Source organism: Leifsonia sp. 2TAF2, assembly GCF_052115085.1.
Classification (GTDB): domain Bacteria; phylum Actinomycetota; class Actinomycetes; order Actinomycetales; family Microbacteriaceae; genus Leifsonia.
On sequence record NZ_JBFRFY010000003.1, the window covers coordinates 54,489 to 258,541 of the forward strand.

The following is a 204,053-nucleotide window of genomic DNA, read 5'->3' on the forward strand; positions in this document are numbered from 1 at the left end:
GACCGGAGCCGAGGGCAGGGATCCGGTCAGCCGCGACACCCCGATCCACGCCAGACCCCAGGCCGACGCGACGGCGGGGGCGAACCGGCCGCCGTCCCAGACGGCGAGTGCGCACCCGATCACGGTGAAGGCGGCCAGCATCCCGATCGCCCAGGCGTGCGGGCTGCCGCCGAAACCGTCGAACCCGGCGACCTGGAGGAGCGACGTCACGTTCGCGACGCTCGCCACCATCACCCATCCCAGGTAGAGGCCGATGACCCCGTCGAGCAGGATGCCGTCGGCCGTCGAGTCACCGGGATTCCGGCGGAGGATGACGAACGCCACGACCAGCACCACCAGCAGCGCAAGGATGGCGACCACCGAGAGCGCGAGCTGCCCGGCCTGCACGGACAGAATCCACGCGGCGTTCAGCAGGAGCGACGCGAGCACCCAGAACCCCGCCCGCCGCTGACGCTCGCGGGCGGCCTGCGACGGAAGAGCCTGCCAGATCGCGTAGGCGACGAGACCGGCGTAGATCACCGACCAGATCGCGAACGCGGGACCGGCGGGCGCCAACAGCGTCGCATCCGCACTCAATGCTCCGCCGGCGACCTCGGGGATGGGCGTCCCGCCCGCGAAGCCGGACCCGACCACGGCTCCCACCAGAGCCACCACCGTGCCTGCGATGACGAGGGACTGGCGGACGCGGTCGACCGGCATGGGCCGCGCGGCGGCGAGCGTGCTCATGTTCTGCACGGTAGTCCCGAGACGCCCACCCCGGAAGGGATGCGGCCGCTGCGCCGGGCGCCTAGTGAAGGGAGGCGGCGATCACGACGGTCGCCCCGAGTTCGTCGTCGGACTCGACGTGTGCCGCCAGGCCCGCCGCAACGAAGAGGGCGGCCGATACGCCCGCCTGCTCCTCCCCGGCCTCGATGAGCAGCGATCCGCCCGGGGCGAGCCAGTCCGTCGCCTCCGCAGCGATGCGGCGATGGAAGTCGAGTCCGTCGGCTCCCCCATCCAACGCGCGCGCCGGCTCGTGGTCGCGGGCCTCCGGCGGCATCAGCGCGATCGCCTCGGTCGGCACGTACGGCGCGTTCACGGCGAGGACGTCGACGCGACCACGCAGTTCGGAGGGCAGCGCGGAGAAGAGGTCCCCCTCGAAGACGCTGCCGGCGGGCAGGTTGAGCCCGGCGCAACGGACGGCGACCGGGTCCAGGTCGGCCGCGTACACGTCGGCGCCGGGGGCCAGCGCAGCCACGACGGCGCCGATCGCCCCGACGCCGCAGCAGAGGTCGACGACGACCGCGCGGCCGTGGGTGCGGATGTGGTCCGCGGCGAGCGCGGCGGCCCGCCGGGCGAGCAACTCGGTGCGCCTGCGGGGGACGAACACCGCGGGCTCCACGTGAAGGCGCAGCCCGCCGAAGTCGACCCAGCCGAGAAGCGGCTCCAGCGGCTCGCCGGCCACCCGCCGGGACACCAGCTCCTCCAGCTCCGCCAGAGAACCGGCCGCCTCGATCAGCAGACGCGCCTCGTCCTCGGCGAAGACGCATCCCGCAGCACGCAGGCGCGCGACGACGGCAGCATCGGCGGGGGCTTCGGGCACGCGGCAATGCTAGCCGCGACAGGGACTCAGAGTTCCAGAGTCCGCTCGATGATGGCCTGCGCCACCACGGACAGGCGAGCCTGATGCGAGCGCGCATACTCGCGGATGACCGTGAACGCCTCCTCCACCGAGATGCGGCGGGTGTACGCCACCACGCCCTTCGCCTGTTCGATCAGCACGCGACTGTCGAGCGCGGTCTGCAGCTGCTGGCGCACCCGGCTGCTCTCGGCCAGTGTGCGCTCGTGCAGGATCCCGATGGTCGCGACGTCGGCGAACGCCCGCGCCGCGATCAGGTCGTCCTCCGGAAGCTCGCCCGTCTCGGCACGCAGCAGGTTCAGGGTGCCGATCGTGTGATCCCGCAACCGCATCGGGACGGCGTCCACCGCGTTGAAGCCGAGGTCGAGCGCCTTCGCCCGGAACTTCGACCACTCCTCCGGCGACCGGCTGATGTCGGGGACGGAGACGACCCGCCCCGTCTGGAAGCTCTCGATGCACGGCCCCGCGGAGGCGCTCAACTGCATCACCTCGACCAGCCGGCTCGCCTCGCTGGTGGAGGCGACCACATCCAGCTCGTCGTTGTCGTCGGCCAGCAGGACACCGGAGGCGGTCGTCCCCAGGAGGTCGTTGCACGTCTCGACCAGCGTCTGGAGGAGGTCGACGACGTCGTAGTCGTCCACCATCGTGTCGGCCAGTACCGCGAACGCCCTCACCAGCTGCTGCTCCCGCGTCGCCGTCATGAGGGGTTCCCTGGAGCGGTGTCCGGCTCGGAGAGGTCGAGTCGGCGATCCAGGATGTCCTGAGCGACCTCCATCATCGACCGGTTGTTCGCGAACGCGTGCGCCTGGATGACCAGCCGCGCGTCGTCGGCGCTGATCCTCAGCTGCGCCAGCACCATCCCCGTCGCCTGGTGCACGATCTTGCGCGAATACGGGTTGTCGTCCGTCGCGAAGTCGTCGCCCGGCTCCACGGCCATCGAAGCCAGCGCCCGCTGCAGCACCTGGCGGGCGGTCCGGTCGGCGAGCTCGGAGGCCCGCCGGGTCTGCTCACTGTCCAACGTCATCGGGCGGCGCGAGTACAGATCCACCGCACCGACCTGCAACGGGCCCACCAGCAGCGGGAAGGCGAACAGTGCACGGACGTCCTCGGCGAGGACGGCCTGTGTGAAAGCCGGCCAGAGCGCGGTATTGACCGTGCGCAGGTCGGGGTGCAGTACCGGACGACGCAACCTCACCGCATCCCAGCACGGTCCCTCGCCCAGATCGAATTGGATCTCGTCGAGGCGGGCCGCGGTCGGATCGCTCGCCGCGACCGTCTCCGTGCCGAGCAGATCGCCGATCGTCGAGACCGCGGTGCCGGCCACGGGCAGGGCACGGAGGAAGGAGCGCGCCAGCTCCTGGCGATCGCCACCCGTCACCTCGTCCTCCTGAGCACCCACAGTGTCCACTGTAAGACCGCTTGCCCGTAGCGTGAGGGCCACGGGGTCACCGTGCCCTCAGTCGAGGTCGATGTCCGGATCGAGGTCCGGAAGCGTCCTCATCTCCTCGGGAGTGAACGGGCGCGCCCTGCGGACGCCGACCGTGGCGGCCCGGTCGAGCAGGTCGATGACGGCGGCCGGTTCCTCCAGTTCCTCCGCATCCTCCGCCGAGGTCAGCACGCACACGTCCGTCATCCAGCCGACCATGAAACGGGCACGATGGATGCGGCGGTCCAGGACCACCGGGATGTCCACGGTCTCCTGGCGCTGAACGTTGGCGGACGCCGCCGACAGATTCAGCACCGCATCGGCGATGTCCGAACCGGTCAGGAAGGTACCCACCCGGGTACGTATGGACTTCATCTCCAGGCCTCTTCTCACGACAGAGGCGCCAGGGTCCGGGGCGCTGCAATGACGCTCCCTAGCGTAGGAGCAATCGTGCGGGAATCAACCCCGCCGGAATCAACCCGCAGCGGGCTCAGTACGGGCGGTCGGCGAGGAGGCGCGCCAGGTGCGCAGCGTTCTTCGCGACGGTCGCGTTGGTGCTCTCGACTGCCTCGGGGGTCTCGTCCAGGTCCTTGTAGTCCACCGACCCCATCGCCTCGCCGTTCCAGTAGGTCGAGCCCTGCGACGGGATGCTGAAGCCGACGTCGTTGAGCGCCTGGAAGATGTCCGCGATGATGCCGTGCGCACCGTCCTCGTTGCCGACGACCCCCACGATGGCGACCTTACCCTCGACGAGCGGACGTCCCGCGTCATCGGTCTCGGACAGTTCCGCATCCAGTCGCTCGAGCGCCCGCTGCGCGATCGACGAGAGGTGGCCCATCCACGTCGGCGTGACGATCAGCAGGATGTCGGAGGCCAGGATCTGCTCGCGGATGTGCGGCCATTGGTCGCCGTCACCCTCGTCGACCTGCACACCGGGCTTGATGTCGTAGTCCGCCAGGCGCACCGCCGTGCCCGTCACATCGTGCGTCGCCAGCTCGTCGAGCACCTGCCGGGCGAGGAGCTGGCTGCTCGACTCCCCCGGGGAGGGCTTCAAGGTGCAGACGAGGGCGATTGCGGTCAGGGGGCGCGTGGCATCGGTCATGCCGCGAGTGAACGCGCGGCACCCGTGAAGCGCAAGGTCTGCTGCACGAAGCTTGACCTGCGGACCACCTGATCGTATGGATGGGTGATGAAGCGCATCCACTATGCGAGCGGTTCTCTCCTCACCGGAGACGACATCGCCGATGTCCTCGTGCGCTTCGCCGCCGCACTCGCCCACAACAACGATGCGGCGGAGGTGCGCGCGCCGGCCGTGACCGAAGGCGGCGGAAAGGACGATGTCCTTCTCCTGCTCGGGCCGTCCAGCCAGATGCTCGCCGAGCACGAGGAGTACGGCGGCGCCGAGCTCCACGACGAGCGTTTCGTCGCCGAGTTCGAGCACAAGATCGCGGCACTCGGGCCGCAACGCGCCACCTACGTCGAGCACGGGACGGACGAGCTCCCCGATACCGACTTCGATCTCATGTGACGACGCCCGGAATGGGGCCGGACTGGCGCAACCCTCATCGCCGCGTACTATCGGGCAGGAAACTGACGACCGGGGAGAGGTAATGCAGGTGTTTCACGTCTACATCGACGACCTGAGATTCACCTTCGTCGACCGCGCCCCGGTCGAGGAGCTGAAAGCCCGGGTCGTCGAGGCGAGTCGAAGCGACGGCGATTTCGTCGCTATCTCGCAGTCCAGCCGTCCGCCCAGTGAGATCTTCGTCACCGCGCAGACCCGGGTTCGCATCGAGACGGCCACCATCCCTCGCGACCCTGCGGCCAACGGATCCGCCTCCGGCGAAGACGATGACGACGCCTTCTGGTTCGACTTCGATTCACTGGCCTGAAGTCAACCGCTTCCACACAGCAGCGTGACGGGGGATGCTCGTCACATGCCGACGTCGACGTCCCTCTGGCTCGAGACCGCCCCTCCCATCCCCACCGACTCCTTCGAGTGGGACGGGCACTACGACACGATCGTCGTGGGCGCGGGGCTGACCGGTCTCGCGACCGCCCTCATGCTCGCTCGCTCGGGGATGCACGTGCTCGTGCTCGAGGCGCGCACCGTCGGAGCGGTCACCACCGGCAACACCACCGGCAAGGTGAGCCTGCTGCAGGGCACGACGTTCTCCTCCATCCGGCGCCACGCCTCCGAGGCGACCCTGTGCGCGTACGTCGACGGCAACACCGCGGGGCAGGGCTGGCTGCTCGACTTCCTGGAGGAGCAGCGCGTCCCGTACGAGGTGCGGGACGCCGTCACGTACGCCACGACGCTCGACGGACTGGACAAGCTGGATGCGGAACTCGCCGCCGCGCGCATCGCCGGCCTCGCCGCGACCGAGGAGCGGACCACCGAGCTGCCCTTCGGCGTGGAGGGCGCGCTGACCCTCGCCGGCCAGGCGCAAGTGCACCCGCTGAAGGTGCTCGCCGCCCTCGCCGCGGAGTTCCGCCGGCTCGGCGGACGGATCGTCGAGGGGGAACGCGTGACTGACGTGTCGGCGGCCAAGCCGGCCGTCGTTACCAGCACCTCCGGCACCGCCCGGGCCGACCAGGTCATCATCGCGACAGGCACGCCCATCCTCGACCGCGGCCTGTACTTCGCGAAGGTCGAGCCGACCCGGTCGTACGTGACCGCGTTCCGCGTGCCGGGGGAGGTGCCGCAAGGCATGTACATCTCGGCGGACTCCCCGACGCGGTCGCTCCGCACCGCGACGGCCGCAGACGGCAGCACGCTGCTGCTCGTCGGCGGGAACGGCCACCCGGCCGGCCGCGCCGACTCGCCTGCCGAGAAGCTCGCCGACCTCACCGCCTGGGCGGAGCGGACCTTCCCCGGCGCCGAACGCACCCACTGGTGGGCAGCGCAGGACTATCGTTCGGCCAACCGCATCCCCTTCGTCGGCTGGCTGCCGCGCGGCCGCGGACGGGTCTACCTGGCAACCGGCTACGACAAATGGGGCATGACCAACGCCGTCGCCTCGGCGCTCAGCCTCACCGCCGACCTCACCGGCGAGACGCTCGAGTGGGCGCGCGTCCTGCACCACCGAGTCACCCGGCCGGTCGACATCGCGTCGGGCGTGGCGATCAACGCGGGCGTCGGCAAGGCCGCCGTGACCGACTGGGCGGCGGCCCAGACGGCTCCCGAACTCGGCGACGCCCCCGTCGCCGAAGGGACCGGAACGGTCGGTCGCCGGGGCCGCACGCCCGTCGCCGTCTCCACCGTCGATGGGGCCACGTGCGCGTTGACCGCCGTCTGCAGCCACCTCGGCGGGGTGGTGCGCTGGAACGATGCCGAACTGTCGTGGGACTGCCCACTGCACGGATCCCGGTTCGCACCCGACGGCACGGTGCTGGAGGGCCCGGCCACCCAGCCGCTGTCCCCCGCCCCGGCCCCTGCACCGGCCGTCCGGTCGGAGGAGACCCCCGCCTGACCGCTGGGCCTCGCGGATCGGGAGGGTTCTTTCGGCTCGCGCCGTCGCCCGCGCGCCCCTAGTCAGGTCCTTCCGCGCGGGAGTAGGGTCGCGGCATGACGATTCCTGACGACGAGAGCACGCCGCGCCCCGCCGGGTCCGGCGAGCCGACGACCCCGCCGCCCGCAGCCGAGCCGACCCCCGCAGCCGGACCGACGCCTCCTGCCGCACCGACTCCTCCTGCCGCACCGACGCCTCCTGCCGAGAGCCAGGGCTTCCCGGCCGCGCCCCCGCCCCCGCCCGCCGCCTACCCGGCGTCGTACGGGAACGCCGCCGGAGGGCCGGTCGCCGCGCCCACCGCGCCGCCGCGGACCGTCAACATCGCTTTCTGGCTGTACGTCGCCGGCGCTGTGCTCAGCGTCATCAGCGGCATCATCACGGTCGCCACGATCGGCGGCCAGCGCGACCAGTTCCTGCGCAGCGTCCAGGACTCGAACCAGACCAACGGCCAGAACGCCCAGACCGTGGTGGATGCGGTCATCGCCGGCGCCACCGTGTGGGCGATCGTCACGCTGATCTTCTGGGCGGTGACCTTCGTGCTGTTCGCGTTCTTCATGCGCCGCGGCGCCAACTGGGCCCGCATCATCCTCACGGTCCTCACGGCTCTGTCGCTCTTCAATGTCCTCGCCGGCTACGGCGTCGGCTTCATCCAGTTCGTCGCCACCGTGGTGGCGCTGGTCCTGATGTGGCTGCGCCCGTCCAACGAGTACTTCTCCGCAGTGAAGGCCACCAAGGTCCCGCGCACCTGACGCGCCGGATCGGCCGCTGAGCCGGCCGCCGACACCTCGAACGCCGCCGCGCCTCGGGCACCCGCCCGGCCGCGGCGGCGTTCTGCGCGTACACTCGCCGCATGGACCTGCGGGATGTGGCCGGCGAGCTGTACGCCGGAGCATCCGACGACTTCATCGCCCGGCGGAACGCCGCTGCGGCGTCGGCCGACCGGTCCACCGCCAAGCAGATCAAGACCCTCCGGAAGCCGTCGGCATCCGCCGCCGCCATCAACGCGCTGGTGCGCGAGCACCCGGACCTCATCGGCGACGTGCTCGACATCGGCTCACGGATGCGCGACGCCTTCGCCGCGCGCGACCGCGCCGAGATCCGCTCGCTCACCCAGGAACGCCAACGGATTCTCCAGCGCACCACGGAGGGCCTCGACCTCAGCCCGGCGGTGCAGCGCGAGGTCGAGGAGACGCTGCAGGCGGCGGTGATCGACCCCGCCGCTGCGGCCGCGGTGCGCAGCGGGATGCTGGTGCGTGCGCTGGAGTCGACGGGCCTCGAACAGGTCGACGTGTCGGATGCGGTCGCCCTGCCGGTCGAGATCGAGGACTTCCCTGCGCCGAAAGCCCGACGGCGGAAGGCGGCCGAGCCGGCCGCCGACGGTGACGAGGACGGCGCGTCCCCGGAGGCCGGAGAGCCCGAGGAGGCCGGAGAGGCCGAGGAGGCCGAGGAGGCCGAGGAGCCGGAGGAGTCGCCGAGCGAGCGCCGCGAGCGCCAGCGACGCATCCGTGCCGCCGAGAAGGCCGTCGAACGCGCCCGGCACGACGCCGACGCCCTCGACGACGAGCTGGATGAGACGGTCGACCGGCGCGGCGACCTCCAGGCCGAGCGAGAGTCGCTGCAACGACGGCTGCAGCGCGTCGCCGACGAGCTCACCGAGACCCGCGGCACCGAGCGCGACCTGCGGAGCCGTCTCTCGGACGCGCAGCGGGCCGTCCGCGAGGCTGAGAGGGCACTCCGCGACGCCCGCGAAGACTGACGCCCAGGGGCCGGGTCAGCCCACCCAGCGCTCCAGGAGCGCATCCCAGTCGGCCTGGAAGCGGCCTAATCCGAACCGCTCCAGCGCCCACTCGCGCGCCCGCTCGCCCGCCGCCGCCCCCCGGCCCGGGTCGTCGACGAACGCGCGGACGGCGTCGTGCAGCTCCGTCACATCCGTGGAGATCGCGCCGACGCCCGGCACTACCGCGCGGCGGGCATCCGTCGCATCCAGCGCCACCACAGGGACCCCGGCCGTCATCGACTCCAGCAGCGACAGCCCCAGCGACGTCCAGCGGTTGGGGTGCACGTAGACGCGCCTCCGGCCCACCTCCGAGAAGAGCCGCGGCGCCTCGATGTCACCCGCGGCGATGACGCGGTCCGCGCCGACGCCGAGCGCCTGCGCCAGCCCCTCCACCTTCATTCCGAACACGTCCACGGGTGCGACCGCTGCGAACCCTCCGAGCAGGTCGGAGCCGGTCACCCGCCAGCGCCGCACCGGCTCGTTGATCACCGCCGCCGCCCTCGGCAGCTCGCCGGTGAAGAAGGTGCCGTAGTCGACGACCCCGTGCTCGATGACCGTCGTCCGGGTCGACCCGGTGTCCCAGTAGAGAGCGTTGAAGTGCGTGACGTGGGCGATGATCAGATCGTCGCGGTCGGCGAGTGGATGCCGCGAGTTCGGGACGCCCTCCTGCGGAGTGTTGTGCTCGACGAACACCACCGGCACGTCCACCGCGGGCTTGCGGCCGGTGAGCCTCTCGACCAGGTCGAACTCTTCCAGCCGCTGCAACACCACCGCATCGAACGGGGTGGAGGACAGCTCCGCCTCCGGGACGTCGACCACGTTCACCGGCCAGTCGCGGGCGCCGACGCCGCCCTCGCCCGCCGCATCCACCGGCAGAAGGTAGGTGTGACGCCCGCGGACGAACGCATCCATCCAGCCGCCGTGGACCTGCCAGACGAGCAGCCGCAGAGCGCGGCTCACAGCTGAGCCCCGGGGCCGGGGTGACCCCGGACCTCGAGGGGGCCGGTCTCCGGAGCCGGCCCGTCCTGGTCCTGCCCGGCGGAGACGCCGGCGTGCGTGTGGCCCGCGACGCCGTGCGCGGCGGTGTGCGGCTCCTTCTGCGGGCACAGTTTGCCGCAGTACGAGCAGATGTAGCCGTCGCCGATGCGGGCCTCGCCGTCGAGGCGGTACTCCAGCACATCCCCGTCGTGCTCGAGAACGAACTCCACGAACGCCGGGCGCTCCAGCGACGGGAGCGGCACGCACACCCTCTCGAAAGGGCGACCGTCATCGGCGAGCGGAACCCACAGCTTCTCCGGGGCCGGACCGAACACCGAGCCGGCCTTGTCCACATGCGCGGGCCGGTGGTCATCGCGGACGTGCAGGATGTGGCCGGCGCGGAGCATGTCGCGCGGCAGCACCTGGTACAGCTCGGGAACGCCGTACGCGATCGCGCCCCGGCGCAGCCGAGAGAACCCCTCTTCGGAGTCGTCCCCCATCACGACGAACGGTGGGGCCTCCGGCGTGCGCAACAGGATCGCCGTCCCGCCCGACGGGCTGTCCGAGATGAGCTGCAGGATCGCGGTCGCCTCTACACGTGTGACGCCGGCGCGCGCGACCTCCGCGGACGAGAGCTCAGGCATGCGCCACCGATACCAACTCCGCTTCGCGCCGCCCCAGTTCGGCGTCGAACCGCTCACCCCACACCCGGTCGGCCTGCTCGATCAGGCACTCGGCCAACCGGCCGACCACCTCGATGTCGGTGACCAGCACCTCGCCCTCCGGACCGTGACCTGCCGGGCGACCGCGCAGCAGCCACGCGAAGCGCTCAGGACGCACGCCGTCCTTCGGGGCGTGCCGCGGGGCCGGGAGACGAGTCAGCTGGCGGGCGACCCACTCGCGGCTGGGCAGCGTCCACCACTCCTCAGGGTCGAGGGGATGCGCGGCCAGCCCGGGAAGCGGCAGGCCACTCTCGGCGTCGACGGAGCCGGACTCGAGGTCGGCCGCGAAGCCCGCCGAGAAGCGGACGTACAGCCCGGGCTCATCGTCCAGAAGGCGTTCGATCTCAGACAGCTGATACAGCACGGGAACCTCCGGTCGGGACGACGTCGCGCTGCCCCGCGACGCGATAGCGGCACTCCATGCGGGTGCGCGAGACGAGCTCGAACTCGTGCCAGGACGGCCGGTCGAGCGACGGGATCGGGATGCGGATGTGCGCGGGCGCTTCGCCCGCCTCGTCGAGCGGCACCAGCACGACGACGTCGTTCGCCCCGAAGACGGAGGCCGAGCACGCGAACCGGGCATGGACGTATTCGTCGGAGTTCACGATGATGGCCGGCTCGGACTCCGCAGGGTAGTCGTCGCGCGGCTGCTCGCGGTACGGCTCGCTGAGCCCGTGCACTCCGGGGCCACGACGCATACGCACGAAGAGGTCGCGTCCGCCGAACACGTCCAGGCGGAGCGACGACGGGACCGGCGCATCCACCAGGACAGCGACCGGGGTCCGGGCACGGCGCGGCAGCATCATCAGCACCGCCGTCGCGGTCATATCACCCATGCAAGCAAAGCTAAGTCGGGTGCGACTCGAAAACACGGGATTGACGATGTGCTCGGATCGTGCGGGTGCGGCCGGGTGGTCGGCCGGTGGTTGCTTAAGGCAGGTGCCTCGCGACGTCGTCCTCGGGCATGATGACCATCCCGCCGGTGCGCTGGGAGGTGTGCATCAGGGCTTCCAGCCACTGCGGGTTGATCGCGGGCGGGCGGCTTCCGCTGAACTGGAACGCGAGCGGGACCTCGCGACTGATCCAGAGGGAGACCCGGCCGGAACCCTGTTCGACGGGAACATCCCAGTTGAGGAGGAAACTCTCGTGCCGTCGGAGCTTGGCGACGATGGCGAGCTTGACGTGACTGAGCACGCGGTCATCGAGGTCGTACTCCTGCCCCGCTCCGTAGACGAGTTTTCCCATGCCCTCATAGTGCCCTAACGAGGCACCGGATTCCTGTCGTGTCAGGGGGATTGACACCGGTACCAGACCGTGGTTACCGAACGGCGGCGTCCTGCGGGGAGTCCGGCGACGACGACGGCCAGAGCACCAGCACGACCCGCGCGACGCCCAGCGGGAAGGCGAACGGGAGGAGGAATCCGATCCAGAACACCAGCTCGACCGGGAGCAGGACCACCGAGAGGACGACTCCCACGCGGCTCGAGGCCAGCAGTAGCGCCCCGCACAACACGTCCGCGGCGCAGACGACCGCGAATGCCACCATCAACGCAACGGAGTTCGGCACGCCCCACTCCACGAACGGCCCGTCTCCGTTCGTGGGGTTGCCCAGGAACTGCCAGACCTGGCCGTGGGTCCCGAAGTACCAGGCGCCGACCGCCGCCGGAATCCCGAACCCCAAACCGAGGATCAGGCTGAGCACGCCCGCAACACGCAGACGGATGCGGCGGCCAGCGGTCGACTTCGCCATGCGGCCCATCATGCCTGCGCAGTAGGGCCTGGCAAATGCCGAGGCCGCGGCAGCTGTAGACGGGCGGCAGCAGAAGGGCGCGACCCGGCTAGCCGGCCAGCGCCTGTCCGGAGTCGCGCAAGCGCTCCGTGAGCACGTCGCGATCGAGGTCGTGCAACGCACGGCCTGAGTCCACGGCGAGCGCCGCCGCGACACCGGCCGCCTGGCCCAGCATCATGTACTGCGGCTCCATCCGGACGGACGCGAAAGCCACCGCGGAGGCCGACAGGCACACCGGCACCAGCAGGTTGCCCGCATCCTGACGCCGCGGGAGCAGCGTCGAGTAGGGGATGCCATACAGCGGCACGGGCACGGAGAGGTACCCCTCAGTGAAGACGGTGCCGATCGGCTCGGGATGCTCGTACACCCAGCGCCAGATCCGCTGCACCTCGCGGATGTCGATGTGGTACGAACCGAGCGCTACGGTGTCGGCCGGGATGGTACCCGCGAGCAGGTCGTGCTCGGTCAGCACGCGCTCGCCGACCATGCGCCGCGCCTCGCGCACGTACAGCTGGTGCGGCAGATGCCCGGTGTCGGCGAACTCCTCGCGCGGCAGCCCCCAACGCGACAGCTCCCGGCGGATCGCCGACGGCACCGCCGGGTCGTGCGACAGGAAGTACAGGAACCCGCGGGTGTGCGCCACGTGATGCCGACGCAACTCCTCGCGGCGTTCCGCTGACGCCTCCGGGTACTCCCATGCCGACCCGTCGAGCACGCTCAGCGACAGGGGACCGAGCGAGTTGCCGTCCGCCATCCCGCCCGGAAGGTTCGGCTCCAGGCCCAGCATGCGCCCGGCCGTGCGCTCGACGCCCTCGTGCCGGTCACGCGCGAAGAGCCGGCGACCCAGCTCCCAGTACTCGTCGTCGTAGTCGTCCGGCCGGTCGAACGGGATGCGATCGGGCGCCGTCGTCAGGCACACCCGGAACCCGTACGACATGACGCCACCGTCACCCTCGCCCAGTGCGGCGAGCGGCCGGTCGTGCAGCTGCGGCAGGATGCGCCCCTCCGTGCGACCGGTCGGGTCGCCGGCGAACGGCGACACCCACGGCGGCATGTTGTGCATCCCCGGGACGAGCTCCTGCCGGCCGGCGAAGCGTTCGCCGTACAGACTGCGATCCTCGCGCCCGACCCGGTACGGGACTCCGGCCTCCGAGAGCAGATCGCCTTCGTAACCCGCGTCGATGAACACGCCCGCGTCGATCCGCTCGCCGCTCGTGACGGTGATCGCGCGCACCTCCCGGCCGTCGCGACCCTCGACCGTCTCGACGCCGGTGAGGCGCGCATGGAACAGCACGTCCACCCCGGCCTGCTCCAGCCAGCGCCGGAAGATGCCCTCGGCGACGTGCGGCTCCGGTCCCGCGTAGTGGCCGGGAGCGGTGCCGTAGTGCTCGGCGATGTCGGCGCGCAGCCGCGCGGCCGCGCCACCCAATGCCCGCACGTCGCCCACGTCGGTGTAGCCGAGCCCGCCGGACGTCATCCCGCCCAGGTGCCCGCCCGGCTCCACCAGCAGGGTGCGAACGCCGGCCTCGGCCGCGGCGACAGCCGCAGCGACGCCCGCCGACGTGGCGCCGTAGACGACGACGTCGGCGGAGCGGCTCATGCGCGCGCCGTTCCCGCCGCGAACTGCGGAAGCAGGTCGCCGCCGGTCCCGAACAGGCCCCTTTCCAGCGCCGTCACCAGATCCCACTGGCCGACGAGTGGATGCGCGAGCAGCGCCATCCGCACCAGCCGCCGGTCACCGGTCACCGCGGCACGCGCCGCGAGCCGCTCGTACGAGCTGACGTGCTGGATCAGCCCCAGCAGCTCCGGCGCCACCGGCGGCTGCGGCAAGGGAGTGGCGCCGGAGGCATCCACACGACACAGGGTCTCCACCACGTCGTCGTCGGCGAGCCCGGCGATCAGGCCGTTGTTGCGGATGTTCACGACGTGCGTGTCGCCCGTCCCGGCGACCAGCGAGGCGAGGAGCGCGGTGGCCGCCTCGCTGTAGAACGCGCCGCCGCGTGCCTCGAGCTGCGGCGGCTTGGTGTCGACGGACGGGTCCGCGTACAGCGCGAGCAGTTCTCGTTCGACGTCTGCGACGACGGTCGCGCGCGGCGTCCCCGCGTTCATTTCGGCGACCGTTGCGTCGTGCGCGTAGTAGTACTTCAGGTAGTAGGAGGGCAGGACGCCGAGATCGCGGATGAGTTCGCCCGGCACTCCACCGCGGCGCCCGAGCTCGTCGGAGCGCTCCTCGATCATCGCGGGGAGCACATCCACGCCGTCGACCCGGATGTGCCGGACCCACGAGAGGTGGTTGAGGCCCACCGGGTCGACCTCGACACGATGCGGCTCGACGCTGTGCTCGCGTGCGATCCAGCGCTGCACGCCGATCGCGAAGTTGCAGAGTCCGATGGCCTTGTGGCCGTCATCGAGCAGGGCGCGCGTGTTGATGCCGACCGGGTTCGTGAAGTCGACGATCCAGGCGCCCGGATTCGCCCGCTCCCGCGCCTCGCGGGCGATGTCCAGCACGACGGGGACGGTCCGAAGGGCCTTCGCGAGCCCGCCTGCGCCGGTCGTCTCCTGGCCGACGCAGCCGCATGCCAGCGGGAACAGTTCGTCCTGCAGGCGCGCGCTCTGGCCCCCGACGCGCAGCTGGATGAGGACCGCATCCGCTCCCTCGATCGCGGCGGTGCGGTCGGTGGTCAGCGTGACCGGGACGTCGGCCCCTTGCCGGGCGAGCATCCGCCGGACCATGCCGCCGACGATCTCGAGGCGCGGCCCGTCGACGTCCATGAGCCACAACTCGTCGACCGTGAGACGCTCGCGCTCGTTCCACAGGCCCGAGACGAGCTCGGGCGTGTAGGTGGAGCCGGCGCCGATGACCGTGACCTTCATCGTGGGTCCTCTCCTCGGGGGTGGGGGTTCAGGATGCGCCCGGCGGCGGGCGCAGGAGCCGGTGCAGACGCAGTGCCGGCAGCGGCGCGGTCGCGAAGGGCGCGCACCAGCCCATCCACGGGCCGGAACTCCAGCGGGCGCGGGTCGAAGCCGCGGTCACGCAGGCCGTCGGAGACCGCCGTGCGGAACCCGTCGTCGGCGAACAGTCCACCCGCCAGCGTTGCGGGCGTGCGCGGCGGGACGACTCCGTCCGCCCAGGCGCGTCCGGCGACCACGTCGGCGAGCAGCACGGCCTCGCGCGCCACGCGGCCGATCAGCTCCGTTGCGACGGCGTCGCCTCGGGCGGCCGCGCCCGCGACCGTGGCGGCCAGGGCGCCCACCTGGCGCAACGGCACCGTCCCGTCGCGGATCGCGCGTGCCAGCTCGACGGTGTCCGTCATCCCCGTCTCGGCGAGGACGAGGTCGAGGAGGGCTGTGGCCGGACCGCGGCCGTCCTCGGCGCGCGCCGCCGCACGCACCGCCTCGCGGCCGAGTTCGTCGCCGCCGCCCCAGTCGCCGCTCGCCCAACCGAGGGCGGGGACCGTCGCCAGCCCACGAGGACCGCGGGCGACCGCGTTCAGGCCGGCGCCGCAGACGATCGCCAGCGCATCCCCCGCTCCGCCGCCCGCCTCGAGAACGGCGATCGCGTCGCCGACGACGGTGATCGCCGCGGCCGGGAAGAGGCTCGCAAGCGCGGCGCGGTGTCCCTCCTCGTCACCGGGGAAGTCGAGGCCGGCGACAGCAGCGGAGACCCGGCGCACCCGCGTCGCGTCGATGCCGTGCTCCTGCAGGAGGGCCGCCACCGCGGCGCCGACCGCGTGGGGCCCTGCCCCGCTGCCCGCTCCGATCGCTCGCAGCCGCTCGCTTAGGCCGCCGGGGCCATCGGTGAGCACGACGATCTCCGTCTTGGAGTTGCCGCCGTCGATCGCGACGATCAGCCCTGGATCCGAGGGGGTGTGCGTGTGCGTGATGACGTCCGTCCTTTCGACGGGCCCCATCTTTCCGCACTTATGGGATCGTTTCCACTCCCGCGTACTGAAGCGTGAGTCGTTGCGGGATCGCGCGTCGAGTCGCGACAAGATGTCGCAACTCGCGGGGCGCTGCGCGCGACTAGAGCGCGCGGGGCGCCGCCGTGGACCCGCGGGGCAGCACCTGGGCCTCCAGCACGACGGTCTGCGGCTCGGCGGCCGGGTTCGCCAGACGTCCGAGCAGGCGGCCGAGCGCCGTCTCACCGAGCGACACCGCATCCTGCGCCACGGCGGTGATTCCGGGGCTCACCATGCTCATCCACTCGGAGTCGTCGAACGACACGATGCTGAGATCTTCCGGGATGCGGAGCCCCAGGTCGTTCGTCGCCCGCCAAACGCCCTCGGCGAGCAGGTTGTTCGCCGCGAAGATCGCGGTCGGGTGGTCGCGGCGGGCCAGGATGTCGATCGCCGACTTGCGGGCGCCGTCAGCATCCCACCCGGTCGAGATCACCAGGGACGGGTCGGCCGGGATCCCCGATCCCTCGAGCGAGTTGCGGTAACCGGCGGCGCGCTCGCCACCGGTGGTCCAGGTCGTCTCATCGATGAACAGGGCGATCCGGCGGTGGCCGAGGTCGATCAGGTGGTCCGTCATCCGCTTCGCGACGCCTGCATTGTCGACGATCACGCCGTCGGTGCGGCCGGCCGAGAACTGACGGTCGGCCTCGATGACGGGGATGTGCTGGCGCATCAGGTAGTTGGAGACGTCGCCCGAGAGCGGAGTGACGATCACGCCGGCGACCCGGGTGGCGACGAACGCGCGCGCCGCATCCATCTCGGCCTCGGTCGACCCCTGGTCATCGACCAGCATCATCGTGTAACCCTCGCGGCGTGCCCGGGCGGCGATGCCGGCAGCCAGGTCGGCATAGAAGGCGTTGCGCAGGTCGGAGACGAGCACCCCGATCGTGCGACTGTCCTGCTTGCGCAGGCTGCGGGCCATGGCGTGGGGCACGTACCCGAGCGATTCGGCTGCGGCGAGGACGCGCTCGCGGACTCCCGCGGCGACGTACCCTTCGCCGCTGAGCGCGCGCGACGTCGTCGACTGCGACACGCCGGCCGCCAGCGCGACATCCTTCAGCGTGGCACGACGCGGTGCCCCATCGGCGTCGTTCTCGATCATCGCACCCTTCCCACGGGCGCCGGACGGCCTGACGCCCGGCGATCCCACCCTAATGCTCACCGCCCGCGCCCGGCGCCAGCCCCCTCCTCGCCCCCCTCCCTCCCTCGCCCTCCCCCCGCCCAACTCCCCCCGTTGAGCGACGAGGGGCACGTAGTTGCGCCCGACACGCCGCCCGAACGCGCAACTACGAGCACCTCACCGTCGTGGGGGGTGCGGAGGAGGGGTGAGGAGGGGGCGGTACGACAGCGAGTGGGCTGAGCGAGCCGGGTGACGGTGCCGGGATGCGGGTGTACCGTGCCCCTCACACAGGCAGTTCCCCCGTCGGCACCGCCCACATAGCCGAGACGGGTCGCATCCGCGTCGAGGCCGGTCCCCGCCCGGGAAAGGCCTGGGCTCCGGTTGCAAGGCACGCTCGGAAGGACTTATAGTCGCTGCTATGTGGTAACGATGCCACACCGCGCCGACGAGGCGGGGGACGGATCGAAAGGGTGGCGATGAGGATCACCGAGCTCGATGACGCGAAAGGGGGCCGGTGATGGCCGTCCTCACTGACACGTCAGGCAGCACAACCCGAACGGGCGACCGCAAGCCCGCCAAAAAGAAGCGGGGCACCAAGTACAACAGGCGAGAGGCGATCGCGGGCTACCTCTTCATCAGCCCGTGGATCATCGGCTTCCTGGTGTTCACGCTCGGCGCCATGCTGTACAGCCTCTTCATCTCGTTCAGCAACTACAACCTGGCGACGAACAGCGCGAGTCCCGCCGGATTCGAGAACTACTCCGAGCTGTTCAACGACCCGAAGGTCGCGCTGTCGCTCGGAAACACGCTCTTCTACGCGGTCATGGCCGTGCCGCTGGAGATCATCTTCGCGCTCCTCCTCGCCCTCCTGCTCAACTGGGTTGGACGCGGCGCGGGCGCTTTCCGCACCATCTACTACCTGCCGAAGATGACGCCGGCCGTGGCGACCGCATCCATCTTCCTGCTGCTGCTCAACGGCAACACGGGAGCGATCAACCGGTTCCTCGCGATCTTCGGCATCGAAGGCCCGCAGTGGCTGATCGACCCGAACTGGGTGAAGCCGTCCATCGTCCTGATGACCCTGTGGGGCGTCAGCGGCACGATGGTCATCTTCCTCGCGGCACTCAAGAACGTGCCGCAGGACCTCTATGAGGTGGCGTCGCTCGACGGGGCCGGTCCGATCCGCAAGTTCTTCACGATCACCATCCCGATGATCTCGCCGGCCATCTTCTTCAACGTGGTCGTGCTCACCATCGCCGCGCTGCAAGTCTTCGACCAGGCGTATCTGCTGTTCTGGCGAGATCAGACGAACGCCTCGCCCGACTCATCCCTGTTCTACGGCGTGTACCTCTTCCAGCAGGCCTTCCGCCAGTTCAACTTCGGCTTCGCCGCGGCCATGGCGTGGCTGCTGTTCGTGATCATCCTGCTGATCACGCTCATCCAGGTGAAGGTCAGCAACCGCCTCGTCTACTACGAAGGAGACAAGTGATGTCCTCCGCGACCCAGTCCACTGCTGCCGCGGCCCTGGCCCCGCTCGCCTCCGAGCTGGACGCCCCCCAGCTGCAAGGCAGCGGCGCCCCCAACAGGCGGGGCGACAAGCCCGTCGGCGGCCGCTGGTACAAGCCGAAGACGATCGTCGGCAAGACAGTCCTCTGGATCGTCGCCATCGGCTTCGCACTGCTGTTCCTCTACCCGTTCGCGTGGCTGCTGGCCGCGAGCCTGAAGCCGCGGCAGGAGGTCTTCGACAACTCCCTGTGGCCGAAGACGTTCACGCCGCAGAACTACGTCGACGTGTGGGACAAGCTCCCCCTGCTCAACTGGATCGGCAACAGCGTCCTCATCGCGATCCTCGCCGCCGGCCTCGTCGCGATCTCGAGCTCGGTCGTCGCGTTCGGGTTCGCGTACTTCAAGTTCCCGGGGCGGACGCTGCTGTTCGGCCTGGTGCTCGCGACGATGATGCTGCCGGGCGCGGTGACCATGGTTCCGCAGTACCTGATCTGGAAGAACCTGGGCCTCATCGGCACGTGGTTGCCACTGTTCGGGATGAACCTGTTCGGGTCGGCGTTCTACATCTTCCTGCAACGGCAATTCTTCATGGGGCTGCCGCGAGAGCTGTTCGAGGCCGCACGCCTCGACGGCGCGAGCTACTGGAAGCTGTTCACCAAGATCGCGATGCCGCTCAGCATCCCGTCGTTCATCATCATCTTCCTGTTCGAGTTCCAGGCCAGCTGGAACAACCTGCAGGCAGCGCTGATCTACCTGAACGCGGGAGGCGTCGAGGGCTTCACCGTCCCGCTCGGGATCTCGTACGCGATGACGACCTTCAGCCCGACGAACGGCGGGCACGGCGACTACCAGTACGTCATGGTCGCCGCCCTCATCGTGACACTGCCCATGCTGCTGCTGTTCGGATTCGGCCAGCGGTACTTCATCGAAGGCGTGGCGACCCAGGGCCGCAAGGGCTGAGCGCTCACCCCGTTACCGGGCGCGGTTGGACATCGTCCACCGCGCCCGGTGGCGTTTAACCCCCGTAGCGACGATTCCGGATCGGCCGCGGGCGGGAGGGGACCAACCGTTCCGAGTTGGACGGGGCCGCTGCTGGTCGCCAGCGATGTCACCCGCCGTCCTGCCTGCCGGGATCGCAGCTAGCTCCGGTCGGAGATGGCTCCGAAGGAGCTTCCCGGTCCCGCCCTAGTTCGGTGAGGTGCTCGCAAGTGCGCCCGACTCGCCGCACCGCACCTACGAGCACCTCGCCGCTCCTGCCGCCCCGAGAGGCCGGAGCGGCCCGGAGCGCGCGCGTGGTGAGTGGATGCTGGAACGGGACGCGAGTGGCGACAACCTGTCACCGCTCGGGCGGCCTCGCTCCGAAGGAGCTCCCACTCCCGTCGCCCGACATCCGCGAGGTGCTCGCAGATGCACCCGACACGCCGCGCGGCACCGCCACTACGAGCACCTCGCGGCTCCTGCCGCCTCGTTAGACCGGGGGGCCCGGAGCGGGCGCGAGTGGTGAGCGGATGCTGGAACGGGACACGAGTGGCGACAACTTGTCACCACTCGGGCACGGGGCGGGACGTGATGCCACGCACATGCCCCCACGCGCGCGCCCCCACCCACACGCGCGCGCACCCCCCGCGCACGCAGAAGGGGCGGCCTCCCGAAGGAGACCGCCCCTGGCGGGAGCCGCGTTACTTGCTGCTCTTGGTGGCCTGCTGGTAGGCCTTCTCGGCCGCGGCCTGCGCGTCCTTCAGGGCCGCACTGGCCGACTTGTTGCCGAGCAGGTACGACTGGATCGCGTTCTGCAGCTCGGTCTGGATCTGCTGACCGGCGGGCGAGGCACCGAACGACTTGCCGCTGCCGACCACGTCGTAGTACGTCGAGATCGCCTTGTCGAAGCCCGCGTTGCCGGACGGCTTCACGTACTTCTCACGAAGCGTCTTGTCCGCCTCCGGGGAGCCGGTGAAGAGGCCGGTGTTGATCGCGCCCGGCGTCTTCTCGATCGTCTTGGCACGGGCCGCACCCGCAGCCTCCCACGCCTTCTCGCTGGTGAGGTTGAGCGCCCAGGCGCACGCGGCGTCCTTGTTCTTCGCCCCGACCGGGATGACGAACGACGTGCCGGAGGCGACCGTGAACGGCTTGCCGTCGCTGTCCTTGAACGGGACGGCGCCGATGTCCACCTTGTCGACGAACGGGGTCAGCACGTTGACGTACCACTGGGCGTTGACCTCAGCGCCGACCTGGTCCTTCACGTACTGGTTGTTCTCGCCGAAGAAGTCGAACGAATCGGTGAAGCTCTTCATCTTGGCGTAGCCGCCCTGAGCGTCGGTGATCTGCTTGAGGACTTCGAGGCCCTTCTCGTTCTTCGGGTCGTCGAGCGTCGGCTTGCCGTCGCTTCCGATGACCTGGCCGCCGTTGGCGAGGAGCCACAGCCCGGCCTGGCCACTGGCCTGCGGGTCGAAGCCGAGGACGGCCGGGTTACCGCCGGACGCCTTGTACATCTTCTTGACCGCCGCGACCAGCGTGTCGGGCTTGGAGGTGTCGATGTCGGAATCCGTCACTCCCGCGGCCTTCATGACGCGCTCGTTGGTGATGATCGCCGGCGGCTGGTAGAACTGCGGCACCGCGTAGATCTTGTCCTTGTACGTGATGTCGTCGACGACCGAGCCGTAGTAGTTCTTCTTCGGGTCGACGTTGTGCACCGAGTAGCACTGGTCGAGCGGCTGGATGAGGCCCTGCGCCGCGTAGGTCGCCACGAACTGGCGGTCCATCTGCACGACGTCGGGGACGTTTCCGCCCGCGACGCGCGTGGTGAACTTCTGCGCGTCGAACGGGGTCTGGTCGATCTTGATCGTGACGCCCTTGAGCTGGTCCTTGGCGTAATCGATGCGGGAGGTGCCGACCTCGTCGGCGTTGTCGAAGCCCCAGGCGTTCAGGCTGCCCTTGGTGTCCTTCGAGAAGTCCCCGCCGGACGAGCTGCCGCCGCTGGAGCTGCAACCGGCGAGGAGCGCCACCGACGCGGTGATTGCCATCGCGGCGAGGGCGGTGTGCCTCTTGTTCATCTGATTTCCCTTCAGTGGTGTCGCAGCGGGCGTCCTCGCCCGTGCGAAGAGGTACGGGATCCCCTGCTGCCGGGGTTTGATGGCGACAGTATGGAAACCTTCCCACATCGCACGCTAATGCAGCGATGAGGCACTTCACAAGGGGACCGGGTGGGGAGAGCCGGTTTTCGTTACTTGATTGTTTCTTACGCTTGAAGTCGCCGCTCCTCAAGCCCTAGGGTCGTATGGCAACGATGCCACACGACCCGCGAGGAAGGCCCCGATGCCCCGCATCCGCCGTTTGCTGCTGCTCGGCCACACCCACCACGACGTCGGCTACACCAACAGCCCCCGGATCATCGACGGGATGCACGCGCAGATCGTGCGCGAAGTGCTGCGGCTCGCCGCCGCTGACGACGCCGCGAGCCCCGACCCCGACCGTTTCCGCTGGACGTTCGAGGTCGCCCGGCCGGTGCTGAACTTCCTCCGCTCCGCCACGGACGACGAGGTGCGCGAGCTCCGCGATCGCGTCGCCGACGGCACGATCGCCGTCACGGGCGGGTACCTCAACATGACGCAGCTCCCCGATCTCGCCGAGTTCGAGGCCGCCTACCGCTCGCTCCGACCGATCCGCGACGCCGGCATCCCGGTGCGCACCGAGCAGCACGGAGACGTGAACGGCATCGCGTGGGGCGTCGCCGACGCCATGCTCGACGCCGGCATCGACCGGCTGGTCATGGCGCTCAACCCCGACCACGGCCGGGCGCCGCTGGAACAGCCGAGCGCCTTCTGGTGGGAGGCCCCATCCGGCCGCCGCGTCTTCACCCTCCTGTCGACGCATTACGGCTTCGGCGAGGAGTGGGGCATCGTCGACGGGGATGTGGAGCTCGCCGAGCAGCGCATCCTGGAGTTCGTCGAGCGCCTCGACGCTCGCGACGACTATCCGTTCGACACCGGCGTGGTGCACGCCGGCAACGACAACCGCTGGCCGACCGCCCTGTTCACGCGCGTGGTGCGGCACTGGAACGACCGCCATCCCGGCCGGCCGATGGAGACCGCGACCATCGATTCCGCTCTGGATGTGCTTGCCGCGCAGGCGCCGGACGACCTGCCGGTGCTGCGGGGCGAGTGGGCCGACTGGTGGTCGCACGGTCACGGATCGACGGCCCGCGAGGTGGCGGTCTACCGCGAGGCGCGGCGGTTCGCCCTTTCGGCCCGCGCTGCGCTGCGGCTGGCGGGGGAGCGCGGCGAGGGTGAGCCGGCGCTGGCGACGGTCCTCGGGTACAGGCGCGGGCCGGTGCGGGTGCGCGACGAGTCCGAACTCGAGCAGACGTTCGCACGCGTGGAGGAGGAACTCCTCCTGTTCGGCGAGCACACCTGGGGGTCGTGGGAGACGTACTCCAAGCCGCATTCGCACTTCAGCCACTCGCACTGGAACGCGAAGGCCGCCTTCGCCTACGGCGCGTGGGATCTCGCGCGCGATCTCAACGTGGAGGCGCTGTACCGGCTGGCCGCATCCGGCGCGGATCCCGCGCCTGCCGACGGCGTGTTGGTCGCCAACCTCTCCGACGAGCCTCGTCGGGAGGCGGTCGAGGCGGAGGTGGACGGCTCGCGGCGCGTGACGCTCGTCGCCGACCTTCCGCCCACATCCGTGGCCGTGCTTCCCGTTACCGAGGACGAGCCGACGCCGCGTGACGGCACCACCATCGAAGCCGGTCGGTTCCGCGCCACCGTCGACCCCGCTCGCGGCGGTGTCGTGTCGCTGATCGACCTGGCCTCCGGTCGCGAACTCGTCGATCCCGCGTCGCCGCACGGCCTCGGGTCCGTCGTCACGGAGACCGTCACGGCTGCAGGCCGCTCGCACGCGATCTTCGTCAACCCGAAGAACTTCAATCCGGCGTTCCTCGGCCCCGAGCTCGCGCGGTCCCACGCGGCGTCCCGCACGACGCCGCAGGTGACCGAGACGGACGCGTACGCCCGCATCCACTGGTCATCGGAGCTGGACGGGCAGCTCACCGCATCCCACACCCTCACGCTGTTCCGCGACCTGGACGACATCGACCTCGCTGTGAGCATCGCCAAACCCGAGCGATTCGGGCCCGAGAGCATCTTCGTCGCCTTCCCGTTCGCGGTCTCCGACCCGGAGTTCCTGCTCGAGACCGCAGGCGCCGTGTTCGCGGCCGATTCCGAACAGCTGCCGGACACGTCCAAGGACTGGTACTCCATCCAGCACGCCATCGGTGTCCGCAACTCGGACGGCACAACCGCCGTCCTGTGGGGCACGGTGGATGCTCCCCTCGTGCAGCTGGGCGGCTTCCATACGGGCGAATGGGCCCGGAGCCTCGACGCACCGGCCGGCCACATCAATAGCTGGGTCATGAACAACCTGCACTTCACGAACTTCCAGGCACGGCAGGAGTTCACCGGCACGCTGCACTACCGGTTCCGGCCGGCGGGGGCCGAGGGACTGCGCGCCGCGGTCGCCGCCTACGGGGCGGCAATGGCGCTCCCCGTGCAGGCGCGCTCCTACACCGGGCCTTTGGGGAGCTGAGGGCTCCAAGCGCGGCTGGACCATCCGATCCCCCTTCCGCCTCCGAATGACTCCCTGGCGGGCGTTCCCTCCCCCGCTCGGAACAGGGCGCGGCACGCCGACAGCGACCAGGGGCGCCAGGCGTGCCGCGTACTGTGTGTCCCGCCCACCTGTCGGGCAGGCCGTACTCCGGGGCCTACCGGCCACACCCGCCGATAGGGTGGTTGACGGCACGCGCGAGGTGCGCGCGAGCCCAGACGTGAGGGGGTGCGCGTGGCTGAGGACGACGGTCTGGCGATCAGGATCCGCGGGCTGCACAAGCGGTTCGGTCAGAAGAACGCTGTCGACGGGATCGATCTGGATGTGCCCTCGGGCAGCTTCTACGGACTCGTGGGCCCGAACGGCGCCGGCAAGACGACGACGCTGAGCATGGCGACCGGGCTGTTGCGCCCGGATTCGGGCGAGGTGCTCATCCACGGCGTCGACATGTGGCGTCAGCCGCTGATCGCGAAGGCGATGGTCGGCGTGCTGTCGGACGGGGTGCGCCTGTTCGACCGCCTGACCGGGCAGCAGCTGGTGGAGTACGCGGGACTGTTGAGCGGCATGGACCGCGCGACCGCGCAGCAGCGCACGCACGACCTCCTGCAGCTGCTCGACCTCGAGTCCGCCGGCGGCACGCTGGTCGTCGACTACTCGGCCGGTATGACGAAGAAGATCGCCCTGGCCGGCGCGATGGTGCACGCGCCGCGCGTCCTGGTACTGGATGAGCCGTTCGAGTCGGTCGACCCGGTCTCGGCGGCGAACATCCGCGACATCCTGCGCACGTACGTCGACGGCGGCGGCACGGTCATCGTGTCCTCGCACGTGATGGACCTGGTCGAGCGGATGTGCGACCACGTCGCCGTCATCACGGAAGGCCGCGTCATCGCCGCAGGTTCGGTGGATGAGGTGCGCGCCGGATCCACGCTGGAGGACCGTTTCGTCGAGCTGGTCGGCGGACGCCGGGTCGGGGAGGGGCCGGAGTGGTTGCGACACTCGTAAGGCTGCGTCTGCTGGTCCTGCGCAACTCGTTCCGCCGGAGCACCGGCCAGCTGGTCGCCGTCATCATCGGCGCGGTCTACGGCGCGTTCTTGCTGTTGGTGGTTCTGGGCGCACTGGTCGGGCTGTCGTTCGCGCCCGCCGAGGTCGCCACCACCGCGGTCGTGCTCGCGGGTTCGGCCGCCGTGCTCGGCTGGGCGGTCTTCCCGCTTCTGCTGTCCGGCGTCGAACAGACGCTCGACCCCGGTCACCTCGCCGTCTACCCGATCGCGTTGCGGCCGCTGATGCTCGGGATGCTGCTGAGCGGCGCCGTGGGGGTCGCGGGAGCGGCGACCACGCTCGCCTCTCTGGGCACCGCTCTCCCGTGGCTGCGCTCGCCGGGCGTCGCGCTGGTCGCCCTGGTGACCGGCGTGCTCGGGGCGGCGACGTGCATCGTCATCTCGCGAGCGGTGACCTCCATCGCGAGCGGGCTCTCGTCGGGCCGCCGGTTCCGCGAGGCGAGCGGGCTGCTCATCCTCATCCCGCTGATCCTGGCCGGGCCGATCATCATCGGGATCACGAGCGGACTGCGCTCGTCGGCCGACGCCCTGCCCACCATCGCCGCCGGTCTCGGCTGGTCGCCCCTCGGCGCCGTCTGGGCCGTGCCCGGCGCGGTCGCCGCCGGTGATCCGCTCGGTGCCCTGCTGCGGCTCCTCATCGCCCTCGCAACCTTCGCGGTGCTGTGGATGGTGTGGCGCTGGGGACTCGCGCGCTCGCTGGTGACCCCGGCACGGGCATCCTCTCGGGTACGCGCTCCCGGCAAGTCGGGGCTCTTCGGGGTGCTGCCCGGAACCGCCGCCGGTGCGATCGCCGCGCGCTGCCTGACCTACTGGTTCCGTGACCCGAGGTACCTGCGACAGCTCCTCGTCATCCCGCTGCTGCCCGCCGTCATGTGGTTCTACGCGAGCATCAACCACTCGACCGGGTACATCTTCGCGGCCGCGCCCGTCGTGGCGTTCTCCCTGGGGATCGGAATGATCGCGGACGTCTCGTACGATTCCACGGCGTTCGCACTCCACGTCTCCAAGGCGGTCCCCGGCCGCGCAGACCGGTGGGGGCGCGCCTCGGCGCTGCTGACCTTCGCCGTGCCGGCCGTCATCCTCATCGTGATCGGATCCGCCGCGTTCGAGGGCGACTGGCTACCGGCTCCCGGACTGCTCGGGCTGTCGCTCGGGATGCTGCTGAGCGGTGTCGCCGTCTGCTCGGTGACCTCGGCACGGTTCGTGTTCCCGGTGCCGGAGCCGGGCGACAACCCGTTCCGGTCGCGCGCGGGCTCGAACATCTCGCTGCTCGGCCCGACGTTCGCGGCCTGGGGCATCATCGCCGTGCTCTGCCTGCCCGAGATCGTGCTGCTGGTGATGTCGCTGGTCACACGCGAGGCGGTGTGGGGCTGGCTGGGGCTCGTCCTGGGCGTGGTGCTCGGTGCGGTGCTGGTGGTCGTCGGCGTGCGGATCGGTGGGCGCGTGCTCGACGCGCGGGCGCCGGAACTGCTGCTCCAGCTGCGCAAGGACGGCTGACCCGCCGCCGCGTCGCCGTTCAGGTCAGGTGGAGGGGGCCGCGCGACGGGCCTGCATTTTGACGGCGTTGCCGCAGCCCGCCATGGTGCACCAGCGGCTGGAGCGGTTCTTGGAGTAGTCGAAGTACGCCCAGCGGCAGGTGGCGCGGTCGCAGACCTTCAGGCGCGGCCAGCTGGCGTCCTCGCGGGAGGCGCGCACCGCATCCAAGATTCCGGCGAGAGCGCTTCGGACGTCGTCGCCGGCGGCGGGGGCGAGTTCGAACGACGCGGACGGACCGAACGAGACCCGCACCGGCAGGTCGGCGAGCGCGTCATCCAGCCGCCGGAGCGCCTCCGGGTCGGCGTCGTGGCCGGCGTGCGTCGCGAGCACGCTGCGCAGGCCCTCGCGGACGGTCATCGCCAGCGCGAGATCGTCGGCGTCGGCCGCGATGTCGGCAGGCCGGGCGCCGAGCAGACCGCGCGCGTCGAGCCACGCCACGAGGTCAGACGGCTGCTCCCAGCCCTCTTCGTCCTCCTGGTACTCGACCGTGTTCACGAAGTCCCGCACCAGCCGCGCCGACACGGGGATGACCTCGTCTTCTCGCTGGAACGCGAGATCCGTCTGCCGACCCATGACACCAGCATACGCACTTGACAGGTGTAAAACCAGCGTGCAGTCTGGCGGTACACCAGCAAACACTGATAGCTGGGGTTGGAGGTCATCGTGGATCAGTCAGCACTGCCCTGGACGGGAGCGCCGCCACGCACCGAGAACACGTCGACGTTCGGGAGGTGGATGCGCATCCACTACCGCGCAATGCGCCTGCGGCGCCTCACCCGACGCGCCGAACGCGACCCGTGGACGGACCACGTCTCACCCTGGATGTACTGGGGCCTGCACCGCTGAGCGGCGCGGCCGGACGGCGACGGGCGGGCCGCCTCAGCTCGCGAGCGTCTGCTCGCAGGCGAGCAGCGTCACCCCGACGCTCCAGGCGTGCGAGAGCGTGAGCAGCATCCCCTTCGGCTGGAAGCACTCGGTCTGGTAGTAGCGCTCGCTGACCATGCCCCGGTAGGCGTTGAAGTCCCCGTCCTCCCGCGCGATGAACTGGCGGAAGCAGGCGAGCGTCTCGTCCGCACGCTCCGCGTAGTGCGGGTCGCCGAGGGCGGCGGAGAGCTCGCGCAGCTCAGCGGTGCAGACGAGTCCGTACGCGTGGAGGTGCTGGTTCGACGGCGACGCGTTGTCCGCTCCGCGCGTGCGGAAACCGTAGGCGCCGAGCAGCGTGTGCTGCGGGAACGAGACGTCGTAGCTGTACCGGAAGGTCAGCATCCAATCGGCGGCGCGGCGCGCGACATCGAGCCAGTGCGCGTCCCCGGTCACCCGGTGCAGCGCGACGTACGCCATGACGGCCGCGTAACCGTCTTCGGAGGTCGGGGCAAGGTCCACGTCCTCCGGGGCGCCATGCACGAACTCGCGGTCGACGAACTGCTCGTAGTAGCGGCCGGCAGCGAGCGCGGCAGGAAGGTAGCGCTCATCGCGATCCGTGGCCTCTACGAGCGCGGCGATCCAGGTGAGCCCCGACGCTCCCGACCACGAAAGCACCTCGCCGGTCTCCGCGTGGTGCACTGAGCCGAGATTGCCGTCGGAACGCTGACGCCCGACGACGACATCGAGGTTCGAGCGGATGGCGTGCTCCCACTGCCCGTGCGGCGCAAGGCCCTGGGCGCGCACCAGGAAAAGGGTCGCCTCCGCCAGGGTCCGCGAGTGCAGGCCGCGCTTGAGCTCGGTCCAGCTCTGCGTCCAGCCGTGGTCGCGGTACCAGACGCCCCAGAACGTGCCGGACGGCGACAGGGATGCGGTGATGAAGTCGATGACGCGCTCGGCCGCATCCACTTCGTCGGCGCGCGACGTGCGCAGGCCGTGCGACAGCAGCGCGTACGCCCACGGGATGCCGCTGACCCAGCCGACGTGCATCGCCTGCCGGTCGACGCTCAGCCCGTCGCGGCCGCTCACCTCGCGGTCGAAGCCGACCGTCTCCAGCAGCACGCCGGGGTCCGGGTCGTAGTGCCACGTCAGCAGCCCCTCGGCGGTGAGGTCGGCCGCGGTCGCCACATCCACCCAGGGGTCGAGCGGCGCAGTCGGCGCCGACTCGGCGTGCAGGGCGCGCAGGATGGGCGCATAGGAGTGACGGGATGCGGCCAGCTCGAACACGCGGACGGTGATCTCCACGGTCTCCCCTGGGGTGAAGACGTGGGTGGCGACGTCAGCCGGGCGCGGGCGCGCGTCGCCGAAGTAGGTGACCGGAAACTCGCGGTACGGGAAGCGGAGGCTGACCCTCGCGTCGCCCCACTCCGCGTCGTGGGCGAGCCCCAGGCCGGTCAGGCCGAGCGGCGTGGTCTCGTCCGCCGCGAGGGCGACGCCGCCATGGTCGGGACCGGCCCATGCGAAGACCGCAGACGTGGCCGCGCGGTCGGCGCGGAACTCCCAGGCGTCGCTCACCAGGGCGTCGTGCTGCTCCGGCGAGTCCGCGCCGATCTCGAAGCGCGGGAAGGCCCGGGCGTTCTCTGCCGGCCGGTTCTCGCCGTAGAACGCGCCTGGGATCAACCACCACGGGTCGTCGGCGCCGTGCACCGGCGCCTCGACCAGCACCGACCCGTCGGCCGGGTCGTCGCCGGTGTAGGCGACGTGCAGGGTGAGCCGCCAGCCCGCCTCGGCCGGGCTCCACTCCTGCCGCACCTCGACCGCGTCGGCCGCGGCACCGACGACGCTGACGCAGACCTCGGGATGCGGGCTCACGACAGCGGGCGCTCGATCAGGTCGACCTCCCGCACGGGCTCTGACGGGTCGGCCGGCACGACGAAGGTGCGCAGCTGCGACGGACCGAAGTCCTCCTCGATGGTGCGTCCGAGAAGCGGCAACTCGATCCGTGACCGGCCGCCCTCGCCACGCGTCTCGACCGCGCGCACGACGACATCGGCGCCGCCGGGCGCATCCGTCGCATCCTCGGTGCCCTTGAGGGCGGTGACCATGACTGTTCCGGCGCCGTCACCGGCGAACGACTTCACCGGGGGCAGCGCGCCGTCGTGGAACGACTCCTGCATCGCCCGGACCGGATTCCCCAGCACGAGGGCCCGACGGATCGGGTCGGCCGCGCGCCAGTCGCCGGCGTGCGGGACCAGCTCGTAGCTGAACCGCTGCACGCCCTGATCCTGGAACGAGTAGATGCCCTCGGGGTCGAGCAGCCGCGGGTCATGCCACGAGTAGACGGGGCTGCGGACGGCGGTGACGCCGATGCTCGGCTGATCGCCGTTGCCCGGGCCGCCCGGGCTCACGTCGTAGGCGTGCTTGTTCGTGGTGATGACCGTGAGGCCGGCCGCTTTGCCGTCGACCGCGCCGGTCAGATCCACCCACGACTGGGCCGGCTCCTCCGCGCCGTCGACCGGGCGCTCCAGGTGCCCGAACGGAATCTCGTAGGTCGCCGTCGGGTCCTGCAGCACGGTCGGGAAGCGCAGCTTCAGCAGGTGCGCCTGCTCGCGCCAGTCGAGCGTGACGTTGACCCGCAGCACCGGCGAGTCGTGGTCGAGGATGAGTTCCTCGACCAGAGTGGATGCGCCCCACGCGCGCTCGATGCGCACACGGGAGCGCAGCGGCCCCGTCTCGCGCACGACGATCCGCTTCAGCTCCATCGTCGCGCCCGGCCAGGCGTACGAGACGACGCGGTGGCCCCAGGTGTCGGTCGGGTCGTCGTTGATCTGGGTGTGCTGCGCGCCGTCGACACCGGCCATCACATCCACACCGGTCGCCTTGTTCAGGTACGACGAGATCCAGCCCGTTTCCTGGTCGATACGGATGCGGACGTGCTCGTTCTCGAGGGTGTCCGCGGTGACGGTGAGCCCGCTGCCTGCGGCGCCCGGGCCCGCGCCGGGGCGCAGGCTGTACAGACGGTAGCCAAGGGCGGGAACGTCGGCGCGGAACACAACGGCGCCGCGCGAGATGTCATCCGTCGTCGCAGTGGACTGCGAGTTCTGGAAGACGACCGGCTCGCCGTTCTCGTCGACCACGTGCACGCCGCCGCGCTGAGCGCCGTATTGGAAGTCGACATCCACCGACACCGGCCAGGCGTGCGGGTTGAAGACGAGCACGGGCTGGGTGCCGTCCTCCCGGTCGACCTGCACCTGGCGGGCGATGACGTTGTGGGCGCGGGTCACGATCCGCTTCGAGATCGACACCGCCTCGCCCAGCTGGTCGCGTACGTCGTCGTACGACGGCTCGATCGCCGAACCCGGCAGGATGTCGTGGAACTGGTTGAACAGCACCTGCTTCCACGCCGTCTCCAGCTCATCCCGCGGGTACGCGACGCCGTCGCTGGCGGCGACGACGGCCGCCCAGCGCTCGGCGTTCAGCACGGCGAACTGGGCGCGTCGCTGCCACGCCTTGATGCCGGAGTGCGACGAGTAGCAGCCGGGCGCGTGGTGCTGCAGGTCGTCGCGGCGCACCGGGAGGGAGTCGAGGAACGCCTCGCCCCGTCCCAGCACCTCGTCGAAGTACGTGCGCGGTGAGGACATCGTCATCCTTCCGAAGGAGCCCATCCGGTCGTAGCGGTGGATCGACTCGATGTTCGCGATGGTCGGGCCGCCGCCGTGGTTGCCCACGCCGTAGAAGACCATGGCGGTCGCGTTCTCGCCGAAGCCCACGCTGCGGTCGAGCGACGCGAGCGACTTCTCGGTCTGGCCATCGACAGAGCCGGGCGGGCTCCCGTACTCGAACGGGATGCGGTAGGCGAGCACTCGGGAGCCGTCGGGCGCCTCCCACCAGAACAGCGAATCCCCGAAGTCCGACTCGTGTGGGCCGGGACGGAGGAAGGTGTACGAGTCCATGCCCTGGCCGCGGAGGATCTGCGGCAGCATCGCGTTGTGCCCGAACGGGTCGACGTTCATGCCGACCGTCGACGGCTTGCCGAAGCGCGACTCCAGGTAGCGCTGACCGTAGAGGCCCTGCCGGACGAAGCTCTCGCCCATCGGCATGTTGTTGTCGGGCTCGACCCACCAGCCGCCGACATTCACCCAGCGACCCTCGGCGACGCGCTCCTTGATGCGCTCGAACAGTTCGGGATCGGACTCCTCGACCCAGCTGAGCAGCACGATCTGGTCGCAGGTGAAGATGAAGTCGGGGTACTCATCCATGCGGTGGATGGCCGACCAGAAGGTCGCGCGGGCCTCCTGGTAGCCCTCCTGCCACGGCCACAGCCACACCGGGTCGAGGTGCGCGTTGCCGATCATGTGGAGGGTGCGCTGCGGGGTCGCGGTGGGGCGCTTCGCGGCCGGGAGGTCGCGCGGCTGCGTGCCGGCGGGGGCGTTCGCGACGGGAGCGTCGCGGCGCTCTGCGGTCGTCGCTTCCGTGCGCTCATCCGCCGCATCCACTGCGATCTTCTCCGGAGTTTCTCCGCCCACGCGCGGCGTGTCGACCGGAGAAACTCCGGAACCGTTGGCTGGGGAGGTTGGGATCGTCACAGGGCGTACTCCTCGTCGCCGTCGGCCCAGGCGTCCACGAGTTCGGAGAGCACGTGGAGCATGAACGTGTGGAACTCCTGGATCCTCGGGGTGGTGGTGGACGGGCTCAGCAGCGCGTAGTCGGCGAACTGCTTCGCCGGGCCGCCATCGCCGCCGCCGAACAGCACCGTCGTGGCGCCGACCGACTTCGCCGCTTCGAGCGCTGAGACGATGTTCGCACTCCGCCCGCTCGTCGTGAATGCCGCCACGACGTCGCCCGGTCGCGCGAGGCCGAGCACCTGGCGCGAGAAGACGTCGCCGTACGAGTAGTCGTTGGCGATGCAGGTCATCGTCGTCGGGTCGGTGCTGAGCGTGACCGCGCCGAGCGGTCGCCGGTCGCGCTTGTAGTGCCCGATGATCTCGCCGGTGAAGTGCTGGGCGTCCGCGGCGCTGCCGCCGTTGCCGAACGTGTACAGGATGCCGCGCTCGGCGAACGCGTCGCAGAGCACCTTTCCCACCTCGCGCAGGGCCGGCAGGAGCTTCTCGCCCTGCTCGGCGACCTGGATGTGCGCCTCCAGCTGCTCACGCATCCACTCAGCCACGGTGGGCTCCCTCCTGTGAGACGCCCGCACCCGCGAGCCGGTCGAGACGGTCGAACGCGACGGCACCCGCGCCGACGACGCAGACCACGTCGCCGAGGCCCGCCAGCACCACGGTGGATGCTGCGGCCGCGGGCGGCATGGCGTCGGCCGCTACGCGCTCCCGGACCGGGACGAGCAGGGCGTCGCCCGAGCGGGTGACGCCGCCGCCGAGCACGACGAGGTCGGGCTCGAAGACGTTGACGAGGTCGGTCAGCGCGGTGGAGAGCGCCTCGACGGTCTCCTGCCAGAGCTCGGTCGCGAGGGTGTCGCCCGCGGCTGCCGCGGCAACGACATCCTCCGCCCGCACCTCGGGAAGCTGGGCAAGCGAGGACCCGGCGCCGCGCTCGGCGACGGCTTCGCGGGCGCGCTGAGCGATCGAGGTTCCGGACGCGTAGCCCTCCAGGCATCCGCGGCGGCCGCACAGGCAGGGCCGGCCGTCGGTGCGGACCATCACGTGACCGAACTCGCCGCCGTTGCCGGCGGCGCCGCGGTGCAGGCGTCCGTCGATGACGGCGCCACCGCCGATTCCCGTGGAGATCGTGAGGTAGACCATGGTGTCGGCATCGCGTCCCGCACCGTAGCGGAACTCGCCGAGAGCGCCGGCGGTCGCGTCGTTCTCGAGCACCGCGGGGATGCCGAACTCGCGCTCGGCCAGGTCGACGATCGGCAGGTCGATCCAGCCGGGCAGGTGCAGCGGACCGGTCAGCACGCCGGTCTTCGCGTCGAGCGGACCACCGCACGAGATGCCGACGGCCTCCACCTGAAGTCCGGATGCGGCGATCGCCCGGTGGCCCATGTCGAAGAGCCTGGGAACGATCGCACCCGGACCCTCCTCGCGGCGCGTGGGCTCGACGATCAGTGCGTGGGTTCGGCCGTCTTCCGTCACAACACCGACGGCGAGCTTCGTGCCGCCGATGTCGAGTGAGAGGACGGCGCGGAGGCCGTTTGCCATCATGTCCTTCCGAGGGTGCACGACCACGCCTGCGCTGGTGGATCGTGTGGGATCGTTCCCACAGATACTAGGGCGAGGCAGGGCGTCGGGTCAACACGGCGCGTGCGCCGCGCGCGTCCCGCGCCCATCCCGTCCATCGCGCGTCCACCTCCACGCCTCCCGCGCCGCGTCCCTCCCGAGGTGCTCGCAGTTGCGCGGTGCCGCGGCGTGTCGGCAGCAACTGCGAGCACCTCGTGAGGATTGCGGGTTGCGCGAGTTGCAGGCGGCGCGTAACGTACAACCACATGGTTGTAGATGAGATGACGGATGCTGAGGTCGATCGCATCTTCCAGGCCCTGGCGGATGCGACACGGCGGGACATCGTCGCGCGGTCGCTCCAGGGGGAGCACTCCGTGAGCGAGCTCGCCCGGCGGTACGACATGAGCTTCGCGGCGGTGCAGAAGCACGTCGCGGTGCTCGAACGGGCGGGGCTCGTCCACAAGCGCACCCGTGGGCGGGAACGCGTGGTGTCCGGCGACCCTGAGACCATCCGGCGCGCGTCGCGACTGCTCGACGCCTACGACGAGCTCTGGCGCCGTCGCGATGTGGCGATCGACGGCATCCTCGCCGCGGAGAACGAACGCACCACCGAACACGAGAGGAACGGACGATGACCTTCGTCGAATCGAACAAGGACGTGGATGCGCTGACGCTCACGTTCGTCACCGAGTACGCCGCACCCCAGGAGCGCGTCTGGCAGCTGTGGTCGGATCCGCGCCAGCTGGAGCGCTGGTGGGGACCGCCGGAGTGGCCGGCCACCTTCGAGGTGTTCGAGTTCGAGCCGGCTGGACGCGCCACCTACTACATGACCGGACCGGACGGCACGAAAGCCCGCGGCTGGTGGCGCTTCGTCGCCATCGAGCCGCCCGCGCAGCTCGCGGTCGACGACGGCTTCGCGGACGACGACGGCAACCCGGCGCCCGGCGAGCCGGTGCGGATGACGACCACGCTCGAGGAGAGCGACGGTCGCACGCGGATGACCCAGGTATCGCGGTTCGCCAGCGTCGACCAGCTCAACGAGATGGTCGCGATGGGCATGGAGGAGGGCCTGCGCCTCGCCCTCGCCCAGATCGACGACCTCCTCTCCGCCGACGTCGCCCGCTGACCGTCCCGCAGGTCAGGGGGCGTCGAGGAAGGCCAGGAGGTGGGGGAGGGTGCGGCGCAGAGCGCCGGGGTCTCCGGCGGCGGCCAGGCGCTCCCCGAGGTAGTCGCCGTGGATGCCCGGGACGATGAGGAGCCGCGCATCCGGCAACAGCGACGCCACCTCCACGAAGTGCTCCGCCCGCACCACGTCACGGTCGGCGCCGACCACGAGCGTCGGCGCCGCGATCGACGCCAGCAGCTCGTCGGGGAAGTCCTCGAAGCCGAGCATCAACTGTTGGTCGAGGTCGAACATCCGCCGCGCATGCTCGGGGTCGCGGCTGACCGCGAGGTCGGCGTCCCGGTACGGCGCGGGCAGGTCGTCGAAGGTGCCGGCGGCGAGGCCGTCCCAGAAGCCGTCCACCATCGCCGACCGTCGCGTCGGCGCCGAGGCGGCGATCAGCCGGCGCACGGCGGACGGATGCCGGGCCGCGAGCTGCAGGGCGACCTGGCCTCCGTTGCTGAAGCCCAGCACATCCACTTCGCCGAGCCGCAGCTCGCTCAGCACCGCCGCGACGTCGTCGGCCGAGGCCTCGAAGCTGGCAGGTCGGTCGCCGGGAGTCGTGCGTCCGTGACCCTGCAGTTCGACGGCGAGCACCGACCGGGTCGGTGCGACCAGCGGCAGCAGCAGCCCCCAGTTCGACTCGATCGTCGAACCGCCGCCGTGGATGAGCAGCAGCGGCGGACGCGGCGAATCCGGGTCGCCGTGCCACTCTCGGTAAAGCGGGATGCGTTCCACGCCCGCAGGCTAGCCGAGCGGCCGTAGACGTGTCGAGACCGATCGGACGCTACGCGGGGGCCACCGCGCCGCTCACGGTGTCCACCACCGCGTCGCCCGCCTGCCCGTACCGGACCGCCCCGATCGTCACATCCGCTGCGAGGCGCTGCCGTTTCCGCACATCCGCTGTCGCTCGGACGGCGAACCGCAGCCGAACCGTCTCGCCCGCACCGGCCACGACGGAGCTCGGCTCCGGGTCGCTCCACCCCTCGGGCGTCACCAGCCGGGCGACCACCTCGCGCGGTTCGTCGTAGGCGTTCACCACGACGACCTCGTACTCGAGTTCGGCGCCCGCCTCGACCCGCTGGTAGAACGGCTCGACCAGCACCAGGTTGCCGTCGGCCGGCGGCAGCATCCCGTCGTCGGGCAGCAGTCCGTTGTGGATGGCCGCGAGCTCGTCGCCCTGCTCGGTGAGCAGCTGCAGGTAGTCCTCATCCGCTTCGCGGCCCTGCCAGTGGCCGGTGATCATCAGACCGGGTGCGACCCGGCGGTACAGCGCGGCGCTTTGGATGAAGTCGTCGCGGCGGAAGCGGTTGCGATACTGGTAGTTGAGGATCTCGCGCTGGACGCCGAGCCGGCCCTCCGCGGTCTGCTGGTCGCCCGTAGCCAGCACGCGGACGCCGTCGACCTCGAATTCGAAGGCGGCGGCGTAGAGGGTGTGGCCGGGCAGCTCGTGCGTGACGAACTCGTACTCCCGCCAACGCACCGTCTCGCCGAGGCCGAGCACGCGGTCGGCGGGGATGGGCTCGAACCACTGGCACGGCAGGTCGGTGCGCATCGGGTCGGCCATGATCGGCGCAACGTTCTCGGGAAGCCAGACCTGGGTGCCTTCGACGTCGCGCAGAAGGTTGAGCCCGGCGATGTGGTCGTCGTGGTAGTGCGTTCCGAGCACGACTTCGACCGAGGTGACGCCGAAGTCGCGCTTCAGCGCGGGCAGCGAGGCGAGCCACGGCCGGCGAGCGGCCCGGTCGGTACCGGCCGGCCAGCCGGTGGACATGTCGTAGCCGTAGTCGATGAACAGCGCCGCACCGGAGTCGCTCAGCAGCACGTAGACGCACGAATTCGCAGTGCGGTTCAGGAGCAGATGGTCGGTGAGCCGGACGAAGGGACGCTCCAGCCAGTCGCGCAGATCCCACGGGTTGGTGCGGCGGGAGTCGACGTACTCGCTCATCCGGCTGGCGAGCCGGTCGAGCGCATCCGCCGCGTCGGCCATGGGTTCACCGTGCGAGGGGAGCAGGATGGTCGGCTCCTCCTCCTGTAGCAGCAGGCACGAGAGCACGTTCATCGCCGGGCCCTCGTTCTCGGTGTAGGACCACTGCGTCGCGGCGAGCGACCAGACCTTCCCGGGCGCGTAGATGAGGTCGCCCGTGAACGCGATACGCGCATCCCCGCGATCGATGAGGTAGGTGACCGACCCCATCGTGTGGCCGGGCGTCGGGATGGTCTTGACCTCGACGCCGCCGAAGCGAGCCGTCCTGTATTCAGGAACAGTGCCCGCCACCGGAACCGGGTCGAGCAGCGAGAAGCGGTCCTGCCGCAGGTTGTAGTCGTTGTAAAGCGCGCGCGCCGACCACATCTCGTCGACACGCGCGAACAGGTCCTGCTCGACGGGCGGAACGAAGATCGGGATGCCTGCGGCGACAGCGCGCGGGAGGCCCTGCCCCTGGTCGCGGTGGTGGTGCGTCATCAGGACGGCATCGAGAGTGTCGAGGCCGAGCTCGCCGAGGTGGTCCAGCACGTCACCCGACCCGAAGTCGACGGCGATCGCACCGGAAGCGCCGGCGGCCGGCATCACGACGTACACGTTGCACGTGTCCGCGAACCGGTGCACGCCGGGAGCGACCTCGGTGAACGCGCTCATACGGAGGTGGGCTCCTTCTCGGTGCGGTCGCCGGCGCCGTCGTCGTGGGCAACGGCGGCACGGGCCGCCCGATACTCGCGCCAGAGTTCGGCGATCTCATCCAGGTCGCCGTCGGTCACATCCTCGCGGCTGTTGTCGATGGACTCGACGTAGTACAGCGCGGGAACTCCGAGCTCCGGCTGGATGCGCGCGTACGCGAGCCACTCCTCGCGGTTGGGCATCGGCCACTGGTCGGTGTCGATCGGATGGTCCGGAAGCGCAGCCGCCGCGATGTCGTGGCGGAACCGCAGCTGGTCGCCGACGGGCACCGGCTCCCCGTGCACCGAATCCTCGAGCACGTCGTTGAGGCGCACCATGTCGGTGACGTCCGAGAACGAGGGGTGGATGGTGTGGGTGACGACGAGCGCATCCGGCTTTTCCGCCTTCGCCGCGTCGTGGATCGTCTTCACGATCGCGTGCAGGGCGCTGATGCCCCAGACGCCGTCCGCGTGCGTGCGGAGGGTCACGCCGGAGGGCGCACGCTGGGTGAAGTCGACCTTGAAGCCGTCGGCGTCGAGTCCGTCCGGCGACAGCATCCGCGTCACCTGCTCGGCGAGGGCCTCCAGGTAGGCGGGGTTGGAGGGGTCGACGGCGACCGGACGGCCGAACGCATCCCGCACGGTCAGCTCCGCCGGCAGCCCGGCCGGGTCCCACGCCTTGAACCAGAGCAGGACGCGCTGCCCGGCCGCATGCCGTTCGTCGATCCAGCCGCGCAGGTCGGGCCACTTCTCGGTGTCGACCGTGTTGGTGCCGTAGTCGGCCTGCCAGCGGTCGTCGATCACGACGGTCCCCGGGTGGATGTCGCGCTCGGCCAGGCGGCGCAGCCACCGGTCGTACAGGTACTGGCGCGCCAGGTCGGGTGCGAACGCGGCGCCTGCCGGGAGGACGAAGCCGTCGGCGTTGTCGGTCGCGAGCGCCTCGCCCTCGTGGCTCATCCGGACGGCGAGCGCGCACTGCGCGCCCCAGCCGCAGAAGATCGGCTCGTGCCACCAGTCGGCGGACTCGCCCGGGGCGGGGGCCCAGCCGCGCTCAGTGAGGTCGTCGCGGTAGTCGCGGATCGCGGTGAGCGGCGCGCCCGCCGGCCGCAGCACGAACTCGGGCGACACCCATCCCCCTGCGCGCACCCGGGTGTGCCCCTCGTACGTGAGCCGCAGCAGGAAGCCGCCGTCGATCACGTCGTAGCGGTACGTCGTGAAGCTGAGCTGTCCGATCGGGGCGACCACGGAGACGCCGAGCCAGTCGCCGACCGGCATGTCGGTCGGGCCATGCGGCGCGTCCGGCGAGATCGACGGGCGGCCCAGCGCGAAGACGAGCGGCGGGGGCGAGAAGATGCCGTGCAGGCGGCCGGGCTCCGCATCCCCGACGACGCCGAGCTGCGCCTGGGTGTTGGAGAGGCGGACCACCTGGATGGGCTCGGTCGGCGTCGGCACGAAGACCGACGGGAAGCGGATGCCCGAGCGGAAGGTGCCCGCGGCGCCTGACGGGAGGGCGGCCTGGCCGCCGAACATGGTCAGGTCGGTCAGGCGGGCGTCGTCGTCCTCGGTCGTCACCTCGACGCGTGCACGCACCTCCTGCGGCGTGCAGTGCAGGACGACCGCCTTCGTCGCCCAGGCGCTGGAGTCGGTGAGCACGGTGACGCGCACCGAGCCGTCCGGCTGCTCCTCGACGGTGACGGCGGTGGGGCCGGACGACTCGTCCGGCAGGCCGACCCGGTCGACGCTGGCGACGAGCGAGAGGTCGCTCCAGAGTTCGCCGTCGGGCCCCGCGATGGTCGCGCGGGGCCGGGTGAGTGCGACGCCGAGCGTATACGCCGGGGCGACGAGCACGACCTCGGTCGTGCTGCGGGTGACGGTGATGTCCTGAATGGTCTGCATGGTCCTCGGGGTGGGGGAAGGAGGCGAGGGAGGGTCAGAGCGCGCCGAGCGCTTCGACGGTGTCGATAGTGAGCGGGTCGGCGGTGAGCGCGCCGGCGGTGAGCGGGTCGGCGGTGAGCGGGCCGCCGGTATTCGTGGTGCGGATGGTGAATCGGGGTTCTGGGGCGAACGAGACGTGCAGGGTGGCACGCGCGTCGCCGAGCGTCCACTCGAGTTCGAGCGAGCCGTCGGCATCCACACGGTAGCCGAACTCGCCCCGGAAAGCCGGATGCGCCGACCGCAATCGCACCAGCGCGAGCTGCGCCCGTGCGACGTCGCTCGCAAGCGCGGCATCCAGCTCGTCCTGCGTGTAGCGGTGACGGTTGACGTCGCGGCCCTGACCCGTCTGCTGGAACAGGGCGATGTCGTCCAGGCCGCCGAGGAGCCCCACGTAGTAGAGCTGCGGCTTTCCCGGCAGCCACAGCTGCACGGCGCGGGCGAGCAGGTAGCTGCGGGCGTCGCCGCTGAGGGCGGAGAGGAAGGTGGCGTTGATCTGGTGCGGGAGACTCGTCCACGCCGGGATGACGGACGCGAGCGTCGAGTGCCCGTTCGTGGCGACGGTCGCACGCTCGAAGATCGCGGCCATCTCATCCTGGTCGATGAGGCCCGGGCGGTCGCCGGAGGGCCCGGCGTCGATGATGCCGATGCCGTCGTGCGTGTCGAGCACGGTGATGGCATTCTGCGGGCGGATGCGCAGCCACTCGGCCAACCGGTCGGAGGTTCCGGTGCCCAGACTGTGGAGAAGGAGCGGGGCCAGCGCGAAGTCGTAGACGTAGTCGACGAGCGGTGCGATGGCGAGCTGCTGGCTGTAATGCGCGTGCACCTCGACCAGGACGCGCAGACCTTCACCGCGGGCCAGACGGACGATCTCGCGCACGAACTCGAGCGTCTCTGGCGTCATGAAGCTGTCGGTCCCCGGCGTCTTGACCGCGTAGCCGACAGCGTCGAGCCGGACCGTCGTCACGCCGCCCGCCCGCAGCGTCGCCAGCGTGGTCCGCAGGTATTCGCGGGCCCGGTCGTTCGCCACGTCGAGGTCGACCTGGCTGGGCATGAACGTGGTCCACACCAAGCGTCGGGTGCCGTCGGCCATCCGGTACGCGGTGAACGGCAGTCCCGGTCGCGGGCGGTAGAACGCGGTGATCTCCGCCTCCGATGCGCCGTCGGGAAAGACGGTGTCGAAGGTGAGGAACATCCCGTCGTGCGCCGACTCGTGGCCGAGGGCCAGCCAATCCACGAACTCGGCGGACTCGCTGGAGACGTGGTTGACGATCAGGTCGACCGTCACTTCCCGTCGCTCGGCGATCGCGCGGACGTCGTCCCAGGTGCCGAGCCGCGGGTCGACGGCGCGGTGGTCGATCGGGTCGAAGCCGGCGTCCGCACCGTCGAAGGGCACGAAGAAGGGAAGGATGTGCACGCCGGCGAAGTCGCGCAGCGGACCGTCGAGCAGTGCGCGCAGTCGCGGCAGGTCGCCGCCGAGGCGGTCGGCGTAGGCGAGGAGGTCGACGCCGGTCACGACGTGGCCGCCGGGGATGTCGCCGTCGGTGTCGGTGCCGGTGCCGCGGCCGGGGAGGTTCCGCCGGACCCGGGATGCGCCGGCCGGTTCGCGCTGGCGTCCGGCTCTCCCGGGTCCGACGGGGTCAGAGCCTCCGCGAGCCGAGCGACGCCGCCGGCCGGGGAGGTGAGGACGGGGATGTCGACGCCCGCCGACTCGGCGGCCGCCGCCATGGACGCCTGGGCGAGGACGATGACCGTCGCGGGCTCGGCGCCGGCTGCGGGGTTCGCGGCGTCGCGCACGGCGTCCGCGATGAGGCGGTCGTGGCCGGCCTGATCGCCGGCGGCGCGCGCAGCGGCCGCACCCTCGACGACGGAAGCGGTGACGGTCGCGTCCACCCCCTGCGCCGCCGCCTCCCGCTCGATCAGTCGCGTGGTCGGTCCGAGCGTCGCGGTGTTCGTCGCGAGCACGGCGATCCGCCCAGCCCCGATCCGCCCAGCCAACAGCTCCTGACTTTTTCCGGGGCTCGACGGCGTGTCGGACGGAGAAACTAAGGAATCGATTGCTTGGGCGGCCATGGCGGCGTCGACGCGGATGACCGGGACGGAGCGCGGGAGGGTGGCGGCAGCCTCCTCGGCGGCCTCCCCGATCGACGAGCAGGTGACGAGGATGGCGTCCGCACCCGACTCGGCAAGGTGACGCAGGTGGGAGGCGACGCGCTCGCGCACCGCCGGGGTGACGCCCTCGGCGATGGCCGTCTCCAGCATCCACGCGTCGACGACGTGCTCGCGCGCGACACCGGGCACGGCCTCCGCGACGAGTGCGTCGAAGGTGGGCGCCAGCGCGGGGACGGTGTGCAGCAGCCCGGCGATCATCAGGCCTCCTGCCACGGACGCGCGTGGCGGTCGACCACGTCGATCAGCGCTTCGAGGCGCGGCACCGAGAGCTCCCGGAGGGCGGACGGCACGTCGTCGCGGCCGACCACGTCGCTCCACAGTGCACGACCGGCGAGGAACCCGCTCGCACCGGCACGGCACGCGGCCTCGACGGCCGGCAGGAACGCCGGGCGGTCGACGCCCTGCGACAGCACCACCCACGGCCCGGTGATGGAGGCGTTCAGCCGCTCGCTGGCATCCCGCTGCTCGGTCGCGCTCCCGGTGCCCGACATCGGCACCTGCACCTTGTAGAGACTCTGGCCGAGCGGCGACAGCTCGGCGGCGGCCTCGCGGATAGCGACGTCGAGATCCCACGTTCCGGCATCCAACTCCTCCGGCGTCGCACGGACGACCGGCTCGAGCACCGAGAGGACACCGCGCGCACGACACTCGGAGACGAACCGCTCGACGAGACGCACGCGCTGCTCGCGCTTGGCGTCACGGCGCCAGATGATCAGCAGCTTGAGGGCGGAGACCCCGGCCAGGTCCGTCTGCGTGAGCACGACTTCGTCCAGGGCGGTCTCCTCGACCGGGCCGCCGTCCTCCTGGGTGAGGGCGTCGGCGGCGAGGATGAGGCCGGTGCCGGCGAGGAGCGCATCCCGAACCGCCTCGAAGCCGTAGTGCCGGTCGATCAGGAACCCGGAGGCCAGCGGGCCGAGCGCCTCGGCGACGTCCAGCTTGAACCGGATCAGCACGTCGTCCGCCGGACGCCCCGCTCCGGCGAGGTCGAACATGTGGCGCAGGCTCTCCCGCTGGTCCATCGCGACCATCGCGAGGCCGCCGGACGGGCGGGCGATGGCGTTCAGGTCGAGGGCGGGACGGGAGGTGGTGTCGGTCATGCTGGTTCCTTGTCGTGGAGCGTCGCCGCGGCCACGAAGGCATCCAGCAGAGCCGGATCGCCCGCGGATGCGGCGCTGTCGGCGCTGCGCAGCGGCAGCGTGGTCGTGAGGCCGGTGACGCGGTGGGCGGCCAGCATTGCTGCGCCCGTCGCGACCGGTTCGGCGGCGTCGACCCGGCGGAGGGTTCCGGGGACGAGGCGCTGCTTGAGTCGCCACCAGGCGCCGTTCGCGGCGCCAGGTCCGCCGAGGACGGCGAGCTCGTTGCGGCGCGGGCCGGCGAGGGCGGTCTGGGCCGCATCCATCCACGCCAGCTGCAGCGCGAGACCGGCGAGCACGGCGGTGAGGGTGGCGGCGGGGTCGGCGAGGCGAGTGGATGGGCTGGATGCGGTGGCCGCGCCGTTGCGGGCCGCCAGCTCGACCAGTCTCAGCGTCGCCGACGGATCGGGGGACGGGGACTGGCGCCCGCGCAGGTAGGGCAGCAGGACGGCCTCGACCGCGCCGTCGGCGTGCGCGAGCGCCTGCTGCAGCACGTCGTTCCGGTCGGCCCCGGGCAGCAATTCGGCGAACGCCCATTCGACCAGCGCACCCGCCGTCGCGTTACCGGCGAGCAGGGTCTCGTGCCGCCCGTCGACGGTGCGGGCGAGGCTCATGCCGGTGCGTCGCGCATCCTCGCGGTGGACGCCGCTCACGACGCGGAGCAGGGCCTCCGCGGTCCCGACCGAGTCGGCGGCGTCGCCCGGCTCGCGCACACCGGCCGCCCAGGCGCCGACCGCGTGGTCGTGCCCTGCGGCGACGACCGGGATGCCCGCCGGAAGTCCGAGAGCGGCGGCGGCGCTCGGTGCGAGAGTCCCTGCCGTCTCCCCCGGAAGGACGACGCGGGGGAACCGATCGGGGGTCAGCCCGGCCAGCGAGAGGAGGTCGGGGTCGAACGACGGCGACAGGTCGGCCTCACCGGCGGGGAGCCGGTAGGCCATCGTGCGCGCCGCCAGCGTGTGATCGGTGACCGCTTCGCCGGTGAGGGCGGCGATCACGAGCCCGTCAGCGCCGAGCCAGCGGGCGTCGGCGAGTCGCGCATCCCCGTCGTCGGCGAGGCGCAGCCAGTGGGTCAGGGGCGACTTGGCGGGCATGGGTACGCCCGTCGCGGCGTACAGCGCTTCCGCACCGGCGACGGCCACCAGGCGGTCGGCCGTGGACGTGTCGCCGTCGGCCCAGCGCAGCAGGTCGCCCCGGGGGTGGCCGTCGGGAGCGGTGAGGCAGCCGGTCTCGCCCATCGACGCAACTCCGATGGCCGCGATCGGGTGCGGGCTGTCGGCGGCGACCTCGCGGATCGCGCCGAGCACGACCGCCTGCAGCCCCGCGCCGGTCGTCGGCGTCGGCACGGTCAGCGTCCGCTCTTCGCGTACGCCGTCGCCGAGCACAGCCAGCACCACCTTGGTATTGGTGGTGCCGACATCCACGCCGAGAGCGGCGGCACAAGCGGGGGTCACTGCTCTATTCTGTTCACTTCTGAACATTCGCGTCAAGATTTGTGCGTTTGTTGACAAGCGCTTGGAGCAGCCGGTTGGATGGACGCGTGCGCTACACCGATGCCCCCGCCCGTCGCGAAGAGCTGCTCCGCCGGCTCTCCGCGGAGGGCTACGTGTCGTCGTCGCGCGTCGCGGAAGAGCTCGGCGTCTCGGAGATGACGATTCGCCGCGACCTCCGCCAGCTCGAGGCGGACGGCTTCGCGAGGCGGGTGGTCGGCGGCGCGAGCCTCCCGAACCTGGGCCACGGCCTCCCCTTCGACGAGCGCGCCGTCACCGGCAGTGGCGAGAAGCGCGCCATCGCCGAAGCCTGCCTCGACCTGCTCGACGGCGCGGTCACGGTCGCCCTCGACGCGGGCACGACGGTCGCACCCCTCACCGGGATGCTGCGCGCGGGCACCACCATCGTCAGCCACTCGGCGCCCGTCATCCAGGCCGCCATCGAACGCGACGACGTCGAGCTGGTCGCGATCGGCGGCGTCTACCAGAACGAGACGCGCAGCTTCGCGGGCGCGACAGCCCGGCGAACCATCGCCGACTACTCGGTCGACGTCGCCGTGCTCTCGGCGACCGCCGTCGACACCTCCGGCATCCTCTGCGCCAACGCACTCGACGCCGAGCTGAAGCAGGAGCTGACCCGCGCCGCCCGCACCACGGTGCTGCTGGTCGACCATTCCAAGCTCGGCGCGCGTGCGCCCATCCGGGTCGGCGGCCTCGACCTCGTGGATGTGATCCTCACCGATGCGGGCGCCGACCCCGACGACCTGCAGGCTCTTCGCGATGCCGGCGCGACGGTCGTCGTCGCGGGCGAACACGCGCAGCGGGCTGCGTCGCGACGCGCCGTCGCGCCCTCCCGTGCCCCCGCCGTCATCGACGAGACGGGGGTCGGCGTCTCGTGATGCGGCTCGGCGCTGTCGCCGACGACGTCACCGGAGCCTGCGACCTCGCCGGCCGGGTCGCCGAGGCGGGGCTCCCGGCGAGCGTGCTGCTCGGGACGCCCGCGGCTGACGACCTCCCGCTCTTCCCGTCCGACGGCTCAGGATGCGCGGTCGTCGCGCTCAAGGTCCGCACTGCGCCGGTGGATGCGGCGGTCGCTGCCTCGACCGAAGCCGCACGCTCCCTCCTCTCCGCCGGAGCGACCCTGCTGTACCAGAAGTACTGCTCCACCTTCGATTCGACCCCGACCGGCAACATCGGCCCGATCGCCGATGCACTGGCGACCGAGGCGGCGAACGCGGCTGGCCGAGGCGGCGCCGTGACAATCGGCACCCCCGCGACTCCGGGAGCCCGCCGCACGCAGTACCAGGGCGTGCTGTTCGCCGACGGCATCCCCCTCGCCGAGTCGCCGATGCGCGATCACCCGCTGACGCCGATGCGCGACTCGAACGTCGTCCGGCTCCTGACACCGCAGACCACGGCGCCCGTCGGCCTTGTGCGATGGGAGGACGTCAGGCGTGGCGCGGCGACGATCGCCGCCCAGGTCGCCGACGGGCACACCCTCGTGGATGCGCTCACCGAGGACGACCTGGACCTCGTCGCCGACGCCATCCTCCGCGTGGCCGGAGAGCGGCCTGTCGTCGCCGGCGGCGGTGCGGGCGTCGGCACCGCGCTGGCGCGGATCGCGGTGGGATCCGCGACCGCGCACGCCGCTGCTGCGCTCCCCCGAGTGCCCGTCACCGGCCGCCTCATCCTCGCGGGCAGCGCGTCCGCCGCCACGCGCCGACAGATCGCGGCTTTCGGTGGCGAGCGCCACGTCCTCGACCCCCGCGATCTGGATCGCGACCCCCGCGCCGTTCTGCGCCTTCGGGATGCACTGGCCGCGCGAGACGACCGGCTCGCGCCCGTCCTCATCCACGCCTCGCCCGACGTGGCGACTGCCCAGCGGGAACTCGGCGCGGAGCGGGCGGCTGCGCTCCTGGAGAGCGCCCTCTCCGAGCTCGCCGCCTTCGCCGTCCACGAGCTCGGCTTCAGCCACCTGCTGGTCGCCGGCGGCGAGACGTCGGGCGCCGTGACGACTCGGCTGGGCATCACTCGCCTGCAGATCGGAACGCAGGCGGCTCCCGGCGTTCCGTGGGCCGTGGCGACGAGTGTTGCAGCAGACGAACGCCGCACCATCGCCGTCCTCCTGAAATCAGGCAATTTCGGCGCTGCCGGCCTCTTCACCGACGCCTGGGAGGTCGCGCCATGACCCGCCTCGATGACGACGCGCGAGCCCGCGAAGCCGAAGCGCGTGCCGCCGTGGTTCGCGCGTGCCGGCACTTCTCGGCCGCAGGCCTCTCGCCGGGGAGCTCCGGCAACGTGAGCGTCCGCGTCGGCGCCCGCATCATCGCGACCCCAACGGGGTCGTCATTGCGCTCGGTCACCGAGGCCGAGCTCGCGGCCACCCCCTCCGATAGGCAGGATGCGCCACGACCCACCAAGGAGCTCCCGCTGCACGCGGCCATGTATGCCGCGCATCCCGAGGCCACCGCCGTTGTCCACCTCCATTCGCCGTACGCCACGGCGATCGCCTGCCTGCCGCCCGACGACAACGGCTATGCGCGGTTGCCACCCCTCACGCCCTACCGGGTGATGCGGCTCGGCGATGTGCCGCTGGTCCCGTACGCCCGGCCCGGCAGTTCCGAGCTGGCCGCAGGCGTCGCGGCCGCGGCGCCCGGGCATCCCGTGCTGCTGCTGGGGAACCATGGGCCGGTCGTGGCCGCACCGACCCTCGACGCGGCGATCGATCTGGTCGAGGAGCTCGAGACGGCGGCCCGGCTCACCCTCCTCCTGAAGCAGGCCCCGGCCGTCGCCCTCGACGCGGCCGCGATCGCCGAGCTGACCCCGCCGGGCCGCTGAGCGCCACCCCCGCTACACACGCCGCACCGCACTCGCGCCACCTTCCTTCCCACTCCCGCTCGATCCCCCTCAGGAGCACCTCGTGTCCAGCGTCCGCGCTGCCCGTCCGTCCGCCTCGCGACCGCCGTCGTCCCGCACGCCGCGCGGCTCGCACATCCCGTCCGCCCGGCCCTCCGAGAAGCACCTCTCGTCCGTTCCGCGGTTCCTGCTGTGGCAGGCGGCCCGGCAGCCGGCGACGCTGACGGCCGGCGTGCTGTTCGGCGTCGTGTGGATGCTGTGCCAGGCCGTCTGGCCGTACCTTCTCGGCCGTGCTGTCGACGAGGGCGTCTCCGGCGACCCGGCCCGGCTGTGGGTGTGGTGCGCCGCTCTGCTGGGCGTCGCCATCGTGCAGGCGGTAACGGGGATGCTGCGGCACCGAATGGCCGTCTCCAACTGGCTGCGGTCGTCGCTCGGCGTCGCGCGGCTGATCGGCTACCACTCCGCCGAGACCGGTCCTGCCATCACCGCCACCACCTCGTCCGGCGAGATCGTCGCGACCGTGAGCACCGACTCCCTGCGGCTCGGCGCACTGTTCGAGGTGACCGCCCGCCTCGCCGGCGGCGTGGTCGCATTCGCCGTCGTGTCGATCATCATGCTGAACGCCTCGGTGCCGCTCGGCCTCGCCGTCGTCATCGGGGTTCCGGCCGTCGCCCTGCTCCTCGCCCTCCTGCTCCGGCCGCTCCGCGCACGGCAGGCCGCCTGGCGCGAGGAGGCCGGAGGGCTCACCACCCTCGGCGCGGACACCGTGGTCGGGCTCCGCGTGCTGCGCGGCATCGGCGGCGAGCAGGAGTTCGTGGACCGGTACGCGCGGCAGTCGCAGCGCGTGCGTTCGGCGGGCGTGGGGGTCGCCAAGACGCAGAGCTGGCTCGACGGGCTCCAGGTACTCCTGCCCGGCGTCTTCCTCGTGTTCATCGTCTGGTTCGGCGCCCACCTCGCGGTCGACGGCGCCATCACGCCGGGCCAGCTGACGGCGTTCTACGGGTACGCCACTTTCCTCGTCCTCCCCCTGCGCACCGCCGTCGAGGCGGCCCAGACCTTCACCGCCGGCGTCGTCTCGGCTCGCCGGGTGCTCTCGGTGCTGCGCACCAGGCCGGCCGCCCGTGATACCGCCGAGCCGGCGGACGCGCCCGCCTGGGGTTCCGCCATCGAGGACGTCGCGTCGGGCGTCGTCATCCAGCCCGGGCGCTTCACCGCGATCGTGGATGCGGACCCAGACGAAGCCGCCGCCATCGCGTCCCGCATCGGCCGCTTCGACGACGCGGTCCACAGGGAGGCGCCCGTGCTGTGGGGCGGCGTCGACCACACCCGTGTGCCGGTGCGGGAGGTGCGCGAGCGCATCGTCGTCAACGACGCGAACCCGCACCTCTTCGGTGGTCGCCTCCTGGACGGGCTGGACACCCTGCCGGTTCGCGATACGGAGTACACGGATACATCCACGGGCCGACTCCGTCGCGTCTCGGCCGCGCTCGACGCAGCCGCGGCCACCGAGACCGTCGAAGCCCTGCCGGAGGGTGTGCACGAGAGCGTCGCCGAGCGCGGCCGCACGTTCTCCGGCGGCCAGCGGCAGCGGCTGAGCCTCGCCCGCGCCCTGCTCACCGACGCCGAGGTCCTCGTACTGATCGAGCCGACGAGCGCCGTGGATGCGCACACTGAGTCGCAGATCGCCGAGCGGCTGCGCGAGGCGCGCGACGGCCGGACCACCGTCGTCGTCACCGCGAGCCCGTTGCTCCTCGACCGGATGGACACCATCGCGGTCGTCCGGAAGGGGCGCGTCGTCGGAACCGGCACGCACCAGGCGCTGCTGCGTCAGGAGGACGACCTCGGCGACCTGTACCGGGCGACCGTCTCGCGCACCATTTCCGCGGCCGAGCCGGCGGAGGGCGAGGACCTGGACGCCACCTGGACCGGCTCCATCGACGCTCTGTGGACGGCGACGCATCCCGTCTCCGCCCAGCGGCCGGCGGCGGCCTCCGCGAGCAAGAAGGACAACAAGTCCAAGAAGACGAAGGCCGCGAAGGCCAAGCGCACGAAGAAGGGTTCCGGCGATGCTGCTGCCGATCGCTAGCACGAAGACCGTCCGGGCGACGGGAGCCCGGCTCATCCGCCAGCACCGCGGGGGGCTCTCCGTCGTCCTGGCGCTGCACACCCTCGCCGCGGTCGCCGGACTCGCCGGCCCGGCGCTGATCGGCGTGGTCATCGATGGGGTCACCGGCCACACGCTGGCCACGAGCGGTATCGACATGGTCGCGCTCATCCTGCTCGGCGCCATCATCGCTCAGGCGGTGCTGATCCGCTTCGCGCAGCGGCAGTCGATGGTGTTGGGCGAGGGCGTCTTCGCCCAGCTGCGCGAGGAGTTCCTCGCGACCGTCGCCCGCCTCCCGCTGTCGACGGTCGAGGCGGCCGGCACGGGCGACCTGCTCGCACGCACCACCAACGACATCCAGTCGGTGGCGCAGACGGTCCGCTTCGGCGTGCCGCGCATCCTCGTCGCGAGTGTGACCGCCGTGCTGACGGTGGTCGCCGCGTTCCTGGTGAACCCGGCGGTGGCCGTCGCCATGTTCGCCGGCGTGCCCATCCTCGTCGTCGCCGCACGCTGGTACCTGAAACGCTCCGGGCCCGGCTATCAGCGGCAGCTCGCGTCGTACGCCACCCTCGGCGGCACGATCAGCGAGACGGTGGATGGCGTGCGCACCATCGAAGCGCTCAGCCTCGCTCCGGCGCAGCGCGCCAAGATCGACGCCGCGCTGCGGGAGCGTCGCGAATCGGAGTGGTACACGCTGTGGCTGCGCTCCTGGTTCTTCCCGAGCACCGACATCGCATTCCTCCTGCCGGTGATCGTCGTCCTCGTGTGGGGCGCCTTCCTCGTAGGCTCGGGCGCCGCATCCATCGGCGCGGTCACCGCCGTCGCGCTGTACGCCATGCAGCTGGTGGCGCCGGTCGACGAGCTGATCAGCTGGCTCGACGAGATCCAGGTGGGCACCACCGCCCTCTCGCGGATCATCGGCGTCGCGGACGTGCCCGAGGACCGCCACGCGACCGGCGAGCAGCCGGCCGGCGAGCACGTGCTCGCCGAAGACGTGCGCTTCTCGTACCGCGAAGGCACCGAAGTGCTGCACGGGGTGACGCTCGATCTGGCCGTCGGTGAACGGCTCGCGATCGTAGGACCCTCCGGCTCGGGCAAGTCGACGCTCGCCCGGCTGATGGCCGGCATCACGGAGCCGTCGGGCGGCCGCATCACGGTCGGCGGCGTCCGCCTGGTCGACCTGCCCCTCGACGACCTCCGCAGCCACGTCGCCCTGGTCACCCAGGAGCACCACGTCTTCGTCGGAAGCATCGCCGAGAACCTCTCGCTCGCGAAGCCCGGGGCCGGACGCGACGAGCTCGCCCGTGCCCTCCGGGTGGTGGATGCGCTGCGCTGGGTGGCCGCCATGCCGAAGGGCCTCGACACGGTCGTCGGCTCGGGCGGCGTCGTCCTCACCCCGGCCCAGGCCCAGCAGCTGGCCCTCGCGCGCCTGGTGCTCCTCGATCCGCACACGCTCATCCTCGACGAGGCCACGTCGCTGCTCGACCCGACGGCCGCGCGCGACCTGGAGCGTGCGATGAACCGGGTGCTGGAGGGCCGGACCGTCGTTGCGATCGCCCACCGCCTCCACACCGCGCACGATGCCGACCGCATTGCTGTGGTCCGCGACGGGTACGTGGATGAGCTCGGCAGCCACGAGGAGCTGGTCGCCGCGGGCGGCGCGTACGCCGAACTCTGGTCGTCGTGGCACGGAGGCGGCCGATGAGCGGGCTCGCCTGGCGCGGCGTCGTCGAGGGCTTCTACGGCGAGCCGTGGTCGCACGCCGACCGGCTGGCCTGGTTCGAGCGCGGCGGGGCCATCGGCCTCAACCACTACCTGTACGCACCGAAGGACGACCCGTGGCATCGGGACGAGTGGCGGGAGCCCTATCCCGAACCCCGCCTGCACGATCTCGCGGTGCTGAACCAGGCGGCCTCCGAACGCGGTGTCACCTTCGTCTATGCGATCTCGCCGGGACTCTCGATGCGGTTCGAGGACGACGCGGAGCACGAGGCGCTCGCGGCGAAGTGTCGTCAGCTGCTCGACGCGGGCATCCGGTCGTTCGCGCTGCTGTTCGACGACGTCCCGATGGACGAGCCCGAAGCCCTCGGGCGGGCGCACGGGGATGCGGCGGCCCGGTTCGAGCGCGCGTTCCTCCGGCCAGCGGGCATCGAGGAGCCCATCCTGCTCTGCCCCACCGATTACGCCGGCGTCGAGCGGACGCCGTACCGCGTCGGGCTGGCCGAGACGCTCCCGCCCGACGCCCGGGTGATGTGGACCGGCGCGGACATCGTGGTCGGCGAGGTGTCGGCCGACGACATCGTTCAGGCGGTGAAGAGTTACGGTCGCGAGCTCGTTCTCTGGGACAACTTCCCGGTCAACGACTTCGACCGGTCCCGGCTCTTCCTCGGTCCGCTGACCGGCCGCTCGGTCGTGCCGGGCCTCGTCGGGATCGTCGCGAACCCGATGGTCGAGGCGGCTCCCTCCCGCTTCGCACTGCAGACGGTGGCCGAGTGGGCCGCCGACCCTGCGGCATACGACGCGACCGCCGCAGCCGAACGCGCTTATCGGGCGTTGGCTGGCGATGACGACGGTCTCCGCGCCCTCGTGGACGCCTGCAGCGCGTGGCCCCCCGGGGCGCCGCGATGGCTGCGGCTGGATGCGGCGGTCACGGCTGGACGCTTCGACGAGGCCGAGGCGCTGCTCGGCCGGCTCGCCGACACGGAGGCGGGGCCGGGGGTGCCCGCCGAGCTCGCGGAACAGCTTGGGCCGTGGATCGCCGCCGCGCGGGCCGCCGGCACCGCGGGCGTGCTCGCCTGCCGGGTGCTTCGCGGGGCAACGGCTGGCACTGAGACGGAGCACACGGACACCGACGCTGCGGCCCTCCTCGCCGCAGGCCGCGCCCTGGAGGCCGAGTACGCCGACGTCGCCCGCGGCGCCGTGCTCGCCCTGATCGACGCCGCCCTCGAACGCCTCGGGGTGTCGCACCATGTGAGCCGCGGCGATGGCGCACTCGTCGCCGTCATCAGCGGCACGAATCCGGCACCCGGCGACCGCGAGCTCGTGGAGTTCCTGGCCGCCTCCGGGATGCGCGCCCAGCTCGGCGACGACCCGGCCGCCGACCTCATCATCGTCACGCGCAAGGCCTCGGAGGAGGCCGCCCGCACCGTCGCATCCCGAGCGGTGCCGCTGCTCGCCTGGGGGCACCTCGTCCCGCTGGGGCTCGCGTCTGCGGCGGCCGTGCCGCTGTCGGTGGACCGCATCCAGATCTCCGACGCCGACCATCCGGCTGCAGCCGGACTCGACGGGGAGGTCGTCGTGTACCGCGGCCGGTCGAAGGTGACGGTCTCGGACCCGCCGGAGGCGGCGGACGTCGTCGCGCGCGATCCCGAGTCGGGGCGTGCGGTCATCGGACTGACGCCCGCGGGCGCCCGGCTCCCCGACGGCACGGTCGCGCCGGCCGCGCGCGCGACGTTCTTCCTGGCGGCGGACGGGTTCGCCCCCTGGCTCGTCACCGCCGAGGCACGATCGCTGCTCCTCGCCACCGTCCGGGAGCTTCTCGGCTGAGGCGGACGCTGCCGCGGGAGGAGCCTAGAGTAAGCACTGTATGGCTGAGCTTCCTCCCGCATCCCTCTCCGACCAGCCCGAGCCCGTCGTCGTCACGAGCGACACCGGCATCGGCACGCCCCGCTTGTCCCGGGAAGACGTCGTCCTGCGCAAAGGCATGTACACGCTCGTGTCCGGGCCGTTCACCCCGCGCGAGTCGATGATCGAAGACCTCCTCGCGGTGCGCGACGCCCTCGACGACGCAGGGCTCGAGTACCTGCTCGTCCGCGACGACGACAACCGCCTGATCGTGGCGCTCGACCGCCGCAGGCGCAAAGAGGTCTCCGAGGTGCTCGCGGCCGCCTTCGCCGAAGAGCCGTTCTACGCACGCAGCATCGACACGCAGGGCCGGCCGTACGGCGACGCCCTCCTCATCGCCGAAGGACGGCTCTCCCGCCGCAAGGCCGACATCCTGCGCCTGTACCGCCCGCGCCTGGAGCCCATCGGGCGACTCCGCTACGGCTCCGAGACGGCCTTCCAGCTGGAGTTCTGGAAGTTCGGCGACGACGAGATCACCGCGCCGCGCGAGAACGCGCTCATGCGGCCGCGCCTCCCCCGCAACGAGGCGGTCGAAGCCGAGGTCGAGCTCTACGGACGCCGCTGGCGCACCCTGCAGCACATGTTCGACCCGCTGGCCAGCGACGTCGCGTTCGACATCGACATCGTGTTCTCCTGGGTCGACGGTTCCAGCGCCGAATACCAGCGACAGCGCGCCGCCCGGATGGCGGCGTACGTCGTCGGCGAGGGCGACGACAACGAGGCCCGGTTCCGGCAGATCGATGAGCTGAAGTACGCGCTCCGCAGCGTCCACATGTTCGCCCCGTGGATCCGCAACATCTACATCGCGACCGACTCGCCCGTGCCGCCGTGGCTGGATCCCGAGCATCCGCGCATCCACATCATGCGCAGCGAGGACTTCTTCGCCGACACGTCGACCCTGCCGACGCACAACTCGCACGCCGTCGAGAGCCAGCTGCATCACATCCCGGGCCTCTCGGAGCACTTCCTGTACTCCAACGACGACATGTTCTTCGGCCGTCCGCTCTCGCCGGACATCTTCTTCTCGCCCGGCGGCGTGACGAAGTTCGTGGAGGCGGGGACACGGATCGGGCTCGGCGAGACCGATCCGGCGCGCAGCGGCTTCGAGAACGCGGCGCGGGTCAACCGCCGGCTGCTCTGGGAGCGGTTCGGCGCCGTCACCACCCGCCACCTGGAGCACTGCGCCGCGCCCCTGCGCATCAGCGTGCTGCGGGAGATGGAACGGGAGTTCCCCGAGGACTTCCGGCGCACGGCCGCCAGCCCGTTCCGCTCGGCGACCGACATCTCCGTCACCAACTCGCTGTACCACTACTACGCGCTGATGGCCGGGCGGGCCGTGACACAGACGCAGGCGAAGGTGCTCTACGTCGAGACGACGCTGCGGCAGGCGCCGGACATGATGCGCCGGCTGCTGAAGAGGCGCGACCAGGACATGTTCTGCCTCAATGACGGCTCGAAGCCTGAGATCGGCGCGGAGGAGCGCACGCGCATCGTGACCGACTTCCTGGAGCGCTACTTCCCGTTCCCCGCCCCCTGGGAGCGCTGACCCTCGCCACTCCGTCCCCACCGTCGAGTCCGCAAAGACTGCACGCGACACGCCGGTCGGGCGTGCAATCATCGCGTACTCGACGGTGGGACGGTGGGGGCTCAGGTGAGGACGTGGATGGGCTCGGTCGGGGTCTCCCGGCGGGCGGCCGGCGGGATGCGGATGCCGTCCGCGGCGAGGCGGCGGGCCGACTCCGCCGCATCCACGTAGTCGAGGGCCGGGTAGGCGCCGAGCGGCACGACAGAGTGCAGCACCGTGTTCGGGTAGACGTGCACCAGGTTGAAGGCGCGGGCGCCGTCGCGGCCGCGCGTCCCTCCGACCGGCACGGTGAGGTCCTGCGTGTAGCAGCTCGCCGAGGCGACCGACACGGGGATGCCGGCGAACGTCGCCGTCGACGAGTAGTGCAGGTGCCCGGCGAGGATGCTGCGCACGTCGCTGCCCTCGAGCACCTCCCGGAGTTGCGACTGGTCGCGCAGCTCCACCGACACCGCCAGGTCGAGCACGCTTGGGACCGGCGGGTGGTGCATCGCGAGGATCGTGCCCTCCGGCGCCGCCGTCGCGAGCTCGGCGGCGAGCCAGTCGAGCTGCGACTCGCTCACGTCTCCGTAGTGGTGCCCCGGAACCGTCGAGTCGAGCACGATGATCCGCAACCCCCCGGTCCAGAAGACGTCGTCGATCGGCGAGGTCTCGCCCAGCTCATCCCTCAGGCCCTGGCGGAACGACGCGCGGTCGTCGTGGTTGCCCATCACCCAGATGACGCGGGCGCCCATCCGCTCGGCCGCCGGGTCGACGAGGGCGCGCAGCCGCGCGTACGCGTCGGGCTGCCCGCGGTCGGCCAGGTCGCCGGTGAAGACGATCGCCTCGGGACGGCCGCCCGACGCCTCCACTTCGCGGAGGAGAGCGGCGAGGTGCTGCTCGCTGTCGACGGTGCCGTAGAGACGTTCGCCTCCCGCCAGCAGATGCGTGTCGCTGATGTGGAGGAGGAAGTGGTCCGGCCGCGGGTATTCCGCGATTCGCGTCTTCACGGGGCTATCACACCACCTGTGTCTGAACACGGCGTGAACATGCGCGGTGCGCCGCCTGGATCCGCAATCCGTCGCATCCCGTCACCTCACCTCGGTCGGCTCACCGTTCCACACTTCGAGACGCACCGGCAAGTCAGCAGTCGCGGCCAGCGCACGCTCTTCGCCGGGCAGTAGCGGGCGCGGGTCGCCGGCGACGTTCAGGATGCCGTGCTCGCCCGCCGGCCGTGGGTCCACCAGCCGCACGGTGAGCGCGGCAACCGGGCCGGCATTGCGGACACGGACGATCCCGTCGGCCTCGCGGGTCACGTCGAGTTCGGCCTCCGGGACGTCGAACAGGGCGCCGAAGTCCGGACCGGTCGTCGCGAGCATCCGCTCGCGGTCCAGCAGCATCCCGTCCGCGTCCCGCCACTCCGCCTCCCACAGGAAGACGTCCGGCAGCGACTCGACCGGCACGTCCAGGGTCGCCACCGCCACGGGCTCACCCACCGCGGGCGCGACCACCTCGCGGGAGGCCACCGCAACGCCGTCGAGCCCGAGCGCGCGAAGCGTCAGGGCCGAGCCGGCGGGCACCGCATCCTCCGCCCAGAGCCACGCCTCGACCGATGCAGTCCGCTCGCCCGCCCACACCGCGCGGGTGACCCGCAGCGTCGCCCGCCGCCGCTCGAAGGCGCGCGACACCGCGAAGAACGCCGGCTTCGGATCGCCGCGGAAGTCGACCGCCGCCGTGCACCAGGCGTTCGGGTAGCTCTCGTTGAGCTGCCACGGCAGCACCATCGAGCAGCGCGGGGACCGCCGCCTGTCAGCCTCGACCGCATACTGCAGCCCGGTCGCCTGCAACAGGTGGGATGCGCGGTTCAGCGACTCCAGCGTGTCCGGGCGGCCGCCGAACAGCTCCACCACCTGGTCGGCGTTGTTCCACCATTCGCCCAGGTGCCGGTACACCGAGTTGGTGCGGTCGGCGGGCCACCGGTCGCCCTCGGGGACGAGCGCCTCCAGCGAGCGCAGGTTCGTCATCCCCTCGACGCCGAACTCCGTGTGCGCGAGGTTGGTGCCCGCGTTCGCGAGCGTGTACTGACCGACCAGGCCCTGGTGCTCCCACGGGCCGTGGACGTCGTGCTGTCCCTCCGGATTCGCCTGGATGCGGTCGAGCCGGTTGTGGAACTCGGGCCCGGTGGGCGAGGTGGGCAGCCAGCCGCGACCCGCGTCGAGGCGGGCGACCGTGTCCGAGAGCGCGGCGAGCACGGGCGACCGGTCGTCGCTGAGCGGGACGCCTCCCTCGTCGAGTTCGTTGCCGCCGCCCCACAGGAGCAGCGAGGGATGGTGCGCCCGCGTCGGCACCAGCGCCTCCGCCTCCGCGCGCATCAGGGCGACGAATTCGGGGTCCGTGCTCGGTGCGCTCTGCATGCCGGAGCTCGACTGCGAGAACTCCTGCCAGACCAGCAGGCCCAGCCGGTCGCACGTGTCGTAGAAGTGCTCGGTCTCGATCAGTCCGCCGCCCCAGACGCGGATCAGCCGCGCGCCGGACGCCGCCGCCAGGCCGAGCAGATGCTCCACCGTGCGCGGATCGATCGAGCCGAACAGGGTGTCGGCCGGCGTCCAGTTCCAGCCGAGGAGCGGAACCGTCGCACCGTTCACGATGGCCGTGTAGTCGAGGGCGTCGGCGGGAGCACCGGGGTTGGGTGCGAGTTCGGCGGTGCGGAAACCGACCTGGCGCGCGGTGCGGTCAGTCTCGCCCGAGCCGTCGGCGAGCGCGACCGTCACCGTGTAGAGCGGGTGCCGACCGAACGTGTTGGGCCACCACAGCTGCGGGTCCGGGATGCGGAAACTCGCCGCCCCCTCCACCGCGTCGACGGTGAGCTCAGCCATGACGCGACCGTCGATCGACGCGGAAACGGTCACCACGAGAGCCGCCACGTCATCCGCCGTGACGGGCGCATCCCACGCGACGTCGACCATCCCGACCGCGTCCTCGACACGCGAGCGGACCACGACGTCGGCAAGGAGCGCGCGTCCGGTGCGGATGCGCGCGCTCTTCCACACGCCCTGGTGCCGCAGCCGCGGCGAGAAGTCCCAGCCGTACCCGAGCCGCGGCGCGTGGATGCGCACCCGCTCCGTGCGGCCCACCTGCGGCTCCGAGTCGGGCGCGGGATGCACGCGCAGCGCCAGCTTGTGCCTGCCCTCGGCGCGCTTGGCTGCATCCAGCGGCACCCGCAGCCGGTGATACAGGCCGCTCACGGAGCCGAGCAGTTCGCCGTCCCAGTAGACGTCCGCGCCCGGGTCCACTCCGTCGAACTCGAGCACGGCCACGCCATGGGTCGCGGACGCGTCCAGGTCGACCGCCCGCCGGTAGACCCACGAGCGCTCCGCGACCCACTCCGCGGCGCGCGAACCGCGGCCGACCCGAGGATCGGGGAGCTCCCCCGCCCGGTGGAGATCATCCACCACAGCGCCCGGGACCCGCGCCGGCAACCAGCCGGGCGCCGCCGCGATCGCGGCCGACGCCTCCGCGACATTGTTGCCCGCCGCGGGGAGCGGAGCCCCCAGATACCACTCGGCCGTGTCGCCGAGCGCCTCCCGGATGGTCCAGTCGTCGCCGTCGAGGCTGATCGTCGCTGCGGTGCTCACCCTTCGATCATGGCCGATCTGGGATCGATTCCATAAATTTGCCCGAAAGGCTATCGACTGCTCCGGAGCAGAAGATACGCTTTCGTGGTTCGCGCGCTTGGAACCCCAGTCAAGGAGGCCTCGACAGGCATGTCCCATCCACTCGCTGTTGCAGCGATCGGCTTCTGGCACGTCCACGCAGGAGACTACGTGCGCAACGTCCAGCAGCACCCCGACACCACCCTCGTCGCCATCTGGGACGACGACGAGCAGCGCGGCCGCGCGGCTGCGGACGAGTTCGGCGTGGAGTTCGTCGCCGACCTCGACGAGCTGCTCGCGCGCCCCGCACTCGACGCCGTCACGGTGACGACGGCGACGGTCCAGCACCGGGATGTGATCGGCCGCGCCATCGCCGCGGGCAAGCACGTCTTCACCGAGAAGATCCTCGGCACCACGGTCGCCGAATCGCAGGAGCTGGTCGACCTCGCCCGCGAAGCCGGCGTCGCGCTCGTCGTGTCGCTTCCGCGGCTGTCGGACGACTACACCGTCGCCATCGAGCGCGTCCTCGACGAGGGGACGCTCGGCGAGCTGACCTACTCGCGGGTGCGCCTCGCCCACGACGGCTGGGTGGCCGGCTGGCTGCCCGAGCAGTTCGGCGACCCGGAGGCCGCGATCGGCGGAGCCCTCACCGACCTCGGCTGCCACCCCGCGTACCTCACGCGCCTCTTCCACCGCGCCGACCCGCTGGCCATCTCGGCGAGCTACGGCCACGTCACCGGCCGTGCTGTCGAGGACAACGCGGTCGTGACCGCCGAGTTCCCCGAGGGACGCCTCGGCGTCTTCGAGGCGAGCGTCGTCACCACCCCCGGGGCCTTCACCGTCGAGCTCCGCGGCACCGAAGCGTCGTTGATGTTCGGATTCGGCGGCGAGCGCCTGCTCGCCAAGGGCGGCGCGTTCGGCGACCACTGGCAGGAGCTTCCCCTCCCCGAGCCGCGCCCCGGGGCCTTCGCGCAGTGGGTGCAGCACATCCACGACGGCACCACCGCCGACGACAACCTGCGTCACGCCGTCGAACTGACCCGGATGGTCGTAGCCGCCAACGAGTCCGCCGCAACCGGGCGGACCGTGAGCCTCACCGGCGAGCCCGTCCCCGTCGCCTGACGCCCAGCTCACCCTCCACCCCTTCTTCGTGCACGCGCACACCATCCACTTCTCCTAAGGAGCGCTTCACCATGTCCAGCAGCACCGTCCGCATCGGTCTCATCGGAGCCGGCGGCATCGCCGGCGCCCACGTCGCCGGTTACCTCCGCAACCCGGAGACCGTGACCTTCGCCGCCGTCGCCGACCCGGTCCGGGAGTCGGCCAAGCGCCGCGCCGGCGACACCGGCGCAGCGGTCTACGCCGACTACATCACCATGCTCGCCGAGGCCGACATCGACGCCGTCGACATCTGCCTGCCGCACCACCTGCACAAGGACGCCATCGTCGCCGCCGCCCGCGCCGGCAAGCACATCCTCTGCGAGAAGCCGCTCTGCCTCACGCCCGAAGAGGCGGCCGAGGTGGATGCGGCGGTCGCCGAGGCGGGCGTCACCCTGATGTGCGCCCACAACCAGCTGTTCCTCCCCGCGGTCGCCAAGGCCAAGGAGCTGATCGACTCCGGCGTCCTCGGCCGCGTCTACGAGGTCCGCACGACCGACAGCTTCTTCAACGACTTCGACCCGTCGAACATGGGATGGCGTGCTCACGCGTCCACGAGCGGCGGCGGCGAGCTGATCGACACCGGCTACCACCCGACCTACCTCCTGCTTCACCTCGCCGGCGGCTCGCCGCTCGAGGTCACCGCGATGCTGGCGACCCACCGCCTGGCGTTCATGGAGGGCGAGGACTCAGCTCAGGTGCTGGTCCGCTTCGACAACGGGGTCATCGGCAGCCTCGTCACCAGCTGGGCCTACCAGCCGGCCGACGGCACCGAGAAGTTCTCCGCCGTCGGGGAGCTGGGCAGCCTGACCAGCGACGGGACCGCGCTCAGCTACCGCCTGCGCGGCGACGCCGAGCCGACGGTGCTGGAACTCGAACCGATCCACGAGTTCGGCGAAGAGATCGCGCACTTCGCGCGCAGCATCCTCGACGGAACCCGCCCACTGCACACGCAGAAGGAGGGGATCGAGGTGCTCGGCATCATCCTCGCCGCCTACGAGTCGGCCGCGAACAAGGCCATCGCGCCGGTCCGGTCGGTGCGGGAGCTCGTCGCATCCACATCCGCCGCCGACGAAAAATGACACCTGGGGTATTCAGCAATTGATGAAATGGGGGTATATCCAGCGGGCCTGCGGCGGAGTTACAGTGCACCATGAGCACGCAGCGGACGGGGGCCCGCCACACTCTTCCGGAGCCCCATCGTCAAGATGATTTCGTCGCAGTCCCCTACCTGCGCCAGGGCCAGCTCATCTCCCTGATCCACTGGTCGCTGATCTCAGGCGAGTGGAAGTACACGACCATCCTGGCCGAGTACCTCCATCGCGACGAGGCATCCTGGTACCTCGTCATCAACGGCAATCGGGCCAGGCTCGACCGCTCCGAGTGGGCGATCTTCAACTGAGCGGTACTGTTCACCGTGTGACACAGACCGAGAGACGCGAGCGCTCAGCAGCGCCGGAGCATCGCTGGCCCGCGGTGATCGCCACCGTCGTCGCGCTGGCGGCCTACGCCTTCCTCCCGAGCGTCGTTCCCGCCATCGAACGGTACGCCGTCGTGGGCGTCTGCCTGCTGATGATCGTCGCGCTCGTGCTCTACAACCCGCATCGGCTCACGCGGGAATCGCGGTGGTCGCGCCGGGCCGAGATAGCGCTGGCGATCTTCATCCTGGTGGCGAACCAGATCGCCTTCGCCGAGACGATCATCCGGCTGCTCAACAAGAACGGCAACGGCTACGAACTGCTGCTGGCCTCGCTGCAGGTGTGGTTGACCAACGTGATCGCCTTCGCGCTCGTGTTCTGGGTTCTCGACCGGGGTGGTCCGGTCGCACGCGCGACGGTTCCCCGGCCGAAGCTCGCGCTGGCCGACTTCCGGTTCCCGCAGGACGAGGACCACGACGCCGTGGACGAGGTCGCGCGCGGCTCCAGCAAGCAGGCCGACTGGGTTCCCAACTACATCGACTACTTCTACTTCTCCCTGTCGAACTCGATGGCGTTCAGCCCCACCGACACCATGCCGCTGACCCATCGGGCCAAGCTGCTGATGTCTCTGGAGTCGTTCGCCGGCTTCGCGCTGCTTGCGCTCGTCATCGCGCGTGCGGTGTCGCTCATCGGCTGACGCGGCCACCGATGAGTGCGACGCCCGGACGCAGCAGTGAGAGCGGGCGCCGCGGCGCGCGGAGACGTCGACGCGCTCACGGGCTGCCGCTGATCGGCCTGGTTGTCGCTGTAGTCGCCGGGACCAGCGGGTGCGCTGTCGGCGATCCGTCGCCGACCGCCTCCACCGCACCGCCCGCGCCCACGGGGGCTCCCGTGCACCGGGTCGAGCTCTCCGCGCTGAAGCTGTCCTCCGGCTCCCCGATCGTGTTCCGCGACACCACGCCGGGCGCGGCAACCGGCAGAGTCGCCTCCGTACCGGTGGGCTCGCCGACGGCGGACCGGGCGATCTCACCGCTCGCCTGTGAGCGGGTCGCCGCCAGCCGCACGGCGCTGTCGTGCATGAGCCGGAGCGCCACGAAGCCGGTGAGCTACCACGAGACGGTCTACGACGGCGACGGCACCCAGCTGCTCTCCTGGCCCCTGCCTGGCGCACCGAGCCGCACACGCCTGTCTCCCGACTCGAAGATTGCGGCGTGGACCTCCTTCGTCGACGGCGAGTCCTACGCGAACGTGGCGTTCTCGACGCAGACGGTCATCACCGACCTGCGCGGCACGTACGACGGTCCGCTGGACGGTTTCACCCTGTTCGTCGACGCCAAGCCGTACATCGCCGTCGATCTGAACTACTGGGGCGTGACATTCGCCGACGACGGCAACACCTTCTACGCGACGGCATCCTCGGGCGGGAAGCATTGGCTGGTGCGCGGGAACCTGCGGGGCCGCAGCCTGGTTGCGATGAAGGAGGGCGTCGAGTGCCCTTCGCTCTCTCCGGACGGCACAAAGATCGCCTACAAGAAGAACCTCGGGACAGCAGAGACACCGCGCTGGACTCTCGCCGTCTCCGAGCTTGCCTCACCGACGGAGACGGTGCTCCCGCTGAAAGGGAACGTCGACGACCAGGCGGAGTGGCTCGACGACTCGACGCTGCTCTTCGGCCTGCCCTCTGGCGATGCGCCCGGCGACTTCGCCGTGTACTCGGCGCCTGCCGACGGCTCAGCGGCCGAGTCGCTTCTCATCGAGCACGCCTCCTCGCCCTCCGTGGCCCGCTGAACCCGCGTGCCTCTCAGGTCGCAGTGTGAAGGAAGGCCGCGACTGCGACGTTGAGCCCGACCAGCGCGAACAGCAGGATGTTGAGATAGCCGATCACGATGGCCGCCTGCGCGACCCCGCGGCCACGGCCTCCGTCGTGCTGCAGCTTGCGGATGATCTTGTGCGCCTGCGGAATCGCGACGATGGGGATCAGGAACGCGAGGATCAGCGCCATCACCGCGAGGGGGTGGATGCGCTTGGGAACCACCGTGGGAAGTGAGTAGTCCGTGGTGAAGCCGGAGGCCGTGTTGGGCGCGGGTACTCCGACCGCGGACTCGTCCAGTCCGTCGATCTCATCGTGGCTGCTGGCGCGGGCCTTCAGATCGGACATGTCTGGTCGCGGACCGAGGCGAAGGTCTCGTGCGCCGTCCCGACCGGCGCGAGCCGGTTCAGCGGCCACAGTTTGAGCGAGGCCTGGCCGACGACGTCGGCGATAGGCACGAAGCCCTTGGTGCCGAGGTCTTGGGTGCGGCTGGAGTCGCGCGAGTTGTACCGGTTGTCTCCCAGCACCCACAGCGCTCCGGCCGGAACGGTGACATCGAACGAGGAGGCCGCCGGCTGACCGTGCGGGATCACGGCGTACGGCTCGAGGAGCTCGGTGCCGTTGACGGTGACGCGCCCGTTGGTGCTGCAACAGGAGACGTGGTCGCCGGGCACGCCGATCACGCGCTTGACGAGGTAGCCGTCGGTTCCGCCCGCGGTCGCCGGCTGCGACTCGTTCAGCCAGCCGCCCGGATCGCGGAAGACGACGACGTCGCCCCGGTGGACCGGGGACGACCCGTAGGCGAGCTTGTTGACGAGGATCCGGTCGCCGGTGTGGAGGGTGTTCTGCATCGAGACCGACGGGACGGTGAAGGGCGTGATGAGCGCACTCTGGATCAGGATCGTCGCCGCGAAGGCGATGACGACGAGGATCGCGCCGAGGACGACGCGGCGGCGGGTGCGGCGCCGGCGGAGCATCGCCCGGCGCGGGTGCCGGGCATCCGTCGTGCGACGTCGCCTGCCGCGGGCCGGGGGCACCAAGGCAGTATGACGGGATCGTCGCGCATGCCTGGTCCGCCCCGCATCCTCGAGCGCCGCTGGACGGCTCGCCGAGACGGGCGGCGCCGCCACGGCCGGATCGGCCGTCTCCGGGGCGGGCGCGGCCACCGGCTCCGGCCGGAGGGATGCATGGCTGCGTGCGTGACGCGGTGCGACCGCGAACGACTCCGCGGGTTCCTCGGGAGCGGATTCGCGGGCCGAGCTCAGCACCGGACTCGCCACCGCGGTCGCGATCGGCGCGAGCGACACGTGGCCGCTGGTCGGCGCGGGGACGAAGCTCGTCTGGATGGTGCCGAAGTCGTCGTCCTCTTCCCGGAACGAGCGTTTGTCCCACCACACGACGCCAAGCTCCGGGTCACGCCACCGGTGGTCCGTGCCCGGCTCCATGACGGCGAGATCGATCACCCCGTACGGGCCTGCGTCGATGACGGTGCGATCCGACCGGGTGGAACTCGCGGCAGTCCACGCGGCGGGCCCCTTGGGTGCAGTGGGGCTGCGATCCTCATCGAGCCAGGAGAGAGCGTCGGGGACCACACTCGAGCGGCTCGTCGGGGCGACGAAGGACGTGCGGCGCGACTTCGACCTCTTCGACGGAATGCGGGGCATCACGGTCATCTCGCCTCCCTTCACGTGCGCGGGTCAGACACGGGTTCATTCAGTAAGACGCTGATCGAGCGCTGGCCATGACGCGAACCGATAAAAGAAGACGCGAACACTACTTCGGGATGACGGCCCCGAGCACGCAGGACACCGATTGCGCGTTGGCCGGAAGCGTCGCCGTGGCACTCCAGTCCTTCTTGTCCCCCGCGCTCAGCCCCTTCAGGGTCGTCACACCGCGTCCGTAGACCGACGAGTTCTTGGAGTTGACCCAGCTGACCGAGACCACCACATCGCCCTTCCGGTCCTTCGGCATTGTGACCGTTCCCTTGGCCGTCACGTTGCTGCCGGTGGTGTCGCAGCTGGTCATCTTCGTGGCCGAGATGACGCCCGTGCCGGTCGGGATGGTGGGCACCGCGGTTGCCCCTGCCTCGGCGGCCTGCTTCGCCGCCGTTGCGCCGGTCGACGGCGCGGGGCTCGGCGAGGCGGTGCACCCCGCCAGCCCGCTCAGGGCGAGGATGGCGGCGGCGATCGGGAGGACGAGGCTTCGTCTGCTTCTCATGATCTGATCCTTTCCTTCACGAAACGGTTGGTTCAGGGGATGATCGTGACGCTCGTCCCCAGCGGGAGGGCGTCGATGGCCATGACCGCATCCTCCGACAGCCGCACGCATCCGTGCGAGACAGTGCCGTTGTGCGCCGGGAAGTAGTGCATCCCGATGAGTCCTCCGTCCTCGCCTTGGAACGGCTCGTCCTGTGCGGCGGCGTGCAGCGAGGTGAGCTGGATCGGATAGGTGGCCTCCCCCTGCGCGGCGTCGAGGTAGCGCTCCTGCAGATACCCGGTGACGCCGGTCGGTGTGGGGGTGCCCGGCGCCCCGACGCCGACGTCGAAGGACCGCTCGACCACTCCTTCGAGGTCTTCGATGCTCACCGTCTGCCGGCCGGTCGAGATGACCACCCGGCGGTCGAGCGCAGTCGTCCGGTGGAGTGCGTCGGTGCGAACCCACCCGGCCGTCTGCGCCGGTGCCGCCCCGCTGGTCCGCGACGGGAGCGTCTGCCGGGCGGGCGTCATGACGAGGGCCCACGGGCCGTCGAGCCGAACCGGCACGATCACGGTCGGCCGCCCGGCGAAGTCGGTGAAGGCGAACCGGGCGACCGGGGTGTGTGCGTCATCGAAGATCGGCGTGTCCGTGGAGATCGTGTAGGCCGAGGACGAAGCCGCGGGGACGTCCGTGCTCGCGTAGGGCAGCAGCTCCGGGATGACCGCGTCGTACTTCGCCTGCGGGAGCCGGGCGATCTGATCCGGCGACAGCGCCCTGTACTCGGTGACCTGCGCGGAGACGGCGTCCCCTGCCACGTGCGAGTCGGGAGCGGCGGCGCCATGCCCCGAGTGCATCCACACGGTGGTCATCCCCGCCAGCAGACCGACGAGCAGGACACCGACGCCACCGAGAGCCGCGACGGTCGCCAGGCGGCGCCGGTCTCGCCGCCGCCGGTCGTGCCGGGGGTGTTCGGAGCTGTCGGTCAACGTCCTGCTCCTTCCTCTCACGATGGGATCAGCCGGAGACGGTCGGCAGCGCCAACTCGGGAGCGAGGGGCGTGTCGACGGATGCGGGAGGGGTGGTCAGGGGATCGCCACTCGGCGACAGTCCGGTCGCGGTCGCCGCATTGGCCACGTGTCCGGCGCTCAGGTCGGACTCGGTCAGGTCGTAGGTGGCGGTGGCGGTCACCGACTGCCCGGGGAGGAGCGTGCCCGGGGTTCCGGGCCACGTGTAGATCAGCGGAGAGAGGCCGGGGAGGAGGTCGGTCACGGTCACCCCGGTCATGGTGACGTTGCCGGTGTTGGTCGACGTGAACGTGTATGCGAGGACGTCGCCGACCTTCGCCGGGTTCGACACTCCCGACGCATTCGCCGTCTTGGTCAGCGCGAGGCTAGGGCCCTGCGTGAGCGGCACGTTCGCGTCCGCGGGCGTGCTCGTCACCGGCGGCCCGGTCGGCGGATTGCCGGCGACGATCGCGCTGTTGGGCACAGCTCCGCTGTTCACGTCTGCCTGGGTCAGCGTGTACGTCGCGGTGGCGGTGACGGTCTGGCCCGCGAGCAGAGTGCCCGGCACACCCGGCCAGGTGTAGGTGAGCGCCGACAAGCCGGGATGCGGGTCCGTGATCGCCACGCCCGTCAGGGTGGTGCCGCCCGTGTTCGTCGCCGAGAAGGTGTAGCCGATGGTGTCACCGACACGGGCCGGGGACTGCACGCCGCTGCTGTTCGCCGACTTCGTCAGCGAGAGGTCGGAGACCGGGATGGTCACCGTGCAGTTGGGGCTGACGGAACCGGGATTACAGATGCCGATGCCAGGGTTGTCGGTCACCACGGTGTTCACCAGGGAGTGGTCGCCGGTGTCGGGGCTCTTTATGGTCACCGAGTAGGTGATCGTCGCTGTGTTTCCCGGTGCTGGAGCGGCGGGCAATGCGCCCGACCATGCCAGGGTCGGTGCGGAATACGACACGGTTCCGAAATCTGTCGCCGCGTCCCCGTTGTACGTGGCGTCCTTCAGCACATCGCTCAGATCATCGGTGAACTTAGCATTGTTGTAGGCCTGGGATCCTGCGTTGCCGACGAAGATCGTGTACGTGACCTTGTCCCCGGGTCTCGCCGTTTGCACTGACGCGACCTTCTGCGCTCCGATCTCGCACTGAGAGGACGTGTTCGAGACGTCAGGCGACACCGTGAATCGGGTCACACCCGTGGTGTTCCCGCCCGGCGCGTCGCTGCCCGCGGCCGACGTAGTGACCGCGTTGGCCGTATTCGACAAGGTCACCGGTGCCACCGCGTCGCAGGCCACCGGCGGTGCCGTGGTCTGGAAACACATCTCCGGCGGCAATCCCGACCAGGTGATCGCCACCTGACCGGATGTCACACCGCTGGGGTCGTTCACCCCGTTAACGACCACCGTCGCTGTGATCGAGGTCACCGTTGTCGGGATCGCCGCCAGCGACAGCGTGCCGCCTGCGGCGAGCGTTACCCCGTTGAACCCGGTGATGACGTTGTTGTTCTGATCACGCAACGTCACCGTCGAGTTGGTGTAGGTGCCCGGGACCAGTCCTGGAATCGACAACGCACCCCACCCCGTGAACCCCGCCGATCCGGACCCGCAGTACGAAGTCACCGGCGTGACGGTCATTGTCGTCGGCCCGGACACACCGACGCAGCCTCCGCCGGTGATGGCGTTGAAGAATGCGATCTGGTGGCCGTCGCCATCCGCGACCAGACAGTTCGGCGCGAACGCCGATGCTGAACGCACGGTGTAGTTCTTCACGTTCGAAGGCCTGGTGAATCCTGCGCAGGGGAGGTTGCTGCTGAAATCGAAGCAGCCGACCCCGTCGTTGGCGTACGGAAGGTACACCTTGGTGCCGATCGTGTAGGCATCTCCGGCTAACCCGGCGGAGGCGGCACCGAAGTTGACCGGATACGGGTTGGCGATACTGGTGCCCACCAAGTTGAAACACTGAGCGGCATAACCGGGTGCGGGAAGCGAACACACTCCCGAAACGGAGGTACCGGTCAAAACGGGCACCAGGATGCTGTGCGGGCCCCAACTCGGGCTCCCGCCAATGGCAGGAGAGACAAACCCGGCACACAATTGACTCGTGGCGGCGTTGAAACAGGTCAGCGCGATCTTCCCCGCAGCATCGATCACCCCGAACACATAGTTGCCGTAGGTGCCGGTGATCTGGTTGCGCCCATCATTGCTGGCGGCCGGGTATCCGCTGTTGACCGAACCGCAGGAGGCGATCGCGGCAGCATCGAAGCAGTCGTAAAACCCGGCCTGGTCCAAGAAGTAGTACTTGCCGTTGGTTGCCGGGAGCCCGGTCCCAGCCAACGAACCGCCATACCCGGTGCCGGTGGCCGTGCGGTACTCCGTCGGTGCGCACGTGGTCAGCGTGCCCAGATCGATACAACCGATCCCCACCGAGTACGGTGCCACCGTGCGCTGATACCCGTAGAACAGTTTGTTATTCGCAATGAACGTGCCGTTCTGGTACGAGGTCTGCACCAACGGATCCACCCCCGAATTGATCGGGACACCCGCCGACACCTGCGCATACACATTCGTCGCCGGCCAACCCGGGCACACCGCCCCCGTCAGGATCACCGCGCAATAAATCGGCTGCCCACCCGCACCCGGCGAGATCGCCTGATGATGGAACACCGCATACACCCGCAACCCATCAGCAGAGACCACCGCGTTGTACCCATCACCACCCGCATTCGACAACGTCTGCGACACCGGGCTCGGCACATTCACCGACAACTGCTGGGTGCCCTGCGGGACCACAGTGCCCGTGAAGCCGACCCCGTTCGCATTCGACGGGGGCGTCCCCGTCGCCCAACTCGTTCCTCCGTTGGTGGAGTACGCCGGCGAGAACGTGCCCGCCGCGTTCTGGTTCGGCGGCAACTGCAACGACCCCGGAACATACGTGCCGGCCGTGGTGAGCACATCCTTCAGATTGACCGAGGCGTTGGCGGTGGTGTTGTTCTGGTAGTTCGTCACCCACTTCAGCTTGTCGCCCGGCCTAGCCGTGCCCGTCTTCGCCCCACCCGGCGCATCCGATGACGCCGCAACCGAACCCGTTCTCGTGTTCGTCGCCGTCTTGTAGATCGTGGATACCCCCGTCGTCGCCGCGTTCGCGTAGTGCTCCGGGAGGACAAGAGTCGCGACGAGCGCGCCCACGGCGACACATGCGGCGGCGACCATGGTCGTGCTCCACCGACGGGGCAGGCGCACCGGTGCTTCTGCCGAACGCGCCATAGTGATCACACCCCATCCCGGGCACCGCCGACCCCGGAACGGGAGGTTCACCTGACTCAGGCACTAACAAACCCGGGCGACGCGGACACACAGCGGCGATACCAGCTACTCGTAAGGCATCATCGCCGTGCCTGCACGGCACGGATAGACAGTTGCCGCAAGGCAGAAAGGGGCTGGCTACAGGCGGCGCCAGTCGTCGGAGATCAGGTGGGAGCCTGCCTGCGGGCCCATCTGCAGCATCCCGCCGTCGACCGCCCAGGAGGCGCCGGTCACGTACGACGCCGCGGGCGACGCGAGGAAGGCGATGACCGCGGCGATCTCGCGCGCGTCACCGGGGCGGCCCAGCGGGATACCGGGACGGTGCACCTCGCGCGGGTCCTCGTCCTCGGCGTCGTTCATGGGCGTCGAGATCTCGCCGGGCGCGACGGCGTTCGCGGTGATGCCGTACTCGCCGAGCTCCAGTGCGAGCGTCTTCAGCAGGCCGCCGAGGCCGTGCTTCGCGGCGTCATACGCGGCCGAGCCGACCCGCGGCTGGTGCTCGTGCACGCTGGTGACGCCGATGATGCGGCCGCCGCGGCCCGCATCCACCATCCGCTTGGCCATGCGCTGGATGCACACGAAGGCGCCGTCGAGGTCGCCGCAGACGGTCTTCCGCCAGGTCTCCCAGTCGGTCTCGAAGAACGGCGTCCCGCCGTTGAGGCCGGCGTTGTTGACGAAGACGTCGCAGCCGCCGAGCTCGTCGGCGAGCCGGTCGACGACGTCGCCGCAGGCGGGGGCATCGGTGGTGTCGAGTTGCGTGACGACGGCGCGGCGCCCGGCCTCGCGGACGAGACGCGCGGTCTCCTCCGCCCCCTCCTCGTCGGAGTGCCAGGTGATGCCGACATCCATCCCGGCCTGCGCCAGGGCGACGGCGGTCGCACGGCCGATGCCGGAGTCGGAGCCGGTGACGATGGCGGTGCGGGGTTCGGTGAGTTCCGGATACGAGTGATCAGCCATGCCGGGAACGGTGCACCCCGTGCCGCGTGCGCGCAAGGGGTGGTAGTCGTGGAGCCATGACGATCTCCGCAGTGCTCTTCGACGTCGACGGAACCCTGGTCGACTCCAACTTCCTCCACGTGGATGCGTGGAGCCGCGCTTTCGCCGAAACCGGGCCTGCGGTCGACACCTGGCGCATCCACCGCAGCATCGGCCAGGACTCGGCCCGCCTGCTGGAGTCGCTCGCCGGCGATCGCGACGAGGAGTCCGTCGAGCGGGCGAAGGACCTGCACAAGCAGTACTACCTCGAGCAGTCGGGGCGGCTCCGTGCGTTCGCGCACGCCGCCGAGCTGTTGCGCGAACTCGCATCCCGTGACATCAGGGTCGTGCTCGCGACGTCGGCGCCTGCTGATGAGCTCGAGCTGCTGATGGACACGCTGGATGCGGCCGATGCCATCCACGCCACCACCAATGCGGACGACGTGGCGACGGCGAAGCCCGAGCCGGGCATCATCGAGGTGGCGCTGCAGCGGGCGGAGGCCTCCCCCTCCGACGCGCTCTTCATCGGGGACTCGATCTGGGACATGATGGCGGCCGCCCGGGCGCACGTGCGCAGCGCCGGGGTGCTCTCGGGTGGCGTCGGGCCGTCGGAGCTGCTGGAGGCCGGCGCGGTGTCCGTGTTCGACGACCCAGCCGACCTGCTCGCGCGGATCGACGGCGTGCTCAGCGGGCGGCGCTCGGCCTGACGTCTGACTGGCCTCTTGCCAACGGCTCGCCCGGAGCGTTCGATAGGGTCCGACGAGTCCGAGGAGAGGAGTCGCCATGTCGGCGAGCGAGCTCGAGATGTCCAGCGTGCGGTACCCCTACCGGGGCCGCATCTTCCACGTGGAGAAGAAGGCGGCGGGGGTGTGGGTGGTCCTCGACGAATCGCACGCCGAACTGGGGACGCTGATCCGCGTCGCCGTCGAGGGTGAGGAGCACGAGCCGGTGTTCGGCGCCGTGCCTCCCGGCTATGCCGAGACCCTGCACGAGGGGTCGGACTGGCGGATGCTGGTCGCATCCCTCATCAACGAGACGCTGGACGCGGAGACGGCGGCGACTGGCAACCAAGGCGAAGCATGACCATCCGGCTGAACAAGAAGGCCCTCGCGCAAGCGCGCAAGCTGGTCGAACAGGGGAAGGTCGTCCGCGACGAGCGCGACGACTGGAGTGAGCACGCGCCGAGCGCGGACGACGAGAACCGCTTCATCGAGAAGCACGGCTGGGACGAGTACGCGCTCTGGCATCTGGGCGAAGACCCGGAGAAGAGCGAAGAGACCAAAGGCCGGTTCAGTTTCCCGTACGGCGACTTCTCGAAAGTGCACCGCTGCGCAGTCATCTCACTGGAGAGCCGCGCGACCCAGAACGACCACGACGACATCGCCCGCGAGGACAAGCGACTGCTTGCACAGATCGACGGGGAGTAGCGGCTCCGCTCGCCGGGCTACGATACCCGGATGAACGCGACGTTGCGCAGGGCGCTCGGCTGGGTCTCCGCCGTGCTCATCAACGTCGGCGCACTGCTCTTCGTGGTCGGGCTGATCCTTCCGCGGTCGGGCGGTGTCCCCACGCTCGGCGTGGGGGCGGGGATCTGCGTGGTCGGACTGGTTGTCGGCGCGGGCTGGCTCGCAGGGCGGCCCTCCGCTTAGCGGCCTAGCCGAAACGGCGCAGACAACGACCCCGCCCTGGGATGAGGAGAGCGGGGCCGATGGTCACCGGCGCGGGCCGGTGGTCTGTGGACGGGTCAGTCCGGGGGTTCGCTGGCGTCGGTGCCGCTGACCAGGTCCGGGTTCGACGGCTCGTCGGCCGGGTCGAAGTCGGCCGGCGGCGGCTCCGCCTGGTCGGTTCCGCCTCCCGCCGGGGTCACATCCTCGGCGCCCTCGGGCGTGACGCCGGTCTCGCCCGGCTCGGAGACGTCGCCGGACTGACCGGGGTCGGTCTCCGCCGGCTCCGCGGCCTGGGCATCGCGCTCGTCCGCTTGCTGGCCTTGTTCGAAGCGCTCGGGCTTGTCCTCCGCGGGGACGCCCTCGGCGTCGGTGTTCGGCAGTCCGCTGGTGTCGCTCATGCTTCGCTCCTTCCCGGGCGCCCTACGGCTTGCCCTCTTCGCTGTACGAGGTGGCGGAGTCCGCATCCTCGTCCGTGCGGCCGGCGTCGTCGAGGTCGGGGATCAGATCCTCGATCACGTTGCCGTCCGCCGTGGGCTCGACGGCCCCGCCGTCGTCGCCCTCGAGATCACCCGCGAGCCCGTTGGTAGGGTCGTTGCCGGTGATCGGTTCCTGTGCGTCACGCGAATCGGTCATGCTGCTACGAAACGCCGCATCCCGGCCGACGCTCAAGGGGGTTAAACGGGAGCGGCGCCCGGCGTAGCGTTGTCGGGCGAGTCAGGATCGTCCGGCGAGTCTCCGGGCACCGGCCCTGCCTGCACCCGGTCGATCAGGTCGAGCAGCGCCACGCGGTACTGCGGCGCCGACTGGTAGTCCGGATGCGTCGCCACCTTCACCAGGTAGCGCGGAGGCCCGAACTCGTCGGCCCCGCGGTCCAGGTCGTCGGGGCGGCGGTCGTCCAGCCGGTAGCTGTTGATCGGGAAGCCGAGGTAGTCGGTGCGGCGCCACAGGTTGATCCACGCGACCGAGCCGTCCGGCTGCGTGAGCAGCTCCGTGAGCGACGGGTCGTCGGCCCCAGAGGGCACGACGACGACCGGTTCGCCGTCCTGGTCGAGCTCCACCTGGGAGAACCAGGGGTCGGCCTTCGCCAGCAGCGGTCGCCGCGAGCCGAGGGTTCCGAGGGCGTCCGGTCCGAACAGCTCCGGGAAGAAGCGGCCGAAGTACACCCGCAGCTGCGACCCGTAGGTGAGGAGGGCGACGTTGCGCAGCCGCTTTGCGTCGTCCGGCCGCAGCGTGAACAGAGTGGATACGGCCAGCACGGCTCCGAGGCTGTGCGCCGACAGCACCACGCTGAACGGCCGTTCCACGCCGAGCGCCTCGTCCTGCTGGTTGTCGCGCCAGCTCAGGCGCTCGGCGAGGGTGAGGCCGGCGGGCGGCTCCAGGTCGTGGGTCAGCCAGTCCGTGACGCGGTCCCGCAGCTCGGGGACGACGCGTTCGGCGTAGCAGGGCGGGCCGAAGGGGTGTCCGGCCCGCGGGAGGAAGCACATGAGGTCCCACATGATGCTGATCGGCCGCTCCTTGGCGGTCAGCGCGTTCTCGACGACCACGGCGAGGATGGCGGCGGCGATCACCGCGAGGGCAGGCCCGACAAGTCCGTCGATCCAGCGGAACGCCACCGAGTACGACACGGCGAGGGCCACCACGAACCCGACGGCGAAGAGGCCGGCGAGGATGCCCAGGATGGGCTCCCCGCGATGCACGAGCGCCGCCAGACGCCGTGCCCGCAGGATCTTCAGCGCGAGGCGGTCGGCCGTGGTGCTCGCGGCGATGCGGCCGTCGCGGTACGCATCCACCTCCTCCAGGAGCGGACGCCGCCCGTCGCGGGTGCGAGGCGTGGTGAGCAGCGGCATCCAGCGCAGCACGGCGCCCGCGATGACCAACGCCACCAGCGCCAGTGCGATCGCGATGAACGGCAGGACGTCGCCGAAGTTGTGGTAGACGATCGGCGGCCTGAGGACCCCGTGCGGCGGGCTGGCGCAGCCGCACGGCGACGACCCGCTCACCAGCCAGCCCTGAACGCCCAGGACCAGCAGTGTCGAGAGCAGCATGGCGGCGCCGAGCGCGAGCAGCATCCACACGCCGGGGCCCATGCCGGCCCAGCCCTCGGCGCGGAACCGCTCGGGCGGCCCTGCGCGCCGGCCGCTCCGCGACCTCGGCCACCACCAGACGAGGAACAGCTGCACGGCCGTCAGCACCGCCGCGACCGCGAACAGCGGCAGCCGGAGCGGACCGGGTGTGCTGGTCAGCGTCGGCGGGTTCTGGGCGACGCCGGCCAGAAACGCCAGGCCCGCCCCGGTCATCAGCGAGATCGACAGCCAGTGCGGCACGCCCCGGCGCCAGCCGAGCGCCGAGATGCAGATCGCGACGAGCACGCCCAGGATGATGGATGGCGCGGTCGCGAGCCCGAGGAACGTCCCGGTCAGCGGTGCCTCGTACTCGCCGCCGAACCAGAGGGATGCGCCCACGAACACGTACACGGCGATCGAGACGATCAGCACCCAGGCGGTGACCAGGCCGGTGCGGTGGAGGCGGTCGCGCAGGAACTCGTCCACCGACTCCTGTCCCGTGTTCGTCGTCTCGGCGAAGACGCCGACCAACACGATCGCGACGACGAGACCCGCAGCGGCGACGAGGCCGCCGATCACGGCGAGGACGTCGCTGGAGCCCGCTGCCGCGCCGAGGCATTCGCCCGAGACGAACGTCTGCAGCTTCGCGCAGGCCGCCGTGCCGGCGAACAGCCGGTCCCACGCGAGGAGCAGCGCGACCAGGAGGAACGCCGCGGCCAGGTGGAGCCGCTCGGTGGGAGGCCCGACGCGTGCCGTCCGCCAGAAACCCTCGGACGCGAGCGGGCGCAGACGGCCGCTCCGGCGGACACCGCGGCCGCCCATCCGGTCGGCCGCGTCGAAGATCGCCGCCTCGTAGCGGCTGCGGGCGCGCCGCGAGACGACGTACAGCAGGAGCACCCCGGCGATCGGCACCAGCGACAGAATCGACAGCTGCGGACCGCGCCAGCTCAGCGGTGCGCTGCCGAAGAAGTCCGTGAACGCGCTGGGCAGAGCGGTGCAGGCCGCGCCGGTGGCGCACTGGACACCCAGGTCGAGGCTCACCGAGCCCAGGGCGCAGACGTAGAGGAGCGTCAGCCCGAGGGCGAAGATGCGCAACGACGAGCCGCCGACTCCCGAATCCCACTCGCCGCCCGGCCGCTGGGTCGGGATGCGCCTGGTCCAGTAGGCGGCATTGGCCAGTCCGAACGGGGCGAGCAGCAGCCACGCCACCTGCACGAACAGCTGGCCGATGAACAGGATGGGACCCGAGCCGTAGCGCGCCAGCCGACCCCACGAGTACGCCTCGGTGCGAACGCCGGTCGGGGGCACGGCCGGGTCGACGATTCCGGGGGCGTCATCCGGGTCGCGATCCGGCTTGTCCTGGTCCGGAGCCCACCAGAATCCGCCGTTCTCGTCGCCCTGCGTCTGCCGCAGCTCGCTCTGCTCGCGGCCGAGGATCTCCGTCGGCGGGGTGTTCTTGATGCCGTGGATGCGCAACTCCAGCACGCGATGGGGCCACTCGTGGGCCTCTGCCTCGTCGCTCATCGGTCCGCCGATCGTCCGGGTGACGGCCGCAGACTACTCTCGCCGGGGCGCGAGCGGCTACAGCACGACCCACTGTGGTGGTCGGCGGCCGCACGGCGTAGTGTCCGTGCTATGAGCAACCCAGAGCAGCCGAACGGCGACGCACGCGAGAACCTCGAGGGCAGCTACACCGAGGTCGACGGCGAGGCGCCGCACGAGCGCACCGTCCACGGTCAGTACACGGAGACCGAGGGCGTCGGCCCGGAAGAGGCGACCGAAGGCACGTATACGGACGTGCAAGAGCCCGTCGACGCACCCGAGGGCGAGTACACCGAGGGCGACTACAAGGAGCCCTGATCAGGCGAGGCGCCTGATCTGGCAGCTGCCTGATCAGGCCAGGCGCTTCCGCGTCTTCTCGGCCTGAGCCTTCGCCTTCTTGCGCGCCTTCTTCACGTCAGGCGCGTTCCAGAACGCGGTCGCCGCACCGGCGATCTGTTCGAAGCGCTCGCGGCCCGCCCGCGCTCCGAGGATGTACGCGACCGCAATGACGGCCAGGAAGAATATCGGCTTCACGCGCATAGCCCGACGCTAGACCTCAGGCTGTGGTCTGGGAAGGGCCGTACACCAGCCTGTGGAGAAGTGCGTGCAGCGGGCGCGCGAGGAACAGCAGGAACAGCCACCACAGGTTGATCGCAGGGAAAACGATCGCCAGCACCAGGGCGGCCGCCATGATGATCACCTCCGCGAGACCGCGCGTCCGGTCGACCTGGTCCCGCGCCTCCGGGGTCATCAGCTCCGGGTTGCGGTAGAGGACCTCGGCGACCAGGCGCGTCGCGACGGTGGCCACGAGCATGTCGCTGATGTAGAGCGCGTAGACCTCGGGCCGGTTCCCCTGGCTCGCCGAAAGCACGTTCGCACTGAACGGGATCACCACGATAGCGAACAACCAGAGGAAGTTGAACCACACGATCCCGAGGCTGTAGTCCCGGACGGTCTCGAAGATGCGGTGGTGCACCACCCAGAAGCGGGCGATCACGGCGAACGAGACGACGAAGGCGAAGAGCTCCCAGGCGTTGTCATCCACAAAGGTCCCGAACGACGAGCTGCCTATCTTGGATGCCGCATCGACCAGCGGCAGGATCAGCAGGGTGATCGCGATGGCCACGGTCGCGTCGGAGAAGTTCACGAGCCGGTCGAGCCCGCGCTCCGTCCTGATCAGCGCCATGCGGTCATTCTGCCGTACCCGTCAGTCCAGCAGTCCGAGCTCGAGGGCGCGGCGCACCGCCGAAGTACGGTCGGAGACCCCGAGCTTCTCGTAGGCGCGGCTCAGGTAGGTCTTGACCGTCGCCTCGCCGATGAACAGCTCCGACCCGATCGCCGCGTTGGTCCGGCCGTCCGCGGCGAGCCGGAGCACCTTGACCTCCTGCGCCGAGAGCGCCGGCGCCGTCTGCCTGCCCTGCACCCGGCCGAGCAGCGCCGTCGCGGCGGACGTGGCGAGGACGGTCTCGCCCGCGGCAGCCGACCGGACGGACCGCGCGAGCTCGGCCGGCGCGATGTCCTTCAGCAGGTAGCCGCTCGCCCCGGCCTCGATCGCGCGAAGGATGTCCTGATCCGTCTCGTAGGTCGTCAGCACGACGACGCGGGTGGCGGGATGCGCGGCTGAGATGGCCCGCGTCGCCTCCACTCCGTCGCCGCCGGGCATCCGGAGATCCATCAGCACGAGGTCCGGGTGGAGCGCAGCCACCAGCGACACGGCCTCCGGCCCGCTGCCCGCCTGTCCGACGACCTCGATATCGTCGTAGCCCTGCAGCATCCCGCGGATGCCCTCACGGACGACGGGATGGTCGTCGGCCAGCACGATGCGGATCATTGCGCCTCCACGATCGGCTCGGCCGGCAGCCGCACGCTGAGCCGCGTCCCCGTGCCGGGAGCGGTGCTCAGCTCGAACGTCCCGCCGGCCTCCCGCACGCGTGCCTGCATCCCGTCGATGCCGTAGCCGTCGCGCGGCGCCGCCGCGTCGAAGCCGCTGCCGTCGTCGTGCACGGTCAGCCCGAGGGAGCCGGCGTCGTACGAGAGGGCCGCATCCACCGTCGTCGCCCGTGCGTGCTTGCGCACGTTCGCCAGCGCCTCCTGAAATACCCGGAGCGCCACCACCTCGACGGCAGGCGCCGCCGCGCGCGGCTCCCCGACCACGTCGAAGGCCACCGGGACGTCGGTCTCCTCCTCGAACCGGCCGGCGACCCGGCCGAGCGCCTGCTCCAGCGTCGACTCCGCGAGCCGGCCCGGCGTCAGCGCAGCGATAATGCGGCGCGACTCCTGCAGGTTCTCCTGCGCGGTCTCCGTCATCAGCTCCACGTGACGGCGAGCGCCGGCCGGGTCGGACTCGAGTTCGCCCTGCACGGCGTGTCCGAGCGTCACGATGCTGGTGAACCCTTGCGCGAGCGTGTCGTGCATCTCCCGGGCGATCCGCTCGCGTTCGGCGGCGGCACCCTGCTGCTCCGACAGCTCGGCGATCTCGCGCTGCTGCTCGCGCAGCCGGTCGATGAGGAGCCCCCGCTCCCTGCTCTGCTTCGTCACCGCCGTGATGCGATTGCTGAAGTAGATGGAGACGGCGATGATCAGGACCGTCAGCCCGAGGGTCCCTGCGACGTCGCCGGGTTCGAGGTCGCCGACCAGCCAGCGGACCAGCACGCCGCCGAAGTTGATGACGACGATGACGGCGGCGGCCGGGAGCGCGGAGAGCACCAGGAAGAACTGGGGCGACAGGATGAACAGCGCGATGTTCGCCCAGTTGTTCAGCCCGTAAGCGGCGAAATACACGAGCGTCGCGATCGCGACATACGTCCACGCCCTCCAGCTGTTGCCCCGGATGCCCGCCCGGCTCGGCCGGGCCAGGAACCAGTAGACCGGGAACAGCGCGAGGACGAGCCCGGCCGACGTGATGGTCCGCGGCCACCCGGTGAAGGGGTTCGCCAGGATCAGCAGCACCGACGCGAGCGTGGCGGCGGCCGAATACCCGATCCAGTCGCCGAACCAGCGGTCGTCCACGCGCTCTGCCACGATCAGACTGTAGCCGCTTGCTCGCTGCCGTCGGCCGCGCGCACCGGCTCTTCCGGCAGGGAGGTTCGCCCGGCAGGGTAGAAGACCCCGATGATCGCGACGGCCACCATCGCGGCTGCCATGCCCCAGAACGCCCACTGCACGGCCGAGGCGTAGTCGGCGCGGACGGCGTGCAGGATCTGGTCCTGGATGGCCTGGGGCACGTTCGCGAGCGAGTGGCCGCTGCCCTTCGCACCGCTGATGCGGTCGACGGCGGTCTGCGCATCCGCCGCCGTTCCGCCGAACTTCGCGAACGACGCAGTCAGCAGGTCGGTCAGGCGGGAGGTGACGACCGTGGTGAACACGGCGAGGCCGAGGGCGCCGCCGAAGTTCTTCATGGTCTGCGAGATGGCGCTGACCTCGCCGTAGCTTGCGCCGATCGCGCGGTTCACCGCGTCGGTGGAGACGGGGCTGAACATGAGGCCGATGCCCGCACCGGCCACGAGGATCGGCCAGGTCTGCCCGTTGAAGAACGCGTGCGCGTCGATCGTCAGGTCCGTCGCGCGGACGGCGAGCCACCCGAACCCGATCGCGCCGATCACTCCACCGAGCAGCACGACGCTGCGCGCGCCGCGCTTGTCGAAGCGCACCGAGCCGATCCGGCTGGCCACCACGAACCCGATGAAGAACTTCAGGAACAGCAGCCCCGTCTCCGCGGCCGACAGCTGCAGCGACACCTGCCCGTAGACGCTCAGGAAGAAGAACGTGCTGATGAACGCGATGGAGGCGAAGAGCGTTGCGAGGGTCGAGAGGGTGAAACCGCGGTCGCGGAAGGCGGCGATGCGGATCAGCGGCGCAGAGCTCCGGCGCTGGACGACGACGAAGAGCACAAGCATCGCAACGCCGAGGACGAGGGATGCGATGACCGCCGGGCTGCCCCATCCCCACGGGCTCGCCTGCTGCAGACCGAAGACGACCAGTCCCATCCCGGCTGCGACGATGGCGGCGCCGAGCCAGTCGATGCGCTCGTGGCGGCGCACCGACGGACGTGCGGCGATTGCGACGATGACGAACGCCGCGACGGCGATCGGGACATTCACCCAGAAGATCGCGCGCCACGTCCACTGCGTCAGGTAGCCACCCGCGATCGGCCCCAGAGCCGTCATCGCGCCGGTGATCGCGAAGAAGATCGCCATCGCCCGGCCGCGGCTCTCGCGGGCGAAGCCCTCGACGACGATGCCGATCGCGGCGGGGAACATGATCGCGCCGCTCACGCCCTGCAGGGCACGCGCAGTCACGAGCCACGGCTCGGCGAGGTCGCCGGTCGGCGCGAGACCGCAGAGGAGCGAGGTGACGCCGAAGCCGGCGATTCCGACCAGCGCCATGCGCTTGTGCCCGACAACGTCGGCGACCCGGCCGCCGAGCAGGAAGAACGCGGCCGTGGTGAGCAGGTACACGTTGACGGCCCACTGCATCCCGTCGTGGCTGAGCCCGAGGTTCTGCTGGATGCTGGGCGCCGAGAGCGCGACGATCGTCTGGTCGATCGTCGTCATCGAGACGGCGAAGATGAGCCCGGTGAGAGCGAGGGTTGACGACTTCATACCCACAGCCTCGCCGTCGGGCCGCGCCGTGGGTACCGGCGGCCGGATGTCATCCGTGTCCACCGATCGGCGGACACGTCACTCCGCTGCGGTGTCCGCCGGAATGGTGCCTGCCGAGACGGGTTCTGCCGTGACCCACCCGGGCCGCAGCCGCTCGATGCCGTCGAGGATGAGGTCGAGCCCGGTCTCGAACTCCTCGTCGTAGTCGTAGCCGGCGACGCCGAGCTCCGTCACCACCTCCAGCAGGTACGGGAAGTGCTGGGCGAATTCCGGCGGCGTCGCCGCCAGCTTCTGGGCGGCCGCCTCCCCCGACTCCTCCGGGGTCGCGAAGGGCAGCGTCTTCTCCTGCAGCGCGAAGCCGTAGACGTAGGCGTCGAGGGCCGACGTGACGTGCACGGTGGTGCGGAAGGAGAATCCCGAGCGGCGCAGCGCCCCCATCATCGCGTTGTGCTGGAAGAGGTTGGCGGGGCCTGGACGCATCCGCGCCTCCATCAGCCCCACGGCCCAGCGGTGACGCAGAAGCGCCGACCGGAGCGAAGTCGAGCGCCGGCGCATCGCCTCCCGCCAGCCGAGGTCCGAGGGCGGCGCCTCCACCTCCGCCCAGACGCGGTCCACCATGCCGTCGATGAGCTCGTCCTTGTTGGCCACGTGCTTGTAGAGCGCCATCGGGACGACGCCGAAGCCCTGCGCGAGCGTCCGCATGCTGAGGCCTTCCAGCCCGTCGCGGTCGGCCAGTTCGAGTGCGGCGTCGATGACCCTGTCCGGGCTGAGGCTCTGACGTTGCGGCCGATCGCTTGACATGGTGTACAGCGTACACCTATTCTCTTCTCGAGCAGGTGTACGCCGTACACCTCGCCTCCCGAAAGGACCTTCTCATGCATCCGGACCGCCGACGCTCGCTCGCCGCGGGCGTCTTCTTCCTCCTCACCTTCGTCACATCCATCCCGGGCGCGCTGCTGTACGGGCCACTCCTCACCGACCCGCACTACGTCCTCGGCGAGGGAGCGGGCGGCCCCGTGCTCGCCGGCGCCCTGCTCGAGATCGCCCTCGTCATCGCCAACCTGGGCACGGCACTGGTGCTGTACCCGGTGCTGCGACGCACGAGCCCGTCCCTCGCTCTCGCCTACGTCGTCGCCCGCGTCATGGAGTGCACGCTGATCAGCGTCGGCATCCTGAGCCTGCTCACGGTGGTGACCCTCCGGCAGGACGGACCGCCCACGAACGGCGCGGATGCCGCCCTGCTCGTCGTCTCGCAGGCGCTCGTGGCGCTGCACGGCTGGACGTTCCTGCTCGGTCCGGGCTTCGTCGTCGGCATCGGCAACGGCCTGATCCTCGGCTGGATGCTGCACCGCGCCCGCCTGCTGCCGCGCGGCTGGGCGTGGTTCGGGATCATCGGCGGGCCACTGGTGTCGCTCTCCGGCATCGCCGTGATGTTCGGGCTCTACACGCAGCTCTCGGTCTGGTCGGTGGTGGCGACGCTGCCGGAGGTCGTGTGGGAGCTGTTCCTCGGCGTGTACCTCACCGCGCGGGGCTTCCGCACGCCGACGCCAGGAGCAGGCGCGGCCGAGGCCGGTGCGGCGAAGGTCGGCGCGTCGCCAGTGGACGCGGTGGCCGTCACTCGGTCGTCGTGACGAACTCGTCGATGGATGCGACCGTCACGCCCGCTGGCGGGAACACCTTCTCGGTGAGGACGCGATGCATCTCGGGGTCCGCATCCCAGCATCCATCGCTCAACACGACCAGGCGGTAGTCGCGGTCGGCGGCGTCGCGCACGGTCGACAGCACGACGCCCGAGGTCACGATGCCGGTGAGGATGAGCGTGTCGATCCCGCGCTCCGCCAGCTGCGCGGCGAGGTCGGTGGTGCTGAAGGCTCCCACGCGCTGCTTGCGGACGACGATCTCACCGGGGGCCGGCGTCAACCGCTCGACGATCTGCGTTGCCGGGCTGTCAGCGTTCAACCGCTCACCGGCGCCGGCGAACCGCGAGGTCGACGGAACATGCTCGGCCTCTTCCACGGTGAGCGCCACCCGTACGTAGCCGACGGTCATCCCGGCGGCCCGCGCGGCCTCGCGGGTCCGGACCAGAGCGGTGACGAACGCGTCGCCGTCGGGATGCCGGGCGAGGATCCCGTTCTGCAGGTCCATGATGAGCAGCGCGGTGCGGGCGGGATCGAGGGAGAGATCGTTCACATACGTAAACTATCTCAGTTCTGCTGAGTGAACGGTCAGAGCCCGAGGGACTTCTTGATGAGGTCCGCAGCGTCGTCGGTGCCGGCCGCACCCTCGGTCGCCTCCTGGTTCGCCTCGGTGACCGCCTTCACCACTTCGTCGCGCTGGATGCGGATGCCGCGAGGCGCGTCGATGCCGATGCGGACGCCGTCACCACGGGATTCGAGGATCGTCACGACGATGTCGTCGCCGATGAGCACCCGCTCCCCCGCCTTGCGTGTCAATACCAGCATCGCTCCAGCCTATCCGCCGGGCGGCGCGTCCAGCCAGAGCACCGGCAGGCCGAGCTGGTGGACGGTGTGGGGCGATGCGGTGAAGGATGCGCCGGTCGCGGCGACCGCGTCCACCGCGAGCACCGCATCCACCGCCCGCACCCAGGCGGCCGTGTCGTCGTACGTGCGCGAGACGTCGACGGCGACCCACACCTGATCCGGGGCGATCCCGGCGAGTTCGGCGGCGACGTCCGGTACCGCGGTCGGCCCGGTCAGCGCGAATGCCGCCACGACGGGGATGCCGCGGCGCACGCCGTCCGCCCTGGCTGCGAGGGCGTCGCGGCGGTCGGCGAGGCGATGCACCTCGGCGCCCGCGTCGGCGGAGGCCGCCAGCACGCGGGCGGCGGCATCCGCGTCGGCACCCAGCCCCACCACCAGCGTGAGGTCGCCGCGCCCCCGCAACCGCGCCGGCGGCGGCCCCGCGCTCTCGACCTCGTCGAGTCGCGACAAGATGTCACCACTCGCCGCGGATTCCAGCCACGACTCACCACTCACGGCCTCGTCGGAGGTGGAAGGCGCGGAGATCGGAGGGGCGGGAGGGACGGAAGCGGGAGGGACGGGAGGAGCGAGGTCGGACGGGAGGAGGTCGGACGCGAGAGGGGCTACCCCAGCCGCCGGCGGCGCCGCCAGCTCGGGCGCGTCGACCGCACGCACGAGGTCATCGAGCACCGCCTGGAAGGCGAGCGACGACGTCGAGACGGCCGGCAGCACCTCCTCGTCGCCGTCGACCCACTCAGGCCGCGATCGACTCCGCACCGCGGACCACCCCCACGGTCTCGATCGCGGCCTGCACGGCCGTCACCTCCTGGTACGACAGCACCGCGAGCCCCGCGATCTGCCCGGCGACCAGTCGTCGGATCGCCGGCCGCAGAGCCGGCGCGCACACGAGGACAGCCGAGACCCCGGCCTCGTCGAGCCGCCCGGCGGTGTCCCGGACGGACGCCAGCACCGCCTCCAACCGCACCGGATCCAGCACGATCTGGGTACCCGACTCGGAAGGTCGCAACCCTTCGAGCATCGACTGCTCCAGGCCCGGGTCGATCATGATGACGCGCAGCGTCCCCGCGTCGATGTGCGGCGCGACCACCGCCGGGCCGAGCGCGGCCCTCGCCGCCTCCACGAGCCCCTCCGGGTCGTTCGACACCTTCGCGCGCAGCGTCAGCGCCTCGAGGATCCGCGGCAGGTCGTTGATCGGAACCTGCTCCGCGAGCATGCCCTGAAGCACCCGCTGCACCTCCGCCAGCGACAGCAGGGCCGGGATGAGCTCCTCCACCGCGGGCGGATTCACCTGCTTGACGCCTTCGGTCAGCAGGCGCACATCCTCCCGGGTCAGCAGACGCGCGGCGTTCGACGTGATGATCGACGACAGGTGCGTGATGAGTACCGAGACGCGGTCGATCACCGTCGCGCCGCCGAGCTCCGCGCTGTGCCGCATCTCCGACGGGATCCACTTCGCCGGCAGGCCGAACACCGGCTCCACCGTCGGGGTTCCCGGCAGGTTGTCGAGGGCGTCGCCCAGCGCGAGCACGCGGCCGGACGGCGCCTGCCCGCGCCCGGACTCGACGCCGGCGATCTTGATGACGTAGGTCGACGGCGGCAGCTCGGCGCTGTCCCGGGTGCGGACCGGCGGCACGATGACGCCCAGTTCGAGTGCGATCTTGCGCCGCAGCGCCCGAACCCGGGCGAGGAGGTCGTCGGAGGCACCGCTGACGATGTCCACCAGGTCCGGCGCGAGCGTGATCTCAAGGGCGTGCACCCGCATCTGCTCGATGAGGTCTTCCGTCGTCTCCGACTTCGTCGCCGTGGCGACCGCGTTCTGCGCGGCCTGCGCCTTCTTGGCGGCCGCCTGCGAGGTCTTGATCCGCTGCGACGCGAAGATGAGGAACGCCCCGACCAGCACGAACGGGATGGGCGGCATGCCGGGGATGAGCGCCATCACGATCGCCGCGCATCCCGCGATCATCAGGGCGTTCCGCGACTGGCTGAGCTGGTTGCTGGCGGTCGTCCCCATGTCCGACTCGGCATTCGACCGGGTCACGATCATGCCCGTCGACACCGCCATCAGGAGCGCCGGGATCTGCGACACCAGGCCGTCGCCGATGGTCAGCAGCGTGTACGAGTTGACGGCGTCGCCGAGCTCCATGCCGCGCTGGATCATCCCGATCGCGATGCCGCCGACCACATTGATGACGATGATCAGGATGCCCGCGATCGCGTCGCCCTTCACGAACTTCGACGCGCCGTCCATCGCGCCGTAGAAGTCGGCCTCTGCTGACACCTCGGCGCGGCGTGTGCGCGCCTGCTCCTCCGTGATGAGTCCCGCATTCAGGTCGGCGTCGATCGCCATCTGCTTGCCTGGCATGGCGTCGAGGGTGAAGCGCGCGCCCACCTCGGCGACGCGCTCGGCGCCCTTGGTGACGACGATGAACTGGATGACGACCAGGATGAGGAACACCACCGCGCCGATGATGATCGACCCGCCGACGGCGACATGCCCGAACGCCTGGATGACCTGCCCGGCGAACCCGTCGCCCAGCACCAGCCGGGTGGAGGCGACGTTGAGTCCCAGCCGGAACAGCGTCGCCACCAGCAGCAGCGACGGGAACACCGAGAAGTCGAGCGGCTTCTTGACGAACATCGTCGTGAGCAGCACGACCAGGGCCAGCATGATGTTGACGATGATGAGCAGGTCGAGCATCCACGACGGCACCGGCACGACCAGCAGCATGATGATGCCGACGACCCCGATCGGCACGGCGACCTTGGCGGCGAGTCCCTTGTTCGGCTTCACGAGAGCCCTCCCTGCAGCTGGGGTCGCATGGTGTGGATGCCCGCGGACGAGCCGCGCTGCTTCAGCGACATGACGAACGCGAGAACACGCGCGACGGAGTTGTACAGCTCGACCGGGATCTCGTCGCCGATCTGACAGCCGGCGTGGAGCGCCCGGGCGAGCGGGATGTCCTTGACGATGGGCACGCGTTCCTCCTCGGCCTTCTCACGGATGCGCATGGCGATCGCGCCTGAGCCCTTCGCGACCACGCGTGGGGCCGACTTGCCCGGCTCGTACTTCACAGCGACGGCGATGTGCGTCGGGTTGACGAGCACCACATCCGAACTCCCGATCGCCGCGATCATGCGGTTGCGGCTCATCGCGAGCTGGCGCGAGCGGCGGTGCGAGCGGACCAGCGGGTCGCCCTCGCTGTTCTTGTTCTCGTCGCGGATCTCCTGCTTGCTCATGCGGGTCTGCTTGCGGTTGCGTCGCATCACGACGAGCACGTCGAGGCCGGCGAGGACGAGACCGGCGCCGATGGCTGCCTGGAGGAGTCCTGCCGTGCCTCCGGACGCGGCGGAGAGCAGGGAGGCGAGCGGCATCGATCCGGAGGTGAGCAGCACCGGCATGAGGCCCTGCACCACCAGGAACAGGCCGATCGCGACCACTCCCGATTTCAGGAGCGTCTTCGCGCCCTCCCACAGCGCGCGCATCCCGAACACCCGGCCGATGCCCTTCACGACGTTGAACTGCTCGTACTTGCCCTCGAACTTCTTGAAGTGGATGCCGCCCTGCACCGCCGCCGCTCCCACCACGGCGAGCGCCCCCACGCCGAGGAGCGGTCCGATGGTCGCCATGATGCTGCCGAGACCGTCGCCGAGCGCGGCGACCGCCTTCGCCGGGTCCGGGCTCTCGATGACCGAGCGGATGCTGAACAGCTGCTCGATCGCCGCCGTGCTCCCCGCTTGCAAGGTGAACGGGAGCATCACCGCGGCGGCTCCGACACCGACCCAGGCGGTGAGGTCGGACGACTTGCTGAGGCGGCCCTTGGAGCGCGCCTCCTTCATCCGCTTCTCGGTCGCCTGTTCGGTGCGTTCCTGTGCGTCGCTCACCCGCCCACCCCCAGCATGATCTTGACGGCGGTGTCGGTGAGGCCGGAAACCACGCCCGGGAGGGCCACGAACACGATGGAGGAGAGCACGACCGTCAGCATGATCTTCAGGGGGAAGCCGAGCGAGAACGCGTTGAGCGCGGGGGCGACGCGGGTCAGCAGGCCGAGCCCGACATCCGCCAGGAACAGGACGACGATGAGCGGACCCGCGATCTGCAGGGCGGCGATGAACATCTGGGTGACGCCACTCACCATCTCCTTGACCGGGTCGGCCAGGTCCATTCCTGCGGCCAGCGGGATGGCGTCGAACGTGCGCACCAGGCCGCCGATGATGAGCTGGTAGCCGCCCGACGCGAACAGCAGTGCGAGGGCGGTCAGCTGGAACATCCGGGTGAACTGGGCGCCATTTATCATCGACTGCGGGTCGAACGCCTGCGCCAGCTGGAAGCCGCCGAACAGGTCGACGAGGTTGCCGGCCGACTGGATCGCGGCGAAGACGAGGAACACGAGGAAGCCGAGCGTCGCCCCGACGGCGAGTTCCCGGACCATCCCGAGCAGGAAGGCGCCGGTGTCACCCGAGTGGTAGCCCGCCCCGACGCGCGGCGCGACGGCGATGGCGAGGCCGATCGCGAGCATCCCCTTCACCTGGGCCGGGAAGCCGTTGTACGAGAACGGCGGCGCGATGACGAGGAACGCGACCATGCGCAGCGACGCCAGCGCGACCGCCTCGATGAGGCCTACGTCGATGGGGATGTTCATCAGCCACCGCCCAGCAGCTGCGGGATCTTGTCGAACAGCACGTGGGTGAACGTCACGAGCTCGGAGATCATCCACTGCCCGCAGATGAGCAGGGCGATCGCGACGGCCGCCGCCTTCGGCACGAAGGAGAGCGTGACCTCCTGGATCTGCGTGATCGACTGGACGAGCGAGATGGCGAAGCCGACGACGAGAGCCGTGATGACGATCGGCGCCGCAAGCTTCGCGGTGACCATGAGCCCCTGCATGGCGATATCGAGGACCGCGTTCGGGTTCATCCGCCACCCCTGTAGCTCGTGATGAGACTCGTGATGATGAGCCCCCAGCCGTCCACCAGCACGAACAGCAGGATCTTGAACGGCAGCGAGATCATCACCGGCGGGAGCATCATCATGCCCATCGACATCAGCGCGGCGGAGACCACCATGTCGATCACCAGGAACGGCACGAAGATGACGAAGCCGATGATGAACGCCGCGCGCAGCTCGGAGATCATGAACGCCGGGATGAGCGTGAGCATCGGCACGCCGCTGACGTCGTGCGGGTTCGGCCGGCCCGCCGCGCGGGTCATCAGCGCGATGTCCTCCTCGCGGGTGTGCGCCGCCATGAAACCGCGCAACGGCGCTTCGGCCGCGTGCATCGCCGCCGTGAAGTCGATGTGACCGGCGAGGTACGGCTGAACCGCCGTGTTGTTGATGTCCACCAGCACCGGGCTCATGATGAACAGGCTGAGGAAGAGCGAGAGTCCCGCGAGCACCTGGTTCGGCGGGATGGACGGAAGCGCGAGCGCGTTCCGCGTGATCGCGAGCACCACGAAGATCTTGGTGAACGACGACATCATCAGCAGCAGCGCGGGCGCCACCGAAAGCACGGTGATTCCGAGCAGCGTGAGGATGGCGGCGCTCGGCGTGCCGTTCGGGCCGTTGATGTCGAGGGTGATGCCACCGGTGCCGCCGTCGGGCCCAGTGGGACCCGTCGGGGTCGGAACGGGCGTGGGGACCGCGTGCGCGGCGTTCGCGCCCAGCAGGACGATGGCGATCGCGATCAGCGCGACCAGTGCGCCGGCGAGCGCGAGGCGGGGCAGCCGCCCGGCGCGCGTCACTTCTTGGGCCGCACCGCCGAACTCGCCTGACGCCACGTTGCCGGGGACAGGATCGAGCCTTTGAGTGCCTCGTCGAAGAGCGAGGCGCGTCCCTGCGCCGTGAGGAAGTCGGCATCCTGCCTGGAGGTGGTGCTGGTGGTGCGTGTCGTGCTGATGGTGCTGGTGTCGGCCTCGCCGGTGGTGCCGTTCCTGGCCTCCACCTCACGGACGGGCTTGAGCCGGGTGACGTCCGCATCCTGCGGGCGGTCACTGGCGTGGAGGACGCTGACCTGGCGGTCGGTGACTCCGAGTACGAAGCGGTTGCCGTCCACATCCACGACGACGACCGACGCCTTGGGGCCGACGCCCTGCCTGCCCACGACCGTCACCGCGTTGCCGCGGCGTCGGCGCGCCGAGCTCCGGCCCTTCGTGACCCGGCGCTGCACGAACCAGAGCAGGGCCACGATCACGCCGAGCACCACGAGCACGCGCAGGGCGATGAACAGGGTCTCCACGTCCCGCACTATCGACCGCCCGCCCACTCCCGTTAGCTCCCGCGCGGCGAAACACGGTCGTGCGAGGTGAAAGGCTGAGGGGGTGGACATCGAGATGGCTCGGATACCGGCGGGGAGCGTCCAGCTGCACGATGCGCGCCGGAAGCTGCGCCGGATGGTGGAGCTGGAGGAGTTCGAGCTGGGCACCTTCGCTGCGACCGAAGCGGAAGTCGCCGAGCTGATCGGAGTGCCCTCGCCCCATCCGCGACGACCCGCGACCGGGATCAGCTGGCTGCGGGCCGTCCGGATCTGCAACGCGGCATCCGAGTGGGAGGGGCTGGACCCGGCGTACACGTTCGACGGCGAGGACGTCACCTGGCACGTGGATGCGGACGGCTACCGCCTGCCGACAGAGGCTGAGTGGCAGTACGCCTGCCGCGCCGGCTCGACCGCCCCGCACTACGGCCTGCTGGCGGAAGTGGCGTGGACCAGTGCGGACGGCCTCAGCGCACCCCAGGACGTCGGCCTCCGCCTCCCCAACCTCAACGGGCTCTTCGACACCCTCGGCAACGTCTGGGAGTGGTGCTGGGACCTGCTCGACCCCGGCCGCTACCGCGACTACCGGGTGTTCCGCGGCGGAGGCTTCGCCGACGACGCGTGGAACGTGCGGGCCTCCGTGCGGAGAGGCGGCCCGCCGCGTGCCGTGCACGAGGACGTCGGGTTCCGCTTCGCCCGGGGCGGGTTCGACGCGACCGGCGCCGCTCAGGGCTGGTCGGCGGCCGAGGATGCGGAGCGAGCCGCCCTCGATGGCCCGCTCCCGCCGGGATGGACCCCGCTGCGGTGACGGCGCGCCGTCATCATCCGCGCCTCGTCCCGTCATATACAGGTGACGGTGCTCGCCGACGGCAGGACCGTTCGACGCGATGACCATTTCCGGGGGGAACCACCAGTGACCGATGCCGACTCTTCAGCGCAGCCCGAAAACTCCGCGGCTGCGGTGACGCCCCCGCCTGCGAAGCCGAGGGGACGCGCCCGGGTCTGGGTGTGGACGACCGCCTTCGTGGTACTCGCGGCGGGCGTCGGGATCGGAGCCGGGATCGGCTGGCGCGCGCTCGCGCTCGAGAGCACCGTGGAGGCCTCGCACCAGCTGTCGGCGGCCTCGGACAAGCTGTCCGACGTCACCGATCTCCGCGGGATCGCGCTCGACAAGGCTCACGCATCCATCGCCTCCCTCACCGAGTACACCCAGCACCCGCGCCCGGACTACCTGAGCGACGCCACCGCCAAAGCGCTTGCGGCGGCCGACGCCGAACTCACGGCGAAGAGCAAGAACCTCACGCAGGCGACGTTCGATGCGCCGAAGGTCCCCGCGGTCGGTCTCGACCTCCTGCCATGGACCGTCTTCGCGGACGTCCAGCACAAGCAGGCGCTGGCCCGCCAGGAGGATGCCCTGCGGCGGAAGCGAGCGGCAGAGCTCGCAGCTCTGGTCGCTGCGCAGAAGGCGGTCACGAAGAGCTACGCCGCCGTCTACCAGGAGCTGGCCGCGCATGGCGAGCAGGTGCTGACGGCGGATGCCTCCGCCACCTACGAGAGCAAGATCCCGCTCCGCCACGCCATCGATGACGGCAAGTCGGATGTGGCGCAATCGCAGTCCAACGGCACCGAGCTCCTCACGATCATGACCGCCGTCGACGGCGTCAACACCGCCCAGGCTGCCGGCGAGGCGGCGAAGCAGGACCCGGCCTACCCCATCCGCGCCCAGATCGAGGCGTACGCGCGCTCGATCGCCCACGGCGTCACCCTCGACTTCGAGTGGCACCAGGAGGTCAGCGGGCTCGGCGACGGCTGGTACTCGGGCACCACCCAGTACCGCTACGACGACGGCGGCTGGGCGACCATCGACCTCAACTTCCCCATCCAGGAGGGCTGGAGCTACGGGGACGTGGATGCGAAGGCCCTGGTCACGCATGAGGTCGGGCACTCGCAGGTCGTGCGTCCTGAATGCAGGACGCTGTTCGACGGGCCCGCCTTCCGGCAGAACGACGAAATGTGGGCCACCGCCTGGGCGATCTCGATGGGCTTCGACGTCCCAGGGTCCGGGATCGAGGCTTACGGACGCCCCAGCGACGAGCAGATCGCCGTCGCCGGACAGTGCCGCTGAGTCAGTCCAGGTCGGCGGCTGCGTCGAGGATCTTGGTGATCCGCACCGCGTAATCCTGGTCGACCACGACGATCTCGCCGTGCGCGATCAGCCGTCCGTTGAGCAGGACGTCGGCGGGCGATCCGGCCGACCGGTCGAGCTCGATGACGGCACCGGGCTCCATCGCGAGCACGTCGCGCACGGCCATCCGCGTGCGACCGATCTCGACGGTCAGCGCCATCTCGACGTTGCTGATGCGGCCCAGCTTGCCGCCGAGAGCGCTCGCACCGGCGCGTTCTGCGACGGAGGCGCGACCCCGGATCGCGAACCAGCCGGCCACTCCGGCAGGGCCGGAAAGAGCGAACACCGTCGTGGCCGGGTCGGCGAAGAGTTCGGCCGCATCCTCCGTGCGGGCGTCGTCGAGCACGCCGGCGCCGAGCGTGTCGCTGGCCGCCTCGAGGGCCGGCTGCAGCACATCCTGAAGCGACACCACCGGCGAACCGTCGGCGCCGTCGTCCACGAGCTGCGGTGCCTCGAGCAGCACCACGGCGAGGTCAGCCGAAGGAGCACCGACGAACGTCGCCACCACCGCACGGTCGGCGCCATGGACCTCCGACCCCTGCGCCAGCAGCGGGCTCAGCGGCGCGCCCGTGGGCAGCACCCGGGAGAGCGCCTCGGCGGCCGCCTGCGCCTGGCCGAGCGACAGCCCGGTGGAGTTCGCGATAGTCATGCTCATGGGAATCAGTCCTCAGTGTTGGTGATCACGCAGGCGAGACGCGAGCCGCTCGAGCCGAGAGCGGCCGAGGCGACGGTCTGCCCGCCGACGGTGAGATCGAACGGCCGGTGCTGTGGATGCGGCAGCGGAAGCAGGTCGCCCACCGCGAGCCCGAGCACGACGCTCGGACGAACGCTCGCGGGTGCGAGCCGGAGCGCCACCTCCACCGGGACGCGTGCGAGCTGAGCATCCACCAGCTCACGCGCGTTCTCGGTGCTGTGGGTCGGGTTGGTCTCGCCGAGCTGTGGGAGCAGGGCGACGGCGGGGAGCGCGACGGTCGCTCGCGCGGTGTTCTCGCCGACGTGCAGGTCGAAGCCGGCGACGATCATCAGCTCCGAGGTCGCCGCCGCCTGCGCGAACTGCGAGTTGTACTGGATGGCGTCAACCGCGATCGCGTTCACCAGCAGGGAGCCGAGCGAGTAACGCAGATCCTCCAGCGCCTCGTCCATCAGCCGGCGGACCAGCGCGTGCTCGATCTGCGTGAAAGTGCGCTCGTGGTCCACCGGCGTGCCCTGGCCGCCCAGCATCGTGTTCACCCACGACAGGGCCGCGATGGTCGGGAACTGGATGACCGCCTTCGGCGCCACATCCTCCAGCTGGCACAGCACCATCGCGGTCGTGGCCGGGAGCGACGCCGCGTACTCGTCGTACGTCTGCATCTGCACGAAGTCGCACTCCACCTGGCTGAGCACACGCACCTTCGCCGTGAGCTGGGTGCCCCACTGGCGGGCGAACGTCTCGAACGCCAACTCGRGCACCCGCGAGTGCTCACGCGCAAGCGTCGTCGGGCGCCGGAAGTCGTAGACCGGCGCCTCGAGCGCATCCGGTGCCGGGGCCTGCAGAGTCGTCACGGTGCCCACTATCGGCCGGTGTCCCCGAACTGTTAGGTGCCCATTCGTTGGAGATCCGTCGTCATGAGTTGCCGGTAGACGCGTCTGTCTAGATGAACCTGTTTACCAATGAAGGAGTGCACATGACGGCGATCAAGCGAAATCAATGGCGAGGTCGCGCGGGGAGTCGGGCGCTTACCGTCGCGGGCGTTGCGGCTTCGGCAGCCATTGCGATCGCACTCGTAGGGGCTGCGCCGGCGGAGGCGGAGGCGGACTCGATCAGCACGCTCGCCGCAGTGACCAAGGCGACCGCCGGAACGGTGGATGCTGCAGCGCCGGTCGATACAACCGCATCGGGAATGAACGCGATTCATGCGCCGGTTGGTGGGGCAGAGGTCACGGTTCCAACGCGCGCGACTGGGGGCATCTCAGTCGAGACCGCCGGTGGCGATTTTGCTGTTTCTCTACCATTCGCGTCGGGGGCGGCCGCCGCGACGGTGGAGAAGAAGGGAATCGTCTCGTACAACAACAACAACGGTTCGATTTCGGTTCCGGTCGTTGTCGTGGGTGGCTCTTTGCAGATCAATACCGTGATTGCAAAACGGTCGGCACCGAGCCATTACAGCTACCGCCTCACGATCCCCACGGGCGGTCAGATCGTGCAGGTGGGCAAGTCCTACTTCCTCCTCAATGCAAGCCAAGACCCGATCGCTTACATCTCCGAGCCCTGGGCCACCGACGCTAAGGGCGCCGCGGTCTCCACCCACTACACGCTGAAGGGTTCAACGCTGACCCAGGTCGTCGAGGCGTCAGCGGCGACGGCATACCCGGTTGTGGCCGACCCTGCGTTCGTGTGGGAGACCGGCTTGCCCTCACTGAAATGGAACAAGAAAGAGAGCGCGGACCTGCGCACCCAGTCGAAGAGCCCCGCGTTCTGCGCTGCGGCAGTAGGAAAGCTGCCCCCGCCGGTGAATTGGGCCATCACCGGCCTGTGCCTGGCGAACCTTCTCTCGATTACGGTCAACGCTCAGCGAATCGTCGGCAAGGGCGAGTGCGTGCAGTGGCTCATCGGTCCAGGTGTGATCGGCAGCATCGGCTATAAGGGGGGCAACTGCAAATGAGGACCTGGAACCCGTTCAGATTCGATACCTGGGCCGCGTCGAACGCGACACCGAAACGGCGCCTCGTGGGGTGGGGCGTCTTCGCGGTGCTGGTCGCCAGCGGCTTCCTCGCCAACTGGTACGGGCTAGCGCTCGGGATTGCGGCCCTCATCACGTATTTCGTTCTCGCGAACCATTGGGCCAATCTCGACGCGATCAAAGCCGAGGAGGAACCCGATACGAAGTAGCCCTCGTGCCGGTCCCCCTAACGACCGACCGCCGTGGGCCGATAGTGGGCTCGTGACGGCTCACCCGGAGCCGAGACCAGGATTCGCCCCCATGATCGTCGTCACCCGATTGAACGACAGCCAGTTTGCGGTCAACCCCGACCTCATCGAGCGCATCCACGCCAGTCCGGACACCACACTCGTCATGGTCGACGGGGCGAAGTTCATCGTCACTGAGTCCATGGCCGATGTGATCGAGAAGATCGCCGCGTACCGGGCGCGTGTGATCGCACTCGCCCACGACCTCCCCTCCCTCGGCCCGCGCCCCGTGCCCGCGCCGCCGCTCGGGCTCGTGACGCTGCCCGGACTGGAAGACCACGACACGGTTGAGGCTCACCCCGAGGCCCGCGCTGTCCCCCTGCGAGCAAGGAAGAAGTAGATGGACCCGGCAACGATCATCGGCATCGTCCTCGCGTTCGGCTCTGTCGTCGCGATGGTGACGATGGAGGGCGCGCACCTGAGCTCGCTGCTGCTACCCGCCCCCATGGTGCTGGTCTTCGGGGCCACCATCGCGGTCGGGGTGGCCAGCGGCACGGTCAAGGACTTCCTCACGGCGGTGAAGTCGCTCCCGCGCGCCCTGCGCGGCAAGGTCGAGCCGCCGCAGCAGGTGATCGACCAGGTCGTGGGCCTCGCCGAGAAGGCGCGCGCGAACGGCTTGCTCGCGATGGAGCAGGAGGCGGACGGTGTCGACGACCCGTTCCTGAAGCGCGCCCTGCAGAACATCGCCGACGGCACCGACGGCGACGAACTGCGCGTGCTGCTGGAGGACGAAATCGCCACGCGCTCCAAGAAGGACAGGGTCGCCGCCAAGTTCTTCAGCGCGATGGGCGGCTACGCGCCCACGATCGGCATCATCGGAACGGTCGTCTCGCTCACCCACGTGCTCGAGAACCTGGCCGACCCGGGCGAGTTGGGCCCGATGATCGCGAGCGCGTTCGTCGCCACCCTGTGGGGCCTCCTGTCCGCCAACTTCCTCTGGCTGCCGCTCGGCGCGCGCCTGCGCCGGCTGTCCGAGCTGGATGTGGAACGGATGAACCTGCTCATGGAGGGCGTGCTGGCCGTCCAGTCCGGCAGCCAGCCGCGTCTCCTCGGCGAGCGCCTGCGCGCCATGATCCCGGGCGGGGATGCTGAGAAGGCCGCCGCGAAGAGCGGCAAGCCGGCGCGCGGTGCGAAGGATCCCGTCGAGGAAGCCGCCTGACATGTCCGCCCGCCGTCGGAAGAAGCACGAAGAGCCAGAGGAGCACGAGAACGAAGAGCGCTGGATGGCCTCCTACATGGACATGGTCACCGTTCTCATGTGCATGTTCATCGTGCTCTTCGCGATGTCGACGGTGGACGCGAAGAAGTTCGAGGCCCTCAAGGACTCCCTGGCGACCGGCTTCGGTCAGGTGAAGACACAGAAGGTGGACACGGCATCCGGCGTGGTCGTGCCGCCGAAGCACGTGGACGAGTCCGGCAAGTCGACGGAGTTCGCTCTCGCGCAGCAGGAGGTACAGAACCTGCAGCACCTGAGAGACGTCATCCAGGCGGCCCTCACTCGCGACGGCCTGCAGGATGCGGTCGAGATGAAGATCGACTCACGCGGCCTGACCATCGGCCTGGTCGGCAACTCCACCTTCTTCGACTCCAACCGCGCCGAGCTGAGTGCCCGCGCGGTCGCGGTGCTGAACGACATCGGGCCTGTGCTCGCGCCGACCTCCTACGCCGTCTCGGTGGAGGGTCACGCCGACCTCCGCCAGCCGGGCGCCCCCTACCCGACCAACTGGGAGCTCTCCGCCGGACGCGCGACCAGCGTGCTGCGTCACCTCGTCGAGGTGAACGGCTACCCGCAGGAGCGCATCGCGGCCGTCAGCTTCGGCTCGGCCCGGCCGGTCGCCGGCTTCACCGGCACCACCGACAACGACCTCGCGCAGAACCGGCGAGTGGATGTGGTGGTCCTCTCGAGCCAGCCGGAGGACGTGCGCAAGCTCATCCCGCAGGCGCTGCAGTCGCCCGCGCCCACGCCCGCGCCTACGACGGCGCCCGCCGCCTCCGGCTGATCCGAGTCGCCTGGAAGCGGCAGGTGCGGCGTAGCCTGCGCACATGGCCCTCGGCATCCGCCGCGCTCCACCACCGTCGAAGGAGCACACCATGGCCGCCAACACCGACATCACCCCTCCGGTGAGAGCTCCTGTCGCGCCGCGACGAATGCTGCCCTCCAGGCGGATCTCTCTGGCAGTCGGCATCCTGTACGTGATCACGTTCGTCTCCATCCCGACGCTGGGGCTGTACGCACCCATCAAGAACGACGTCGGCGCCTTCATCCTGGGAGCCGGAAGCACGACCGCACTTCAGTGGGGCGCGCTCTCCGAGGTCACGGTCGGCCTGGCCGGCATCGCCACCGCCGTAGTGCTGTACCCGCTCACCAAACGCATCAGCCAGACCGCCGCTCTGGGGCTGGTGGCCGCCCGACTGCTCGAAACGTGTCTGATCTTCGTCAGCGTGGTCAACCTGCTCACGATGACGACGCTGCGACACGATCTCGCCGGGACGAACCGAGGGGCGCTGACCACACTCGGCCACAGCCTCCTCGCCAACTACAACTGGACGTTCCTGCTCTCCCAGAGCCTGATGCCCGTCGCATGCGACCTGCTCCTGGGGTACCTGCTGTACCGGTCCGCCATCGTTCCCCGCGTCTTCCCCATCGTCGCGTTCATCGGGGCACCGCTGCTCCTCGCCTCCGACATCGCGGTCTTCTTCGGCGCATACCCCCAGGTGTCCCCGATCGCCGCTCTCGCTGCACTGCCCGTCGCCCTATTCGAGCTGTCCCTGGGCCTCTGGCTGATCATCAGAGGTTTCAAGCAAACGCCACTGACCGCCGCCTACGACAGACCCGTCCAACCCGCAGCATCCTGAGCCCCACCGTCGAGTACACGAAAATTGCACGCGAACAGGGTCGTCCGCGTGCAATCGTCGTGTACTCGACGGGGGTGGGTCAGCCGAGCGAGACGGCGCTCCACGAGACCGGCGGCAGCTCGAGGGTGAGGGTGCCGTCGGCGAGGGATGCGGCCGGCGTCGGGCGCAGGCCCACGCGGTTCTGGTCCTCGAAGGTGTTCTTCGCGTACACGTCGTCGTCCCACAGGGAGACGGCCTCGCGCACGGAGGAGACACCGAGGTCGCGCACATCCACCCGGACGGTCTGCGTCTCGGTGAGGCTGCGGTTCACGAGGAACAGCGCGGCCGAGCCGTCGGCCGGATCGAACGTGGCCACCGCATCCACCAGGTCGGCCTCGCCGTGCACGGCGGTGTCGTAGGTGCCCGTCGTTATCCGGGGCCGCAGCACCTCGCCGCGGGCCAGACGGCTGGTCACCGAGAACGGGAAGAACGTCGTCTGCCGCCAGGCGGCGCCACCCGGCTCGGTCATGATCGGGGCGATCACGTTGACCAGCTGGGCGAGGGAGGCGCTGGTCACCCGGTCGTGGTTCTTCAGCAGCGTGATCAGCAGGTTGCCGAGCACGACGGCGTCGGCCGCCGAGTAGACGTCCTCCAGTTGACGGGGCGCGTACCGCCACTCGTCGTTGACCTCCTCCGACTCCTTGTGCTCGTCGAGGTACCAGATGTTCCACTCGTCGAAGGAGATCTGGATCTTCTTCTTGCTCTTCAGCTTGTTGCCGACGTGGTCGGCGGTGGAGACGACGGTATCGATGAAGTACTGCATGTCCACCGAGGAGGCGAGGAACGAGCCGAGGTCGCCTCCGCGCTCCTGGTAGTACGCGTGGGCGGAGACGAAGTCGACGTGGTCGTACGAGTGCTCGAGCACGATGCGCTCCCACTCGCCGAAGGTCGGCATGCCGGAGCCGGAGGAGCCGCAGACGACGAGCTCGAGGTCCTTGTCGGCCATCTTCATGGCCGCAGCGGTGCGCGCGGCGAGCTTGCCGTAGTCGTCGGCCGTCATGTAGCCGGTCTGCCAGGGGCCGTCCATCTCGTTGCCCAGGCACCACATCCGGATGTTGTGGGGCTCGGGGGTGCCGTTCGCGATCCGCTGGTCGCTGAGCGCAGTACCCGACGGGTGGTTGGCGTACTCGAGCAGGTCGAGGGCGGCCTGGATGCCGCGGGTGCCCAGGTTCACGGCGAGCATCAGCTCGGAGTCGGTGAGCTTCAGCCAGCGCGAGAACTCATCGAGTCCCACCTGGTTCGACTCCAGCGAGTGCCAGGCCAGGTCGCGGCGGACCGGCCGATTCTCGCGCGGGCCGACCGAGTCCTCCCAGCGGAAGCCGGAGACGAAGTTGCCGCCGGGATAGCGGATGGTGGTGGAGCCGAGCTCGCGCACCAGCTCGACGACGTCGAGGCGGAAGCCGTCCTCATTCGCGGTCGGGTGTCCCGGCTCGTAGATGCCGTCGTACACGCAGCGGCCCAGGTGCTCGACGAACGAGCCGAAGATGCGGCGGTTGACGGTCGCGACGCGCGCGGTGCGGTCGAGGGCGATGGTTGTCTCAGACATGGTCTCCGTGTTCCTGAGGTCGTGTTGGTGCGTGGTGCGTGGTGCCTGTTGCGGGGTGCTCACTTGACGCTGCCGATCGCAAGCCCACCCTGCCAGTAGCGCTGCAGGGTGAGGAAGGAGACGATCAGCGGGATGATCGAGATCAGCGCGCCGGTGATGACGAGGTTCCAGAGCGACTGACCGCCCGTGTTCACCTGGGCCTGCGCCTGGAGGGCGCCGAGGCCGACGGTGACCGGGAAGAGCTGCGGGTTCGAGAACATCACCAGCGGCAGGAAGAAGTTGTTCCAGGTGCCGACGATCGACAGAAGCAGGACGGTGACGACCGCCGGGCGCATCAGCGGCAGCGCGACCCGGGCGAAGATGCGGACCTCGCCGGCGCCGTCGACGCGGGCCGCATCCACCATCTCCGACGGGATCGCTTCGTCGGTGTACACCTTCATCAGGTAGACGGCGAACGGGTTCAGCATCGAGGGCAGGATGACCGCCCAGACCGTGTTGGTCAGGTGCACCGTGCTCATCATCACGAACATCGGGATGACGAGCACGGTCGCCGGGACCATCACCGATCCGAGCACGATCGCGAAGAACAGCCGACGCCCGCGGAAGCCGTACATCGAGAAGCCGTACCCGGCGAGCACCGAGAGCACGGTCGCTCCGAGGCCGCCGGCGATCGCGTACAGGAACGAGTTGCCCAGCCAGTGCGCGTACAGGCCGCCCGAGTAGCTGAACAGCGACGACAGGTTCGAGAACAGGTCGAACGATCCCGAGAACCACAGCGGGCTGGTCTTACCGTCGAACAGGCTTTGCTGGCTCTTGGTGCTGGCGACGATCAGCCACCAGAACGGCAGGGCGAAGTAGACGATGAAGGCCGCCAGCACGATGTGCGGGATGACCTGCCTGCCCGTGCGGCGACCGGCGGGCGCCTCGCGGCGCGCGCGGACCGGTCGGCCCGTACGGATGCTACGCGTGTCTGCGGCGGGTTCGGCCGCCTTCAGGAGTCCTGTGGTCATTTCATCAGTCCACTTCTCTTGCGCGTGGCGAACATGAACACGTACGAGCCGATGAAGATCACGAGCCCCAGCGCGAAGGCGATGGCGGACGCGTAGTTGAACTGGTGGTACGAGAACGCGACCGTGTAGGCGTAGATGTTCGGCGTGTAGTTGGAGGTGATCGAGCCGGACGCCATCCCCCGCAGCATCTGCGGCTCGTTGAAGAACTGCAGCGTGCCGATGAGGGCGAACACCAGCACGAGCAGGAGGGAGGAGGCCACCATCGGGATCTTGATCCGCAGCGCGATCTGCCAGGCGTTGGCTCCATCCACCCGTGCTGCTTCGTAGATCGACGGGTCGACGCCCTGCAGGGCCGCGTAGATGATGATCATGTAGTAGCCGGCCCACTGCCAGGTCACGATGTTGACCAGCGAGCCGAAGACGTTGCTGTCGGAGAAGAAGTTGGGCGCCTGCAGCCCGACCAGCCCGAACAGCTCCTGCGCCGGTCCGAAGCTGGGGCTGTACAGGAAGCCCCACATGAGCGCGCCGATGACGACCGGCACCGCGTACGGCACGAAGATCAGCAGCCGTGAGATCTTGGCGAAGCGCGTCGTCAGCGCGTCGATGAGGAGCGCCGCGACCAGCGCGACCAGCATCTGCGCCGGGATCATGATCACGGCGAACAGCAGGACGCGCCACACGCCATCCAGGAACAGCGGATCGGTGAACGCCTTCACGTAGTTGGCGACGCCCACCCAGGAAGTCCCCCCGGCGAGCGTCGTGTTCTGGAGGCTGAGCACGAACGCGTACACCAGCGGAACCAGCAGGAAGGCGACGAGGAAGACGGCGAACGGTGCGGTGAACGCCCAGCCCCAGCGCGCGCGGCGGAGGCCGACCATGTCGCGACGGCGAGGCGTTCGCGGCGAGCGCTGCCGCGGCGGTGCGACGGCGGTTTGGGTCATCGGTGAGCCCTTCAGGATGTGGAACGGGTAGGGGATGCGCGGTGCCCGGGCTGCTTCTGCGGCCCGGGCACCGCATCCCTCACTTGGTGACGGTGTAGCCCTGCTGCTTGGCGTAGCTCTCGACCGTGCTCTGGTAGGTCTTGAGCGCTGCCTCGGGAGACGACTTGCCCTTGTTGGTGGAGTTGACCGCGTCGGTCAGCTTGTCGTAGACGAGGTTCTGGAACGGGCTGAACTGGAAGCCCTTGTAGTCCGTCGCCGCGGTGAGGAACACATCCTTGTTGATCTGCTGGCCGCCGAAGAACGGGTACGCCTTCGACTGGAAGTAGTCCGACTCGAGGATGGGCTTCCACAGCGGGAAGAGCGCCGCCTTCTCGATGCCGAGCTTCCAGGCCGCTTCGGTGCCGAAGATCTCGGTCGCCACCTTCGCGGCGGCCTTCGGGTCCTGCGCCTGCTTGCTCACGGCGAAGGCCGAACCGCCGATGTTGATCTGGACCGGGTTGGCCGTGTCCCACTGCGGCACAGGCGCCACGGCCCACTTGGCGGTCTTGTCGGCGCCGGTGAAGCCCTGCAGGTAGCCGGGCAGCCAGGCCGCCGCGATCACCGAGGCGTATTTGCCGTTGACCAGGTGCGTGTTGTAGTCCGTCGTGGAGGAGTCCTCCGTGCCGACGAGCTTCTTCTGCACGAGGTTGTTCCAGTAGGTGAGCACCTTCTGGCTGGGCTCGTCGTTCAGGTCGATCTTGATGTCCTGCTTGCCGCTCAGCTCGAACGGGGCGGCGCCGGCCTGGGCGAAGAGCGCCGTCTGGTAGGCGCGGCCGTTGCCCGGGAAGTCGGTCATCAGCGTCTTGCCGCCGGTCGCCGCGTTGATCTTCTCGGCGTCCGCGGCGTACTCGTCCCAGGTCGTGGGAACAGTGAGGCCGTACTTGTCGAAGAGGTCCTTGCGGTACAGGAGGCCGACCGGGCCACCGTCGACGGGGATCGCGTAGGCCGCGCCGCCGTTGCTCACGTCGCTCCAGGCGCCCTCGGAGTAGTTGGACTTGACCTTGTCGGCGCCGAGCTTGCTGAGGTTCACGATGGAGCCGTCGGCGACGTAGCTCGGGACGACCTCGCTCTCGAGCATGACGACGTCCGGCGCGCCGGAGCCGGCCTGGATGGCCGTCGAGAACTTCGTGTACTCGTCGTTGCCCGCGCCGGTGTTGGTCCAGCAGATCTGGACGTCCTTGTGGTTCTTGTTGAACAGGTCGACGACCGGCTCGAAGTTCGGGTACCAGGCCCACATGGTGACCTGCTTGGCATCCGAGTGAACGATCTTGTTCTGGCAGCTGGCTGCTGCGCCGCTGCCTCCGGAACACCCGGTGAGCGCCGCGATCGCGACCGCGATCACGCCGCCCGCTGCAAGGAGCTTCTTCATTGGATTCCCTTTCGCGGTGTGTGACACCCTCGTCTACAACGTTGTACTACAACGTTGTAGAGACCATGATGCGCGTCCGATGTGACCGTGTCAAATGGTTTTCCGGATCACGTGGCGGGGAGGTTCGCATCCACCCGGGTCGACTCCCGCTCGACCAGCCGGAAGGGGACGGCGATCTCCTCGGGGACGAACACCTGGGATCCGGCCTCGATTCGCCGGATCAACAGGTCGACCGCGATTCGGGCGATCTCCTCCCGGCCCGGGTCGATCGTCGAGAGCGTCGGCATCGAGTACTGCGTCTCGTCGATGTCGTCGAAGCCCATCACGGCGACGTCCTCCGGCACCCGCAGGCCCGACTCCTGCAGCACGCGCAGGGCGCCGAGCGCGATGGCGTCGTTGAAGGCGACCAGGCCATCGAACGCGGTTCCGGTCGCGAGGAAGTCGCGCATCCCCTCGGCGCCGTTGCGACGATGCCAGGAGCCCACGGGCACCACCAGGGACTCATCGAACGGGATGCCGGCCTCCTCGAGCGCCTGCCGGTAGCCCTCGAGCCGCAGCGCCGCCGAGCCGATGTCCTCACCGGGATGCGCCCCGAAAGCGGCGACCCGGCGCCGGCCCGAGCGCAGCAGGTGCTCGGTGGCCGCCTTCGCGCCCTCCGCGTTCCGCATGGTGACGTGGTCGCGAGGAGTGCTGAAGTTGCGGTCGCCGAGCAGCACGACCGGAGTGGTCAGCTCGGCGATCAGGTCGACGTCGCCCTGATCGAGGGCGAGCACGCTGTAGAGGACGCCGTCGACCATCCGCGCTCGCGGCTGCCGGAGCACGTCGATCTCGTGCTGCCGGTCGTCTCCGAACTGCTCGATGAGCACCGCGAGGCCGCGCTCGGCGGCTGCGCGCATGACCGAGTCGGCCAGCTCGGCGAAGTAGGCGTTGCGGAGGTCGGGGATCATGAGCGAGATCACGTTGGTGCGGCCGGAGCGGAGGCTCCGGGCGGAGAGATTCGGCGTGTAGCCGAGGGTCTCGATCGCGTCGAGAACCTTGCGGCGGGTCTCCTCGCGCACATACGGGTAGTCGTTGATGACGTTGGAGACCGTCTTGATGGACACACCGGCGAGCCGGCTGACGTCGTGCATCGTCGCAGCCATGGATGCTCCCCTCTCGCGTACCTTCGCTTGACTTTACAACGTTGGAAGGGCCGCGGGATGCGCCGGTGTCAGTGGCTCAGCGCAGGGCGGCGGGCCGCACCCGAACGGGGCCGAGCCAGGCGGACACGATGACCGCCGTGATCGAGCCGGCCGCCATGATCGCGGCGAGCACGACGATCTGGAATCGCCCGGCCTCCAGCGGTGACACACCGCCGAAGATCGCGCCGACGAAGGCCCCGGGGAGTGTGACGAGGCCGGTCGTCTTGGTCTGATCCACCGACGGGATGAGCGCCGAGTACACGGCGGTGCGCGCGAGCTCCAGCGTGGACTGGCGCGGAGTCGCGCCGAGCGCCAGCCACCCCTCCACCTCGTCCCAGTGGTCGCCGACCGCTTCGGTGAACCGTCGCCCGGCGAGGGTCGCGATGCTCATCGAGTTGCCGATGACGATGCCGCCGATCGCGAGCGCGTACCGCGCGCTGAGCTCGATCGCTCCGGTCAGGAACACCACGGAGAACGACACGAGCACCCCGGTCGCCATGGCCGTCGCCATCATCAGGGCATGCTCGGGCGACCATCCGATTCGGTGCGTAGCGGTCGCGGCGGCGACGGAGAACATGACGACCAGGGCGAGCGCCACCCACCACGGGTTGGTGATGACCCCGGCGAGCACCAGGCTGATGACGGCCAGTTGTGCCGCTCCGCGAAGGATCGCGAGCGCCGGCGCCCACCGGTGCGGAACCCGGTAGGCGGCGAGTACGGCCACTGCGAGCAGGGCGAGCACCGCGACGCCGAGGAGGGTCGGCGCGAGCTCCTGGAGGATCGGCACGGGACGAGCCTACGAGGTCGCTCCGCCGATCAGACCGAGGCGAAGAAGGACGAGACGGCGTCGAGGGATCCGGGGACGATCCGGTAGTACGCCCAGGTGCCCCGCTTGCTCCGGCTCAGGAAACCGGCATCGGCCAGGACTTTCAGATGGTGTGAGACCGTGGGCTGCGAGAGACCAAGCGGCTCGGTGAGGTCGCAGACGCACGCTTCGCCGTCCTCATGCGCAGCGATCATCGACACCAACCGCAGCCGCGCGGGGTCGGCGAGGGCCTTCATCGCCGAGGCGAGCGAGAAGGCGTCACCCTCGGAGATCACTTCTTTCGTGATCGGGGCGCAGCACGCCTGCAGGTCGCGCAGCGGGAGGAGCTCGGTGATCGCCATGGGGAAATCCTCCCGCATATATTGACAGCCGTCAATGTATGCGTTCATCCTGTGTTCATCGACAACCGTCGATGAAGAAGGGAGAATAGTCATGGATTGTTGCGACACTCTGGAGTGCCAGCCGCTTCCGGATGGGTCCTGCCCGCCGGACTGCTGCTGACCCACGGGCCGTCGCCCATTCGGACGGCGGCCCCCAGCCTCCCTCTTCACCGTCCCCCGACAAGGAGCACCGATGACCGAGCCCGCCACACCCACCGTCTTGTTCGTGTGCGTGCACAACGCCGGCCGGTCGCAGATGGCGGCCGGCTTCCTCCGCGACCTCGCCGGTGACCGCGTGGAGGTGCTCTCCGCCGGCTCCGAACCGAAGGACGAGATCAACCCGATCGCCGTTCAGGTCATGGCCGAGGAGGGCATCGACATCGCCGGCAACACCCCGAAGATCCTCACGACCGAGGCCGTGAAGGAGTCCGACGTCGTCATCACGATGGGATGCGGTGACACCTGCCCGATCTTCCCCGGCAAGCGCTACGAGGACTGGGACCTCACGGACCCGGCCGGCCGGCCGATCGACGAGGTGCGTCCCATCCGCGACGAGATCAAGCGCCGGGTGGAGGCCCTCCTCGCGTCGCTCACGTCCGCATCCCGGTGAGGTGCTCGTAGTTGCTCCGTCGCGCGGCGTGTCGCCCGCAACTACGTGCCCTTCGCAGGGTTACCGCTTCAGGTTCGTCAGCTCCTGGAGGACCTCGTCCGACGTGGTGATGATGCGGGCGTTCGCCTGGAAGCCGCGCTGCGCCACGATCAGGTTCGTGAACTCCTGCGAGAGGTCGACGTTGGACATCTCCAGCGACCCGCCCTGGAGCTGGCCGAGGCCGTCCTCGCCCGGTCCGCCGAGCTGGGCAGCGCCCGAGTTGACCGTCGCGCGGTAGGTCGAGCCGCCCGCCTTCTCCAGGCCGCCAGGGTTCACGAAGGTGGCGAGGGCGATGCGGCCGACCGCCTGCTTGTCCCCGTTCGAGAAGAGACCGGTGATGGTGCCGTCCTTGTCCAGGGTGAACGACTCGAGCGTTCCGGCGGCGCGGCCGTTCTGGTCCTTGAAGGCGACCGTCGTGATCCCCGAGTAGCCGGTGACGGCCGACAGGTTGACTGCGACGCCACCGACCGTCATCGCCCCGCCCGCGGTGAGCACGCCGTTCGTGAAGGTGAGCGCCCCGGTGCCGGTGGCGCCGGCGGAGTCGGAGCCCGCCACATCCCAGCCGGTCCCCGTCTTGGTGAAGGTGAGGCTCAGCTTGCGGGCCGTCCCGCTGGCGTCGTAGACGGAGATGTCGCGCACCAACTGGTCGCCGACGGCCGCGTCGGAGGGCAGGTTTCCGGTGACGTTGCCAGTGGCCGTCGCCGATGCCGGGGTGACGGCCTTCAGCGGGATGGTGATGTCGCTGAGCGCGCCGCCCTGCTGGATCACGCCGTTGACCGCGTTCCAGCCCTGCAGGATGGCGCCGCCCGGGCCGACCAGGCGGCCGAGCGCGTCGGGGTCGAGCGATCCGGCGCGGGTGTAGACGGTCTGGCCGCCGACCTTCATGACGAAGAACCCGTCGCCGTTGATCATCATGTCGGTGGAGCGGCCGGTCGCCTGCGCGGCGCCCTGCGTGAAGTTGGTCGAGATTCCGGCGACGAGCACACCGAGGCCGATCTGGGCCGGGTTGGTGCCGCCGGTCTCGGCCTGCGCGCCGCCGGCGCCCTTGACCAGCTGCGAGAGCGTGTCCTGGAACTGCACGGCCGACGACTTGAACGCGGTCGTGTTGACGTTGGCGATGTTGTTGCCGGTCACGTCGAGCATGGTCTGGTGCGAGCGGAGGCCGGAGATTCCGGAGTAGAGCGAGCGGAGCATGGTGGATCCTTTCTGAAGGACGTTCGGTAGAGGTCAGGCGGTCGGCGTAGTGGATGCGCCCGAGCCCGCGGAGGCAGGGGTGACCACGCCGAGGACGGCGTCGAGGGCGATCTTCTGGTCGCCGATCGAGACGATGGGAACGGAGCCGGCGTAGGAGACGGACGACGCGACGCCGGTCTGCGTGTCGCCGTTCTTGTCCAGGTAGCTCACGGTGTGCCCGATGAGGGCGGCCGCGGCCTGCCGCATCTGCAGGGCGAAGCCCTCCTGAGCGGTGGTGTCCATGTTGGTGAGCTTCTCCATCATGGCCAGCTGGGTGGTCTGCGAGATCATCTGGTTGGTATCCATCGGCGAGCTCGGGTCCTGGTTGCGGAGCTGGGTGACCAGCAGCTGCATGAACGCCTCGCTGTCGAGCGACTGCTTCGGCGTGCGGGTGGGCGTGCTGGAGTAGATGCCTCCCGCGGAGGCGGTGTCTGCTCCGGTGATGGGGTCGACGGCCACGGTGGCTCCCTTCTAGACGATCAGGTCGATGGTGTGCGAAGACCCGTCCGCGGGTGCGGCCGGGGTGGATCGGGTGGATGCGACGGGCGCGACGGTCGCGGCGGTCGCGCCCGATTCGCCCGCGCGCTGGTCGGGACGGCCGTGGCGTCCGCCCGCCTGGGCATCCTGCTGCGGCGAGGGCTGGTTCTGCGACGACAGGTCGAGCGTGCCGGTCAGGCCGGAACCGGCGAGGTCGCGGCGGAGGTCCGGGAGGATCGCCCGCAGCGCGTCGCGTCCCAGGTCGGTCGGGGCGAACAGTTCGACGCGGACGCCCTCACCGCCGACGTGGGCGCGAACGGTCACAGGGCCAAGCGTGTCGGGAGTGATGTGCACGGTCATCACGTGCTCACCGGCGCCCGCCGCCGCGAGGGTGAAGACGGGACGGGCGAGCTGGGAGCCGAGGGTGGGTTGCGTCGAAGGCGTGGCGGGCGGCGCGGCGGTCACCGGTTGCGCGCTCTGTGTGCGATCGGCGGTGGGCAGCACCTGCGGTGCGGGCGCCGCGGTCGGGGTCACCGCATCCGGCTTCGTGGGGTCCAGGCGAGGGGATGCGGCGGCCGGCTCGCCAGGTTCTGCTGCGGCGGCGACGCCGGGGGCGCCGGTGGACGCCGACGTCGTCGAAGTCGCAGGCGCGGATGCGGCGGCGCGCTCAGCGGAGGCCGGGCGGCCGGGCGCCGGCGTCAGCACCGACGCTGCCGGGACGGTTCCGGATTGGTCCGGCGAGGCGAAAGCGGGGGCGGCGGCAGGCGTCGACACGGCCGGCTGCGGGGTGGAGGGGAGGTCACCCGTTCGCGGGTCGGCCGGAGCCGGCGCTGCGATCGGCGTCGCAGGTCGGCCGGCCTGACCAGTGGTCGCTGGACGCGCGGCCGACGGACTCCCTGTCTCGACGGCCACGGCGACCGCCTCGGTGGCCACGATTGCTGAGTTGGGAGCCGACACCGCGTCGGGTGAGGTCGCCGCCGGTGCGGCTCCGAGCACCGCGGGTGCGGTTGCACCGCCCGGCGCCGCAGCGGGAGCGGCGATCGCAGCGGCGGCCACCGTCCGAGCGTCGGGCTGGACAGGAATCGGTGAAGGAGACGGTGCTGTGTTCGACTCCCCCGGCGCCGTCGCATCCGTCACCGTCGCCGCCGCCGGGGCGGCCGCATCGGTCGCACCATCCGGCGCGGAGACCGCGGCCGACGAGTCGTTTCCCGCAGCTGTCGAGGGGTCCTTCACAGCCGCCGGGGTCGCATCCGGCTTGTCCGCGGTCTTGCTCTCGTGGCGTGCCGGCTTGGGCCGAGACACCGTCTGCCCGTCGCTCTGCGTGGCATCCACTGCTCCCCGGAGGAACGCATCGAAGGCGTCACCCGACCCCTTGGCGGCACCGGCACCGCCCCCGGCCGACCCGGCGCGAGGCGCGGGCGCGGCCGACGGAGCCGAGGCCACTGTCGCCGGGCTCACAGCGAGCCTCCCTGCATTAGCGACGCGAACAGCGAGCGCATCATGTCCGCCTGCGCGGACGACGCGGACGACGCGGACGACGCGGACGACGTACCGTACGCAGCCGCCGCAGCCACCGGCGCCGCCTGCGGCACCACCCGGCGGATGGTCACGATGTCGGAGTCGCTCATCCAGTTGTCCACGAGGCTGACGTTGCGCCCTTCGCTCGGTGCGTGGATGACCTTGCCGTCGCCCGCGTAGATCACGATGTGCTCCCCGCCGTTGGTGACGATGATGTCTCCCGGCTGGGCCTGCGCCAGCGACGGAACCTCCGTACCGACGGTCGACTGACCGGAGACGAGTCGCGGCACGTCGATCCCGAGGTCCTTGAAGACGCGTTGCACGAGACCCGAGCAGTCGAGCCCGGATGCGCTGGTGCCGCCGAAGACGTAGGGGACGCCGAGGTACTTCTTCGCGTCGGCGACCACGTCGGCGCCGGTCGGCGTTCCGCTCGCGGCCCCGTCCGTCGCGCCCAGTGCACCCGAAAGCGCCGACGCGAAGTCGGTCGCCGAGGTGGCCGACGCCGAGGATGGGGACGCACCGGGCGCAGACGCGCTCGCGCGCACCGGACTCTGCAACTGCACCAGCGTCGCCTGGATCTGCGCGATCCGGCCGATGGCGTCGGTCATGCTCATGCTTCTCCCCCTTCGCGGGCACGGCGCCACGCGCCGGTCGCGACCTCGTCGATGGCCGACTGCTCTGCGCTCAGGTCGCCGGCGATGACCTCGGTGCGGTGGCGTGTTTCGAGCTTCTCGAGGCCGACCGCCCGCTTCTTCGCCTCGGTGAACGCCTGCTGCGCCTCGACGGCCTGAGCGTCGCGCTCTGCGGCGAGCGCAGCGAGGTCGGCCAGCATGCTGCGACTGGATGCGCGCGCTGCTGCCATCGCGAACAGCGTGCTCGCGTCGGTCGCCTCGACCGGGACCGCGTGCAGGGCGGCGATGGCGCGCGCCTGCCGCTCCCCCGCATCCCGGCGCAGCGCGTTGGCCGCGGCGAGATCGCTCGCCGCGTGCTCCTTCTCGATCTGCCGCAGCCGCAGCAGTCCGGCCAGTGCGAACGCTCGTGCCATCACACACCCCCCAGCATTCCGACAAGCGACTCCAGCCGGGCCCACGACTCGGCGGCGAGCGCCGGTTCATCGATGGACTGGCGGAGGAACGCGTCGATCGCGTCGGCGTGAGCGACCGCCGCATCCACTTTGGGATTGGTCCCCGGCTTGTACGCGCCGACGTCGAGGAGGTCCTGCGCGGCCACCTTGGCGGCGAGGATGCTGCGCAGCGCCACCGCGGTGGCCCGCTGCTGCGGTGTGGTCACCCGTGTCGCCAACCGTGAGACCGAGCCGAGCACGTCCACCGACGGGAAGTGCCCGACGACCGAGAGCTTGCGGTCGAGCACGACATGGCCGTCGAGGATGGACCGCGCTGCGTCGGCGATCGGCTCGTTGTGGTCGTCGCCGTCGACGAGCACTGTGTAAAGCCCGGTGATCGAGCCGGTCTCGCCGGTTCCGGCACGCTCGAGGAGCTGCGCGAGCAGGGAGAACGTCGACGGCGGGTAGCCGCGGGTCGCCGGCGGCTCGCCCGCAGACAGGCCGATCTCGCGCTGGGCCATGGCGACGCGCGTGAGCGAGTCCATCATCAGGACCACGTCGGCGCCCTCGTCGCGGAAGGCCTCGGCGATCCGCGTCGCCGCGAACGCCGCGCGCAACCGCATGACGGCGGGCTCGTCGCTGGTCGCCACGACCACCACCGAGCGGGCCAGACCGGCGGGGCCGAGGTCGTCTTCGAGGAACTCGCGCACCTCGCGCCCGCGCTCCCCCACCAGGGCGATCACCGAGACCTGCGCGTCCGTCCCCCGGGCGATCATCGACAGCAGTGAGGACTTGCCGACACCGGATCCTGCGAACAGGCCCAGGCGCTGCCCGCGCCCGGCCGTCACCATCGTGTCGAGCACGCGGACACCGAGGCCGAGCGGCTGCAGGATGCGCGCGCGGCGCATCGCGTCCGGCGCGCGGTTGCCGAGGGCCACGAACCCGTCGGGCTCGATCGGGCCGCGGCCGTCGACCGGGCGGCCCAGCGCATCGATGACGCGGCCCAGCATCCCACGGCCGGTCGGAACCAGCAGCGGCGCCCGCACCGCGCGGGCCGGGGCTCCAGCGGCGACGCCGGTCAGTGGTCCGTACGGCATGATCTTGACCCGGTCCGCGGTGGTCGCGACGACTTCGGCGTGCACGCCGGGCTCCTCGCCGATGACGACGACGTCGCCGATTGCGGCGGGTACTCCCTCCACCTCGGCTCCGAGGCCCACAACAGCGGTGACCCTGCCGACACGTTCGACACCGGCCGCGCCGACCGCGGCATCCCAGCGGCTGAGCACGGCGGTCACGACAGTGCCTCCTTGGCCCGGTCGAGGGCCGAGCGGATGCGGCCGTCCAGCCAGCCGTTCGGGAGGTCTCCGATCGCATCGCCGCGTGCCAGCGACGGGTCGGCGACGAGCTGCAGTTCGTCGAGTGTCTGACCGGCGCTGCGGAGTGCTTCCGCATCCTCCGGGTTCAGGCGAACGACGGGAACGACGCCGGCCGGGGCGGCGGACAGGACGCGATCGACAGCGGCACGGGCGGCAGCCAGGCGATCGTCCAGCGCGACGCCGACGACCGCCGTCGCCAGCTCGAAGGCCGCATCCACCAGCGCGTTCTCGGCCTCGGCGAGCACGGGAACGGTCGCCTCGCGAAGCTCCACCGCAGAGGCCCGCACGGCCGCGGCCAGCACCGCGATCCGCTCGGCCGCCTCCGCGCTCTCGGCGGCACGGGCGTCCTGGGTCTCTGCGAGCCACTGCTGCTGCTCCCGGGCGGCCGCCCGGCGACCCTCGGCGTAACCGGCGGCGTAACCGCGCGACCGGGCGGACGACATCGCCGCGCGCTCGTGCTCCGTCTCGGCGATCACCGGGACGGCCAGCGGCTCGAAGGCCGGCAGGAGGGCCGCGTCACTCGACATATGCGTCCTCGTCCCCACGCTGCACCGTGATGGCACCGGTGGCCTCCAGGTCGCGGATGGCGCGCACGATCTCGGCGCGCGCGTCCTCGACCTGCGACACCCGCACCGGGCCGAGGATGCGCACCTCGTCCTCGAGGATCTCCCGGTTGCGCTCGGAGAGGTTCGTCGTGATGATCTCGGTGACCGCCTCCGCGGCGCCCTTCATGGCCACCGCGAGCACGGCGGCGTCGACGCCGCGCAGCACCTGCTGCACGTCGCGCGCCTCCAGGCGGACGATGTCCTCGAAGGTCAGCATGCGCGAGCGCACCTCCTCGGCGAGCTGCGGGTCGCGCTGCTCCAGCGCCTCGAGGAGGGCCTTCTCGGTGGCGGCATCCGACCGGTTGATGATGTCGACGAGCGGCTGCACTCCCCCGACCGCGTCGGACGATGCCCGCGACGACACGACAGCGCTGGCCCGCTGCTTGAGCGTCTCGGCGACGACGCGCACGGCGTCGGGACTCGGCGACCCCATGGTCGCGATCGCGTGCGCGACCTCGGTGCGCGTCCCCTCGTCGAGCCCGGTGAGGATGCGCGAGGCGTGGTCGGCTCGGAGGTGCGCCAGCACGAGGGCGCTGGTCTGCGGCAACTCACCCGCGAGCAGCATCTGCACCTGTGCCGGCTCGACCGCATCCAGGAACTCGAACTGCTTGCCGGCCAGGTTCGATGCGACACGGTTCAGCACGCCCGTGGCGCGCTCGGCGCCGAACGACGCCTCCAGCAGACCGACGGCGATGTCCCGGCCGCCGCGCGTTGTCACGGTGCCGCGGGTCGCCAGGTCGTGGAACTCGCTCAGCGCCTTCTCCGCCACCCCCGGGTCCACGCGACGCAGCCGCAGGATCTCGGCGGTGATCTCGTCGGCCTCCTCGTCGGAGAACTGCTTCATCACCTGCGCCGCGCGCTGCTGATCCATGTTCATCAGCACCACGGCGACCTTTTGCGCGCCGGTCAGAGCGGTGCTCATACGCCCGCCCTGTCATCCATGAGGCTGCGGAGGAACTCCGCTGTGCGCTGCGGGTCACGCTCGGCGAGCGCTTCGATCTCGGAGCGGCGCCGGTCGGCCTCCACCTCCGCGGGGTCCGTCGGCTCGGGCATCGGGTCGAGCTGCATGGGCACCGTCGGCGCCGCCTGCTCCAGCGCGATCGGGAACGGCAACGCGTCGAGCGCGAGGCTCTCGGCGTCGTCGGCGAGCGCGGCCTGCTCGGCCGCCCGCTTCCGGCCCCGGCGGAACAGCAGGAAGACGATGATCGCCGCCGCCACGATCGCCGCGGCGATGACGGACGTGCGGATGATGCCGCTCAGCTGGTCGGCGGCGGCCGCATCCTTGGCCTCCTGCAGCGCTTTGGCCGCTTCGGTGGCCCCGGTCTTGCTGAACGGGACCATCTCGACGCTGACCGCGTCGCCGCGCTTCAGGTCGATGCCGGCCGCAGCGTTCACCAGGCTGCGGATCTCGTTGGCGCTGACGGAGCCGACCGCGTCGGAGTTGAGCGCGACCGAGACGGTCTGCCGGTTGATGGCACCGGCCGGGATGGTGCGCTGCTCGGTGACCTTGTCGACCGCGTTGTCCTTGGTGCTCGACTCGGAATTGAAGGTGCCATTGCCGTTGGTGCCGTTCGGAACGGCCAGGTTGTCCGGCCCGAGCACGCCCGCGCTGCCGCCGCCCGTGCCGGTGTAGGTCTCCTTCTGGGTGGTCTCGCTGAGCGACGGCGCATCGGTCGGGGCCGTGTACGACTCCTCCGTGCGCTGCGCGGTCTCGGTGCTGACGTCCGCCGCGACGGCGACGGTGGCGTTTCCGGCGCCCACGACCTTGTCGAGCATCTCCTGCACTGCCGACTTCACGCGGGTCTCGTAGTCGCTCGCCTGCTTGTCCGCTCCCCCGGTCGCGCCGCCGCCGACCGTGCTGAGCACCGTGCCGTCGGCGTCCACGACGGCGACATCCGTCGGCTTCATCGCGGGCACGGCAGCGCTCGTGAGGTGGACGATCGCCTGAACCTGGTCGGCGCTCAGTGTCACGCCGCTCTGGGTCTCCACGAAGACGGACGCCGTCGGGTCCTTCTTCTCGGCCGCGAAGACAGTGTCCTCCGGAATGGCGAGACGCACGGAGGCTGCCTTGACGCCCTTCATTGCGGCGATCGTGTTGCCAAGCTCGCCCTCCATCGCCCGCTTGTAGGTGACGTTCTGCTGGAACTCGGACGACGTGACGCCCATCTTGTCGAGCAGCGAGTATCCGCCGGTCGTCGAGGCCGGCAGACCCGCCGACGCCGCCTTCAGCCGCTCGTCGTAGACCTTCTCCTGCGGGACGAGGATGGTCGCCCCACCGTCCGTCAGCTGGTACGGCACCCCGTCGGTGCGCAGCTGGTCGACGATCGCGGACGCGTCGGAGGCGGCCACTCCCGAGAACAGGGGCGTGTACGAGGGCTGGGACGCCCACATGGAGATTCCTGTGATCCCGAGCGCGACCACAGCAACACCGATGATCGCGATGACCCGCTGGGCCACGGAGAAGCCGCGGATCGTGTCGCCGAGCCGCCGGAGGAAACCGGTCACCTGCTGAGGCATCAGGCCTGCATCCTCATGATCTCGTTGAACGCGTCGACCGCCTTGTTGCGGACCCCGGCCACCAGCTCCAGGGTCACCTGGGCGCGGGTGGATGCGAGGGTCGCGTCATGGATGTCGTCCAGGTTCCCGGTGACGGCCTGGATCGCGAGGCGGTCGCTGTCGCCCTGCAACTGCTGCAGGTTGTCGACAGCGCCGGAGAGGGCGTTCCCGAAGGCCGCTCCCCCGGTTCCGCCGACCGACGGGGTCGCCGCAGCACCTGCGGTGGGGTCGATGGCGGAGATGGCTCCGATGGCGGGGATGGGCATCAGTTCCTCCCGATCTGCAGGGCCGCCTGGTACGTCTCCTTGGCGCGGTCCACGACCGACGCGTTGGCCTGGTAGCCGCGCTGCGCCATGATCAGGGCGCCCATCTGCTCGCCGAGGTCGATGTCCGGGTAGCGGACGTAGCCGTTCTCGTTCGCTACGGGGTTGGTCGGCTCGTAGACCATGCGCCCCTCCGCGCTGCCGTAGGCCGCGCCGGCGACGTAGACGCCCGAGACGCCCTCGCCCTCCTGAGCTTCGACGTAGCGTGCCTGGAAGGCGGCGCCGTCGGTCGGCTTCGCGGTGTTGATGTTGGCCATGTTGTCCGAAATGGCGTCCAGCCAGTGGCGGTGGAGGGTCAGGCCCGTCCCCGCGATCCCGATGGCGTCGAATGTCACGTCATGCTCCTTTCGTGGCTGTCCGGGGTCAGCTGGTCTTCAGGGCGGCGCGGATGGCGGAGAACTGGGTGCCCGCAGCCTGCGAGGCGAATTGGAACCGCAGCACGGTGTCGACGTTCGAGACCGTCTCGGTGTCGAGGTTGACGTTGTTGCCGTCGAGGCGCGTGGGTTCGAGGGAGCGGGCGGTCGTCGCATTGGCGTGCCCGTCGTGATCCGCTACGGAGGCGGCGAGCGCATCCTCGAAGGAGACGCGCTCAGCCGTGTAGCCCGGTGTGTTGACGTTGGCGATGTTGTTCGCGATGGCGCGTTGGCGCGCGGCGAGGCCGTCGAGGGCGCTCGCGAGGGCGGCACTGGTCACGGATTCGAGCACAGCTGCACTCCTGGGTCGTGGGGCGGCCCATCCGTGGCCAGTCGATGAGCGATCCGTGCTCGAGAAGAGCTATCGGCAACTCCCCCGCAGCCGTTAGGAACCCCTCCAAGAAGATGTTCGCTTGCGCGTTTCCCACATGGTCATCCACAGCGTGTACCCCACTGTGAATTACAGGCGTGTACTTTCGAAGAGGTGTTCGACATGGCGTGTCGACGCTCAAAATCCCTGATCAGCGGGCTAATCGCGATCCTGGGAATCTGAGAGTCCACACATCCCGCGCGTGTCCTCCACACGATGCAGGTCGTCATCCACGGATTCTCAACAGAGTTATCCACAGGTGGACAAGTGCTATGGAGGTCAGCCGATCAGGTCGAAGTAGACGGGATGCGCCCCGACCTCCGACCGGGGTACAGAACGCACGGCCGCGAGGTGCCGCGCCGTCGTCTGCCGCACGTCCTCCAGGTACCGGATCGTGTGCAATTGCGCCTCGAGGAGGCGGGCAGCGCGATCCTTCAGTTCGGGCGGGATCGGGCCGAGGCCCGCCGGCGGACGCCAGGGGACAGGCGTCGCCTGGGCGAGGGCGCCGTGCAGTTCGTTCTCCAGCACGTCGAGGGCGTCCGACCAGGCCAGCGCCTCCCGGACGGGCTCGTCAGGCGACACCGAGATCCCGTTCCGCGTCGGTCGCCGGCACCGCGGCGGGCAGCAGCGCGGCCGCCTCATGCCAGGTGCGGCGCAGCGGCTCGGCGAGTTCGATGGCCTCGTGCACCTTCGACGCATCGCGCTCGATCATCCCGCCGACGATGAGATCGGCGAGGTAGCCGTACAGCTGGAGCAGGCCGTCGGCACCGTCCCACAGGTCCACCCGCAGCGTGCCCGCGAGCTCGGCAACGATCTGGTCGGCATGCCGCAGGTTCTCCCACGCGGTCGGCCACTGCTGTGCCTGCAGCGCGGCCTCGCCACGGTTGAGGTCCAGGAGCAGGCGGTCGTACAGCATCGTGAGTAGGCGGGCCGGGCTGGCCGACAGGACGCTGTCGCGGTTGTAGGCCGAGAGCTTCGAGGCCGCGGAGGTGAGGACGTTCATTATGCGCTCGCAGTCGGGAGGGAGGACAACTGGCCGGTCAGCCACGACGACTGGGACTGCAGCTGCTGCAGCTGCACCTCGAGGTTCGCGTAGGTCTTCTCGAGCGTCGACCGCCGGTCGGCGAGCCGCCCGTCCCAGTCCGTGATCTGGTCGTTGAGGTTCTTCACCAGCGACTGCTCGCCCTTGATCTTCAGCGAGATCGAGCCGGTGTAGCTGTCGCTGGCGTCGGTGGCCGCACCGGCCACCCGCTGAGCGATCGTCGCGACCGCCGCCTTGACGGTGTCGGGGTCGGCGGCCATCGCTTTCGCGAAGACGTCCTGGTCGAACGTGACGGCGCCGTCCCGGTCGATGCTGATGCCGTAGGTCGAGGGGGAGACGCCGTTGATGGGGGCGATCACCGCATCCACGAGCTTCTGGTTCACATCGCGGACCGACGACTCGCCGGTGAAGACGCCGCCCGTCACGACGGTGCCTCCCGCCGCGTTCGTCGTGGTGGCGACGGCCTGCTTCTGGGCGATGTAGCTCAGGATGTCGTTGACGGCTCCGGCGAGGGAGCCCGCGGCCGTCGAGATGCTCTTGTCGTCCCGCGCGATCGTCAAGGTCACCGGTGTCGTGGATGCGGCGGAGACCGCGACCGTCACGCCGGGGAGCACGTCGGTGAAGCTGTTGGTGGCGCTCGTCACGGTCTGCGCGGCGCCGGTTCCGGCCCACAGGGTCAGCTGGGCGTCCTGCGCCTGCCGCACCTGCGACGAACCCGCGTCGGACAGGATGTTGGTCGCCGTGCCGGCGGTGACATCCGCCGTCGTTCCGCGATAGGCGGTGAACGCCGCCGCAGCACCGGTCTTCGTCGAGCTGAGCTGCAGGCGGTAGAGGGGCTGACCGGTCGCCGGGTCGAGACCTGACGAAACACGGGTTGCGCTGACGCCGACACCCGCCTGGTTGATCGCCGCAGCGACGTCGGCGAGCGACGAGCTGGCCGCCGTGATCTGCTTCATGGTGCCGTCGGCGGCGACGAAGGTCAGCGTCGGCGGCTGATCCGGCCACTGCGTGAGCGGGCCGGTGACCGTGACCTGGGACTGCGCCAGCCGGTCCACGGTGAAGTCGATGGTGCCGTCCACTGCTCCGGTGCCCGCGGTCGCCGTGACCGAGGTGGAGCTGCTGGAGGCGAGGTGAAGGTCCGTCCCTGCCGGCTTCGCCAGCTTGGCGGCCGAGTCCGCGAGCGCAGCGACCTTCGAGTTGAGGGTCTGCATGGCGCTGATGAAGGTGGTGGAGTCGGTGACCTTGTTCTTCAGCAGCGTCTGCGGAATCGCCTCCGCCTGCATCAGGCTGTCGATCAGGTCCGTCGTCTTCAGGCCGCTGATGAGCCCGTCGATGGCCATGCCCATGCGGTTCTCTCCCTCCTACGACAGTGGTGCGGGGTGCTGCGGTGGTGCGGATGGTGCGGCGGCCGGGGCGCGCTTTGGGGACTACGCCCCGGCCGCCGGGCTTGATCAGCGGAGCAGCTGGAGAACGCCCTGGTTGGACTGGTTCGCCTGAGCGAGCATCGCCGTACCGGCCTGCGACAGGATGTTGGAGCGGGTGTACTTCACCATCTCCTCCGCCATGTCGGTGTCCGTGATGCGGCTGGACGCGGCCGAGAGGTTCTCCTTCGAGACGTTCAGGCTGCGAACGGCCGACTCGAACCGGTTCTGCGAGGCGCCGAGCTCCGAGCGAGCGGTCGAGATCGCGGTGATCGCGGTGTCGATCGCCGTGATGGTGGTGTTCGCCGCCGCGTTGGTGGTGACGTCGAAGCCGGTGGCGCCGGCAGCGCCGGACAGCGTGCCGACCGAGGTCGCCACGTCGGCCAGGTTGACCGCGATGGTGTCGTTCGCCGTCGAGCCCGCGCCGACCTGGAAGTTCAGCGAGCCGCCCTTGAGCAGGTCGATCCCGTTGAAGTTCGTGCCGTTGGTGATGCGGTTGAGCTCCTTGCCCAGCTCATCGGCCTCCGTCTGGATGGCCGCGCGCGAGGTGGCGTTGTTCGAGTCGTTACCGCCCTGCACCGCGAGGTCACGCATGCGCTGCAGGATGGAGTGGACCTCGGTGAGCGAACCTTCAGCGGTCTGCACGACGCTGATGCCGTCCTGAGCGTTGCGGGCGGCGACGGTCAGACCGCCGACCTGCGACTTCAGGCCCTCCGAGATGGCGAGGCCGGCCGCGTCGTCCGCCGCACGGTTGATGCGGAGGCCGCTGGACAGCTTCTCGAGCGACTTCGAGAGGTCGCCCTGCGTGTTGTTCAGGTTGCGGTAGGCGTTGTTCGCCGCGATGTTGGTGTTGATCTGCATACCCATGATGTTTCCTCCATGACTGGGTGGTGGTCCGCGGCCCTTCCGTGGTCCGCATCAGCCTCTATCGGCTGTCGTTGCCGTCCCGTTAGCGATGTGCTGTCAGGATGCTCGCGCAGAGCTCGGCGACGTGGGGGAGAGGCGCGAGACTCCCGCGACCGCGTGCTGCGCGAGGCGCGCAAGATACGCGCTGCGCCGGGCCTGGGAGGTCTTCGCCTCGATGACGACGGGGTCTCCCTCGTCGGCGTAGTGGGTGGCCATCCCCTCGCGCATGAGGCGGATCGCCTCGGAGCGCTGCTGGGAGACGGCGGAGTGCGTGATGCCGAGTTCGTCGGCGATCTCGGTGACCGTTCGGTCGTCGAAGTAGATGGCCTCGACGATGGAGCGCATCCGGTCGGGGAGGGCGGCGACGGCGGCGCGCACGTAGGCGGTCTGCTCGTTCGCCAGCAGGGAGTCCTCGGGGCCCACCGTCTCCGAGATCAGCAGCGGCTCGATCGTCTCGTCGAGCGCGGTGACGGTGCGGGAGGCGTCGGCGAGGCCGGCCGCGGCGGTCTCGCGGTCGACGCCGAGCGCGTTCGCGATCTCGTCGACGCTGGGCTTGCGCCCGAGCGCGGCGGTGAGGCTCTCCTGCACCACCAGCGTCTCCTTGATGCGCTTGCGCGCGGAACGGGTGGCCCAGTCGGAGGCGCGCAGTTCGTCTGCGAGCGCGCCGAGGATGCGAGTTCGGGCGTAGGCGCCGAACGGGACGCCGGTGGTCGCGTCGTACGCGTCGGCTGCGGTGACGAGGGCGACGGCCCCGGCGGAGGCCAGGTCGTCGCGCGACAGGTGGGTGGCGCGCGAGCACAGGTCGGAGACCAAGTAGCCGACAAGCGGCAGGTTCTCTACGACGAGCGCGTTGCGTTCGTTCCGGTTCACGCTGGGCGACCCCTCTTCATCGGACGGATACTTCGCGCCGGCCTCGTTCGGGGAGGCTGTCGCTGGTACTCGGGCGGTGCGGTGGACGCTCGGGCTTAGTCGGGTGCCGAGCGGGGTGCTAGGTGTCTTCCGCTGTTCACGGTAACAATTCGAGACTGTTCAGATTGCATGCTTTCTGTCCCCATTACGGGGCAGCGCGTACCCCCAGTACGGGGAATACTGGCAGCCCCCCATGAAGCGGTACGTCGCGCCGCTCACGGAGTGCCGCACACGCCTAACATCAGGCGCAAGCGTGCCGATGGTCAGAGGTGGCGGGGACACCATCCACCGACCTTCAGACCCGAGGAGACCAGGTGCGCACATCGACTCATGAGGAAGTTGGTAGCGACATGGCCGCGAGCGAGCTCTCCGCGCAGCTCTGGAAGGAGCGCGAGCTTCTCGAGCTGCTGCTGTTCAAGCTGGAGGAGGAGCAGCTCCTGCTCATCGCCGGCAAGTCGCGCTGGATCTCCCACGCCACCCGCGAGGTCGAGCAGGTCATCGAGCGGATGCGCGCCACCGGACTCGCCCGCACCGTCGAGGTCTCAGCCCTCGCCGAGGAGTGGGGGATCAGCCCGGATGCGACGCTCCGGGAGCTGGCCACCGCAGCTCCCGACGGCATCTGGTCCGACATCTTCGGCTCGCACCTGGCGGCCATGACCGAGCTCACAGCCCAGATCGCCGAGGTGCGCGACACCAACGAGCGCCTGCTGCGCGAGGCCGCGCGCTCCACGCAGGAGACCCTGAGCTCGCTGTCGGGCACGGGCGACGACCCGGGCGTCTACGGCGTCGGCGGTACGGGCTCCGCCGGCGACACCGCCCGCTTCTTCGACACGGAGGCGTGACCGGATGAGCACCTTCAGCGGCCTGAACACCGCCTACACCGGGCTTGTCGCCGCCAAGGCGGGCCTTGACGTCGTCGGGCAGAACCTGGTCAATGCCAACACGCAGGGGTACACCCGTCAGCGCGTCACGACCTCCGGCGTCCCCGCTCTCGCGTCCGCGGGCCTCTTCAGCGGGGGAGTGCGCCCGGGCCAGGGTGTGAGCGTGGACGGCATCCAGCGGCTCGATGACGCCGCTCTCGACTCGCGCGTCCGCAGCACGACCGCCCTGTCCGGTTACACCAACACCCGGGCCGACGCGCTGGCCACCCTGGAGTCGTCGCTCAACGAGCCGGGCACGAACGGCCTCTCGGCGCAGCTTCAGAAGTTCTGGTCCGCGTGGGGCGACGTGGCCAACCAGGCGGGGGAGCAGGCGCCCGCCGGCGTCCTCCTCGGCCAGGCGGGCAGCCTGGTGACTCAGATCCAGGCGGGCTACCACGCCGTGGACGACCAGTGGAGCGCGCTCCGCACGTCTGTGGACGGCATGGCCGCGGACCTCAACACCGCCGCCACCGCCGTCGCCGACCTGAACGGCCGCATCCGCTCGGCACTGGCCGGGGGCCAGTCGGCGAACGAGCTGCTCGACCGCCGCGACCTGCTGACCGCATCGATCGCCAAGATCGCCGGCGGAGTGGTCCGCCCCAACGAGGACGGCACGGTGGATGTGCTGGTCGGCGGCAACGCGCTCGTCTCGGGCACGACGGCCAACGCAGTGAAGGCCGCCGGTGCCAGCCGGATGGCGGACGCCGCGACCGATCCGGTCCGCCTGGAGTGGGCGTACCGTCCGGGCGCCGCCATCGCCCTGGAGGGCGGGTCCATCGCCGGCGCGATCTCGACCCTCGCCCCGGCCGATGCGACCGGCACCGGCGGCGTGCTCGCCGAGGCCGCCGTGAGCTTCAACGCGTTCGCCGTCACCCTCGCCCAGCGCGTCAACGCCGTGCACTCGACCGGCGCGACGCCGACCGGTGCGACGGGCCTCGACTTCTTCGCGATCGACGCCTCCAAACCGGCCGCGCTCGGCCTCTCGGTCGTGCCGACCGGCGTGAACCAGATCGCGACGGGCACACCGGGTGCCGGTGGCAAGGACGGCAGCATCGCCGACGCCATCAGCCAGCTCGGAACGGGCGCCAACGCGGTCGATAAGCAGTGGGCCGCCTTCGTGGTGCGCGTCGGCGTCGCCAGCCGCACCGAGAAGCAGCAGTCGGATCTGGCCGACCTGGCCAGCAGCGCCGCCACCAACGCACAGCTTTCCGGAGCATCCGTCGACCTCGACGAGGAGAACATGAACATGCTGTCCTTCCAGCACGCTTACCAGGGTGCGGCGCGCGTGATGACCGCCGTGGACGAGGCCCTCGACGTGCTCATCAACCACACCGGACTCGTCGGGAGATAGTCATGATCAGCCGTGTGACCAACGCGACCCAGACCCTCAACGCTCAGCGCAACCTGCAGCTGAGCCTGCAGCGTCAGGCGCAGCTGTACGACCAGGCGACGAGCCGTCGGCTGCTGAACAAGCCGTCGGACGACCCCACAGCGACGGCGAGCGCGCTCGGCGTGCGAGCCGACCAGGCCACTACCGCCCAGTACCAGCGCAACGTCGGCGACGGCGACGCCTGGCTGACGACAGCCGACTCCGCGCTGACCTCGGTCGAGACGCTCATGCACCGCGTTCGCGATCTGACGGTTCAAGGCGCGAACGACGGCGCCATGTCACCGGAGGCCAAGGAATCGATCGCGACCGAGCTCGACGGACTCAAGAAGAGCCTGCTCTCGCTGGCGAACACGACCTACTTGGGTCGGACGGTGTTCGCGGGCAACTCGGACGCCGGCGTCGCCTTCCAGCCCGACTACTCGTTCACCGGAGTAGCCGGAAGTACAGTGGAGCGCAGGATCGGACCCGACACCACGGTGCGGGTGGATGCCGACGGAGCCGCGGTCTTCGGAACCGGTGCGACGTCGGTGTTCTCGCTGATCGACAACACGGTGAACGACCTTCGCACCGGCGTGAACGTCACCCCGAGACTTGCGGAGATCGACGACAGGATGAAGGCGATCGTGGGAGAGCACGCGGAGGTCGGCGGTCGCCAGACCCGCATCGACAAGGCGAAGGATGCGCTCGCCGTCGGAGCCAACGCGCTCGAAGGCCAGCGCTCGTCCCTCGAGGATGTCGACCTCAGCAAGGTGATCCTCGACCTGAAGACACAGGATGTGAACTACCAGACCGCGATCGCCGTCACGGCCCGCGTGCTGCAGCCGACGCTGATGGACTTCCTCCGATGAGCGCGGTCCGCTTTCTCGCCCCACCGCCCGGGCTCGAGCCGCTCGACGCGTTCACCCTCGACCCCGTCGCCGGGGCGGACGGACTCTTCACCCTGGCATCGACCGAGCGTCCGGAGATCCGGCTTTTCGCCCTCGACGCCGAACGTCACCTGCCCGGCTACTCGCCCGAGCTGCCCGACGACCGCGCCGCCGAGCTCGGCATCGCGGCCGCGGAGGACGCACTGCTTCTCGTCGTGGTGACCCCGTCGCGCGAGGGGAGCACGGTGAACCTGCTGGCGCCGGTCATCGTCAACCGGGCGACGGGAGCTGCGCTACAACTCGTCCTCGACGACGATGCGTTCCCGGTGCGGGCAGAACTCGCGGCCCTCGCGGGGGCGTAGGACGCCCTAGCGCGTCGTCAGCTGGGCCCTAGCCGGCCTTCTTCGCCGGGCACGGCGCCGACTTCGCCATCGCATCGACGGTCTGCTGCTCGGACCAGGGGAGGGACGCGACCACTTTCGCGCCCTTCTGCTTCGCCGGCGTCTTCGACACGATCGACACGAGCCGCTGTGCGAGCAGCTGGGCGAATCCCGCGCCCGGAGTCGAATTGTTCAAGGCGACGACGACGGTCAGGCCGGATCCCGGGTCGGAGTACACCGCCGACACGTATCCGGGGATCGAGCCGGTGCTTCCACGGAGCGGCCCGAGAAGCTGGACACCGAGGCCGTAGCGCTGCCACGACTGGCCGTTGACGACCGCATCCACCTGGGCCTTGCGCGACTTCTCGCTCAGCAGGCTGCCGCTCGCGAGCGCCTGGCCGAACGCGCGCAGGTCGTGCACGTTCGACACGACGCCTCCGGCGGTCCAGCCCTGGGACGGCGAGAGGCGGCTCACATCGCGCATCGGTTCGCAGACGACGGCTCCCGCGCCGTCGAGTCCCGCCGCGTACCCGGCAGGATGCGCTCCGGGCACCGAGAACTGGGAGCTTCCGGGAAGCGTGCTCGCGCTCATCCCGAGCTTGTCGAAGACATACTGCTTGTACAGTTCCTGCCAGCTGCGGCTCGTCGCATTCTCCAGCGCCATGCCGACCAGCACCGCGTTCGTCGCCGAGCGGCCGTACTTCTCGCCCGGGGTGCCGAACTTCTGCATCGCGATCCCGTCGCTGGCGAGCTCGAGCGGCGGCCACTGCCGCCGCGGATTCATCACGAACTTCGGGTTCAGCTGCGCCACGTAGTCCCCGAGACCCGAGGTGCTCTGGCACAGCTCTCGCATGGTGATGCCCTCGACGCCGACGAGCCCCGGCAGCCACTTCGTGAGCGGGTCGTCGAGGCCGATGCGGCCCTCGTCCACGAGTTCGAGCAGCACGGTGCAGGTCATGGGAACGGTGTTCTGGCCGATCCGGAAGGTCATGTCGTCGGTGACGGGCTTTGAACCGCCGCGCGTGGTCGTCCCCTGCGCGTCCGACCAGCTCCCGGACCACGGCGCCCAGACACCCGCGAAACCGGCGGACGCATCGGCCAGCTTCATCGCGTCCGTGACGGCGGTCGACAAGCGCTTCTCGACATCCTTCGAGAAGCCGCCGGACTGCTGCTCGGGAGGGTTCGCGCTCCCCGACACGGACGTGCATCCGGCGAGGATCAGCGCCACGATCCCGGCGGTCGCGGCGAGCGCGATCCGCCCGAATCTGGTGTCACGTCGCATCGATACATCCCCTGGCGGTCGGCCTTCGTGTCCAGCGATTGTAACGTGCGGCAGAAACCTTGCCGTCACGCAAGGGGCTGTGGCCGCAATCCGATCGGGTCGACGCTGCGAATGGGTAAGTGAGGCGCCGCACGTGCGCCGTCCTACGGAAGGAACAAGACCATGCGCACATCACCGAATCGTCTGGTGGCCACGATCTTCGGGGCTGTCTACCTGTTGGTCGGGCTTCTCGGCTTCGCCGTCACCGGCGGGGTCGGCTTCATCGCCACCAAGGGCGGCTTGCTCCTCGGCGTCTTCGAGGTCAACCCGCTGCACAACATCGCACACCTCCTGATCGGAGCAGCGCTCCTGATCGCCGGCCTGACCCGCGTCGCCGCAGCCAAGGCCGTCAACATCACCGTCGGAGCCGTCTACCTGCTCCTCGGCATCGTCGGCTTCTTCCTGGTCGGGACAGACGCGAACATCCTCGCGCTGAACACGCCCGACCACTTCCTCCACCTGGTGAGCGCGATCGTCCTCCTCGGCACCGGCCTCGGCGCCGACCGGGGAACCCGCGCCCGCACTGCCGCCGCCTGACCGGCGGGGCCACGGCTCCCATGAGCAGGATGACGGATACGCTGCGGGTAGCCCCCGCCGCGTCGGCCTCTTCGGCCGTCGCGGTGGGCCCGGCGGCCCGCGCGTTCCTCGCCGTGGCCGCACTGGGGGCCGGTCTGCTTCACGCAGCGCTGGCCCCCAGCGCACCTCCTCCCCTTCTCGCAGCCTTCCTGCTGCTGGCGCTGGCCGAGCTGGTGTGGGCGGCATCCACGCTCGCCCGTGACCGGCCCTTCGTGTTCCGGCTGGTCCCGGCACTGGCGCTGCTGCCTGTCGGGATGTGGGCGGCACTCGCCGTCGCCGGTGCCACCGCCTCAGGGGGCACCATCATCGCGTTGCCCATCGCGCCGATGGCGGCCGCATCCCTGCTCGACGTCGCTGTCGCCGCGACCGCAGCCGTGATCGTCCGCCGGGGGCGCCCGGACCCCGAGCAGAATGCGCCGCTCCGCTTCGTCATCGCGCTCACGCTGAGCGCCTGCGTGGTCAGTGCGGTTACCATTCCCGCACTGGGGCTCACCGACGCCGGTATCGCCGCCGTGACGGTGCACCACCACCACTGAGGCGGATGCGCCCTCAGCGCTTCGGTGGACGCCGTCAGCGCTGGGAAAGCGTGAACGAGACCGCGCCGAAGCGCACCACCGAGCCGGGGTCGACCTCATGCCGCGTGCTCGGGTCGCACGCGAACGTGCCCTCGCCCGGATAGGTGATCGTCGTGCCGTTCGCCGAACCGAGGTCCATCACCCAGAACACGCCGTCGTACTGTCCGAAGGCGAGGTGTGCGCGGGATACCGACTTCGCCCCGTCCTCGATGGTGACCAACTCGACGTGAGCGGGATCCTCCATCTCGGTCCCCGGGGTGTGCACGGCCGGGTTCCTCCCGATCACGCCGTTCCCGCTCGTCTCCAGATGCTGGCCGTCGCTGAAGTCCAGCACGAAGGTCACCGCCACAGCCGTCCCCTCTCTCGATGCCTCATCCCGGCGCCGCTCAGCCGACCTGCGCACCCGCGACGGGCATCGACACCGGCCGGGCGTCGCGCATGAACCGCTCCACGTCGGGATCGACCGTGATGTCGCCCGGGCGCAGGGGCCTTGTCAGATAGAGACCGTCGAGGGTGGTGATCCGGCTCAGGGCCACGTAGGTCTGGCCCGACGTGAACGCGCGCGAACCCAGGTCGACGATCGCCGCGTCGTACGTCTTGCCCTGCGACTTGTGGATGGTGACCGCCCACGCCAGCCGCAGCGGGAACTGCGTGAACTCGGCCACGACGTCCTTCGTCAGCTTCTTGGTCTCCGGCGACCACGTGTACCGGAACTTCTCCCAGATGGCCGGCTCGACCTCGTGGACGTCGCCGTCGACATCCACGTACACGTTGGAGTCGATGCGCGTGACCGTGCCGATCGTGCCGTTCACCCAGCGCGGGCCGTCTCCCTGGCCGACATCGTTGCGCAGGAACATGACCTGCGCACCCACCTTCAGCTCGAGGCTCTCGTCGGCGGGATAGTTGCGCCCGCCGAAGTCGCCGCTCACCTCCGCCTTGGCCGTCAGCACCCGGCCGGGGAGGCGCTCGAGCGCCTGCGCGTTGATGCGGTTGACGGTATCATTGCGGGTCGCCAGGGTGATCGTCCCATCGTCGGGAGCCGGTCGCGCCCCCACCTCGTTCAGGCGGTCCGCGATTTCCTTCGTCACCTGCCCGTGACGCACGGCGTTCAGCATGAACCGGAAGTCGGACTCGTGCTGACGGTGCACCTGCAGCAGCTCGACGATGCGGAGGTCGGTCTCCTGCCAGACGCGGGCGTCGAAGAACCACATCGACCGGTAGGTGTCCGCGAAGTAGGCCCGCTCCTCCCGGTCGCCCGGCACGGGAGCCAGCTGGTACGGATCGCCGAACAGCACCACCTGGACGCCGCCGAAGGGCTCACCGGCGCGCTGCCGGGCCTGACGGAGGCTGCGGTCGATCGCATCCATCAGGTCGGCGTTGACCATGGAGACTTCGTCGATGACCAGCGTGTCGATGGTGTTCAGCAGCTTGCGGAGCTCGGCGCGCTGGTCGATCGCATGGTCCGCGATGACCCCGATCGGCAACCGGAACAGCGAGTGGATGGTCTGCCCGCCGACATTGAGCGCGGCGACGCCGGTCGGCGCCGAGATGACGAGCGACTTCTCGGTATTCCACGAGAGGTGGTTCAGCAGCGTGGACTTACCCGTGCCGGCGCGACCCGTCACGAAGACATGCTCGCGCGTGTTCTCGATGAGCTCGAAGACGGCCTGCTGCTCAGGGGAGAGGGAGAGACGGCCCATCCTCGCCCCTTTCGCGTCGCCCGACCTGCCGCACTACTCTAACCCGCGCACAGGGGCACATGGCGGCTATCCACAGGACCCTAGGATGGCCTCATGGCTGTGGGGGACGCTCGTGCGCGCCGGCGCGCCGTCCTGCTCTGGTCGGGCGTCGGCGTTCTGCTCCTGGCCGCCTTCGTCGCGGGACTCGGGGCGATGCAGCGCGCGTACTACAGCCCGAGCGGCTTCGTGGAAGGGTTCGTCCGGTCGATCGCGGCCCACGATGTGCCCAATGCCCTGGCCATGCCCGGCGCGGCCCCGACGGCGTCGGCACTGGACCGTTCCGGACTGCCGGTCGGCGCGTCGCGCGAGCTGCTGCGCTCCGACATCCTGCCCGCGATCCGCGACGTCCGAGTCGTCTCCGACACCACGGCAGCCGACGGCGTGCACACGGTCGTGGTCGACGCCCGCGCGGACGGGCAGCCCGTCTCGGCGACCTTCCGGGTGCATCAGACCGGGTCGGTGCTCGGTGTGCTGCCGACGTGGGCTTTCGCATCCACCCCGGTCGGGGTCGCCCGGATCACCGTCGCCCACGCGTCGACGTTCACGGTGGGCCGGCACACGGTGAACCCGCGGGCCGCGTCGCCCGATCAGCCGGCTGCGGCCTTCAATGTCTCCGCCGACTACCTCGTGCTCCCGCTCGCCCCGCTCGAGCTGAGTCACCGCTCGCACTACGTGCAGGCGGCGCCGGTGACCGTCACCGCCGCATCCGGACACGTCACCGAGGCGACCGTCGACGCGCAGCCCACCCCGGCGTTCACGACTGCAGTGCAGAAGCAGGTGGATGCGTTCCTCGACCGCTGCGCCGAGCAGAAGGTGCTCCAGCCCGCCGGCTGCCCCTTCGGCGTCGAGATCGACGACCGGGTGCAGGGGGAGCCCACCTGGTCGATTGACACCTACCCGAAGGTGCGCCTCGTCCCCGGCGACACCTCGTGGACCACCGACAAGATGGTCGGCGTCGCACACCTCGACGTGACGGTGCAGTCGCTCTTCGACGGCACGATCACGGTCCGCAGCGATGCAGAACCGTTCGCGATGAGTCTGAGCAGCGTCACGATCCGCCCCGACGGTTCGCTCGCGATCGTGGTGGCTCAGGAGCCGTAGCGGCTAGCGCGAGACGCGGTCGCGGTCCGCCATGCGGGCGAGCCGCTCGTTGTACGCCTGCAACTCGGCGTCTCCCGTGCGGTCGGCGTTGCGGTCCTGCCGCTTCGTCTCGCGCTCGTCGCTGCGGCTCCACTGGATGGCGACCACGATCGCCAGGATGACCGTCGGGATCTCGCCGATGCTCCACGCGATCCCTCCGCCCGCCTGCTGGTCGACCAGCGGCGAGTCGCCCCAGGTGCGACCCATCGCGCCGAACCAGTCGGCCAGGAGCAGACCGTGCATCTGCATGATCGACAGACCGAAGAAGGCGTGGAACGCCATCGTGAGCAGCAGCAGGAGCAAGCGGAACGGGTACGCCAGCCGGTACTTGACCGGGTCGATGCCGATCAGCGACTGCACGAACAGGTACCCCGTGATGAGGAAGTGGACGATCATCCACTCGTGCCCGATGTGGTCGGTGGTCGCCCAGCGGAACACGGGCGTGTAATAGAAGACCCACAGCGACCCGGCGAACAGGATCGCCGCGACGATCGGGTTCGAGATGACCGCCGCGAAGCGGGAGTGGACACCCAGTAGCAGCCATTCCCTGCCGCCGCGCGATCCGTCACGCCGCTTGCGGATGGCGCGCGCGGCGAGCGTGATCGGCGCGCCCGGCACGAGCAGCAGCGGGACGCCCATCGTCAGCACCATGTGGGCCGACATGTGCGCCGAGAAGAGGTACTTCTCGTAGACGTTCACGCCGCCGTTGGTGATGTAGAAGAGCAGGATGATGCCCAGCGTCCACAGCACCGTGCGGTAGATGGGCCATTTGTCACCGCGTCGCCGCAACCGCCAGACGGCGGCGAAATAGAAGAAGAGGGCGAACGCGCAGGCGAGCACCCACAGCAGATCGAAGTTCCACGAAGTGAACAGCCGCTCGAACGAGAGGGCGGGCGGCAGCTTCTCGCCGGTCAGGATCTCGGCGGGCGTCGGCGTCGCAGCGCGCGTCTCGGGCACCGGCGTGACCGTGCGGGCAAGCGCAGCGGCCACACCCGAGGCGATGCCCATGAAGGCGAGCTCCGCCACGACGATCCACCAGAAGCTGCGCGTCTCGCCCGTCGTCTTCAGCCGCCCGATCAGGTAGCGGCGCTGCGTCAGGCCGAACAGGCCGAGCGCCACCAGTGCGGCGACCTTGACGAGCACGAGAATGCCGTAGGGCGTCGCGAGCTCGGCGAGCGTGCCCACGCGCAACTCCGCATTCACGTAGCCGGACGCGGCCACGACGATGAAGCAGATGAGGGCGACCGTGGAGTAGCGCTCCAGGACGGTGAGCAGCCTCCCCTTGCCGAAGGTGTGCTTGACGACGATCAGGGTCACCAGGCCGCCGAGCCAGATCGCGGCGAACAGCACGTGCAGGCCGAACGACGTCACCGCGGCATCGTGCCCGGCCGCCTCTGCGCTGTGTCCCTGCTGCGCCATCGGGACAACGGTCGCCATCGCGAGCAGCGTGACGAAGACGATCGCCGTCTGGTTGCGGACCGCGAAGCACAACACGGTGACCGCCGCCGCGATCAGGGTGATGCCCAGCCACGCCTGGCCGAGCGAGACGCTGGTGATGAACGAGCTCAGTCCGTTGCTGAACGTGGCATCGAACGACCACGGCACGTTCGAGACGCTGACGAAGGTGAACAGTCCGGTCGCGGCGGAGGCGACCGTCATGACCGCAGCGCTCCCCGCGGCGAAGTCGAGCGCAGTGCCGTACTCGTCGCGGTCGGGGCTGAACGCGAAGCACGCCAAGACCAGTGCACCGACCGTGCCGGCCAGGCTGAGATTGACCACGAGCGTCGCGGCCGGGAGACCCCAGCGCACCAGCGCGCCAGGATCGGCCAGGAGAGGGGCGGACGCTCCGCCGCCGAACGCGAGGGCGGCCATCATCGCCACCGCAGCCGCCAGGAGCAGCGCGGCAGGGCCGATCACGCGGAAGATTCGTGGCACCCGTCCAGCCTACGTCTCCACCCCTGGACGGCCGCCCACAGCAGGAGTCCGGTGCATGCGGATACGACGAAGGCGGCCCCGCGAATTGCGGAGCCGCCTTCGGGCAAAGCTGGGAACGACTACTTGACGGCAGCCTTGAGCTTCGAGCCCGCGGTCAGCTTGACGCGGTGGCCGGCCGGGATGGAGATCTCGGCGCCGGTCTGCGGGTTGCGGCCGGTGCGGGCAGCGGTCTCGCTGCGCTCGGCGGCGAGCCAGCCCGGGATGGTGACCTTGCCACCCTTGGCGACGGTCTCGCTGATGGTGCTGAAGAACGCGTCGACGACGCTCGAGACGGTCGCCTGGCTCTGACCCGACGCCGCAGCGACGGCGGCAACGAGCTCGGTCTTGTTCAGGTTGTCAGCCATTAAGTGTCCTCCTCGGACCTTGTGCTGGATTACAGCTATCTTGTGGAACGGTTGAGGCCACGCAGGGCCGTAACGTTTGGTCGGTCGACCGCCTCGAATGTATCAGAAACCCGCAGAAACACGCGGATTTTCGGCCCCTTTAACGCACATCGGGTGCGATCTGCGACATCCGGTCGTCCACCGGGTACGACGAAGGGGCGCCCGGCCGAAGCCGGACGCCCCTTCGAAACGCAGGTCGCGCTGGATTACCAGCTCGACTTCGTGATGCCGGGCAGCTCGCCGCGGTGCGCCATGTCACGGAAGCGGACACGCGAGATACCGAACTTGCTGAGGTTTCCGCGGGGACGGCCGTCGACGGCGTCGCGGTTGCGGACGCGGATCGGCGAGGCGTCGCGGGGGAGCTTCTGCAGGCCGAGGCGGGCGGCCTCGCGCGACTCGTCGGACCCGTTCGGGTCGACGAGGGCCTTCTTGAGCTCGGCGCGCTTGGTGGCGTAGCGCGCGACGACGACCTTGCGCTGCTCGTTCTTGGCGATCTTGGACTTCTTGGCCATGATTAACGCTCCTCTCGGAAGTCGACGTGCTTGCGCACTACGGGGTCGTACTTCTTGAGCACGAGGCGGTCGGGGTTGTTGCGACGGTTCTTGCGGGTCACGTAGGTGTAACCGGTGCCGGCCGTCGAACGGAGCTTGATGATCGGACGGATGTCCTGCTGCTTCGCCATTAGATCTTCTCCCCACGGGCCAGGAGGTCCTTGACCACGGACTCGATGCCACGGGCGTCGATGACCTTGATGCCCTTGGCACTCAGGGTCAGGGTGACGTTACGGCGAAGCGACGGAACGTAGTACGTCTTCTTCTGGATGTTCGGGTCGAACCGGCGCTTGGTGCGACGGTGCGAGTGCGAGATGGCGTGACCGAAGCCGGGAACGGCTCCAGTCACCTGGCACACTGCTGCCATTGGTTTCTTCTCCAATACCGTGGAACCGATTGGTTCCACCCAAGGTCACTTGTCGGCATGCGACTTCCCCACCGATTTCGAGAGGGGGTTTCGCATACGATCCGAGTGGGGGAGGCCCACTCAGCCAAACATCTATGCTACGGCATGGATGCGGAGGCAGCCAAATCGCTCTTCGCCGTGCACGAAGCGCAGAGGCCGAAGACGTCGACGACGTGCTGAGCCTGCGTGAAGCCGTGCGCTGCGGCCGCCTGGCGGGCCCACTCCTCGACGGCGTCCGCCTCGATCTCCACCGTCAGCCCGCAGTTGCGGCAGATCAGGTGGTGGTGGTGGCCGGTCGTGCACGCCCGGTACAGGCTCTCGCCCTCCGGCGACTGCAGCGAATCGGCGTCGCCTTCGGACGCCAGGTCGGAGAGCGCCCGGTAGACCGTCGCCAGTCCGATCGGCGAGCCCGCCTCGTGGAGGCTCATGTGCAGTCCCTGCGCGCTGATGAAGCCCTCCGTCGAGGTCAGAGCCTCGCGGACGGCCTCCCGCTGCCAGGTGTTGCGCTTCACCATCCCAGGTTAACCCGCCTGGCTCACGAGTGGCCGTGAGGCCGTGGCCGAACCGCGGCGGCGCGCACGGCGGCCTCCCGCGATCCGGCAGACGACGTAGATGAGGAACGAGATCGTCGTCACGTACGGGCTGATCGGGAGGGCACTGCCGAGCGCGAGCATGATGCCGCCCACCACGGAGACCAGCGCGAACAGCACACTGAGAAGCGGCACGCCGAGCGGCGACGACGAGATGCGCATCGCCGCGGCCGCCGGAGTCACCAGCAGCGACAGCACCAGCAGCGCACCGACGATCTGCACGGACACCGCGACCGCGAGGCCCAGCAGCACCATGAACGCCAGTGCGACGAACCCGGTCGGCACGCCGCGCGAGGCGGCGACATCCGCATCCAGACTGTCGAACGTCAACGGCCGCCACATCAGCAGCAGGGCGATGAGGACGATCGCGCCGATCGTGAGCAGCCAGCCCAGCTGGGGGTCGTCGACGGATACGATCTGCCCGGTCAGCAGGCCGAACTTGTTAGCGCTCCTGCCCGGATACAGGGCCAGCGCGAGGATGCCGAGCCCCAGCCCGAACGGCATCAGCACGGCGATGATGGAGTTCCGGTCCCGCGCCTTCGCACCGAGCAGCCCGATCAGGATGGCCGCGACGAGCGAACCGACGAGAGACCCCGCGACGACGTTCACCCCGAACAGCAGGGCGATGGCGGCGCCGGCGAACGAGAGCTCGCTGATGCCGTGCACGGCGAACGCCATGTCGCGCTGCATCACGAACACGCCGATCAGGCCGCCGACGACGCCCAGCACCGCCCCCGCGAAGATCGAGTTCTTCACCAGGAGCAGCAGCTCGCCGTAGTCGGTGAAGTCGAACAGCTGCTGCCACACGTCGAGATGCATCATGCTGCCGGCTCCGGATGTGTCTCGCGCGTGTGCGCGTGGTGGTCGTGGGTCTCCGCGTCCGGGATGCCGACCACGACGATCCGTCCGCGGCTGCGGATCACGTCGACGGGCGTCCCGTACAGATCGGTGAGGACGTCGCTGCGGAGCACCTCATCCGGGGTCCCGGTGCGGAACCGGCCGCCGGCCAGGTACAGGACGCGGTCCACCATCCCGAGCACCGGGTTCACGTCGTGCGTGACGAAGACCACGGCGCTGTCGTGTTCGCGTCTCCGCCGGTCGATCAGCTCGCTGACGCCGCGCTGATGCTGCAGGTCGAGGGACAGCAGCGGTTCGTCGCACAGCAGCAGCGCAGGGTCGCCGGCGAGCGCCTGCGCCACGCGCAGCCGCTGCTGCTCGCCGCCCGACAGGGAGCCGACGGCCGCATCCGCGTAGCGGCGGGCGCCGACGGCGTCGATGAGCCGGTCGACCTGCGCCTTGTCGTCGCGGCGGGGGAGGGGGAGCCCCCAGCGGTGCCCGTTCACACCGAGCGCCACGAGGTCGCGGGCACGCATCGGCGTGCCCGCCGGGATGAGCTTCTGCTGCGGGATGTAGCCGATGCGGCGGTCGCCGCGGCGCACGGGATGCCCCTCGAAGGCGATCTCGCCGCCGTCCAGGTGCTGCTGCCCGAGGATGGTGCGCAGCAGGCTGGTCTTGCCGGAGCCGTTGGGGCCGAGCACGGCGACGAACTCGCCCGCATGCACGTCCAGGTCGAGCCCGCTCCACAGGGTGCGGTCGCCGAAGCCGAGCGAGGCGTCGCGGAGCCGAAGCACGACGTCGCGGGTCTCCGGAGCGGGCATGCGCTCGAGCGGCTCGCTCATGATGCCAACGCCTTGCCGACGGCATCCACGTTGGCCTGCATCCAGCCGAGGTAGTGCTCCCCGGCGGGAAGCGTCTCGGTGACCGGCACGACGGGGATGCCGGCGTGCTTGGCCGCGGCGAGCACGCGCTCGGTCTCCGCGCCGGTGGTCTGCTCGTTGTAGGCGAGCATCTTCACGCGGTGGTCGGTGAACAGCGCGAGGGTGTCCCGGAGGACCACGGGCGAAACGTCGTTCTCCTGCTCGATCGCCCTACTGAACGCGGCAGGCGTCTTGTCGACCAGGCCGATCGCATCCAGCAGGTACAGGGGCACCGGTTCGGTGATCGCGACGCCCTCTCCGGCGTAGTCGGCCTTCAACTTCGCTTCGGAGTTCTCCAGGCCGGCGAGCTGCTGCGTGAAGGCGGCTGCGTTCTTCTCGAAGGTCGCCTTGTGCGACGGGTCGGCCTTCGCCAGCGCGGCTTCCAGCGCGTCGACGAGTTTCCGGACACTCGGGAAGTCGTACCAGATGTGCTCGTTGAGCTCCCCGTCGACCGCTTTCTTGCCAGAGAGGTCGACGACGTTCAGGATGCTCGCCGCGCTGTTGTCGGACCCCTTCAGCAGGGTCTGCATGAACTCGTCGTAGCCGCCGCCGTTCTCGATGACGATGTCGGCCTTGGAGACGGCGAGCTGGTTCTGCGCGCTGGCCTCGAACGAGTGCGGATCCTGGGCGGGGTCCGACATGAGGGAGGTGACATGCACGGCGTCGCCGCCGATGGTGGTCGCGATGTCGCCGTACACATTCGTACTGGCGACGACGCGGATGACGCCGTCGTCGGATCCTGCCGACGGTGCGGAGCAGCCGGCGAGCGCCACGATCGTGGCGGCGGCGACCGCGAGGGCGGAGACGAGGGAACGCGTCTTCATGGGTGAGCCTGTCTAAGTCGCGAACGACACAAGAGGGTGCACCCGCGGGCGCGGGCACCGGCTCACATTACGGCTTATTGAAAATGATTGTCAAATTCAAGTCGCGTTCAATCGAGCAGGAGCGCCGGCTCCTCGACGATGGATGCGACATCTGCCAGGAATCGGGACGCGACGTCCCCGTCGACCACGCGGTGGTCGAACGACGCGCCGAGCGTCGTGACGAAGCGCGGGCGCACCTCGCCGTCGACCACCCACGGCTTCTGCTTGATCGTCCCGAGCGCAACGATGCCGACCTCGCCGGGGTTCAGGATGGGCGTGCCCGTGTCCATCCCGAACACACCGATGTTCGTGATCGTGATGGTGCCGCCGTTCATGTCGGCGGGCGGCGTCTTGCCGTCGCGGGCCGTCAGGGTGAGCTGCTCGAGCGCCTTCGCGAGCTCGAGCAGGGTCATGCCCTGTGCCTCCTTGATGTTCGGGACGATGAGGCCGCGCGGCGTCGCCGCGGCGATGCCGAGGTTCACGTAGTGGCGGACGATGATCTCCTCGTCGGTCCACGACGAGTTCACCATGGGATTGCGGCGCACGGCCCAGATGATGGCCTTCGCCATGATCAGGAGGGGTGACACCTTCACCCCGCCGAAGTCGGCCGAGTTCTTGAGGCGCTTGACGAACTCCATGGTGCGGGTCGCATCCACGTCGACGAACAGGCTGACGTGCGGAGCGGTGAACGCGCTCGACGTCATTGCATTGGCGATGGCCTTGCGGACGCCCTTGACCGGGATGCGGTCCTCGCGGTCGTCCGGCCACTCCGGAGTCTGCAGGTTGCGGAACACCGTGACCTGGGTGGCCTCGCGGAGCACGTCGTCACGGGTCACGTCGCCGATCGGGCCGGTCGGCGTCACCGCGCTGATGTCGACGCCGAGGTCCTTCGCCAGCTTGCGGATGGGTGGCTTGGCGACGACCGGGCCGGACGGCCGCGCCGCGGTGGGCTGCGTGGCCGATGCGGACTGTGCGGGTGCCGGTCGAGCGGCTGCGGCTGCGGGGGCCGGAGACGCTGACGGTGCGGTCGGGGCAGCGGAGGGCGCGGGCTGCGCGATGGACCCCGAGAATGCGACCGGGAGCGAACCGGTTCCGGGATGCGTCACCCGGCGCCGACGGCTGGACCCGTGTCCGGCGGAGCCGTAGCCGACGAGCACGGCGCCCGCCTTCGGCTCCTCCTCGTGCGACACCGTCGCCGCGGCGTCGGCCGCGACCTCCTCGGCGGGTTCCGGCTCGGGAGCGGGAGCGGCGGGGGTCTGGCCGCCGGCCGTGACGGTGAAGATCGGCGTGCCGACCTCGACCGTCTGACCCTCGGAGACCAGCAGTTCACTCACGGTGCCCTCGAACGGCGACGGCAGTTCGACCAGCGACTTGGCGGTCTCGATCTCGACGATCACCTGATTGACGGCGACCGGTTCGCCTGGCGCGACCTTCCACGCGACGATCTCCGCCTCGGTCAGGCCCTCGCCCACATCGGGCAGGAGGAACTGGGACTCGCTCATGTGCGGCTTCTCTCTGTCAATTTCTCGCGCCGGGTCGTTGTCGCGCGTCGTCCGGTGCGGGCGTCAGTACGCCAGCGCGCGGTCGACGGCTTCGAGAATGCGGTCGGCGTCGGGGAGGTAGGTCTCTTCGAGCTTCGCCGGCGGGAACGGGACGTCGAACCCGGCGACGCGCAGCACCGGCGACTCCAGCGAGTAGAACGCCTTCTCGGCGACCGTTGCCGCCACCTCGGAGCCGACCGAGACGTTGCCCGGCGCCTCCTGCGCGATGATCAGTCGCCCGGTCTTCTGCACCGAGGCGATGACGGGCGCGTAGTCGATCGGGGAAAGCGAGCGCAGGTCGATGACCTCGAGACTGCGTCCCTCTTCCGCGGCGAGCTCAGCGGCACGGAGCGCGACGCTGACCATCCCGGCCCAGGCGACGATCGTCGCGTCGGTTCCGGTCCGCACCACGCGGCTTGCGTGCAGCGGCGTCGGGTTCTCGACCAGGTCGACTTCGCCCTTGGGCCAGTACCGACTCATCGGCTCGAAGAAGACGATCGGGTCGTCGGAGCGGATCGCCTCCTGGATCATCCAGTACGCGTCGTGCGGGGTCGACGGCGCGACGACCCGGAGCCCCGCGGTGTGCGCGAAGTACGCCTCCGGAGCCTCCTGGTGGTGCTCGACCGCGCCGATGTGTCCACCGTGCGGGATGCGGATGACGACGGGGAACTTCATCCGCCCGCTGTGCCGGTTCGTCATCTTCGCCAGCTGCGTGGTGATCTGGTCGAACCCGGGGAAGACGAAGCCGTTGAACTGGATCTCGACCACCGGTCGGTAGCCGCGCATCGCCAGGCCGATCGCGGAGCCGATGATGCCGGCCTCGGCGAGCGGGGTGTCCATGACGCGCTGCGGACCGAACTCCTTCTGCAAACCCTCGGTGACCCGGAAGACACCGCCGAGCGGGCCGATGTCCTCGCCCATCAGGAGCACGCGGGGGTCGTCTGCGAGTGCGCGCCGCAGCCCGGCGTTGAGCGCCTTGACCATCGGCAGCGACTGGATGCGCGGCTCGGGAGCGACGGGAGCCGCGGGCGCCTCCTCGGCGACCTCGGCGTGCTCAGCCGCCGCGGCATCCTCCCCGACCTCGGCGGACGCCTGGGCGTCCGCGTGCGCGATCGCGTCCGCAGCCTCGCCGTCCTGGTCCGGCCCGATCTGCTCGGGCGCCGCATCGTCCTCGATCACGAACTCGCGCGTCCACTCCTGCTCGGCAACGTGCTCTTCGAGCACGCGAGCATCCGGATCGCTCTCGATGATCTCGACGACGTCGATCGCCTGGGTGTCGAGCGATGCGCTGTCCGTGCGCGTCTCGACCGACTGCGTGTCCGTGCCGTCGCCGTCGTGTTCCTCGATCAGCTCGGCCTCGACGTATTCGGCCTCGCTCCTCACGTCGCTCATGCGTCACCTCCGAACGATGCCTCGTAGTCTTCGATCCATCGCCGCTGCTCGTCGGTCAGGGGATGCGGCTCACTGTAGACGTGCTCGAACATCGAGGCGACGGACGGCGGCGTCAGCTCGAGGGTTCGCCGGCGGATGTCGGCGGCCAGGTCGGCCCCCTCCTCGTCCGCGCTGTCGAAGAACGCCTGCCCGACGCCCTGCTCCTCCAGGAACACGCGGAACCGCAGGATCGGGTCGCGCTCGGCCCAGTAGGCCGTCTCCTCGTCGGTGCGGTACTTGCTCGGGTCGTCGCTCGAGGTGTGGGCGCCCATGCGGTAGGTGAGCGCCTCGATCATGCTCGGCCCCTCGCCCGACCGGGCGTCGTCGAGGTGCTTGGCCGTCACCGCGTACGCCGCGAGCACGTCATTGCCGTCGATCTGCACGCCCGGGATGCCGAAGCCGCTCGATCGCAGATAGAGGGGAGTGCGCGACTGCGTGCTGACCGGCACGGAAATCGCCCAGTGGTTGTTCTGCAGGAAGAAGACCTGGGGGGTCTGGTAGCTCGCAGCGAAGACGTACGCCTCGTTGACGTCGCCCTGACTGGTGGCGCCGTCGCCGAAGTAGACGATCGACGCTTCATCCTGCGTCGGATCGCCGGTGCCGACCTTGCCGTCGAGCTTCATACCCATCGCGTAGCCGGTCGCATGGAGGGTCTGCGACCCGATCACGAGTGTGTAGAGGTGGAAGTTTCCGACCGCGGGGTCCGTCGGGTCCCATCCACCGTGCGTCGTGCCGCGCAGGAGCCCGATGATGCCGATCGGATCGATGCCGCGCACCATGCCGACCACGTGCTCGCGGTACGACGGGAACAGGTGGTCCTGGGGCCGCGCTGCGCGGGCCGAGCCGACCTGCGCGCCCTCCTGGCCGCGGCTCGGCACCCAGAGACCGAGCTGGCCCTGGCGCTGGAGGTTGGCCCCTTCGTTGTCGAGCGCGCGCACGTTGACCATGTCGCGGTAGAAACGGCGGTAGTCGTTCTCGTCGAGCCTCTCCAGGTACGGGAGGTACTCGGCCGACGTCTCGCTCGGCTGGAACCGGCCGTCTGCGGTGAGCAGCTGGACGGTGTTCGCCGGGCGCGGGATCTCGTTCGTCGCAGCCACCGTACTAACCTAACCGCTTGCCCGGGTGGCCATTTGGTAGGTTCTGCACAAGATCGGCGGCGACCTGCAGGAGTTTCTCCACAGATTCTTCCTCGCCGACGCTGATCCGGATTCCCTCCGGCGGAAACGCACGAACCGTGAGCCCGGCGTCGAAGAAGGCGTCGTTCGCCGCGACGGTCTGCTCACCGGTCGCGAGCCAGACGAAGTTGCCCTGCGCCTCGGGCACCGCCCAGCCCTGTTCGATCAGAGCGTCGCGAAGCCGGTCGCGGAGCATCGCCACCCGGGCCACGCGCTCCATCAGTTCGTCCTCCGCCGCGATGGAGGCGAGCGCCGCCACACGTGACGCGTCAGTGACGGACAGAGGGATGGCGGCCGAGCGTGCCGCATCGAGCACGGCCTGCGGCCCGACGGCGTAGCCGATGCGCAGCGCCGCGAGGCCGTACGCCTTGGAGAACGTGCGGAGCACGACGAGGTTGGGGTAGCGGGAGAGGAGCGGGATGCCGTCGACGGCCGCGTCGTCGGTGACGAACTCGAAATACGCCTCATCGAGCAGCACGAGGAGGTCGGACGGCACACGGGCCATGAACGCCTCGAAATCGGCGGCCGTCACGATCGTCCCGGTCGGATTGTTCGGGGTGCAGACGATCACGACGCGCGTACGGTCGGTGATCGCATCCGCCATCGCATCCAGGTCGTGGCTCCCGTCGGCGCGGTTCGGCACCTGCACGCTCGTGGCGCCGGTCACCGTCACCAGGCCCGGGTAAGCCTCGAACGAGCGCCAGGCGTAGACGACCTCGTCGCCCACCCCGGCCGCAGCGGAGATGAGCTGCGACAGCAGCGCGACCGAGCCGCTGCCCAGGTGCACTTCGCCCACGCCCACGCCATGCCGCTCTGCGAGCCGCTCGCGGAGGTCGGCGCCGCCCGCATTGGGATAGCGGTTCAGGTCGCGCAGAGTCGCGGCCACCGCATCCACCACCGAGGGGAGGGGCGGGAACGGGTTCTCGTTGCTCGACAGCTTGAAGCCGTCGGCCGGCGCCGGCCGCCCCTGCTTGTAGGCAGGCACAGCGACGATCTCGGGGCGCAGTCTCACGCCGAGCGTGTCATCGGAACTCACAGACCCAACTTAGCCGCGCCCGCATTCCCCGGGAGGAATTCCCTAGATCTGTGGATGGCGCCGCAGGGCTGTGAGCCGAATGGACGAGTTGAGGAATGCGAGGCCGAGGAAGGCGAGTTCCACCGACACAAGGACCGAGTTCACCTCAATTCGCTCCGGGTGAAGAAGCGGGCTGAGCGCGCCGAGCAGGTACCCCGCACCCAGCCACCAGCCGATCAGCGGTCGTGCAGAGAGCCTCCACCATGGCCGCGGCGGTAGAACCGGCTCGTCCGCACCGCGGAACGACCGCGCCGTAGCGATGATGGTGATGACCACGAGCGTCTCCCCGACGACGGAGGTCGCAGCGCTAGGCAACACCAGGCCGAGGGCAAGGATGATCAGGCGAAGGCCGAGGTTCTGCACGACGAGCACACCGAACTTCTGCCACGGGTTCATCACCCTCAGCGGCCACCACCGCAGCGGCGGGTACACCTTTTTCTCCCGAATCGGTTCCGGTTCGGTCAGTCCTTCAGGCTTGGGCACCCGCTGACTGTAGCGTCCCCCTGTACCCCACCCGCGCTCCCTGTAAGGATGAGGCCATGCGATTCCTGCTCAGACTGATCATCAACGCCGTCGCCCTGTGGCTCACGACCCTGATCGTGAGCGGGGTGACCGTACGCCCGTACGCCGACGACACCACCGCGCTGGTCCTCACCTACCTGCTCATCGCGCTCATCTTCGGGGTGGTGAACGCCATCATCGGCACGGTGATCCGGATCATCGCCATCCCGCTGTACATCTTGACGCTGGGGCTGATCTCGCTGCTGGTCAACGCGTTCCTGCTCTTCATCGTGTCGTGGATCAGCGATGCCATCGGCTTCGGGCTGCACATCGATGGGTTCTGGTCGGGCGTGCTCGGGGCGCTCGTGCTCGGCATCATCTCGTGGCTGCTGGGGCTCATCTTCCGCCCCGCACGACGCGACTGACGTCTGCGGCGGCCGCACGCGTACGGGAGAATGGTGGGGTACCCGCCGCCTGATCCCGCGAGGAGCACCATGACCGCCCTGCCTCCCCAGCCGTTGAGCCCCCTGGATGGCCGCTATCGGTCCGCCGTGATCGGCCTCGGCGACCACCTGTCCGAGGCCGGTCTGAACCGGGCGCGGGTGCAGGTCGAGGTGGAGTGGCTGCTCTTCCTCACCGAGCGCAGGATGTTCGGCTCCTCGCCGTTGACCGACGAGCAGAAGCGTGGCCTGCGGGCGCTCGCCGACGACTTCGGCCAGCCGGAGATCGACCGGCTCGCCGAGCTCGAGGCGACCACCCGGCACGACGTCAAGGCCGTCGAGTACCTCGTGCGGGAGCGTCTGCACGCGCTGGGGCTCGACTCCATCGCCGAGCTGACCCACTTCGCCGCGACGAGCGAGGACATCAACAACCTCTCCTACGCGCTGACGGTCAGCGCCGCCGTCCGGGAGTCGTGGCTTCCGAAGTTCCGCGCAGTGATCGCCGAGCTGCGGGCCCAGGCGCTGCAGTACCGCGACGACGCGATGCTCGCCCGCACGCACGGTCAGCCGGCGACCCCGACGACCATGGGCAAAGAGCTCGCCGTCTTCGTCCACCGGCTGGAGCGGGTGCTCGCACAGATCGAGGGCGGGGTGCACCTGGGCAAGTTCAGCGGTGCGACCGGCACGTTCGCCGCCCACCTGGTGGCCGACCCGGATGCCGACTGGCCGCGCCTCTCGCGCGAGTTCGTCGAGAGCCTCGGCCTCGACTGGAACCCGCTGACCACGCAGATCGAGTCGCACGACTGGCAGGCTGAGCTGTACTCACGGATCTCGCACGCCAACCGCATCCTGCACAACCTGTGCACCGACGCCTGGACGTACATCTCTCTCGGCTACTTCCGTCAGGTCCCCGAGCCGGGCGCGACCGGGTCCTCCACCATGCCGCACAAGGTCAACCCGATCCGTTTCGAGAACGCGGAGGCCAACCTGGAGCTCTCGAGCGCCGTGCTGGACTCGCTCGCCGCGACGCTGGTCACGAGCCGCCTGCAGAGAGACCTCACCGACTCCACCACCCAGCGCAACATCGGCGTCGGCCTCGGGCATTCGCTGCTGGCCCTCGACAACATCGAGCGGGGGCTCGGCCAGATCACGCTCGACCGCACGGCTCTCGCCGACGATCTCGACGCCAACTGGGAGGTGCTCGCCGAGGCGATCCAGACGGTCATCCGTGCGGAGGTCACTGCGGGACGCTCGACGATCTCCGACCCGTACGCGCTGCTCAAGGAGCTGACGCGCGGCAAGCGGGTGGACCACGCCGCACTGACCGAGTTCGTCAACGGACTCGAGATCGGTCAGGCGGCGAAGAACCGCCTGCTCGCGCTCACTCCTGCCGGGTACGTCGGTCTGGCGTCCCAGCTGGTCGACTACCTCTAAGCCCCGAGGGGTCGGTGGTCTCCGCCTCAGTGACCTCGCGGGCGGTCATCACCCTCGGCGCGGTCACGGGCGGCCTTGGCGCGCGCTTCGGCATCCTGTTCGTGGATGTCCTCCACTTCCGCCTCGGTCGGCTTGAAGGCCAACGCGAACAGCGCCAGCAGGACCACGCTGATGATGAAGGTGATACCCAGAGCCACCCCGGCGAGCACGAATTCGCGCGTCGCGATGAGCACGATCAGTCCGACGAAGACGGCCAGCCCGCCGGAGATGCCGAGCAGTTCGAGGGGGAGGAAGCGGTCGCGCCGGGTCGGCTGGAGGTTCTGGGTCACTCGGGGGTCTTTCTTGTCGCGAGGGGTCACGAGCCGCTCTCCGCTCCGGCGGACGGCGTGCGGCTGTGCGAGGCGCCCCGGAGCGTGACCGCTCCGATCCCCTGGAACACTCCGACGATGACCGCCCAGGCGCCGAAGAGCCCGATCGCGAGGACCGCGTCGGCGGGCGCCAGAAGCAATACCAGGGCGAGCACGGCGGTGATCGCGCCCACGATCAGCCAGTCTCGAGCAGCGGCGTCGCGACTGCGCTCCCGGATGCCGTTGTACAGCTCCAGGAAACCGGTCAACGCCGCCCACACGGTCACCAGGTAGAGGAAGAGGCCGAGGCCCGCGCCGGAGAGCGCAAGCGCGAGCACACCGGCGATCAGGCCGATCGCACCCTGCACGGCGAAGAGGATGCGCGTGAGGCGTCCGCCTGCCAGCAGGACGCTCAGGATGCCGGTCACCAGACCGTCCAGGATGGCGAAGGCGCCGAAGACGATAAGCCCGAAGGGTGCGGTATGCGCATCGCGGGTGAACGTGATCACCGCTGCTGCTGCCAGGGCGACGATCGCGCGTGCGGCGGGGACGACCCAGTACCGGGTGTGCGCGTGGACGTTCGGATGCTGGGCAGGGACGGCGGTAGCCACTCGGCGACCTCTTTCGTACGGGATTCGCCATCCAGTCTAGTCGGCGGCTTCCTGCGCGTTCGCCCACCGATCAGGTCCCCGCTCGCTACGATCACGGCATGCGGATCGGATTCGTGGTGCTCCGTGCGGTGGCGTTTCTGGTCACGCTGGCGGCCGTCATCGCCCAGCTCACGACGAGTATCACCTCCATCAGCGCCCGCGGCGGCAACGTCGGGACGCTCGTTTCGAACTTCTTCAGCTTCTTCACGATCGACTCCAACGTGCTCGGTGTCATCGTGCTCGGGATCGGCGCTGTGCTCCTCCTCGCTCGCCGGGGTGACGACCCGGGCTGGTACACCGCGCTGCGCGCTGCATCGGTGACCTACCTGGTGACCACCGGCGTCGTCTACAACCTGCTGTTGCGCAACATCTCCCTCGCACAGGGCACCACGGTCGGCTGGTCGAACGAGGTGCTGCACGTCATCGCGCCGGCGTACCTGCTCATCGACTGGCTGTTCGCCCCAGGGCGCACTCCGCTGCGGCTCCGGTCGGTGTGGGGCATCGCCGTGTTCCCCATCGTCTGGGCCGTCTACACGCTGGTCCGCGCCCCCTTCGCCGCGGACCCCGTGACGGGGAAGGGACCGCGGTACCCGTATCCGTTCCTGAACCCGGCGACCAGCCCGAACGGATACCTGTCCGTCGCCTTCTACGTCGTGCTGATTGCCGTGGTCATCCTGGTGGCGGGATACGGCGTCGTGTGGATCTCCCGGCGCTGGAGGGGCGACCGCACCCTGCCCGACACCGCGCCACTCGCGGAGGCCTGAGAGCGAGGTCCGTCACGCTGCGGCGGGACGAGATTCCGGCTCTTCGGCGCGCGCCCAGAAGATCACCGCGGCGAGCGCACCCACCGCGAGCAGGAACGCTCCCGTCGGCGTGACGGTGTCCGGAAGCTCGCGCTGGGCGAGCATCCCGGCGACGATCCCGGCCAGCACTCCGGCGCCTGCGACCACGGCGAACGCGAACGAGATCGCGCGGGCCGCGCCCTCCATCACCATGCCCCGAACGACCAGCGCGACCGCCGCGATCACCCAGAGGGCGGCAACCGGCACGGAAAGCAGCAGGCCGAGCGGATCGCGCAGCAGCACGCCCGGTACGGCGTAAAGGATGCCCGCGGCCAGCAGCAGCACCACGCCGAGCGCGGCGAAGGCGCCGATACGCGCGCGGTCCGTCCGGAGCCGGAGAATCGGGCCGAGCAGCGACGGCCAGGTCAGTGCGAGGGCGAAGGCGACCAGGGAGAGCGCCACGCTGCCTGCGCCCTGCAGCACGGGGAGAAGGATGCCCAACATCCCTCCATTGAACGCGTCCGCCCGGCGATCCGCGTCATCCCGGAGGATGATCGGCAGTGCCGGGCGAACGACCCGCTGAACGGCCCACGATTGGAGAACCCCCGATGCTCGTCCGTCACCGCGGTGCCGAACCGTCCGTCGACCCGTCCGCCTCCGTCGCGCCGACGGCGGTCGTCTCCGGCGACGTCCGCATCGCTGCCGGGGTCCGGATCCTCCACGGAGCCGTGCTGTCGGCTGAGGACGGGCAGGTGACGATCGGCGAGGAGGCTGTGGTGATGGAGAACGCCCTGATCCGAGGGCGCGCCGGCCATCCCGTCCACATCGGGTCGTCCGTCATGATCGGGCCGCACGCGCACGTCAACGGCAGCGTCGTGGAGGCGGAAGCGTTCATCGCCACGGGTGCGTCCCTGTTCCCGGGCAGCCGGATCGGCGAAGGAGCCGAAGTGCGGGTGCACAGTGTCGTCCAGGTCAACACACACGTCCCTGCCGGCGCGGTGGTCCCGATCGGCTGGGTCGCCGTGGGAAGCCCGGCGACGATGCTCCCGCCGGAGAAGCACGAGGAGATCTGGGCGATCCAGCGCGAGCTCGACTTCACCGGCACCGTGTACGGCGTCGGCCGCGACGTGTCGATGCGGGAGATCATGCGGCGGCAGAGCGCGTACTACGGCGCGCACTCCGACGACGAGGTCCTCGATCCGCCTGTGGACGACTCCCGGATGCTGAAGCGGCTGGCGAAGGTCATCGACGAGCACCGTTGGAACGACCTACCTGCACTGCTCCACCAGGACTTCTCTTGCCGCTACGTCCACACCGGGGAACGCTTTGACCGTGATGCGTGGGTTCGGCTCAATGCCGAGTACCCCGGATTCCAGCGTTTCGTCCTCGAGGACTCCGTGGGCCGCGCGGAACGGGCCGCCGGCCGTGCCCACGTCACGGCGGATGTCGACGGACAGCTGCAGCACTTCGAGGTGGCGACGTTCATCACCGTACGCGACGGCCTCATCGCCGAGATGACCGAGGTGTGGACGGGGGTCGACGAGGAGGCGCCCGAGGGCACCCGACCGGATGGCCCGTCGTAGGGCGCGTGCTCTCCGGAAGTCACGGGGCCGAGCCGCGGCGCGCATCCTCGACCGCCCACGCGGCGATCTCGGTGCGTCGCGCGGCTCCGAGCTTCGCCAGGATGTGCTCGACGTGGGTCGAGACCGTCTTGGGCGCGATGTGCAGGCTTTCGCCGATCTCCCGGTTCGTGGCGCCGGATGCGACGAGTCGCGCCACCTCGCGTTCGCGAGAACTGAGCACCGTCGTCTCCGCACCGTCGTCGAGGCGAGCGGCAAGGGCGTCCGCCCGGGCGACGAGAGCGCCCGCACCCACCTCCGTGGCTCTGGCGCGTGCCTTCTCAGTCAGCGCGGCCGCTTCGGCCGGACCCCGTGTGCGGCGGGCGCACTCTGCCCGGTCGAGCAGCACCTGAGTGCCCTCCCACCAGCGCCCCAGCTCGCTCCAGCCGTGCCCGGCAGCGGCCAGCAGCTCCTTCGCGCGTGTCGGCCGCCGTTCGGCCAGGGCCACCAGCCCCTCGGCGTGGGCAATGGCGTTCTCGGTGCCGGGGATGGCCCTGGATCGAACAAGCGCCCCGGCGCGCTCGACCCAGTCCCGGGCGGCCGTGACGTCGCTGCGGAGGAGTTGCGCGCGCGTCCCGGTGACCAGGTACGGGAAGAGGTACGCGGCGTCCTCGATCGCCTCGGAGCCGTGCAGCCCGCGATCGCACAGCTCGACAGCACGCTCCGCGTCGCCGTCCGCGAGGGCGACCTCGGCTAGCCCCCACAGGGGGGGGGACCAGCGCTGCAGTTCGCGCATCCTCTCGCCGATCGCCGCCGCCTCCCCGAGGAGTCCCGCCGCGCGACTTGTGTCACCGCGTGACAGCGCCACGTAACCGAGCACATGCAGAGCTGTCACTTCGGTCGTGATGCCGCCCCGCCCGTCCGCGCGAGCCCGGCCCGCTCGCTGTTCGGCGGCGTCGAGGGATCCCGTGGCCCACTCCACGTGCGCCAAGTGCGCGTCCAGGTAGTGCGCGTCGTTCCAGCGCTCGATCCGTGTGGCGTACGAGATCCCCTCCTCCAGCCAGCTTCGTCCGCGATGGTATTGGAGCAGCACTGACGCCGAGGAGCCGATCATGCGGTACGCGCGGGCAGCGGCCGCCTCCCATTCGTGCGACGCGGCCGCGGTCGCAGAGTCGAGGAGCAGCTGCCAGCCTTCCTCGCCCGCGCCGGCGAACACGAGCACCGACCCGCGCGTGACGTCGACGGCGAGACGCTCCTCCGGGTCGTCGGTGAGCAGCTCCCGCGCTTCGGCGGTCAAACGCAGGCTGAGGTCGAGGCGACGATCCAGCATCGCGGCGGCGGCGTGGGCGGCGAGAAGGCGGCCGCGGACGCGCCTCGCCGCCGAGTCGGAGCCGTCGGCGCCGACGATCCACGTCAGGGCGTCCCCGAGCTGCGCAGCGCGCGCCTCATAGCCGACGCCGAGCAAGTGGCGCGCGTTCACGAGAGCGGGGACCACGGCGGCAGCGTCGATCTGGTCTCCCGACTCCCGCAGCAGCTCGATGGCGCGCGAGAACTCCCGCTCCGCCTCCACGTTGGCGTCGGCCGCGGCCAATTCCGCTCCGAGCAGCCGATGGAGCTCGGCGCGCTCGGCGACGGGTGTTCCCGAGGGGACGGTCCGCTCGGCCCTGCGGTACAGGTCGACCGCCTCTCGGTGGGCGGACAGCGCCGCTGCCCGCCCCGCTGCCCGGCGCGCGCGGACGTACGCCTCGTCGGCGCGACCGGCGCGCTCGAAGTGCGTCGACAGGACGGCGTCGGAGAGCTGCGGCGCCGCCTCCACGACGCGAGCGTGCAGCTCGCGTCGTCTCGCCGCTGGCACCGACCCGTAGACCGCGTCGCGGATGAGGGCGTGGCGGAAGTCGAAGCGGTCGCCCGCTGGAACGATGAAATTCGCAGCGATCAGCTCCTCCAGGCCCCCGTCGACATCCGCATCCCCGCCCAGTACGGCATCGAGGGTGCGGCGATCGAACTCGCGCCCGATCACGGCAGCCGCAGCGACGGTGAGTGCCGCGTCCGAACCCAGTCGCGCCATCCTCACCAGCACCGCCCCGCCGATCGTGTCCGGAACAGCATCCACGCCGACCGCCACCAGCTCCTCGACGTGCAGCGGGATGCCGTCGGCGGCGTCGAACAGCCGGTCGACCTGGTCGGCGGACGGCTCCTCACCCGTGATCGAGGCCAGCATGCGGCGCGTACCGTCGCGGTCGAGTCGCGTCAGCACCACCTCCTCGGCGCGGCGCTGCGCGAGCAGTCCCAGCCTCCAGGCCGTGAACTCCCGGGCTGCGTCCGGCTCCTCCGACCGGTAGCTGGCCACCACCAGTGACGGGACGGACGGCAGGCCGACGGCCACGCGCTGCAGCGCATCCAGGCTCAACTGGTCGGCCCAGTGGAGGTCTTCCAGCCGAAGCAGCAGCGGTGTGGAGAGGGCCTCGATCAGCGTGGCGGCGAGATCGGCGACGAGGATGCGGCGCGCGCCCTCCGAGTCCACGCCCCCCGCCCCGACCACCAGCGCCCGGACGCGCTCGGCCGGCCCGGGTTCCTCCACCGCACGCAGCGCTGCGGCGATCCCGAGGAGCAGAAGTCCCGGCGTGTCGCGGTCGCCGGCGAACGAATCGGCCCGAGCCGACCGTCCACCCGCCTGCACCACCAGCTCGTCGAGCAGCCGCGACTTGCCGATGCCGGCTTCACCGCCCACCAGGAGCAGTTCGCCGCGCCCCGCAGCCGCCTCCGCCCGCCGGCGCAGCACGAGGGCCATCATGTCGTCGCGCCCGACGAACAGTGGACACACCCTGGCCACGCCGCCCGCGGGCGACCCCGCGCTCATGGCGGCAGTGTAGCGCCGGAACCGCGCCCCGGGGAGCGAGATCGGTCGTATGACCGATGCCGCAACGCGCCGGGGAGGGCGACGCTGTCGTCAGAAGGAAAGGAGCCGATCATGGCCACATTCATCGACGTCCACGACGGATTCGTCGGCGTCACACACGACCAGCTGCAGGACGCGCACGACGCCGACGCCGCCATTGAAGGTGAGGAGGGCGTGCACATCGAGCGCGCCTGGCTCGACCCGGTGAGCGGCAAGGTGTTCTGCCTGTCGACGGGACCGTCCAAGGAGGCGCTGATGCGCATCCACGAGCGGGCCGGTCACCCGACCGACCAGGTGTACGAGGTGAGCATCCAGGTCTGACCCGCGCATCGAGTACGGTCGTCGGGTGACCGACCTCGCGTTGAAGCTCCGCAGGTCCGGCATTGCGCTGGAGATCGTCACGCTCGCGTGGAACGTGATCGGCGTCGTCCTGCTCGCAATCCTCGCCTACCGATCGGCGTCGGTCGCGCTGCTCGGTTTCGGGCTCGACAGCCTGATCGAGATCGGCGCGAGCACCGTCGTGATCTGGGAGCTGACTGGCACGAGCCCGGCCCGGCAGCGTGTCGCCCTGCGCCTGATCGGCTGGGCGTTCATTCTCCTCGCCGCCTACCTCTTGGTTCAGGCCGTGGTCGCACTCGTGCTGGGCCACCACGCCACGCCCCTGATCGGTGGCGTTGCTTGGACCGCTGTGACCGCCCTCGTCATGTTCGCCCTCGCCTGGGGCAAGCGGGTAGTGGGGAGACGCCTGCAGAACCCGGTCCTCATCACGGAGGGCCGGGTCACCCTCATCGACGGGATCCTGGCCACCAGCGTCCTTCTCGGAATCCTGCTGGACTATGCGCTCGGCTGGTGGTGGGCCGACCCGGTCGCCGGGCTCGTCATCGTCTTCTATGCAGCACGCGAAGCCATCCTGATCTTCCGCGAGTAGCGCGGCGACGAGACGGCCGCTCAGCGTCGTGTCCGGCCCCAGCAACCGGAGCCGGCGGCCCTATCTGAAGTGCGAGAGGACGAAGACAACCGCCCAGAACAGGAAACCGGCGGCGCCGATGATCATGCCGGCGATGGCCAGCCCCTTTCCACGTGCGCGGCCCTGAGCGGCCGCCCGGAACCCGCGGCCGGAAAGCGCGGCGCCGAGGGTGCCGATGAAGCCGAACACGAACAGGCTCACGCAGGAGATCACGAATCCCCAGATCGCCAGCTGACTGAACGGAAGTCGCTCAACCGGCTGGGCTACTGGGACCTCGGGTCTTGCCGGCTGGCCTGCCACGAACTCGGACTCATCCACGGTGTCTCCCCTCATGCGGCGCGGCGCGCCGACTGGCATGACTGTAGCGCTCCCCGACACTTGGGACGCCTCCAGCCGTCTCAAAACACGCGATCGACCGCAGGTACCGCCCTCATTGCGGTTGGGTCGGGCCGTTCGACGCGCGGGTGCGGAGCTCAGCGATGGAGAGGCGGGGCGTGACAGCTCCGGCTTCGCGAAAGACGAGCCCGGTCTTGTGGTCACGCCATTCCAGCTTCGGGTATGCGTTGGCGAGCGTCGTGTATCCGCGGCGCGCTTCCCTAACGCATTGCACAGCGAGCAGAAGCATGCCGACGCTTGCCAGCACGGCCGCCGTGATCAGAACGCTCATGAACACCCACGAAGACGGGGTTTGGAAGAACATGATGGTGCCGCCTGCGAATGTCACGATTGCGCCCGCGATTCCCAACACGACGAGAGCCGCGCAGCTGGCCGCGCTAACAATGCCGATGAGCCAGGCGGTCGGGTGCAGCAGTTCGAGGTTCCTATTCACTGTCTCTGGCATGTCTTCTTCGACACGTTGGATCAGATCGGCGCCATGTCCGCGAAGCGGGAGTACATGCCCTGGAACGCCACGGTGACGGTTCGGGTGGGGCCGTTGCGGTGCTTGGCGACGATGAGGTCGGCCTCGCCGGCGCGCGGGTTGTCCTTCTCGTAGGCGGACTCGCGGTGGAGGAGGACGACGACGTCCGCATCCTGCTCGATCGATCCGGACTCTCGGAGGTCGCTCAGGGCGGGGAGCTTATCGGCTCGCTGCTCCGGACCACGGTTCAGCTGGGAGAGCGCGATGACCGGCACCTGGAGCTCCTTGGCGAGCAGCTTGAGGGCTCGCGAGAACTCGCTGACCTCCTGCTGGCGGCTCTCGACGCGCTTGCCGCTCGTCATGAGCTGGAGGTAGTCGATGATGACCATCTTGAGACCGACGCGCTGCTTGAGGCGGCGGCACTTTGCCCGGATCTCGACGAGCGTCATGTTGGGGCTGTCGTCGATGTAGAGCGGTGCGTCGTTGATGCGGCCGCGGGTGGATGCGATCGTGGTCCAGTCGCGGTTGTCGACCGTTCCCTTTCGCATGTTCTGCAGGGGGACGGTCGCCTCCGCGGAGAGCAGACGCATGGCGATCTCGCTGCGGCCCATCTCGAGGGAGAAGAAGATCGTGGGCATGTCGTGCTTGATCGCCGCCGCTCGCGCGAAGTCGAGGGCGAGCGTCGACTTTCCGAGCGCCGGTCGGGCAGCCACGATGACCATCTGGCCCGGGTGGAGGCCGTTGGTGAGCTCGTCGAGCTCGGCGAAGCCGGTGGGGACGCCCGTCATCGAGCCGTCCTTGTGCTTGGCGGCCTCGATCTCATCGATCGCCACGGTCACGGCTTCGGTGAGCGGGACGTAGTCCTCGGTCTCCTGGGAGCCGGTCACGGAGTAGATCTCGGCCTGAGCGTTGTTGACGAGGTCGAGCACCTCACCCTCGGCCTTGTAGCCCATCTGCGTGATCCGCGTTCCCGCCTCGACCAGACGGCGGAGGAGTGCCTTCTCGGCCACGATGTTCGCGTAGTAACCGGCGTTCGCTGCGGTCGGCACGAGGCTCGTCAGAGTGTGCAGGTACTCGGCGCCACCGGCGCGGGACAGCTCGCCGATCTTCGTCAGCTCGTCGGTGACCGTGATGACGTCGGTCGGCTCACCGTGCGAGTAGAGCGTCAGGATCGCGTCGTAGATGATCTCGTGCTTGGGGATGTAGAAGTCGGTGCCCCGGACGACCTCGACGACATCGGCCACCGCGTCCTTGCTGAGGAGCATGCCGCCGAGTGCACTCTGCTCGGCGAGCAGGTCGTGCGGGGGAGTGCGCTCGGGGGAGCGGGCGTCGCCCGGGTCACGACCGTCGGCGAGACCGATATGGGCGATCGACACGTTCACTCCTCACTTCTCGCTGCCTCCGGGCACGACAGGATCGTCGCAGGATGCCTCCCCGCGCTCATCGCGCGGGCGGGTTCCCTCGGGTCGATTGTCGGGACGACCTCTGACATTGCCGCTCTTCTGCGGCTGTCGTCCGTCGACGTCGGTCCACCCTACGGAGCCGCCGTCCGACCTCACAACTCAGCCTGTGGATAAAACTGGGGAAAATCTGCGCGAAACGCCGTGGAGCGTGTGTAGAAGATGTGTGGAAAGCTGTGGACAAAAAGGAAGTTCTGAGGCAGAAACGCAGTCTAATCAGGGATTTTTCTATCCCCACCCTGTGGGCGGAAAGTTCCTTGAACCCTGTGTTCAAGCTTGTCCGCAGGCCACTCGTACCTGTGTACAGAACGGGGGAAAAGATCCTTAACGAAACGTAGCGGCGGGCCTTCGCCCGCCGCTACACTTCCGCTTCGTCGCGCCTACTTGGCAGCGACCACCTGCAGGTTGATGACGGCCGAGAGGTCGTCGTGCAGACGCACGGTCGCCTCGTGGTCGCCGACGACCTTGATGGGGTTGGGAAGCTCGATCTTGCGCTTGTCCAGCTCGCCGATGCCGGCCGCCTTGACGGCGTCCGCGACATCGCCGGTCTTGACCGAACCGAACAGACGGCCCTCGCGGCCCGCCTTCACGGTCAGCTTGACCTTGGTCGCCTCGAGCTTGGCCTTGAGGTCCTGGGCCTGCTCGACGGTGTGCAGCTCGCGAGCGGCACGAGCCGCCTTGATCTGCTCGACCTGCTTCTCGCCGCCACGGGACCACGCGATCGCGAAGCCCTGAGGGACGAGGTAGTTGCGGGCGTAGCCGTTCTTGACGTCGACGACGTCACCGGCCGAGCCGAGGCCGGTGACCTCGTGCGTGAGAATTACCTTCGACATGTCGCTTCTCCTTAACGGCCGGAACCGGCGTAGGGGAGGAGCGCCATCTCGCGCGCGTTCTTGACCGCGCGGGCGATGAGTCGCTGCTCCTGGACGGAGACACCGGTGATGCGTCGGGCGCGGATCTTTCCACGCTCCGAGATGAACTTACGCAGGGTGGCGACGTCCTTGTAATCGATGACGCCCACGCGAACGGACTTCGCGGGAGCGGCGTTCTTGCCGTCCTTGCCCTTGCGGATCGGCTTGCGGCGGTCGCCGCTCGACTTTCCAGCCATGGTTTCCTTTGCTTTCCGCCCGGTCCGGCCGACGGCCGGCGGGCTGATGATGTGTGCCTCTGCGAGAGGCGAATCTCGTTAGAAGGGGGTCTCGTCGTTGTAGGAGCCCGGAGTGTTCCAGACGTCTGCACCGGCGGACGGATCGGCGGGCGCCGAAGCGGCCCACGGCTCCTCGACGGCAGGCGCACCGCCGCCGAAACCACCCTGGCTTCGTCCGCCTCCGGACGACTGCGTGCGGGTGATCTGAGCGGTGGCGTAACGCAGCGACGGGCCGATCTCGTCGATCTCGAGCTCGATGCTGGTGCGCTTCTCGCCTTCCTTCGTCTCGTAGGAGCGCTGCTTCAGGCGGCCCTGCGCGATGACGCGGGACCCCTTCGTCAGCGAACCCGCGACGTGCTCGGCGAACTCGCGCCAGACGCTGGCGCGGAGGAACAGGGCCTCACCGTCCTTCCACTCGTTCGCCTGACGGTCGAACGTGCGGGGGGTGGACGCGATGGTGAAGTTGGCGACGGCCAGCCCGTTCTGCGTGTAGCGCAGCTCGGGGTCGGCCGTGAGGTTTCCCACCACGGTGATGACGGTCTCGCCGGCCATGGGACTAGGCGCCGGCCTTCTCGGAGGTGGCGGCCTTGCGGGCAGCCTTCTCGTCGGCACGCTTCTGAGCGGCGGCGACCTGAGCGATCGCCTCCTCCGCGCGGAGCACCTTGGTGCGCATGACGGCCTCGCTGAGCTTCAGCTGGCGGTCGAGCTCCTTGGTGGTGTCACCTTCTGCGGTGAGCTGGACGACGGCGTAGATGCCCTCGGACTTCTTATTGATCTCGTAAGCCAGACGACGACGACCCCAGATGTCGACGTTGTCGATCGTTCCACCGTCGTTACGAACGACGTTGAGGAACTTGTCAAGGCTCGGAGCCACGGTGCGCTCATCGATCTCTGGATCGAGGATGACCATCAACTCGTACTGATGCATGACTAACCCACCTCCTCTGGTCTCAGCGGCTGCAGACGTTCTGCAGCAGGAGGGTGTCATAGACGTGCCGAGGGCAGGACTCTGCCCGGGCAACTTCCCTAGGGTAACGGATGCGGGTGCAGGACGCCAGCCGGCGATCGTCTCGGTCATGCATCCACTGTCGCTGTCACGCCGCATCCACGCGGATCGCCGACGCGATCTGTGGAGAACCGGATGCGCACATAACTCTGTGGACAGACTCTATGGACTGAATGGCCTGGTCACCCCGCGCCCATCGCCGCATTCGCGGCCGACTGTGCCTTCGTCAGCGCCTCCGCCACCGGCATCCGCCCCAGGAACATCTCCTCGAACACCGGGCCGAACGCATCCTGCGCCTTCGCCCAGTTCGCGCCCTGCGGCGCCTGCACGCTCCCGTTCTTCAAGACGTCGTACAGCGGGGACACGTCCACCCCCTTCGCCTTCCAGTGGTCGAGGACGCCCTGCTGGGCCGCGACCACCGCTGGGGACGCCGAGCCATCGGCCCCGATGGCCGCGGAGCCGTCCGCGCTGCCCAGCCAACGCAGCACCTTTGTGACGGCCTGGGGATGCTTCGAGTGCGCATTGCCCGCCGCGATCACGCCATTCGTCACACTGATCGCGCCCGCGGGACCGGCCGGGAGAGGAGCCACGCCCCAGTCGAAGGACGCCCCCTGCTCCACGTTGGCCAGGTTGTACGACCCGGTCTGAAAGAGCGCCAGCTTCCCCTGCGTGAACTGGTCGCGGCTGAAGTCGCCGTTGGTGTTCGTGTCGGCGGCCGACGGCGCCACGTGGTACTTGTCGATCAGATCGACCACGTACTGGAACGCCTCCCGGCCCTGCGGGGTGTCGAACACGAACCGGTTCCCCTTCTGCAGGGCCGCGCCATTCGAGCCGAGGTAGTTGATGTAGATGGCGTTGAGGTCGTTCGCCGCGTTGTAGCCGTACTGCACGATGTGTTGCGGGTCGAAGCCAGGATCGGCGGCGTTCCGCCCCGCGGCGTCCACTGTCAGCTTCTGCAGCACGGGGAGGAGCGTGTCCGAGGCGTGATCGGGCGACCAGTGCAGGTTCTTCAGCGACGCCGGCGTCACTCCTGCCTTCTTCAGCAGCGCGGCGTTGTAGAAGACGCCGATGCCCGGGTCGGCGAGCTGCGGCACACCCCAGAGCGAGCCATCCAGCGTGTACTGCTTCACGACATCCGGCTGCCACCGCTTCTCGGCGGCAGCCCCGAGGGTCTTCGGGATGTCGACCAGATCGCCGCCGGTCGCGTAGTCCTCGAAGCTGCCGGCGTTGACCCAGAACACGTCGTCTGCATTCCCCGCAGCGATATCGGTGCGGAGCTTGGTGAAGTAGTCCGCCCACGGCACCAGCGAGGTCTTCACCTCGATGTCGGGGTTCTCCTTCTCGAACTCGTCGAACGAGCTCTGGTACGCCTTCTGCACCTGCTCGTCCCAGAGCCGCACCGTGACGGTCTGCTTCTCCGGTTGTCCCGAACCGGCCACGGCGGCGGTGATGCCGACGGCCGCGACCACGACGACGAGCCCCGCCACCGCTGCGGCGATGACGGTCGAGCGCTTGGCCATGTGTGTCCTCCTACCGGAAGCCGGTGATCGTGATGGACCGCACGAAGCGCTTCTGGAAGATCAGGAACAGCACGACGAGCGGCACGATCGCCAGCGTCGTCGCTGCCATGACAACTGTCCAGTTGCCGTTGTACTGGGATTGGAGGCTAGCAGTGGCGACGGTCGTCACCCGCCACGTGTTACCGCTTGTGATCACGAGCGGCCAGAGGAAGTTGTTCCACTGGCTGACCGCCGTGATCAGGACGAGGGTCGCGATGATCGGCCGGGAGAGCGGCACCACGATCTCCACGAGGATGTCGAGGGTGGATGCGCCGTCCAGCCGGGCGGCATCGATGAGTTCCTGCGGGATTCCGCGGAAGTATTCGCGCAGCAGGAAAATCGCGTACGGGCTGCCGAATGAGAACGGCAGCACGAGTCCCCAGAAGGTGTCGCGTAGCCCCAGCTGGGCCATCATCAGGTACAGCGGGATGACGAGGACCACGGCCGGGACCATGAGCGTCGCGAGGTAGACCCAGAACAGCGCATCCCGCCCCGGGAAGTCGACACGGGCGAACGCGTACGCGGCCATGATCGAGAACACCAACTGAAACACGAGGATGAACACGGTGACGAGCGCCGTCACCAGCAGCGCCCGCCCGAAGCCCGCCGGCCCGGTGAACAGGGTCACCAGGTTCTCAAGGGTCCACGGATCGGGCGACGACAGCGCCGTGGTGCGCGCGAACTGACCGGGGGTTTTGAACGCAGTCATCGCGCTCAGGACGAAGGGGGCGAGGGTGACCGCAGCGCCCGCGAGCAGGAGCGCATAGATCCCGACGGCCCGGACCACGCGGCTAGCCGAGGTCATACGTCGTCCGCTTCCGGAAGTAGAGCTGCTGTCCGACGGTGATGGCGACAAGGATCAGCAGGAGTACGACCGCCATGACCGAAGCGCGTCCCAGATCGAAGGTCTGGAAAGCCTCGGTGTAGATGCGGTTGGCGACGACATCCGTCCGATGCTCGGGTCCGCCGCCGGTCAGGGCGTAGATCTGGTCGAACAGCTGGAACGTCGCGATCACGCTCGTCACCAGCACGAAGAACATGGTGGGCCGCAGCAGCGGAAGCTTGATGCGCCAGAACAACGCCACCGGCCCTGCGCCGTCGATCCTGGCGGCCTCCACCACCTGCTGCGGGATGCTGAGCAGCCCCGCCATGAAGAACAGCGTCACGTAGCCGACATTGGTCCAGATCACGACCGCCGCCGCGGCCGGCAGCGCGAGTACCGGGTCCGTCAGCCATTCGACCCGGACGCCGAGGATGGCGTTCAGCGCGCCGCCGGTTGGCGCGAAGATCCACTTCCACACGACGCCCAGAGCCAGCGGCGCGCAGATCCACGGAAGCGCGTACACCGTGCGGAGCACCGCCGAACCGGGCAGCTCCCGCGTCAGGAGTGAGGCGCCGAGCAGCCCCAGTGCGGTCTGCACCGGGATGACGATCACCACGAACACGAGCGTCACGAGCAGCGCGTTCCCGAAGACAGGGTCCGCGAGCACCGAGGCGTAGTTTGCCAGACCGGCGAACTGCAGCGGATGGACGAGATCCCAGCTCTGGAAGCTCAACCACACGACGATGAGCACCGGCAGCACGAGGAAGCACGCGACGCCGAACAGGCTCGGCGCGAGCAGCGCGTAGCCGGTCAGCGCATCCCGCCGGCGCAGCGCGGGGGAGCGGGTCGACCGGCTCAGCGGTTCGCCCACCACGCGAGCAGCCGGCGGGTCGCCTCCTCCTCGCCGAGCGGGCCCTCGTCGAGGCGCAGCTCGAGCAGGAACTTCATCGCCTGCCCCACCTCACGCCCCGGCCGGAGACCGAGCACGCTCATCACCTGCTCACCGTTGAGGTCGGGCCGGACGGCATCCAGCTCTTCCTTCTCCTGGAGCTCGCGGATGCGCGATTCGAGGTCGTCGTAGGCGAACGCCAGCCGGTCGGCCTTTCGCCGGTTGCGCGTCGTGACATCGGCGCGGGTGAGGATGTGCAGACGCTCCAACTCCGGGCCGGCGTCCCGGACGTACCGGCGCACCGCGGAGTCGGTCCAGTGCGCATCCGAGTAGCCGAAGAACCGCAGGTGCAGCTCGATGAGGCGTGCGACCGCATCGATCGTCGCCTTGTCGAACCGCAGGGCGGTCAGGCGCCTGCGCGCGAGCTTCGCGCCCACCACGTCGTGGTGGTAGAAGCTGACGGCCCCGCCCGGTTCGAAGCGCCGGGTCGCCGGCTTGCCGATGTCGTGAAGGATCGCCGCCAAGCGCAGGATGAGATCCGGCGCCTGGCCGGGGAGTCGCTCCTTCTCATAACCGATCGCCTGATCGAGAACGGTGAGGCTGTGCTGGTAGACGTCCTTGTGGTGGTGGTGCTCGTCGGCCTCGAGGCGCAGAGCGGGGATCTCGGGGATGACGAGCTCCGCCAGTCCGCTCTCGACCAGCAGTTCGAGCCCTTCGCGGGGCTCGTCCGCCATCAGCAGCTTGCTCAGCTCGTCGCGCACGCGCTCAGCGCTCACGATCTGGATGCGCTCGGCCATCGTCGACAGCGCCTCGCGCGTCTCGTCGTCCACGCGGAAACCGAGCTGGGCGGTGAAGCGGGCGGCGCGCATCATGCGCAGGGGGTCGTCTCCGAAGGAGATCTGCGGGCTGCTCGGGGTGGTGAGGGTGCCCGAGAGGAGGTCCTCCACACCACCGGAGGGATCGATGAGCCGCACCTCGGGGAGCCGGAGCGCGAGAGCGTTGACCGTGAAGTCCCGCCGCAGCAGGTCGCCCTCGAGGCTGTCACCGAACTCCACCTCGGGCTTGCGGGTGGTGCCGTCGTAGCTGTCGCTGCGGTACGTCGTGATCTCGACGGTGTCCTCACCCAGGCGGGCACCGATGGTGCCGTACTGCCGTCCGACGTCCCAGACGGCGTCGGCGATGGGCGCGACGATGCGAAGGATCGCGTCCGGCCGGGCGTCGGTCGTGAAGTCCAGATCGTGCACCGCGCGGCCGAGCAAAGCATCCCGGACCGGGCCGCCGACCAGGGACAACTCGTGCCCGGCAGCCTGGAAGGCGTCGGCGAGACGGGCGACCGCGGGGGTGCGCGCGAGGTCGCCGAGACGTTCGAGGGATTCGGCGACGCTCTGCATGGTGACCCAGTTTAACGGTCCCGCTCGCGGGCCTCTCAGGAGGCGGCCTCTACAATCGACGACATGGAGGCCGAGTCGGGATCGCGCGTCGACGCATGAGCGCAGCCTCCCCCACCCTTCGGAGGGGTTCGTCACTCCGCGCCCGTCTGCGCCTGGCCGCGGTCGCCGCGGTGGTCGGAACGCTCGCCGCCGCGATGGGCGTCGGGGCGAGCGCTGCGTCCGCGACCGCCTCTGCGCCCGGGCCCGTCCCCGCAGCCGCTGCCGTACCCGCCGCCGACGCTGCCGACCTGACGGCGTCCCTCACCGCAGACGACGCCGGCGTGCTCAGCCCCGGCAAGAACCTCGCCGTCTCCGTGACCGTCTCCAATCCCACCGACACGGTCTACGGGTCGGGGACGGTGACCCTCTTCGCGGACACCACGCCGCAGGGCGACCGCAAGTCCCTGTCCTCGTGGCTTGCCGCGACCGGAGACGTGGCGGGTGCCGTGAACATCGGACAGGCGCAGCTCAACACGATCGAGTCGGGGTCGAGCACGGTGGTGCGGGTGACCGTGCCGGCCACCTCCATCCCGTTCGGTACCCGTACCACGTCGGGTGTGTTCGGCCTTCGGGCGACGGTGCACGCGGGCTCCGCCGACGCCGAAGCGCGCACCTCGGTCGTCTGGTATCCGGGAGGAGCCGCCAAGCAGGCGAACATCAACGTGATGATGCCCATCGTGACCCCGACCGGTTCCGACGGCCTGATCACGTCCGACGACCTGGCGACCTACACGGCGCCGAACGGCATCCTGACGCGCGAACTGGATGGGCTGAACGGGCACACCTCGGTGACGGTCGGCATCGACCCGATGATCATCGCGTCCATCCGAATACTGGGCAATGCGGCCCCGCCGAGCGCCCTCGACTGGCTCACTCGGCTCGCGGAGCTCCCGAACGAAACCTTCTCGCTCGGTTACGCCGACGCGGACGCCGTGGGGCAGATCCAGGCCGGGCTTCCGGCGCCGCTCCAGCCGACGTCCCTCTCGTACGCCATCGACCCGAAGAACTTCACCCCGGCGCCGACCCCGGTGGGGCAGCCCTCCACTCCGAGTCCGACGTCGAGCCCGGGGAAGACGACGCCCAGCCCGACGCCGACCCCGACACAGGGCCCGGTGGTCCCCACGATGGAGTCGCTCCTCGCCTGGGACTACACGCTCAAGGGCATTACGTGGCCGGGCGACAAGACCGTGCGGCGGGCGGACCTTGCGCCACTGGCGGCGGCCGGCCTCACGACCGCGATCGTGTCGGGGAGCAACACGAATGCGGGCGATCTCAGCACCACGGCGAACGCACCCATGACCTCCGGCAACACCCGGATCCTCGCGTCCGATCAGCTCCTCAGCGATGCCCTCCGCCGGGCCGTCTCCGCGCCGAGCGATGTGGCGTGGAACGCGGCGATGTCGAAGGTGAACGCGCAGCTGGAGCTCATAAGCCAGGAGCCCGGCGATGCGCGCAACCTCGTCGTCGCCCTCGATCGCTCGTGGCCGTCCAGCGGGACGCAACTGGAGCGCACGTTCAACTCCCTGTTCGCGGCGCCCTGGTCCACGCCGTCGAACTTCCAGACGGTCGGCGCCGCCACCCCGACGCAGGGTCTGGACCTCGTCGACTCTCCCGAGACGGCCGCGCGCGTTGCCGGAATGCGGGCCCTGGTTCAGGATGAGGGCTCGCTCGGGCAGTTCGCCACCGTCCTCGAAGACCCGACCCGCTTGACCGGGCGCACGCGGGCCGACCTGCTGGCCCTCTTCGCCATCACCTGGCTGAACCCGCGGACGGATTGGACCGCAGCCGTGGCCAAAGAGCGCGCCGAGACCGTCAGGACATTGCACGCAATCCATATCCTCCCGACCGAGAACGTCAACCTCGTGAGCGCGCAGGGCTCGATCCCGTTCACGGTGAGCAACGAGCTGCCGGACGACGCGGCCACCGTGGTGCTCACAGCGGCGCCCTCGAACAGCCGCCTGGAGGTCGACCAGTCGACCACGAAGCGCATCCTGCAGGACTCGCGCGCCACCGTCCTCATCCCGGTGAAGGCGAAGGTCGGAAACGGCCAGGTCGTGTTGTCGCTGCACCTGTACAGCCCGACCGGAGTGCCCATCGGCGACCCCACGTCGGTGACGGTGGATGTGCACGCCGACTGGGAGGGCATCGGGGCGCTGATCTTCGGCATCCTGCTGGTGCTGCTCTTCGGGTTCGGGATCGTGCGCAACATCCTCCGACGTCGGTCGAAGGCGGCCGAGGGGGATGCTGACGAGACCGACGCCGATGATGTAACCCCGCTGGAGGGTTCTCCCGCCGGCACCCCTGGCGCCGAGGCCCCGCCACAGGAGCGGCCACGTGAATAGCGTCGGCCGCGCCAGCGCTCTGCTCGCCTCCGGCACGCTGGTCTCGCGCCTCCTCGGCTTCGCCAAAGCGTGGCTGCTGGTGCAGGCGATCGGGGTCATCTCGTTCGCGGCGAACGCCTACGGAACGGCGACGATCGTCCCGAACAGCCTGTACGCGATCATCGCCCAGGGCATCCTGAACGCCATCCTCGTGCCCCAGATCGTCCGTGCGTCCGTCAATGCGGACGGCGGCCGTGCATACATCAACAAGCTCGTCACGCTCGGGATGGTGGTGTTCGCAGCCGTCGCCGTGGTCGCGACCCTGCTGGCGCCGTTCCTGATCACCCTCTTCGGCGTTCCCGAGCAGCAGCGCGAGCTGGCCACGGCCTTCGCGTACTGGTCGCTGCCCCAGATCTTCTTCCTGGGGCTGTACACGCTGCTCGGCGAGGTGCTCAACGCGCGCAAATCGTTCGGCCCCTTCACCTGGGCCCCCGTGGTCAACAACATCGTCGCCATCGCGACGCTCGCCGCCTTCATCCTCGCCTTCGGGGCCAACGCCACCGGCCACGAACACACCGACTGGTCCTTCGGGATGATCGCCCTCCTCGCCGGCGGCGCGACGCTCGGCATCGCTGTCCAGGCGCTCATCCTGTTCGTGTTCTGGCGCCGGGTGGGACTCCGCTTCCGCTTCGACTTCGGCTGGCGAGGCGTGAACCTCGGGACGGCGGGCAAGGCGGCCGGGTGGACCCTCGCCATGCTCATCGCCACGCAGGTCGCGGGCCTCGTGGAGACGAACGTCGCCAACTCGGCCGGAAAGAACTTCGCCGGAACGTTCGTCATGCAGAACGCATGGCTGATCTTCATGCTCCCGCACGGCATCATCGCCGTCTCCATCGTCACCGCCTTCTACACGCGGATGGCCGAGCACGCGCACCGCGGATCGGTCGCCGACTTCCGGCAGGACTTCTCTTCCGCCGCCCGTTCGATCATGTTCCTCATCGTCTTCTCCTCCGCGGCTCTCATCGTTACGGCGTTCCCGATCGCGCGTGTGTTCACCTCCGACTACCAGGCGATGGGATTGGTCCTCGTCGCCTATCTGGTGGGTCTCGTGCCGTTCTCGCTCGTCTTCATGGCGCAGCGCGCGTTCTATTCGCTCGGGGACACCCGCACCCCGTTCTTGTTCACACTGGCTCAGGTCGCGGTCATCATCGTGGGCGTGCTGGTCTGCTTCTCCGTGCCGCCGACGACCCGTGCGGCCGCGGTCGCGCTGGTCGTGTCGGTGGCGAGCCTCATCCAGGCTGTGCTCGCCTTCGCCCTCCTGCGCCAGAGGACCGGGGGAGTGGATGGGGGCCGCATCCTCGGTTCGCTCTGGCGTTTCGTCGTCGCCGGAATCGCCGCCATGGCCGCCGGCGCCGGGTTCCTCGTGCTGCTCGGAGGCCTCGGCCGCGGCGCCTTCCCGGTCAGCGGACCCATTGCGGCCATTGTGGCAACCGCCATCGTCGGCGTGGTCATGCTGGTCGTCTACGTCGGCTTCCTCGCCATCCTCCGGTCACCCGACTTGGAGGTCGGACTCGCACCCATCCTGAACCGCGCCGGAGGGCGTGCTCGCACACCCAGGTGACACGGAATAGCATCCGCCTAGGATGTGTTCTACAGGTCGACGCCTCCAGACGAAGGTGTCGTGATCAGGTCAAGGAGTTCCGCTGTGCGGCAGATCATCATCATCGGTTCCGGCCCTGCCGGTTACACCGCAGCTGTGTATGCGGCTCGCGCCAATCTGAAGCCGCTGCTGATCGCCTCCTCTGTCGAGGCCGGCGGTGAACTGATGAACACCACCGAGGTCGAGAACTTCCCGGGATTCCCGGACGCGGTCATGGGACCGGACCTCATGTTCAAGATGCAGGCGCAGGCCGAGAAGTTCGGCACCGAGATCGTGCTCGACGACGTCGTGTCGGTCGACCTGACCGGCGAGGTCAAGAAGGTCACCCTCGGCTCCGGTGCGGTCCACGAGGCACTCGCCGTCATCTTCGCGACGGGCTCGGCATACCGCAAGCTCGGTCTGGCCGACGAAGAGCGTCTCTCCGGCCACGGCGTCTCCTGGTGCGCCACCTGCGACGGATTCTTCTTCCGCCAGCGGACGATCGCGGTCGTCGGCGGCGGCGATTCGGCGATGGAGGAGGCCACCTTCCTCACCCGTTTCGCCGACAAGGTGTACATCATCCACCGTCGCGACTCGCTCCGCGCGTCCAAGATCATGCAGGACCGCGCCTTCGCGAACGAGAAGATCGAGTTCATCTGGAACTCGGAGGTCGCGGCGATCGGCGGCGACGAGCAGGTTCAGAACGTCACCCTCCGCAACCTCGTCACCGGCGAGGAGAGCGAACTCCAGCTCCACGGCCTGTTCGTCGCGATCGGAAACGACCCCCGCGTGCACCTTGTGCACGGTCAGCTCGACCTGACCCCGGAGGGCACCATCGCTGTCGACGGCCGCAGCTCGAAGACCAACCTGCCCGGCGTCTTCGCCGCGGGCGACGTCATCGACCCGACCTACCGTCAGGCGGTCACCGCCGCCGCGTCCGGGACGGTCGCCGCCCTCGACGCGGAGCACTACCTCACCACACTCCCAAAGGACCTGCTGGCCCGCGCCGTTGAAGGCGCATCCAGCGATCTCGAACTCACGACCACCGCATAAGGAGAACAACAAAATGTCAGCAGCACGTTCGGTCACGGACTCCAGCTTCGAGCAGGACGTCCTCAACAGCGAGAAGACCATCCTGGTGGACTTCTGGGCTGAGTGGTGCGGCCCGTGTCGCGCCGTTGGACCGATCCTCGACCAGATCGCCGCGGAGCACTCCGACAAGATCGAGATCGTCAAGCTCAACGTCGACGAGAACCCGCAGACCGCGGCGAAGTACCAGATCACCTCCATCCCCGCGATGAAGGTGTACCAGGGTGGCGAGGTCGTCAAGACCGTTATCGGCGCGAAGCCGAAGCCTGCCCTCGAAGCCGACCTGGCCGCCTACATCGCGTAGCGCGACCCGTCCTCTTCAGACCCGTCCGGCGCTCACCCGCCGGGCGGGTCTTTTTTGTACCCGGGAAGCGCGCACCGATTTTCGCCCCGGTGCGCCGCCCCCATAGCATTGCTCAACGGCAGAGAAACGGAACTCACACGTGACCGAACAGGGCTCCCCGCAACAGCGGGGCAACAATCTGGACCCGTGGTATCACCACTACGCGCAGCGCACGAGCGGCCTCGCCGCCAGTGAGGTCCGAGCCTTGTTCGCCGTGGCCAGCCGCCCGGAGGTGGTGTCGCTGGCCGGCGGCATGCCGTTCGTGTCGGCGCTTCCCCAAGACCTGGTCGTCGGGGCCATGGACCGCGTCATGCGAGAGCGCGGAGCCGTCGCGCTCCAGTACGGCTCGGGTCAGGGCGTCCCGGCGCTGCGGGAGCAGATCCTCGAGGTCATGGCACTCGAGGGCATCAGTGGGAGCGCCGACGACGTCGTCGTGACCACCGGGTCCCAGCATGCGCTCGAGCTGTTCAGCAAGCTCTTCATCGACCCGGGGGATGTGGTGCTCGCCGAAGGGCCGAGCTACGTGACCGCCATGGTCATCTTCAAGTCGTATCAGGCCGAAGTGGATCATGTGCCGATGGATGAGCACGGCCTCATCCCCGAGGCGCTCCGGGAGCACATCGCCCGGCTGAAGTCGGCCGGCCGCCGGGTGAAGTTCCTGTACACCGTTCCGACGTTCCACAACCCGGCCGGCGTGACCCTGACCTGGGAGCGACGGCTCGAGATCCTCGAGATCGCGCGTCAGAACGACATCTTGGTGCTCGAGGACAACCCGTACGGGCTGCTGTACTTCGAGGACAAGCCGCCGGCGGCGATGCGGTCCGTGGAGAAGGACGGCGTCGTCTATCTGGGCACGTTCTCCAAGACCCTGGCTCCGGGGTTCCGGGTCGGGTGGGCGCTCGCTCCGCATGCCATCCGCGAGAAGCTCATCCTCGCCAATGAAGCCGCGGTTCTGAGTCCGAGTTCGTTCAGTCAGCTCGTCATCTCCGAGTATCTGCAGGATGCGGACTGGCGTGCTCAGATCGACACCTTCCGCGGGGTCTATCGCGAGCGTAAGGAGGCGATGATTTCCGCGTTGGAGGAGTACCTCCCGGAGTTGCGCTGGACGGACCCGAACGGCGGATTCTACGTCTGGCTCACCCTGCCGAAGCATTTGGACTCGAAAGCGATGCTGCCCCGTGCTGTGACCGAGCTTGTGGCGTACACACCGGGCACCGCGTTCTTCGCCGACGGGTCCGGAGCGCAGAACATCCGGCTGTCGTTCTGCTACCCCACACCCGAGAACATCAAAGTCGGCGTGCGTCGTCTCGCGAATGTCCTCAATGGGGAGCAGGATCTGCTCGACACCTTCGCCGGAACCGGCCCACTGGGAGCTTCGCCGCGCAGGAGCCGTACGAGCGCCAACCCGCCCACCGACCTGCGCTAGCCGAGCCTGTATGGACGAGAAAGGCCTGATCATGGCACAAAAAGAGGCACTCGACATCGTCGTTCTCGCCGGCGGAATTTCGCATGAGCGGGACGTCTCTCTGCGCACCGGGCGACGGGTCGCGGACGGCTTGAATGCGCTGGGCCACCGGGTGGTGTTCCGCGATCCGGACGCCTCCCTCCTCGCCTTCCTCGACGAATCGCGGCCGGATGTGGTCTGGCCCGCTCTCCACGGCGCGAGCGGTGAGGATGGCGCCCTTCGCGGCCTGCTCGAGATCACCGGAGTGCCCTTCGTCGGCTCGCGCGCCGACGCATCCCGGCTGGCATGGTCGAAGCCGACCGCGAAGACCGTCGTTGAGCGGGCCGGCGTCTTCACCCCGGCCTCGGTCACCCTTCCTCAGGAGACCTTCCGCGAGCTGGGAGCGGGGAGCGTCCTCTCGACGGTTCTAGGCGGCCTCGAGGTGCCTGTCGTCGTCAAGCCGGCGCAGGGCGGGTCGGCGCAGGGCGTCACCATCGTCACGACCGCGGAGGAACTCCCGCGCGCGATGGTTGATGCGTACACCTACTCTGACGTTGCGTTGATCGAGCGAAAGGTCGAGGGCGTCGAGGTCTCCGTCGCTGTCGTCGACACGGGCGATGGGCCCGAGGCGCTGCCCGCCGTAGAGATCGAACCCGTCGACGGCGCGTATACATTCGACGCGCGCTACAACGCGGGGGAGACCCGGTTCTACGTGCCCGCCCGACTCGATGATGAGGTGGCGGAAGCCGTCTCCGCGGCCGCCGTGGCAGCCCACAAGGCGCTGGGCCTGCGCCATCTCTCGCGAATCGACCTGATCGTGGACGGGTCCGGCACGCCGTGGTTCCTCGAGGCGAACGTGCTGCCCGGCCTCACGGAGACTTCGATCATGCCGCAGGCCATCATCGCTTCGGGGCGCGAGCCGGGCGACGTGTATGCCGCCTTGGCTCTCGCCGCCATTGCCGACGCCTGATCCGGCTGCCGTCGTCGACGGCTCGCCGCGGTCGACTCAGGTGTAGCTGGGCTGGCCGAGCTCCGCGAGGATGCGGTTGAGGTCCTGGATCGTCGCGAAGTCGACCACGATCTGTCCCTTGCGGGCGCCGAGTGAGATCTTCACTCGCGTGTTCAGCCGGTCGCCCAGGTGGCCCGCGACCTCGTCGAGGTGTCCGCGGTGGCGTCCAGCTGTCGCCTTGGTTCGGACCGGCTTCGGGGTCTTGCTCGCCGCCGCCTCTGCTGCGCGCACGGAGAGATCTTCATTGACGATCTTGTCCGCCAGCCGGATCATCGCCTCCTGATCATCGGCAAGGGACAGGATGGCACGGGCGTGGCCGGCGCTCAGGACTCCCGCAGCGACCCGCGACTGGACCACGGCCGGCAGCTTCAGAAGCCGAATGGTGTTGGTGATCTGCGGGCGCGACCGTCCGATGCGGTTGGCGAGCTCTTCCTGCGTGATCCCGAAGTCCGCGAGCAGCTGCTGGTAGGCCGATGCCTCCTCCAGAGGGTTCAGCTGGCTGCGGTGGAGGTTCTCCAGAAGTGCGTCGCGGAGCATGTCCTCGTCAGCCGTCTCCTTGACGACCGCCGGAATAGTGTCCAGGCCGAGTTCTTTGGTCGCCCGCAGCCGGCGCTCACCCATGATGAGTTCGTAACGTCCTGGCTCATCGGGGAGGGGCCGCACCACGACGGGCTGAAGCACGCCCACCTCGCGGATGCTGGCCACGAGCTCGTCCAGGGCGTCGCGATCGAACTCCATGCGGGGCTGAACCCGGTTCGGGACGATGTCGTCGGGGGAGATGCTGGCCAGTCGTGCGCCCGGGACGGCGAGCAGAGTGTCTTCCCGTTCCGCAACGGCCGTTCCGGCGGTCGCCCCGCTTGTCGTCCCGCCGAAGTTGTCGGGGAAGAAGACATCGACCGGCCGGCTGGTCTGGTCGCTGGTGGGGATGAGGGCGCCGATGCCGCGGCCCAGTCCGGTGCGCTTCGCTGCCATTAGCGGGGTACTCCTCTTCGTGCGATCTCTGCGGCCGCCTCCATGTAGGAGAGGGATCCGCTCGAGTTGGTGTCGTAGCTGATGACGCTCTGTCCGTAGCTCGGTGCCTCTGAGATGCGGACGGAGCGGGGAATGATCGTGTCGAGGACCTCGTTGGGGAAGTGCTCGCGCACGTCTGCGGCGACCTGGTGCGCCAGGTTGGTACGGGAGTCGTACATCGTCAACAGGATCGTCGAGACCCGCAGCTTCGGATTGAGGTGGCGCTCGATCAATTGAATGTTCTTGAGGAGCTGACTCAGGCCCTCCAGTGCGTAGTACTCGCACTGGATCGGGATGAGCACCTCGTTCGCCGCGACGAATGCGTTGATCGTCAGCAGCCCGAGCGATGGCGGGCAGTCGATGAGGACGTAGTCGATGTCGTACTCCTCGAGGAACCGGTCGAGCGCCCGGGAGAGCCGCTGTTCACGGGCCACCATGGACACGAGCTCGATCTCGGCGCCTGCCAGGTCGATCGTCGCGGGGATCACGAAAAGCCCGTCGAACTCCGGGCTCTTCTGGATGACGTCTTCCAGTTCGCGGTCATTCACGACAACGTCGTACACGCTCGGGGTTCCCTCGCGATGCTCGACACTCAGCGCAGTAGAGGCGTTCCCCTGCGGGTCCAAGTCGATCACCAGGACACGCGCGCCGGATTTCGCGAGGGCTGCGCTCAAATTGACGACCGTCGTGGTCTTCCCGACCCCACCCTTCTGGTTCGAGATCGTGAAGATACGCGTACGCGAAGGAAGGGGAAGTGTGGTCGCCGCAATTACTTGCCGCCGACGAGCGAGATCCTGGATCTCCTGGGCGAGGGGAGTGGTTCCGTCGAAACCGGCGTCCGATGCTTCCGGGTCCATGTCGTTGTCGATCTCACCTACTCCGCCGCGGTCGTTCTGGTGGGGTTGTTTCACGTGAAACCTCGTCGCTCGATGGTGCTCCGCACCGGCTTGCCGTCGGTCGTTCGGCACACCAGCAGCGCACCCGTTACCAACTCTAACTCGGATGTCCGACGCTTCCCGCGCGCCGCGCTCTCTGTGGATAGGTCACAGGCAGCGATTCGTCGCCCCTGGAATAGTTCGTGACCCACACGGGCCGTGCGGCCACCTTGCTGACGCCCGTCGGCTTGGTTTCACGTGAAACGTGGTTGACGCGTGCTCCGGTGGGCCACCCACGCACCCTTGCGCGGCGCATTCCGTTCGGTCCTTGCCTCTATGCCCATTGCTAGGGCCCGGGCGTGAGGCGGCCGAGGCGAGTGCTGGGCCTGGCGTGCGTAGCTGAACCAAATCGCGTCCTCAACCCGACCTCAGTCGGACGACGGAGTACAGCAGTTGGCGATCAGGTTCAAACGCCCTGGGTCCCGTGCTCTCCGGACCGTCGGCAAGACAGCGTTTCACGTGAAACACGGTTCCTACGCGCGTCCCTTATAGCTGTCACTCACGCATGGTTGCGTCGGGGGAGCGGTTGGTTTCCCCAGCAGCGCCGGGTGGCCACGGCATGGGCGAGAGCTGCTCCCGTCAATCGCTGAGCGCGGCCGCAGAGCGTTCTTGGCACCCGGCCCTCCGCGCGGCGCTTAGCTGTTCGGGCCCAGAATCTGGATGCACTCAGGCTCACGATGCACTCGATGCACTCGAACCCCGAGGCAGTCAGCTCCCGCTGCACTCAGGCCCCGAGACAGTCAGCTCCCGCTGCACTCAGGCCCCGAGACAGTCAGCTCCCGCTGCACTCAGACCGCCGAGGCGCTCACACCCGCGATGCTCTCAGACCCGCGATGCGCTCAGACCGCCGGGGCACTCCGCTGCCATAAGTGACTCCCGATCGGACGGTGGTATCGCCAAGAGAACGAGCCGACTCCAGATCCGACGGTTCCTGCCTCTCGCCGACGGCCCCTCCTGGCGCGATTACCACGGCCGGCTCCCGACGTTTCACGTGAAACGTCTCCTCTGAGACCGGCTGGGCCACCGACAAGCATCGATCTGGCGTGCGCTGCCAGATAGGTGCACTCCTCGTTCCTAAGCGTCGCGTCGTCATCGCTCTGCGCCAAATTGGCTTGGCGTGTACATTCCCCTAGACGCGCGACGCCGGCTCCGGGGTCGACATCCGTTCTGCGCGCATGGAACGCCACACTTCCGACGGAAGTGATCCACCCGGGACGCCCGGCAGACTCCGGACCGATTCGACCACCAGTGGCGCCGCTGCGAGGCGGCGCGGGAGGGCGCGTCACAGTCACCGAACGACAGACCACACTCTTTTCAACCCTGCAGGCGCCAATTCGAGGCATGAACTAGTGCGGACACAGACTCCGGGCCCCCGAACCACCGGCAAGTACCTCGCCCGCGGCCACCGCGACTACAAGCTGAAGCGACACACGCGGTGTGTCCTTGTGGCAACCACGCGCCAGGTGTGTCTTCACGGCAGCCACACGGCCGAGGCTCGCGGCGGCCGTCGGTCACGGTGCCAATCCGCGGCCAGGGTCGAGCGGGTGTGTCAGTTACGTATCGCTGCACCTTCGCTGACTGCAGGGCCATCGGCGGGTCCCAAAATGGTCAGCGCGACCTCGTGAGAAATCAGTCTGACCCTTCTGCGCCCGAGACTGCTCTCGCTGAACGCCTCACACGATGAAGAGTTCGTGTGGCCTTTCCGCGCGTCGGGCCCCGTCCGGGCAATGGGCCGTTGGTCGTTGGTCGTTGGGTCGTTCAGTTCGAGTAGTCGCCGCCGCGTTCCTGGATGGAGAGGCGCAACGGCTTCAACTTGAGGTGCCGCCTCCGCAGCGATGTGGGCGCGAGCCGGCTCTGCACGGGCGCGCGTCCGGCTGCGCTAGCAGCCTCCGCTGGGGCGCGGTATCAACACCGATAGCCACATGAACACTCAAGCGTTGAAATGCACCAGCCCTGCCCTCACACGCAGGTCGAGGGTCGAGGTTCGCAATCCAGACGCCATGTTTCACGTGGAACCACGCAACTTGGCGGACAACGTGATGCCGAAGGTGGCCTTCAGCGCATCGTTCACCGCTGCCTCATCACCAACCCAGACGATGTGCCCAGCTGGCTGGAAGGTCGCGCTGATGCGATCCGGAATCGCCACGATCCTCTATCCAACGTTCGTATGGTCCGATCGTGCGCAATACGCCGGCAGTCGACGTCGACTTCGGCCGTGACTCGCCGTCTGGGGGAGAGTGCGAGTCGCCGCGTTCGGACTCTTCTCGGACCACCGACACAGCCAGCTTCGAAGCGTAGACATCTCAAGCAGATATGCAGCGCAGCGCGAGACTCGTCCGTCATGTCGTCCCCCGTCTCCACGCCAGACGTCCCTCGGCCTGGATTTCGGCTTCAAATGCGTCGCGAGGGTGTCCGAAACGGGTCCGCGCTGCCGCGCGGATCGGGCTAAGAATGGCTCTCACAGCACCGGAGCGGGTGCTTCAGTTGTCCAGAAGCCAACCTAAGGCGTGCCGACGAAGGGCCAACCTATCGAACGGACGCCCGAATGACCCTGGTGACCTCGGTAAGAAGACCTTCACCGAGGGTCAGCACCTCAATGTCGTGCACCTTGAACTTGCGGATCTCCTTCGAGGCGGCTTCCACTTCGGTCGCCGCCGCCGCGCCCTTCATGAGGACAAGCTCGCCACCATCCCGAACCAGGGGAGCGGTCAACGGCAGCAACTTGCGGAAGGCACTCACCGCTCGTGCGGTGATCTGATCAAGAGGCCCGTCGAGGCGCGCCTCTTCGGCACGCGCGCGTACAACGCTGACGTTGTCCAAGCCGAGCTCGTTGACCTGCTCGTTCAACCAGGCAACGCGTCGCTCCATCGGCTCGATCAACACGAAGGAGACGTCCGGCCGCGCGATCGCGAGAACCAACCCCGGCAGTCCGGCACCGCTTCCCACATCCCCGACTACTCCGGGCCGCAGCAGCGGCGCGACCACAGCGCAGTTGAGGACATGACGGGTCCACAGCCGGGGGAGCTCAAGCGGCCCGATGAGCCCACGTTCTTCGCCTTGCTCAGCAAGGTTTCGGGTGAACCGGCGTGCGACGTCGATTCGGTCCCCGAACAAGGCGAGCGCCGCTGACGGCTCGGTCTCCAGGTCGGTCACTGTTTCACGTGAAACTAGGCGGCGGTGATCACGGTGTGACGGTCGCGACCCTCACCGTGCGAGGTGGAGACGTATCCACGCTCAGAGACGATGTCGTGCACCAGCTTGCGCTCGTACGACGACATCGGCGGAAGAGCGGCTTCGGCCGCCCCTTCGTCCAAGCGCGCAATCGCACGATCCACCAGAGCTCCGAGCTCAGCCTGTCGGGCTTCGCGCGAGCCGGCGATGTCCAGGATCAAACGCGAGAACTCGCCCGTCTTGTTCTGCACGGCGAGCCGAGTCAGTTCCTGCAGGGCGGCGACCGTGTCGGCCTTCGCGAGCAGTGCGAGGTTCGAGCCGTCTTCGGCGTTGACAGAGATGTAGGCGCGGCCGTTACGAGTGTCGATGTCGATGTCGCCATCGATGTCCGCGATGTCGAGCAGCTCCTCGATGTAGTCCGCTGCGATGTCGCCCTCACGGTCGAGGTCAGCCGGCGCCGCGACCTCTTCACCCTCCACGGGTGCCTGGTCGTCGGAGACGTCGATGGGATCGGGGGAGGAGGTCTGCACGTCGGTCATCGGGGAGTCCTTACTACTTTCCGGCCTGCTTCTTTGCGCGGGCCTTGCTCACGGGCTGCACCCGCTGAACGGCCTGCTTCTTCGGCTGCTCTTCAACCGTAAGAACGGTTGCGCCATCCGCCTGGACCAGCTTGCCCTTCTTGGCGAGACGGGCCTCACGAGCCTTCGCGGCGTCGGAGCCCGGAGTCGGCATGTTGCGGATGACCAGGAACTGCTGACCCATGGTCCACAGGTTGGAGGTCAGCCAGTAGAACATGACGCCGAGCGGGAAAGCGAAGCCTGAGAAGAGGAAGACGAAGGGGAGCAGGTACAGCAGGATGCGCTGCTGCTTGAACTGCGGGCTCGCCTTGGTCTCCGGCGACATGTTCTTGGAGACGATCTGCAGCTGCGTGAGGAACTGCGACCCCGTCATCAGCACAACCATAACGGCCGCTATGATCATGACCGCGACCTGCGGAGGGTGGGCGTTCATCGCACCCTGGAAGCTCTGGTGCAGGGGAGCGACACCGAACAGCGTCGCGTTGCCGAACTGGAGAGCGAGTGTCTCGTTGAGCGGACCGACACCGGCCTTACCGCTCTGGGCGCCGTTCAGCACCTGGAACAGCGAGAAGAACACGGGCATCTGCAGCAGCAGGGGGAGGCAGGAGCTCAGCGGGTTGGTGCCCGTCTTCTTATAGAGCTCCATCGTCTCGCGCGACATCGCCTCGCGCGAGAACTGGTCCTTCTTACCCTTGTACTTGTCCTGGATCTTCTTCAGCTGCGGAGCGATCTCCAGCATCCGTCGCTGGTTCTTGATCTGCCGGACGAAGATCGGGATCAGCGCCGCGCGGACGACGACCGTCAGTCCGACGATGGCCAGCACCCAGGTGATGCCTGCCGCCGGGTCCAGTCCCATCTGGGTGAACAGCCAGTGGAAGGCGACGAGGATCAGCTCCACGACCCATTTGATGGGCCAGAGGATGAGTCCGATGATGTCAGGCATGACTTCTAACTAGGCCTTTCCGTGGCCGACGAGGCCGTTCGAGCTGCTTGCGACGACGAAACCAAAATCAGTGACCCTGTACCGCGGCTTCTTCGCCGGCGGCACATCGTCCACCCCGCCTGCGGCCCATGGGTGGCATCGGGCGATGCGGCGGATACCGAGGTAGGAACCCACGATCACACCGTGCTGCTGGATCGCCTGCAGCGCATAGGCCGAACATGAGGGGTAGTACCGGCAGACGTCGCCATAAAGAGGCGAGATGACCGCCCGATATGCGCGGAGCACCAGCACGGCCGCATTTCGCGGTGCGAGGAGCACTGCTGCGAAAGCGGTGTTCATGGACGGACGCTGCCCTTACTGGTGGGAGTGCGGCTTGTATTACTGCGGTTGGTGTGGCGGGCCGAAGCCCGTAGGAGTTCTTCGTGCAGGCTAGCCCACGGTGCTTGAGCAGAGGCTGGCAATGCGCGCACGACCACATCCATCCCGGACTCACCGTCAGTCGCGGCTGAGTACTGGGGGAGGAGTTCGTAGGCCGCCGCTTTCAGCCGGCGCCGCACGAGGTTGCGCCCTACTGCATTGCCCACCGCTTTACTCACGATAAAGCCGAAACGCACCACACTGGAGTCGGGATTCGGGCGGATGTACGTGACGGTGTTCGCTCCTGTGAAGCGAGCACCACGTCGCACAGCCGCCCGATAGTCCGCCCCTCGCGTGATGCGATTGGCTTTCGCGAGCACCGGAAAGCCCTCTGCCGGCGAAGAATCAGGCCGAGAGAGTCTCGCGGCCCTTACGGCGGCGAGCGGAGAGGATGGCGCGGCCCGCGCGGGTGCGCATCCGGAGGCGGAAACCGTGGGTCTTCGCGCGCTTGCGGTTGTTCGGCTGGAACGTTCTCTTGCTCATATCAATCTCCGTGGGTGGTCGCTTCGCAGGCCTGTGCTGAGAGATGGGGACAGCAGGGAAGACCCGGAAAGTTACAGGGCAGCCGGAAAGGCCGCAAGTCAACTGATTAAAACTACGGCCTGGGGCGGATCAGGTCAAACCGATCGACTTAAATCCACTGATTATGCACGGTATTGGCAGGGAGCAGGACCCCGACGCGCCGACGTATGCCGCTGATCGGATTTGTTCGCTGTTCTGTGGACAAGTTACCGTGAGGTCGAAAGTTATCCCCAGGCCATGCCAATTCTGGCCGGAGATCGCTACGGTATTGCTCACACAGCGGTGGATAACTCTGTGAATACCCACCGGCGGCATCCGAAGCCGCCAACCCGACGAGAGTCACCGGGGGTCGACTCGTCCCTTCGTCGGGCTGACGGCATCCGCAACACAGACGAAGACGGGGAACGATGGCAGGCGGCGAAGAGTCCATAGCTTCGGCATGGCAGAACGTGCTCGGCAAGCTCGAGACGGACGATCGCATCACCCCGCAGCTGTATGGCTTCCTCAGCCTGGTCGAGCCCAAGGGCATCATGGCCGGCACCTTCTACCTGGAGGTCCCGAACGAATTCACCCGGGGGATGATCGAGCAGCGCAGCCGGCTCCCCCTCCTGAACGCCATCGGCGCCCTCGACGACGGATTCGCGGTCAATACCTTCGCGATCGTGGTCAACCCGGAGATCCAGCAGGAGACCATGGCCGGCACCGTAGCCGAGCCAGAAGCCGCACCCACGTCGTACGCGGACCAGGTCGCTCCGATGGTGAGCCCTCCGACGGAGATCACCGCACCTCCCCGAGGCGGAGACACCCGGCTCAACGCCAAGTACAGCTTCGACAACTTCGTCATCGGGCAGTCCAATCGTTTCGCGCACGCTGCTGCGGTCGCCGTTGCCGAAGCACCCGCGAAGGCCTACAACCCGCTCTTCATCTACGGCGACTCGGGCCTCGGCAAGACCCACCTCCTCCACGCCATCGGCCACTACGCGATGAGCCTCTACCCCGGGATCCGGGTGAGATACGTCTCGTCGGAGGAGTTCACCAACGACTTCATCAACTCGATCGCCAACAACCGCGGCTCGTCGTTCCAGGCCCGCTATCGCAACATCGACATCCTGCTGATCGACGACATCCAGTTCCTGCAGAGAGCGGTGGAGACCCAGGAAGCGTTCTTCCACACGTTCAACACCCTGCACGACCACAACAAGCAGGTGGTCATCACCTCCGATCTGCCGCCCAAGCACCTGACCGGCTTCGAGGACCGCATGCGGTCCCGGTTCGAGTGGGGCCTCATCACCGACGTCCAGGTCCCCGACCTTGAGACCCGCATCGCAATCCTGCGTAAGAAGGCGCAGAGCGAGAAGATCCAGGTGCCCGACGACATCCTGGAGTTCATGGCGTCGAAGGTGTCGAGCAACATCCGGGAGCTGGAGGGGACACTGATCCGCGTCACCGCCTTCGCGAGCCTCAATCGCACACCGGTCGACATGCCCCTCGTGCAGACGGTGCTGAAGGACCTGATCACGCTCGACGACGACAACGTCATCGCGCCGACCGACATCATCACGAACACCGCGGAGTACTTCAAGCTCACCGTCGACGACCTCTACGGTTCCAGTCGGTCGCAGGCGGTCGCCACCGCACGCCAGATCGCCATGTATCTGTGCCGCGAACTCACGAACCTCTCCCTGCCCAAGATCGGACAGCTCTTCGGCGGCCGCGACCACACCACCGTGATGTACGCCAATAAGAAGATCAGCGAGCTCATGAAGGAGCGCCGGTCGATTTACAACCAGGTCACGGAGCTGACCAGCCGGATCAAGCAGACCCACCGCTACGGCAAGTAGACCGCTGCTCTAGCGCAGAACTTATCCACATATCCATCCCCAGAGTGGGGACAAAGCGTTATTAACACTTGTGGATAACTTGTGGAGAGCCTCCGGAGAACTACACGTTTAATGGGGACGGAGGGCTGGCACCTGTGGGAACGCGTCGTCGGGCTCACTGCGCTCGGATCGTTGTGAACACCCGGATTCCGCAGTCCATCAACATGTCACGACCGTGTAGTTCCCTGTGTTCGCCTGGCCTCAACAGAGTTATCCACAGTTTCCACATCGGTTAACACGATTACTTCTTAACTCTTCTCATAGAGGGCGGACGACAACCTCAAGGGCCGCTAGCCACCACCGCTTCCCCGTCACAGGCCAGGGGCTAGGATTTGTCACGTCCGTTATCCGTGAGTCCAACAGAGGTGACTTCGTGAAGTTCCAAGCCAATCGGGATGTGTTCAGCGAGGCCGTCTCCTTCGCGGTGAAGCTTCTTCCGCAGCGGACGACCCTGCCCATCCTGAGCGGTGTGCTGATCGAGACGACGGAGAACGGACTCCAGCTGTCGTCGTTCGACTACGAGGTGTCGGCGCAGACCGAGATCGCCGCCGAGGTAGAAGAACCCGGGCGGGTGCTCGTCTCCGGCCGTCTTCTCGCTGAGATCGCATCCAAGCTTCCGAACGCACCCGTGCAGTTCTCGACCGAAGAGTCGAAGATCGTCGTGCGGGCCGGCTCGGCCAACTTCACTTTGCTGTCCATGCCCGTCGAGGAATACCCGAGCATCCCGCAGGTGGGTGGAGACGCGGGGCTCGTCCCGGCCGAGGAGTTCGCTCAGGCTGTTGCCCAGGTCGGCGTCGCCGCATCGCGCGACGATGTGACCCCGGTTATCACCGGCGTCCAGCTCGAGGTCGGCGATAACCGGCTCGGCCTCGTCGCCACCGACCGCTATCGGGTTGCCGTGCGGGAGATCGACTGGGACAACGGCACCACGGCGGGCGAATCGGTCACCGCCCTGGTGCCCGCCCGCACCCTCACCGAGATCGGGAAGACCTTCGGGCACAGCGGAAACGTCTCCATCTCGATCACGAACCGCGACGACCGCGAGCTGATCGCATTCACCGCGGACAAGAAGACGGTCACCTCGCTCCTGATCAAGGGCAACTTCCCACCGGTCCGCCGGCTCTTCCCCGAGCAGGTCGACAACTACGCGGTGATCAACACCGCCGAACTCATCGAGGCGACCCGTCGTGTCGCCCTCGTCCTCGAGCGCGAGGCCGCGCTCCGCTACACCTTCACCGCCGACGGACTGACGCTGGAAGCGATCGGTTCGGAGCAGGCGCAGGCTTCCGAGAGCATCGACGCTCTTCTCACTGGCCAGGAGACGGTGGTTTCATTGAAGCCGCAGTTCCTGCTCGATGGTCTCGGTGCGGTGCACTCGGAATTCGTGCGCATCTCGTTCACCAAGACCGAGAACCCCAACAAGCCGGGGCCTGTGCTCATCACGAGCCAGACGTCGAAGGACCAGGCGGGAGCGGACTCCTACAAGTACCTGCTCCAGCCGAACCTGCTCCTGCGCTAGTTCCCGGCGCCGCTGAAGCAACAGAAGAAGGATCATCATGCACATCGGCCTCATCGGTCTCGGACGCATGGGCAACAACATGCGTGCCCGTCTCGAGAAGAACGGCATCGACGTCACCGGCTACGACACGAACCCCGAGGTCTCGGACGTCGCGACCGTTGCGGACCTCGTCGCCGCGCTTCCTGCACCTCGGACCGTCTGGGTCATGGTGCCGGCCGGCCAGATCACCGACTCGGTCATCCGCGAGCTCGAGCCGCTGCTCGAGAAGGGCGACCTCGTCATCGACGGGGGAAACTCGAAGTTCACCGAGGACTTCGCACACGCCGAGCTGCTCGCGCCCCGGGGTGTCGACTTCATGGATGTTGGCGTCTCGGGCGGAATTTGGGGCCTCGAGAACGGCTACGGCCTGATGGTCGGCGGTTCGGCCGAGCAGGTCGAGCGTGTGCTTCCCGTCTTCGACGCGCTGCGCCCCGAGGGTCCGCGCGACGAGGGCTTCGTCCACGTCGGCGAGGTCGGCGCGGGTCACTACGCGAAGATGGTGCACAACGGCATCGAATACGCGCTGATGCAGGCATACGCAGAGGGGTACGAGCTCCTCGATACGCGCAAGGACATCATCAAGGACGTCACCGGTACGTTCAAGGCGTGGCAGCGCGGGACGGTCGTCCGGTCGTGGCTGCTCGATCTGCTGGTCCGCGCTCTGGAGCAGGACCCCGAGTTCGAGCACATCGAGGGCTACGTCCAGGATTCCGGCGAGGGCCGGTGGACCGTGGAGGAGGCGCTCAACAACGCCGTCCCCGTGCCGACGATCAGCGCATCCATCTTCGCGCGGTTCGTGTCGCGCCAGCAGGACTCGCCTGCGATGAAGGCCGTCGCCGCTCTGCGCAACCAGTTCGGCGGCCACGCCGTCAAGGCCGTGGACTGAGATCCGCGAACTGAAAACTCTGTGCGTGTCACACATCTCTCCCTGACCGACTTCCGCAACTACCGCACTGCGGAGGTGCCGTTCGCGGCCGGCGCGAACCTGTTCGTCGGCCGCAACGGCCAGGGAAAGACCAACCTCGTCGAATCGCTCGGCTACCTGAGCACCCTCGGGTCGCACCGGGTGTCGAGCGACCAGGCGATGATCCGGAAGGATGCGGACGCCGCGATCGTCCGTGCGCGCATCCAGAACGACGGCCGCGAACTGCTGGTCGAGGTGCAACTCAATCGCACCTCCCCGAACCGCGCCCAGGTGAATCGCGGGGCGATCAAGCCGCGCGAACTCCCGCGGTACTTCTCCAGCGTGCTGTTCGCTCCGGAGGACTTGGCGCTGGTGCGCGGCGAGCCGGGCATCCGCCGCAGGTACCTCGACCAGCTGCTCATTCAGCGGAATCCCCGGTTCTCCGGCGTCATCGCCGACTACGCGCGGGTGCTCAAGCAACGAAACACCCTTCTCAAGTCGGCTCGGGCTTCGCGAGTCCGCGAGGACCAACTGGGCACGCTCGAGATCTGGGATGACCGCCTCGTACAACTGGGATCCGAACTCGTCGACGCGCGTCTCGATCTCGTGACCCGACTGAGCGATCCGGTGGTCGCGGCGTACCGGTCGGTCGCCGGCGACGATCACCATCCCCGGCTGATCCCGCAACTGACCATCCTCGGCGCGCACGTCGACGATGACGAGGATGCGGCCGACGACGATGTGACCGGCTCAGCCGGTGTCGCGACACCCGAGGCGTTCCGCCGGGCCCTTGCCGCTGTGCGCCGGAAGGAGTTGGACCGCGGTCTGACGTTGGTCGGCCCGCATCGCGATGACGTGCTGTTCGAGTTGAACGGCCTTCCGGCCAAGGGATACGCGAGCCATGGCGAGTCGTGGTCGTTCGCGCTCGCGCTGAAGCTGGCCTCGGCCGAGCTGCTCCGCCGCGAGTCGACGACCGGGGATCCCGTCCTCATCCTCGACGACGTGTTCGCAGAGCTCGACCAGGCGCGGCGCCGGATGCTAGCAACTGCCGTAGCCGGTTACGAGCAGGTTCTCATCACCGCGGCGGTACTGGACGACGTCCCAGAAGTACTGACGGCGCACACCGTGCGGATCGAAGCGGGCACCATCGTGGAGACGACGGGTGTCTGAGAATCGCGGGCCGGGGGAGGCATCGGCCGTCTATCTGCGGCTGAAGGCGCTGTTCGCGGGAACGGGCTCCCGTAGCAGACGCGCTCAGAAGCGAGAAGAGGATCCCACGGCGAGCCGGCCCTTCGGCTCCGGCCGGGATCCTCGAGGAGTGGGGGATGTGGTCGATGCGCTGGCGGCGCAGCTCGGCTGGACCTCGGCTCTCGCGCAGTCCGACCTCCTTGAACGGTGGCGTGAATTGGCCGGTGACGAGACGGCCAAGCACGCCGTCCCGGACCAGATCACCGACGGCGTGCTGGTCGTTCGGTGCGAGTCGACGGCGTGGGCGACACAGCTGCGGATGATGCGCTCTGAGCTTCTCGCTCAGATCGCCGAGCGATTCCCGGAGGCGGGGATCGAGTCGATCCGTTTTCAGGGGCCGGACGCCCCCTCCTGGAAAAGAGGCCCCAGGTCGATTCCAGGGCGTGGCCCGCGCGATACTTACGGCTGAGGGCACAAAAGAGGTAGCCCTGGCGCGGAAAATGCGTCAGACGGCCGTTTTCGGGCATTTCCCCGCCCGGCTCTTGGTAGACTGGAACGTCACTGTTGAGTGCGGTCAGGAGCCAATTTTCATATGACGATGGAACCGAACAAGGCCGGGACGGAACACGAGTACGGCGCCAATGAGATCCAGGTCCTCGAGGGTCTCGAAGCCGTCCGGAAGCGACCCGGAATGTATATCGGTTCGACCGGACCCCGCGGACTCCACCACCTGGTCTACGAGATCGTCGACAACTCTGTCGATGAGGCCCTCGCCGGGCACGCGGACAACATCGAGGTGACCATCCTCCCGGACGGCGCCGTGCGCGTGATCGACAACGGTCGAGGCATCCCGGTCGACGAGCACCCGGTGGAGAAGAAGTCCACGGTGGAGGTCGTCCTCACCATCCTGCACGCCGGCGGAAAGTTCGGCGGTGGCGGCTACGCCGTGTCCGGCGGTCTTCACGGCGTCGGCAGTTCGGTCGTCAACGCTCTCTCGGCGCGTCTCGATGTAGAGGTGCGCCGTCAGGGCTACGTCTACCGGCAGAGCTACCGCAACGGTGTGCCGGAGGCTCCCCTGGAGCAGGGCGAGGCGTCGGACGCGACCGGCACCACCATCACTTTCTGGCCGAGCCCGGAAACGTTCGAGACGGTCGTCTTCGACTACGAGACGCTGCGGACCCGGTTCCAGCAGATGGCCTTCCTCAACAAGGGTCTGCGCATCGCGCTCACGGACGAACGACCGCGCCAGGTGCCGGAGGTCGAGGGCGAGGTCGACGAAGAGGAGTTCGAGCCTCAGCACGAGGTCTTCCTGTACGAGCGCGGTCTCACCGACTACGTCCACTACCTGAACTCGGCGAAGAAGGCCGAGGTCGTGCACGACGAGATCATCTCGTTCGAGACCGAGGACACCGACCGCAAGATCGCTCTCGAAGTGGCGATGCAGTGGACCACGGGATACAACGAGAGCGTCTTCACCTACGCCAACACCATCAACACCCACGAGGGCGGCACGCACGAAGAGGGATTCCGTGCTGCGCTGACGACGTTGGTGAACCGGTATGCGCGTGAGAAGGGCATCCTGAAGGAGAAGGACGACAACCTCTCCGGCGACGACGTCCGCGAGGGTCTCACCGCGGTGATCTCGGTCAAGCTGTCGGAGCCGCAGTTCGAGGGCCAGACGAAGACGAAGCTCGGCAACACCGAGGCGAAGGCGTTCGTGCAGAAGGTCGTCGGCGACCAGCTCGGAGACTGGTTCGACCGCAACCCGAACCAGGCGAAAGACATCATCCGCAAGGCGCTGCAGGCAGCGACCGCACGACTCGCCGCCCGAAAGGCGCGTGAGACGGCGCGTCGCAAGGGTCTGCTCGAGAGCGGTGGGATGCCGGGCAAGCTGAAGGACTGCCAGTCGAAGGACCCGACGGTCTCCGAGATCTTCATCGTCGAGGGCGACTCGGCCGGCGGCTCAGCCGTTCAGGGCCGGAACCCCGAGACGCAGGCGATCCTTCCCCTGCGCGGCAAGATCTTGAACGTCGAGAAGGCGCGGCTCGACCGCGCCCTGGCGAACAACGAGGTCCAGGCGATGATCACGGCGTTCGGCGCCGGCATCGGTGAGGACTTCAACCCCGAGAAGGCGCGGTACCACAAGATCGTGCTGATGGCCGATGCCGATGTGGACGGCCAGCACATCACGACGCTGCTGCTCACCCTGCTGTTCCGCTACATGCGTCCGCTCGTCGATCTCGGCTACGTGTACCTCGCGCAGCCGCCGCTGTACCGACTCAAGTGGTCGAACGCCGAGCACGAGTACGTGTACTCCGACCGGGAGCGCGACGCCTTCCTGGCCGATGGCCTCGCGGCCGGCAAGCGGATCCCCAAGGACAACGGCGTACAGCGCTACAAGGGCCTCGGCGAGATGGACTACAAGGAGCTCTGGGAGACCACGATGAACCCGGAGACCCGCACTCTGCTGCAGGTCACGCTCGACGATGCCGCGGCGGCTGACGAGATCTTCGCCACCCTGATGGGCGAGGACGTCGAATCGCGCCGCTCGTTCATCCAGAAGAACGCCAAGGACGTGCGGTTCCTCGACATCTGACGCGTCCGCGCTGACAGATCAAGAGGAATCACGAGGAAGAGAAGACTGTGACGGACGAAGAGAACCTTACGGGCGAGGCCGGCGACGGCGCTGGCTTCGGCATCCACGGCAGGATCGATCAGGTCGACCTGCAGTCGGAGATGCAGCGGTCGTACCTCGACTACGCGATGAGCGTCATCATCGGCCGCGCGCTGCCCGAGGTCCGCGACGGCCTCAAGCCGGTGCACCGCCGCGTGATCTACGCGATGTTCGACGGCGGCTACCGACCGGACAAGGCGTTCTCGAAGTGCGCGCGCGTGGTCGGCGACGTGATGGGCCAGTTCCACCCGCACGGCGACTCGGCGATCTACGACGCCCTGGTGCGCCTGGTGCAGCCGTGGAGCCTCCGGTACCCCCTCGCCCTCGGCCAGGGCAACTTCGGTTCGCCGGGCAACGACGGCGCGGCGGCGCCCCGATACACCGAGACGAAGATGGCTCCGCTCGCCCTCGAGATGGTCCGCGACATCGACGAGGAGACCGTCGACTTCCAGGACAACTACGACGGACGGACGCAGGAGCCGGCCGTGCTGCCGAGCCGCTTCCCCAACCTGCTGGTCAACGGCTCGGTCGGTATCGCGGTCGGCATGGCGACCAACATCCCCCCGCACAACCTCCGCGAGGTCGCCGACGGCGCGCTGTGGCACCTGGCGCACCCCGAAGCGTCGCGCGAGGAGCTCCTCGAAGAGCTGATCAAGCGGATCAAGGGCCCGGACTTCCCGACCGGAGCGCAGATCCTCGGCGTCAAGGGCATCCAGGACACCTACCGGACGGGTCGTGGTTCCATCACGATGCGCGCCGTGGTCAACATCGAGGAGATCCAGGGCCGGGTCTGCCTCGTCGTCACCGAACTGCCGTACCAGGTGAACCCCGACAACCTCGCGATCAAGATCGCCGAGCTCGTCAAGGACGGCCGCATCGGTGGCATCGCCGACATCCGCGACGAGACCTCGGGCCGTACCGGTCAGCGACTGGTGATCGTGCTCAAGCGCGACGCCGTCGCGAAGGTCGTGCTGAACAACCTCTACAAGCACACGCAGCTGCAGGAGAACTTCGGCGCGAACATGCTCGCGATCGTCGACAACGTGCCGCGCACGCTCGCCCTCGACGGCTTCATCACCGCGTGGGTCGACCACCAGGTCGAGGTCATCGTCCGCCGCACCCGGTACCGGTTGCGTAAGGCCGAGGAACGCGCACACATCCTGCGCGGCTACCTGAAGGCTCTGGATGCTCTGGACGACGTCATCGCCCTCATCCGCCGGTCGCCCACGGTCGACGATGCTCGGACCGGCCTCATGGAGCTGCTCGAGGTCGATCAGGTGCAGGCCGACGCGATCCTCGCGATGCAGCTGCGCCGGCTGGCCGCCCTCGAGCGCCAGAAGATCATCGACGAGCACGACGAGATCGAGCGCGAGATCGAGGACTACAAGGCGATCCTCGCCGACCCGGTGCGTCAGCGGACCATCATCAGCGAGGAGCTGACCGAGATCGTCGACCGCTTCGGCGACGACCGGCGCACCGAGATCATGTTCGGTTTCGATGGCGACATGAGCATGGAAGACCTCATCCCCGAAGAGGAGATGGTGGTCACGGTCACGCGCGGCGGTTACATCAAGCGCACCCGCAGCGATAATTACCGCAGCCAGCACCGCGGCGGCAAGGGAGTGAAGGGCGCCCAGCTGCGCGGCGAGGATGTGGTCGACCACTTCTTCGTCACCACGACGCATCACTGGCTGCTGTTCTTCACGAACAAGGGACGCGTGTACCGCGCCAAGACGTATGAGGTGCAGGAAGCCGGCCGCGATGCCAAGGGCCAGCACGTCGCCAACCTCCTCGCCATGCAGCCGGATGAGGAGATCGCCGAGATCCTCGACATCCGCGACTACCAGGCGGCCAAGTACCTCGTGCTGGCCACCCGCGACGGCCTGATCAAGAAGACCGCGCTCGACGAGTACGACACGAACCGCTCCGGCGGCATCATCGCGATCAAGCTGCGTGAAGATGACGAGGTCGTCTCGGCGCTGCTGGTCGAAGAGGATTCCGATCTGCTGCTCGTATCGCGCAAGGGGATGTCCATCCGCTTTACCGCGTCGGACGAGGCACTGCGCCCGATGGGTCGCTCGACCTCCGGCGTCATCGGAATGCACTTCCGGGGCGAGGACCGACTGCTGGACGCCTCCGTCGTCTCCGACGAGGGTTACGTGTTCGTCGTCACCGAGGGCGGCTATGCGAAGCGCACCGCCGCCGACCAGTACCGCCTGCAGAATCGCGGTGGTCTGGGCATCAAGGTGGCCAAGCTGAGCGACGATCGAGGTGACCTCGTCGGCGCCCTGATCGTCGGTGAGGACGACGAGGTCCTTGTGGTTCTTGCCAGCGGCAAGGTGGTACGCTCTGCCGTGGCCGAGGTACCTGCCAAGGGCCGCGACACCATGGGTGTCGTCTTTGCACGTTTCGCCGAGTCGGACAAGATCATCGCACTGGCGAAGAACACCGAACGTGACCTCGAATCCTCCAGCCTCGCGGAGGATGAGGAGAACGTCGGGAAGGAAGAAACCGTAGATGAGCAGTAGCGTCGCCGAGAAGCTCGCCAAGAAGTCGTCCCGACGACCCGCATCCGCCAAGCAGGTGCGGCTCAAGCTGGTCTATGTCGACTTCTGGTCCACCGTGAAGTTGTCGTTCCTCGCGGGCATCTGCCTGGCGATCATCGCGGTCGTCGGCACGTTCCTGATCTGGACCGTGCTCGATCGCACCGGCATCTTCGACCAGGTGAACAGCCTGTTCAAGGACATCTCGGGCGCCGGGGGAAGCGACCTCCGGTCCATCCTGGGCCTCGGACAGGTCATGGGATTCTCGCTGATCGTCGCCATCCTCGACATCGTCGTGGTCACCGCGCTGGGCGCCGTTTTCGCGCTGCTCTACAACCTCTCCGTGAAGATCACAGGCGGCCTTCTCGTCGGTTTCACCAACAACTGACGATTTCGCAATGCTCGGGCAGATCGGGTAGTCTCGTATCTGCCCATTCGGGGATATAGCTCAGGCGGTTAGAGCGCTTCGCTGATAACGAAGAGGTCCGAGGTTCAAGTCCTCGTATCCCCACCATCCCTTCACTCGGGGCCTTAGCTCAGTTGGTAGAGCGCCTGCTTTGCAAGCAGGATGTCAGGAGTTCGAATCTCCTAGGCTCCACCCTTTTCCTCCACCGGCGGCACGATCGGCCGCGCCGGAAACGGGCTCGAGTACGAGACGCTGGTCGTCACGCTTCCCAGAGTCCCCACCGTGCCGCTGATCTGTTCCAGATGGCGCATGGATGTGGCCACGACCTTGAGGATGAAACAGTCGTCGCCGGTGACGTGGTGCGCCTCCACCACTTCCGGGATCCCCTCCAGCAGATCGTGCAGCGGCTTGTACTGGCTGCTCGGATACCGCAGCCGCAGGTATGCCAGGATGCCGTAGCCGAGCCGGTCGGGGTCGATCACCGCACGGTACCCGGTGATGACTCCGGCCACCTCGAGGCGTCGCACCCGCTCGGCTACCGCACTGTGCGACATGTGGACCGTGCGCGCCAGCTCGGCGATCGACTGGCGACCGTCGCGCTGCAGCTCGGTGAGCAGCTGCCGGTCGGTGCTGTCGACGACGAATGGGAAAGTTACGGCCATGAGCGGATTCTGCCATGATTCCGACGGCCCGCTGCCTCAAACGCCCTCAATCATCTCTTCAACGAGCCGGACTGATTTTCTAGTCTCGAACCATGACGACACAGACCTCTACGACAGGGACCTCGGCGGCCGCCCGCCACTTCGCCGACAAGTTGCGCTTCGAGACCGATCCTTCCGATGTGAAGGCCGCGCTGGATGCCGGCGAACCCTTCGTCCTGGTCGACAGCCGCGGCGACGCGGCATGGCGACAGGGTCGAGCCGCAGGCGCCATCCACCTTCCGACCGCCGACATCACTGAGCGCGCACACGCCACCATCCCGCTTGACCGCCCCGTGGTGGTGTACTGCTGGGGTCCTGGATGCAACGGATCCACCCGCGCGGCCCTCGCCTTCAGCCTGCTCGGGTACGAAGTGAAGGAGATGATCGGCGGGTTCGAGTATTGGGCGCGGGAGGGCCTGCCGGTGGTCGACGACTCCGGATTGCGGGAGCGTGCGGTCGACCCGCTGACCGCTCCGGTCGGCGCGATCGACTGCGCCTGCTGAGTCGCTACTTGAGTAGCCGGGAGAGCACTCGGTCGGCGAGCGGTTTGCCTCCCGTCTGGCAGGTGGGGCAGTACTGAAACGTCGAATCGTGGAAGATCACCTGCCGGATGGTGTCGCCACAGACCGGACACGGCTGGCCGGTGCGCCCGTGGACGCGAAGGTTCGACTTCTTCTCGCTCTTGAGCTCTGAGGCGGCCAGCCCATCGGCTCGGGCCAGCGCATCCCGGAGCGTCGACTGCATCGCGTCGTAGAGGCGGGCGACGTCCGCCGCGGGCATGTTCGCCGGTTTGTACGGGGACATCTTGGCGACGTGCAGGATCTCGTCGGAGTACGCGTTGCCGATCCCGGCGATGACGGACTGACTGCGCAGGACCCCCTTGATCTGCGCCCGGCCCTGACCCGCCAGGATGGAGGCGAAAGCCTCCTCGGTGAACCCGGCATCGAGCGGATCGGGGCCGAGGCGGGCGATGCCCGGAACATCGGCCGGGTCGTGCACGACGTAGATCGCGAGGCTCTTCTTGGTCCCTGCCTCGGTGATGTCGAGCCCCGAACCGTCGTCGAGCACCAGGCGAGCGGCAAGAGGTCCTTTGCCCAGCCGTCCGTTGGGCGGAGGCGGGGGAGTGTCACGCCAGCGGATCCAGCCCGCTCTCGCCAGGTGCACCACCACGTGGAGGTCGCCGGCGCTGATGTCGAGGAATTTTCCGTGGCGGGTGACGCCGGCGATCGTCAGCCCGCGGAGCGCATCCACCGGAGGATCGAAGGTCTTCAGGGCCGAGAACGCCACGATACTGAGGCGCTCGATGACACGACTCTTCAGCCGGCCATCGAGGTCGGCGGCGAGAGCGGTGACTTCCGGAAGTTCGGGCATCACCCCCTAGTGTGCCCCCGACGTCCGACATCCGCACGAGGACTTCCACAGGGCCATCCGCAGTAGGGTGAGGCGGTGGACATCAGAGTGGCTGGGTACGCAGTCATCACAGACGGCGACCGCATCCTGCTGGCTCACTGGAATGAGAGCGGACGCTCCGGGTGGACCCTGCCCGGCGGCGGCATCGACCCCGGCGAGGATCCGGTCGATGCGGTGGTCCGCGAGATCGCCGAAGAGACCGGTTATGTCGGCGAGGCGGCCGAATTGCTCGGGATCGACTCCAAGGTCATCCCGGCCGAGCACAGATTCGTACCTGACGCGGGGCCGCTGCACGCGCTGAGGATCGTCTATCGCGCCACGGTGGTCGGCGGCACGCTCGCGAACGAACTCGAGGGCACCACCGATGAGGCTGCCTGGTTCCCGCTTGCAAACATCCCGAAGCGCCGCGTCGAACTCGTCGACATCGCGCTCAGGATGGCCGGACTGGCGGACTAGGCCGTGACGGGTCGCTGCTGTTCGCCCGGGATGATGATCCACATCACCACGTAGGCGATGAACTGCGGGCCGGGCAGCAGGCAGGACAGCAGGAACAGGATGCGTACCGTCCACGGCTTCAGCCCGAACCGTTGAGCGAGCCCGGCGCAGACACCGGCGATGATGCGACCGTCACGGGGACGTAGGAGAGTGTTCATGCTCACCAGCGTCTCAGCGCCCGCGCGGCCGCACCATCGGGGTAACCCCCGAAAAGACCCCGAGAGTTACGGCAGGGGGTCGGCCGGAGAGGTGGCCGGCGTCGTCGGCGTCGTGGGCTCTTCGTCGGCCACCCACAGCTCGTCATCGGCGCGGAAGGTCTGCCAGACGGCGTAGAGCAGTCCGACGGCGGCGATGATGCCGAGCCCGATGGCGATGACACCACCGGCGCCTGGACCGGACTTCTGCTTCGCGACCGGCGCCTTCTTCGTCAGCTCCTTGGTCGCCTTCTTGAAGTCGCCCGCGAACGCTGCCGAACGAGCCGCACGGGCGTGGTCGACCACCGACAGTGCGGTGCCGACGACCGTGCCCACGGCCGGGATGACATCGCCGACCACGCGCTCACGCGCCTGGCCCGCATAGCGGCCGGCAGTCGCCTTGGCCGTCTGGGCGGCCGGACGGACGTACTGGTCGTAGCCGTCCCGGACGCGGGGGCCGAGTTCCTCACGCGTGTAGTAGGCCGCCTGCTTGCGGGCCTCAGCAGCGAGGGCGTTGGCGTTCGCCAGCACATCCTGCTGTTGGGTCCACAGGTCCTCGGCTCCGCTGCGCAGTCGCTTGAGCTCCTTCTGGCGCTTGCGTGTCAGGCTCATCTGTTCCTCCGTTGCATCGGGGTGACGACGACTCCATCTTGCCACCGAAAGGGCTGGGGATGGCCCGAGAGCTCTCGAGACCACCGAAGTTCCTTATACGCGCTGTGCAAGAATTGGTGCCATGTCTAAGCACACCGCTGTCGCCACGCTCCACACTAACTACGGAGACATCAAGGTCAACCTCTTCGGCAACCATGCGCCGAAGACGGTCAGGAACTTCGTCGGGCTGGCGACGGGCGAGATCGAGTGGACGCACCCCGCCACGGGCGAGAAGACGAACGCTCCTCTCTACAACGGTGTCGTCTTCCACCGCATCATCCCCGGCTTCATGATCCAGGGCGGCGACCCGCTCGGTCAGGGCGTCGGCGGACCGGGCTACCAGTTCGACGACGAGATCAACCCGGAGCTCGACTTCACGCAGCCGTACATCCTCGCGATGGCGAACGCCGGAATCCAGGGCGGTCGCGGCACGAACGGCTCGCAGTTCTTCATCACTGTCGGGCCGACCACCTGGCTCCAGGGCAAGCACACGATCTTCGGCGAGGTCGCCGACGACGCATCGCGCAAGATCGTCGACAAGCTGGCCGAGCTCCCGACGGACGCCCGTGACCGGCCTCTCGACGACGTCGTTATCGAGTCCATCGACATCGAGCAGGTCTGAGAAAAGGACGGGCGAGCACGCAACATGACTCAGCCCGTCGACGCCCGCGCGAACTACTGTTACCGTCACCCCGATCGCGAGAGCTATGTGCTCTGTCAGCGGTGCGGGCGGACGATCTGCGGTGACTGTCAGACTCCGGCTGCGGTCGGAGTCATTTGTCCCGAGTGCATGGCGCAGCAGCGCGCGACACATCCCCGGACCAAACCGGCCTGGCTGACGCGGTTCACCGGGTCGGGCGCCCCGGTCGTGACGTACGCGATCATCGGCGTTTGCGTCTTGGTGTTCATCGTCCAGACGCTGGGCGATCTGCTCGGCCTGCAGGTCACGAACGCCCTGCGCTACGCGGGTGCCTACTCGTATCCGGCGGCGATCTCCGGGGCGTTCGAACCGTGGCGCATGATCACGAGCATCTTCGCGCACGCCAACATCCTGCACCTGCTGCTCAACATGTACACGCTGTGGGTTTTCGGTTCCGCGCTCGAACCGCTGCTCGGTCGTGCCCGCTATCTGGCCTTATTCCTCATCAGTGGATTCGCCGGTTCGCTCGGCGTGCTCCTCATCGCGTCGCCCGTGGTGCCGGTCGTCGGTGCGTCGGGTGCGATCTTCGGTCTCTTCGGTGCGTTCTTCATCATCCAGCGACGACTCGGGGGCAGTGCGACCCAGATGCTGGTGCTGCTGGCGATCAACCTCGGCATCGGCTTCCTGCCGGGATTCAACATCGCCTGGCAGGCGCACGTCGGAGGCCTGGTCGGCGGCCTGCTGGTGGGGCTGATCTTTGTCGAGACCCGTCAGCCGCAGCGCCGCCGCTGGCAGCTGCCGTTGGTGGTGTTGCTGTGCGTGATCTTCGTTGTGCTCAGCCTCATCCACTTCTTCGTGTAGCTCCCCCTGAGTTCCCCACAGCGGGTGGATAAAGTTATCCACAGGCTTATTAACACTGTGGGGAATTACACGCCTGTAACTCTCCACAGGCTTATTAACACTGGGGAAACCGCGCGCGAACGCGCGGCAACTGCTCACAGGGTGCCTGTGGAGAGCTGTGGAAAACACGAAACCCGAGCCGGCAGCTGCCGACCCGGGTCTGTGTATCGAGCGGAGGGGCGTTACCGCCAGCGCGTCGTCATGAGGAAGCCGACGAACGCGATGCCGAAGCCCACGAGGATGTTCCAGGCGCCGAGGGCGGGGATGGGGTACTGGTTCTGGCTCACGTAGAAGACGATGATCCAGATCAGTCCGAGCAGCATGAAGCCGAACATGATGGGCTTGAACCACACCGGGTTCGGCGCCTCTTCTCCCGAGGCCGCGATGCTGCGCTCGGCGCGGGCGGGTCGCTCGGGTTTCGTCTTCGACTTGCTACGTGCCATAGCACCACAGTGTAGCGGTGAAGGCCCCGAGGTTCCTGACGCCCCCGAACGGGGGAGGGCCTGTGGACAGCCGTGTCGTTTCACAGCGTGCGTCCCTAGAATCTGCACCATGACCACGCCCAGAGCCCGCACCCGACGGCCCCATCGCCGTACCTCGGTGCTCGGTGTCCTGGGCGAGCTGCTGATCACCGCCGGCGTCCTCGTCCTGCTCTTCCTCGGCTGGCAGATCTGGTGGAACAACCTCGTCACTTCGGGGCAGCAGTCCAGTGCGGCTGCGCAGCAGAGCCAGAAGTGGATCGACGACGCCCTGAAGGCGCCGAAGCCCGCGCCGGACACGACGACCGCACAGGTCGATCCGCCCGTAATCGCGAAGCCCGCGCCCTATGAGGCCTTCGCCGTCCTCTACATCCCGAGACTCGGCCCGGACTGGAAGCGCACGATCCGGCAAACCGTCGACACGGAGCGCGTCCTCAACAGCTATACGGCCGGAGTGGGTCACTACATCGACACGCAGCTGCCGGGTCAGGTCGGCAACTTCGCCGTCGCCGGCCACGACTCCGGATGGGGCAACACGTTCATCGACCTGTCGAAGCTGCATATCGGCGACCGGATCTATGTGCAGACGAAGGACGGCTGGTACACGTACACGTTCCGCAACTTCGAGTTCGTGCAGCCCTCGGCCGTGGGAGTGCTGCTGCCGGTTCCGCGTCACCCGGGTGCTCAGCCGGTCGAGCGGCTGATGACGATCACCACCTGCAACCCACCTTTCCATGCCGGTGAGCGACTGATCGCGTACAACGCCTTCCAATCGTTCGCGCCACCGCAGGATGTTCCGAGTGAGATCGCCGCCGCGGTCGGGCAGGGAGGCTGACCGTGTACGGAGCGTTGTGGCGTGTCCTGCCCGGGCCATGGTGGGTGCGCCTCCTTATCGTCCTGCTGCTGGTGGTCGTCGTGCTCTTCGCCCTGGTGACCTGGGTGTTCCCCTGGGTGGATTCACTCCTCGGGCCGCAGGAAGGTACCGTGGGTACGTGACCCGCGTACTCGTCATCGACAACTACGACAGCTTCGTCTACACACTGAACGGCTACCTGCGCGAGCTCGGTGCCGAAACCGACGTGGTGCGAAACGACGACGTCGAGCGTGCGGACCTGCCGGCCAAACTGGCGGAGTACGACGCCGTGCTCGTCTCCCCGGGTCCGGGCAAGCCTTCCAACGCCGGGGTATCCATCCCGGCCGTGGAGCAGGCGCTCCGCACAGGACAGCCGCTGCTCGGCGTGTGCCTGGGCCACCAAGCAATCGCGGAAGCCTTCGGCGGGGTGGTCACGAACGCGGAAGAGCTCATGCACGGCAAGACGTCGCAGGTCACCCACGACGACAGCCCGCTCTTCGACGGGGTGGCGCAGCCGTTCACCGCGACGCGGTACCACTCGCTGGCCGTGGTCGATGGCACGATGCCGGACGATCTCACCGTGACGGCGCGGACCTCCGGCGGCGTCATCATGGCGTTACAGCACCGCGATGCCCCCATCTACGGCGTCCAGTTCCACCCGGAGTCGGTGTTGACCGAGGGCGGTTACCGGATGCTCGGAAATTGGCTCGAGGTCGCCGGGCTGGCGGGAGCCGCCGAGGCGGCGCGCTCGCTCAATCCGCTGGTCAAGCTGGGCTGAGGCCGGCCAGCCGGAACAGTACGTCAGCGGGACAGTACGTCAGCCGGAGCAGTACGTCAGATCGACGGCTGTCCCCTGCGGTACGTCCCCCGGGGCCACCGACTGGGTGTGCACCATCGTCGCGCCCTTGTCCTGCGGGCAGGACGGATCCGGCTTCGGATTCCCGGTGAGGCCCAGTTGCGTCAAGATGCCCGTGGCCGCCTGAATGGTCTGCCCGGTGAGATCGGTCAGAGTCACCTTGCCGCTCGAGACGTGGAGGCCGATGGCATCCCCCTCGTGTGCGGACGCGTTCGGGGCCGGGTCCGTCGTGATGACGACGTTCGCGGGGACACTCGGCGAGTTCTCCGAGGTGGTCGGACCCACGGTGAGCCCCGCCTGTTGCAGGGCTTGGGTGGCCGCATCCACTGTCATGTTGTGTACATCCGGCACCGAAACCGTCTTCTTGCCGGTGGAGACGTAGACCGTGATCGTGTCGCCGGTGGCGACCACGATGCCCGCTCCGGGATCCGTGCGGATCACCTGTCCCTGTGCGTAGGTCGGACTCGACTCCGTGGTCTGCACCCACTTCAGCTTCATGTCGTCGAGCTGCGCGGTGGCCTTATCGAGCACCTGGCCCGACAGGTTGGGCACCTTGTGGGAGGTGTCGGGCATCGTCGTGCTCGGGGCGAGCCGCAGGACCCAGGCGAGCACAGCCACGATGACGACCGCCATGATCGCGATGCCGGCCCAGATCCAGATGACGGGTGGGCGCCGCTGCGTCCGCGTCATCGTCTGATCCTCGGCGAGCTGGCGGAAGGCCGCCTCGGGCCCGGACACGGAGCTCGGCGGTGCACCGAACAGCGTCTCGGCGAGCTCGTCCTCATGCTTGCGCTTGGGCACGCGCCCGGCCGCAGCCTCTTCGAGGTCGGCACGGAACTCGGCCACCGTCTGGTAGCGCTCGAACCGGTCCTTCGTCATGGCGCGGGCGACGACGACATCCATCGCGGGCGAGACCTTGGGATTGACCGTGCTGGGAGCGACAGCCGTTTCGCTGACGTGCTGGTACGCGATGGCGACCGGGGTGTCGCCGCGGAACGGCGGCCGGCCGGTGAGCATCTCAAAGAGCACGACGCCGGTCGAGTAGAGGTCGGTGCGGGCATCGACTGACTCGCCCTTCGCCTGCTCCGGCGAGAAGTAGCTGGCGGTGCCGAGCACCGCGGTGGTCTGGGCGACCGTGGCGGACGAGTCGCTGATGGCGCGGGCGATCCCGAAGTCCATCACCTTGACCTGGCCGGCCTTGGTGATCATGACGTTGCCCGGCTTGATGTCGCGGTGCACGACGCCGGCGCGATGTGAGTACTCGAGCGCGGTGAGGATGCCCTCGATGATCCGCACCGCCTCCGTGACCTCCAGAGGGCCCTTCTTGATGAGGTCTTTCAGAAGGACGCCGTCGACGTGCTCCATGATGATGAAGGGGAGCTGCGCCTCGTGACCGTCCGGCTCGCGCACCGTCTCTTCGCCGGCGTCGAAGACGCGCACGATGGTCGGGTGCGTCATCCGGGCGGCGGCCTGCGCCTCCTGACGGAAGCGGGTGCGGAACGCGGGGTCGGTCGCCAGTGACGGCTTCAGCAGCTTGATGGCGACGGTGCGCCCCAGCCGGGTGTCGGTGCCGCGGTGAACATCGGACATTCCGCCTCGACCGATGAGTTCGCCCACCTGATATCGGCCTGCGAGCAGGCGGCTATCTGGGCTCAATGCGGACTCCTTCTCGGTGCTGACTCCGGTTAGTGTAGCGGGGCGATTCTGGATAATTCCCCGGTTGTGTTCGCTGCCGGTCTCAGCCGTTGCCGCCGCCGCCGCCTCCGTTGCCTCCGCCGGCACCGGGCGCGGGTGTCGACGTCGAGGAGACCACCTGGTAGGCGAGGGCGGGCGACTGGCCGGACTCGACCGACTCACCGCAGAAGATCGTGTACGTCAGCTGGTAGGTGCCCGGGGCGCTCGGCGACCACACCATCTTGGTGTCGTTGACCGGGGTCTGCGGCTGGCCGTTGATGTACAGCCGTCGGCCGACCAGGTTCTGCCCCGCGGGGCAGGTCGCGGAACCGAAACTCACGTTGATCTGCGAGTTCGGGGTGCCCTGACCCGACGCGGGCGTCGCCGAGACCGTGTCGGTGGGGGTCGGGATGGGCGCCACCGGACCGTAGACCTTCACGGAGACCGTCGATCCCTTCGGCACCGGTCCCGTCGGATTCACCGAGTAGACCTTGTTGGCCTGATCCTGGGTCGTCGCGGCGTTTCCCTGCGAGACGTCGGCGACCATCCCGACCTGCTGCAGCTTGTCGCGGGCCTGGTCGGCGGTGAGGCCGAGGAAGTCGCTCTCAGTGATCTGCACGGTGTTGCTGGTCGGTGTGGGCGACGGCTTGGGGGAGGTGGGGGTGGACTGCGTCTGCGACGGCGACGGCGAGGAGCTGGGCGCAGCCTTGGGCTGCACCACCAGCGTGATGATCGTGCCGATCAGCACCAGCGCGAGAAGGGCGATGAGGGCGATCAGAGGCCAGGTCCAACGGCTGCGCTTGCGCTCCTCCACCGGGGCCGCATCCTCGTCGAGGACGGGCGCGACGGCCGTAGCAGGGAGCACGGTCGTCGCCTGCGTGGGCTGGGCCGCCGGCGACTGCATGAGCACCGTGGCCGCGTCCGTCGCCGCCGCGGCGCCGAGGATGGCGGGAACAGCTGCTGCGGCGGCGCGGAGATCACCGCGTCGCAGAGCCTGCGCGGCACGCGCCAGGTGGGCGGCGGAGGCCGGACGGTCGGCGGGGTTCTTGGCGATGCACGCGAAGACGAGGTTGCGCACCGGCTCCGCGACGGTCGCCGGAAGCTCCGGCGGCGCCTCGTTGATCTGGGCCATCGCGATCGCGACCTGCGACTCGCCGGTGAAGGGCCGACGGCCGGCCAGGCACTCGTACGCCACGATCCCGAGCGAGTAGATGTCCGTGGTCGGCGACGCGGGGTGGCCGGAGGCCTGCTCGGGCGAGAGGTACTGCACCGTGCCCATGACCTGGCCGGTCGCGGTCAGCGGCACCTGGTCGGCGATGCGGGCGATGCCGAAGTCGGTGATCTTGACGCGGCCGTCCGGCGTGATCAGCAGGTTGCCCGGCTTGATGTCGCGGTGGACGAGACCGGCCGCGTGCGCGGCGTGCAGAGCCGAGGCGGTCTGCGCGACGATGTCGAGGGTGCGGTCGGTGCTGAGGACGTGCTCCCGCTCCAGGATGCTCGACAGCGCCTCACCGGGAACGAGCTCCATGACCAGGAAGGCGCTGCCGTCCTCCTCGCCGTAGTCGTAGACGTTCGCGATGCCTTCGTGGTTCACGAGTGCGGCGTGACGGGCCTCCGCACGGAACCGCTCGAGGAAGCCCGGGTCGCCGAGGTACTCGTCCTTCAGGATCTTGATGGCGACGGTACGACCGATGACGAGGTCAGTGGCCTGCCACACCTCGCCCATGCCGCCGATCGCGATCCGCGACTGCAGCTCGTATCGTCCCCCGAAGGTGAGCCCTGCTGTGGGTCTCATTTATTCAGCACCGCCTCTAGTACTTTCCTCGCGATCGGAGCAGCGATGGAGTTACCCGTGCCGCTCTGACCCTGTCCACCGCCATTTTCGACAACAACCGCCACAGCGAACTCCGGGTCGTTCGCCGGCGCGAAACCGGTGAACCACAGCGTGTAGGGATCGTCATTCCCGTTCTGCGCCGTGCCCGTCTTACCGCCGACCTGAACCCCACCTATTCTTGCATTGCTCGCCACGCCGTGATCGACGCCGTCCACCATCATCTGCTTGATGGTGTCGGCGTTCGCCTGGCTCAGCGGGCGGGAGAACTCCTTGGCCTGGAAGGCCTCGACGGTCTGCAGGTCGGCGGACCGGATGGAGTCGACCAGGTTGGGCGTCATGAGCGTGCCGCCGTTGGCGATCGCTGCGGAGACCATCGCCATCTGGAGCGGAGTCGCACGGTCGTCCTTCTGCCCGAACGAGCCGAGCGCACGCTCCGCGGCAACCGGGTAGAGCGGGTAGACGCTCTTCTCGACCGGGATCGGGATGCTCAGCGGCTGGTTGAAGCCGAACTTGTCGGCCTGATCCTTGATGACCTCGGGCTTCAGCTGCATCCCGAGCTCGGCGAACGGGATGTTGCATGACAGGATCTGCGCGGTCGCGATCGACACCGTCGCCCCAGGGCCGCAGGTCGTCAGCGAGTCGTTCTTCACGACGGTGGGGGAGCCGGGCAGCGGGAGCGAGGCCGGGTTGGGCAGCTGGCTGTCCTTCGTGTACTGACCGGTGCCGAACGCCGTGGCGCTCATGACCGGCTTGAACGTCGATCCGGGCGGATTGAGGTCACCGCCGATGGCACGGTTGATGAGCGGGTCGCCCGGAGCGTCGAGAAGCTGCTGGTACGTGGAGTCGACGGCCTTGCCATCGTGCCCGGCCAGCGTGTTGGGGTCATAGTTCGGCTTCGACACCATGGCCAGGATCTTGCCGGTCTTCGGCTGCAGGAGGACGACGGCGCCCTGCTCGTCGCCGAGCGCATCCCACGCCGCCTGCTGCGCCACCGGGTCGATGGTCGTCTCGACCGTGGCACCCTGGGGGCTCTTGCCGGTGAGGACGGCGTTGATGCGGTCGAAGAACTGCGAGTTGGATGAGCCGCTCAGCTTGGCGTTGAGGGCTCCCTCAAGCCCGGTCGGCTCGCCATTGATCGGGAAGAACCCGGTGACGGCGGAGTAGAGGGGGCCGTTGCTGTAGACGCGCTGCCACTTGTAGACGTCCTGCGACGGCACCGACTGGGCGATCGGCTGTCCTGCGACGAGGATCGCGCCGCGCTGAGCCTGGTAGCTGTCATTCAGTGCACGGGTGTTGCGGGCATCCGCGTTGAGCGAATCAACCTGGAACACCTGCAGGATCGTCGTGGACACCAGGAGCGCCAGGAACATGGCGAGCACGATCGTGCTCACGCGTTTGATCTCACGGTTCATGTCAGCTCACCACCAGCCGGGGTTGATTGCGGACGGTGTCGGACAGTCGCAGCAGCAGCGCCACGATGATCCAGTTGGCGACAAGCGACGAGCCGCCCGCCGCCAGGAACGGGGTGGTGAGGCCGGTGAGCGGGATGACGCGAGTGACACCACCGATGACGATGAAGCACTGCAGAGCCACAGTGAACGACAGTCCGACCGCGAGGAGCTTGCCGAAGTCGTCCTGGCCGGCGAAGCCGATGCGGAGGCCGCGCGCGACGAAGATGAGGTACAGCGCGAACACGGCGAACAGGCCGGCCAGTCCCAGCTCTTCGCCGATGCTCGCGATGATGTAGTCGCTCTGCGAGATCGGGGTGATCCACGGCTGGCCCTGGCCGAGCCCGGTACCGATCAGCCCGCCGTGCGCCAGGCCGAAGAGCCCCTGGACGAGCTGGTAGCTGCCGCCGAGCTCCGCGTCGTAGCGGCCCTGAGTGAACGGAGTCAGCCAGTTGGCGAAGCGGTCGTGGACGTAGGGGAGCACTTGGCTGGCTATCACCGCGCCGCCAACCACGAGCAGGACCCCGAGAACCACCCAGCTGATGCGCGATGTGGCGACATAGAGCATGACGAGGAACAGGCCGAAGATCAGGAGACCGGTGCCGAGGTCGCGCTGGAAGACGATGACGGCCATCGACAGCAGCCACACGATCAGGATGGGTCCCAGATCGCGGGCGCGCGGGAAGCGTATCCCCAGGATCTTCTTACCCACCATGGAGAGGGAGTCGCGCGCCTGCACCAGGTAACCGGCGAAGAAGATGGCGAGGCACAGCTTGGCGATCTCGCCCGGCTGGAAGCTGAACGGCCCGATCCCGATCCACACGCGGGCGCCGTTGATCTCGCGGCCGATGCCCGGGAGCATCGGAAGCAGCAGCAGGATCAGCGCCGCGAACCCGAACAGGTAGGTGTAGCGCTGCAGGATGCGGTGGTTGCGGATGAGCACCACGACGAGGATCGCGCAGATGATCGCGATGGCGCTCCACACGATCTGCTTGACGCCGGCGCTGTCCCAGCCCGCGTCCTTGTAGTGGATGTCGATGCGGTAGATCTCGGCGATGCCGATGCCGGTGAGCAGCGTGGCGATCGGGAGGAGGAACGGGTCGGCCTGCGGGGCGACGAAGCGCAAGGCGATGTGCATGCCGAGCACGAGGGCGGAGAGACCGGCGCCGAGGTAGACGAGCGTGAGGTCGACGTGGCCGAGCGCGCCGAGCTGCACCAGCACGACCGCGGCTGCGTTGATCCCGCACGCGATGATCAGGAGGAAGAGTTCGCGGTTGCGCAGCTTGGCAGGCAGGCGCAGCCGTTTCACCGGCCCGGTGGCGGTCCGGGGCGGCTTCGGCTGCTCGCGCGTGCCGGTTCTACTGTCTGCCGGCATCGCTCAACTGCTCCACGATCGTCTTCGCCGCCTGAAGGTTGTCGGCGTTGATGGTCTGCTCCACCTGCTGTTTGTCGTACGCGGGGAGGTCGTCCACTTTGACGTCCGAGTCCTGGTAGAGGTGCGAGAGGCCGATCGGTCCGATGCCCTGCTGCACGCCCTGGTAGATGGCCACATGGCCCTGGGGCGACATCCCGACGTAGTAGCGGGATTGCGTCCACTGGTAGCCGAAGAAGATGGCCAGGACGATCGCGATCACCAGCGCGATGAAACCGATCAGCCAGGTGAGGCGTCGCCGGCGGACGCGGCGGGCATCTTCCTCGATCAGCTCGTCGAGGTAGTCCTCGGACTGCGGCTCGAAGTGGGTAGGACCGGTGGCGGGCCGGATGGGATGCAATCGCAGGCCAGGCAGGCGCGCGGCGCGCGTGGTCGGCTTTGGCTCAGAGCCGAACTGCAGGGGCGAGGCGGCGGACCCGACCGTGATCGGCTCCTTCAGGACGTCGCCGCGAGCGGTGTCCGCGATGTCGACGATCACGGCCGTCACGTTGTCCGGCGCTCCGGCGTCGAGGCTGAGCTTCAGCAGGCGGTCGGCTACCTGCTTCGGGCCGTCCTTGGATGCGAGGGCCGCCAGCATGTCGTCGTGCTTCACCACGCCGCTCAGGCCGTCCGAGCAGATCAGCCAGCGGTCGCCGGGGCGGGTGTCCAGCGTCCAGGTGTCGATCTCGGGGGACGCATCCACGTCGCCCAGCACCCGCATCAGCACCGAGCGGCGAGGATGGACCATCGCCTCCTCCTCGGTGATGCGGCCGCTGTCGACGAGACGCTGCACGAAGGTGTGGTCGGTGGTGACCTGCTTGAGCTCGCCGTCGCGGAACAGGTAGATGCGGGAGTCGCCGATGTGGGCGAAGGCGATCTGGTCACCGACGCGCACCATTGCGCTCACGGTCGTGCCCATCCCGGTCAGCTCGGAATGCTCGAACACCGTCTCGGCCAGCAGCGAGTTGGCGGCGATGAGCGCAGACTGCAGGGCGAACTCGGCCTCCGCGGCGGACTCGTACTGGTGGTCTGCCTCGCGGATGCGCGTCACGGCGATCGCGGAGGCGACGTCGCCGCCAGCGTGGCCGCCCATCCCGTCGGCGACCACGAACAGATCACGCCCCGCGTAGCCGGAGTCCTGGTTGTTCGAGCGGATCTTCCCGACATGGGAGATGGCCGCCGCCTTATTCGCCGCCACGGATTACCGTCGCAGCTCGAACGTCGTCGTGCCGATCTTGATCGGCGTGTCGAGCGGGACCTGGGTCGGGACGGTGACACGGCGGCCGTCGAGGAACGTGCCGTTGGTCGAGTCGAGATCCTGGATCATCCACTCGTCGTTCCAGAGGAGCAGGCGGGCATGGTGGGTGGAGGTGTAGTCGTCGCGGATGACCAAGTTGGACTCGCCGGAGCGGCCGATGGTGATCGGGTCGCGGCCGAGGGGGAGCTCCGTGCCGGCCCGTGCGCCGGAGGTGATGACCAGACGGCGGGCGCTCTGAACGCTGGCGTTGGTGTGGCCGCCTGCGCGGTTGGCACCCGAGGGGAGGGTGGAGACGGGGGCCGCCTTCATGACGGGCTCGGTCGGGCCCGCGGGGGCGATGCCTCCGGGGACCGGCGCAGGCGCTGGGGCTGCGGCGCTCGCCGCAGCGGGGAACGGCGACGCGGCTGCCTGCGACTCGGGCAGCTTGCGGACGCGCTGGCCGAACAGGTCGGTGCGGAGCGCGTAGACGATCCCGAAGACGAACAGCCACAGCACGAGGAGGAAGCCGAACCGCAGCACCAGCAGGGTCAGCTCGCTCGGGTTCACGAGGGACTCCAGAAGCCGCCGGCATCATGACGGCGGGTGGCGTCATCCACTCGGCCGCGCGGGGCTGATGGAGCCGCCTGGGGGAGGACACGGAAGACGATGCGGGTGCGGCCGAGGGTGACGACGGATTCCGGCTCCAGGATCGCCTTGCGCAGCGGCTCGCCATCCAGTTTCGTGCCGTTGGTGGAGCCGAGGTCTTCGACCTGGGCCCGGTGGCCGTCCCACGTGATCATCACGTGCCGGCGGGAGATGCCCGTGTCGTCGACCGTGATGTCGGCGTCGGCGCCGCGACCGACGACCGTGCGCGAGTGTGTGAGCGGGTAGTGCGTGCCGTTGATGTCGAGCACCGGAGTCCAGGCGACATCGCCCTTCACGTTCTCGGACTCGACCTCCAGCATCCCGACGGAGAGTTCGGTGCTCTCTTCGAGATCGATCGAGATCCCGCCCGCGAACTGGTAGTGCTGGGCCGCCGCGTGCTTCTGGACGAAGTCGATCAGCTCGTCGGTGAGGGCAGCGCCCATCGACCGCATCCGCGTGTAGTCGGCCGTCGCCATGCGGAGCACGAAGCGGTTCGGCGCCAGCACGCGGTCGCGCGCGACGACGGCTGCCTTGGTGTCGAGTTCTTTGCGGAGCGCGCTGGTGAGCTCGACCGGCTGCAGCCCGGAACGGAAGGTCTTCGCGAACGCGCCATTGACGGCGCGCTCGAGCCCCCGCTCGAAGTTGTCCAGAATGCCCACAGTCTCCCGCTTCCGGCTCGATGACTACATGCATGTTAGTCGGAACCCTGGGAAAGCCACTGGCTATCCGGTGAAGATCAGCCCTCCGGGGGATGTCCCGATTGGTGGACGATCCGGGCTCCGTGTTAGAGTTCCTGGGTTCGCGCGAGTGGCGGAATTGGCAGACGCGCTGGCTTCAGGTGCCAGTGCCCGCAAGGGCGTGGGGGTTCAAGTCCCCCCTCGCGCACGACGAACAGACAAGCGGCTGAGTCCCGGTTTTCCGGGGTTCAGCCGCTTTTGTGTTTAACGGCCGCGGTGCACGACGAGCATCTTCGACTCACTCTGCAACGGAAAGCGGCGTCATGAACGTTTGGAATACCTGTCCTTATTAATAACGGCCGATTGGCCATAAGGACCACTGTTCGCGGTTTGCGCCTGACCTAGCCCCGGGTGCTGCCTCGCGACACGAGTTGCTCACTGAGGACCCGAAATGAATCGAACCAGCACGGCACTGCCGTCGGAAATGAACATCCCGATGCGGGGCGGTGTTCCGCGGTGATGGTCTCGTACAGAGCTCTGCGAACTCGCCGTTGGCGTCTTGCCGCGCTGTCGGCCGGATTCCTGGCGCTAGGCGCCCTGGTGGGCACGTCCGTGTTGCCCCAGTACTTCTCCAACGCCTCAACGACCGGCGTGTCGACGGTCTACAAGACGGCGACGAACACGGTCAACGGTTCGGTGGCGGCGTCCTCCGATGCGCCGGGCGGTGCCAAGACAGGCACAGCCAAACCGGGCGACACGCTGAAGTGGGTGGCGAACTACCAGAACAACACCAGCGCGCCCGCGTCGGTCGATCTGAAGGATGTGCTGACCACCGCCGGGGCGTATGTTCCCGGCTCACTGCAATTGCCGCCCAATCAGGATGCGGTGGGGACCTTGTCGCCGCAGTACTCGACCGACGGGGGATCGAACTGGGTGGCAGGAACGCCCCCGGCGAACGCGAACGGCGTGGGATTCCGCGGGACCCTGGTGCCGCAGGGCACGCAGCAGTTGTCGGTCAAGATTCCCAGCCCGGTGTCGCAGACGGTGAGCAACGCGGGTGGGGATGGCTACAACGCAGTCGTCTCCGCGGACGGCCTGCGCGTGTACGCGGTGTTCCACCACGACGCGTCCCAGCAGACGTTGTTCTGCGCGGTCATCACGACCGGCGGCGTCTGCCCGGGATGGCCAGCGAACAACACGTACGTGTCCACCACCACCGGTGCTGGAATCGGTACCGGTGCGTACAGCGCGCAGACGGCCAACGACAATGGCACTTTCCTCTACGGAAACACGCTGTTGTGGCAGGTGCAGTTGAGTACCGCCGTGGCTGGGCGCTATCCGGTCGGCATCATGTGCCTGGACCTGTCCACACTGAAGAGCTGCGGATTCACGCAGTTGAGTACGGTCACCAATCCGGGATACCTGATCGGCGGTTCGGGGATCCCGCTCAGCGGGACCAACATCTTCGACTTCGTCGATGGCGACAACCAGATGCTGTGCTTCGATGCCGCTACCCGTACCTCGTGCGGCAATACCCCCCTCGATGCGGGAGGGCCGGCGATCTATGCGCCACAGGGCGTCACGTTGGGCGGTTACTTCTTCGCACAGGGCCGCCCTGCCAATTCGACCACTCAGAAGTTGTACTGCGTCAAACCCGGTCCTGCGGTGTGTCCCGGCTTCCCCAAGGTCGCCTCGGATGACGGAGCGTTCACGCAACAGGGGTCGCCTGTCCCGATCCTCAGCACGACGGGTGCGGTCACGGGCGTCTGCTTGATCGCCAACAGCCAGCGAGCCGCGCCGTACGGATGCTGGGAACTGGCCACGGGCGCGGCAGTCGCGAACCCGTACACCGACCCCAGATTCGGAGTGACCGCGGGTCTGTCGGGCGACTCCTTCACCTTCGGCACGAAGGTGTACATGCCGTATGCGACCAACAGTGTCGGCTGTTATGACTTCGCCATCGGGGCCGCGTGCGCGGGTTTCACGCCCCCCTCGAACGCCAAGAACTATGCGGTGCGTTCGGCGAGCTCCGTGGCGCCGAATTGCCTGGTCGCGGACGGGGACGGGCACCAGATCAAGTTCTTCAACGCCATCACCGGCGGCGGATGCCTGGGCGTCTCCGGGCCGACCTCGATGACAGTGACGCCGCTGACCTCGTACTGCGGTTCGGGTGCGGCCGGGTTCATCGGGTGGGGCGCGTTGTCGATTCCCGGGCTGGTCGCGGGGACGTACACCAACTCGAGCGTGACATTGAAGGATCAGAACAACGCAGTCATCACCGGGTTTAACGGGGTCAGCCTGGCGGCCGGAGGCACATTGTCGCTGGCGTCGATCCCCAAGACGGTGACATCCATCACCGCCGCAGTGACCGTCAACGGGATCAACGACCCGACCGGCGTGATGAACGCGCAGATCAAGGTCACCTGGTCCGGTGCGCCGCCAGAGATGTGCTTTCAGACGACCGCCCCACCGGTGGCGTGCAACGACGTGGCGCTGACCCTCTCGAACGTCGTGAACGCGGTGACGACATCGGCCGCGGGGAGCGATGCGCCGGGTGGAAACTCATCCGGTCCTGTGAAGTTCGCCGTGCAAGCCGCGGCGTCGCAGTGTTCATTGACGATCACAAAGACGTCGGCTGTGCAGTCGGCTCGGCCCGGTGACAAGGTCACGTACTCGATCCACGTGCAGAACACGGGGACTCAGGTGTACAAGTTCGCTTCGCTCACGGACGACCTGTCGGATGTTCTGAAGGATGCCGTCTACAACAACGACGGTGCTTCGGACGGGGGTCCGGTCACGTACGCGGCGCCGGTGCTGTCGTGGGCGTCGGATCCGCGCGGGATCGCTCCCGCCACTGGGGTTCTGATCACGTATTCGGTGACCGTGAAGAGCCCGGATACGGGCGATCACTCGATGAAGAACACGGTGGTGTCCGCATCTCCCGGGAACAATTGCGCCTCGGAGTCGGTGGATCCGTTGTGTGTGGTGACGGTGCCGGTTGCGGTCTCCGATGTGCTGTGGCACAAGGTGGACGCCACGGCTGCGAAGAACGTCCTCACGGGTGCGGAGTGGAGTTTCACGCCCGTGGATGGGGCGGGCAAGCCGACCGGGGCATCGGTTGCAGTGACGGATTGTGTGGCTGCGTCCGCGGCATCCTGCACGGGTGCGGATATCGACCCGTTGGGCGGGCTGTTCCGCCTGACGAACCTTGGTCCGGGCACGTACCAGTTGGTGGAGACCCGTGCTCCGGTCGGCTTCAGGCTGAACCCGACACCGATCGCGATCACTGTCGCGACGGCCACGGTCAC

At 69.0% G+C, this 204,053-nt stretch carries 209 protein-coding genes and 3 tRNA genes (1 of these 212 only partly in view); 78 read left to right on the top strand and 134 right to left on the bottom strand.

Annotated features, from left to right (window positions below):
• The 6 genes from AB4Z18_RS17735 to AB4Z18_RS17760 form a co-directional block, all read right to left on the bottom strand.
• Positions 1–726, bottom strand: partial view of a tryptophan-rich sensory protein gene (locus AB4Z18_RS17735; protein ID WP_441784085.1) — the 5' portion only. 90 nt of this gene lie to the left of the window's left edge; only the first 726 of its 816 coding nucleotides appear in the window; its start codon is at positions 724–726; the stop codon falls past the left edge of the window.
• A 61-nt stretch (positions 727–787) separates the two neighbouring features.
• Positions 788–1,582 carry a putative protein N(5)-glutamine methyltransferase gene (locus AB4Z18_RS17740; protein WP_441784086.1) on the bottom strand — a complete coding sequence of 265 codons (795 nt, stop codon included), beginning with the start codon at positions 1,580–1,582 and terminating at the stop codon, positions 788–790.
• Positions 1,583–1,608: 26 nt separating this feature from the next.
• Positions 1,609–2,319, bottom strand: a complete 711-nt coding sequence (locus tag AB4Z18_RS17745) for an ANTAR domain-containing protein (protein ID WP_441784087.1) — start codon at positions 2,317–2,319, stop codon at positions 1,609–1,611.
• The gene (locus tag AB4Z18_RS17750; RefSeq protein ID WP_441784088.1) at positions 2,316–3,017 is read right to left on the bottom strand and encodes a GAF and ANTAR domain-containing protein; all 702 of its coding nucleotides are present in this window, start codon (positions 3,015–3,017) and stop codon (positions 2,316–2,318) included. The genes AB4Z18_RS17745 and AB4Z18_RS17750 overlap by 4 nt, the downstream gene beginning before the upstream one ends.
• A gap of 57 nt (positions 3,018–3,074) precedes the next feature.
• Positions 3,075–3,419, bottom strand: a complete 345-nt coding sequence (locus tag AB4Z18_RS17755) for a hypothetical protein (RefSeq protein ID WP_441784089.1) — start codon at positions 3,417–3,419, stop codon at positions 3,075–3,077.
• A 115-nt stretch (positions 3,420–3,534) separates the two neighbouring features.
• Complete coding sequence (locus tag AB4Z18_RS17760) at positions 3,535–4,146, bottom strand: flavodoxin family protein (protein ID WP_441784090.1); 612 nt, start codon at positions 4,144–4,146, stop codon at positions 3,535–3,537.
• 87 nt (positions 4,147–4,233) lie between these two features.
• On the opposite strand from AB4Z18_RS17760, the gene AB4Z18_RS17765 reads away from it, so the two are divergent.
• The 5 genes from AB4Z18_RS17765 (at position 4,234) to AB4Z18_RS17785 (ending at position 8,312) form a co-directional block, all read left to right on the top strand.
• Positions 4,234–4,572, top strand: a complete 339-nt coding sequence (locus AB4Z18_RS17765; RefSeq protein WP_441784091.1) for a hypothetical protein — start codon at positions 4,234–4,236, stop codon at positions 4,570–4,572.
• A gap of 82 nt (positions 4,573–4,654) precedes the next feature.
• Positions 4,655–4,936: a hypothetical protein gene (locus AB4Z18_RS17770; protein WP_441784092.1), complete on the top strand. Its 282-nt coding sequence runs from the start codon at positions 4,655–4,657 to the stop codon at positions 4,934–4,936.
• 45 nt (positions 4,937–4,981) lie between these two features.
• Complete coding sequence (locus AB4Z18_RS17775; protein ID WP_441784093.1) at positions 4,982–6,517, top strand: FAD-dependent oxidoreductase; 1,536 nt, start codon at positions 4,982–4,984, stop codon at positions 6,515–6,517.
• Positions 6,518–6,612: 95 nt separating this feature from the next.
• Positions 6,613–7,305: a hypothetical protein gene (locus AB4Z18_RS17780; protein ID WP_441784094.1), complete on the top strand. Its 693-nt coding sequence runs from the start codon at positions 6,613–6,615 to the stop codon at positions 7,303–7,305.
• Positions 7,306–7,406: 101 nt separating this feature from the next.
• Complete coding sequence (locus AB4Z18_RS17785; RefSeq protein ID WP_441784095.1) at positions 7,407–8,312, top strand: hypothetical protein; 906 nt, start codon at positions 7,407–7,409, stop codon at positions 8,310–8,312.
• A 15-nt stretch (positions 8,313–8,327) separates the two neighbouring features.
• On the opposite strand, the gene AB4Z18_RS17790 is transcribed toward AB4Z18_RS17785, so the two are convergent.
• The 10 genes from AB4Z18_RS17790 to AB4Z18_RS17835 form a co-directional block, all read right to left on the bottom strand.
• Complete coding sequence (locus tag AB4Z18_RS17790) at positions 8,328–9,293, bottom strand: glycosyltransferase (protein ID WP_441784096.1); 966 nt, start codon at positions 9,291–9,293, stop codon at positions 8,328–8,330.
• Complete coding sequence (locus AB4Z18_RS17795) at positions 9,290–9,955, bottom strand: hypothetical protein (protein ID WP_441784097.1); 666 nt, start codon at positions 9,953–9,955, stop codon at positions 9,290–9,292. The genes AB4Z18_RS17790 and AB4Z18_RS17795 overlap by 4 nt, the downstream gene beginning before the upstream one ends.
• Positions 9,948–10,397, bottom strand: coding sequence for a DUF6098 family protein (locus tag AB4Z18_RS17800; protein ID WP_441784098.1), 450 nt, complete (start codon positions 10,395–10,397; stop codon positions 9,948–9,950). The genes AB4Z18_RS17795 and AB4Z18_RS17800 overlap by 8 nt, the downstream gene beginning before the upstream one ends.
• Positions 10,378–10,869 carry a hypothetical protein gene (locus AB4Z18_RS17805; protein WP_441784099.1) on the bottom strand — a complete coding sequence of 164 codons (492 nt, stop codon included), beginning with the start codon at positions 10,867–10,869 and terminating at the stop codon, positions 10,378–10,380. Before AB4Z18_RS17805 ends, AB4Z18_RS17800 begins: the two co-directional genes overlap by 20 nt.
• A gap of 94 nt (positions 10,870–10,963) precedes the next feature.
• Positions 10,964–11,278, bottom strand: a complete 315-nt coding sequence (locus AB4Z18_RS17810) for a DUF7882 family protein (RefSeq protein WP_441784100.1) — start codon at positions 11,276–11,278, stop codon at positions 10,964–10,966.
• Positions 11,279–11,351: 73 nt separating this feature from the next.
• Positions 11,352–11,783 (bottom strand): hypothetical protein, encoded by a 432-nt coding sequence (locus tag AB4Z18_RS17815; protein WP_441784101.1) that lies wholly within the window; start codon positions 11,781–11,783, stop codon positions 11,352–11,354.
• An 88-nt stretch (positions 11,784–11,871) separates the two neighbouring features.
• The gene (locus tag AB4Z18_RS17820; RefSeq protein WP_441784102.1) at positions 11,872–13,422 is read right to left on the bottom strand and encodes an FAD-dependent oxidoreductase; all 1,551 of its coding nucleotides are present in this window, start codon (positions 13,420–13,422) and stop codon (positions 11,872–11,874) included.
• Complete coding sequence (locus tag AB4Z18_RS17825) at positions 13,419–14,696, bottom strand: 6-phospho-beta-glucosidase (protein ID WP_441784103.1); 1,278 nt, start codon at positions 14,694–14,696, stop codon at positions 13,419–13,421. Before AB4Z18_RS17825 ends, AB4Z18_RS17820 begins: the two co-directional genes overlap by 4 nt.
• The gene (locus AB4Z18_RS17830) at positions 14,693–15,733 is read right to left on the bottom strand and encodes a BadF/BadG/BcrA/BcrD ATPase family protein (protein ID WP_441784104.1); all 1,041 of its coding nucleotides are present in this window, start codon (positions 15,731–15,733) and stop codon (positions 14,693–14,695) included. Before AB4Z18_RS17830 ends, AB4Z18_RS17825 begins: the two co-directional genes overlap by 4 nt.
• A gap of 112 nt (positions 15,734–15,845) precedes the next feature.
• Entirely contained in the window at positions 15,846–16,880 is a 1,035-nt protein-coding gene (locus AB4Z18_RS17835) for a LacI family DNA-binding transcriptional regulator (RefSeq protein WP_441784105.1), read from the bottom strand.
• A gap of 535 nt (positions 16,881–17,415) precedes the next feature.
• Between AB4Z18_RS17835 and AB4Z18_RS17840 the strand changes: the two genes are divergently transcribed.
• A complete protein-coding gene (locus AB4Z18_RS17840; protein WP_441784106.1) occupies positions 17,416–18,387 on the top strand; it encodes a carbohydrate ABC transporter permease in 972 nt (323 codons plus the stop codon).
• Complete coding sequence (locus tag AB4Z18_RS17845; protein ID WP_441784107.1) at positions 18,387–19,364, top strand: carbohydrate ABC transporter permease; 978 nt, start codon at positions 18,387–18,389, stop codon at positions 19,362–19,364. The genes AB4Z18_RS17840 and AB4Z18_RS17845 overlap by 1 nt, the downstream gene beginning before the upstream one ends.
• A 719-nt stretch (positions 19,365–20,083) precedes the next feature.
• Here AB4Z18_RS17845 and AB4Z18_RS17850 read toward each other — a convergent pair.
• Entirely contained in the window at positions 20,084–21,454 is a 1,371-nt protein-coding gene (locus AB4Z18_RS17850) for an ABC transporter substrate-binding protein (RefSeq protein ID WP_441784108.1), read from the bottom strand.
• A gap of 262 nt (positions 21,455–21,716) precedes the next feature.
• Between AB4Z18_RS17850 and AB4Z18_RS17855 the strand changes: the two genes are divergently transcribed.
• The 3 genes from AB4Z18_RS17855 (at position 21,717) to AB4Z18_RS17865 (ending at position 26,557) form a co-directional block, all read left to right on the top strand.
• Positions 21,717–23,984, top strand: coding sequence for a hypothetical protein (locus AB4Z18_RS17855; RefSeq protein WP_441784109.1), 2,268 nt, complete (start codon positions 21,717–21,719; stop codon positions 23,982–23,984).
• 246 nt (positions 23,985–24,230) lie between these two features.
• On the top strand, positions 24,231–25,004 hold the full coding sequence (locus AB4Z18_RS17860) for an ABC transporter ATP-binding protein (protein ID WP_441784110.1): 774 nt from the start codon (positions 24,231–24,233) through the stop codon (positions 25,002–25,004).
• Positions 24,986–26,557, top strand: a complete 1,572-nt coding sequence (locus tag AB4Z18_RS17865) for a transporter (RefSeq protein ID WP_441784111.1) — start codon at positions 24,986–24,988, stop codon at positions 26,555–26,557. The genes AB4Z18_RS17860 and AB4Z18_RS17865 overlap by 19 nt, the downstream gene beginning before the upstream one ends.
• Before the next feature lie 24 nt (positions 26,558–26,581).
• Here AB4Z18_RS17865 and AB4Z18_RS17870 read toward each other — a convergent pair whose 3' ends face one another.
• Positions 26,582–27,169, bottom strand: coding sequence for a CGNR zinc finger domain-containing protein (locus AB4Z18_RS17870; protein WP_441784112.1), 588 nt, complete (start codon positions 27,167–27,169; stop codon positions 26,582–26,584).
• Between the two features lie 90 nt (positions 27,170–27,259).
• On the opposite strand from AB4Z18_RS17870, the gene AB4Z18_RS17875 reads away from it, so the two are divergent.
• Positions 27,260–27,442: a hypothetical protein gene (locus AB4Z18_RS17875; RefSeq protein ID WP_441784113.1), complete on the top strand. Its 183-nt coding sequence runs from the start codon at positions 27,260–27,262 to the stop codon at positions 27,440–27,442.
• 33 nt (positions 27,443–27,475) lie between these two features.
• Here the strand turns inward: AB4Z18_RS17875 and AB4Z18_RS17880 are convergent, their stop codons facing one another.
• The 4 genes from AB4Z18_RS17880 to AB4Z18_RS17895 are packed head-to-tail and all read right to left on the bottom strand — an operon-like array spanning position 27,476 to position 33,615.
• Positions 27,476–29,329 (bottom strand): hypothetical protein, encoded by a 1,854-nt coding sequence (locus tag AB4Z18_RS17880; RefSeq protein WP_441784114.1) that lies wholly within the window; start codon positions 29,327–29,329, stop codon positions 27,476–27,478.
• A complete protein-coding gene (locus AB4Z18_RS17885) occupies positions 29,326–32,043 on the bottom strand; it encodes an alpha-mannosidase (protein WP_441784115.1) in 2,718 nt (905 codons plus the stop codon). Before AB4Z18_RS17885 ends, AB4Z18_RS17880 begins: the two co-directional genes overlap by 4 nt.
• Positions 32,040–32,624, bottom strand: coding sequence for a D-sedoheptulose-7-phosphate isomerase (locus AB4Z18_RS17890; protein ID WP_441784116.1), 585 nt, complete (start codon positions 32,622–32,624; stop codon positions 32,040–32,042). The genes AB4Z18_RS17885 and AB4Z18_RS17890 overlap by 4 nt, the downstream gene beginning before the upstream one ends.
• Positions 32,617–33,615, bottom strand: coding sequence for an ROK family protein (locus tag AB4Z18_RS17895; RefSeq protein ID WP_441784117.1), 999 nt, complete (start codon positions 33,613–33,615; stop codon positions 32,617–32,619). The genes AB4Z18_RS17890 and AB4Z18_RS17895 overlap by 8 nt, the downstream gene beginning before the upstream one ends.
• Before the next feature lie 284 nt (positions 33,616–33,899).
• On the opposite strand from AB4Z18_RS17895, the gene AB4Z18_RS17900 reads away from it, so the two are divergent.
• Positions 33,900–34,268 (top strand): ArsR/SmtB family transcription factor, encoded by a 369-nt coding sequence (locus AB4Z18_RS17900; RefSeq protein ID WP_441784118.1) that lies wholly within the window; start codon positions 33,900–33,902, stop codon positions 34,266–34,268.
• Entirely contained in the window at positions 34,265–34,759 is a 495-nt protein-coding gene (locus AB4Z18_RS17905; protein ID WP_441784119.1) for an SRPBCC family protein, read from the top strand. The genes AB4Z18_RS17900 and AB4Z18_RS17905 overlap by 4 nt, the downstream gene beginning before the upstream one ends.
• A gap of 12 nt (positions 34,760–34,771) precedes the next feature.
• On the opposite strand, the gene AB4Z18_RS17910 is transcribed toward AB4Z18_RS17905, so the two are convergent.
• Genes AB4Z18_RS17910 through AB4Z18_RS17940 form a run of 7 tightly spaced genes read right to left on the bottom strand, consistent with a single transcriptional unit; the run spans position 34,772 to position 44,138 of the window.
• Entirely contained in the window at positions 34,772–35,533 is a 762-nt protein-coding gene (locus tag AB4Z18_RS17910; protein WP_441784120.1) for an alpha/beta fold hydrolase, read from the bottom strand.
• 49 nt (positions 35,534–35,582) lie between these two features.
• Positions 35,583–37,433 carry an MBL fold metallo-hydrolase gene (locus AB4Z18_RS17915; RefSeq protein ID WP_441784121.1) on the bottom strand — a complete coding sequence of 617 codons (1,851 nt, stop codon included), beginning with the start codon at positions 37,431–37,433 and terminating at the stop codon, positions 35,583–35,585.
• Complete coding sequence (locus AB4Z18_RS17920; RefSeq protein WP_441784122.1) at positions 37,430–39,346, bottom strand: hypothetical protein; 1,917 nt, start codon at positions 39,344–39,346, stop codon at positions 37,430–37,432. Before AB4Z18_RS17920 ends, AB4Z18_RS17915 begins: the two co-directional genes overlap by 4 nt.
• A 34-nt stretch (positions 39,347–39,380) precedes the next feature.
• Positions 39,381–40,898 carry a sucrose phosphorylase gene (gene gtfA / locus AB4Z18_RS17925; protein ID WP_441784123.1) on the bottom strand — a complete coding sequence of 506 codons (1,518 nt, stop codon included), beginning with the start codon at positions 40,896–40,898 and terminating at the stop codon, positions 39,381–39,383.
• Complete coding sequence (locus AB4Z18_RS17930; protein WP_441784124.1) at positions 40,895–41,752, bottom strand: hypothetical protein; 858 nt, start codon at positions 41,750–41,752, stop codon at positions 40,895–40,897. The genes gtfA and AB4Z18_RS17930 overlap by 4 nt, the downstream gene beginning before the upstream one ends.
• Entirely contained in the window at positions 41,752–42,651 is a 900-nt protein-coding gene (locus tag AB4Z18_RS17935) for a hypothetical protein (protein WP_441784125.1), read from the bottom strand. The genes AB4Z18_RS17930 and AB4Z18_RS17935 overlap by 1 nt, the downstream gene beginning before the upstream one ends.
• On the bottom strand, positions 42,648–44,138 hold the full coding sequence (locus AB4Z18_RS17940) for an FGGY-family carbohydrate kinase (protein ID WP_441784126.1): 1,491 nt from the start codon (positions 44,136–44,138) through the stop codon (positions 42,648–42,650). The genes AB4Z18_RS17935 and AB4Z18_RS17940 overlap by 4 nt, the downstream gene beginning before the upstream one ends.
• Before the next feature lie 86 nt (positions 44,139–44,224).
• Here AB4Z18_RS17940 and AB4Z18_RS17945 point away from each other — a divergent pair, with 86 nt between their 5' ends.
• From AB4Z18_RS17945 to AB4Z18_RS17975, 7 genes are all read left to right on the top strand, one after another.
• Positions 44,225–45,073 (top strand): DeoR/GlpR family DNA-binding transcription regulator, encoded by an 849-nt coding sequence (locus tag AB4Z18_RS17945; RefSeq protein ID WP_441784127.1) that lies wholly within the window; start codon positions 44,225–44,227, stop codon positions 45,071–45,073.
• Entirely contained in the window at positions 45,073–46,362 is a 1,290-nt protein-coding gene (gene otnK / locus AB4Z18_RS17950) for a 3-oxo-tetronate kinase (protein WP_441784128.1), read from the top strand. Before AB4Z18_RS17945 ends, otnK begins: the two co-directional genes overlap by 1 nt.
• Positions 46,359–47,012, top strand: a complete 654-nt coding sequence (locus AB4Z18_RS17955; protein WP_441784129.1) for a class II aldolase/adducin family protein — start codon at positions 46,359–46,361, stop codon at positions 47,010–47,012. The genes otnK and AB4Z18_RS17955 overlap by 4 nt, the downstream gene beginning before the upstream one ends.
• A gap of 82 nt (positions 47,013–47,094) precedes the next feature.
• Entirely contained in the window at positions 47,095–49,116 is a 2,022-nt protein-coding gene (locus tag AB4Z18_RS17960) for an ABC transporter transmembrane domain-containing protein (RefSeq protein WP_441784130.1), read from the top strand.
• Positions 49,097–50,839, top strand: a complete 1,743-nt coding sequence (locus AB4Z18_RS17965; RefSeq protein ID WP_441784131.1) for an ABC transporter ATP-binding protein — start codon at positions 49,097–49,099, stop codon at positions 50,837–50,839. Before AB4Z18_RS17960 ends, AB4Z18_RS17965 begins: the two co-directional genes overlap by 20 nt.
• Positions 50,836–52,680: a protein O-GlcNAcase gene (locus AB4Z18_RS17970; protein ID WP_441784132.1), complete on the top strand. Its 1,845-nt coding sequence runs from the start codon at positions 50,836–50,838 to the stop codon at positions 52,678–52,680. The genes AB4Z18_RS17965 and AB4Z18_RS17970 overlap by 4 nt, the downstream gene beginning before the upstream one ends.
• A 40-nt stretch (positions 52,681–52,720) precedes the next feature.
• Entirely contained in the window at positions 52,721–54,304 is a 1,584-nt protein-coding gene (locus AB4Z18_RS17975; RefSeq protein WP_441784133.1) for a stealth family protein, read from the top strand.
• Between the two features lie 101 nt (positions 54,305–54,405).
• On the opposite strand, the gene AB4Z18_RS17980 is transcribed toward AB4Z18_RS17975, so the two are convergent.
• Complete coding sequence (locus tag AB4Z18_RS17980; protein ID WP_441784134.1) at positions 54,406–55,329, bottom strand: phosphodiesterase; 924 nt, start codon at positions 55,327–55,329, stop codon at positions 54,406–54,408.
• A gap of 81 nt (positions 55,330–55,410) precedes the next feature.
• A complete protein-coding gene (locus AB4Z18_RS17985) occupies positions 55,411–57,954 on the bottom strand; it encodes a glycosyl hydrolase 2 galactose-binding domain-containing protein (RefSeq protein ID WP_441784135.1) in 2,544 nt (847 codons plus the stop codon).
• A 129-nt stretch (positions 57,955–58,083) separates the two neighbouring features.
• Between AB4Z18_RS17985 and AB4Z18_RS17990 the strand changes: the two genes are divergently transcribed.
• The 5 genes from AB4Z18_RS17990 (at position 58,084) to AB4Z18_RS18010 (ending at position 62,336) form a co-directional block, all read left to right on the top strand.
• Complete coding sequence (locus AB4Z18_RS17990) at positions 58,084–59,094, top strand: Gfo/Idh/MocA family protein (protein ID WP_441784136.1); 1,011 nt, start codon at positions 58,084–58,086, stop codon at positions 59,092–59,094.
• 71 nt (positions 59,095–59,165) lie between these two features.
• Positions 59,166–60,212: a Gfo/Idh/MocA family protein gene (locus AB4Z18_RS17995; RefSeq protein WP_441784137.1), complete on the top strand. Its 1,047-nt coding sequence runs from the start codon at positions 59,166–59,168 to the stop codon at positions 60,210–60,212.
• Between the two features lie 71 nt (positions 60,213–60,283).
• The gene (locus AB4Z18_RS18000) at positions 60,284–60,532 is read left to right on the top strand and encodes a hypothetical protein (protein WP_441784138.1); all 249 of its coding nucleotides are present in this window, start codon (positions 60,284–60,286) and stop codon (positions 60,530–60,532) included.
• Between the two features lie 17 nt (positions 60,533–60,549).
• Entirely contained in the window at positions 60,550–61,245 is a 696-nt protein-coding gene (locus tag AB4Z18_RS18005; protein WP_441784139.1) for a hypothetical protein, read from the top strand.
• Between the two features lie 11 nt (positions 61,246–61,256).
• The gene (locus tag AB4Z18_RS18010; RefSeq protein ID WP_441784140.1) at positions 61,257–62,336 is read left to right on the top strand and encodes a TolB family protein; all 1,080 of its coding nucleotides are present in this window, start codon (positions 61,257–61,259) and stop codon (positions 62,334–62,336) included.
• Between the two features lie 13 nt (positions 62,337–62,349).
• On the opposite strand, the gene AB4Z18_RS18015 is transcribed toward AB4Z18_RS18010, so the two are convergent.
• The 6 genes from AB4Z18_RS18015 to AB4Z18_RS18040 all read right to left on the bottom strand — a co-directional run bounded on the left by AB4Z18_RS18015 (position 62,350) and on the right by AB4Z18_RS18040 (position 69,816).
• A complete protein-coding gene (locus tag AB4Z18_RS18015) occupies positions 62,350–62,706 on the bottom strand; it encodes a DUF4190 domain-containing protein (RefSeq protein WP_441784141.1) in 357 nt (118 codons plus the stop codon).
• Positions 62,694–64,031 (bottom strand): signal peptidase I, encoded by a 1,338-nt coding sequence (gene lepB, locus AB4Z18_RS18020; RefSeq protein ID WP_441784142.1) that lies wholly within the window; start codon positions 64,029–64,031, stop codon positions 62,694–62,696. Before lepB ends, AB4Z18_RS18015 begins: the two co-directional genes overlap by 13 nt.
• A 100-nt stretch (positions 64,032–64,131) precedes the next feature.
• The gene (locus AB4Z18_RS18025; RefSeq protein WP_441784143.1) at positions 64,132–64,575 is read right to left on the bottom strand and encodes a hypothetical protein; all 444 of its coding nucleotides are present in this window, start codon (positions 64,573–64,575) and stop codon (positions 64,132–64,134) included.
• Between the two features lie 32 nt (positions 64,576–64,607).
• Complete coding sequence (locus AB4Z18_RS18030) at positions 64,608–65,540, bottom strand: L,D-transpeptidase (RefSeq protein ID WP_441784144.1); 933 nt, start codon at positions 65,538–65,540, stop codon at positions 64,608–64,610.
• Positions 65,541–65,568: 28 nt separating this feature from the next.
• The gene (locus AB4Z18_RS18035; protein ID WP_441784145.1) at positions 65,569–68,796 is read right to left on the bottom strand and encodes a DUF7507 domain-containing protein; all 3,228 of its coding nucleotides are present in this window, start codon (positions 68,794–68,796) and stop codon (positions 65,569–65,571) included.
• Between the two features lie 201 nt (positions 68,797–68,997).
• Entirely contained in the window at positions 68,998–69,816 is an 819-nt protein-coding gene (locus tag AB4Z18_RS18040) for an SDR family oxidoreductase (protein WP_441784146.1), read from the bottom strand.
• A 56-nt stretch (positions 69,817–69,872) separates the two neighbouring features.
• On the opposite strand from AB4Z18_RS18040, the gene AB4Z18_RS18045 reads away from it, so the two are divergent.
• From AB4Z18_RS18045 to AB4Z18_RS18060, 4 genes are all read left to right on the top strand, one after another.
• On the top strand, positions 69,873–70,541 hold the full coding sequence (locus tag AB4Z18_RS18045) for an HAD family hydrolase (RefSeq protein ID WP_441784147.1): 669 nt from the start codon (positions 69,873–69,875) through the stop codon (positions 70,539–70,541).
• 76 nt (positions 70,542–70,617) lie between these two features.
• Positions 70,618–70,917: a hypothetical protein gene (locus AB4Z18_RS18050; RefSeq protein WP_441784148.1), complete on the top strand. Its 300-nt coding sequence runs from the start codon at positions 70,618–70,620 to the stop codon at positions 70,915–70,917.
• On the top strand, positions 70,914–71,261 hold the full coding sequence (locus tag AB4Z18_RS18055) for a hypothetical protein (RefSeq protein ID WP_441784149.1): 348 nt from the start codon (positions 70,914–70,916) through the stop codon (positions 71,259–71,261). The genes AB4Z18_RS18050 and AB4Z18_RS18055 overlap by 4 nt, the downstream gene beginning before the upstream one ends.
• A gap of 30 nt (positions 71,262–71,291) precedes the next feature.
• The gene (locus AB4Z18_RS18060; RefSeq protein ID WP_441784150.1) at positions 71,292–71,483 is read left to right on the top strand and encodes a hypothetical protein; all 192 of its coding nucleotides are present in this window, start codon (positions 71,292–71,294) and stop codon (positions 71,481–71,483) included.
• 95 nt (positions 71,484–71,578) lie between these two features.
• On the opposite strand, the gene AB4Z18_RS18065 is transcribed toward AB4Z18_RS18060, so the two are convergent.
• From AB4Z18_RS18065 to AB4Z18_RS18075, 3 genes are read right to left on the bottom strand one after another with little or no spacing between them, the layout of a single operon-like run.
• The gene (locus AB4Z18_RS18065; protein ID WP_441784151.1) at positions 71,579–71,899 is read right to left on the bottom strand and encodes a hypothetical protein; all 321 of its coding nucleotides are present in this window, start codon (positions 71,897–71,899) and stop codon (positions 71,579–71,581) included.
• Positions 71,900–71,921: 22 nt separating this feature from the next.
• Positions 71,922–72,134 (bottom strand): hypothetical protein, encoded by a 213-nt coding sequence (locus AB4Z18_RS18070; RefSeq protein ID WP_441784152.1) that lies wholly within the window; start codon positions 72,132–72,134, stop codon positions 71,922–71,924.
• A gap of 41 nt (positions 72,135–72,175) precedes the next feature.
• Positions 72,176–75,088, bottom strand: a complete 2,913-nt coding sequence (locus tag AB4Z18_RS18075) for a hypothetical protein (RefSeq protein WP_441784153.1) — start codon at positions 75,086–75,088, stop codon at positions 72,176–72,178.
• A gap of 111 nt (positions 75,089–75,199) precedes the next feature.
• Here AB4Z18_RS18075 and AB4Z18_RS18080 point away from each other — a divergent pair, with 111 nt between their 5' ends.
• Complete coding sequence (locus AB4Z18_RS18080) at positions 75,200–75,424, top strand: hypothetical protein (protein ID WP_441784154.1); 225 nt, start codon at positions 75,200–75,202, stop codon at positions 75,422–75,424.
• 33 nt (positions 75,425–75,457) lie between these two features.
• Here AB4Z18_RS18080 and AB4Z18_RS18085 read toward each other — a convergent pair whose 3' ends face one another.
• The 6 genes from AB4Z18_RS18085 to AB4Z18_RS18110 form a co-directional block, all read right to left on the bottom strand.
• Positions 75,458–75,646: a hypothetical protein gene (locus tag AB4Z18_RS18085; RefSeq protein WP_441784155.1), complete on the bottom strand. Its 189-nt coding sequence runs from the start codon at positions 75,644–75,646 to the stop codon at positions 75,458–75,460.
• A 16-nt stretch (positions 75,647–75,662) separates the two neighbouring features.
• Positions 75,663–76,292 (bottom strand): TMEM175 family protein, encoded by a 630-nt coding sequence (locus AB4Z18_RS18090; RefSeq protein ID WP_441784156.1) that lies wholly within the window; start codon positions 76,290–76,292, stop codon positions 75,663–75,665.
• A gap of 21 nt (positions 76,293–76,313) precedes the next feature.
• Positions 76,314–76,937 carry a response regulator gene (locus AB4Z18_RS18095; protein WP_441784157.1) on the bottom strand — a complete coding sequence of 208 codons (624 nt, stop codon included), beginning with the start codon at positions 76,935–76,937 and terminating at the stop codon, positions 76,314–76,316.
• Positions 76,934–78,127 carry a sensor histidine kinase gene (locus AB4Z18_RS18100; RefSeq protein ID WP_441784158.1) on the bottom strand — a complete coding sequence of 398 codons (1,194 nt, stop codon included), beginning with the start codon at positions 78,125–78,127 and terminating at the stop codon, positions 76,934–76,936. Before AB4Z18_RS18100 ends, AB4Z18_RS18095 begins: the two co-directional genes overlap by 4 nt.
• Positions 78,128–78,129: 2 nt before the next feature.
• Positions 78,130–79,707, bottom strand: a complete 1,578-nt coding sequence (locus AB4Z18_RS18105) for an MFS transporter (RefSeq protein WP_441784159.1) — start codon at positions 79,705–79,707, stop codon at positions 78,130–78,132.
• Positions 79,708–79,785: 78 nt separating this feature from the next.
• Positions 79,786–80,508: a TetR/AcrR family transcriptional regulator gene (locus AB4Z18_RS18110; RefSeq protein ID WP_441784160.1), complete on the bottom strand. Its 723-nt coding sequence runs from the start codon at positions 80,506–80,508 to the stop codon at positions 79,786–79,788.
• Between the two features lie 74 nt (positions 80,509–80,582).
• Here AB4Z18_RS18110 and AB4Z18_RS18115 point away from each other — a divergent pair, with 74 nt between their 5' ends.
• Positions 80,583–81,338: a DUF4386 domain-containing protein gene (locus AB4Z18_RS18115; protein WP_441784161.1), complete on the top strand. Its 756-nt coding sequence runs from the start codon at positions 80,583–80,585 to the stop codon at positions 81,336–81,338.
• Here the strand turns inward: AB4Z18_RS18115 and AB4Z18_RS18120 are convergent.
• Genes AB4Z18_RS18120 through fliO form a run of 9 tightly spaced genes read right to left on the bottom strand, consistent with a single transcriptional unit; the run spans position 81,322 to position 88,441 of the window.
• Entirely contained in the window at positions 81,322–81,897 is a 576-nt protein-coding gene (locus AB4Z18_RS18120; protein ID WP_441784162.1) for a cysteine hydrolase family protein, read from the bottom strand. The two genes, AB4Z18_RS18115 and AB4Z18_RS18120, sit on opposite strands and share 17 nt — an antisense overlap.
• Before the next feature lie 35 nt (positions 81,898–81,932).
• Entirely contained in the window at positions 81,933–82,169 is a 237-nt protein-coding gene (csrA, locus tag AB4Z18_RS18125; protein ID WP_441784163.1) for a carbon storage regulator CsrA, read from the bottom strand.
• Between the two features lie 9 nt (positions 82,170–82,178).
• Positions 82,179–82,964, bottom strand: coding sequence for a hypothetical protein (locus AB4Z18_RS18130; protein ID WP_441784164.1), 786 nt, complete (start codon positions 82,962–82,964; stop codon positions 82,179–82,181).
• Positions 82,942–84,936: a flagellar biosynthesis protein FlhA gene (locus tag AB4Z18_RS18135; protein ID WP_441784285.1), complete on the bottom strand. Its 1,995-nt coding sequence runs from the start codon at positions 84,934–84,936 to the stop codon at positions 82,942–82,944. The genes AB4Z18_RS18130 and AB4Z18_RS18135 overlap by 23 nt, the downstream gene beginning before the upstream one ends.
• Positions 84,937–84,995: 59 nt before the next feature.
• On the bottom strand, positions 84,996–86,090 hold the full coding sequence (locus tag AB4Z18_RS18140) for an EscU/YscU/HrcU family type III secretion system export apparatus switch protein (protein WP_441784165.1): 1,095 nt from the start codon (positions 86,088–86,090) through the stop codon (positions 84,996–84,998).
• Positions 86,087–86,848: a flagellar biosynthetic protein FliR gene (locus tag AB4Z18_RS18145; protein ID WP_441784166.1), complete on the bottom strand. Its 762-nt coding sequence runs from the start codon at positions 86,846–86,848 to the stop codon at positions 86,087–86,089. Before AB4Z18_RS18145 ends, AB4Z18_RS18140 begins: the two co-directional genes overlap by 4 nt.
• On the bottom strand, positions 86,848–87,123 hold the full coding sequence (gene fliQ, locus AB4Z18_RS18150; RefSeq protein WP_441784167.1) for a flagellar biosynthesis protein FliQ: 276 nt from the start codon (positions 87,121–87,123) through the stop codon (positions 86,848–86,850). Before fliQ ends, AB4Z18_RS18145 begins: the two co-directional genes overlap by 1 nt.
• Entirely contained in the window at positions 87,120–87,947 is an 828-nt protein-coding gene (gene fliP, locus AB4Z18_RS18155) for a flagellar type III secretion system pore protein FliP (protein WP_441784286.1), read from the bottom strand. The genes fliQ and fliP overlap by 4 nt, the downstream gene beginning before the upstream one ends.
• The gene (fliO, locus tag AB4Z18_RS18160; protein ID WP_441784168.1) at positions 87,944–88,441 is read right to left on the bottom strand and encodes a flagellar biosynthetic protein FliO; all 498 of its coding nucleotides are present in this window, start codon (positions 88,439–88,441) and stop codon (positions 87,944–87,946) included. The genes fliP and fliO overlap by 4 nt, the downstream gene beginning before the upstream one ends.
• Before the next feature lie 94 nt (positions 88,442–88,535).
• Here fliO and AB4Z18_RS18165 point away from each other — a divergent pair, with 94 nt between their 5' ends.
• Both AB4Z18_RS18165 and AB4Z18_RS18170 read left to right on the top strand, forming a co-directional pair.
• The gene (locus AB4Z18_RS18165; RefSeq protein WP_441784287.1) at positions 88,536–89,264 is read left to right on the top strand and encodes a formylglycine-generating enzyme family protein; all 729 of its coding nucleotides are present in this window, start codon (positions 88,536–88,538) and stop codon (positions 89,262–89,264) included.
• 105 nt (positions 89,265–89,369) lie between these two features.
• Positions 89,370–90,581, top strand: coding sequence for a hypothetical protein (locus AB4Z18_RS18170; protein ID WP_441784169.1), 1,212 nt, complete (start codon positions 89,370–89,372; stop codon positions 90,579–90,581).
• Between the two features lies 1 nt (position 90,582).
• Here AB4Z18_RS18170 and fliN read toward each other — a convergent pair whose 3' ends face one another.
• Both fliN and AB4Z18_RS18180 read right to left on the bottom strand, forming a co-directional pair.
• Positions 90,583–91,296, bottom strand: a complete 714-nt coding sequence (gene fliN, locus AB4Z18_RS18175; protein ID WP_441784170.1) for a flagellar motor switch protein FliN — start codon at positions 91,294–91,296, stop codon at positions 90,583–90,585.
• A 5-nt stretch (positions 91,297–91,301) separates the two neighbouring features.
• Positions 91,302–92,186 carry a flagellar motor switch protein FliM gene (locus AB4Z18_RS18180; RefSeq protein ID WP_441784171.1) on the bottom strand — a complete coding sequence of 295 codons (885 nt, stop codon included), beginning with the start codon at positions 92,184–92,186 and terminating at the stop codon, positions 91,302–91,304.
• Between the two features lie 122 nt (positions 92,187–92,308).
• Between AB4Z18_RS18180 and AB4Z18_RS18185 the strand changes: the two genes are divergently transcribed.
• From AB4Z18_RS18185 to AB4Z18_RS18210, 6 genes are all read left to right on the top strand, one after another.
• Positions 92,309–93,286, top strand: coding sequence for a hypothetical protein (locus tag AB4Z18_RS18185; protein ID WP_441784172.1), 978 nt, complete (start codon positions 92,309–92,311; stop codon positions 93,284–93,286).
• Positions 93,283–93,513 (top strand): hypothetical protein, encoded by a 231-nt coding sequence (locus tag AB4Z18_RS18190; protein ID WP_441784173.1) that lies wholly within the window; start codon positions 93,283–93,285, stop codon positions 93,511–93,513. Before AB4Z18_RS18185 ends, AB4Z18_RS18190 begins: the two co-directional genes overlap by 4 nt.
• 91 nt (positions 93,514–93,604) lie before the next feature.
• Positions 93,605–93,931, top strand: coding sequence for a flagellar FlbD family protein (locus AB4Z18_RS18195; protein WP_441784174.1), 327 nt, complete (start codon positions 93,605–93,607; stop codon positions 93,929–93,931).
• Complete coding sequence (locus AB4Z18_RS18200; RefSeq protein WP_441784175.1) at positions 93,932–94,750, top strand: motility protein A; 819 nt, start codon at positions 93,932–93,934, stop codon at positions 94,748–94,750.
• A 1-nt stretch (position 94,751) separates the two neighbouring features.
• Complete coding sequence (locus AB4Z18_RS18205) at positions 94,752–95,591, top strand: flagellar motor protein MotB (RefSeq protein WP_441784176.1); 840 nt, start codon at positions 94,752–94,754, stop codon at positions 95,589–95,591.
• Positions 95,592–95,634: 43 nt separating this feature from the next.
• Positions 95,635–96,447 carry a DUF4386 domain-containing protein gene (locus tag AB4Z18_RS18210; RefSeq protein WP_441784177.1) on the top strand — a complete coding sequence of 271 codons (813 nt, stop codon included), beginning with the start codon at positions 95,635–95,637 and terminating at the stop codon, positions 96,445–96,447.
• A 79-nt stretch (positions 96,448–96,526) separates the two neighbouring features.
• On the opposite strand, the gene arfA is transcribed toward AB4Z18_RS18210, so the two are convergent.
• From arfA to AB4Z18_RS18245, 7 genes are all read right to left on the bottom strand, one after another.
• Positions 96,527–98,032 (bottom strand): arabinosylfuranosidase ArfA, encoded by a 1,506-nt coding sequence (gene arfA / locus AB4Z18_RS18215; RefSeq protein ID WP_441784178.1) that lies wholly within the window; start codon positions 98,030–98,032, stop codon positions 96,527–96,529.
• A gap of 59 nt (positions 98,033–98,091) precedes the next feature.
• Complete coding sequence (locus AB4Z18_RS18220) at positions 98,092–99,042, bottom strand: carbohydrate ABC transporter permease (RefSeq protein WP_441784179.1); 951 nt, start codon at positions 99,040–99,042, stop codon at positions 98,092–98,094.
• Entirely contained in the window at positions 99,039–99,983 is a 945-nt protein-coding gene (locus AB4Z18_RS18225) for a carbohydrate ABC transporter permease (RefSeq protein WP_441784180.1), read from the bottom strand. Before AB4Z18_RS18225 ends, AB4Z18_RS18220 begins: the two co-directional genes overlap by 4 nt.
• A 79-nt stretch (positions 99,984–100,062) precedes the next feature.
• Positions 100,063–101,391, bottom strand: coding sequence for an ABC transporter substrate-binding protein (locus AB4Z18_RS18230; RefSeq protein ID WP_441784181.1), 1,329 nt, complete (start codon positions 101,389–101,391; stop codon positions 100,063–100,065).
• Positions 101,392–101,498: 107 nt separating this feature from the next.
• Complete coding sequence (locus AB4Z18_RS18235; RefSeq protein WP_441784182.1) at positions 101,499–102,533, bottom strand: LacI family DNA-binding transcriptional regulator; 1,035 nt, start codon at positions 102,531–102,533, stop codon at positions 101,499–101,501.
• Between the two features lie 76 nt (positions 102,534–102,609).
• On the bottom strand, positions 102,610–103,359 hold the full coding sequence (locus AB4Z18_RS18240) for an ABC transporter permease (protein WP_441784183.1): 750 nt from the start codon (positions 103,357–103,359) through the stop codon (positions 102,610–102,612).
• Positions 103,360–103,388: 29 nt separating this feature from the next.
• Positions 103,389–103,739 carry a metalloregulator ArsR/SmtB family transcription factor gene (locus tag AB4Z18_RS18245; protein ID WP_441784184.1) on the bottom strand — a complete coding sequence of 117 codons (351 nt, stop codon included), beginning with the start codon at positions 103,737–103,739 and terminating at the stop codon, positions 103,389–103,391.
• Positions 103,740–103,971: 232 nt separating this feature from the next.
• Here AB4Z18_RS18245 and AB4Z18_RS18250 point away from each other — a divergent pair, with 232 nt between their 5' ends.
• A complete protein-coding gene (locus AB4Z18_RS18250; RefSeq protein ID WP_441784185.1) occupies positions 103,972–104,388 on the top strand; it encodes an arsenate reductase ArsC in 417 nt (138 codons plus the stop codon).
• 60 nt (positions 104,389–104,448) lie between these two features.
• On the opposite strand, the gene AB4Z18_RS18255 is transcribed toward AB4Z18_RS18250, so the two are convergent.
• The 17 genes from AB4Z18_RS18255 to AB4Z18_RS18335 all read right to left on the bottom strand — a co-directional run bounded on the left by AB4Z18_RS18255 (position 104,449) and on the right by AB4Z18_RS18335 (position 118,600).
• Positions 104,449–105,621: a flagellar hook protein FlgE gene (locus AB4Z18_RS18255; RefSeq protein WP_441784186.1), complete on the bottom strand. Its 1,173-nt coding sequence runs from the start codon at positions 105,619–105,621 to the stop codon at positions 104,449–104,451.
• A 33-nt stretch (positions 105,622–105,654) separates the two neighbouring features.
• Positions 105,655–106,119, bottom strand: coding sequence for a flagellar hook capping FlgD N-terminal domain-containing protein (locus AB4Z18_RS18260; RefSeq protein WP_441784187.1), 465 nt, complete (start codon positions 106,117–106,119; stop codon positions 105,655–105,657).
• 12 nt (positions 106,120–106,131) lie between these two features.
• The gene (locus AB4Z18_RS18265; RefSeq protein WP_441784188.1) at positions 106,132–107,595 is read right to left on the bottom strand and encodes a flagellar hook-length control protein FliK; all 1,464 of its coding nucleotides are present in this window, start codon (positions 107,593–107,595) and stop codon (positions 106,132–106,134) included.
• Positions 107,592–108,269 carry a C40 family peptidase gene (locus AB4Z18_RS18270; RefSeq protein ID WP_441784189.1) on the bottom strand — a complete coding sequence of 226 codons (678 nt, stop codon included), beginning with the start codon at positions 108,267–108,269 and terminating at the stop codon, positions 107,592–107,594. The genes AB4Z18_RS18265 and AB4Z18_RS18270 overlap by 4 nt, the downstream gene beginning before the upstream one ends.
• Positions 108,266–108,700 carry a hypothetical protein gene (locus AB4Z18_RS18275; RefSeq protein WP_441784190.1) on the bottom strand — a complete coding sequence of 145 codons (435 nt, stop codon included), beginning with the start codon at positions 108,698–108,700 and terminating at the stop codon, positions 108,266–108,268. Before AB4Z18_RS18275 ends, AB4Z18_RS18270 begins: the two co-directional genes overlap by 4 nt.
• Positions 108,700–110,013 carry a FliI/YscN family ATPase gene (locus AB4Z18_RS18280; RefSeq protein ID WP_441784191.1) on the bottom strand — a complete coding sequence of 438 codons (1,314 nt, stop codon included), beginning with the start codon at positions 110,011–110,013 and terminating at the stop codon, positions 108,700–108,702. The genes AB4Z18_RS18275 and AB4Z18_RS18280 overlap by 1 nt, the downstream gene beginning before the upstream one ends.
• The gene (locus AB4Z18_RS18285) at positions 110,010–110,621 is read right to left on the bottom strand and encodes a FliH/SctL family protein (RefSeq protein ID WP_441784192.1); all 612 of its coding nucleotides are present in this window, start codon (positions 110,619–110,621) and stop codon (positions 110,010–110,012) included. Before AB4Z18_RS18285 ends, AB4Z18_RS18280 begins: the two co-directional genes overlap by 4 nt.
• Positions 110,611–111,621, bottom strand: coding sequence for a flagellar motor switch protein FliG (gene fliG, locus AB4Z18_RS18290; protein ID WP_441784193.1), 1,011 nt, complete (start codon positions 111,619–111,621; stop codon positions 110,611–110,613). Before fliG ends, AB4Z18_RS18285 begins: the two co-directional genes overlap by 11 nt.
• On the bottom strand, positions 111,618–113,216 hold the full coding sequence (fliF, locus tag AB4Z18_RS18295; protein ID WP_441784194.1) for a flagellar basal-body MS-ring/collar protein FliF: 1,599 nt from the start codon (positions 113,214–113,216) through the stop codon (positions 111,618–111,620). The genes fliG and fliF overlap by 4 nt, the downstream gene beginning before the upstream one ends.
• Entirely contained in the window at positions 113,216–113,521 is a 306-nt protein-coding gene (fliE, locus tag AB4Z18_RS18300; RefSeq protein WP_441784195.1) for a flagellar hook-basal body complex protein FliE, read from the bottom strand. The genes fliF and fliE overlap by 1 nt, the downstream gene beginning before the upstream one ends.
• A complete protein-coding gene (locus AB4Z18_RS18305) occupies positions 113,521–113,913 on the bottom strand; it encodes a flagellar basal body rod protein FlgC (RefSeq protein WP_441784196.1) in 393 nt (130 codons plus the stop codon). The genes fliE and AB4Z18_RS18305 overlap by 1 nt, the downstream gene beginning before the upstream one ends.
• 28 nt (positions 113,914–113,941) lie before the next feature.
• Complete coding sequence (locus AB4Z18_RS18310) at positions 113,942–114,283, bottom strand: flagellar basal body rod protein FlgB (RefSeq protein ID WP_441784197.1); 342 nt, start codon at positions 114,281–114,283, stop codon at positions 113,942–113,944.
• A 357-nt stretch (positions 114,284–114,640) separates the two neighbouring features.
• The gene (locus tag AB4Z18_RS18315; protein ID WP_441784198.1) at positions 114,641–114,943 is read right to left on the bottom strand and encodes a hypothetical protein; all 303 of its coding nucleotides are present in this window, start codon (positions 114,941–114,943) and stop codon (positions 114,641–114,643) included.
• On the bottom strand, positions 114,933–115,364 hold the full coding sequence (locus AB4Z18_RS18320) for a flagellar export chaperone FliS (protein ID WP_441784199.1): 432 nt from the start codon (positions 115,362–115,364) through the stop codon (positions 114,933–114,935). The genes AB4Z18_RS18315 and AB4Z18_RS18320 overlap by 11 nt, the downstream gene beginning before the upstream one ends.
• Positions 115,364–116,749, bottom strand: a complete 1,386-nt coding sequence (fliD, locus tag AB4Z18_RS18325; protein ID WP_441784200.1) for a flagellar filament capping protein FliD — start codon at positions 116,747–116,749, stop codon at positions 115,364–115,366. Before fliD ends, AB4Z18_RS18320 begins: the two co-directional genes overlap by 1 nt.
• A 105-nt stretch (positions 116,750–116,854) precedes the next feature.
• Positions 116,855–117,691 carry a flagellin N-terminal helical domain-containing protein gene (locus AB4Z18_RS18330; RefSeq protein WP_441784201.1) on the bottom strand — a complete coding sequence of 279 codons (837 nt, stop codon included), beginning with the start codon at positions 117,689–117,691 and terminating at the stop codon, positions 116,855–116,857.
• A 96-nt stretch (positions 117,692–117,787) separates the two neighbouring features.
• The gene (locus AB4Z18_RS18335; protein ID WP_441784202.1) at positions 117,788–118,600 is read right to left on the bottom strand and encodes a sigma-70 family RNA polymerase sigma factor; all 813 of its coding nucleotides are present in this window, start codon (positions 118,598–118,600) and stop codon (positions 117,788–117,790) included.
• Positions 118,601–118,989: 389 nt separating this feature from the next.
• Here AB4Z18_RS18335 and flgN point away from each other — a divergent pair, with 389 nt between their 5' ends.
• From flgN to AB4Z18_RS18355, 4 genes are read left to right on the top strand one after another with little or no spacing between them, the layout of a single operon-like run.
• A complete protein-coding gene (gene flgN, locus AB4Z18_RS18340) occupies positions 118,990–119,481 on the top strand; it encodes a flagellar export chaperone FlgN (RefSeq protein WP_441784203.1) in 492 nt (163 codons plus the stop codon).
• Positions 119,482–119,485: 4 nt separating this feature from the next.
• Positions 119,486–120,910 (top strand): flagellar hook-associated protein FlgK, encoded by a 1,425-nt coding sequence (gene flgK / locus AB4Z18_RS18345; RefSeq protein ID WP_441784204.1) that lies wholly within the window; start codon positions 119,486–119,488, stop codon positions 120,908–120,910.
• 14 nt (positions 120,911–120,924) lie between these two features.
• Complete coding sequence (flgL, locus tag AB4Z18_RS18350; protein ID WP_441784205.1) at positions 120,925–121,797, top strand: flagellar hook-associated protein FlgL; 873 nt, start codon at positions 120,925–120,927, stop codon at positions 121,795–121,797.
• Complete coding sequence (locus AB4Z18_RS18355) at positions 121,794–122,177, top strand: flagellar assembly protein FliW (RefSeq protein ID WP_441784206.1); 384 nt, start codon at positions 121,794–121,796, stop codon at positions 122,175–122,177. The genes flgL and AB4Z18_RS18355 overlap by 4 nt, the downstream gene beginning before the upstream one ends.
• Before the next feature lie 28 nt (positions 122,178–122,205).
• Here the strand turns inward: AB4Z18_RS18355 and AB4Z18_RS18360 are convergent, their stop codons facing one another.
• The gene (locus AB4Z18_RS18360) at positions 122,206–123,477 is read right to left on the bottom strand and encodes a serine hydrolase domain-containing protein (RefSeq protein WP_441784207.1); all 1,272 of its coding nucleotides are present in this window, start codon (positions 123,475–123,477) and stop codon (positions 122,206–122,208) included.
• A gap of 162 nt (positions 123,478–123,639) precedes the next feature.
• Between AB4Z18_RS18360 and AB4Z18_RS18365 the strand changes: the two genes are divergently transcribed.
• Positions 123,640–124,053, top strand: a complete 414-nt coding sequence (locus tag AB4Z18_RS18365) for a DUF4383 domain-containing protein (protein WP_441784208.1) — start codon at positions 123,640–123,642, stop codon at positions 124,051–124,053.
• 29 nt (positions 124,054–124,082) lie between these two features.
• The gene (locus tag AB4Z18_RS18370; RefSeq protein ID WP_441784209.1) at positions 124,083–124,628 is read left to right on the top strand and encodes a hypothetical protein; all 546 of its coding nucleotides are present in this window, start codon (positions 124,083–124,085) and stop codon (positions 124,626–124,628) included.
• 34 nt (positions 124,629–124,662) lie between these two features.
• On the opposite strand, the gene AB4Z18_RS18375 is transcribed toward AB4Z18_RS18370, so the two are convergent.
• Together AB4Z18_RS18375 and AB4Z18_RS18380 are read right to left on the bottom strand one after the other, a co-directional pair.
• Positions 124,663–125,016 (bottom strand): FHA domain-containing protein, encoded by a 354-nt coding sequence (locus AB4Z18_RS18375; RefSeq protein ID WP_441784210.1) that lies wholly within the window; start codon positions 125,014–125,016, stop codon positions 124,663–124,665.
• Between the two features lie 37 nt (positions 125,017–125,053).
• Positions 125,054–126,367 carry an ATP-dependent DNA helicase gene (locus tag AB4Z18_RS18380; protein ID WP_441784211.1) on the bottom strand — a complete coding sequence of 438 codons (1,314 nt, stop codon included), beginning with the start codon at positions 126,365–126,367 and terminating at the stop codon, positions 125,054–125,056.
• A 93-nt stretch (positions 126,368–126,460) separates the two neighbouring features.
• On the opposite strand from AB4Z18_RS18380, the gene AB4Z18_RS18385 reads away from it, so the two are divergent.
• Complete coding sequence (locus tag AB4Z18_RS18385; RefSeq protein WP_441784212.1) at positions 126,461–127,507, top strand: hypothetical protein; 1,047 nt, start codon at positions 126,461–126,463, stop codon at positions 127,505–127,507.
• Between the two features lie 3 nt (positions 127,508–127,510).
• Here AB4Z18_RS18385 and AB4Z18_RS18390 read toward each other — a convergent pair whose 3' ends face one another.
• The 14 genes from AB4Z18_RS18390 to AB4Z18_RS18455 form a co-directional block, all read right to left on the bottom strand.
• Positions 127,511–129,421 (bottom strand): cytochrome c oxidase assembly protein, encoded by a 1,911-nt coding sequence (locus AB4Z18_RS18390; protein WP_441784288.1) that lies wholly within the window; start codon positions 129,419–129,421, stop codon positions 127,511–127,513.
• A 179-nt stretch (positions 129,422–129,600) separates the two neighbouring features.
• A complete protein-coding gene (locus tag AB4Z18_RS18395; RefSeq protein ID WP_090039575.1) occupies positions 129,601–129,885 on the bottom strand; it encodes an HU family DNA-binding protein in 285 nt (94 codons plus the stop codon).
• Positions 129,886–130,130: 245 nt separating this feature from the next.
• Entirely contained in the window at positions 130,131–130,436 is a 306-nt protein-coding gene (gene rpsN / locus AB4Z18_RS18400; RefSeq protein ID WP_441784213.1) for a 30S ribosomal protein S14, read from the bottom strand.
• Positions 130,437–130,438: 2 nt separating this feature from the next.
• Complete coding sequence (gene rpmG, locus AB4Z18_RS18405; RefSeq protein WP_021760158.1) at positions 130,439–130,606, bottom strand: 50S ribosomal protein L33; 168 nt, start codon at positions 130,604–130,606, stop codon at positions 130,439–130,441.
• The gene (gene rpmB / locus AB4Z18_RS18410) at positions 130,606–130,842 is read right to left on the bottom strand and encodes a 50S ribosomal protein L28 (RefSeq protein ID WP_441784214.1); all 237 of its coding nucleotides are present in this window, start codon (positions 130,840–130,842) and stop codon (positions 130,606–130,608) included. The genes rpmG and rpmB overlap by 1 nt, the downstream gene beginning before the upstream one ends.
• Before the next feature lie 137 nt (positions 130,843–130,979).
• Positions 130,980–131,396 carry a Fur family transcriptional regulator gene (locus tag AB4Z18_RS18415; RefSeq protein ID WP_441784215.1) on the bottom strand — a complete coding sequence of 139 codons (417 nt, stop codon included), beginning with the start codon at positions 131,394–131,396 and terminating at the stop codon, positions 130,980–130,982.
• A gap of 6 nt (positions 131,397–131,402) precedes the next feature.
• Positions 131,403–132,293 carry a metal ABC transporter permease gene (locus tag AB4Z18_RS18420; RefSeq protein WP_441784216.1) on the bottom strand — a complete coding sequence of 297 codons (891 nt, stop codon included), beginning with the start codon at positions 132,291–132,293 and terminating at the stop codon, positions 131,403–131,405.
• The gene (locus tag AB4Z18_RS18425; protein ID WP_441784217.1) at positions 132,290–133,150 is read right to left on the bottom strand and encodes a metal ABC transporter ATP-binding protein; all 861 of its coding nucleotides are present in this window, start codon (positions 133,148–133,150) and stop codon (positions 132,290–132,292) included. The genes AB4Z18_RS18420 and AB4Z18_RS18425 overlap by 4 nt, the downstream gene beginning before the upstream one ends.
• Entirely contained in the window at positions 133,147–134,052 is a 906-nt protein-coding gene (locus AB4Z18_RS18430) for a metal ABC transporter solute-binding protein, Zn/Mn family (RefSeq protein ID WP_441784218.1), read from the bottom strand. The genes AB4Z18_RS18425 and AB4Z18_RS18430 overlap by 4 nt, the downstream gene beginning before the upstream one ends.
• 107 nt (positions 134,053–134,159) lie before the next feature.
• On the bottom strand, positions 134,160–135,593 hold the full coding sequence (locus AB4Z18_RS18435) for a dihydrolipoamide acetyltransferase family protein (protein ID WP_441784219.1): 1,434 nt from the start codon (positions 135,591–135,593) through the stop codon (positions 134,160–134,162).
• Between the two features lie 63 nt (positions 135,594–135,656).
• The gene (locus AB4Z18_RS18440; RefSeq protein WP_441784289.1) at positions 135,657–136,616 is read right to left on the bottom strand and encodes an alpha-ketoacid dehydrogenase subunit beta; all 960 of its coding nucleotides are present in this window, start codon (positions 136,614–136,616) and stop codon (positions 135,657–135,659) included.
• A gap of 404 nt (positions 136,617–137,020) precedes the next feature.
• Positions 137,021–138,160: a thiamine pyrophosphate-dependent dehydrogenase E1 component subunit alpha gene (locus AB4Z18_RS18445; RefSeq protein WP_441784220.1), complete on the bottom strand. Its 1,140-nt coding sequence runs from the start codon at positions 138,158–138,160 to the stop codon at positions 137,021–137,023.
• A 4-nt stretch (positions 138,161–138,164) separates the two neighbouring features.
• Entirely contained in the window at positions 138,165–139,274 is a 1,110-nt protein-coding gene (locus AB4Z18_RS18450; protein WP_441784221.1) for a pyridoxal phosphate-dependent aminotransferase, read from the bottom strand.
• A gap of 42 nt (positions 139,275–139,316) precedes the next feature.
• The gene (locus AB4Z18_RS18455) at positions 139,317–139,796 is read right to left on the bottom strand and encodes a hypothetical protein (protein ID WP_441784222.1); all 480 of its coding nucleotides are present in this window, start codon (positions 139,794–139,796) and stop codon (positions 139,317–139,319) included.
• Between the two features lie 56 nt (positions 139,797–139,852).
• On the opposite strand from AB4Z18_RS18455, the gene AB4Z18_RS18460 reads away from it, so the two are divergent.
• Positions 139,853–140,239: a phage holin family protein gene (locus AB4Z18_RS18460; protein ID WP_441784223.1), complete on the top strand. Its 387-nt coding sequence runs from the start codon at positions 139,853–139,855 to the stop codon at positions 140,237–140,239.
• Positions 140,240–140,308: 69 nt separating this feature from the next.
• Positions 140,309–141,688, top strand: a complete 1,380-nt coding sequence (purB, locus tag AB4Z18_RS18465; protein ID WP_441784224.1) for an adenylosuccinate lyase — start codon at positions 140,309–140,311, stop codon at positions 141,686–141,688.
• A 26-nt stretch (positions 141,689–141,714) separates the two neighbouring features.
• On the opposite strand, the gene AB4Z18_RS18470 is transcribed toward purB, so the two are convergent.
• Both AB4Z18_RS18470 and AB4Z18_RS18475 read right to left on the bottom strand, forming a co-directional pair.
• Entirely contained in the window at positions 141,715–142,017 is a 303-nt protein-coding gene (locus AB4Z18_RS18470) for a hypothetical protein (RefSeq protein WP_441784225.1), read from the bottom strand.
• A 26-nt stretch (positions 142,018–142,043) separates the two neighbouring features.
• Positions 142,044–142,646, bottom strand: a complete 603-nt coding sequence (locus AB4Z18_RS18475; RefSeq protein WP_441784226.1) for a DUF308 domain-containing protein — start codon at positions 142,644–142,646, stop codon at positions 142,044–142,046.
• A 98-nt stretch (positions 142,647–142,744) separates the two neighbouring features.
• Between AB4Z18_RS18475 and AB4Z18_RS18480 the strand changes: the two genes are divergently transcribed.
• Complete coding sequence (locus tag AB4Z18_RS18480; protein ID WP_441784227.1) at positions 142,745–143,449, top strand: Pr6Pr family membrane protein; 705 nt, start codon at positions 142,745–142,747, stop codon at positions 143,447–143,449.
• Between the two features lie 12 nt (positions 143,450–143,461).
• Here the strand turns inward: AB4Z18_RS18480 and AB4Z18_RS18485 are convergent, their stop codons facing one another.
• Positions 143,462–143,971, bottom strand: a complete 510-nt coding sequence (locus tag AB4Z18_RS18485; RefSeq protein WP_441784228.1) for a hypothetical protein — start codon at positions 143,969–143,971, stop codon at positions 143,462–143,464.
• 104 nt (positions 143,972–144,075) lie between these two features.
• Here AB4Z18_RS18485 and AB4Z18_RS18490 point away from each other — a divergent pair, with 104 nt between their 5' ends.
• Positions 144,076–145,050, top strand: coding sequence for a nuclear transport factor 2 family protein (locus tag AB4Z18_RS18490; RefSeq protein WP_441784229.1), 975 nt, complete (start codon positions 144,076–144,078; stop codon positions 145,048–145,050).
• A 19-nt stretch (positions 145,051–145,069) separates the two neighbouring features.
• Here the strand turns inward: AB4Z18_RS18490 and AB4Z18_RS18495 are convergent, their stop codons facing one another.
• The gene (locus AB4Z18_RS18495) at positions 145,070–147,886 is read right to left on the bottom strand and encodes a LuxR C-terminal-related transcriptional regulator (RefSeq protein WP_441784230.1); all 2,817 of its coding nucleotides are present in this window, start codon (positions 147,884–147,886) and stop codon (positions 145,070–145,072) included.
• A 111-nt stretch (positions 147,887–147,997) separates the two neighbouring features.
• Between AB4Z18_RS18495 and AB4Z18_RS18500 the strand changes: the two genes are divergently transcribed.
• Together AB4Z18_RS18500 and AB4Z18_RS18505 are read left to right on the top strand one after the other, a co-directional pair.
• On the top strand, positions 147,998–148,246 hold the full coding sequence (locus AB4Z18_RS18500) for an SCO4226 family nickel-binding protein (RefSeq protein WP_441784231.1): 249 nt from the start codon (positions 147,998–148,000) through the stop codon (positions 148,244–148,246).
• 25 nt (positions 148,247–148,271) lie between these two features.
• A complete protein-coding gene (locus AB4Z18_RS18505; RefSeq protein WP_441784232.1) occupies positions 148,272–148,853 on the top strand; it encodes a cation transporter in 582 nt (193 codons plus the stop codon).
• A gap of 60 nt (positions 148,854–148,913) precedes the next feature.
• Here AB4Z18_RS18505 and AB4Z18_RS18510 read toward each other — a convergent pair whose 3' ends face one another.
• The 11 genes from AB4Z18_RS18510 to AB4Z18_RS18560 all read right to left on the bottom strand — a co-directional run bounded on the left by AB4Z18_RS18510 (position 148,914) and on the right by AB4Z18_RS18560 (position 158,026).
• Positions 148,914–149,210 carry a DUF4190 domain-containing protein gene (locus tag AB4Z18_RS18510; RefSeq protein WP_441784233.1) on the bottom strand — a complete coding sequence of 99 codons (297 nt, stop codon included), beginning with the start codon at positions 149,208–149,210 and terminating at the stop codon, positions 148,914–148,916.
• Positions 149,211–149,322: 112 nt separating this feature from the next.
• Entirely contained in the window at positions 149,323–149,733 is a 411-nt protein-coding gene (locus AB4Z18_RS18515) for a hypothetical protein (protein WP_441784234.1), read from the bottom strand.
• Between the two features lie 20 nt (positions 149,734–149,753).
• A complete protein-coding gene (gene dnaB / locus AB4Z18_RS18520; protein WP_441784235.1) occupies positions 149,754–151,127 on the bottom strand; it encodes a replicative DNA helicase in 1,374 nt (457 codons plus the stop codon).
• A gap of 464 nt (positions 151,128–151,591) precedes the next feature.
• The gene (rplI, locus tag AB4Z18_RS18525; protein ID WP_441784236.1) at positions 151,592–152,044 is read right to left on the bottom strand and encodes a 50S ribosomal protein L9; all 453 of its coding nucleotides are present in this window, start codon (positions 152,042–152,044) and stop codon (positions 151,592–151,594) included.
• Positions 152,045–152,055: 11 nt separating this feature from the next.
• Positions 152,056–152,319 carry a 30S ribosomal protein S18 gene (gene rpsR / locus AB4Z18_RS18530; protein ID WP_018189012.1) on the bottom strand — a complete coding sequence of 88 codons (264 nt, stop codon included), beginning with the start codon at positions 152,317–152,319 and terminating at the stop codon, positions 152,056–152,058.
• A 78-nt stretch (positions 152,320–152,397) separates the two neighbouring features.
• Positions 152,398–152,910, bottom strand: coding sequence for a single-stranded DNA-binding protein (locus tag AB4Z18_RS18535; protein WP_441784237.1), 513 nt, complete (start codon positions 152,908–152,910; stop codon positions 152,398–152,400).
• Positions 152,911–152,914: 4 nt separating this feature from the next.
• Positions 152,915–153,286: a 30S ribosomal protein S6 gene (gene rpsF, locus AB4Z18_RS18540; RefSeq protein WP_018189014.1), complete on the bottom strand. Its 372-nt coding sequence runs from the start codon at positions 153,284–153,286 to the stop codon at positions 152,915–152,917.
• A gap of 260 nt (positions 153,287–153,546) precedes the next feature.
• Entirely contained in the window at positions 153,547–154,884 is a 1,338-nt protein-coding gene (locus AB4Z18_RS18545) for an ABC transporter substrate-binding protein (protein WP_441784238.1), read from the bottom strand.
• Between the two features lie 10 nt (positions 154,885–154,894).
• Positions 154,895–155,728, bottom strand: a complete 834-nt coding sequence (locus AB4Z18_RS18550; protein WP_441784239.1) for a carbohydrate ABC transporter permease — start codon at positions 155,726–155,728, stop codon at positions 154,895–154,897.
• Positions 155,715–156,617, bottom strand: a complete 903-nt coding sequence (locus tag AB4Z18_RS18555) for a carbohydrate ABC transporter permease (protein ID WP_441784290.1) — start codon at positions 156,615–156,617, stop codon at positions 155,715–155,717. The genes AB4Z18_RS18550 and AB4Z18_RS18555 overlap by 14 nt, the downstream gene beginning before the upstream one ends.
• Complete coding sequence (locus AB4Z18_RS18560) at positions 156,602–158,026, bottom strand: CCA tRNA nucleotidyltransferase (protein WP_441784240.1); 1,425 nt, start codon at positions 158,024–158,026, stop codon at positions 156,602–156,604. Before AB4Z18_RS18560 ends, AB4Z18_RS18555 begins: the two co-directional genes overlap by 16 nt.
• Before the next feature lie 95 nt (positions 158,027–158,121).
• Here AB4Z18_RS18560 and AB4Z18_RS18565 point away from each other — a divergent pair, with 95 nt between their 5' ends.
• The 6 genes from AB4Z18_RS18565 to AB4Z18_RS18590 all read left to right on the top strand — a co-directional run bounded on the left by AB4Z18_RS18565 (position 158,122) and on the right by AB4Z18_RS18590 (position 165,871).
• Positions 158,122–160,407: a DUF6049 family protein gene (locus tag AB4Z18_RS18565; protein WP_441784241.1), complete on the top strand. Its 2,286-nt coding sequence runs from the start codon at positions 158,122–158,124 to the stop codon at positions 160,405–160,407.
• Positions 160,400–162,007 carry a murein biosynthesis integral membrane protein MurJ gene (gene murJ / locus AB4Z18_RS18570; protein ID WP_441784242.1) on the top strand — a complete coding sequence of 536 codons (1,608 nt, stop codon included), beginning with the start codon at positions 160,400–160,402 and terminating at the stop codon, positions 162,005–162,007. Before AB4Z18_RS18565 ends, murJ begins: the two co-directional genes overlap by 8 nt.
• A gap of 84 nt (positions 162,008–162,091) precedes the next feature.
• Entirely contained in the window at positions 162,092–163,078 is a 987-nt protein-coding gene (trxB, locus tag AB4Z18_RS18575) for a thioredoxin-disulfide reductase (protein WP_441784243.1), read from the top strand.
• A gap of 13 nt (positions 163,079–163,091) precedes the next feature.
• On the top strand, positions 163,092–163,418 hold the full coding sequence (gene trxA, locus AB4Z18_RS18580) for a thioredoxin (RefSeq protein ID WP_441784244.1): 327 nt from the start codon (positions 163,092–163,094) through the stop codon (positions 163,416–163,418).
• A 139-nt stretch (positions 163,419–163,557) separates the two neighbouring features.
• On the top strand, positions 163,558–164,883 hold the full coding sequence (locus tag AB4Z18_RS18585) for an aminotransferase-like domain-containing protein (protein ID WP_441784245.1): 1,326 nt from the start codon (positions 163,558–163,560) through the stop codon (positions 164,881–164,883).
• 31 nt (positions 164,884–164,914) lie between these two features.
• Positions 164,915–165,871, top strand: coding sequence for a D-alanine--D-alanine ligase family protein (locus AB4Z18_RS18590; RefSeq protein ID WP_441784246.1), 957 nt, complete (start codon positions 164,915–164,917; stop codon positions 165,869–165,871).
• 36 nt (positions 165,872–165,907) lie between these two features.
• Here the strand turns inward: AB4Z18_RS18590 and AB4Z18_RS18595 are convergent, their stop codons facing one another.
• The 9 genes from AB4Z18_RS18595 to rpmH all read right to left on the bottom strand — a co-directional run bounded on the left by AB4Z18_RS18595 (position 165,908) and on the right by rpmH (position 173,448).
• The gene (locus tag AB4Z18_RS18595) at positions 165,908–166,882 is read right to left on the bottom strand and encodes a ParB/RepB/Spo0J family partition protein (RefSeq protein ID WP_441784247.1); all 975 of its coding nucleotides are present in this window, start codon (positions 166,880–166,882) and stop codon (positions 165,908–165,910) included.
• A complete protein-coding gene (locus tag AB4Z18_RS18600; protein WP_441784291.1) occupies positions 166,882–167,778 on the bottom strand; it encodes a ParA family protein in 897 nt (298 codons plus the stop codon). Before AB4Z18_RS18600 ends, AB4Z18_RS18595 begins: the two co-directional genes overlap by 1 nt.
• Positions 167,779–169,861: 2,083 nt before the next feature.
• Complete coding sequence (locus tag AB4Z18_RS18605) at positions 169,862–170,002, bottom strand: hypothetical protein (RefSeq protein ID WP_441784248.1); 141 nt, start codon at positions 170,000–170,002, stop codon at positions 169,862–169,864.
• Positions 170,003–170,382: 380 nt separating this feature from the next.
• Positions 170,383–171,009: a 16S rRNA (guanine(527)-N(7))-methyltransferase RsmG gene (rsmG, locus tag AB4Z18_RS18610; RefSeq protein ID WP_441784249.1), complete on the bottom strand. Its 627-nt coding sequence runs from the start codon at positions 171,007–171,009 to the stop codon at positions 170,383–170,385.
• 14 nt (positions 171,010–171,023) lie between these two features.
• Complete coding sequence (locus tag AB4Z18_RS18615) at positions 171,024–171,566, bottom strand: Jag family protein (RefSeq protein ID WP_441784250.1); 543 nt, start codon at positions 171,564–171,566, stop codon at positions 171,024–171,026.
• A gap of 13 nt (positions 171,567–171,579) precedes the next feature.
• Complete coding sequence (yidC, locus tag AB4Z18_RS18620) at positions 171,580–172,548, bottom strand: membrane protein insertase YidC (RefSeq protein WP_441784251.1); 969 nt, start codon at positions 172,546–172,548, stop codon at positions 171,580–171,582.
• 9 nt (positions 172,549–172,557) lie between these two features.
• A complete protein-coding gene (gene yidD / locus AB4Z18_RS18625) occupies positions 172,558–172,887 on the bottom strand; it encodes a membrane protein insertion efficiency factor YidD (protein ID WP_441784252.1) in 330 nt (109 codons plus the stop codon).
• A complete protein-coding gene (rnpA, locus tag AB4Z18_RS18630; RefSeq protein ID WP_441784253.1) occupies positions 172,884–173,285 on the bottom strand; it encodes a ribonuclease P protein component in 402 nt (133 codons plus the stop codon). The genes yidD and rnpA overlap by 4 nt, the downstream gene beginning before the upstream one ends.
• Before the next feature lie 25 nt (positions 173,286–173,310).
• A complete protein-coding gene (gene rpmH / locus AB4Z18_RS18635) occupies positions 173,311–173,448 on the bottom strand; it encodes a 50S ribosomal protein L34 (protein ID WP_441784254.1) in 138 nt (45 codons plus the stop codon).
• Positions 173,449–173,894: 446 nt separating this feature from the next.
• Between rpmH and dnaA the strand changes: the two genes are divergently transcribed.
• The 10 genes from dnaA to AB4Z18_RS18685 all read left to right on the top strand — a co-directional run bounded on the left by dnaA (position 173,895) and on the right by AB4Z18_RS18685 (position 184,832).
• The gene (gene dnaA, locus AB4Z18_RS18640; protein WP_441784255.1) at positions 173,895–175,328 is read left to right on the top strand and encodes a chromosomal replication initiator protein DnaA; all 1,434 of its coding nucleotides are present in this window, start codon (positions 173,895–173,897) and stop codon (positions 175,326–175,328) included.
• Positions 175,329–175,740: 412 nt separating this feature from the next.
• Positions 175,741–176,886: a DNA polymerase III subunit beta gene (dnaN, locus tag AB4Z18_RS18645; protein WP_441784256.1), complete on the top strand. Its 1,146-nt coding sequence runs from the start codon at positions 175,741–175,743 to the stop codon at positions 176,884–176,886.
• Positions 176,887–176,923: 37 nt separating this feature from the next.
• Positions 176,924–177,811, top strand: coding sequence for a phosphogluconate dehydrogenase (NAD(+)-dependent, decarboxylating) (gene gnd, locus AB4Z18_RS18650; RefSeq protein ID WP_441784257.1), 888 nt, complete (start codon positions 176,924–176,926; stop codon positions 177,809–177,811).
• Between the two features lie 21 nt (positions 177,812–177,832).
• A complete protein-coding gene (recF, locus tag AB4Z18_RS18655) occupies positions 177,833–178,999 on the top strand; it encodes a DNA replication/repair protein RecF (RefSeq protein WP_441784258.1) in 1,167 nt (388 codons plus the stop codon).
• On the top strand, positions 178,992–179,486 hold the full coding sequence (locus tag AB4Z18_RS18660; protein WP_441784259.1) for a DUF721 domain-containing protein: 495 nt from the start codon (positions 178,992–178,994) through the stop codon (positions 179,484–179,486). The genes recF and AB4Z18_RS18660 overlap by 8 nt, the downstream gene beginning before the upstream one ends.
• A gap of 123 nt (positions 179,487–179,609) precedes the next feature.
• Positions 179,610–181,613 (top strand): DNA topoisomerase (ATP-hydrolyzing) subunit B, encoded by a 2,004-nt coding sequence (gene gyrB, locus AB4Z18_RS18665; RefSeq protein ID WP_441784260.1) that lies wholly within the window; start codon positions 179,610–179,612, stop codon positions 181,611–181,613.
• Positions 181,614–181,660: 47 nt separating this feature from the next.
• A complete protein-coding gene (gene gyrA, locus AB4Z18_RS18670) occupies positions 181,661–184,219 on the top strand; it encodes a DNA gyrase subunit A (RefSeq protein WP_441784261.1) in 2,559 nt (852 codons plus the stop codon).
• On the top strand, positions 184,209–184,622 hold the full coding sequence (locus tag AB4Z18_RS18675; RefSeq protein ID WP_441784262.1) for a DUF3566 domain-containing protein: 414 nt from the start codon (positions 184,209–184,211) through the stop codon (positions 184,620–184,622). Before gyrA ends, AB4Z18_RS18675 begins: the two co-directional genes overlap by 11 nt.
• A 49-nt stretch (positions 184,623–184,671) precedes the next feature.
• A tRNA-Ile gene (locus AB4Z18_RS18680) sits at positions 184,672–184,748 on the top strand.
• 11 nt (positions 184,749–184,759) lie between these two features.
• Positions 184,760–184,832, top strand: a tRNA-Ala gene (locus tag AB4Z18_RS18685).
• Here the strand turns inward: AB4Z18_RS18685 and AB4Z18_RS18690 are convergent.
• A complete protein-coding gene (locus tag AB4Z18_RS18690; protein WP_441784263.1) occupies positions 184,823–185,302 on the bottom strand; it encodes an Lrp/AsnC family transcriptional regulator in 480 nt (159 codons plus the stop codon). The genes AB4Z18_RS18685 and AB4Z18_RS18690 overlap by 10 nt on opposite strands.
• Before the next feature lie 92 nt (positions 185,303–185,394).
• On the opposite strand from AB4Z18_RS18690, the gene AB4Z18_RS18695 reads away from it, so the two are divergent.
• Positions 185,395–185,844, top strand: a complete 450-nt coding sequence (locus AB4Z18_RS18695) for a rhodanese-like domain-containing protein (RefSeq protein ID WP_441784264.1) — start codon at positions 185,395–185,397, stop codon at positions 185,842–185,844.
• A gap of 4 nt (positions 185,845–185,848) precedes the next feature.
• Here AB4Z18_RS18695 and AB4Z18_RS18700 read toward each other — a convergent pair whose 3' ends face one another.
• Positions 185,849–186,712 carry an Fpg/Nei family DNA glycosylase gene (locus AB4Z18_RS18700; RefSeq protein WP_441784265.1) on the bottom strand — a complete coding sequence of 288 codons (864 nt, stop codon included), beginning with the start codon at positions 186,710–186,712 and terminating at the stop codon, positions 185,849–185,851.
• A gap of 75 nt (positions 186,713–186,787) precedes the next feature.
• Between AB4Z18_RS18700 and AB4Z18_RS18705 the strand changes: the two genes are divergently transcribed.
• Complete coding sequence (locus AB4Z18_RS18705; RefSeq protein ID WP_441784266.1) at positions 186,788–187,207, top strand: NUDIX hydrolase; 420 nt, start codon at positions 186,788–186,790, stop codon at positions 187,205–187,207.
• Here AB4Z18_RS18705 and AB4Z18_RS18710 read toward each other — a convergent pair.
• Positions 187,204–187,404: a PspC domain-containing protein gene (locus AB4Z18_RS18710; protein WP_441784267.1), complete on the bottom strand. Its 201-nt coding sequence runs from the start codon at positions 187,402–187,404 to the stop codon at positions 187,204–187,206. The genes AB4Z18_RS18705 and AB4Z18_RS18710 overlap by 4 nt on opposite strands.
• Positions 187,405–187,470: 66 nt before the next feature.
• A complete protein-coding gene (locus AB4Z18_RS18715; protein WP_441784268.1) occupies positions 187,471–188,052 on the bottom strand; it encodes a hypothetical protein in 582 nt (193 codons plus the stop codon).
• A 121-nt stretch (positions 188,053–188,173) separates the two neighbouring features.
• Between AB4Z18_RS18715 and AB4Z18_RS18720 the strand changes: the two genes are divergently transcribed.
• Positions 188,174–188,713 carry a peptidylprolyl isomerase gene (locus AB4Z18_RS18720; RefSeq protein ID WP_441784269.1) on the top strand — a complete coding sequence of 180 codons (540 nt, stop codon included), beginning with the start codon at positions 188,174–188,176 and terminating at the stop codon, positions 188,711–188,713.
• Positions 188,714–188,881: 168 nt separating this feature from the next.
• Complete coding sequence (locus tag AB4Z18_RS18725) at positions 188,882–189,592, top strand: rhomboid family intramembrane serine protease (RefSeq protein ID WP_441784270.1); 711 nt, start codon at positions 188,882–188,884, stop codon at positions 189,590–189,592.
• A gap of 221 nt (positions 189,593–189,813) precedes the next feature.
• On the opposite strand, the gene AB4Z18_RS18730 is transcribed toward AB4Z18_RS18725, so the two are convergent.
• Positions 189,814–190,074, bottom strand: a complete 261-nt coding sequence (locus AB4Z18_RS18730) for a cell division protein CrgA (RefSeq protein WP_441784271.1) — start codon at positions 190,072–190,074, stop codon at positions 189,814–189,816.
• A gap of 109 nt (positions 190,075–190,183) precedes the next feature.
• Between AB4Z18_RS18730 and AB4Z18_RS18735 the strand changes: the two genes are divergently transcribed.
• The 3 genes from AB4Z18_RS18735 to AB4Z18_RS18745 are packed head-to-tail and all read left to right on the top strand — an operon-like array spanning position 190,184 to position 191,741.
• Positions 190,184–190,945 carry a class E sortase gene (locus AB4Z18_RS18735; protein ID WP_441784272.1) on the top strand — a complete coding sequence of 254 codons (762 nt, stop codon included), beginning with the start codon at positions 190,184–190,186 and terminating at the stop codon, positions 190,943–190,945.
• Positions 190,946–190,947: 2 nt separating this feature from the next.
• Entirely contained in the window at positions 190,948–191,106 is a 159-nt protein-coding gene (locus AB4Z18_RS18740) for a hypothetical protein (protein ID WP_441784273.1), read from the top strand.
• Positions 191,103–191,741, top strand: coding sequence for an anthranilate synthase component II (locus AB4Z18_RS18745; protein ID WP_441784274.1), 639 nt, complete (start codon positions 191,103–191,105; stop codon positions 191,739–191,741). The genes AB4Z18_RS18740 and AB4Z18_RS18745 overlap by 4 nt, the downstream gene beginning before the upstream one ends.
• A 39-nt stretch (positions 191,742–191,780) precedes the next feature.
• Here the strand turns inward: AB4Z18_RS18745 and pknB are convergent, their stop codons facing one another.
• From pknB to AB4Z18_RS18780, 7 genes are all read right to left on the bottom strand, one after another.
• Positions 191,781–193,475 carry a Stk1 family PASTA domain-containing Ser/Thr kinase gene (gene pknB / locus AB4Z18_RS18750; RefSeq protein WP_441784275.1) on the bottom strand — a complete coding sequence of 565 codons (1,695 nt, stop codon included), beginning with the start codon at positions 193,473–193,475 and terminating at the stop codon, positions 191,781–191,783.
• A gap of 82 nt (positions 193,476–193,557) precedes the next feature.
• Positions 193,558–195,288 carry a serine/threonine protein kinase gene (locus AB4Z18_RS18755; RefSeq protein WP_441784276.1) on the bottom strand — a complete coding sequence of 577 codons (1,731 nt, stop codon included), beginning with the start codon at positions 195,286–195,288 and terminating at the stop codon, positions 193,558–193,560.
• Positions 195,285–196,739: a peptidoglycan D,D-transpeptidase FtsI family protein gene (locus tag AB4Z18_RS18760; RefSeq protein ID WP_441784277.1), complete on the bottom strand. Its 1,455-nt coding sequence runs from the start codon at positions 196,737–196,739 to the stop codon at positions 195,285–195,287. Before AB4Z18_RS18760 ends, AB4Z18_RS18755 begins: the two co-directional genes overlap by 4 nt.
• A gap of 1 nt (position 196,740) precedes the next feature.
• Entirely contained in the window at positions 196,741–198,150 is a 1,410-nt protein-coding gene (locus AB4Z18_RS18765) for an FtsW/RodA/SpoVE family cell cycle protein (RefSeq protein ID WP_441784278.1), read from the bottom strand.
• Positions 198,134–199,384, bottom strand: coding sequence for a PP2C family protein-serine/threonine phosphatase (locus AB4Z18_RS18770; RefSeq protein ID WP_441784279.1), 1,251 nt, complete (start codon positions 199,382–199,384; stop codon positions 198,134–198,136). Before AB4Z18_RS18770 ends, AB4Z18_RS18765 begins: the two co-directional genes overlap by 17 nt.
• 3 nt (positions 199,385–199,387) lie before the next feature.
• The gene (locus AB4Z18_RS18775) at positions 199,388–199,990 is read right to left on the bottom strand and encodes an FHA domain-containing protein FhaB/FipA (protein WP_441784280.1); all 603 of its coding nucleotides are present in this window, start codon (positions 199,988–199,990) and stop codon (positions 199,388–199,390) included.
• The gene (locus AB4Z18_RS18780; RefSeq protein ID WP_441784281.1) at positions 199,987–200,727 is read right to left on the bottom strand and encodes an FhaA domain-containing protein; all 741 of its coding nucleotides are present in this window, start codon (positions 200,725–200,727) and stop codon (positions 199,987–199,989) included. The genes AB4Z18_RS18775 and AB4Z18_RS18780 overlap by 4 nt, the downstream gene beginning before the upstream one ends.
• A 142-nt stretch (positions 200,728–200,869) precedes the next feature.
• On the opposite strand from AB4Z18_RS18780, the gene AB4Z18_RS18785 reads away from it, so the two are divergent.
• Together AB4Z18_RS18785 and AB4Z18_RS18790 are read left to right on the top strand one after the other, a co-directional pair.
• Positions 200,870–200,953: transfer RNA gene (locus AB4Z18_RS18785), tRNA-Leu, on the top strand.
• 392 nt (positions 200,954–201,345) lie between these two features.
• Positions 201,346–204,053: DUF7927 domain-containing protein (locus tag AB4Z18_RS18790; RefSeq protein WP_441784282.1), on the top strand; the 2,708-nt coding region annotated here is incomplete at its 3' end.

Coding starts and splice junctions, on each gene's coding strand:
- AB4Z18_RS17745 (WP_441784087.1), bottom strand. CDS start 2,319: ATGACGGCGACGCGGGAGCAGCAGCTGGTGAGGGCGTTCGCGGTACTG.
- AB4Z18_RS17755 (WP_441784089.1), bottom strand. CDS start 3,419: ATGAAGTCCATACGTACCCGGGTGGGTACCTTCCTGACCGGTTCGGAC.
- AB4Z18_RS17760 (WP_441784090.1), bottom strand. CDS start 4,146: ATGACCGATGCCACGCGCCCCCTGACCGCAATCGCCCTCGTCTGCACC.
- AB4Z18_RS17765 (WP_441784091.1), top strand. CDS start 4,234: ATGAAGCGCATCCACTATGCGAGCGGTTCTCTCCTCACCGGAGACGAC.
- AB4Z18_RS17770 (WP_441784092.1), top strand. CDS start 4,655: ATGCAGGTGTTTCACGTCTACATCGACGACCTGAGATTCACCTTCGTC.
- AB4Z18_RS17775 (WP_441784093.1), top strand. CDS start 4,982: ATGCCGACGTCGACGTCCCTCTGGCTCGAGACCGCCCCTCCCATCCCC.
- AB4Z18_RS17780 (WP_441784094.1), top strand. CDS start 6,613: ATGACGATTCCTGACGACGAGAGCACGCCGCGCCCCGCCGGGTCCGGC.
- AB4Z18_RS17785 (WP_441784095.1), top strand. CDS start 7,407: ATGGACCTGCGGGATGTGGCCGGCGAGCTGTACGCCGGAGCATCCGAC.
- AB4Z18_RS17795 (WP_441784097.1), bottom strand. CDS start 9,955: ATGCCTGAGCTCTCGTCCGCGGAGGTCGCGCGCGCCGGCGTCACACGT.
- AB4Z18_RS17805 (WP_441784099.1), bottom strand. CDS start 10,869: ATGGGTGATATGACCGCGACGGCGGTGCTGATGATGCTGCCGCGCCGT.
- AB4Z18_RS17810 (WP_441784100.1), bottom strand. CDS start 11,278: ATGGGAAAACTCGTCTACGGAGCGGGGCAGGAGTACGACCTCGATGAC.
- AB4Z18_RS17815 (WP_441784101.1), bottom strand. CDS start 11,783: ATGGCGAAGTCGACCGCTGGCCGCCGCATCCGTCTGCGTGTTGCGGGC.
- AB4Z18_RS17820 (WP_441784102.1), bottom strand. CDS start 13,422: ATGAGCCGCTCCGCCGACGTCGTCGTCTACGGCGCCACGTCGGCGGGC.
- AB4Z18_RS17825 (WP_441784103.1), bottom strand. CDS start 14,696: ATGAAGGTCACGGTCATCGGCGCCGGCTCCACCTACACGCCCGAGCTC.
- AB4Z18_RS17830 (WP_441784104.1), bottom strand. CDS start 15,733: ATGGGGCCCGTCGAAAGGACGGACGTCATCACGCACACGCACACCCCC.
- AB4Z18_RS17835 (WP_441784105.1), bottom strand. CDS start 16,880: ATGATCGAGAACGACGCCGATGGGGCACCGCGTCGTGCCACGCTGAAG.
- AB4Z18_RS17840 (WP_441784106.1), top strand. CDS start 17,416: ATGGCCGTCCTCACTGACACGTCAGGCAGCACAACCCGAACGGGCGAC.
- AB4Z18_RS17845 (WP_441784107.1), top strand. CDS start 18,387: ATGTCCTCCGCGACCCAGTCCACTGCTGCCGCGGCCCTGGCCCCGCTC.
- AB4Z18_RS17850 (WP_441784108.1), bottom strand. CDS start 21,454: ATGAACAAGAGGCACACCGCCCTCGCCGCGATGGCAATCACCGCGTCG.
- AB4Z18_RS17855 (WP_441784109.1), top strand. CDS start 21,717: ATGCCCCGCATCCGCCGTTTGCTGCTGCTCGGCCACACCCACCACGAC.
- AB4Z18_RS17870 (WP_441784112.1), bottom strand. CDS start 27,169: ATGGGTCGGCAGACGGATCTCGCGTTCCAGCGAGAAGACGAGGTCATC.
- AB4Z18_RS17895 (WP_441784117.1), bottom strand. CDS start 33,615: ATGGCAAACGGCCTCCGCGCCGTCCTCTCACTCGACATCGGCGGCACG.
- AB4Z18_RS17900 (WP_441784118.1), top strand. CDS start 33,900: ATGGTTGTAGATGAGATGACGGATGCTGAGGTCGATCGCATCTTCCAG.
- AB4Z18_RS17905 (WP_441784119.1), top strand. CDS start 34,265: ATGACCTTCGTCGAATCGAACAAGGACGTGGATGCGCTGACGCTCACG.
- AB4Z18_RS17915 (WP_441784121.1), bottom strand. CDS start 37,433: ATGAGCGCGTTCACCGAGGTCGCTCCCGGCGTGCACCGGTTCGCGGAC.
- AB4Z18_RS17920 (WP_441784122.1), bottom strand. CDS start 39,346: ATGCAGACCATTCAGGACATCACCGTCACCCGCAGCACGACCGAGGTC.
- AB4Z18_RS17930 (WP_441784124.1), bottom strand. CDS start 41,752: ATGATCGCCGGGCTGCTGCACACCGTCCCCGCGCTGGCGCCCACCTTC.
- AB4Z18_RS17935 (WP_441784125.1), bottom strand. CDS start 42,651: ATGACCGACACCACCTCCCGTCCCGCCCTCGACCTGAACGCCATCGCC.
- otnK (WP_441784128.1), top strand. CDS start 45,073: ATGCGGCTCGGCGCTGTCGCCGACGACGTCACCGGAGCCTGCGACCTC.
- AB4Z18_RS17955 (WP_441784129.1), top strand. CDS start 46,359: ATGACCCGCCTCGATGACGACGCGCGAGCCCGCGAAGCCGAAGCGCGT.
- AB4Z18_RS17965 (WP_441784131.1), top strand. CDS start 49,097: ATGCTGCTGCCGATCGCTAGCACGAAGACCGTCCGGGCGACGGGAGCC.
- AB4Z18_RS17970 (WP_441784132.1), top strand. CDS start 50,836: ATGAGCGGGCTCGCCTGGCGCGGCGTCGTCGAGGGCTTCTACGGCGAG.
- AB4Z18_RS17975 (WP_441784133.1), top strand. CDS start 52,721: ATGGCTGAGCTTCCTCCCGCATCCCTCTCCGACCAGCCCGAGCCCGTC.
- AB4Z18_RS17990 (WP_441784136.1), top strand. CDS start 58,084: ATGTCCCATCCACTCGCTGTTGCAGCGATCGGCTTCTGGCACGTCCAC.
- AB4Z18_RS17995 (WP_441784137.1), top strand. CDS start 59,166: ATGTCCAGCAGCACCGTCCGCATCGGTCTCATCGGAGCCGGCGGCATC.
- AB4Z18_RS18000 (WP_441784138.1), top strand. CDS start 60,284: ATGAGCACGCAGCGGACGGGGGCCCGCCACACTCTTCCGGAGCCCCAT.
- AB4Z18_RS18010 (WP_441784140.1), top strand. CDS start 61,257: ATGAGTGCGACGCCCGGACGCAGCAGTGAGAGCGGGCGCCGCGGCGCG.
- AB4Z18_RS18015 (WP_441784141.1), bottom strand. CDS start 62,706: ATGTCCGATCTGAAGGCCCGCGCCAGCAGCCACGATGAGATCGACGGA.
- lepB (WP_441784142.1), bottom strand. CDS start 64,031: ATGACCGTGATGCCCCGCATTCCGTCGAAGAGGTCGAAGTCGCGCCGC.
- AB4Z18_RS18025 (WP_441784143.1), bottom strand. CDS start 64,575: ATGAGAAGCAGACGAAGCCTCGTCCTCCCGATCGCCGCCGCCATCCTC.
- AB4Z18_RS18040 (WP_441784146.1), bottom strand. CDS start 69,816: ATGGCTGATCACTCGTATCCGGAACTCACCGAACCCCGCACCGCCATC.
- AB4Z18_RS18045 (WP_441784147.1), top strand. CDS start 69,873: ATGACGATCTCCGCAGTGCTCTTCGACGTCGACGGAACCCTGGTCGAC.
- AB4Z18_RS18050 (WP_441784148.1), top strand. CDS start 70,618: ATGTCGGCGAGCGAGCTCGAGATGTCCAGCGTGCGGTACCCCTACCGG.
- AB4Z18_RS18055 (WP_441784149.1), top strand. CDS start 70,914: ATGACCATCCGGCTGAACAAGAAGGCCCTCGCGCAAGCGCGCAAGCTG.
- AB4Z18_RS18060 (WP_441784150.1), top strand. CDS start 71,292: ATGAACGCGACGTTGCGCAGGGCGCTCGGCTGGGTCTCCGCCGTGCTC.
- AB4Z18_RS18065 (WP_441784151.1), bottom strand. CDS start 71,899: ATGAGCGACACCAGCGGACTGCCGAACACCGACGCCGAGGGCGTCCCC.
- AB4Z18_RS18070 (WP_441784152.1), bottom strand. CDS start 72,134: ATGACCGATTCGCGTGACGCACAGGAACCGATCACCGGCAACGACCCT.
- AB4Z18_RS18075 (WP_441784153.1), bottom strand. CDS start 75,088: ATGAGCGACGAGGCAGAGGCCCACGAGTGGCCCCATCGCGTGCTGGAG.
- AB4Z18_RS18080 (WP_441784154.1), top strand. CDS start 75,200: ATGAGCAACCCAGAGCAGCCGAACGGCGACGCACGCGAGAACCTCGAG.
- AB4Z18_RS18085 (WP_441784155.1), bottom strand. CDS start 75,646: ATGCGCGTGAAGCCGATATTCTTCCTGGCCGTCATTGCGGTCGCGTAC.
- AB4Z18_RS18090 (WP_441784156.1), bottom strand. CDS start 76,292: ATGGCGCTGATCAGGACGGAGCGCGGGCTCGACCGGCTCGTGAACTTC.
- AB4Z18_RS18095 (WP_441784157.1), bottom strand. CDS start 76,937: ATGATCCGCATCGTGCTGGCCGACGACCATCCCGTCGTCCGTGAGGGC.
- AB4Z18_RS18105 (WP_441784159.1), bottom strand. CDS start 79,707: ATGAAGTCGTCAACCCTCGCTCTCACCGGGCTCATCTTCGCCGTCTCG.
- AB4Z18_RS18110 (WP_441784160.1), bottom strand. CDS start 80,508: ATGTCAAGCGATCGGCCGCAACGTCAGAGCCTCAGCCCGGACAGGGTC.
- AB4Z18_RS18115 (WP_441784161.1), top strand. CDS start 80,583: ATGCATCCGGACCGCCGACGCTCGCTCGCCGCGGGCGTCTTCTTCCTC.
- csrA (WP_441784163.1), bottom strand. CDS start 82,169: ATGCTGGTATTGACACGCAAGGCGGGGGAGCGGGTGCTCATCGGCGAC.
- AB4Z18_RS18135 (WP_441784285.1), bottom strand. CDS start 84,936: ATGCTGCTGGTCGTGCCGGTGCCGTCGTGGATGCTCGACCTGCTCATC.
- AB4Z18_RS18145 (WP_441784166.1), bottom strand. CDS start 86,848: ATGAACATCCCCATCGACGTAGGCCTCATCGAGGCGGTCGCGCTGGCG.
- fliQ (WP_441784167.1), bottom strand. CDS start 87,123: ATGAACCCGAACGCGGTCCTCGATATCGCCATGCAGGGGCTCATGGTC.
- AB4Z18_RS18165 (WP_441784287.1), top strand. CDS start 88,536: ATGGCTCGGATACCGGCGGGGAGCGTCCAGCTGCACGATGCGCGCCGG.
- fliN (WP_441784170.1), bottom strand. CDS start 91,296: ATGAGCATGACTATCGCGAACTCCACCGGGCTGTCGCTCGGCCAGGCG.
- AB4Z18_RS18185 (WP_441784172.1), top strand. CDS start 92,309: ATGACGGCGATCAAGCGAAATCAATGGCGAGGTCGCGCGGGGAGTCGG.
- AB4Z18_RS18190 (WP_441784173.1), top strand. CDS start 93,283: ATGAGGACCTGGAACCCGTTCAGATTCGATACCTGGGCCGCGTCGAAC.
- AB4Z18_RS18195 (WP_441784174.1), top strand. CDS start 93,605: ATGATCGTCGTCACCCGATTGAACGACAGCCAGTTTGCGGTCAACCCC.
- AB4Z18_RS18200 (WP_441784175.1), top strand. CDS start 93,932: ATGGACCCGGCAACGATCATCGGCATCGTCCTCGCGTTCGGCTCTGTC.
- AB4Z18_RS18205 (WP_441784176.1), top strand. CDS start 94,752: ATGTCCGCCCGCCGTCGGAAGAAGCACGAAGAGCCAGAGGAGCACGAG.
- AB4Z18_RS18210 (WP_441784177.1), top strand. CDS start 95,635: ATGGCCCTCGGCATCCGCCGCGCTCCACCACCGTCGAAGGAGCACACC.
- arfA (WP_441784178.1), bottom strand. CDS start 98,032: ATGTCTGAGACAACCATCGCCCTCGACCGCACCGCGCGCGTCGCGACC.
- AB4Z18_RS18220 (WP_441784179.1), bottom strand. CDS start 99,042: ATGACCACAGGACTCCTGAAGGCGGCCGAACCCGCCGCAGACACGCGT.
- AB4Z18_RS18225 (WP_441784180.1), bottom strand. CDS start 99,983: ATGACCCAAACCGCCGTCGCACCGCCGCGGCAGCGCTCGCCGCGAACG.
- AB4Z18_RS18230 (WP_441784181.1), bottom strand. CDS start 101,391: ATGAAGAAGCTCCTTGCAGCGGGCGGCGTGATCGCGGTCGCGATCGCG.
- AB4Z18_RS18235 (WP_441784182.1), bottom strand. CDS start 102,533: ATGGCTGCGACGATGCACGACGTCAGCCGGCTCGCCGGTGTGTCCATC.
- AB4Z18_RS18245 (WP_441784184.1), bottom strand. CDS start 103,739: ATGGCGATCACCGAGCTCCTCCCGCTGCGCGACCTGCAGGCGTGCTGC.
- AB4Z18_RS18250 (WP_441784185.1), top strand. CDS start 103,972: ATGACCGAGCCCGCCACACCCACCGTCTTGTTCGTGTGCGTGCACAAC.
- AB4Z18_RS18255 (WP_441784186.1), bottom strand. CDS start 105,621: ATGCTCCGCTCGCTCTACTCCGGAATCTCCGGCCTCCGCTCGCACCAG.
- AB4Z18_RS18270 (WP_441784189.1), bottom strand. CDS start 108,269: ATGAGCATGACCGACGCCATCGGCCGGATCGCGCAGATCCAGGCGACG.
- AB4Z18_RS18275 (WP_441784190.1), bottom strand. CDS start 108,700: ATGGCACGAGCGTTCGCACTGGCCGGACTGCTGCGGCTGCGGCAGATC.
- AB4Z18_RS18285 (WP_441784192.1), bottom strand. CDS start 110,621: ATGTCGAGTGACGCGGCCCTCCTGCCGGCCTTCGAGCCGCTGGCCGTC.
- fliG (WP_441784193.1), bottom strand. CDS start 111,621: ATGAGCACCGCTCTGACCGGCGCGCAAAAGGTCGCCGTGGTGCTGATG.
- fliF (WP_441784194.1), bottom strand. CDS start 113,216: ATGCCTCAGCAGGTGACCGGTTTCCTCCGGCGGCTCGGCGACACGATC.
- fliE (WP_441784195.1), bottom strand. CDS start 113,521: ATGCCCATCCCCGCCATCGGAGCCATCTCCGCCATCGACCCCACCGCA.
- AB4Z18_RS18320 (WP_441784199.1), bottom strand. CDS start 115,364: ATGAACGTCCTCACCTCCGCGGCCTCGAAGCTCTCGGCCTACAACCGC.
- fliD (WP_441784200.1), bottom strand. CDS start 116,749: ATGGGCATGGCCATCGACGGGCTCATCAGCGGCCTGAAGACGACGGAC.
- AB4Z18_RS18330 (WP_441784201.1), bottom strand. CDS start 117,691: ATGGGTATGCAGATCAACACCAACATCGCGGCGAACAACGCCTACCGC.
- flgN (WP_441784203.1), top strand. CDS start 118,990: ATGGCCGCGAGCGAGCTCTCCGCGCAGCTCTGGAAGGAGCGCGAGCTT.
- flgK (WP_441784204.1), top strand. CDS start 119,486: ATGAGCACCTTCAGCGGCCTGAACACCGCCTACACCGGGCTTGTCGCC.
- AB4Z18_RS18355 (WP_441784206.1), top strand. CDS start 121,794: ATGAGCGCGGTCCGCTTTCTCGCCCCACCGCCCGGGCTCGAGCCGCTC.
- AB4Z18_RS18360 (WP_441784207.1), bottom strand. CDS start 123,477: ATGCGACGTGACACCAGATTCGGGCGGATCGCGCTCGCCGCGACCGCC.
- AB4Z18_RS18365 (WP_441784208.1), top strand. CDS start 123,640: ATGCGCACATCACCGAATCGTCTGGTGGCCACGATCTTCGGGGCTGTC.
- AB4Z18_RS18370 (WP_441784209.1), top strand. CDS start 124,083: ATGACGGATACGCTGCGGGTAGCCCCCGCCGCGTCGGCCTCTTCGGCC.
- AB4Z18_RS18380 (WP_441784211.1), bottom strand. CDS start 126,367: ATGGGCCGTCTCTCCCTCTCCCCTGAGCAGCAGGCCGTCTTCGAGCTC.
- AB4Z18_RS18385 (WP_441784212.1), top strand. CDS start 126,461: ATGGCTGTGGGGGACGCTCGTGCGCGCCGGCGCGCCGTCCTGCTCTGG.
- AB4Z18_RS18390 (WP_441784288.1), bottom strand. CDS start 129,421: ATGATGGCCGCCCTCGCGTTCGGCGGCGGAGCGTCCGCCCCTCTCCTG.
- AB4Z18_RS18395 (WP_090039575.1), bottom strand. CDS start 129,885: ATGGCTGACAACCTGAACAAGACCGAGCTCGTTGCCGCCGTCGCTGCG.
- rpsN (WP_441784213.1), bottom strand. CDS start 130,436: ATGGCCAAGAAGTCCAAGATCGCCAAGAACGAGCAGCGCAAGGTCGTC.
- rpmG (WP_021760158.1), bottom strand. CDS start 130,606: ATGGCGAAGCAGCAGGACATCCGTCCGATCATCAAGCTCCGTTCGACG.
- rpmB (WP_441784214.1), bottom strand. CDS start 130,842: ATGGCAGCAGTGTGCCAGGTGACTGGAGCCGTTCCCGGCTTCGGTCAC.
- AB4Z18_RS18415 (WP_441784215.1), bottom strand. CDS start 131,396: ATGGTGAAGCGCAACACCTGGCAGCGGGAGGCCGTCCGCGAGGCTCTG.
- AB4Z18_RS18420 (WP_441784216.1), bottom strand. CDS start 132,293: ATGATGCATCTCGACGTGTGGCAGCAGCTGTTCGACTTCACCGACTAC.
- AB4Z18_RS18425 (WP_441784217.1), bottom strand. CDS start 133,150: ATGAGCGAGCCGCTCGAGCGCATGCCCGCTCCGGAGACCCGCGACGTC.
- AB4Z18_RS18430 (WP_441784218.1), bottom strand. CDS start 134,052: ATGAAGACGCGTTCCCTCGTCTCCGCCCTCGCGGTCGCCGCCGCCACG.
- AB4Z18_RS18435 (WP_441784219.1), bottom strand. CDS start 135,593: ATGAGCGAGTCCCAGTTCCTCCTGCCCGATGTGGGCGAGGGCCTGACC.
- AB4Z18_RS18440 (WP_441784289.1), bottom strand. CDS start 136,616: ATGGTCAAGGCGCTCAACGCCGGGCTGCGGCGCGCACTCGCAGACGAC.
- AB4Z18_RS18460 (WP_441784223.1), top strand. CDS start 139,853: ATGCGATTCCTGCTCAGACTGATCATCAACGCCGTCGCCCTGTGGCTC.
- purB (WP_441784224.1), top strand. CDS start 140,309: ATGACCGCCCTGCCTCCCCAGCCGTTGAGCCCCCTGGATGGCCGCTAT.
- AB4Z18_RS18480 (WP_441784227.1), top strand. CDS start 142,745: ATGCGGATCGGATTCGTGGTGCTCCGTGCGGTGGCGTTTCTGGTCACG.
- AB4Z18_RS18485 (WP_441784228.1), bottom strand. CDS start 143,971: ATGTTGGGCATCCTTCTCCCCGTGCTGCAGGGCGCAGGCAGCGTGGCG.
- AB4Z18_RS18490 (WP_441784229.1), top strand. CDS start 144,076: ATGCTCGTCCGTCACCGCGGTGCCGAACCGTCCGTCGACCCGTCCGCC.
- AB4Z18_RS18495 (WP_441784230.1), bottom strand. CDS start 147,886: ATGAGCGCGGGGTCGCCCGCGGGCGGCGTGGCCAGGGTGTGTCCACTG.
- AB4Z18_RS18500 (WP_441784231.1), top strand. CDS start 147,998: ATGGCCACATTCATCGACGTCCACGACGGATTCGTCGGCGTCACACAC.
- AB4Z18_RS18515 (WP_441784234.1), bottom strand. CDS start 149,733: ATGCCAGAGACAGTGAATAGGAACCTCGAACTGCTGCACCCGACCGCC.
- rplI (WP_441784236.1), bottom strand. CDS start 152,044: ATGTCGAAGGTAATTCTCACGCACGAGGTCACCGGCCTCGGCTCGGCC.
- rpsR (WP_018189012.1), bottom strand. CDS start 152,319: ATGGCTGGAAAGTCGAGCGGCGACCGCCGCAAGCCGATCCGCAAGGGC.
- AB4Z18_RS18535 (WP_441784237.1), bottom strand. CDS start 152,910: ATGGCCGGCGAGACCGTCATCACCGTGGTGGGAAACCTCACGGCCGAC.
- rpsF (WP_018189014.1), bottom strand. CDS start 153,286: ATGCATCAGTACGAGTTGATGGTCATCCTCGATCCAGAGATCGATGAG.
- AB4Z18_RS18545 (WP_441784238.1), bottom strand. CDS start 154,884: ATGGCCAAGCGCTCGACCGTCATCGCCGCAGCGGTGGCGGGGCTCGTC.
- AB4Z18_RS18550 (WP_441784239.1), bottom strand. CDS start 155,728: ATGACCTCGGCTAGCCGCGTGGTCCGGGCCGTCGGGATCTATGCGCTC.
- AB4Z18_RS18560 (WP_441784240.1), bottom strand. CDS start 158,026: ATGCAGAGCGTCGCCGAATCCCTCGAACGTCTCGGCGACCTCGCGCGC.
- AB4Z18_RS18565 (WP_441784241.1), top strand. CDS start 158,122: ATGAGCGCAGCCTCCCCCACCCTTCGGAGGGGTTCGTCACTCCGCGCC.
- trxA (WP_441784244.1), top strand. CDS start 163,092: ATGTCAGCAGCACGTTCGGTCACGGACTCCAGCTTCGAGCAGGACGTC.
- AB4Z18_RS18590 (WP_441784246.1), top strand. CDS start 164,915: ATGGCACAAAAAGAGGCACTCGACATCGTCGTTCTCGCCGGCGGAATT.
- AB4Z18_RS18595 (WP_441784247.1), bottom strand. CDS start 166,882: ATGGCAGCGAAGCGCACCGGACTGGGCCGCGGCATCGGCGCCCTCATC.
- AB4Z18_RS18600 (WP_441784291.1), bottom strand. CDS start 167,778: ATGGACCCGGAAGCATCGGACGCCGGTTTCGACGGAACCACTCCCCTC.
- AB4Z18_RS18615 (WP_441784250.1), bottom strand. CDS start 171,566: ATGACCGACGTGCAGACCTCCTCCCCCGATCCCATCGACGTCTCCGAC.
- yidC (WP_441784251.1), bottom strand. CDS start 172,548: ATGCCTGACATCATCGGACTCATCCTCTGGCCCATCAAATGGGTCGTG.
- yidD (WP_441784252.1), bottom strand. CDS start 172,887: ATGAACACCGCTTTCGCAGCAGTGCTCCTCGCACCGCGAAATGCGGCC.
- rpmH (WP_441784254.1), bottom strand. CDS start 173,448: ATGAGCAAGAGAACGTTCCAGCCGAACAACCGCAAGCGCGCGAAGACC.
- dnaA (WP_441784255.1), top strand. CDS start 173,895: ATGGCAGGCGGCGAAGAGTCCATAGCTTCGGCATGGCAGAACGTGCTC.
- gnd (WP_441784257.1), top strand. CDS start 176,924: ATGCACATCGGCCTCATCGGTCTCGGACGCATGGGCAACAACATGCGT.
- gyrB (WP_441784260.1), top strand. CDS start 179,610: ATGACGATGGAACCGAACAAGGCCGGGACGGAACACGAGTACGGCGCC.
- AB4Z18_RS18675 (WP_441784262.1), top strand. CDS start 184,209: ATGAGCAGTAGCGTCGCCGAGAAGCTCGCCAAGAAGTCGTCCCGACGA.
- AB4Z18_RS18690 (WP_441784263.1), bottom strand. CDS start 185,302: ATGGCCGTAACTTTCCCATTCGTCGTCGACAGCACCGACCGGCAGCTG.
- AB4Z18_RS18695 (WP_441784264.1), top strand. CDS start 185,395: ATGACGACACAGACCTCTACGACAGGGACCTCGGCGGCCGCCCGCCAC.
- AB4Z18_RS18700 (WP_441784265.1), bottom strand. CDS start 186,712: ATGCCCGAACTTCCGGAAGTCACCGCTCTCGCCGCCGACCTCGATGGC.
- AB4Z18_RS18710 (WP_441784267.1), bottom strand. CDS start 187,404: ATGAACACTCTCCTACGTCCCCGTGACGGTCGCATCATCGCCGGTGTC.
- AB4Z18_RS18715 (WP_441784268.1), bottom strand. CDS start 188,052: ATGAGCCTGACACGCAAGCGCCAGAAGGAGCTCAAGCGACTGCGCAGC.
- AB4Z18_RS18720 (WP_441784269.1), top strand. CDS start 188,174: ATGTCTAAGCACACCGCTGTCGCCACGCTCCACACTAACTACGGAGAC.
- AB4Z18_RS18725 (WP_441784270.1), top strand. CDS start 188,882: ATGGCGCAGCAGCGCGCGACACATCCCCGGACCAAACCGGCCTGGCTG.
- AB4Z18_RS18730 (WP_441784271.1), bottom strand. CDS start 190,074: ATGGCACGTAGCAAGTCGAAGACGAAACCCGAGCGACCCGCCCGCGCC.
- AB4Z18_RS18735 (WP_441784272.1), top strand. CDS start 190,184: ATGACCACGCCCAGAGCCCGCACCCGACGGCCCCATCGCCGTACCTCG.
- AB4Z18_RS18755 (WP_441784276.1), bottom strand. CDS start 195,288: ATGAGACCCACAGCAGGGCTCACCTTCGGGGGACGATACGAGCTGCAG.
- AB4Z18_RS18760 (WP_441784277.1), bottom strand. CDS start 196,739: ATGAACCGTGAGATCAAACGCGTGAGCACGATCGTGCTCGCCATGTTC.
- AB4Z18_RS18765 (WP_441784278.1), bottom strand. CDS start 198,150: ATGCCGGCAGACAGTAGAACCGGCACGCGCGAGCAGCCGAAGCCGCCC.